214 protein-coding genes, 1 tRNA gene, 11 pseudogenes and 1 other annotated feature are annotated in these 230,686 nt (G+C 66.6%); of the genes and pseudogenes, 109 read left to right on the forward strand and 117 right to left on the reverse strand.

What is annotated here, in order from left to right:
• The first annotated feature begins 250 nt into the window (after nt 1–250).
• Entirely contained in the window at nt 251–664 is a 414-nt protein-coding gene (locus HEB94_RS54675) for a GNAT family N-acetyltransferase (protein ID WP_420481599.1), read from the forward strand.
• A 513-nt stretch (nt 665–1,177) separates the two neighbouring features.
• On the opposite strand, the gene HEB94_RS50915 is transcribed toward HEB94_RS54675, so the two are convergent.
• Nucleotides 1,178–1,384 carry a helix-turn-helix domain-containing protein gene (locus tag HEB94_RS50915; protein WP_192751878.1) on the reverse strand — a complete coding sequence of 69 codons (207 nt, stop codon included), beginning with the start codon at nt 1,382–1,384 and terminating at the stop codon, nt 1,178–1,180.
• A 197-nt stretch (nt 1,385–1,581) separates the two neighbouring features.
• Between HEB94_RS50915 and HEB94_RS23365 the strand changes: the two genes are divergently transcribed.
• The 8 genes from HEB94_RS23365 to HEB94_RS23400 all read left to right on the forward strand — a co-directional run bounded on the left by HEB94_RS23365 (nt 1,582) and on the right by HEB94_RS23400 (nt 6,822).
• Nucleotides 1,582–1,899, forward strand: coding sequence for a hypothetical protein (locus HEB94_RS23365; protein ID WP_192751879.1), 318 nt, complete (start codon nt 1,582–1,584; stop codon nt 1,897–1,899).
• Between the two features lie 2 nt (nt 1,900–1,901).
• A complete protein-coding gene (locus tag HEB94_RS23370) occupies nt 1,902–2,378 on the forward strand; it encodes a hypothetical protein (RefSeq protein WP_192751880.1) in 477 nt (158 codons plus the stop codon).
• Nucleotides 2,379–2,621: 243 nt separating this feature from the next.
• Complete coding sequence (locus HEB94_RS23375; RefSeq protein WP_192751881.1) at nt 2,622–2,789, forward strand: ribbon-helix-helix domain-containing protein; 168 nt, start codon at nt 2,622–2,624, stop codon at nt 2,787–2,789.
• Nucleotides 2,790–2,830: 41 nt separating this feature from the next.
• Entirely contained in the window at nt 2,831–3,142 is a 312-nt protein-coding gene (locus HEB94_RS23380; protein ID WP_192751882.1) for a hypothetical protein, read from the forward strand.
• 627 nt (nt 3,143–3,769) lie between these two features.
• Complete coding sequence (locus tag HEB94_RS23385; protein WP_192751883.1) at nt 3,770–4,264, forward strand: GNAT family N-acetyltransferase; 495 nt, start codon at nt 3,770–3,772, stop codon at nt 4,262–4,264.
• 67 nt (nt 4,265–4,331) lie between these two features.
• The gene (locus HEB94_RS23390) at nt 4,332–4,613 is read left to right on the forward strand and encodes a P-loop NTPase family protein (protein ID WP_192751884.1); all 282 of its coding nucleotides are present in this window, start codon (nt 4,332–4,334) and stop codon (nt 4,611–4,613) included.
• 110 nt (nt 4,614–4,723) lie between these two features.
• The gene (locus tag HEB94_RS23395; RefSeq protein ID WP_192751885.1) at nt 4,724–5,056 is read left to right on the forward strand and encodes a hypothetical protein; all 333 of its coding nucleotides are present in this window, start codon (nt 4,724–4,726) and stop codon (nt 5,054–5,056) included.
• 386 nt (nt 5,057–5,442) lie between these two features.
• Nucleotides 5,443–6,822, forward strand: coding sequence for an IS1380 family transposase (locus tag HEB94_RS23400; RefSeq protein WP_192751886.1), 1,380 nt, complete (start codon nt 5,443–5,445; stop codon nt 6,820–6,822).
• A gap of 320 nt (nt 6,823–7,142) precedes the next feature.
• On the opposite strand, the gene HEB94_RS23405 is transcribed toward HEB94_RS23400, so the two are convergent.
• Entirely contained in the window at nt 7,143–8,402 is a 1,260-nt protein-coding gene (locus tag HEB94_RS23405; RefSeq protein WP_192751887.1) for an IS701 family transposase, read from the reverse strand.
• A gap of 182 nt (nt 8,403–8,584) precedes the next feature.
• On the opposite strand from HEB94_RS23405, the gene HEB94_RS23410 reads away from it, so the two are divergent.
• A complete protein-coding gene (locus HEB94_RS23410; protein ID WP_192751888.1) occupies nt 8,585–9,619 on the forward strand; it encodes an IS481 family transposase in 1,035 nt (344 codons plus the stop codon).
• 157 nt (nt 9,620–9,776) lie between these two features.
• Here the strand turns inward: HEB94_RS23410 and HEB94_RS23415 are convergent, their stop codons facing one another.
• A complete protein-coding gene (locus HEB94_RS23415; protein WP_192751889.1) occupies nt 9,777–10,106 on the reverse strand; it encodes a phosphotransferase in 330 nt (109 codons plus the stop codon).
• 50 nt (nt 10,107–10,156) lie between these two features.
• Here HEB94_RS23415 and HEB94_RS23420 point away from each other — a divergent pair, with 50 nt between their 5' ends.
• The gene (locus HEB94_RS23420) at nt 10,157–11,002 is read left to right on the forward strand and encodes an AAC(3) family N-acetyltransferase (protein ID WP_192751890.1); all 846 of its coding nucleotides are present in this window, start codon (nt 10,157–10,159) and stop codon (nt 11,000–11,002) included.
• A 170-nt stretch (nt 11,003–11,172) separates the two neighbouring features.
• On the opposite strand, the gene HEB94_RS23425 is transcribed toward HEB94_RS23420, so the two are convergent.
• Nucleotides 11,173–11,727: an AAA family ATPase gene (locus HEB94_RS23425; protein ID WP_192751891.1), complete on the reverse strand. Its 555-nt coding sequence runs from the start codon at nt 11,725–11,727 to the stop codon at nt 11,173–11,175.
• A 126-nt stretch (nt 11,728–11,853) separates the two neighbouring features.
• Complete coding sequence (locus HEB94_RS23430; RefSeq protein ID WP_192751892.1) at nt 11,854–12,024, reverse strand: site-specific integrase; 171 nt, start codon at nt 12,022–12,024, stop codon at nt 11,854–11,856.
• Nucleotides 12,025–12,484: 460 nt separating this feature from the next.
• Here HEB94_RS23430 and HEB94_RS23435 point away from each other — a divergent pair, with 460 nt between their 5' ends.
• On the forward strand, nt 12,485–12,874 hold the full coding sequence (locus HEB94_RS23435; RefSeq protein WP_192751893.1) for a DUF2461 family protein: 390 nt from the start codon (nt 12,485–12,487) through the stop codon (nt 12,872–12,874).
• 78 nt (nt 12,875–12,952) lie between these two features.
• Here the strand turns inward: HEB94_RS23435 and HEB94_RS23440 are convergent, their stop codons facing one another.
• From HEB94_RS23440 to HEB94_RS23460, 5 genes are all read right to left on the reverse strand, one after another.
• A complete protein-coding gene (locus tag HEB94_RS23440; protein ID WP_192751894.1) occupies nt 12,953–13,423 on the reverse strand; it encodes a hypothetical protein in 471 nt (156 codons plus the stop codon).
• A 4-nt stretch (nt 13,424–13,427) separates the two neighbouring features.
• On the reverse strand, nt 13,428–14,267 hold the full coding sequence (locus HEB94_RS23445; protein WP_192751895.1) for a metallophosphoesterase family protein: 840 nt from the start codon (nt 14,265–14,267) through the stop codon (nt 13,428–13,430).
• The gene (locus HEB94_RS23450) at nt 14,264–14,887 is read right to left on the reverse strand and encodes a DinB family protein (protein ID WP_192751896.1); all 624 of its coding nucleotides are present in this window, start codon (nt 14,885–14,887) and stop codon (nt 14,264–14,266) included. Before HEB94_RS23450 ends, HEB94_RS23445 begins: the two co-directional genes overlap by 4 nt.
• A gap of 150 nt (nt 14,888–15,037) precedes the next feature.
• Nucleotides 15,038–15,400: a hypothetical protein gene (locus HEB94_RS23455; protein ID WP_192751897.1), complete on the reverse strand. Its 363-nt coding sequence runs from the start codon at nt 15,398–15,400 to the stop codon at nt 15,038–15,040.
• A gap of 205 nt (nt 15,401–15,605) precedes the next feature.
• Nucleotides 15,606–15,938, reverse strand: coding sequence for a hypothetical protein (locus HEB94_RS23460; RefSeq protein WP_192751898.1), 333 nt, complete (start codon nt 15,936–15,938; stop codon nt 15,606–15,608).
• Between the two features lie 415 nt (nt 15,939–16,353).
• On the opposite strand from HEB94_RS23460, the gene HEB94_RS23465 reads away from it, so the two are divergent.
• Both HEB94_RS23465 and HEB94_RS23470 read left to right on the forward strand, forming a co-directional pair.
• Nucleotides 16,354–17,979 carry a helix-turn-helix domain-containing protein gene (locus tag HEB94_RS23465; protein ID WP_192751899.1) on the forward strand — a complete coding sequence of 542 codons (1,626 nt, stop codon included), beginning with the start codon at nt 16,354–16,356 and terminating at the stop codon, nt 17,977–17,979.
• A gap of 268 nt (nt 17,980–18,247) precedes the next feature.
• A pseudogene (locus HEB94_RS23470) lies at nt 18,248–19,507 on the forward strand (IS701 family transposase).
• A 140-nt stretch (nt 19,508–19,647) separates the two neighbouring features.
• Here the strand turns inward: HEB94_RS23470 and HEB94_RS52640 are convergent.
• From HEB94_RS52640 to HEB94_RS23500, 7 genes are all read right to left on the reverse strand, one after another.
• Entirely contained in the window at nt 19,648–19,770 is a 123-nt protein-coding gene (locus HEB94_RS52640; RefSeq protein WP_273376231.1) for a hypothetical protein, read from the reverse strand.
• An 880-nt stretch (nt 19,771–20,650) separates the two neighbouring features.
• Nucleotides 20,651–21,832: a bifunctional glycosyltransferase family 2/GtrA family protein gene (locus HEB94_RS23475; protein ID WP_337917934.1), complete on the reverse strand. Its 1,182-nt coding sequence runs from the start codon at nt 21,830–21,832 to the stop codon at nt 20,651–20,653.
• 432 nt (nt 21,833–22,264) lie between these two features.
• Nucleotides 22,265–24,460 (reverse strand): glycosyltransferase family 39 protein, encoded by a 2,196-nt coding sequence (locus HEB94_RS23480; RefSeq protein ID WP_192751901.1) that lies wholly within the window; start codon nt 24,458–24,460, stop codon nt 22,265–22,267.
• Between the two features lie 41 nt (nt 24,461–24,501).
• Entirely contained in the window at nt 24,502–26,136 is a 1,635-nt protein-coding gene (locus HEB94_RS23485) for a HAMP domain-containing sensor histidine kinase (RefSeq protein ID WP_192751902.1), read from the reverse strand.
• 16 nt (nt 26,137–26,152) lie between these two features.
• A complete protein-coding gene (locus tag HEB94_RS50920; RefSeq protein ID WP_273376232.1) occupies nt 26,153–26,932 on the reverse strand; it encodes a response regulator transcription factor in 780 nt (259 codons plus the stop codon).
• 359 nt (nt 26,933–27,291) lie between these two features.
• Nucleotides 27,292–27,441, reverse strand: coding sequence for a hypothetical protein (locus tag HEB94_RS23495; protein WP_192751904.1), 150 nt, complete (start codon nt 27,439–27,441; stop codon nt 27,292–27,294).
• Nucleotides 27,438–27,635 carry a hypothetical protein gene (locus HEB94_RS23500; protein WP_192751905.1) on the reverse strand — a complete coding sequence of 66 codons (198 nt, stop codon included), beginning with the start codon at nt 27,633–27,635 and terminating at the stop codon, nt 27,438–27,440. Before HEB94_RS23500 ends, HEB94_RS23495 begins: the two co-directional genes overlap by 4 nt.
• A 570-nt stretch (nt 27,636–28,205) precedes the next feature.
• Between HEB94_RS23500 and HEB94_RS23505 the strand changes: the two genes are divergently transcribed.
• From HEB94_RS23505 to HEB94_RS23520, 4 genes are all read left to right on the forward strand, one after another.
• Entirely contained in the window at nt 28,206–29,120 is a 915-nt protein-coding gene (locus HEB94_RS23505) for a hypothetical protein (RefSeq protein WP_192751906.1), read from the forward strand.
• A gap of 1,103 nt (nt 29,121–30,223) precedes the next feature.
• Nucleotides 30,224–31,567, forward strand: a complete 1,344-nt coding sequence (locus tag HEB94_RS23510; RefSeq protein WP_202896497.1) for a cellulase family glycosylhydrolase — start codon at nt 30,224–30,226, stop codon at nt 31,565–31,567.
• A gap of 635 nt (nt 31,568–32,202) precedes the next feature.
• The gene (locus HEB94_RS23515) at nt 32,203–32,970 is read left to right on the forward strand and encodes an MIP/aquaporin family protein (protein ID WP_192751908.1); all 768 of its coding nucleotides are present in this window, start codon (nt 32,203–32,205) and stop codon (nt 32,968–32,970) included.
• A 482-nt stretch (nt 32,971–33,452) separates the two neighbouring features.
• Complete coding sequence (locus HEB94_RS23520) at nt 33,453–34,205, forward strand: alkaline phosphatase family protein (RefSeq protein ID WP_192751909.1); 753 nt, start codon at nt 33,453–33,455, stop codon at nt 34,203–34,205.
• 147 nt (nt 34,206–34,352) lie between these two features.
• Here HEB94_RS23520 and HEB94_RS23525 read toward each other — a convergent pair whose 3' ends face one another.
• On the reverse strand, nt 34,353–34,991 hold the full coding sequence (locus tag HEB94_RS23525) for a DedA family protein (protein WP_192751910.1): 639 nt from the start codon (nt 34,989–34,991) through the stop codon (nt 34,353–34,355).
• Nucleotides 34,992–35,101: 110 nt separating this feature from the next.
• Complete coding sequence (locus tag HEB94_RS23530) at nt 35,102–36,190, reverse strand: LCP family protein (protein ID WP_202896498.1); 1,089 nt, start codon at nt 36,188–36,190, stop codon at nt 35,102–35,104.
• 731 nt (nt 36,191–36,921) lie between these two features.
• On the opposite strand from HEB94_RS23530, the gene HEB94_RS23535 reads away from it, so the two are divergent.
• From HEB94_RS23535 to HEB94_RS23555, 4 genes and pseudogenes are all read left to right on the forward strand, one after another.
• On the forward strand, nt 36,922–37,623 hold the full coding sequence (locus HEB94_RS23535) for a transglycosylase domain-containing protein (RefSeq protein WP_192751912.1): 702 nt from the start codon (nt 36,922–36,924) through the stop codon (nt 37,621–37,623).
• A gap of 556 nt (nt 37,624–38,179) precedes the next feature.
• Nucleotides 38,180–38,896, forward strand: a complete 717-nt coding sequence (locus tag HEB94_RS23545; protein WP_192751913.1) for an IS30 family transposase — start codon at nt 38,180–38,182, stop codon at nt 38,894–38,896.
• A 625-nt stretch (nt 38,897–39,521) separates the two neighbouring features.
• On the forward strand, nt 39,522–41,324 hold the full coding sequence (gene ltrA / locus HEB94_RS23550; RefSeq protein WP_192751914.1) for a group II intron reverse transcriptase/maturase: 1,803 nt from the start codon (nt 39,522–39,524) through the stop codon (nt 41,322–41,324).
• Between the two features lie 73 nt (nt 41,325–41,397).
• Nucleotides 41,398–41,916, forward strand: a pseudogene (locus HEB94_RS23555) (IS30 family transposase); the annotation flags it as partial.
• Here the strand turns inward: HEB94_RS23555 and HEB94_RS23560 are convergent.
• A pseudogene (locus tag HEB94_RS23560) lies at nt 41,850–42,433 on the reverse strand (transposase); the annotation flags it as partial. The pseudogenes HEB94_RS23555 and HEB94_RS23560 overlap by 67 nt on opposite strands.
• 306 nt (nt 42,434–42,739) lie before the next feature.
• Here HEB94_RS23560 and HEB94_RS23565 point away from each other — a divergent pair.
• The 6 genes from HEB94_RS23565 to HEB94_RS54685 all read left to right on the forward strand — a co-directional run bounded on the left by HEB94_RS23565 (nt 42,740) and on the right by HEB94_RS54685 (nt 48,479).
• Complete coding sequence (locus HEB94_RS23565) at nt 42,740–44,212, forward strand: catalase (protein WP_192751915.1); 1,473 nt, start codon at nt 42,740–42,742, stop codon at nt 44,210–44,212.
• Nucleotides 44,213–45,992: 1,780 nt separating this feature from the next.
• Nucleotides 45,993–46,880 carry a DMT family transporter gene (locus HEB94_RS23570; RefSeq protein WP_337918544.1) on the forward strand — a complete coding sequence of 296 codons (888 nt, stop codon included), beginning with the start codon at nt 45,993–45,995 and terminating at the stop codon, nt 46,878–46,880.
• 444 nt (nt 46,881–47,324) lie between these two features.
• Nucleotides 47,325–47,708: an NAD(P)-binding domain-containing protein gene (locus HEB94_RS23575; protein WP_192751917.1), complete on the forward strand. Its 384-nt coding sequence runs from the start codon at nt 47,325–47,327 to the stop codon at nt 47,706–47,708.
• Nucleotides 47,659–47,847 (forward strand): NAD(P)-binding domain-containing protein, encoded by a 189-nt coding sequence (locus HEB94_RS54680; RefSeq protein ID WP_192751918.1) that lies wholly within the window; start codon nt 47,659–47,661, stop codon nt 47,845–47,847. The genes HEB94_RS23575 and HEB94_RS54680 overlap by 50 nt, the downstream gene beginning before the upstream one ends.
• Nucleotides 47,829–48,182 (forward strand): NAD-binding protein, encoded by a 354-nt coding sequence (locus HEB94_RS23585; RefSeq protein WP_337917936.1) that lies wholly within the window; start codon nt 47,829–47,831, stop codon nt 48,180–48,182. Before HEB94_RS54680 ends, HEB94_RS23585 begins: the two co-directional genes overlap by 19 nt.
• 75 nt (nt 48,183–48,257) lie before the next feature.
• On the forward strand, nt 48,258–48,479 hold the full coding sequence (locus tag HEB94_RS54685) for an alkaline phosphatase family protein (RefSeq protein ID WP_420481600.1): 222 nt from the start codon (nt 48,258–48,260) through the stop codon (nt 48,477–48,479).
• Between the two features lie 543 nt (nt 48,480–49,022).
• On the opposite strand, the gene HEB94_RS23595 is transcribed toward HEB94_RS54685, so the two are convergent.
• Nucleotides 49,023–49,928, reverse strand: a complete 906-nt coding sequence (locus HEB94_RS23595; RefSeq protein ID WP_192751921.1) for an undecaprenyl-diphosphate phosphatase — start codon at nt 49,926–49,928, stop codon at nt 49,023–49,025.
• Entirely contained in the window at nt 49,925–50,566 is a 642-nt protein-coding gene (locus HEB94_RS23600; protein ID WP_192751922.1) for a DedA family protein, read from the reverse strand. Before HEB94_RS23600 ends, HEB94_RS23595 begins: the two co-directional genes overlap by 4 nt.
• Nucleotides 50,567–50,668: 102 nt before the next feature.
• Here HEB94_RS23600 and HEB94_RS23605 point away from each other — a divergent pair, with 102 nt between their 5' ends.
• The 4 genes and pseudogenes from HEB94_RS23605 (at nt 50,669) to HEB94_RS50930 (ending at nt 52,793) form a co-directional block, all read left to right on the forward strand.
• Nucleotides 50,669–51,067: a BlaI/MecI/CopY family transcriptional regulator gene (locus HEB94_RS23605; RefSeq protein WP_192751923.1), complete on the forward strand. Its 399-nt coding sequence runs from the start codon at nt 50,669–50,671 to the stop codon at nt 51,065–51,067.
• On the forward strand, nt 51,064–51,984 hold the full coding sequence (locus HEB94_RS23610; RefSeq protein WP_192751924.1) for a M48 family metalloprotease: 921 nt from the start codon (nt 51,064–51,066) through the stop codon (nt 51,982–51,984). Before HEB94_RS23605 ends, HEB94_RS23610 begins: the two co-directional genes overlap by 4 nt.
• Nucleotides 51,985–52,261: 277 nt before the next feature.
• A pseudogene (locus tag HEB94_RS54690) lies at nt 52,262–52,558 on the forward strand (class I SAM-dependent methyltransferase); the annotation flags it as partial.
• A 52-nt stretch (nt 52,559–52,610) separates the two neighbouring features.
• On the forward strand, nt 52,611–52,793 hold the full coding sequence (locus tag HEB94_RS50930; protein WP_238361606.1) for a hypothetical protein: 183 nt from the start codon (nt 52,611–52,613) through the stop codon (nt 52,791–52,793).
• A gap of 404 nt (nt 52,794–53,197) precedes the next feature.
• Here HEB94_RS50930 and HEB94_RS54695 read toward each other — a convergent pair whose 3' ends face one another.
• Both HEB94_RS54695 and HEB94_RS54700 read right to left on the reverse strand, forming a co-directional pair.
• Nucleotides 53,198–53,728, reverse strand: a complete 531-nt coding sequence (locus tag HEB94_RS54695) for an IS630 family transposase (RefSeq protein WP_420481601.1) — start codon at nt 53,726–53,728, stop codon at nt 53,198–53,200.
• Nucleotides 53,704–54,300, reverse strand: a pseudogene (locus tag HEB94_RS54700) (IS630 family transposase); the annotation flags it as partial. The pseudogene HEB94_RS54700 and the gene HEB94_RS54695, both read right to left, overlap by 25 nt.
• A 597-nt stretch (nt 54,301–54,897) precedes the next feature.
• On the opposite strand from HEB94_RS54700, the gene HEB94_RS23625 reads away from it, so the two are divergent.
• Entirely contained in the window at nt 54,898–55,470 is a 573-nt protein-coding gene (locus tag HEB94_RS23625; protein ID WP_192751926.1) for a Chromate resistance protein ChrB, read from the forward strand.
• Between the two features lie 52 nt (nt 55,471–55,522).
• Nucleotides 55,523–56,676 (forward strand): annotated as a pseudogene (locus tag HEB94_RS23630) (MFS transporter).
• A gap of 195 nt (nt 56,677–56,871) precedes the next feature.
• Here HEB94_RS23630 and HEB94_RS23635 read toward each other — a convergent pair.
• The gene (locus tag HEB94_RS23635; RefSeq protein WP_192751927.1) at nt 56,872–57,099 is read right to left on the reverse strand and encodes a hypothetical protein; all 228 of its coding nucleotides are present in this window, start codon (nt 57,097–57,099) and stop codon (nt 56,872–56,874) included.
• Between the two features lie 191 nt (nt 57,100–57,290).
• Entirely contained in the window at nt 57,291–58,064 is a 774-nt protein-coding gene (locus tag HEB94_RS23640; protein ID WP_192751928.1) for a transposase, read from the reverse strand.
• Nucleotides 58,065–58,322: 258 nt separating this feature from the next.
• Here HEB94_RS23640 and HEB94_RS23645 point away from each other — a divergent pair, with 258 nt between their 5' ends.
• Nucleotides 58,323–59,291: a transposase gene (locus tag HEB94_RS23645; RefSeq protein WP_192756639.1), complete on the forward strand. Its 969-nt coding sequence runs from the start codon at nt 58,323–58,325 to the stop codon at nt 59,289–59,291.
• A gap of 158 nt (nt 59,292–59,449) precedes the next feature.
• On the opposite strand, the gene HEB94_RS23650 is transcribed toward HEB94_RS23645, so the two are convergent.
• From HEB94_RS23650 to HEB94_RS23665, 4 genes are all read right to left on the reverse strand, one after another.
• Complete coding sequence (locus tag HEB94_RS23650) at nt 59,450–59,746, reverse strand: hypothetical protein (RefSeq protein WP_192751929.1); 297 nt, start codon at nt 59,744–59,746, stop codon at nt 59,450–59,452.
• A 583-nt stretch (nt 59,747–60,329) separates the two neighbouring features.
• Complete coding sequence (locus tag HEB94_RS23655) at nt 60,330–60,749, reverse strand: CHRD domain-containing protein (RefSeq protein ID WP_192750479.1); 420 nt, start codon at nt 60,747–60,749, stop codon at nt 60,330–60,332.
• A 346-nt stretch (nt 60,750–61,095) separates the two neighbouring features.
• Nucleotides 61,096–62,100 carry an IS3 family transposase gene (locus tag HEB94_RS23660; RefSeq protein ID WP_192751930.1) on the reverse strand — a complete coding sequence of 335 codons (1,005 nt, stop codon included), beginning with the start codon at nt 62,098–62,100 and terminating at the stop codon, nt 61,096–61,098.
• Nucleotides 62,097–62,426: a hypothetical protein gene (locus HEB94_RS23665; RefSeq protein ID WP_192751931.1), complete on the reverse strand. Its 330-nt coding sequence runs from the start codon at nt 62,424–62,426 to the stop codon at nt 62,097–62,099. Before HEB94_RS23665 ends, HEB94_RS23660 begins: the two co-directional genes overlap by 4 nt.
• 1,087 nt (nt 62,427–63,513) lie before the next feature.
• Here HEB94_RS23665 and HEB94_RS23670 point away from each other — a divergent pair.
• The 6 genes from HEB94_RS23670 to HEB94_RS23695 all read left to right on the forward strand — a co-directional run bounded on the left by HEB94_RS23670 (nt 63,514) and on the right by HEB94_RS23695 (nt 69,593).
• Entirely contained in the window at nt 63,514–64,599 is a 1,086-nt protein-coding gene (locus HEB94_RS23670; RefSeq protein ID WP_192751932.1) for an IS110 family RNA-guided transposase, read from the forward strand.
• A gap of 59 nt (nt 64,600–64,658) precedes the next feature.
• A protein-coding gene (locus tag HEB94_RS23675) for an IS3 family transposase (RefSeq protein ID WP_192751933.1) occupies nt 64,659–65,905 on the forward strand; the annotation gives its coding sequence in 2 pieces (ribosomal slippage) (nt 64,659–64,941 and nt 64,941–65,905; 1,248 coding nt in all).
• Nucleotides 64,940–65,068, forward strand: a sequence feature (AL1L pseudoknot). Its footprint overlaps the gene before it by 129 nt.
• Nucleotides 65,906–66,018: 113 nt before the next feature.
• Nucleotides 66,019–66,555 carry a hypothetical protein gene (locus HEB94_RS23680; RefSeq protein WP_192751934.1) on the forward strand — a complete coding sequence of 179 codons (537 nt, stop codon included), beginning with the start codon at nt 66,019–66,021 and terminating at the stop codon, nt 66,553–66,555.
• A gap of 224 nt (nt 66,556–66,779) precedes the next feature.
• Nucleotides 66,780–67,055: a hypothetical protein gene (locus HEB94_RS23685; RefSeq protein WP_192751935.1), complete on the forward strand. Its 276-nt coding sequence runs from the start codon at nt 66,780–66,782 to the stop codon at nt 67,053–67,055.
• A gap of 598 nt (nt 67,056–67,653) precedes the next feature.
• The gene (locus HEB94_RS23690; RefSeq protein ID WP_192751936.1) at nt 67,654–68,532 is read left to right on the forward strand and encodes a phosphotransferase; all 879 of its coding nucleotides are present in this window, start codon (nt 67,654–67,656) and stop codon (nt 68,530–68,532) included.
• Nucleotides 68,533–68,843: 311 nt separating this feature from the next.
• On the forward strand, nt 68,844–69,593 hold the full coding sequence (locus tag HEB94_RS23695) for a hypothetical protein (RefSeq protein WP_192751937.1): 750 nt from the start codon (nt 68,844–68,846) through the stop codon (nt 69,591–69,593).
• Nucleotides 69,594–69,632: 39 nt separating this feature from the next.
• On the opposite strand, the gene HEB94_RS54705 is transcribed toward HEB94_RS23695, so the two are convergent.
• Nucleotides 69,633–70,064, reverse strand: coding sequence for an integrase core domain-containing protein (locus HEB94_RS54705; RefSeq protein WP_420481539.1), 432 nt, complete (start codon nt 70,062–70,064; stop codon nt 69,633–69,635).
• A 360-nt stretch (nt 70,065–70,424) separates the two neighbouring features.
• Between HEB94_RS54705 and ltrA (HEB94_RS23705) the strand changes: the two genes are divergently transcribed.
• Nucleotides 70,425–71,702, forward strand: a complete 1,278-nt coding sequence (gene ltrA / locus HEB94_RS23705; protein WP_192751939.1) for a group II intron reverse transcriptase/maturase — start codon at nt 70,425–70,427, stop codon at nt 71,700–71,702.
• Here the strand turns inward: ltrA (HEB94_RS23705) and HEB94_RS23710 are convergent.
• A complete protein-coding gene (locus tag HEB94_RS23710) occupies nt 71,651–72,472 on the reverse strand; it encodes an IS3 family transposase (protein WP_192751940.1) in 822 nt (273 codons plus the stop codon). The genes ltrA (HEB94_RS23705) and HEB94_RS23710 overlap by 52 nt on opposite strands.
• Nucleotides 72,469–72,759 (reverse strand): transposase, encoded by a 291-nt coding sequence (locus HEB94_RS23715; protein ID WP_273376242.1) that lies wholly within the window; start codon nt 72,757–72,759, stop codon nt 72,469–72,471. Before HEB94_RS23715 ends, HEB94_RS23710 begins: the two co-directional genes overlap by 4 nt.
• An 803-nt stretch (nt 72,760–73,562) precedes the next feature.
• Here HEB94_RS23715 and HEB94_RS23720 point away from each other — a divergent pair.
• Complete coding sequence (locus HEB94_RS23720) at nt 73,563–74,978, forward strand: IS1380 family transposase (protein ID WP_192751942.1); 1,416 nt, start codon at nt 73,563–73,565, stop codon at nt 74,976–74,978.
• Between the two features lie 1,579 nt (nt 74,979–76,557).
• Here the strand turns inward: HEB94_RS23720 and HEB94_RS23725 are convergent.
• The 13 genes from HEB94_RS23725 to HEB94_RS50935 all read right to left on the reverse strand — a co-directional run bounded on the left by HEB94_RS23725 (nt 76,558) and on the right by HEB94_RS50935 (nt 89,588).
• The gene (locus HEB94_RS23725; protein ID WP_192751943.1) at nt 76,558–77,973 is read right to left on the reverse strand and encodes an IS1380 family transposase; all 1,416 of its coding nucleotides are present in this window, start codon (nt 77,971–77,973) and stop codon (nt 76,558–76,560) included.
• A 565-nt stretch (nt 77,974–78,538) separates the two neighbouring features.
• Entirely contained in the window at nt 78,539–79,459 is a 921-nt protein-coding gene (locus HEB94_RS23730; protein ID WP_238362514.1) for a phosphotransferase enzyme family protein, read from the reverse strand.
• Nucleotides 79,460–79,510: 51 nt separating this feature from the next.
• Nucleotides 79,511–80,797 carry an alpha/beta fold hydrolase gene (locus HEB94_RS23735; RefSeq protein WP_337917939.1) on the reverse strand — a complete coding sequence of 429 codons (1,287 nt, stop codon included), beginning with the start codon at nt 80,795–80,797 and terminating at the stop codon, nt 79,511–79,513.
• Between the two features lie 424 nt (nt 80,798–81,221).
• Entirely contained in the window at nt 81,222–81,953 is a 732-nt protein-coding gene (locus HEB94_RS23740) for a class I SAM-dependent methyltransferase (RefSeq protein WP_192751946.1), read from the reverse strand.
• Nucleotides 81,954–82,263: 310 nt separating this feature from the next.
• Nucleotides 82,264–82,932, reverse strand: a complete 669-nt coding sequence (locus HEB94_RS23745; protein WP_192751947.1) for a hypothetical protein — start codon at nt 82,930–82,932, stop codon at nt 82,264–82,266.
• A gap of 91 nt (nt 82,933–83,023) precedes the next feature.
• On the reverse strand, nt 83,024–84,106 hold the full coding sequence (locus HEB94_RS23750; protein WP_202896502.1) for an IS630 family transposase: 1,083 nt from the start codon (nt 84,104–84,106) through the stop codon (nt 83,024–83,026).
• Nucleotides 84,107–84,344: 238 nt separating this feature from the next.
• Nucleotides 84,345–84,917, reverse strand: a complete 573-nt coding sequence (locus HEB94_RS23755; RefSeq protein ID WP_192751949.1) for a GNAT family N-acetyltransferase — start codon at nt 84,915–84,917, stop codon at nt 84,345–84,347.
• A gap of 269 nt (nt 84,918–85,186) precedes the next feature.
• A complete protein-coding gene (locus tag HEB94_RS23760) occupies nt 85,187–85,435 on the reverse strand; it encodes a hypothetical protein (RefSeq protein WP_192751950.1) in 249 nt (82 codons plus the stop codon).
• Nucleotides 85,436–85,509: 74 nt separating this feature from the next.
• Complete coding sequence (locus HEB94_RS23765) at nt 85,510–85,917, reverse strand: hypothetical protein (RefSeq protein ID WP_192751951.1); 408 nt, start codon at nt 85,915–85,917, stop codon at nt 85,510–85,512.
• 741 nt (nt 85,918–86,658) lie between these two features.
• Entirely contained in the window at nt 86,659–87,432 is a 774-nt protein-coding gene (locus tag HEB94_RS23770; protein WP_202896503.1) for a phosphotransferase, read from the reverse strand.
• A 494-nt stretch (nt 87,433–87,926) separates the two neighbouring features.
• Nucleotides 87,927–88,100 (reverse strand): DUF402 domain-containing protein, encoded by a 174-nt coding sequence (locus HEB94_RS54710; protein ID WP_420481540.1) that lies wholly within the window; start codon nt 88,098–88,100, stop codon nt 87,927–87,929.
• Nucleotides 88,025–88,348, reverse strand: coding sequence for a transposase (locus HEB94_RS54715; protein WP_420481541.1), 324 nt, complete (start codon nt 88,346–88,348; stop codon nt 88,025–88,027). Before HEB94_RS54715 ends, HEB94_RS54710 begins: the two co-directional genes overlap by 76 nt.
• Before the next feature lie 217 nt (nt 88,349–88,565).
• Nucleotides 88,566–89,588 (reverse strand): LacI family DNA-binding transcriptional regulator, encoded by a 1,023-nt coding sequence (locus HEB94_RS50935; protein ID WP_192751953.1) that lies wholly within the window; start codon nt 89,586–89,588, stop codon nt 88,566–88,568.
• Between the two features lie 77 nt (nt 89,589–89,665).
• On the opposite strand from HEB94_RS50935, the gene HEB94_RS50940 reads away from it, so the two are divergent.
• Nucleotides 89,666–89,920 (forward strand): hypothetical protein, encoded by a 255-nt coding sequence (locus HEB94_RS50940; protein ID WP_238361607.1) that lies wholly within the window; start codon nt 89,666–89,668, stop codon nt 89,918–89,920.
• A 49-nt stretch (nt 89,921–89,969) separates the two neighbouring features.
• Here HEB94_RS50940 and HEB94_RS54720 read toward each other — a convergent pair.
• Nucleotides 89,970–90,197 (reverse strand): annotated as a pseudogene (locus HEB94_RS54720) (transposase); the annotation flags it as partial.
• Between the two features lie 429 nt (nt 90,198–90,626).
• On the opposite strand from HEB94_RS54720, the gene HEB94_RS23800 reads away from it, so the two are divergent.
• The 3 genes from HEB94_RS23800 to HEB94_RS23810 all read left to right on the forward strand — a co-directional run bounded on the left by HEB94_RS23800 (nt 90,627) and on the right by HEB94_RS23810 (nt 95,837).
• Nucleotides 90,627–92,441 (forward strand): ABC transporter substrate-binding protein, encoded by a 1,815-nt coding sequence (locus tag HEB94_RS23800; RefSeq protein WP_192751954.1) that lies wholly within the window; start codon nt 90,627–90,629, stop codon nt 92,439–92,441.
• A 70-nt stretch (nt 92,442–92,511) separates the two neighbouring features.
• On the forward strand, nt 92,512–94,677 hold the full coding sequence (locus HEB94_RS23805) for an alpha-amylase family protein (protein ID WP_192751955.1): 2,166 nt from the start codon (nt 92,512–92,514) through the stop codon (nt 94,675–94,677).
• Nucleotides 94,674–95,837, forward strand: a complete 1,164-nt coding sequence (locus HEB94_RS23810; protein ID WP_192751956.1) for an enolase C-terminal domain-like protein — start codon at nt 94,674–94,676, stop codon at nt 95,835–95,837. The genes HEB94_RS23805 and HEB94_RS23810 overlap by 4 nt, the downstream gene beginning before the upstream one ends.
• 380 nt (nt 95,838–96,217) lie before the next feature.
• On the opposite strand, the gene HEB94_RS23815 is transcribed toward HEB94_RS23810, so the two are convergent.
• The 3 genes from HEB94_RS23815 to HEB94_RS23820 all read right to left on the reverse strand — a co-directional run bounded on the left by HEB94_RS23815 (nt 96,218) and on the right by HEB94_RS23820 (nt 99,053).
• A complete protein-coding gene (locus tag HEB94_RS23815; RefSeq protein WP_192751957.1) occupies nt 96,218–97,522 on the reverse strand; it encodes a cellulase family glycosylhydrolase in 1,305 nt (434 codons plus the stop codon).
• Nucleotides 97,523–97,925: 403 nt separating this feature from the next.
• On the reverse strand, nt 97,926–98,231 hold the full coding sequence (locus HEB94_RS49455) for a GMC oxidoreductase (RefSeq protein WP_337918545.1): 306 nt from the start codon (nt 98,229–98,231) through the stop codon (nt 97,926–97,928).
• A 51-nt stretch (nt 98,232–98,282) separates the two neighbouring features.
• On the reverse strand, nt 98,283–99,053 hold the full coding sequence (locus HEB94_RS23820; RefSeq protein WP_337917940.1) for a GMC family oxidoreductase: 771 nt from the start codon (nt 99,051–99,053) through the stop codon (nt 98,283–98,285).
• Between the two features lie 164 nt (nt 99,054–99,217).
• Here HEB94_RS23820 and HEB94_RS23825 point away from each other — a divergent pair, with 164 nt between their 5' ends.
• The gene (locus tag HEB94_RS23825) at nt 99,218–99,835 is read left to right on the forward strand and encodes a VapC50 family PIN domain-containing toxin (protein ID WP_202896507.1); all 618 of its coding nucleotides are present in this window, start codon (nt 99,218–99,220) and stop codon (nt 99,833–99,835) included.
• On the opposite strand, the gene HEB94_RS23830 is transcribed toward HEB94_RS23825, so the two are convergent.
• From HEB94_RS23830 to HEB94_RS23840, 3 genes are all read right to left on the reverse strand, one after another.
• Entirely contained in the window at nt 99,830–100,360 is a 531-nt protein-coding gene (locus HEB94_RS23830) for a hypothetical protein (protein WP_192751958.1), read from the reverse strand. The genes HEB94_RS23825 and HEB94_RS23830 overlap by 6 nt on opposite strands.
• Nucleotides 100,361–100,587: 227 nt before the next feature.
• Nucleotides 100,588–100,761, reverse strand: a complete 174-nt coding sequence (locus tag HEB94_RS23835) for a hypothetical protein (RefSeq protein ID WP_192751959.1) — start codon at nt 100,759–100,761, stop codon at nt 100,588–100,590.
• A gap of 255 nt (nt 100,762–101,016) precedes the next feature.
• Complete coding sequence (locus HEB94_RS23840) at nt 101,017–101,262, reverse strand: winged helix-turn-helix domain-containing protein (protein ID WP_192751960.1); 246 nt, start codon at nt 101,260–101,262, stop codon at nt 101,017–101,019.
• Nucleotides 101,263–101,434: 172 nt separating this feature from the next.
• Between HEB94_RS23840 and HEB94_RS23845 the strand changes: the two genes are divergently transcribed.
• Nucleotides 101,435–101,701, forward strand: coding sequence for a zinc finger domain-containing protein (locus HEB94_RS23845; RefSeq protein ID WP_192751961.1), 267 nt, complete (start codon nt 101,435–101,437; stop codon nt 101,699–101,701).
• Nucleotides 101,702–101,722: 21 nt separating this feature from the next.
• A complete protein-coding gene (locus tag HEB94_RS23850) occupies nt 101,723–101,863 on the forward strand; it encodes a hypothetical protein (RefSeq protein ID WP_192751962.1) in 141 nt (46 codons plus the stop codon).
• Nucleotides 101,864–101,913: 50 nt separating this feature from the next.
• On the opposite strand, the gene HEB94_RS23855 is transcribed toward HEB94_RS23850, so the two are convergent.
• Nucleotides 101,914–102,216: a hypothetical protein gene (locus HEB94_RS23855; RefSeq protein ID WP_192751963.1), complete on the reverse strand. Its 303-nt coding sequence runs from the start codon at nt 102,214–102,216 to the stop codon at nt 101,914–101,916.
• Nucleotides 102,217–102,455: 239 nt separating this feature from the next.
• Between HEB94_RS23855 and HEB94_RS23860 the strand changes: the two genes are divergently transcribed.
• Nucleotides 102,456–102,659: a hypothetical protein gene (locus tag HEB94_RS23860; RefSeq protein ID WP_192751964.1), complete on the forward strand. Its 204-nt coding sequence runs from the start codon at nt 102,456–102,458 to the stop codon at nt 102,657–102,659.
• Between the two features lie 566 nt (nt 102,660–103,225).
• Here HEB94_RS23860 and HEB94_RS23865 read toward each other — a convergent pair.
• Entirely contained in the window at nt 103,226–103,885 is a 660-nt protein-coding gene (locus HEB94_RS23865; RefSeq protein WP_192751965.1) for a hypothetical protein, read from the reverse strand.
• 22 nt (nt 103,886–103,907) lie between these two features.
• Between HEB94_RS23865 and HEB94_RS23870 the strand changes: the two genes are divergently transcribed.
• Nucleotides 103,908–104,171, forward strand: a complete 264-nt coding sequence (locus HEB94_RS23870) for a hypothetical protein (protein ID WP_192751966.1) — start codon at nt 103,908–103,910, stop codon at nt 104,169–104,171.
• Nucleotides 104,172–104,387: 216 nt separating this feature from the next.
• Here the strand turns inward: HEB94_RS23870 and HEB94_RS23875 are convergent, their stop codons facing one another.
• The 3 genes from HEB94_RS23875 to HEB94_RS53690 all read right to left on the reverse strand — a co-directional run bounded on the left by HEB94_RS23875 (nt 104,388) and on the right by HEB94_RS53690 (nt 108,106).
• Nucleotides 104,388–105,173, reverse strand: coding sequence for a nucleotidyltransferase domain-containing protein (locus HEB94_RS23875; protein ID WP_192751967.1), 786 nt, complete (start codon nt 105,171–105,173; stop codon nt 104,388–104,390).
• A 570-nt stretch (nt 105,174–105,743) separates the two neighbouring features.
• On the reverse strand, nt 105,744–106,472 hold the full coding sequence (locus tag HEB94_RS23880; RefSeq protein ID WP_238362519.1) for a GH-E family nuclease: 729 nt from the start codon (nt 106,470–106,472) through the stop codon (nt 105,744–105,746).
• A complete protein-coding gene (locus HEB94_RS53690) occupies nt 106,472–108,106 on the reverse strand; it encodes a PrsW family glutamic-type intramembrane protease (protein ID WP_192751969.1) in 1,635 nt (544 codons plus the stop codon). Before HEB94_RS53690 ends, HEB94_RS23880 begins: the two co-directional genes overlap by 1 nt.
• Nucleotides 108,107–108,600: 494 nt before the next feature.
• Here HEB94_RS53690 and HEB94_RS23890 point away from each other — a divergent pair, with 494 nt between their 5' ends.
• The gene (locus tag HEB94_RS23890) at nt 108,601–109,101 is read left to right on the forward strand and encodes a phosphoribosyltransferase family protein (RefSeq protein WP_337917943.1); all 501 of its coding nucleotides are present in this window, start codon (nt 108,601–108,603) and stop codon (nt 109,099–109,101) included.
• A 184-nt stretch (nt 109,102–109,285) separates the two neighbouring features.
• On the opposite strand, the gene HEB94_RS23895 is transcribed toward HEB94_RS23890, so the two are convergent.
• Entirely contained in the window at nt 109,286–109,771 is a 486-nt protein-coding gene (locus tag HEB94_RS23895; protein WP_192751971.1) for a hypothetical protein, read from the reverse strand.
• A gap of 431 nt (nt 109,772–110,202) precedes the next feature.
• On the opposite strand from HEB94_RS23895, the gene HEB94_RS23900 reads away from it, so the two are divergent.
• Nucleotides 110,203–110,616: an alpha/beta fold hydrolase gene (locus tag HEB94_RS23900; RefSeq protein ID WP_238361608.1), complete on the forward strand. Its 414-nt coding sequence runs from the start codon at nt 110,203–110,205 to the stop codon at nt 110,614–110,616.
• A gap of 94 nt (nt 110,617–110,710) precedes the next feature.
• Here the strand turns inward: HEB94_RS23900 and HEB94_RS23905 are convergent, their stop codons facing one another.
• On the reverse strand, nt 110,711–112,126 hold the full coding sequence (locus HEB94_RS23905) for an IS1380 family transposase (protein ID WP_192751973.1): 1,416 nt from the start codon (nt 112,124–112,126) through the stop codon (nt 110,711–110,713).
• A gap of 136 nt (nt 112,127–112,262) precedes the next feature.
• On the opposite strand from HEB94_RS23905, the gene HEB94_RS23910 reads away from it, so the two are divergent.
• Nucleotides 112,263–112,820 carry a hypothetical protein gene (locus HEB94_RS23910; RefSeq protein ID WP_192751974.1) on the forward strand — a complete coding sequence of 186 codons (558 nt, stop codon included), beginning with the start codon at nt 112,263–112,265 and terminating at the stop codon, nt 112,818–112,820.
• Nucleotides 112,821–113,175: 355 nt separating this feature from the next.
• Here HEB94_RS23910 and HEB94_RS23915 read toward each other — a convergent pair whose 3' ends face one another.
• The 5 genes from HEB94_RS23915 to HEB94_RS23930 form a co-directional block, all read right to left on the reverse strand.
• Nucleotides 113,176–114,426, reverse strand: coding sequence for an MFS transporter (locus tag HEB94_RS23915; protein WP_192751975.1), 1,251 nt, complete (start codon nt 114,424–114,426; stop codon nt 113,176–113,178).
• Nucleotides 114,427–114,849: 423 nt separating this feature from the next.
• Nucleotides 114,850–115,341, reverse strand: coding sequence for a transposase (locus HEB94_RS49460; protein WP_337918546.1), 492 nt, complete (start codon nt 115,339–115,341; stop codon nt 114,850–114,852).
• On the reverse strand, nt 115,305–116,141 hold the full coding sequence (locus HEB94_RS49465) for an IS110 family RNA-guided transposase (RefSeq protein ID WP_202896508.1): 837 nt from the start codon (nt 116,139–116,141) through the stop codon (nt 115,305–115,307). The genes HEB94_RS49460 and HEB94_RS49465 overlap by 37 nt, the downstream gene beginning before the upstream one ends.
• An 869-nt stretch (nt 116,142–117,010) precedes the next feature.
• Complete coding sequence (locus HEB94_RS23925; protein ID WP_192751976.1) at nt 117,011–118,087, reverse strand: phosphotransferase family protein; 1,077 nt, start codon at nt 118,085–118,087, stop codon at nt 117,011–117,013.
• 95 nt (nt 118,088–118,182) lie between these two features.
• Nucleotides 118,183–119,271 (reverse strand): alpha/beta hydrolase family protein, encoded by a 1,089-nt coding sequence (locus HEB94_RS23930; RefSeq protein ID WP_192751977.1) that lies wholly within the window; start codon nt 119,269–119,271, stop codon nt 118,183–118,185.
• 134 nt (nt 119,272–119,405) lie between these two features.
• Between HEB94_RS23930 and HEB94_RS23935 the strand changes: the two are divergent.
• Nucleotides 119,406–120,822 (forward strand): annotated as a pseudogene (locus HEB94_RS23935) (IS1380 family transposase).
• A 114-nt stretch (nt 120,823–120,936) separates the two neighbouring features.
• On the opposite strand, the gene HEB94_RS23940 reads toward HEB94_RS23935, so the two are convergent.
• Entirely contained in the window at nt 120,937–121,935 is a 999-nt protein-coding gene (locus HEB94_RS23940) for a phosphotransferase family protein (protein ID WP_192751978.1), read from the reverse strand.
• An 85-nt stretch (nt 121,936–122,020) separates the two neighbouring features.
• Nucleotides 122,021–122,476, reverse strand: coding sequence for an ATP-binding cassette domain-containing protein (locus HEB94_RS23945; protein ID WP_337917946.1), 456 nt, complete (start codon nt 122,474–122,476; stop codon nt 122,021–122,023).
• 179 nt (nt 122,477–122,655) lie between these two features.
• Between HEB94_RS23945 and HEB94_RS23950 the strand changes: the two genes are divergently transcribed.
• Nucleotides 122,656–123,738, forward strand: coding sequence for an IS630 family transposase (locus HEB94_RS23950; protein WP_202896509.1), 1,083 nt, complete (start codon nt 122,656–122,658; stop codon nt 123,736–123,738).
• 53 nt (nt 123,739–123,791) lie between these two features.
• Nucleotides 123,792–124,268 (forward strand): SMI1/KNR4 family protein, encoded by a 477-nt coding sequence (locus HEB94_RS23955; RefSeq protein ID WP_192751980.1) that lies wholly within the window; start codon nt 123,792–123,794, stop codon nt 124,266–124,268.
• Between the two features lie 265 nt (nt 124,269–124,533).
• Here the strand turns inward: HEB94_RS23955 and HEB94_RS23960 are convergent, their stop codons facing one another.
• Nucleotides 124,534–125,334, reverse strand: a complete 801-nt coding sequence (locus HEB94_RS23960) for an alpha/beta fold hydrolase (RefSeq protein ID WP_192751981.1) — start codon at nt 125,332–125,334, stop codon at nt 124,534–124,536.
• Nucleotides 125,335–125,652: 318 nt separating this feature from the next.
• On the opposite strand from HEB94_RS23960, the gene HEB94_RS23965 reads away from it, so the two are divergent.
• Nucleotides 125,653–127,230, forward strand: a complete 1,578-nt coding sequence (locus HEB94_RS23965; protein WP_337918547.1) for an ISL3 family transposase — start codon at nt 125,653–125,655, stop codon at nt 127,228–127,230.
• A 101-nt stretch (nt 127,231–127,331) separates the two neighbouring features.
• Here HEB94_RS23965 and istB read toward each other — a convergent pair whose 3' ends face one another.
• The 4 genes from istB to HEB94_RS23985 all read right to left on the reverse strand — a co-directional run bounded on the left by istB (nt 127,332) and on the right by HEB94_RS23985 (nt 130,559).
• Complete coding sequence (gene istB, locus HEB94_RS23970; RefSeq protein ID WP_192751982.1) at nt 127,332–128,174, reverse strand: IS21-like element helper ATPase IstB; 843 nt, start codon at nt 128,172–128,174, stop codon at nt 127,332–127,334.
• Nucleotides 128,171–129,538, reverse strand: a complete 1,368-nt coding sequence (locus HEB94_RS23975; RefSeq protein ID WP_192751983.1) for a Mu transposase domain-containing protein — start codon at nt 129,536–129,538, stop codon at nt 128,171–128,173. The genes istB and HEB94_RS23975 overlap by 4 nt, the downstream gene beginning before the upstream one ends.
• Before the next feature lie 167 nt (nt 129,539–129,705).
• Nucleotides 129,706–130,104: a hypothetical protein gene (locus tag HEB94_RS23980; protein ID WP_192751984.1), complete on the reverse strand. Its 399-nt coding sequence runs from the start codon at nt 130,102–130,104 to the stop codon at nt 129,706–129,708.
• Complete coding sequence (locus tag HEB94_RS23985; RefSeq protein WP_192751985.1) at nt 130,050–130,559, reverse strand: HAD family hydrolase; 510 nt, start codon at nt 130,557–130,559, stop codon at nt 130,050–130,052. The genes HEB94_RS23980 and HEB94_RS23985 overlap by 55 nt, the downstream gene beginning before the upstream one ends.
• Nucleotides 130,560–130,710: 151 nt before the next feature.
• Between HEB94_RS23985 and HEB94_RS23990 the strand changes: the two genes are divergently transcribed.
• Nucleotides 130,711–130,896, forward strand: coding sequence for a hypothetical protein (locus HEB94_RS23990; RefSeq protein ID WP_192751986.1), 186 nt, complete (start codon nt 130,711–130,713; stop codon nt 130,894–130,896).
• Between the two features lie 926 nt (nt 130,897–131,822).
• Nucleotides 131,823–132,245, forward strand: a complete 423-nt coding sequence (locus HEB94_RS23995; protein ID WP_192751987.1) for an Imm1 family immunity protein — start codon at nt 131,823–131,825, stop codon at nt 132,243–132,245.
• A 141-nt stretch (nt 132,246–132,386) separates the two neighbouring features.
• Here the strand turns inward: HEB94_RS23995 and HEB94_RS24000 are convergent, their stop codons facing one another.
• Nucleotides 132,387–133,802 (reverse strand): IS1380 family transposase, encoded by a 1,416-nt coding sequence (locus HEB94_RS24000; RefSeq protein ID WP_192751988.1) that lies wholly within the window; start codon nt 133,800–133,802, stop codon nt 132,387–132,389.
• A gap of 1,233 nt (nt 133,803–135,035) precedes the next feature.
• Here HEB94_RS24000 and HEB94_RS24005 point away from each other — a divergent pair.
• The 3 genes from HEB94_RS24005 to HEB94_RS24015 are packed head-to-tail and all read left to right on the forward strand — an operon-like array spanning nt 135,036 to nt 138,481.
• Nucleotides 135,036–135,356, forward strand: a complete 321-nt coding sequence (locus HEB94_RS24005) for a hypothetical protein (protein ID WP_192751989.1) — start codon at nt 135,036–135,038, stop codon at nt 135,354–135,356.
• Nucleotides 135,357–135,359: 3 nt separating this feature from the next.
• Complete coding sequence (locus HEB94_RS24010) at nt 135,360–138,155, forward strand: alkaline phosphatase family protein (RefSeq protein ID WP_192751990.1); 2,796 nt, start codon at nt 135,360–135,362, stop codon at nt 138,153–138,155.
• A 50-nt stretch (nt 138,156–138,205) separates the two neighbouring features.
• A complete protein-coding gene (locus tag HEB94_RS24015; RefSeq protein WP_202896510.1) occupies nt 138,206–138,481 on the forward strand; it encodes a hypothetical protein in 276 nt (91 codons plus the stop codon).
• Between the two features lie 368 nt (nt 138,482–138,849).
• On the opposite strand, the gene HEB94_RS24020 is transcribed toward HEB94_RS24015, so the two are convergent.
• Complete coding sequence (locus HEB94_RS24020; RefSeq protein WP_192751991.1) at nt 138,850–139,284, reverse strand: hypothetical protein; 435 nt, start codon at nt 139,282–139,284, stop codon at nt 138,850–138,852.
• Between the two features lie 28 nt (nt 139,285–139,312).
• Entirely contained in the window at nt 139,313–139,525 is a 213-nt protein-coding gene (locus tag HEB94_RS24025; RefSeq protein ID WP_192751992.1) for a hypothetical protein, read from the reverse strand.
• 1,138 nt (nt 139,526–140,663) lie between these two features.
• Here HEB94_RS24025 and HEB94_RS24030 point away from each other — a divergent pair.
• The 4 genes from HEB94_RS24030 (at nt 140,664) to HEB94_RS24045 (ending at nt 143,509) form a co-directional block, all read left to right on the forward strand.
• Complete coding sequence (locus tag HEB94_RS24030; RefSeq protein WP_337917947.1) at nt 140,664–141,572, forward strand: endonuclease/exonuclease/phosphatase family protein; 909 nt, start codon at nt 140,664–140,666, stop codon at nt 141,570–141,572.
• A 205-nt stretch (nt 141,573–141,777) separates the two neighbouring features.
• Nucleotides 141,778–142,161, forward strand: coding sequence for a hypothetical protein (locus tag HEB94_RS24035; protein WP_192751993.1), 384 nt, complete (start codon nt 141,778–141,780; stop codon nt 142,159–142,161).
• Between the two features lie 74 nt (nt 142,162–142,235).
• Nucleotides 142,236–142,751, forward strand: a complete 516-nt coding sequence (locus HEB94_RS24040; RefSeq protein WP_192751994.1) for a hypothetical protein — start codon at nt 142,236–142,238, stop codon at nt 142,749–142,751.
• A gap of 536 nt (nt 142,752–143,287) precedes the next feature.
• On the forward strand, nt 143,288–143,509 hold the full coding sequence (locus HEB94_RS24045; RefSeq protein ID WP_192751995.1) for a hypothetical protein: 222 nt from the start codon (nt 143,288–143,290) through the stop codon (nt 143,507–143,509).
• 93 nt (nt 143,510–143,602) lie between these two features.
• Here HEB94_RS24045 and HEB94_RS54725 read toward each other — a convergent pair whose 3' ends face one another.
• On the reverse strand, nt 143,603–143,776 hold the full coding sequence (locus HEB94_RS54725) for a transposase family protein (RefSeq protein WP_420481542.1): 174 nt from the start codon (nt 143,774–143,776) through the stop codon (nt 143,603–143,605).
• A 297-nt stretch (nt 143,777–144,073) separates the two neighbouring features.
• Between HEB94_RS54725 and HEB94_RS52655 the strand changes: the two genes are divergently transcribed.
• The 13 genes and pseudogenes from HEB94_RS52655 to HEB94_RS24110 all read left to right on the forward strand — a co-directional run bounded on the left by HEB94_RS52655 (nt 144,074) and on the right by HEB94_RS24110 (nt 156,479).
• Nucleotides 144,074–144,277, forward strand: a complete 204-nt coding sequence (locus tag HEB94_RS52655; protein WP_202896511.1) for a DUF1931 family protein — start codon at nt 144,074–144,076, stop codon at nt 144,275–144,277.
• A gap of 71 nt (nt 144,278–144,348) precedes the next feature.
• Nucleotides 144,349–144,522, forward strand: a pseudogene (locus HEB94_RS52660) (DUF1931 family protein); the annotation flags it as partial.
• Between the two features lie 75 nt (nt 144,523–144,597).
• Nucleotides 144,598–145,455, forward strand: coding sequence for an SDH family Clp fold serine proteinase (locus tag HEB94_RS24060; RefSeq protein WP_192751996.1), 858 nt, complete (start codon nt 144,598–144,600; stop codon nt 145,453–145,455).
• 473 nt (nt 145,456–145,928) lie between these two features.
• A complete protein-coding gene (gene dnaK / locus HEB94_RS24065; protein ID WP_192751997.1) occupies nt 145,929–147,857 on the forward strand; it encodes a molecular chaperone DnaK in 1,929 nt (642 codons plus the stop codon).
• 5 nt (nt 147,858–147,862) lie between these two features.
• On the forward strand, nt 147,863–148,417 hold the full coding sequence (locus HEB94_RS24070; RefSeq protein ID WP_202896513.1) for a nucleotide exchange factor GrpE: 555 nt from the start codon (nt 147,863–147,865) through the stop codon (nt 148,415–148,417).
• 13 nt (nt 148,418–148,430) lie between these two features.
• A complete protein-coding gene (locus HEB94_RS24075; RefSeq protein ID WP_192751999.1) occupies nt 148,431–149,402 on the forward strand; it encodes a DnaJ C-terminal domain-containing protein in 972 nt (323 codons plus the stop codon).
• Nucleotides 149,399–149,902 (forward strand): chaperone modulator CbpM, encoded by a 504-nt coding sequence (locus tag HEB94_RS24080; RefSeq protein WP_337917949.1) that lies wholly within the window; start codon nt 149,399–149,401, stop codon nt 149,900–149,902. Before HEB94_RS24075 ends, HEB94_RS24080 begins: the two co-directional genes overlap by 4 nt.
• Nucleotides 149,893–152,532 (forward strand): ATP-dependent chaperone ClpB, encoded by a 2,640-nt coding sequence (clpB, locus tag HEB94_RS24085; RefSeq protein WP_192752000.1) that lies wholly within the window; start codon nt 149,893–149,895, stop codon nt 152,530–152,532. Before HEB94_RS24080 ends, clpB begins: the two co-directional genes overlap by 10 nt.
• 37 nt (nt 152,533–152,569) lie before the next feature.
• The gene (locus tag HEB94_RS24090) at nt 152,570–153,028 is read left to right on the forward strand and encodes a thioredoxin family protein (RefSeq protein WP_192752001.1); all 459 of its coding nucleotides are present in this window, start codon (nt 152,570–152,572) and stop codon (nt 153,026–153,028) included.
• Nucleotides 153,029–153,219: 191 nt separating this feature from the next.
• Entirely contained in the window at nt 153,220–153,384 is a 165-nt protein-coding gene (locus HEB94_RS50955) for a UBP-type zinc finger domain-containing protein (protein WP_337918549.1), read from the forward strand.
• 86 nt (nt 153,385–153,470) lie between these two features.
• A complete protein-coding gene (locus tag HEB94_RS24100) occupies nt 153,471–155,189 on the forward strand; it encodes an FAD-dependent oxidoreductase (RefSeq protein ID WP_192752002.1) in 1,719 nt (572 codons plus the stop codon).
• A 41-nt stretch (nt 155,190–155,230) separates the two neighbouring features.
• Nucleotides 155,231–155,581: a hypothetical protein gene (locus tag HEB94_RS24105; RefSeq protein ID WP_192752003.1), complete on the forward strand. Its 351-nt coding sequence runs from the start codon at nt 155,231–155,233 to the stop codon at nt 155,579–155,581.
• Nucleotides 155,582–155,720: 139 nt separating this feature from the next.
• The gene (locus HEB94_RS24110) at nt 155,721–156,479 is read left to right on the forward strand and encodes a DUF2267 domain-containing protein (RefSeq protein ID WP_192752004.1); all 759 of its coding nucleotides are present in this window, start codon (nt 155,721–155,723) and stop codon (nt 156,477–156,479) included.
• Here HEB94_RS24110 and HEB94_RS24115 read toward each other — a convergent pair.
• Nucleotides 156,471–157,571 carry an acetate/propionate family kinase gene (locus tag HEB94_RS24115; RefSeq protein WP_192752005.1) on the reverse strand — a complete coding sequence of 367 codons (1,101 nt, stop codon included), beginning with the start codon at nt 157,569–157,571 and terminating at the stop codon, nt 156,471–156,473. The genes HEB94_RS24110 and HEB94_RS24115 overlap by 9 nt on opposite strands.
• A 96-nt stretch (nt 157,572–157,667) precedes the next feature.
• The gene (locus HEB94_RS24120) at nt 157,668–158,147 is read right to left on the reverse strand and encodes an Hsp20/alpha crystallin family protein (RefSeq protein ID WP_192752006.1); all 480 of its coding nucleotides are present in this window, start codon (nt 158,145–158,147) and stop codon (nt 157,668–157,670) included.
• A gap of 583 nt (nt 158,148–158,730) precedes the next feature.
• Between HEB94_RS24120 and HEB94_RS24125 the strand changes: the two are divergent.
• A pseudogene (locus tag HEB94_RS24125) lies at nt 158,731–158,976 on the forward strand (SHOCT-like domain-containing protein); the annotation flags it as partial.
• Between the two features lie 311 nt (nt 158,977–159,287).
• Nucleotides 159,288–159,626 (forward strand): carboxymuconolactone decarboxylase family protein, encoded by a 339-nt coding sequence (locus tag HEB94_RS50960; protein ID WP_192752007.1) that lies wholly within the window; start codon nt 159,288–159,290, stop codon nt 159,624–159,626.
• Between the two features lie 178 nt (nt 159,627–159,804).
• On the opposite strand, the gene HEB94_RS24135 is transcribed toward HEB94_RS50960, so the two are convergent.
• Nucleotides 159,805–160,536 carry a TSUP family transporter gene (locus HEB94_RS24135; protein ID WP_192752008.1) on the reverse strand — a complete coding sequence of 244 codons (732 nt, stop codon included), beginning with the start codon at nt 160,534–160,536 and terminating at the stop codon, nt 159,805–159,807.
• Between the two features lie 367 nt (nt 160,537–160,903).
• Here HEB94_RS24135 and HEB94_RS24140 point away from each other — a divergent pair, with 367 nt between their 5' ends.
• Together HEB94_RS24140 and HEB94_RS24145 are read left to right on the forward strand one after the other, a co-directional pair.
• Nucleotides 160,904–161,605, forward strand: coding sequence for a Chromate resistance protein ChrB (locus tag HEB94_RS24140; RefSeq protein WP_192752009.1), 702 nt, complete (start codon nt 160,904–160,906; stop codon nt 161,603–161,605).
• 106 nt (nt 161,606–161,711) lie between these two features.
• Nucleotides 161,712–162,020 (forward strand): YkvA family protein, encoded by a 309-nt coding sequence (locus HEB94_RS24145; protein WP_337917951.1) that lies wholly within the window; start codon nt 161,712–161,714, stop codon nt 162,018–162,020.
• Nucleotides 162,021–162,824: 804 nt separating this feature from the next.
• Here the strand turns inward: HEB94_RS24145 and HEB94_RS54730 are convergent.
• Nucleotides 162,825–163,256 carry an integrase core domain-containing protein gene (locus HEB94_RS54730; RefSeq protein ID WP_420481543.1) on the reverse strand — a complete coding sequence of 144 codons (432 nt, stop codon included), beginning with the start codon at nt 163,254–163,256 and terminating at the stop codon, nt 162,825–162,827.
• 360 nt (nt 163,257–163,616) lie between these two features.
• Here HEB94_RS54730 and ltrA (HEB94_RS24155) point away from each other — a divergent pair, with 360 nt between their 5' ends.
• Nucleotides 163,617–164,894 carry a group II intron reverse transcriptase/maturase gene (ltrA, locus tag HEB94_RS24155; protein WP_192751939.1) on the forward strand — a complete coding sequence of 426 codons (1,278 nt, stop codon included), beginning with the start codon at nt 163,617–163,619 and terminating at the stop codon, nt 164,892–164,894.
• Here ltrA (HEB94_RS24155) and HEB94_RS24160 read toward each other — a convergent pair.
• The 7 genes and pseudogenes from HEB94_RS24160 to HEB94_RS24190 form a co-directional block, all read right to left on the reverse strand.
• A complete protein-coding gene (locus HEB94_RS24160; RefSeq protein ID WP_192751940.1) occupies nt 164,843–165,664 on the reverse strand; it encodes an IS3 family transposase in 822 nt (273 codons plus the stop codon). The genes ltrA (HEB94_RS24155) and HEB94_RS24160 overlap by 52 nt on opposite strands.
• Nucleotides 165,661–165,951 carry a transposase gene (locus HEB94_RS24165; protein WP_273376281.1) on the reverse strand — a complete coding sequence of 97 codons (291 nt, stop codon included), beginning with the start codon at nt 165,949–165,951 and terminating at the stop codon, nt 165,661–165,663. Before HEB94_RS24165 ends, HEB94_RS24160 begins: the two co-directional genes overlap by 4 nt.
• Before the next feature lie 64 nt (nt 165,952–166,015).
• Nucleotides 166,016–166,186, reverse strand: a pseudogene (locus tag HEB94_RS24170) (integrase core domain-containing protein); the annotation flags it as partial.
• A 16-nt stretch (nt 166,187–166,202) separates the two neighbouring features.
• On the reverse strand, nt 166,203–167,285 hold the full coding sequence (locus tag HEB94_RS24175; RefSeq protein WP_192752012.1) for an IS110 family RNA-guided transposase: 1,083 nt from the start codon (nt 167,283–167,285) through the stop codon (nt 166,203–166,205).
• A 300-nt stretch (nt 167,286–167,585) separates the two neighbouring features.
• On the reverse strand, nt 167,586–168,668 hold the full coding sequence (locus HEB94_RS24180) for an IS630 family transposase (RefSeq protein ID WP_202896514.1): 1,083 nt from the start codon (nt 168,666–168,668) through the stop codon (nt 167,586–167,588).
• An 18-nt stretch (nt 168,669–168,686) separates the two neighbouring features.
• A complete protein-coding gene (locus tag HEB94_RS24185; RefSeq protein WP_192752014.1) occupies nt 168,687–169,370 on the reverse strand; it encodes a DDE-type integrase/transposase/recombinase in 684 nt (227 codons plus the stop codon).
• Complete coding sequence (locus HEB94_RS24190) at nt 169,367–169,696, reverse strand: hypothetical protein (protein WP_192748057.1); 330 nt, start codon at nt 169,694–169,696, stop codon at nt 169,367–169,369. Before HEB94_RS24190 ends, HEB94_RS24185 begins: the two co-directional genes overlap by 4 nt.
• A gap of 849 nt (nt 169,697–170,545) precedes the next feature.
• Here HEB94_RS24190 and HEB94_RS24195 point away from each other — a divergent pair.
• Together HEB94_RS24195 and HEB94_RS24200 are read left to right on the forward strand one after the other, a co-directional pair.
• Nucleotides 170,546–171,154 carry a transposase family protein gene (locus HEB94_RS24195; protein WP_202896515.1) on the forward strand — a complete coding sequence of 203 codons (609 nt, stop codon included), beginning with the start codon at nt 170,546–170,548 and terminating at the stop codon, nt 171,152–171,154.
• Between the two features lie 69 nt (nt 171,155–171,223).
• Nucleotides 171,224–172,015, forward strand: a complete 792-nt coding sequence (locus HEB94_RS24200) for a methyltransferase domain-containing protein (protein ID WP_192752015.1) — start codon at nt 171,224–171,226, stop codon at nt 172,013–172,015.
• 461 nt (nt 172,016–172,476) lie between these two features.
• Here the strand turns inward: HEB94_RS24200 and HEB94_RS24205 are convergent, their stop codons facing one another.
• The 10 genes from HEB94_RS24205 to HEB94_RS24250 form a co-directional block, all read right to left on the reverse strand.
• Nucleotides 172,477–172,869, reverse strand: a complete 393-nt coding sequence (locus HEB94_RS24205) for an alpha/beta fold hydrolase (protein ID WP_192752016.1) — start codon at nt 172,867–172,869, stop codon at nt 172,477–172,479.
• A 79-nt stretch (nt 172,870–172,948) separates the two neighbouring features.
• Entirely contained in the window at nt 172,949–173,182 is a 234-nt protein-coding gene (locus tag HEB94_RS24210) for a hypothetical protein (RefSeq protein WP_202896516.1), read from the reverse strand.
• Nucleotides 173,183–173,505: 323 nt separating this feature from the next.
• A complete protein-coding gene (locus HEB94_RS24215) occupies nt 173,506–174,111 on the reverse strand; it encodes a hypothetical protein (RefSeq protein ID WP_192752017.1) in 606 nt (201 codons plus the stop codon).
• A gap of 376 nt (nt 174,112–174,487) precedes the next feature.
• A complete protein-coding gene (locus HEB94_RS24220) occupies nt 174,488–177,607 on the reverse strand; it encodes a WD40/YVTN/BNR-like repeat-containing protein (RefSeq protein ID WP_202896517.1) in 3,120 nt (1,039 codons plus the stop codon).
• Between the two features lie 665 nt (nt 177,608–178,272).
• Nucleotides 178,273–179,505 (reverse strand): tyrosine-type recombinase/integrase, encoded by a 1,233-nt coding sequence (locus HEB94_RS24225; RefSeq protein WP_192752018.1) that lies wholly within the window; start codon nt 179,503–179,505, stop codon nt 178,273–178,275.
• A gap of 78 nt (nt 179,506–179,583) precedes the next feature.
• Nucleotides 179,584–179,659, reverse strand: a tRNA-His gene (locus tag HEB94_RS24230).
• A gap of 99 nt (nt 179,660–179,758) precedes the next feature.
• Complete coding sequence (gene orn / locus HEB94_RS24235) at nt 179,759–180,439, reverse strand: oligoribonuclease (RefSeq protein WP_192752019.1); 681 nt, start codon at nt 180,437–180,439, stop codon at nt 179,759–179,761.
• Nucleotides 180,440–180,469: 30 nt separating this feature from the next.
• Nucleotides 180,470–182,434 (reverse strand): vWA domain-containing protein, encoded by a 1,965-nt coding sequence (locus HEB94_RS24240; RefSeq protein ID WP_192752020.1) that lies wholly within the window; start codon nt 182,432–182,434, stop codon nt 180,470–180,472.
• A 114-nt stretch (nt 182,435–182,548) separates the two neighbouring features.
• Complete coding sequence (locus tag HEB94_RS24245) at nt 182,549–183,931, reverse strand: magnesium chelatase ATPase subunit I (protein ID WP_192752021.1); 1,383 nt, start codon at nt 183,929–183,931, stop codon at nt 182,549–182,551.
• 159 nt (nt 183,932–184,090) lie between these two features.
• A complete protein-coding gene (locus HEB94_RS24250; protein WP_192752022.1) occupies nt 184,091–185,701 on the reverse strand; it encodes a GGDEF domain-containing protein in 1,611 nt (536 codons plus the stop codon).
• A gap of 65 nt (nt 185,702–185,766) precedes the next feature.
• On the opposite strand from HEB94_RS24250, the gene HEB94_RS24255 reads away from it, so the two are divergent.
• Both HEB94_RS24255 and HEB94_RS24260 read left to right on the forward strand, forming a co-directional pair.
• Nucleotides 185,767–185,976 (forward strand): hypothetical protein, encoded by a 210-nt coding sequence (locus tag HEB94_RS24255; RefSeq protein WP_192752023.1) that lies wholly within the window; start codon nt 185,767–185,769, stop codon nt 185,974–185,976.
• Between the two features lie 207 nt (nt 185,977–186,183).
• On the forward strand, nt 186,184–187,233 hold the full coding sequence (locus HEB94_RS24260; RefSeq protein WP_192752024.1) for a S1C family serine protease: 1,050 nt from the start codon (nt 186,184–186,186) through the stop codon (nt 187,231–187,233).
• Between the two features lie 56 nt (nt 187,234–187,289).
• Here the strand turns inward: HEB94_RS24260 and HEB94_RS24265 are convergent, their stop codons facing one another.
• The 5 genes from HEB94_RS24265 to HEB94_RS24285 all read right to left on the reverse strand — a co-directional run bounded on the left by HEB94_RS24265 (nt 187,290) and on the right by HEB94_RS24285 (nt 191,923).
• The gene (locus HEB94_RS24265) at nt 187,290–188,144 is read right to left on the reverse strand and encodes an ABC transporter permease subunit (RefSeq protein ID WP_192752025.1); all 855 of its coding nucleotides are present in this window, start codon (nt 188,142–188,144) and stop codon (nt 187,290–187,292) included.
• A gap of 57 nt (nt 188,145–188,201) precedes the next feature.
• Nucleotides 188,202–189,188 (reverse strand): carbohydrate ABC transporter permease, encoded by a 987-nt coding sequence (locus tag HEB94_RS24270; protein ID WP_192752026.1) that lies wholly within the window; start codon nt 189,186–189,188, stop codon nt 188,202–188,204.
• A 42-nt stretch (nt 189,189–189,230) separates the two neighbouring features.
• Complete coding sequence (locus HEB94_RS24275; RefSeq protein ID WP_192752027.1) at nt 189,231–190,601, reverse strand: extracellular solute-binding protein; 1,371 nt, start codon at nt 190,599–190,601, stop codon at nt 189,231–189,233.
• 152 nt (nt 190,602–190,753) lie between these two features.
• Nucleotides 190,754–191,329: a DUF4865 family protein gene (locus tag HEB94_RS24280; RefSeq protein ID WP_238361610.1), complete on the reverse strand. Its 576-nt coding sequence runs from the start codon at nt 191,327–191,329 to the stop codon at nt 190,754–190,756.
• Nucleotides 191,330–191,350: 21 nt separating this feature from the next.
• Entirely contained in the window at nt 191,351–191,923 is a 573-nt protein-coding gene (locus tag HEB94_RS24285) for a TetR/AcrR family transcriptional regulator (protein WP_192752029.1), read from the reverse strand.
• 168 nt (nt 191,924–192,091) lie between these two features.
• On the opposite strand from HEB94_RS24285, the gene HEB94_RS24290 reads away from it, so the two are divergent.
• The 5 genes from HEB94_RS24290 to HEB94_RS24310 all read left to right on the forward strand — a co-directional run bounded on the left by HEB94_RS24290 (nt 192,092) and on the right by HEB94_RS24310 (nt 195,501).
• The gene (locus HEB94_RS24290; protein WP_192752030.1) at nt 192,092–192,589 is read left to right on the forward strand and encodes a DUF222 domain-containing protein; all 498 of its coding nucleotides are present in this window, start codon (nt 192,092–192,094) and stop codon (nt 192,587–192,589) included.
• Nucleotides 192,590–192,686: 97 nt separating this feature from the next.
• Nucleotides 192,687–193,949, forward strand: coding sequence for an IS256 family transposase (locus tag HEB94_RS24295; protein ID WP_420481602.1), 1,263 nt, complete (start codon nt 192,687–192,689; stop codon nt 193,947–193,949).
• A 47-nt stretch (nt 193,950–193,996) separates the two neighbouring features.
• The gene (locus HEB94_RS52665) at nt 193,997–194,446 is read left to right on the forward strand and encodes a DUF222 domain-containing protein (RefSeq protein WP_337918550.1); all 450 of its coding nucleotides are present in this window, start codon (nt 193,997–193,999) and stop codon (nt 194,444–194,446) included.
• 385 nt (nt 194,447–194,831) lie between these two features.
• Nucleotides 194,832–195,023: a hypothetical protein gene (locus HEB94_RS50970; RefSeq protein WP_337917957.1), complete on the forward strand. Its 192-nt coding sequence runs from the start codon at nt 194,832–194,834 to the stop codon at nt 195,021–195,023.
• A gap of 193 nt (nt 195,024–195,216) precedes the next feature.
• A complete protein-coding gene (locus HEB94_RS24310) occupies nt 195,217–195,501 on the forward strand; it encodes an early set domain-containing protein (RefSeq protein ID WP_192752032.1) in 285 nt (94 codons plus the stop codon).
• 71 nt (nt 195,502–195,572) lie between these two features.
• On the opposite strand, the gene HEB94_RS24315 is transcribed toward HEB94_RS24310, so the two are convergent.
• Nucleotides 195,573–196,130, reverse strand: coding sequence for a type 1 glutamine amidotransferase domain-containing protein (locus tag HEB94_RS24315; RefSeq protein WP_192752033.1), 558 nt, complete (start codon nt 196,128–196,130; stop codon nt 195,573–195,575).
• 408 nt (nt 196,131–196,538) lie between these two features.
• A complete protein-coding gene (locus tag HEB94_RS24320) occupies nt 196,539–198,152 on the reverse strand; it encodes an FAD-dependent oxidoreductase (RefSeq protein WP_192752034.1) in 1,614 nt (537 codons plus the stop codon).
• 372 nt (nt 198,153–198,524) lie between these two features.
• Between HEB94_RS24320 and HEB94_RS24325 the strand changes: the two genes are divergently transcribed.
• The gene (locus HEB94_RS24325) at nt 198,525–198,929 is read left to right on the forward strand and encodes a hypothetical protein (RefSeq protein WP_192757204.1); all 405 of its coding nucleotides are present in this window, start codon (nt 198,525–198,527) and stop codon (nt 198,927–198,929) included.
• Here the strand turns inward: HEB94_RS24325 and HEB94_RS24330 are convergent.
• Nucleotides 198,926–199,384, reverse strand: a complete 459-nt coding sequence (locus HEB94_RS24330; protein WP_192752035.1) for an SRPBCC family protein — start codon at nt 199,382–199,384, stop codon at nt 198,926–198,928. The genes HEB94_RS24325 and HEB94_RS24330 overlap by 4 nt on opposite strands.
• 263 nt (nt 199,385–199,647) lie before the next feature.
• Between HEB94_RS24330 and HEB94_RS24335 the strand changes: the two genes are divergently transcribed.
• Nucleotides 199,648–200,043 carry a response regulator gene (locus HEB94_RS24335; protein WP_192752036.1) on the forward strand — a complete coding sequence of 132 codons (396 nt, stop codon included), beginning with the start codon at nt 199,648–199,650 and terminating at the stop codon, nt 200,041–200,043.
• 54 nt (nt 200,044–200,097) lie between these two features.
• On the opposite strand, the gene HEB94_RS24340 is transcribed toward HEB94_RS24335, so the two are convergent.
• Entirely contained in the window at nt 200,098–200,811 is a 714-nt protein-coding gene (locus tag HEB94_RS24340; protein ID WP_238361611.1) for a response regulator, read from the reverse strand.
• Between the two features lie 185 nt (nt 200,812–200,996).
• Between HEB94_RS24340 and HEB94_RS24345 the strand changes: the two genes are divergently transcribed.
• From HEB94_RS24345 to HEB94_RS24360, 4 genes are all read left to right on the forward strand, one after another.
• The gene (locus tag HEB94_RS24345) at nt 200,997–202,901 is read left to right on the forward strand and encodes a CHASE3 domain-containing protein (protein ID WP_192752037.1); all 1,905 of its coding nucleotides are present in this window, start codon (nt 200,997–200,999) and stop codon (nt 202,899–202,901) included.
• A gap of 638 nt (nt 202,902–203,539) precedes the next feature.
• Nucleotides 203,540–205,198, forward strand: coding sequence for an alpha-amylase family glycosyl hydrolase (locus HEB94_RS24350; RefSeq protein ID WP_337918551.1), 1,659 nt, complete (start codon nt 203,540–203,542; stop codon nt 205,196–205,198).
• Nucleotides 205,199–205,202: 4 nt separating this feature from the next.
• The gene (locus HEB94_RS24355) at nt 205,203–205,664 is read left to right on the forward strand and encodes a pyridoxamine 5'-phosphate oxidase family protein (RefSeq protein ID WP_192752038.1); all 462 of its coding nucleotides are present in this window, start codon (nt 205,203–205,205) and stop codon (nt 205,662–205,664) included.
• 98 nt (nt 205,665–205,762) lie between these two features.
• Nucleotides 205,763–207,865, forward strand: coding sequence for an ABC transporter substrate-binding protein (locus HEB94_RS24360; protein ID WP_192752039.1), 2,103 nt, complete (start codon nt 205,763–205,765; stop codon nt 207,863–207,865).
• An 84-nt stretch (nt 207,866–207,949) separates the two neighbouring features.
• Here the strand turns inward: HEB94_RS24360 and ligD are convergent, their stop codons facing one another.
• The 3 genes from ligD to HEB94_RS24375 all read right to left on the reverse strand — a co-directional run bounded on the left by ligD (nt 207,950) and on the right by HEB94_RS24375 (nt 211,923).
• Nucleotides 207,950–209,554, reverse strand: a complete 1,605-nt coding sequence (ligD, locus tag HEB94_RS50975) for a non-homologous end-joining DNA ligase (protein ID WP_192752040.1) — start codon at nt 209,552–209,554, stop codon at nt 207,950–207,952.
• 134 nt (nt 209,555–209,688) lie between these two features.
• Nucleotides 209,689–210,945: a sialidase family protein gene (locus HEB94_RS24370; RefSeq protein ID WP_192752041.1), complete on the reverse strand. Its 1,257-nt coding sequence runs from the start codon at nt 210,943–210,945 to the stop codon at nt 209,689–209,691.
• A gap of 225 nt (nt 210,946–211,170) precedes the next feature.
• The gene (locus HEB94_RS24375) at nt 211,171–211,923 is read right to left on the reverse strand and encodes an AraC family transcriptional regulator (RefSeq protein WP_192752042.1); all 753 of its coding nucleotides are present in this window, start codon (nt 211,921–211,923) and stop codon (nt 211,171–211,173) included.
• An 88-nt stretch (nt 211,924–212,011) separates the two neighbouring features.
• On the opposite strand from HEB94_RS24375, the gene HEB94_RS53700 reads away from it, so the two are divergent.
• The 4 genes from HEB94_RS53700 to HEB94_RS24395 all read left to right on the forward strand — a co-directional run bounded on the left by HEB94_RS53700 (nt 212,012) and on the right by HEB94_RS24395 (nt 215,641).
• Complete coding sequence (locus HEB94_RS53700; RefSeq protein ID WP_202896518.1) at nt 212,012–213,277, forward strand: MFS transporter; 1,266 nt, start codon at nt 212,012–212,014, stop codon at nt 213,275–213,277.
• Between the two features lie 66 nt (nt 213,278–213,343).
• Complete coding sequence (locus tag HEB94_RS24385) at nt 213,344–213,853, forward strand: hypothetical protein (RefSeq protein ID WP_192752044.1); 510 nt, start codon at nt 213,344–213,346, stop codon at nt 213,851–213,853.
• 275 nt (nt 213,854–214,128) lie between these two features.
• Nucleotides 214,129–215,337, forward strand: a complete 1,209-nt coding sequence (locus HEB94_RS24390; protein ID WP_192752045.1) for a cytochrome P450 — start codon at nt 214,129–214,131, stop codon at nt 215,335–215,337.
• Between the two features lie 100 nt (nt 215,338–215,437).
• Nucleotides 215,438–215,641: a ferredoxin gene (locus tag HEB94_RS24395; protein WP_192752046.1), complete on the forward strand. Its 204-nt coding sequence runs from the start codon at nt 215,438–215,440 to the stop codon at nt 215,639–215,641.
• A gap of 92 nt (nt 215,642–215,733) precedes the next feature.
• On the opposite strand, the gene HEB94_RS24400 is transcribed toward HEB94_RS24395, so the two are convergent.
• The gene (locus HEB94_RS24400) at nt 215,734–216,720 is read right to left on the reverse strand and encodes a quinone oxidoreductase family protein (RefSeq protein WP_192752047.1); all 987 of its coding nucleotides are present in this window, start codon (nt 216,718–216,720) and stop codon (nt 215,734–215,736) included.
• Nucleotides 216,721–216,985: 265 nt separating this feature from the next.
• Here HEB94_RS24400 and HEB94_RS24405 point away from each other — a divergent pair, with 265 nt between their 5' ends.
• Nucleotides 216,986–217,816: an MIP/aquaporin family protein gene (locus tag HEB94_RS24405; protein ID WP_192752048.1), complete on the forward strand. Its 831-nt coding sequence runs from the start codon at nt 216,986–216,988 to the stop codon at nt 217,814–217,816.
• Between the two features lie 13 nt (nt 217,817–217,829).
• Here HEB94_RS24405 and HEB94_RS24410 read toward each other — a convergent pair whose 3' ends face one another.
• The 6 genes from HEB94_RS24410 to HEB94_RS24435 all read right to left on the reverse strand — a co-directional run bounded on the left by HEB94_RS24410 (nt 217,830) and on the right by HEB94_RS24435 (nt 226,034).
• Nucleotides 217,830–218,306 (reverse strand): VOC family protein, encoded by a 477-nt coding sequence (locus HEB94_RS24410; protein ID WP_192752049.1) that lies wholly within the window; start codon nt 218,304–218,306, stop codon nt 217,830–217,832.
• A 13-nt stretch (nt 218,307–218,319) separates the two neighbouring features.
• Nucleotides 218,320–219,162 (reverse strand): alpha/beta fold hydrolase, encoded by an 843-nt coding sequence (locus HEB94_RS24415; protein WP_192752050.1) that lies wholly within the window; start codon nt 219,160–219,162, stop codon nt 218,320–218,322.
• A 108-nt stretch (nt 219,163–219,270) separates the two neighbouring features.
• Nucleotides 219,271–220,194, reverse strand: a complete 924-nt coding sequence (locus HEB94_RS24420; protein WP_192752051.1) for a protein kinase family protein — start codon at nt 220,192–220,194, stop codon at nt 219,271–219,273.
• Nucleotides 220,195–220,584: 390 nt separating this feature from the next.
• Nucleotides 220,585–223,731 carry a discoidin domain-containing protein gene (locus HEB94_RS24425; protein WP_238361613.1) on the reverse strand — a complete coding sequence of 1,049 codons (3,147 nt, stop codon included), beginning with the start codon at nt 223,729–223,731 and terminating at the stop codon, nt 220,585–220,587.
• A complete protein-coding gene (locus HEB94_RS24430) occupies nt 223,728–224,933 on the reverse strand; it encodes an IS110 family RNA-guided transposase (RefSeq protein WP_192752052.1) in 1,206 nt (401 codons plus the stop codon). The genes HEB94_RS24425 and HEB94_RS24430 overlap by 4 nt, the downstream gene beginning before the upstream one ends.
• An 84-nt stretch (nt 224,934–225,017) precedes the next feature.
• Complete coding sequence (locus HEB94_RS24435; protein WP_192752053.1) at nt 225,018–226,034, reverse strand: hypothetical protein; 1,017 nt, start codon at nt 226,032–226,034, stop codon at nt 225,018–225,020.
• A gap of 1,222 nt (nt 226,035–227,256) precedes the next feature.
• Between HEB94_RS24435 and HEB94_RS24440 the strand changes: the two genes are divergently transcribed.
• Nucleotides 227,257–228,930, forward strand: coding sequence for a DEAD/DEAH box helicase (locus HEB94_RS24440; RefSeq protein ID WP_192752054.1), 1,674 nt, complete (start codon nt 227,257–227,259; stop codon nt 228,928–228,930).
• Nucleotides 228,931–228,993: 63 nt separating this feature from the next.
• Here HEB94_RS24440 and HEB94_RS24445 read toward each other — a convergent pair whose 3' ends face one another.
• Entirely contained in the window at nt 228,994–229,461 is a 468-nt protein-coding gene (locus tag HEB94_RS24445; RefSeq protein WP_337917962.1) for a MarR family winged helix-turn-helix transcriptional regulator, read from the reverse strand.
• A gap of 90 nt (nt 229,462–229,551) precedes the next feature.
• On the opposite strand from HEB94_RS24445, the gene HEB94_RS24450 reads away from it, so the two are divergent.
• Nucleotides 229,552–230,142 (forward strand): MarR family winged helix-turn-helix transcriptional regulator, encoded by a 591-nt coding sequence (locus HEB94_RS24450; RefSeq protein WP_337917963.1) that lies wholly within the window; start codon nt 229,552–229,554, stop codon nt 230,140–230,142.
• 34 nt (nt 230,143–230,176) lie between these two features.
• Nucleotides 230,177–230,665, forward strand: coding sequence for a MarR family winged helix-turn-helix transcriptional regulator (locus HEB94_RS24455; RefSeq protein WP_192752055.1), 489 nt, complete (start codon nt 230,177–230,179; stop codon nt 230,663–230,665).
• Nucleotides 230,666–230,686: the final 21 nt, after the last annotated feature.

Below are 230,686 nucleotides of genomic sequence, written 5' to 3' on the forward strand. Positions count from 1 at the left end.
ACTGCTGGCGTCGACCAGGTGCTCATCGCCGGCCTTGCCGAGTGGTTTGTGTTCAGGTTTATCCTCGCCGCGTCCTGGCCAACAGTTAAGTTCGTTTGCAGGCTCGGTACGCTCTTACCCTGTGGCGCCCGAGGGTCTCAGTTTCAGCACGGCCGACAGCTCTGTTGCGCCAGAGATCTCCCTGCTTTTCAGCCAGGCGATCGCCTACTCTCTCGGTACTGCGAAGCCGGTTGTGCCTGACTCTCAGTTCGTGGACAAGCTGCGCAGACGACTTGATGCGCCGGGCACGGTCGTTGTAGTCGGGAAGCGAGGGGACACGTGTGTGGCCTGCTGCTTCGGACAGCCACTTCGCCTGGCAGACGGCCAAGTCTCGGAGGTGGAGGCTCATCTGAGTCTTGTCGCGGTCGCGCCCTCGTATTGGGGCCAGGGCTACGGCACGGTGCTAATGCAGTTCGCGGAGGAGTCATTTGAGGTCGCTGGATATATACGTGCCCAGTTACATGTACTACAGGCCAACACAAGAGCACGGAACCTGTACGAGCGTTGTGGTTGGTCGTTTCTCGGAGCCGGTGAGCCTCACGAGGACGGTCCTCAGGTGGTGTACGGGAAGCAGTTCGCTGCGGGCCCACAGCCGTCCGAGGGTTCGGCCATAGGAGCGTGTTGAGTTTCTTGTCCGTAGAGGCAGGCAACCTGATCGCGACGTGCTCGTCCGCGCTCCGAGGCTCGTCGACCAGGTGCTCATCGTCGCACGCCGGTGCAGGTTGTTGGGGTCAGGCGGAGAGACAGTGTGCCGCCGCTTGACCGTCCCTCTCGTTGTCCTCGGCTAATGGCCCGCTTATGGCCCGGCTGATCTCGTCCGTGACCTGGCCGCGGCCGGCGCCCCCATCAGGGTGGCGGGGCTCCTTTGAAGGGAAGGTGGCGTGGCGCGCGATCTGTAGGAGCGCCACCTCTCCTTTAGGAGAATCACTTGAATCACCCCTAAAACCGCAGGTCAGAGGCGGTGTCCAGGAGCCGTGAATCGCGAAAGGGCGTGAATCATGAATCACTTCGGCGTTTGCGCAGGTCAGTGGGTGATTCAGGGGTCGTGAATCAGCGTGAATCAGGCGAATCCAGGGGTGGTGATTCAGCGCCCGTGAATCACCCATACGCGCACGTTTGTCCGTTTCGGGCTTGAGCCTCATGCGGCGCCCTCCTGGAGCTGGCCACGGAGCGCCTGGTGCTGCATCGAGTAGGTGCCGAGGATGCGGGACACGGTGACCTGGGAGATGCCGGTGGCCGTCGCGATCTCCCGCTGCGACAGGTCCTTGCCGGCGTCGACGACGCACTTCCGGATCTGCTGCCACCGGTACTCGCAGTCGGACGGACCAGGGCCACTCGCCGCCACGCATCAACAGGCTCGGCCAGGACCGTTCGTCGCGGTCGCCGCGCCAGTGTTCGACGGTGCCGTCGGCGTCCAACCAGAGCCCGAACTCAGGCCAGCGGCGCCACCCAGACCATCCGACGGGGCGGGTGGGGCGCTTCTTCCCAGCCAAGAACTGGCCACCAGTGGGGACACTTTCATGGCCATGGACACTTGTCGAGTTGGAATGCGTCGAGTACGGCTGGGCGATGCTCGGCTGGGTCGACGAGCGCGCAGACAATGACGAGCTGCGGGCGCAGTACCTGGCGATCCTGAACCGGGTACGTCGGATCGACAGCCTCCTTGACCACCTGGACGGCTGCCTGCAGGGCCTGGAAGACGTCCTCACCGAGTCGCGCTCGGGACCTCAACAAACGAGCTTCGCCGCGAAACCACCATGCGCCCGGAAACGGTCCAGGCCGGCTCCCGCGCCCACGGCGCTGCTCGATCGCCGCCACCTCACCTCCGATGCCCCCGGTCGAGGTGTGAGGGAGGTGTAGCGATGACACAAGTGGCGGGCAGCTATATGGTGCCGCCGGTCAGCTGGTCGATGCGGTTCACCGAGCTCGCACGACTGGCTGGCAGTGCGGTGCAGGCACAGGCCACCTCGCAGCCCGGTCCGCTGAGCGATGCCGATGTCCGCGACCTGGCCTACGACGTGCAGATGCTGGCGGCTGCGGCTGATGAGTGGGCGCTGGAAGCTTCCCGTCTCGCTCAAGACGCGAAGGCCACGGCCGAACACGTCCTGAACAAGAACCTGGGAACCGTTGTCGGTTCGACCTCGCTGCAGATCGAGCTGAACCGGCTCGCTCAACACCTCTACGGGATCCCCCAGCAAGAGGCGGAGCCCGGGACGACAACGGAACAGTCTTCACACAGAACCGTTGTTGATGGACGGCCATCTTTGGGGCGCGCCGTGAACACCATCGCCGCGGCCGTCGTCGTTGACCTGATCCGCTCCCGGGGCGGTGCCCGATGACCGTCCGGACCGTCACGTGCGTGGAGATCACGTGCCGACGCGGCGGACGCCGCTGCTGACGCGCTCACCGGACCGCGCGAGGCTGGGTCTGTCCGGACTTTGTGCGACGGCCAGGTGGTGCGTCATGAGCCGCCTGTACCGCTGGACCGATTACCGGCACGCGCCGTGTCTAATTGCACGCCAGTTGCACGCCGGTCGGTCGCCACCTTGTTAGGGCGCCGATAGATTGCTAGCATTCTAGCTATGCCGGAGCCAGAGAAAGTTCAGTTCAATGTCTACCTCCCGCGTGATCTCGTCACGCAGGTCAAGCACCGCGCGATCGACGAGGGTCTCTCGCTGAGTGTCCTCGTCGAGCGGGTCATGCGCAGCTACGTCGACAACGTGACCAACACGAAGGGAGCGAGCCGATGATCTCCTCCGCACCAATCCGTTTCACCGCGAACATCGACCAGATGCGCAGGTTCCTCGAACTACTCGGGTTCGAGGCGCACATCATCTCCGAGGAGCACGGCTGGGTTGAGATGCGTGGCGACGTCAGCATCATCAACCTCCACGGCGCCGACCGCGAAGAGAGCTCCGTCGTGTTCGACACCGACGAGCCGCTCGAATCCCTCCAGAAGCGTCTCCAGGACGCCGGGTTCAGCGACGCGCACATAACCGATGAAGCGTGGGGACGCATGCTCGAGGTCACTGACCCGCAAGGCGAGTCAGTCTGGATCAACGAGCGAATGAACGACACCTACGGCTACCGCGTCGTCGACTGAGATTCGGACGTCTATCGCTCGTGCAGGCTGCTCACGCCCTGGACTCTGGCGCAAGATGGACGATCATGGACCCGGCTGGCAGGTCGCAAGCCTGCTTGTAATCGGGTGACTGCTGAACCGACCTCTCTTGAGGTCAAGGCGCCGCTGACGCGGCGCACCACCCGGCTACCGCCCTTGCGGGCGGCGCTGGGGCGCCGTCCTCGGACTCACCGGGCGGCACGGAGGCGCAGAAGCAATAACTGAGGCCGGTCGACACGGGTTGGGCGTCGCACCTATCCGACCGCCCCGTCCTCCTCGCATGCCAGTCTCCGGCCTGCACTCCACGCGTCAAGGGCGCCTGCCGGCGTCGCTTCGCGATCTTCGACAACGACCCGGGGTGACCACGATGCCTGACCAGGCGACAGCACCGTACACAGTTCGCGCGCTCGAGCCATCGCTCGCGGGCCGCTCGCCCCTGGGTCCCGCATGAGATGGACGATCACGGACCTGGCTGGCGGGTAGTAGGCCTGCTTGTAATCGGATGATTGCCGGGCCGACCTTTCTCGAGGTCAAGAGCGCCGTTGACGCGACGCGGCGCGCCGTCCTCGGGCTTACCGGATGTTGGCGCTACCGCCTAGCGTGATCGCCATGACAACCTGTTGCGTAGTCCGACCGGAGACAGCCGCAGACATCGCCCGCGTCGCCGACGTCACCCGCCTTGCGTTCGGTGGGCGCCAGATCGAGGTCGATATGGTCGCCGCGATCCGGGCGTCGGACGAGTACGTTCCAGAGCTTTCCCTCGTGGCCGAGGTGGACGGCACCGTTGTCGGGCACTGCATGCTCGGCCGCAAGGCCCTGCTCGGTGTCACTGCCCCACCGGTGCTGGCCCTCGGTCCGCTCAGCGTTCTTCCGTCATGGCAGCGACGCGGCATCGGAAGCCAACTCGTGTCCACAGCTCAACAAGTCGCCACGCACCGGGGGAAGGAAGCGCTCATCGTGCTCCTCGGCCATCCGGACTACTACCCGCGCTTCGGGTTCCTCCCAGCCCGCGACTTCGGCATCCGGCCAGACTGGCCCGCAGCCATGGCCTACCCCTTGCTACCCGATCTCTCGAACTACCGTGGGGCCGAGATTCCGCACTAGGGAGGCTTCCGTCCACCGCGCGGTAAACCTGGTGACGAATCGAGTCTGGTCTTGTCACAGTGTCCGGATGAACTCGGCGTTCGACACCCGCGACCAGACGAAGCCCCGCCTGGTCATGCTTTCCGGTTCCTGTGCGGGCATCGGCAAGTCGACGCTTGCCGAAGGGCTCACACGCAGGCTGGAGGAAGCAGGTGCGACCGTCGACCTGTTCGGCGAGCACCAGATCTTCGCCCGAGCCGACTTCGTCGACGTCGCGGAGGCTTTCCGCAGCAGGGAGTTTCCGACACCCGAGCTCTTCCTGCCCACGTACACGCGGGTCTTCGACGGCTTCCGGGCCGCAAACGCCTGAGGTGTGTTCGACTGGCACTGTGCAGGCATGGCGGCCGACCTTCCGTGGGCGATGCGGGACCACGGTCGGCTTGCGCGGCTTGCCTGGATGTACGAGAGCTCGCGGAGGACATGGATCCCGTCCTCCTAGACCTGGCCGGTGATGTGCGGACGGCGACCGAACGGGCGCTTGCCCAACGTGGTGACGTGTGGGCGAAGCGCTACGCACGCCTCGCGAGCGACGCCGGTCACACGTCTGGGCGCATCGCTGAGCGGATCGTGGCGTGGTCGCGAGATCAGCTGGGCGGGCTGCGGGAACAGGAGCTCGCGGCCATGCGGTCGGCGGGCTGGCCGATCGTAGAGTTGGACGCGATGGCATCGGCTGCTGAGGTCCTGGAGCAGGCGTGGGATGCCCTGGGCCTCGGCCGGTCCACAGCGCTCCCGTCCCCGTGCGTAACGGGTTAGGGCCGCCCGGACTCGGGCGTCTTTCATGCCTGCCGCCAAGTGGGTTCGAGCTTGTCGCGCCGCCGGGCGCGCCCCCAACGTCTCGTCGTGGGCGGCCTCGATCCGGAGCGCCAGGCCTGCAGTGTCCGCTGCAGGGCCATGTATAGCTCGCCAGCGGTCTCCGGCCTCCACTCCACGCGTCAAGGGCCTAGCCTCGGCTATTCACGTGGGTCGGCGGCACGGGGTCTAAATGCGGCGGAGTGCCTTGCCTGTAAGGAAGAATCGGTGTTTGAGGACAACGATCTTTCTCGTAGAAAGGCACTCCGTAGGTGAAGCGTAGCAAGGGTTCGTCGGGTGGGAAGAGGGCACGCCGAGGCAAGGATGGTTCGGCTGGCGGCAGGGGTGGCGTGGCTGGGCCGCGGTTTCGGGTCAGCTCGGATGGGCACGGGTTGGCCTCGCATGCGGGTGTGTCGATGCTGCGCGAGCTCGCTGAGTTCGTGGGTCTGACCAGGTTCGTCACCCAGGCGTTGGCTGACACGTATCGGGGCCCGTGGCTTCACTCTCCGGGGCAGGTGTTCGCTGATCAGGCGTGTGCGATCGCCGATGGGGCGACGTCGACGTCGGGGATCGCGGTGTTGCGGGACCGCCCGCAACTGCACGGGGCGGTGGCCAGTCAGCCGACCGTGTGGCGGCTGGTCGACAGGATCGATGAACGGCATCTGGGGCTGGTGCGTCAGGCGCGGGCGAAGGCGCGTGAGCGGGCCTGGCAGGCGGGAGCGGCCCCGGACCTGGAGGCCACCGGTGGGTATCTGCACATCGACTTCGATGCCACGATCACCATCGCTCACAGCGAGAAGTCCGGCGCTGCACCGACCTGGAAGAAGAGCTTCGGGTTCCATCCGCTGCACTCCTATCTGGACCGGCCCGAGATCTCCGGCGGGGAGTCGCTGGCTGGGATCCTTCGGCCCGGAAACGCCGGGTCGAACACCATCGCCGACCACAAGACACTGCTGGACCTGACCCTTGAAGCGCTCCCGGAGTCCTACCGGCCTGGCGTCGACGGTGCGCCGGAGATCCTGATCCGGGCCGATGCGGCCGGGGCGACCTACGACTTCGCCGCCTACTGCCGGCAGAAACACTGCGAGTTCAGCTTCTCCACCGAGTCGACCCCCACCTATGTGGGGATCGCCGACGCGGTGGACGAGCAGCTGTGGGCGACCGCGATCGAAGACGACGGGATCCGTGACGGTGCCATGGTGTTCGAAGCCACACACTGTGTGGATCTGTCGAAGTGGCCGCAAGGCACCCGGCTGATCCTACGCAAGGAACGCCCGCATCCGGGCGCCCAACTCCAACTGCACAACACCACCAGTGACGGGATGCGGCTGACCGCGTTCATCACCGACACCCCGGCCCGTGTAGTCCCCCACCAGATCCAGGGACTGGAGCTACGACACCGCCAGCACGCCCACGTCGAAGCACGGATCAAAGACTCCGGCCACCTCGGCCTGGGCAACCTGCCGCTGGACGCGTTCTGCCACAACCAGGCCTGGTTCGAGATAGCGCTCGCCGCCGCGGATCTGATCAGCTGGGCGAAACTGCTCGGCTTCAAAGACCACCCCGGGATCGCCAAAGCCACACCCGAAACCTTCCGCTACAAAGTCCTACACGTCGCCGGAAAAATCGTCTCCACCGCCCGACAGCTGTATCTGAAACTGGACTCTTCCTGGACCCCCAGCCCCGCGATCGAGAAAGGCTGGACGCGCATCCGTACGGCCTTCGGCTAACACCCGCCGTCCCTGACCACCTCGCGAGCCGCAGAAACGGAGACCCGCAAACCCCCACTGAACAACAACAACCGGCGCCCAGCCGCCGGGCGCGCCAGCCTACCCGCAAGCAGCTTTCACAACCACGCAAGCCCAAACAAGAATCCATCACCACTAGATCAATTTCCGTGAATAGTTGAGGCTAGTAGGACTTTGTCATGTCGATCATGGTGGGGCGAGTGTTTCGATGTGGTCGATGGTGACTTCTTGTCGGCAGGTGGGGCATGCGCCGGCGATGAGGGCGAGCACGATTTGTAGCTCGTGTACGACTGCGTACAAGCTCAGGCCGGCGCATCCTGTTTTGGGTCGAGTCTGACCATGGTGCAGAAAGCTTGGGCGATCGCGACGAGTGTGACGTGGCGGTTCCAGCCGGTCCAGGAGCGTCCTTCGAAGTGGTCGAGTCCGAGCCCGGTTTTCAGTTCGCGGTAGTCATGTTCGATCCGCCACCGGATCTTTGCCAGGTCGACGAGCTGATCGATCGGTGTGTCGGCAGGCAGGTTAGAAAGCCAGTAGTCGGTAGGCTCGTTCGCCTCATCGGGCCATTCGACCAGCAGCAGCTTCGCCGGCAAGGTCCCATCGTCTGCGCGAGGGATGTCGCGGTTGGCCGGACGTACCACGAACACCGCGAACTTCGAGGTCATGGCAGCACTCGGATTACCTTTCGTTTTTCTGGTCCCCTGCCGCCACGCCACCTCCTGGTAGGCATCGCGGCCGGCCGCCATGGCGATCTCGCGCAGACTCGATGCCGGCTTCGGGTAGTGAGGCTTGGGACGTCTGCCACGACCACCGTTACGTGGCGGTCTCACCGGCTCCGCTTCGCCGGGGTGGGCGCTGGTGCCGGCTTTGAGTGCGACCACATAGTCCAGACCACGTTCTTCCACGCCGAGCCGGAACCTGGTGCAATCCCCATATCCGGCATCGGCAACGACGGGAAGCCTCGGCGACCCCCATTCGGCTTGCTCATCAAGCATGTCCAGCGCGAGCCGCCACTTCTCGACATGCCTCACGTCGTCAGGGACTTTGGATTCGGCTCGCTTCCGGCGGACCTTCTCGGCCTGCTCAGGATCATCACAGGCCTTGTCGTCCCAGCTTTCCGGGCAAAACAACCGCCAGTCAACCGCCGCCGAGCAGGTGTCGTTGACCGCGTGAACACTCACCCCGATCTGGCAGTTGGCGGTCTTGCCCAACGTCCCGGAATACTGCCAGGCCACACACGCCGAGGCAGGCCCATCCTTGGGGAATCCGGTGTCGTCGATCACGTATGCCCGCGGCCCAATCGCCTGCGCAGCCCACGAGCTCAACCTGCGCCGCACCGCGGTGAAATCCCATGTCGAGGAAGTGACGAACTGCTGCAACCGCTGATGATCCACACCCAGCCGCTCCGCCATCGGCTGCATCGACTTACGCCGACCATCAGTCAACAGGCCACGCAGATACAACTCACCCGTGGCACGCTGATCCGAACGCGCAAGACAACCCAGCATGTCGGCTGCGAACTCGCCAAGCCTCGGCCGCAACTCCGCTATCTGATCAGGAGTCATGCACCGACCATGTCAGAACATCAACCACAGAACACGAAACGACACACCTAACAAAGTACTACTAGGTGTTGCGGCTCATGAGGTTGTTGACGGTGGCCGGGGTGTGAGGGAGGGGTAGATCGCCTGGCGGCAGGATGGAAGTGCGACCAACCGTTCTGCTCACCGAAAGGGATCTACCCCTCGTGTCCCACGCTAGCGCCCCGTTGACTCCTGCCGGCCGGCTGCGTCTTGTTCTGCGCTGTCAGTCCCGTCCGATCGCTCACGTGGCCGCCGAAGCGGCGGTGTCGCGTCAGTGCTTGTCGAAGTGGGTGAACCGCTACCGGACCAGCGGCGAAGCCGGCCTGGCCGATCGGTCCAGCGCCCCGCACAGCTCACCGGCACAGACGCCACCGGAGGTGGTGGAGCTGATCGAGAGCTGGCGGCGGGAGCACAAGTGGTCAGCCCGCCAGATCGCGGTCGAGTTGGCGATCCTCGGGCACCAGGTGTCGACTGCGACGGTGGGGCGTTGGCTGGTCAGGTTGGGTATCAACCGCCGTCGCGACCTGGACCCCAGCGGCGCGAGCAACCGCCGGCCGGGCAAGATCACCGCCCGGTATCCGGGTCACATGGTCCATCTGGACGTGAAGAAGGTCGGCCGGATCCCTGATGGGGGTGGCTGGCGGGCCCATGGCCGCGACAGCGAGGCTCACGGGGCGGCCCGGCGCGCGGCCGCTAAGCAGCGTGTCAGGGCCAAGAAGAGCGGCGCCGGCCGGCCGAGCTACGTTTTTCTGCATTCGGCGGTGGACGGGTTCTCCCGGCTCGCCTACACCGAACACCTACCCGATGAGACCGCCGCCACCACCATCGGCTTCTTCCACCGCGCCCGCGGCTTCTTCGCTGCCCACGGCATCAACCGGATCGTGCGCGTGGTGACCGACAATGGTGCGAACTGCCGTGCCGGCGACTTCGCCCGCAGTACACGCGCGTTCGTCTCACGCCACCAACGCACCCGCCCCTACACGCCCCGGCTCAACGGCAAGGTCGAGCGCTACCAGCGCATCCTCGCCGAAGAACTCCTCTACGCCCGCACCTGGACCAGCGAGGCCCAACGCGCCGACGCGATCCAGGTGTGGAACATCCACTACAACTATCATCGAGCCCACACCGCCGCCGGCGACAAACCCCCCGCCACCCGCCTCCGGCGCACCGTCACCAACGTCATGATCGCGAACACCTAGGGCGTCGCTCGGCGATCTGTGACGCTTGACCCGCTCCGCTCCGGCCTTCAATCTGGCTGGTTGCGAGGACTACGGGGAAGAGTGATTGCCCGAGTAGTAGCCCCCCGCCGGCCTCGCTGCACATACGTGGGCTGCTCGCACGCGTGCCGCCGGTTGTTCAGCCTGGCGAACGACAGCCGTCTAGTTGGTCGAGGAGTTGGACGATCTTCTCCCGAAGGCCTGAGATCCAGGGAACGCTCTCCCGAGCGCACCACTCGGCGTTGCGAACGGCGTTGAAGATGTCGTAGATCCAGAAGAGCTGGTCCCAGTTTCTCGGCTCGGCGCCTCCGTGTGCTGCGTAGGACCTGCGTACTCCCGGGAGGATCGCAGCCGAGCGGGGGTCATCGGCTGGGCCGCCGCGAACGAAGTGAGCGAAGTCGTAGAGCGGGTCGCCGACCACGGCATCTCCGAAGTCGACGATGTCGACGACTCGGTTCCTGCGTCGCATCGGGGAAACCGGATTGCGCGGCTCCATGGCCTGCAACCACAATGCCGGACGTGCCGGCGCCCACTGACCTGATGCGTGACCAGACGTTCATCCCGATGACCCAGCCCAAGCTCGTCGAGGGCCTGCGGCAGCTTGGCGTCGAGCCCGGCTCCGTGCTGATGGTGCATGTCCGAATGTCGGCATTCCGATGGGTCGTCGGCGGGATCGACGCCATCGTCGAATCTTTGCGTGATGCGGTCGGCCCGTCCGGCACTCTTCTTGCCTTCACCGGCTGGGAGGACAGCCCCTACCACCTGCCGCTGTGGGACGACTGTCCCCGGTGGCAAGCCGCCTACCGCGACCACCAGCCCGCCTTCGACCCAGCCGTCTCGAGCGCCCGCCGCGACTTCGGCCGCTTCCCCGAGCGACTCCGCACCTGGCCAGGCGCCCGTCGCAGCGGGCATCCGGAGGCCAGCTTCGCCGCCCTTGGACCTGGCGCCGCACGCCTGCTCGCCGACCAGCGGGACAACGACCCGTTCGGGTTCGACAGCCCTCTGGACCGGCTGTGCGAGGAGGACGGCCAGGTCTTGCTGCTCGGCGCGCCGTTGAACAGGATGACCCTCTGCCACCACGCTGAAGCACTGACCGATTTGCCGAGCCGTCGGTTCCATACCTTCCGTGCGCCGGTAGCGGGCATGGGCCTCCGCGAGTACCGCATGATCGACACGTTCTACGGTGCGTTCCCCTACTACGAGGACGGGCGGGGCATCGACTCGCCGACTCGCACGATGGCCGAACAGGCGGTTGCTGCTGGCGCCGGCCGCAGCACGCAAATCGGCGGGGCGACCGCCTGGCTGTTCGACTCTCGGGCAACGGTTGCCGCGGTGCGAGCGTGGCTGGAGCGCGAGTTCGGCTGACGGCATGGGCACCCGTGCATGCCCAGCCAGTAGCCAACCAGCCGAGATCACCCCGAGCGGCACGCGGTACCGCCGCTCGACGCGACCAAAAGGCAGACATTCGGCAGTTCGGAGCCTGCATCGCCGGCGCCGACACGCAAATGCCGGCACGAAATCAGCCACCGGCACCTCTACTCGAGATGGACAGCAGATTCGAATCTGGCCCGCACGGGCGGATCATCGAATCCGACCTCGCTCACCAGTCGTGTCACGATCTGTTCTTCGCTCTCGTCGGCGGTGATGATCGACTCGTCGACGAAGCCCAGCAGATCGCGAGGGTGATACCACTCGCTCAGTGTCTCCGGGCTGACGGTGATCAGCTGTTTGGTCTGGTGCCGACGCTGGGTCTCTTCCAGCTGGATGTCGAAGTAGTAGTGCTTGGTCACGCCCGCGTGATCATCTGTGAGTCGCCGGAGCATCTCACCGTACCGTTCCGCACCGAAGATGCCGTCGGCGATCACGTGGTAGCCGGCGTCGAGGGCGTACCGAGCAGTCATGTCGATCAGTCCGATGTTCGGCAGGCCAGGCCGGTCGTGCTCGCGGAGCACCGTACGGCGCAGGTAGTCCTGCTCGACCCAGGCGACACCACGCCCGAGGCGCTCCCGCAGACGTTTCGCGATTGTCGACTTGCCTGAGGCGGAGTTGCCACGGAGGATCACCAAGCGGGTTTGCGGGCTACCGACCACGGCGAGACGATATCCGAAGGGTCGGTCCGGCCATTAGCCGCTCGGCGTCGGGCAGCTCGGCGGCGGCGAGCAGCCGCACCCGGTCGTTGAGGCGGCGTCGGCCATGCCTCCCGGCCGGAGCTTCCCCTACCGGTTCACTTGGCGCAGCAGCAGGCCGTCGGTGACGCTGTGTGCGGCGAGCGCGGCGAGCCAGGCGCGGACCACCCGCACCAGATCGGTCGCAGGGTGCACGCCGGGCGGCACCTTCACCCGGGCATCCTCGGCGTCCTGGTCGGTCTTGGACGTGCGGATGAGCACACCACCAGGCCCAGCTGGACCCGGTTCGACGCCATCTGGCACACATGGGTGCGAGCGTCCTCGGCGAACGCCGCTCGAGTACTCAGTCCCTTGAGTTCAGGAGGGCTATGCGCAGCATATATCTGGCTCTCTGGAGACGGCGGCTCTTCCGCCTCACCGCATCGGTTACAGAGTGTGGCGCCTTCTTGGTGATGTCATGGTTGGCCCATGAGTGTGGACGATGCCGGCTGGCCAGAGGATGTCTACGGCCTGCTCCTACGTTTGGAATGCGATCCGTCTGCAGAAGTCCTGCAGGCGCTGCGGGGGGAACACGATCGGCTCGTCCGCCGGCCGATGGGGGGTGTGCGACGCCCTCGGCATCGTGGGCGGCTATGGTCGGGCGTGGCCATCTGCGCGGAGTTCCACCCTGCTGTCATGGCAACAGACCCGGGCGAACGTGTGGGTCGCCCGGCGGGTTCACATGACGGTGCTGTTCGACCTCGACGGTCTGCGTGTTGAGGGTGGGTGGACATCCAACGACACCGACCAGCTGTGGCGTTACCGCTCCACTGTCGACGACGAGGACGCCGGTGGCGAGCTGGTAGAGGTCGTCATCGACCTCGACAAGGCGGGGTATGCCCTGACCGACGATCGGCTGACCCGGATGCCCCGCGGGTATTGCGCGGGGCATCCCCGGGCGGAGTTGATCCGCCGTCGAACTGTGATCGCCCGGCGCGACCTCGGCACTGGTCCGTGGCTGCACTCGGCGGAGGTCGTCGATCGCGTATGCGCAGCGTTTGATCAGTTGTTGCCGTTGGCGTCGTGGTTCGTCGGCTACGTGGTCAATGATGGCGACGACTCGGCGCCGTGACTGGTTCGGTCATGGCGTTCGGTTCTCGCCGTCGAGACCGGCCATCACCTTGCGCACGGTCGCCATCGGTCCGCGCGTTTACCCCACCGCGGCCGCCCAGTGCTCGCCGGCGTCGCGTTCCAGCGCCTTGAGGTACACGCTGAGCTTGCCGTAGAAGATGTACACCGCCTCGCGGTAGACCTGATGCTGGACGAACGGCGATGCGATGAAGCCGCCGCCGCGGTCGATCCGGTCGATGTGCAGCTCTTCTTCGGTGAAGCTGTCCAGGGCACCCTTCATGGCGTCGTCCTGTGCTTGGAACCAGTCGCGCAGGCTGGCGATCGTGATCGGCGCGGGCGGCGGGAGCTGGCGGTGCGCCCAATCAAGGGTGAACTTCTCGAAAGAATTGGTGTAGACGCCCTGGAGGCCACCCATCTCAACCAACAGTTCGCCCAGCGTGGGGTTCTGGCCCGGCAGCTTGTAGTTGAGATCGGCATCCGACACCACGGTGAGCAGGTGGTCCCGCATGCTGTGGTGTCCGCGAATTTCCGCTTCGAACAGGCTGTTCAATCGTCTATCCCTCTCGTAATTGTGGGTGGTCCGGATGTTCGAGCCGACGCCCCGAGTGGTTTCGACTGACGTCAGGCTGGGTCTGGGTCGATGACGCGGCCCACGATCCACCTGTGTTTGCCGATCTGGCGTACGCGCTCGAATGCTTACTCGCTTGCTTGCTTATCTCGGCGTGGTGCCAGGTCACGTCCCACTTACCATCGCCGCCCGTCAACATCGCGTAACCCACGCGTTCCTTGTTTCGTGTACCGGCCCGGACAACCCGTAGGGCGCGCCCATCCGATAGTCGATCCTCATACGTGCAGGGGTCGGGCACGTGACCGCAGAGCACCAGGTCTGCGTCGAGGTCGGCGAGCATGCGGAGCGAGGCATCCCGATCGGCGTCGGAAACGTTGGCATCGTAGGTCGGATGTCGCGGCCAGATGGAGTTCCACGGATTCCCCGGCATGCCGTGGCAAACCCATACCCCCTCGGTGAGGAGGAACTCCTCAGGAAGCTCGCGCAGCCAGGCGAGGTCGGCGGGCGTGATCAGAGCCTGGCCCGCTCCAACCTCGTCAATCCAAGGGCCGGCGGGATCGGAACGGCGCAATCTCATCCAGAGCGTGTGCGGCCAGCGAGGGGTTCCCCAGTCCATGAGGTACCGGTCATGGTTGCCGGGAATCGTCCGGATGTCCTCGGCGCGAAGCAACGCGATCGTCTCTGCAGGCGGATCGGGTGAGAATGGACACTCCAGGACATCGCCAGCGAACACCAGCACGTCCGGGGCATGCCCCTTCATCGCAGCCACGGCAGCCTCAAGGGCCACAACGTTGCCCTCAGTGTCTGAGATCAGGCCGATCCTCATGCCGGGCAGCGTTGACGGGTCCTGCCATAACGGTTGGCGTAGATGTCGCGCACCATGCAGATCTGCGTGCCGTGGTGGCTCACCTCGTTGAGCATCGCCGCGAGGGCGTGGTCGCCGCGCCCCCAGGGATGTCCCGGGTAGTCCCGCTCGAGCATCTCGTCGGTCGTGTTCTTGAGCGCTTCCTTGAGCGCGGCCCAGCCGTCGTTGAATCGCGCTAGGCCCTCGTCGACGGTGGGGATGATCGTGTGACCCCACATGCGCCCGTAAATCTCGCGTGTCGGGGTGGTGGGGCCGCCGACGATCTCAAGCTCGGCGAACAGGCCGGGCGCGGCGCCGAAGTGGTTGAGCAGCCAGTTGATGGTTGTCATGGGCATCAGGACCGGCTTGCCGTCGAACTCGTCGGTCGCAAGGTCCCAGTCGCACTCGACGACCCACTGGCCGCTGTCATCGCCGCCGGCGTGCTTCGTACGTTGCTCGCCCCGCGGGCGGATGCCCCACGCACCCGGGTGCGGCTCGAAGTCGAGCTCGTCTTGGATGAGGTCCTTCCGCGCTCGGTCGAGCGTGTAACTGTCGATGAGTCCCATCCAAGTGAGGAACAGGTCGGCGCGCTTGTCCGTCATGGCGCCGAGCTTGGCATGCCCTCACTGCGTGCTACAAGATCCCCAGAGCCGAGCGACATCACGGACCGTGCCCCCGCAGGTCGATGGCGCTCTTGCTGGGCGCTCCTTGGGTGCGCCAGAACCAGACGTTCTGGGCGGACGCCGTAACCCTTACTCAGGAGCGCGGTGGCCGCACCGATCGACGGTTCTGCGCGGCTTGGCAAGACGGTCGACACCGGGAGCAATGATCAGAACCTGTGGATGGCCCTCGGCCTGATGACGTGAAGGGACGCACCTTCCCGAGGAAGATCTGGAATCCATAGCTGTCTGATCAGGGCCGGCGTTGGCGCGCCGGTTCGGGAAGGTACGTCCGTGCTCGAGGTAGTCCAGGAAGAGGCCCAGTCCCACCACCAGCACGAGCCCGAGACCGTACTCGCCCTCGACGCCGTTGGTCGGGCGCAAGATCGCCGACCCTACTGCCGGCGGACGCATCGTCGTCTCACCCGGCAAAGCGGCGATCAATTCGACCCACATGCCTCGATCATGCCGGACGAGCTTGCGGACGATCCACGCTCAGCGCAGCGGGACGAGGCGGCGACCTGTGCTGACCCCAGCGTGACCCCAACGACCTGCAACATCCGGCGACGATGAGCACCTGGTCGATGACCTCCGAAGCGCGCACAAGCAGGCCGTGATCAGGGTGCTCGGTCCTACGGATCTGATGGTCGCCGGGTGGCGTTTACGTCCGCTGTCGCAGGACGGCTGCCGTCCAGACTCCCAGGCTGCGCAGTGCTCGGCAGCGCGCGTATCCGTCCACCAGGTGGAGAGTCGGTCCGAGGGCGATCAAGGGTGGGATCGGCTCGTCGGCGCGAATGCGCGCAACGAAGCCATCCCGCCGCGCAACATGGATAGGGTCCGCGTCGTGCCGTTCCACCATGTCTTCGTTGACATCCAACAGCTCCAAGTTCAAGGTGTCCTGGAACCAGTCGTGGCGGGTGATCAGCTCGATCGGGATATCCGGCGCCTCCTCCGTCAAGGTCGCGAGGGCGTGGGCGGCCGGGTCATCGATCACCTTCCAGTGGACATTCACAAGCTCGCACGGTGGTCGATGACGAATCGTGGGGTGTGGGGACGACGTGTAACCGTGTGTCGTGCGGGCCATCCACGGGCCATTAGCGCCGATTCTCGTGTCTAGCGGTGGCGCGTCGGTGGCTCCAGGATGTTGGGCGGCTCCGGGCTGCTTTCGCCTATGGGCATGTGATTGTGATGGTCGTTGCGCCCGAAGCGGGTGATCGGTCAGGGTCGATCTGACTGCCTGTTGTGGCGGATTTCGGATTGTCGTCCGACCCGGATGTGATGAGCGAGCACGATCTCACTTGGAGTACGACGGCGGGAGAGACGCAGCGATGGCTGCCGTTGCGCTCTGTCGCCGCCAGTGATCGGCGTGTCATGTTGACCGCGATCGTGTCGCTTGCTGTAGTTGAATCGTGGAACAAGCAGCGATATCCACCCCAGAAGCGGCCCGTCGGGGCAGTGAGTACTTCGCCGCCCCAGCAGCGGCGAACCAGCGTCGTTACGAGGCACTGCGCGCGTACCTGTTCGAGGGAGTCTCAGCGGCGGAGGCGGCGACCCGCTTCGGCTACACCCTGACGACGCTGCAGTCGCTGGTGCGGGACTTCCGGGCCGGACGCTGCGAGTTCTTCCAGAGCTCGCGTCCGGGCCCGAAGACGGCCCCGGCCAAGGAAGCGGCCCGCACCAGGATCATCGAGCTGCGCCGGTTGGGCCACTCGGCCCAGGAGATCGCTGCCGCGCTCGCCGAGGAGGACACTCCGCTCAACCGCACCGGGGTCGCCGAAGTCCTGGCCGAGGAAGGGTTCCCACGCTTGTGGCCCCGTCCGCACGCCGAGCGCGGCCTACCCCGACGCGAATCCCAGCCCCGCACCAAGGTGATCGACTTCGCCGTCCTGCCCGCCCACGCCGACACCCGGATGGCCGGGCTACTGCTGACCATCCCCGATCTGGTGGCACTGGACCTGCCCGGCCTGGTGCGGGCCGCGGGCTATCCCGGCACGTCTGTGATCCCGGCGATCAGCTCGATCCTGTCGCTGCTGGCGATCAAACTCACCACCACCCGCCGCGTCTCCCACATCGACGACATCGCCACCGACCCCGGTGCGGCGTTGTTCGCCGGGCTGACCAGCCTGCCCAAGGCCACCGCGCTGACCACCTACTCCTACCGGCTCGACCACACCCGGCAACAACGATTCCTTGCCGCACTGGACAAAGCCAGCCTCGCCGCAGGGCTCGCGCACGGCGAGGCGATCAACCTCGACTTCCACGCCGTCATGCACTGGGGCGCCGACCCCGCGTTGGAAAAACACTACGTGCCCAGACGTTCGCAACGCACCCGCTCAGTGTTGACCTTCTTCGCCGAAGACGCGGCCACCCACACCCTGCTCTACGCCAACGCCGACCTCGCCAAAGCCAACCAGAACAACGAAATCCTCGCCTTCGCCGACCACTGGCGCACAACCTCCGGAGCGGACCCGAAACTGTTGATCTTCGATTCCAAGGTCACCACCCAGGCCCAGCTCGCCGACCTCGACGCCCGCGGCATCGCCTTCATCACCCTGCGCGCCCGCACCCCGAAACTCACCGAACACCTACATGCCTTGCCCGCCAAGGACTGGACACCACTCACCATCGCCCGAGCGGGCGGGAAAACCCGCCGTGTCCGCGTGATCGAAGACCCCGCCGCCACACTCTCGGCCTACCCCAGCACGCTACGCCAACTCGCCATCACCGGACTCGGGCACGACGAACCCACCATCCTGATCACCAACAATCGCACCACCCCGACCAAACACGTGATCGAGGCCTACGCCAGGCGGATGAACATCGAACAACGCCTCGCCGAAGCCATCCGCTCCTTCGGCCTGGACGCCCTCGCCGGCGCGGTCCCCCAACATCGACCTCGACGTCGTGCTCTCCGTACTCGCCCACACCATCTGCGCCGCGCTCCGCCGACGCCTCCCCGGCTACGCCACCGCCACACCCGACACCCTGCAACGCCGATTCCTCTCCACCGGCGGCACAATCGAAAACCGCGATAACGAAACCATCGTCCGCCTCGACCGACGCGCCTACTCACCCGTCCTCCGCCACGCCGACCTCCCCACCACCGAAGTCCCCTGGTGGGGCGGACGACACCTCCGCTACGAATACGAGTGATCAAGCTGGGGTTGAATCCGCTGCGCGAGAATCAGCGTTAGCCGAGGGCGGATTCAATCGGTCGTTGCAACGCCGACACCTTGGCCTAGTAGTACTTTGTTAGGTGTGTCGTTTCGTGTTCTGTGGTTGATGTTCTGACATGGTCGGTGCATGACTCCTGATCAGATAGCGGAGTTGCGGCCGAGGCTTGGCGAGTTCGCAGCCGACATGCTGGGTTGTCTTGCGCGTTCGGATCAGCGTGCCACGGGTGAGTTGTATCTGCGTGGCCTGTTGACTGATGGTCGGCGTAAGTCGATGCAGCCGATGGCGGAGCGGCTGGGTGTGGATCATCAGCGGTTGCAGCAGTTCGTCACTTCCTCGACATGGGATTTCACCGCGGTGCGGCGCAGGTTGAGCTCGTGGGCTGCGCAGGCGATTGGGCCGCGGGCATACGTGATCGACGACACCGGATTCCCCAAGGATGGGCCTGCCTCGGCGTGTGTGGCCTGGCAGTATTCCGGGACGTTGGGCAAGACCGCCAACTGCCAGATCGGGGTGAGTGTTCACGCGGTCAACGACACCTGCTCGGCGGCGGTTGACTGGCGGTTGTTTTGCCCGTAAAGCTGGGACGACAAGGCCTGTGATGATCCTGAGCAGGCCGAGAAGGTCCGCCGGAAGCGAGCCGAATCCAAAGTCCCTGACGACGTGAGGCATGTCGAGAAGTGGCGGCTCGCGCTGGACATGCTTGATGAGCAAGCCGAATGGGGGTCGCCGAGGCTTCCCGTCGTTGCCGATGCCGGATATGGGGATTGCACCAGGTTCCGGCTCGGCGTGGAAGAACGTGGTCTGGACTATGTGGTCGCACTCAAAGCCGGCACCAGCGCCCACCCCGGCGAAGCGGAGCCGGTGAGACCGCCACGTAACGGTGGTCGTGGCAGACGTCCCAAGCCTCACTACCCGAAGCCGGCATCGAGTCTGCGCGAGATCGCCATGGCGGCCGGCCGCGATGCCTACCAGGAGGTGGCGTGGCGGCAGGGGACCAGAAAAACGAAAGGTAATCCGAGTGCTGCCATGACCTCGAAGTTCGCGGTGTTCGTGGTACGTCCGGCCAACCGCGACATCCCTCGCGCAGACGATGGGACCTTGCCGGCGAAGCTGCTGCTGGTCGAATGGCCCGATGAGGCGAACGAGCCTACCGACTACTGGCTTTCTAACCTGCCTGCCGACACACCGATCGATCAGCTCGTCGACCTGGCAAAGATCCGGTGGCGGATCGAACATGACTACCGCGAACTGAAAACCGGGCTCGGCCTCGACCACTTCGAAGGACGCTCCTGGACCGGCTGGAACCGCCACGTCACACTCGTCGCGATCGCCCAAGCTTTCTGCACCATGGTCAGACTCGACCCAAAACAGGATGCGCCGGCCTGAGCTTGTACGCAGTCGTACACGAGCTACAAATCGTGCTCGCCCTCATCGCCGGCGCATGCCCCACCTGCCGACAAGAAGTCACCATCGACCACATCGAAGCACTCGCCCCACCATGATCGACATGACAAAGTCCTACTAGGTCAGTTACCGACCGGTCGACGCGGGCGACGCGTCTTCTTGGGAGCCGGCTTGCGTTGGGAACTCCTGTTCTTGTCGTCGTCCTTGCGGCGGGACTTCACAGGAAGGATCTTGTGGATGCTCATCGTATTTCCTTCTACTTGATGGTGCTCTCTGTCGAAACCGTTCGGCTTGACACGGAAAAGATTACGTGATGCTTTTCGAGTGGAGAAGGGGATAGAGCTGAGAGTTCACCCAATTGATGATGAGCGGATTAAGGTAACAATCCCAGCATCGGAAACTGTCGAGATTCCGCCCGACCGGGGACAAGCACTTGTGATCACTGACGCGGACTTGGCCCTATTTTCGCGAATAGCTCACTCGCTGGATCACGTGAGCACCAAGGCTTCGGGTCCGGCCGTTGTTGCAGCCCGGCTGTCGTGCTTCTTGCAGGCGGCAACGCTGTGTTGCGCCGAGACCCCAGCGAACTGACCACGCTGAGATGCTCACGGAGTTTCCTGCTACCGCCAGCGCGGGGCAGATAGTGCCTCGCCCATTCGAAGTATGTCCCTTTGACGGTCAGCGGTTTGGGTTGGCGTGGGCCGGAATACCAGACGGTCTCACATGGCCGCGGGCTTGGGCGTGACTTTACTCGACGGCCACTACAGCCTGGCGGGGCGGAAGCCGGTCTAGATTGTCGCCATCAAGCTCTTCCTACATGACGATCTGGACTCGGCTCTGTCTGGAGGCGATCTGTTCCTACAGCTGTGCGCAGACAATCGGGACACGGTGGTGCACGCGGTGATCGACCTGGTGGACTACACAAGTGGCGTGCTGACGTTGCATTGCCGTATCGATTGCCAAGCAATCGCCTTCGTCCCGTCGGTGTCCGCAGAGACTGGTTCGGTTTCACGCTGCATCGCCGATCCGACATCTCGAAGGCCACCCAATTGAACCAGCTGGTCTGGGTACAGCCACGTACGGCAGACTCAGCTCTCACCGACGCACGGTTGGGTTGAGCGCCCCTTACGCCGGCCGCGTGTCCAGGGCCTGCGGCTCGCGGTTCGTGGACCGAAAAACCCACAGTCGCAGCAGTAGGAAGCGCAGGACGGTCGCGGCGAGATTGGCCATGACGAGGACGATGAGTTCGAGGCCGCGCTCGGGTGCGGGGGCGAGCGTGTGCAGGACGCCGAGTGAGCCGCTGGTCAGGACCAGCCCCAGTGCGAAGACGAGCAGTCCCTGTGCTTGGTGTCGGCCGGCGGCGCGACGGCCCCGGACGCCGAAGGTGAGCCGCCGGTTCGCGGCGGTGTTGGCGATCGCGGTGAGGAGCAATGCGAGCAGGTTCGCGCCCTGCGCGCCGACCGTGCCGCGGAAGGCGACGTACAGGACCAGATAGGCGAGTGTGCTGACCGCGCCGACGGCGGCGAAGCGGAGGAGCTGGCGGGTCAGGCCCGCGGCCACCCCTGGTGCGAGGGGTTCCAGCGGTCCCCGACCGAACTGCGTACGCAGCTGCCCCAGCGGCAGCCTGCCAACGGCGAATGCCCCGACCAGCCGGATGATTCCCCGCAGGTCGGCCAGCGCGGTCGCCACGATGTCCACCCGGCTGTCCGGATCGTCCACCCAGTCGACCGGCACCTCGTGAATGCGCAGGCCCGCACGCTCGGCGAGAACGAGGAGTTCGGTGTCGAAGAACCAGCCGCCATCCTCGACGAGGGGCACCAGGTGCTGGGCGACGTCGCGGCGGATCGCCTTGAAGCCGCACTGTGCGTCGGAGAATCGGGCGACCAGCGTGCCGCGGAGCAGCAGGTTGTAGCCGCGGGAGATGAGCTCCCGCTTCGGGCCGCGGAGTACGCGGGAGGCGGGTGCGAGCCGGGTGCCGATGGCGAGGTCGGAGTGCCCCGAGATCAGCGGTGCCACCAGCGGAAGCAGGGCCGCAAGGTCGGTGGACAGGTCGACGTCCATGTAGGCGAGGACCGGCGCGGGTGAGTCGAGCCAGACGGCGCGTAACGCACGGCCCCGGCCCTTTTCGTCCAGGTGTACGACGCGCACCTCGGGAAACTCTGACGCGAGTGTCTGGGCGATCGAAAGAGTCCTGTCGGTGCTGGCGTTGTCGGCGATCGTGATGCGGAAGGGATACGGAAAGGTATGGGCGAGGTGCCAGTGCAGCCGGCGTACCGAGTTGGCGAGGTCGGCTTCTTCGTTGTACACGGGGACCACCACGTCCACCACCACCGATGGGTCGCGCCGCATCGGCTGGTAGGTCGAGCGGTCTGCGAGGGCACCTGTCGCTCGTGGGCTCGTGGATGGGGAGAGATTCGACGTGGAGATTCCATTCGGCGGGACCGACCCATCGTTCGGCCTGGAAGGAAAGGTAGCGGTCGTCATGCAATCGAGGGTTGACGGTCCGGCTGTCAGCGAAGTGTGGCGTGCCTGTGGACGACCTGTGAGCTAACCCCTCCTTGTGGCGGTGGACATCCAGGAGACCGGTCGGCGAGACGTCACGTCATGGGCGGGGCTGCCCGCCCTGGCGGCAGACAAGTCCCCACGACCGCGCCTGGGGACGCGGATCGCGGGGACGGGTCGGAACCGGACCAGGCACCGGTCGGGCGACTTGGTGCCGGGTCCGTATTGCCCGTGGGGTCAGGCCGTCGCTCCGCTCTGGGTGGTCAGGTCGTAGACGGTCACACCGCCGACCGTCGTGGGCGGGAAGGTGGCGGCTACCCAGGTCTCGATCTCCTGTGAACTCGACGTCGCGCCGTTCGTCCACATGCCGCCGCGCTGACCACCGTTGCCACCCCTCCCGGCAGCGTCACCGCCCGGTTCCCGGGCGCTGTCGCCGAGGAAGTAGTGGATCCTTCCCGCGGCGACGTAGGCCTGGAACTGCGCGAGGGTCGGGGAGGGGTCGGTGCCGTTGAATCCACCGACGGGCATCACCGGTTCCCCGGTCGCGAGTTGGTAGCCGGCCGCGCTGTTGGAGCGGACCGTGGCCGCGACCCAGGTGTAGGAGTCGCTGTCCTTCTCCAACAGAGCAACGAGTTCGACGCTCGGCGTACTGCCCTGGAGGGGCCCGCCCATGCCTCCGGCGCCTTGGCCGTTCGGGCCGCCCTGTCCGCCGGGGAAGCCCCTGCCGGGACCTCCCTGGGCGTTCGGTCCGCCCTGTCCGTTCGGCCTGGCGGGGAAGCCGCCACCTGGTCCCGCCTGTCCGCCCTGGCCGTTGGGTGCGCCCCGACCGCCCGGGCGACCCCCCGGGAACATGCCACCCATGCCGCCCTGGCCGGCCGGTCCCGCCGAGGGGATCGCTCCCGCATGGGGTGTCGCGGCGGTGGCGATGGAGTACGCCGTAGGACCGGCGAGGATCGCCACGACCGCGAGGCCGGCCACCGCCGTTCGCACGGCGGCGAACCGGCCAACAAGCAGCAGCCCCACGACGGCGGCCAGTCCGGCGACGAGCACCGCGGTTCGCAGCCAGGGCTGCCAGTCCGAACTCCGGGAGAGCAGCAGGTACGCCCAGTACGACGTACCCGCCACCGCCACCGCCAGCACCGCGCGGGCCACAAGTCGTCCGCGCAGCCGCCACAACTCGACCGCACCCGCGCCCACGAGTGCCGCGATCGCTGGTGCCAGCGCGACCGTGTAGTAGGGGTGGATGATGCCGTGCATGAAGCTGAACACCAGCGTGGTGACGACCAGCCAGCCGCCCCACAGCAGGAAGCCGGCGCGGGTCAGGTCCGTACGAGGTGCCCGTCGGGTCAGCCACAGCCCGATCAGGATGGCCACCACAGCTGCGGGCAGGAGCCAGGCGATCTGACCGCCCATCTCCGCGGAGAACAACCTGCTCCAACCGATCTGGCCCCAGCGGCCACCTCCCGGACCACCAGAGCCTGGGCCGCCACCGCCGCCGACGCTCCCGATTTCATTCCCGGTCAGGCGTCCCAGCCCGTTGTAGCCAAGAGCGAGCTCCAGAATGCTGTTGGTCGGCGATCCTCCGATGTAGGGCCGGTACTTCGCCGGCACCAGTTCGACGACGGCGATCCACCACCCCGCGGAGACGAGCAGGGCCAGTCCCGCAAGCAGAAGTTGACGGATCCTGCGGAACAGCCCGGTCGGGGCGGCCAGCAGGAAGACCAGGGCGAGCGCGGGGACGACGAGCAGCGCCTGGAGCATCTTCGTGAGGAAGCCGAAGCCGACGAGCGTCCCGGCCAGAACGAGCCAGCCCGTGCTTGCCTTATCGGTCGCTCGTACCGTCGCGTAGGCGGCGAGCAGGAGAAGTAGCACCAACAGCGCCTCCGGGTTGTTGAAGCGGAACATCAGTGCCGCCACCGGCGTGGCCGCGAGGACCAGCCCGGACAGCAGCGCGGCGGAGGGCGGGAACCACCGCCGTACGGTCGCGACGAGCACACCCACCGAGGCGATGCCGGCGAGTGCCTCCGGGACCAGGACGCTCCACGCGTTGAGCCCGAACACGCGTACGGACAGAGCCATCAACCACAGCGCGGCGGGCGGTTTGTCCACGGTGATCGAGTTCGCCGCGTCCGAGGAGCCGTAGAAGAACGCCTTCCAGCTGACCGATCCGGCCTGGACCGCTGCTGAGTAGAAGCTGTTCGCCCACCCGGAGGCGCCGAGTCCCCACAGGTAGAGAACACCGGTGGCCAGCAACAGCCCGAGCAGCGCCGGACGTAGCCAACGAGGGTCCTCCCTCCGGCCACGTAGCAACCGACCGGTCAGGGCCGTTCGCTGCGTCGGGGCGTCCAGTTCCGATCCAGCAGGACCACCCGGTCCTTCCGCAGATGCGGCGGGTCCGCCTGGGCCGGGAGTCGCGGGGAATGTCGTCGTCATGGAGCCAGCCTCGACACCGGTCCTGTGCGCCGGCTAGCGCCTCACTGTGCGTGGCCTGTGCGATTCCGCAGCCGGAAGGGCGCGCCGACTGGCCGGCGATGAGCCAGCGTCGTGTGGGGTGGGCGAGCGTCCGGGGTTTCGGGCGCCTCGGGTGATGCGGGTCGTGCGCGGCTGTCGTGCCGCGGGGTCCGGTTGGGGAGTTCGATGGTGAACGCGGTTCGCCCCGGTGTGCTGTCGACCCGTACGCGACCCCCGTGGGCCTCGGTGACGGCTGCCACGATCGCCAGGCCGAGGCCCGTGCTTCCGGCGGCGCGGGAGCGGGAGGTGTCGCCGCGGGCGAAGCGTTCGAAGACGGTCGGCTGCAGGGACGCCGGGATGCCGGGCCCTTCGTCGATGACGCGCAGCAGCACGACGCCGGTCCTCGAGGGTGGTGTGAGTTCGACGGTGACCCGGGTTCGGGTGGGGGTGTGGGTCCGCGCGTTGGTGAGCAGGTTGGCCAGGACCTGGTGCAGGCGGTGCGGGTCACCGGTGACGACTACGGGTTCCTCGGGGAGGTGGAGTTCCCAGCGGTGTTCGGGTCCTGCGGCGCGGGCGTCGTTCAGGGCGTCCACGAGGAGGCGGGACAGGTCGACGCGGTCTCGGGCGAGTGGTCGGCCGGCGTCGAGGCGGGCTAGCAGGAGCAGGTCGTCCACGAGTGTCGTCATTCGGGCGGATTCGGACTCCACTCGGCCGATCGCGTAGGCCACGTCTTCTGGTACCACCTGCTGGCCGCGTCGGGTGAGTTCGGCGTATCCGCGGATCGCGGCGAGTGGGGTACGGAGTTCGTGGCTGGCGTCGGCGACGAACTGGCGTACCCGGGTTTCGCTGGCGTGCCGTGCGGCGAGTGCGGAGGCGATGTGGCCGAGCATCTGGTTGAGCGCGGAGCCGACCTGGCCGACCTCGGTGCGCGGGTCGGTGTCGACCTCGGGTACCCGTACGGCGAGGGCGACCTCGCCGCTGTGCAACGGCAGTTCGGCGACCCGCGTGGCGGTCGCAGCGACCCGATTGAGCGGCCGCAGGGTGCGCCGCACGATCGCCGCGCCAGCGAGGAACGCCGCCAGCAGACCCGCCGCGGCGACACCACCCACCACCAGAGCCACCTGGGTCACGGTTGCACGTACAGGCGCCAGCGGAAGCCCCGTGATGACCACGTCGCCGCCCGGCAGGTCGGCGGCGATCAGCCGGTAGGTGCCGAGTCCTGTGATGTCGCGGCTGTGCGGATGACCGTCGACTGGCAGTTGGGTGAGGACGGGACGTGCCGAGGAGGCGACGGGCTGCGCCGTACCTGTTTTGTCGAGGACGGCGGCGGCGCTGACCTGTCCGTCGACCAGGCGGGCGCCGAGGGTGTCCGCGGCCGTTCCTGGAGCTGCGAGGAACCCGAGCTCTTCGGGGAGTTCTGGCCGGTCCGCTAAATCGGGCCGCGGTGCTCGTTGCCGGTGGTCGGCTGGTGGGCGTAGGGCGGTGGCGGTCCGGTCGGCGGCGGCGATGAGTTGTTCGTCGACGCGATTGGTCAGCGAGCTTTGCAATGCGAGCACGGTCACCACGCCGACGACGGTGCACACGGTGAGCAGCAGGGCCATCAGTACCGCGAGCAGTCGCGCCCGCAATGTCCATCTCGCGGGTGTCAGGACAGCCATGACCTGCGTCCTCGTTTCAGGAGGCGGGTTTGAGGACGTATCCCGCACCGCGCATCGTGTGGATCATCTGGGGCCGGCCGGCGTCGATCTTCTTGCGCAGGTAGGAGATGTAGAGCTCCACGACGTTCGCCTGCCCGCCGAAGTCGTAGCTCCAGACGCGGTCGAGGATCTGGGCCTTGCTCAGGACCCGGCGCGGGTTGCGCATCAGGAACCGCAGCAGTTCGAACTCTGTCGCGGTCAGCGTCACGAGGTCACCGTCGCGTCGTACCTCGCGGCTGTCCTCGTCGAGGGTGAGGTCGCCGACCACGAGCAGGGCGTCGGAGCGGACGGCGGTGGCCACAGTGCGCCGCATCAGACCGCGCAGCCTGGCCACGACCTCCTCCAGGCTGAACGGCTTGGTCACGTAGTCGTCCCCGCCCGCCGTCAGACCGGCGATGCGATCCTCCACCGCGTCCTTCGCGGTCAGGAAGAGGACGGGAACGTGGGGGTCCTCCTCACGCAGCCGGTGGAGGACCTCTAGGCCGTCCAGATCGGGCAGCATCACGTCCAGGACGACGGCGTCCGGGCGGAACTCACGTGCGACGCGGACCCCCGTCAGGCCGTTGTCGGCCGCCCGCACGTCCCAGCCCTCGTAGCGCAGCGCCATCGCCAGCAGATCGGTGAGGGTGGGTTCGTCGTCGACGACCAAGACCCGAACCGGCGCGCCGTCGGCCCGACGCAGGCCTGCGTCTCCGCCGGCTCGGGCACCTGGCGTGGCGGCGCCGGTGCTCTGCGTCGACGTACTCGTGGTAGGCATGCGGGCATCGTGGCGGCGGTTCCTGTGTGGAACCTCAGCGCAACCTGTGAGTCGGCTGTGGTGTTGCCCGGACCCGCAGTCGGACCCGCCCTCGCGCACTGTCGCGTACCGTCCGTCGTGGTACACGAGCGGTGTGTGGTCGCCGTACCTCGCGTGGGTGACGCGCGCGACCACAGGATGGTGGTCAAGTACCGTTCGACGCCGGAACCAGCGCGAACGCCCGGATAACACCGAGGCTTCCGAAGAAGTGTGTGGCGAGTTCGAGCCGGATTGTCCAGCGATCACTTCCGCCTGCTTGTCGGCCAACTCGGGCGACGTGCCGAAGCGTCGGGCAAGGATGCTGGCCGGCTTCTCCGTGGTCACAGCTTGTCCCTCCACCTCTTGGGCAGCAGCCGGAGGCAGTCGTCACGGAACCGTCGCCTGGTGCAGACCCGGCCTGGGTGCCGGCCCTGGCAGATCCGCGCGAAGGCCTCGTCGACCGACCCAGGCTCTGGCACCTGCTCGCTCACGTGTTCCGCTCCTCCTCTCCGGCCGACTGCTCCCGTTTGGGCTTCGTCCACAGCGCCATCGCACAGACCAGGACGAAGAGCGTCTCGACGCCGTAGCTGATTGGAATGGACCCGCGTGCCAACTCGGTGATGATCGCAGTCATGCCGGTCACCACCAATGTCCAGCAGGCGATCGAGAGGAGCTTGCGAATCACCCGGACAACCTTGACCGATTCACTCTCTCGAGTACGTTTGATCATCCTGCTAGACGCCGTCGGAATGTGCCAATAAGGACGCGAAGGAGTCGCACGTCGGTGCCGCCCTTCTCAGGTTGGTGGTCGATCAAGAGGAGTTGGAAGGTTTCTTGGAATGGTTGAACCCGCAGTCCATAGCGCTCGGCGATGCCCTCATCCGCGAGCATGACTGTAAGCCGTTTGAGATCTCCGTACGCCCGTTCGTGCGTCACGTATGTCTGGATCACATGTTTCTTGGGCCGGCACATACGGCAGCCATCCTTTCGACCCCACGAGGTGAGTGGCGGCAGAGTAGGCCAGGTTCCGCTGATCACAGAAGGCCGGGGTGGTTGATCGCTTGGTGCGGGTTACTCCCATGATCGCCGTAGGACCGTCCGGCGGCCCAGGGATGACTCATCGAATGACCGATCGGTCCACACTTCGCGGCATCCCCCGGAGGCGGACTGGGCGTTTTCACAGGCCGCCCACAGGGTTCTCACATAATCGGCGTGCAGCCTCTGCACAGGTATCTATCTAGCTAGGAGCGCCATCATGGACGATTACGACCCCGCAAGCCTTCACGAGACGAGCGCGACGTCTGGTTCGCCGGTTGCTGAAAGTTCGAGCGGCATGGGCGCTGCGCAGCTTCTCCCGCCAGCGTCTTTGCCGGATTCGTCGGTCTCCGTAGCAACGGTCAAACAAGCACGCTGGGAAGGCGAAAGGCGATCATTGTTGATCAGAAAAGGGAGATGGCCCGCGGCCGTGGCGCTGATGTGTGCGGTGGTCGGGTTGTCCGGCTGTGCCGCGACGCCCTCCTCGGCCGCAGCCACCCCACCCTCGGCGACAGCCGCAGCCCTCTCCGCAGAGGCGCGGGACGGCATGCCCGGCAGCGGCGGCGATCTCGGATCCGGTGGTGGGGGATCCGAGGCTCGATTTGGGCCGGCCGCAGGGGGATCATCGGGCACGGTCAGCAACGTGTCCACGTCGAGCTTCACGATGTCGACAGCAACGGGTCAGAAGGTGACCGTCAAGGAGACGTCCACCACCACATACCGGAACGGGGCGAGCTCGACCTCGGCGAGTGCCATGACAACGGGCGAACCCGTTGTCGTGCTCGGGACCGTCGACAACACGACCATCACGGCTACGCAGGTCATCGTGCAAGCGACGGCCGGCGGATCCACGACGTCTTCGCAGCGACAGGTGATCCCCTTCCAGCAAGGAGCCCCGACGACGTCGAAGCAGGTCGGTCAGGTCCCGGCGAACTACAGTGAGGGGTCGGGGACGATCGTCAGCGGAGCGGCAGCGAACAAGGCGACGGAAGCCGCGCTGGGCGCCTATTCGGGTGGTGTCGTCGACCGTGTTGTGAAACTGAGCAACGGCGAGTACGAGGTCCACAACATCGGCGTCAACTGGCCCCATCACATCTTCGTCAACCAGGGCTTCAAGGTCATCGGCGCCGAGTAACTGCCTGGCAGTGCGGATGTGCTCAGTGGGGCGGGCTCGGCTCACAAAAGGCGACGCGATGCCACCCACGGCTGTCTGCCGCAGGTGAGCGAAGCCGAAACGTCGAAGACCGTTGTCGCCATACCCGGATTCACCGATGAACAGCGCGTGGTGAGTCTGGGTTGTGGCGCAGGAGTGCCCTCCATGTTGTGATCGGACTTGTCTAAGGTTCGCTCTGTCCAGCATGGAAGGGCATCTCTGAGGTGGTGCGACGCGAGGTCGCACGGGTTAGTAACGCGTTGGCTTGGCGGTCGGTGGCGGCTCCGATGACGTGGCCCGGGTGTTGAAAGTGAGCGTGACGTTGTCTGCTCGGCGCGAGATCGATCGTGTCGCTCTCGGCGCCGCCCAGCCCACGTATGAGGCATGGAGCGGCGCCGGCCTGCGCTGGAGGAACGCCAGCCGGCGCCTCGGCCGTATCCCGGGCGTTACGAGAGGACCCGGCCGTGACGCACAACGTACCCGCCGAACCTGGACGCGATAGTGCACTATTCGCCTTGAGTCACGACCGGATTGTGCGGATGGCAGGTGCGAACCACGCGATAGCGGAAGGTTGCCAGTTCGGCGCGGTGGGAGCGTCGGTGAAGCGCTGCGCCGAAAATGGGTGAGCGGGTGGTGAGGAAAATCTACCGAGTCTTGCCCTAACGAAACCTGCTCGTCCAATTGGACTAGCGTGTCTACGCATTTGGCTTATCTAAAGATCGACCGTTGGTACGTCGTAGTCGTATGTCCGGCCTGTCTACGTTTTTGTGCTAGATCGTTTGATAGCCGAAAGGAGATAGACGAATTCGCTTGTCGCCAACTGTCTCAACCAGCAATCGACCTCAGTTGGGGCCATTCACTATCAACTTAGCGAACTGCGTCCAGGCAAGGTCGCGTAAGACCTCAACGCGACCGCCCACCGGGCCGCCGGTATGGCCTTCACCGGTGTCGTCAAGGCTTTGGCGATCTGAGCTTCCCGAGACTCCGATGGAGACACTTTGCTAACGCTGTCCAGTCCGCAATGCCCAGGAACACCGCACGCTGCGCGATTCGCACTAGCCCGGGCGGCCGTCATAGCGCCGGCCGTGCTTGTCGCGTCGCTGATCGGCGCCTTCGCGCCGAACTACGCCACAGCCCAGGCCGCGGCCGAGCCCACCGCGTCGGCGGGCCCGCTCCACGCAGAGGGCTCGAAACTGTTCGACGCCAACGGCAAGCAGGTGACTCTCACCGGCGTGAACTGGTTCGGATTCGAGACCAACGCGTTCGCCCCGCACGGGCTGTGGACCCGAAACTGGAAGAGCATGCTCGACCAGATGAAGGCGTCCGGGTTCAACACCATTCGCCTGCCCTACTCGAACCAGCTCTTCGACCCGGCCAGCAAGCCGGCCGCCGCGATCGATTACCACAAGAATCCCGATCTCAAGGGTCTGCACGGCCTGGCTTTGATGGACAAGATCGTGGATGGGGCCACAGACCGTGGCCTGATGGTGCTCTTGGACCAGCACCGGCCCGACGCACAGGCCCAGAGTGAACTCTGGTACACCGATCACCTCAGCGAGGACAAGTGGGTCCAGGACTGGACCATGCTGGCGCGCCATTACCGCGACAATCCACTGGTGATCGGTGCGGACCTCCACAACGAACCGCACGGAAGGGCTACGTGGGGCACCGGCGACAAGAGCACCGACTGGCGACTCGCCGCCGAGCGAGCGGGCAACGCGGTGCTGAAGGCGAACCCGAACTGGCTGATCGTCGTTGAAGGCATCGACAGCTACAACAACGACGGTTACTGGTGGGGCGGAAACCTGATGGGCGCAAAGGACCATCCGGTGCGCCTGTCGGAGCCGAACAAGCTCGTCTACTCCGCCCATGACTACGGTCCGGGCGTTTCCCAGCAGTCCTGGTTCGGCGCGCCCAACTTCCCCGACAACATGGCCAAAATCTGGAAGGACCACTGGGCCTATCTCGCGATGGACGGCACCGCCCCGGTGTTGATGGGCGAATTCGGTGGCCGATCGGTGAGTCCCAGTACCACCGAAGGCAAGTGGCAGCACGCGCTCGCGAACTTCCTGAAGCAGCACGGGATCAGCTACACCTACTGGTCGTGGAACCCTAACTCCGGCGACACAGGCGGGGTCCTGAAGGATGACTGGAAGCACGTCCAGCAGCAGAAGCTCGACATGCTCAAGGGCTACCAGGCGCCACGCCTCGGAGAGGCGGATGACCGCCGGCGGAAGACGTCGGACTCGCCCGCCATGCCTGGGCGAGCCGAGGACGGGATCTATGTGGTCCGGCCCGGCGACACCCTCGACGGGATCGCCCGAAGGAACCACGTCCTCGGTGGATGGCGGGCCCTACAGAAGCTCAACCAGGGCCGCGTCACGGATCCGGCCCTGATCCGCCCGGACCAGCGGCTTCATCTGCAGTAGGTCAGGACCTACCACGCGCTGACCCACACGGCCACCCGTGGATCGTCTTGGAGATGCTGCCGGATGCCCCGCCCCAGAAGAATGGGGCGGGGCATCCACCGCGTTCGCTCGTCAAGACATGCATGACGTCGAGTTTGGGCGCGCCTCTTGGGTCTTGGTGTGGGGCTCGATGCGCGGCGGGAGATGACGGCAATGTGCAGGTCGCGGCCTGCGGCCGGTCACCACCGCGGATCGGGCGCTGCCGTTCGGTCTTGCCCGGGGGCCTGGTTGGGGTGTCAGGCGTCCGGGGCTGTCGCGGATGGTGCAGGGTGCGATCTGGTCGACCGGCGCGGTGCTGGTCAGAGCGGCTGTCGGAACTGTCCGTCGGCCCAGGCAGATCTGGCATAACGTCTAAGGACTCGTCGGAGATCGTCTCGCGACGGCCGCCGCAAGCTGTCTGAGGAAGAAGGGTCGGATGGGGGAGGTGAAACCGGCAGACGTGTGTGACGTTCGTGTCGCAACCACCCATCCATCGCGGTCGCCTGTCGCGAAGGTTGGACTCGAGGAGGGAGGCGAGTGAGGTGATACTGCGACATACCTTCCGTGCGAGGGGGCGGGAAGCCCATGTGGAAAGGCCGGCCAGGCCGACCGAGGAGATGACGGGGCTCTACGGGCACCGGATCGGCGCGAACATGGCCGCCGCCGCGGCCGCGGAGGCGATCGGCACCTTCGTGCTGGTGTTGGCGATCATCGCGACCGCCATTCCAGCCGCGCTGGGCAGACCGCTCGCCGGCGGTCCCTACAACTCACTCGCGGTGGTGTTGGCCAACGGGCTCGCGCTTCTTGTGCTGGTCGCCGCGTTCGGGCACGTCTCGGGGGCGCACTTCAATCCCGCGGTCACGCTGGGGCTCGCGGTGACGCGGAAGTTTCCGTGGAGCTATGTTCCGGCGTACCTGGTGGCCCAACTCGGCGGCGCCCTGATAGCCGCGCTCATCGCCTGGGTGCTGTACGGCACGGCGGGGCGCTCGGTGGCTGGTCTTGGCGCTACGCAACCATCGCCCGGGGTGGGGGCGGGCCGGGTCTTCCTCGCCGAGGCCGTGGTGACGTTCGTCCTTGTGTTGGTCATCATGTCCGTCGCGACGGACCGGCGGGCGCGGACCGGTGTCGCGGCCACCGCCGTCGGGTTGGCGCTGGCCGCGGCGGTCTTCATCGCGGGCCCTCTGACCGGTGCTGGGGTCAATCCGGCGAGGGCTCTGGGCCCGATGATCGTGGCCGGGAGATTTGTCGACGTGTGGGCCTACATCGTCGCGCCGATCGTCGGCGGCATCGTCGCCGCCTTCACCTACGACCGGCTCCTGCGCAAGGCGGCGATGCCCGAACACCATCACGAGACGATGCCCGAGCAGCGCGAACCAAGCCGCTGAGCTCAGCCGCCCGGCCGGCGCGCCGAGCGGTCGCATCATCCTCGCGGAGTCCGGAACGGCGTGCGTTTGCCGCCCGCCCTTCGCCGTGGTCACGGCGGAGGAGCTGCGGGAACGCGCCGCGGCGGGACGCGACCGCCAAACCCGAATTGGCAGTCCCTCAACTGCCGGGGACTTTGCGTGATGGTTGGTGCTGGGTCGGTCTGGCGCTCTTTCAGTGTCAGGATGGGTTTGGTGCGAGGTGAGTCACGGGTGGCGGCCTCGTTCACTTCTGGGGAAGGGCTTCTCTCGTGCGCTGGTCCCGAAGTCGAATTCATTGCGCCGCGGTGGCGGCTGTCGCAGCCGTCGTTGGCCTGCTGACGATGGCCTCCGGCGGTTCCAACGCCGATACGGACGCCGCCAAGGCCAACGGGTACGGTGCGCCGACCGTGTCCGCTCCCTGTGGTGTCCACCGCGGCCGGCATGCTCCCGAAAAGTATCGGCACGTGATCTGGATCTTGATGGAGAACAAGAGCTACTTCCAGGTGATCGGATCGCCGGAAGCTCCGTACATCAACAAGCTCGCGCGCCAGTGCGGACTGGCCGCCAACTACTGGGCCATCGCCCACCCCAGTCTGCCCAACTACATCGCCCTGACCTCAGGCGGGGCACAGGGCGTGACGGACGACGCCAGTCCGTCCCGGCACCGACTCGACGTACCCAGCATCTTCTCCCAAGTCGGTGTCGACTGGCGGAGCCTGAACGAGTCCATGAGGACCAACTGCCAGCAGACCAACGACGCCCTCTACGCGGTTCGGCACAATCCGGCGGCGTACTACACCAACATCCGGCACGTCTGCGCCACCAGGGACGTACCACTCACCGCCCACCCCGAGCTGGATGCCAGGTTCACGTTCGTCACTCCGAACATCTGCCACGACATGCACAGCGTCTGCCCCGGGAGCCGTAGTGAACTGAGAACTGGTGACGCGTTCCTGTCCCGTATTGTGCCGAAGCTCGTCGACAGCCCTGAGTACCGGTCCGGTAGGACGGCGATCTTCCTCACCTGGGACGAGGGTGGTAGTGGCCCGAACCACGTCGTCACCGAGGTCATCGCGCCGACCGTTGTCCCGGGTACCCGCTCCCACGTGAGGTTCACCCACTACTCGCTCCTGCACACCACCGAGGAACTACTCGGCGTGCCCTACCTCGGCAAGGCGGGGACTGCGCCCAGCATGCGCGACGCCTTCGGGCTCTGAACCCGGGCGGTCGCACCGCGCGGGCATCTGCCAGGGGCCCCAGCGGCCGACGTCGAGGGCGCTTTTTGACACCTCACAGCCGAGGTCGGTGCAGCGGCACCATGGCTGGCTCCTCGCCGAGTTTGGGGCGGGTTGGCTCGACGGCGCTCACTCTGGTGTGGTCGGCCGGTCGGCCGTCGCAGCGCGGCCATGACGATGTCGGCGAACGCGCCAGACCGCGATCGTTGTCAGCACAACCACGACGACGACCAGAGCGCTCACTCGGCCAAAGGTGTTCTCCACGACCGCGTACGACGTACCGGCGAGGTCGCCGATCAGGACAGCGGCCACACCCCAAACGACGCCTCCCGCGGCGTTGTAGGCGAGGAACCTGGGATAGGGCATCCGTGCGGTGCCTGCCAATGCCGGCATGGTGGCGCGGAAGAACGCGACGAACCGGCCGAGAAACACCGCACCGCCACCTCGTCGAGCCAGGAGGGCGCGGGCCGAGTCGACCCGTTCGGCGTGCCGACTGAGTACACGGGTGGCGAGAAGCCGTGGCCCCAGGTGACGTCCGACCTCATAGCCCACGGTGTCGCCAAGGATCGCGGCCACAACCACGACGATGATCACCGTGGTGAGGCTGGCGTGCCCGATGCTGGCGTCAACGCCTCCGAGGATGGCGGCGATCTCACCGGGAAACACGAACCCGACGAACACCGCGTCCTCTGCGAACACGACCAGACCGACCAGCGCGTAGAGAGGAAGACCGTGCAGGGCCAGCAACCAGTCAGTCAGCCAATGCATCGCGGTTCCTCGGGTGCTGCCCCGGTGAGCGGGCCACGGTCCCTGTCCGGCTCATCGTCATCCTTCGCTGATGCGGTCCTTGATTCTTGTCACGTGATCCTTCTATTGCCTTACGGAAGGAGCGCACTGAGCTTGCTGTAGGTGGAGTGTGCAGGTGACGGCGTCGCTGGCGAGGGCGTAGGTGTCGTGCTGGATCTGTCCTTCGGGTCTTGATCATCAAGGTTCCGGTCAGACTTCAGCGTCGACCACAGATTGTCGGCGTCTGGCTGTACTAGCGCGACGCGGGCGCCGGCGTAGCGCCACGGCACAATGACGAAACTGATGTCGTCCGGGCCGATGTCGCGCGCGGACATGGCGAAGGACATGAGTTTCGCGGCCGAGTCAAGGCCGGGATCGACCGTCAACGACTTGGTGGCAGCGTCCGCGAGCGGAAGGAGAGTGGTCGGATTCATTCCCTTGGCCTGAACTGTCGCGACCAGGCTGGCAAGGAAGGCCTGTTGGCGTTCGATCCGGCCTATGTCGGAACCGTCGCCGAGGCCGTGCCGGACGCGTACGTAGTCCAGGGCCTGCTTGCCGGACACCGTCTGGACGCCCTTGGCGAAGACGAGTTGGCCGCGCGATCCGCGGTTGGGGTTGAGGTCATCTGCGTAGACGTCCTGCGGTACGTCGACCTTGACACCTCCGACAGCTTGCGTCATGGCGGCGAAGCCCTCGAAGTCGACCACGATCGTGTGGTCGATCCGCAGTCCGGTGAGCTGCTCGACCGTGTTCTGGGTGCACGCCGGATTGCCCGCGGCGGTGAGGCCGACGGTGAACGCCTCGTTGAACATCACCTGGTGTCGCGGTGTGGACCATTTGCCATTGGGCAGAAGGCAGGCTGGAATGTCGACCAGGGTGTCCCGCGGTATCGACACCGCGACGGCATGCTGGTGGTCGGCGTACACATGCAACAGGACCGTGGTGTCCGAACGCCCGACGGCGCCCGCCCCGCCGCCGAGGTTCTGGTTGCCACCCGCTCGCGAATCCGAACCGATCATGAGGACGTTCACCGGGCTGCTGCCCGCGGCGTTGGGTTCGGCCGCGGGCGGGCGATGGCTGCCGATCCCGCGCGGATCGAACGTGCTGAGGTTGCCGTCGAGCCAAATGTAGATCGCCCCGAAAGCAACGAACGCGGCCGCCACGACGGCCGCCAGCGCCAAGGCGGTGATCCTCGCAATCTTGTGCCGCGCCATCATGGCGTCATAAGCCCTCTGCGCCCGGGGCCCGTCCAGCCGTGGCCGCGATATTGGGTAGAAGATGCGTCATTGACCATCCCAGCTCTACGGGTAGCCCTAAGGGCCACGAGAGGCGCGGCGTCGCTCCGGAAAACAGCAGCACACGGCTCCCAGCCCACAGTCCGAGCAGACATGGCGCACTCACTTCCGCCCATTTCGGTCTCTAGGACCCTTGGAAATGAGCTCGTTGTCCAATTTGCTACATTCGTTGGTTGAGCAGTCTCAGTTGTCATCGGACGCTAACGCGGTTATCTAAGAACCAGCTGTGTGACGGGTGCGATCGTCGCAATCTTTGACGGGACGTCGTACTATCAAGCAGATAGTAGACGTAGAAGGGCTTCAGATGTCGAGGCTGAGGACACCGCCGCCCCAATTGTGGGGAATGGGTGTTTTGGCGCGGAGGCTCACGCGGTCGCTCCCCCCGATACGCTCCGGGCGAGCGAGCCGGCTACCGCTGGGACGTGCGCTCGGGCAGAGCTCGTCTTGGTAGAGCTTCTGGCCGCGGTGCGGAGAACCACGCTGCCCGGGCCCAGACGGCCTGCCCTGCAGCGTTCACGGACGAGGCGCTGTCGCGCAGCCGGAGGGCGATCCCAGTGACGACGACGCATCGAAAACGGTGGTTCGTGCGCGTCGGCCGCGTCCTGACGGCGGTCCTCGTGGCGGTCGCGGTGGCTGTCGGGGTCATGTGGGTGACGACTCCCGGCGTGGGTGATGCCGCCCAGCGTGCTGCAGAGCTCGATCGCACCCATGGCGTCCTCGGACCCACGACACCTGTGCCGTCACGTTTCGCGGCGGCCTTGATCGCCACCGAGAACTCCAGGTTCTACTCCGACCTCGGGATCGATCCGGTAGCGATCGTCCGGTCGGGCATCAGCGTCATGAAGGGGCGCGGCGAGATGGGTGGTGCCACCCTGGAGCAGCAGTTGGTGAAGCAGTTGTACTACAGCGGGCAGTCCGCAGGCGTGGGAAGGAAGGCGGCGCAGGCGGCGCTGGCGATCAAGCTCGACGCGAGCTATTCCAAGCGGCAGATCCTGCAGATGTATGCGGCGGTCGCGTACTTCGGGCACGGCTACTGGGGTCTGGATGCTGCCAGCCGTGGGTACTTCGGTCGCGCCCCGGGACAGCTGAGCTGGGGGCAGGCGGCCCTCCTTGCCGGCCTTTTGCAGGCGCCGTCAGCGTATGACCCTCTGCAACACCCGGAACTGGCCCGCGCGCGCCAACGCCATGTCCTGGCACGGCTCGTTGCCACCGGCCAGCTCACCGTGGAGACCGCAGCGATCGCCGCCTCTACCAGCCCTGAATCGGCCGGCGTCGGAGCGCCGGGGATACACCAGCCCGGATACCTCCCTTCCGGCTAGACGCCGGAGACTACGGTTTACCGCGCCATCTCCGGGGTGCGGTCAGGCTTGGCTGGGTAAGGCCTCGGCCCATGAGGCCCTTCATCGAGCGATTTGCCTGGCGTCCGCTCCCCCGGGTCCGAAAAGGATCTATCTCCCTCGCCCGCCCGATCCTTCGTTGGGATCACCAGGGCGCCGAGCAGCCACCGTAAGGATGAGTCGACAGGGCCCAACCGGGGCGCCAGACGCGGAAGGGTGTCTCCGCCCCAAACCGGACTCCCGCCAGCGGGAGTTCACGGCCGGTGAAGGGAGTGTCAAGTTAACGGTTGATCTTGGTTTGTAGGGGTTCAGTTGTTGGCCGGGGTGAGGCGGCCTTCGAAGGCGATCTGGAAGGCGTTGAGCGGTGCCTTCCAACGCTGGGTCCATCGTTTGCGGCCCTGGCCGGTGGGGTCCAGGCTCATCAGCGCCATGTAGACGCACTTGAGTGCGGGGTGGATTCAACCGGTCAAGTCTTGGTGGTCGGCCTGCGATTCCGATGGCGGTACAGCGCGAGTTCTGGGCTGGGGTGCGCTCTGGAATGGTGGTCGCCGAAGCAGCGGCTTCTGTCGGAGTGTCGATCACCGTCGCCTGGCGATGGTTCCGGCACGTTGGCGGAGTGATGCCCGAGCCTTTCCCCGCTGGCAAGACCCCGATCCGCGCGCGCCGACTCTCCTTCCAAGAGCGGGAGGAGATCAGCTGCCGCCGGGCCGCGGGCGAGGGGGTGCGTGCGATCGCGCGAGAGTTGGGGCGCTCCCCTTCGACGGTGAGCCGGGAACTGAGGCGCGGAACAGTTCGCCAGAAGTCGGGCTACCGGGCGTCGGTGGCCCAAGCGGTGGCGGATCAGCGTGCCCAGCGGCCGAAGGCGAGATTGCTCGCGCTCGACGACAGGCTCCGCGAGCACGTGCAGAATCGGCTGCATGCCAAGGACAGCCCTGAGCAGATCAGCCGGCGGCTTGCGCTGGTCTTCCCCGACGACCCGAGCATGCGCGTGAGCCACGAGACCATCTACCGCAGCCTCTACGTGCAAGGCCGCGGCGGTCTGCGACGGGAGTTGATCAAGTGCCTGCGCACCGGGCGGGCACTACGCAAAACCCGGCGGACTGCCGAACGGCGAGGGCGCATCCCCGGCATGGTCGGCATTGCGCAGCGACCGACGGATGCCCTGGACCGTGCGGTGCCAGGACACTGGGAAGGAGACCGTGCGACACGAAGCCGCACGAATTTGAGTGGACTGTCCAGTTGGAGAGGCGGTTGATAAGGCCGTAGGTGCAGTCACGGGTCTGTGTCCGTATGGCCCGTCCCCGCCCTTGACGTGCGACGCCGGTAACGGGGTGGTGCGAAGCTCAGGGGAAAGCCCAAGGACTCCCGTTCCATCCGGGAGTTACAGGCAAGGGGAAGACCGGACGGGTGAACGAAAGTGAACTCCCGATGATGCCTCGTGATCCCAAGCCTCGCCGATGGAAGTTCTTAGTGGGGTGTATGGCTAGCCGTTGTGAAGCGGTAGGCGCTGGCTGGTAGAGGTCACTCCGGCCAGGTGGACACCGCCGCCTCGGGGTAAAGGGAGCACCCACCCCGGTCGTATCTCATTCGTGTGGAACGTGGAAACCCCGTTGGGGTCCGGGCTGTTAGGAGCCCGGTCGGCCGACTGTGAGGAAGGCTAAATTCCCCAGCGGGAACAGGATGACCCAAGAAGCCAATGCCGGAAGCCGAAAGGAAACGGGAACCCGGGGCAGTATGGCCGGCCTCTCCGCCGGCCGCCCCGCATAACCGTCCGGATACGGGTGTGCTGCCCGGCCCGAAAGGGTGCTGACGTGGGCCAGGTGAGCCTGTGCAGAGATCACTGAAGAAAGACGACGGAACCGAGGGGCAAGTTGGACACCATGTTGATCGCGGGACGGAACGGCCTCGGTCGTTCTGCCGCCTCCGCGCTGGTGAACGGACCCGAGGGCGAAGACTTGGACTGGGCGTCGGTTGACTGGCGGCGGGTCGAGGAAGACGTACGACGTCTGCGGCAGAGAATCTTCACGGCATCGCAGGCAGGGGACCTGAGGAAGGTCCGCAATTTGCAGAAGCTGATGCTTCGGTCCCGCTCGAACACGCTCCTGAGCGTGCGACGGGTGACGGAGATCAACGCGGGACGTGCGACGGCGGGAGTCGACGGGAAGGTGGTGTTGCTTTCCCAGTCAAAGGCCGCTCTGGCCGACTGGGTCCAGCACCGTGCCCGACCGTGGATTCCCTGGCCCGTCAAGCGGGTGTTTATCCCCAAGCCGGGGACGAAGAAGAAGCGCGGGCTCGGGATTCCAGTGATTGTTGAGCGATGCCTGCAAGCTGTGGCATTGGGTGCACTGGAGCCCGAGTGGGAAGCGCGGTTCGAGCCGAAGTCGTATGGCTTCCGGCCTGGCCGCGGCTGTCACGACGCGATCGGGGCCATCTACTCCACGCTCAACGGGAAGAACCCGCAGCGTGCGTGGGTGCTCGACGCTGACCTGACGGCGGCATTCGACCGTATCGACCATGCCCGGCTCATGGCGGCGCTCGGCACCTTCCCAGCCCGGGGACTGGTCCGGCAGTGGCTGAAGTCCGGGGTCGTGGATCGCGGTCGGTTCGCCCCGACCGAGGAGGGAACTCCGCAGGGCGGGTTTATTAGCCCTTTGCTCTTCAACGTGGCCTTGCATGGGATGGAGGAAGCCGCAGGGGTCCGCTATTACACCTCCGGCAGAGATGCCGGGAGTGCGCAGAGCGGTAGCCCCGTGCTGGTGCGGTACGCAGATGATTTTGTCGCGATGTGCACCAGCCGTGAGCAGGCCGAACAGGTCAAGGAACGGCTGGCGGTATGGCTGACGCCCCGGGGGCTCGCCTTCCACGAGGGCAAGACACGCATTGTCCACGCGGAGAGCGGGTTCGACTTCCTGGGATTCAATGTCCGCCGCTATCACGGCAAGCTGCTGATCAAACCGAGTGCAGCGGCTCAACGACGGATCCGGGAACGGCTGCGCACCGAAATGCTGGCCCTGCGAGGGGCCAACGCTGGTGCGGTACTCAAGAAGATCAACCCGATTGTGCGGGGTTGGTCGGCCTATTACCGGACGGTGGTGTCCAGCGAAATCTTCACGGCGCTGGACAGCTACATGTGGAAGCTCGCTTACAAGTGGGCCAAGCACGGCCACCCGAACAAGCCGAAGCACTGGATCTGCGACAAGTACTTCGGCCGGTTCAACAAGACCAGGAGGGACCGATGGGTGTTCGGTGACCGCGACAGCGGCGCCTACCTGCTCAAGTTCTCCTGGACGAAGATAGTCCGGCACCAGTTGGTCAAGGGGAAGGCGTCCCCGGACGACCCCACCCTGGAGTCATACTGGGCTCAGCGGCGCCGCAAGGGAACACCTCTGCCAGTCGCCGCTATGACCGTGCGCCTCCTACAGGCTCAACACGGCCGCTGCTCGGTCTGCGGAGGGCTCCTGCTGCACGCCGACCACCCGCCACAAAGCCCACAAGAATGGGAAGCATGGCGGGTCGTCATCCGGAAGGCGATCTCCAAGCAATACATCGCATTCCCGGAGGAGAGCACGCCTGGCGATCAACGAGTCCGTCTCCTCCACACCCATTGTCAACGGCGGAACGGAGCCGCCGTGATGACGAGTCCCGCACCTTCTCCTGCCGGTGCGCCTTTCGGGCTTGCTTGAGCCGTGTGCGGTGAATAGCTGCTTGCACGGTTCTGAGGGGGCGGGGACGCAGTAATGCGTCCCCGCTACCCGACTCATCACTGGCGCGGAGAACAAGTCCGCGGTCGGAACCCTCGTGGAGCGCTCCACCGGCTACGTCATGCTCCTGCATCTGCCGAACAGCCACGGTGCTGACGACGTCCAGGAAGCCATGGTCGAGACAATGAGCGAGCTGCCGCAAACCCTGCGCCGCACCCTGACGTGGGATCAGGGGCAGGAGATGGCTAACCACGCGGCCATCGCGAAGGCTGCGCAGCTTGAGATCTACTTCTGCGACCCGCACTCGCCCTGGCAGCGGGCAACGAACGAGAACACGAACGGCCTGCTGCGTCAGTACTTTCCCAAGAGCACCGACCTGTCCGGCTACCACCGCGACTACCTCGAGTTCGTCGCCGCGCAACTCAACAACAGGCCACGCAAACGGCTCGGCTGGCGCACCCCTGCCGAAGCGCTCGACCAGCTACTCTCAGATCAAGACAACCCGCCCGGGCGGTTGGCGACCTGCCCGTCGCGGATCTTGACGTTGATGGCGTCCACGAACAGGACCGGGTAGACGCGGTCGAGAGGGCGGTTCTGCCATTCGGCCATGCCGTCCATCACCTTGTCGGTGATCGTGGAGATGGTCTGTTTGGACACCTCGGCCCCATAGACCTCGGCCAGGTGCGCGGCGATCTCCCCGTGGGTGAGCCCTTCGCCGACAACGACAGGACCATCTCCTCCACCCCGGTCAGGCGCCGCTGCCGCTTGCGGACGATCTGCGGCTCGAAGGTGCCGGCCACATCGCGCGGGACCTTCACCTCCACCGGGCCGACGTCAGTCAACACGGTCTTGACGCTGGCGCCGTTACGGCTGTTGCCGCTGTTCTTCCCCACCGCATCGTGCTTGTCGTAGCCGAGGTGGTCAGTGGTCTCGCCCTCCAAAGCCGACTCCAGCACCCGCTTGGTCAGCTGCTGCAGCAGCCCGTCCTCCCCGGTCAGCTGCAGGCCCTCGCTACGGGCCCGGTCCACGAGCATCCCGATCAACTGCTCGCCCGACGCTGTGCTTGACAGCGCCTCGACAGGCTGCTCCACCGACTCAGGCGCAACGGCGGTCTCGGTCATCTGGCGTCTCTCCCTTGATCAACAGATCCGCCGTTATTTTTACAGTCCCACGGCCGCGGCAGTGAGTCCGGTGTGGGGTCTCCCGATGTGACTGATCAAGGATCCAGTTCGCTCCGCAGCCCATCCATAGCTCCGAGCACGTTGATGACGTTCGTCGCGACGGCGGTTTTGTCCTCCAGGCAGGGGGGATGGTTGATGAGAACTCTGCGTAAGTGCTCGGCTCGGTACCAGAGCGGTTGTGGCCATGTCGTTGAAGAAGGGTAGTGGGAGTAGGCAATGAGTGAGCAGCCACCGAACACGACCTCGGACGCCGGCGCGCCTGTAGCCAGCGATGAGTATTCACTCACCGTCGGTGCCGCTGGGCCAGTGTTGTTGCAGGATGCGTACCTGATCGAGAAGTTGGCTCACTTCGTCCGCGAGCGTGTCCCCGATCGCGTGTACCACGTCAAGGCCAGTGGTGCCTTCGGCTATTTCGAGGTGACCGCCGACGTCACCCAGTGGACTAAGGCCGCCTTCCTCAGCGAAGTCGGGAAGCGCACGCCGATGTTCGCGCGAATCTCGTCGGTGGCCGGCGAAGAGGGCTACGCGGACACGCTCCGCGACGTGCATGGCTTCGCCCTCAAGTTCTACACCGAAGAGGGCAACTATGACATGGTCGGCAACAACACGCCGGTCTTCTTCGTGCGCGACCCCATGAAGTTTCCTGACTTCATTCACTCCCAGGAGCGCATGTCCGACACCGGCCTACGCAGCAACAACGCGCAGTGGGACTTTTGGACGCTTTCGCCGGAGTCTGCCCACCAGGTGACGGTCCTGATGGGCGACCGGGGCACGCCGCGCACCTTGCGCAACATGAACGGCTACAGCAGTGACACGTACATGTGGGAGAACGCCGCAGGCGAGAAGTTCTGGGTCAAGTACCACTTCAAGACCGAACAGGGCATCGAAAACTTCACCGACGCCGAAGCCAGGGCTATGGTGGCTGAGGACCTCGACTACCACCGGCGGGACCTGTGGGAGGCGATCGCCCGCAACGACCACCCGTCCTGGCGCCTCGAGATGCAGATCATGCCGTATGAGGACGCGCCCAACTATCGCTTCAACCCCTTCGACATCACCAAGGTCTGGCCGCACAAGGATTACCCGCTAATCCCCGTCGGCCGGATGGTGCTCGACCGCAACCCTGAGAACTTCTTCGCCCAGGTCGTGCAGGCCGGGTTCGACGTGGCGAACTTCGTCCCGGGCATCGGGCCCAGCCCGGACCGGATGGTGCTGGGGCGGATGTTCGCCTACGCCGACTCCCAGCGTTATCGCACCGGCCCGAACTACGCGCAGCTGCCGGTCAACAAGCCGATCAACGAGGTGCACAACTACAACAAGGACGGCCCCATGCGCTACCACCACAATGGGAACCAGCCGGTCTACGCACCGAACAGCTACGGCGGACCGCGGGCCGACCCGCAGCGCTACCGCGATCCGAGCTGGTTTGTGGAGTCGGCGGAGATCATGCGTACGGCCTACGTGCCACACAAGGACGACGACGACTTCATCCAGCCCGGCACCCTCTACCGTGAGGTGATGTCGCCACCCGAGCAGGCTCGCCTGGTCGAGAACATCGTCTGGCACCTGAGTCAGGGTGTCGAGCGCAACATCCAGGAGCGCGCGGTCAAGGACTACTGGAGCAAGGTCGACCCGGACCTCGGCGCCCGCGTCGCCGACGGCTTGGGTCTGGGGAGTTCTGCGCGGTAGGGGTCCCTTTACTCGCGGCTCTCGGCCGGACGCTCCCTGCTGACGCTGACGCGCCCATGGAAGAGAGCAAACTGCGAGCGCGATGGCACTTTGTCGACCCCGATAGCGGCCGGCCTGGGCCAGATTTACGCCCTCGCTCGGCGCTAGCCTTTGCCGACGAGTGCCTACGCGGGCTGTTGCTGACCCATGTGAGCCGGCAGGTGGCTACCTGGCGAGGACGCGGGGATGACCATCTGAAACCGAAAAGATCAATTAAGGGACAGCCTTCACCCACATCAAGCTGAGCCGTACGGATCAGCTTGATGTGGGTGAACAACGTCCGAGGAAAGTTGCCCAGTTTCGTTGGCGTGCCTGCTGAGCGTTGCTGGTGGGGCGATGGTGCTGGGCCCATCGGTGGTCGGCGTGCGTGGGAGCGGCCTCGCGGGATTGTGCGGGGTTTCCGCGGCGTCCTGCGGCGCGGCTGTTGTCAGGGCGCTACGAGGCTGCTGACCTGTGGAGATGTCGGTGCGGGTGTGGTTCTGCGGATTGTGCGTCTTCTGCGGCGGGCATGGAGCCTGCGTGTGGTTGACCAGGAGGACGCTCGCGACCGTAGGCAACCGGGCTCCGCCCGGTCGAAACCGATGACTAGCGATCAATCTCCATGGCGGGCGCACGCCGGCAGACTCCGACGGCTACCCCACAGACATGGTGCTCCGGTCCATCTCGTGCGCGCCGGCCCGAGCGCGCATCGGGGGCAGATGCCCGCCTTCGAGCAGACTTTGTGTCCGGGCAGCGCGTGCGAGCCACCCGAAGTCCTGGCCGGAACCGTAACAGCATCGGTACGAACCCTGCCGACCAAAGGGCTTGCGCGAGGGGGATGTCGTTGAGTTCGTGGGAACCGTCGACCTCGTGACGGAAGGCCCACCACGCGCCCACCGCCATCACCGGCAGCGCCGCCGCGATCACGGGGCCAGGGCTTAGCCTGCCGAGCAGACAACCAGAGACAGAAGTCGCGCTTCCGGTGCGGGGGACGCGACGTAGGATCCAGCTTTCTTCGCTGCACTGGACGCGATCTTCGAGGGGCGCATCGCGTCTTCCCCGTGGCGGTGCGCTGATCCGCGGTGCGGCGGGGCATCTGCTCGGCTCGATCGGGTCAGCGGGGAGCGTCCGGAGAACGACGAAGCGTGTTCCGTAGCAGCAGTCGAGGGCGTCGGACTGGTCGCAGGCGTGGGCTGACCTCGCGTGGTGGGCTCCACCACCGCAAGCGCCGAGCCTCTTCGAGCAGCGCGTGAGTTCAAGGGCGCGTGGGGTCCGCGGGAGCCCGCTGATCAGGCGAACGCCACTTCGCGCCCTCTGATCACCTCGAGCGACGGGTTATCGGGCAGGAGCTGGTCCTTTAGGCCTCGGGCCTTACTCGGGTGTGGGCGGCTGCTGGCGGCGTCCGAGCCGGGCACGGTGAGCGACTCGGCGGTCGCGGCGCCGAGGTGCGTACCTTCGTGGCTATCGCGCGCACTGCGGTGGGTAGGTCCAGGCTCCCGCCGATACCCGTGAGAGCGTTGGTGGTGATGAGTGCGACGTACAGGCTACGAGGAACGCTGGCGGTTGTCGCGCCTGTACTCTGCGCTGCTTTCGACCGGGCCCTGGTCGCGTTGGTGTGGTGTTCCTGGGGGCGTGCGTTGGCCGGGAGGCTTGATTGGTGACCGGGCGGGTGGCACCGCTGGGAGGAGGCGGCGGGGACGTCGCACCTCCTGCGGCGCCAGGCGGTCGGGGGCTGTTCTTGCCGGTGCCGTTGGCGGTGTCGGTGTCGGTTCTTGGTGGTGCGTGTTCAGCGGCGCAGGCGTTGGCGAACGGTCGGCTGGGCGCTGAGGTTGGCTCGCCGGTGACAGCGGCGCTGGTGAGTAATGGGTTGGCGACTTTGGTGCTCGCTGCCACGCTGGTGTTGCGGTCGGTGCGTGCCGGTCTGTGGCGCTTGAAAGAGGCGCGACTGCCGTGGTGGCTGGGGCTGGGTGGTGTGTTGGGCGCGTTGTCGGTGGCTGGTACGGCGCTGGCCACGCCGGTCCTGGGTGTCGCGCTGTTCACGGTGGTGCAGGTGTGTGGCACATCCGTCGGCGGTATTGCGACCGACCGGGTTGGGCTGGGACCGCTGGGTCGGGTTTCGGTGACGGTGGTTCGGCTGGTCAGCGTGCTGGTCGCCGTCGTGGCGGTGGGAGTGGCGCAGGTCGGCCGTCCGATCGGGCAGATCACGGTCGGCATGCTTGCGTTCGTTCTGGTGCTTGGCGTGTGCCGACCGGTGCAGGTGGCGTTGAACGGGAGGATCACGGCGGTGGCGTCGAATGTGGGGTCGGCGTCCCTGGTGAACGCGGTTGTCGGCACCGGTGCGTTGGTGGTCGTGCTGGCGGGATTCGGCGTCACTGGGCACCTGGGGCTTGGTGGTTGGCCCGCCGGGTGGTGGCTGTATGTGGGCGGGTTGCTGGCGCTGGTCGTTACTGGCGCCAACATGATCACGGTGCAGTCGATCGGTGTACTGCGCACGGGCCTGTGCGCACTTGCCGGCCAGATCACGGGGGGCCTGGTCATCGACGCCGTCGTACCAAACGGCGCGCGGCCCACACTGTGGGTCTGCTGCGGTGCTTCGCTCACGATGGTCGCGGCACTGACCGCAGGGCTCGGTCGGCGCCGCCACGGCTGAGGCGGAGTGGTGTACGTCAGGTGTCCACTGAATGCCGTCGGGGCGAGGTTCGCTCGCCGCATCCGAGCATCCCACGGCCTGTGCGCTGCGGTGGTCGTGCGCTCGGCCGTCCATGCTTTCCCGTTATAGCGGCGCTGGACTCGCAGCTCACCCGTGAAGGGCGGATCGGTGAGGTTCTCGTCCGGTCAGTGCCGCGTGCGCGGTGGCAGTCGCGGCTCCTGCGCATTGGCGGGCGGACTGGTGAACGGACCGCAGCGGGGTACCAACTCCTCCGTTTGGGAGACAGGTCACCATCGTGTGGGACCTTTGGGGGCGTTGATCACCCCCTGTCACTGGTGGGGTCGACAAGAGGAGGGCGCCAGCTGGGCCGCGCCGACGAGGCAACCGAACAGAGGCGCCCACCGGTGAAGCGCCCGCCACCGGGCGTCCTGCGGAGGTGAGGACATGCGGGTGGGAGTGCTCGGCGTCGGCCTGATGGGCGCGGCTATGTCGCGGCGCCTACTGTCGCAGGGCTTCGACGTGACCGCGTGGGACCGGCACCGGGAACGCGCCCAGGCCCTGGAACCACATGGTGGGCGATCCGCCGCCCAGCCTGCGGACGTCGTACGCGAGGCCGACGTGGTCCTCACCATGCTCCGGGACGCCGACGTGCTGACCGACATCGTGCGGCCGCTGTTGCCCGCGTGGCGACCGGAGACGAGTTGGCTGCAGTGCGGGACCATCGGTGCGGGGGAGACCGACCGCCTGGTCGCACTGGCCCGGGACCACCAACGTCGTCATGTTCGACACACCGGTCTCCGGAAGCACCCAGCCGGCCGAGCTGGGTGAGCTCATCGTGCTGGCCTCCGGTCCGTTACCTCAACGCGCGCGCGTTGAACCAGTCCTGCGAACGCTCGGAGCACGAGTTGTCTGGGTCGGCGAGACGGGCACAGGTTCGCGGCTGAAGTCGTGGTCAACCACTGGATGATCGTGACGACCGCCGTCCTCGTCGAGACCCTCCGTGTCTGCGAGGCGACAGGGCTTGATCCACGTGCGTTCGAGGAGTACCTCAGGGGCAGCCCGCCGCTGGAGATGTCGTACGCCCTCGGGAAGCTGGCCGAGATGCGGGAGCACGACTACCCCGTGGGCTTCCCGGTGCGGCTCGCGGCGAAGGACCTCCGGCTCGTCTCCGAGGTGTCCCGCCACGCCGCGCTAAATGCACCGCTGCTCGACGCCACCATCGAGCGCTTCACCGAGACGATGGCGGCCCACGCCGACGACGACGTCGCGGCGGTCTACGAAGTGGTCTCGGCCAAGAGGTGACGCAGTGAGCCCGACAAACGAGCCGAGCCCGCGCGAGGCTAACTCGGTGAGCCAAACCACGGGAAGATCGACGCCATCGCGGCCAACCCCGACGTGTGGGCCAAGACCGTCTTCATCGTGGTCTGGGACGAACACGGGGGGCCTGCTCGACCATGTCCGGCGCTGAACCCCGCCGGCCGGCACTCCCGACGAGACCGCGACCTTGACCTCTCTGACTGGAATCCTGGGGAACGGCCTTCCTACAGGGCAAGGTTTCCGGCGGCCGTCTACGCCAGCCATTCCCGGGCGCCGGTGTAGGCGGTCCGGGGGGAGCAGGCGGGGTCCCCGCACCATTCACGCCTGCCGTGCGGACACCCTAACCTCTGCGAGCGGGAAGGCCCACACCAGGCGTGAGGGGCGCCGGTGCGGGCCTTCTCGTGGAAGAGGGGTGCCCACCACGTCTCAACCAGCTCGGCGTGCGGGCGGAGGGGCGGACGCCGCCCCGCGCCGCGGTGGTGGACCCGCCTGCCGGCGAGGATGATCGGCTCCCGGCGAGGCGGACCCGTGGCACACACTTTCACCGCTCCCCGCAGCTGTCACGCAAAAGTCGATGAGGAATCGCTCATGTGGTGCGGGTCGCCTACGCCGGCATGTGCGGCGGCGCCTGGCGTAGGCGACCCTTCTGGAGTCGGACCCCTCGGGGGAGTCTTGCCCAAGATGAGGGCGCTCTGACCTGCCGGCGTGGCGGGTAGCCGCCTGCGCCCGCGTCCTACTGCGCCATCGTTGCGAAGTGCTCGGTGGCCGCCAAGGGCGGCCTCCGAACGGGTCATCGCGTAGCTGTCCGGCTGCGGTGAACGCCGGTCAGCGGCTGAGGAAAAGCGCCAGGCTGAGGGCACCCGTGACCAGGCAGTAGACACCGAACGGGCGCAGCGACCGGTTGGCGAGGTACCGGGTGAGGTATCGGACCGACAGGTAGGCGCCGATGCCCGAGAGCAACGACCCGAACAGCACCTGGCCGCGGATGCCGTCGCCCAGCGGTCCGGCCAGGTCGGGAAGCTTCAACACTCCCGCTGCCAGGATCACCGGTGTGGCCAACAGGAAGGAGAACCGGGCGGCGTCCTCGCGGGACAGCCCGCGCAGCATTCCGCTGACCATCGTGATCCCGGATCGGGAGATCCCTGGCGCGAGCGCCAAGCACTGGGTCGCGCCGACAAGAACTGCCTGCCCGACAGGCAGGGTGGCAAGGCGTGCGTCGGAGAGCGGCCCGCTGACCCGCTCGTCGACGTAGGTCGAGTCGGCGCTGCCGAAGCGACGACGCCTGCCTTCCGCGCCGATCAGGAACAGGCCGTTGAGGATCAGGAACGCGGCTGCCGGGGTCGGTCTGCCCAGCGTGGTGCGAAACCAGTGTTCACCGACGAGGCCAACCAGTCCGACGGGGATGGTGGCGAGGACGAGGAGCCATGCCAATCGCTGGTCGGACGTCGCGACCTCACGCCGGAGGATGCTGGTCGCCAGTCCGTGGATGACGCGCAGCCAGTCCCGCCAGAAGTAGATGATCAGGGCGAGCGCGGTGGCGACGTGCAGTCCGACGACGAACGCGAGGTACGGCGATTCCGGCGCACTCACGTCGAGGTCGCGGGTCCACGCGCCACCCACCCAGGCCGGAATCAGAATGCTGTGCCCGAGGCTGGAGATCGGAAACAGTTCGGCGATGCCCTGCATCGCACCGACGACGCCGGCCTCCAGCCAGCCCAGGTGGCCACTCATGCCCGGCTCCTGTTCGTACGGGCTCGATATGCCTCGAGCGCAAGGGGTATCAGCGAGATCACGACGACAAGCGCGATGATCGGCAGCAGGTAGGTGTCGATGTGGGGGACGTGCGAGCCGAGCGCGTACCCGGCGAGGGTCACGCCGGCGGACCAGACGACGCCGCCGACCACCTGCCACACCACGAAGGTGCGGGCCGGCACGGCGATCACTCCCATCAACGGGTTCATGACCGTCCGCACCAAGGGGATGAAGCGGGCAAGGACGACTGCCTTCTCCGGTCCGTAGCGTTCGAGTGCGGCGCGTCCCCCCGCTACGGCCGTACGAACTCGCGGGCCGCGACGCTCGTCCACCAGCGCGGGTCCGGCGCGACGCCCGATGAGGTAGCCGATCTGGGCGCCGACCAAGGCGCCCGCGACGGCGGCGAGCAGAACCGCGGGCAGGGACAGGTGTAGTGATCCCTGGGCCTTCGTGGCGCACAGCAGCCCGGCCGTGACGAGCAGTGAGTCGCCCGGCAGGAAGATCCCGATCAGCAGCCCCGTCTCCGCGACCAGGACGACGAAGACACCGATCGGCCCGAAGCTGGCGAGCAGGCTGTGCGGGTCGAGCGGATTCAGAGCCAGGAGGTGGACCGGCATCGCTGCTCCTTCGCGGGCCGGGGGCCGGTCGTGGGACGATCGGAGGACGAAGGTTGACTACTACAGTATTGATAGTAGATGGTCGTGGTGGAGAGGAGAGCGATGCCCCGACGGGAGGGACGGCCGCGTGGGTCGCTCGAGCGTGAGGTTCTGGCTTGCCTGGCCTCCGCAGGTCGTCCGCTGACGGCGGCGCAGGTGCAGATGGAGATCGGTGGTGATCTCGCGTACACGACAGTCATGACCACGTTGTCGCGCCTGCACGGCAAGGGCGCGCTCGAGCGCACGCCGGCTGGGCGCGCCTACGAGTACTCCCTGGCCGGCGGCGCGGAGCAGGCGCGCTCGAACATGAAGGCGCACCAGATGCTCAAGCTGCTTGACGAAGACTCCGACCGGGCCGGTGTGCTGAGCCGCTTCGTCTCCGAACTCACCCCGGAAGACGCGCGGCTCCTCGCCGACCTGCTCGGCCCGCAGGCGGGTGAAGGGCAGCGCCGCGAGACATGATCACGTTCGCCGCCGCACCGCTGCTGGTCGGGCTGCTGTTGGCGGCCTTCCACGACCAGTTGGCGCGCCGTCTGCGGCCGAACGTCGCCGTTCCTCTGCTGACCGCGCTGTCGCTCACGGTCGCACTGTGCACCGGCCTGATTCTGTCCGCGGTCGCGGTGCTGGTCTGTGTCCGGCTGGGTCCGCTGCCACAGATCGGGCAGTGGTCGGCCAGTGCCCTACAGTCCCGTAGCGGCGTGCCGCTGGGGTTCGGTGTCGCTGCGACGGCGATCGTGGCCGGCTGCCTGACCGCTGCGGTGATCCAGGCCGTGCGTTCGGCACGGGCTCTCGCCATCGCGGCTCGGGCGGCGCGGCTGCTTCGACCGGTCGCCGGTGACCTTGTCGTGATCGAGGACGCCACGCCGAGTGCCTACGCTGTGGCCGCGTTCACCGGCCGGATCGTGGTCTCGACCGCGATGCTCAAGGCCCTGTCCGCGGACGAGCGGCGCGCCCTGCTCGCCCACGAGCACTCCCACCTGCGTCATCGCCACCATCTCTACCTGCACGGAGCGCATCTGGCCGCGGCCGCGAACCCGTTGCTGCGTTCGCCCGCCCGCTCGATCAGCCGCCTGATCGAGCGGTGGGCCGACGAGGATGCCGCCGCCGAGGTTGGCGACCGGGCGCTGACGGCACGCGCGCTCGCTCGCGCAGCACTGGCGCGGGACGGCAGTCCGCCCGCGCCGCACACCCTGTCTGCGGCCGATCATCGCGTGGGCGAACGCGCGCGTCTGTTGCTCGCGCCGCAGCCCGTCCACAATCGCCTCGCCGTGGTGCTGGCCGTCGGCGCGGGCTTGCTGACCTGGGCGGCCGCAGGCGCCATCACCTTGTGGGCCAACGGCGTCGTGCAGTTCGCGGAGGCCGTCTACACGCGTCGCTGACCTTTGCTCGCTGGTGTGAATCGCAATCGCATCGGCACAACGTAGAGTTCTCCGCGCTGCATACGGAGCTTGACACCCTCAAGCAGCACAGCATCAGTCGAGACGAGCTCGGCAGTGATCTCCTGACCACCTATCACCAGCTCGAAGCGTTGCAGGATCGGTATGCGGCGATCGAAATCGACCAACCAATTCCCCAGACTCGGGGATCCCCACCCTCACCGACCTCCTTGCTCCTTGTGGATCTGGTGCGGGTTCGCAGGCCCCACCTGATCGGCACGTGCGGGAGGGGAAGTCGACAGCGTCGCTCGCACTCGCGCTCCGCAAGTTCGGGATCGAGGGGCGAATCGTCGCGCTCGAACACCATCAACGTTGTCACGATGAGACGCGCGCCCTGATCGAAACGTGTGGCCTGGGGGATCTGGCAGAGGTCAGGCTCGCGCCGCTCGAGCCGGTGGACGTCGACGGCGACTCGTTCCGCTGGTACACACGGTCGGCCTGGGAGGACCTCACCGACATCGAAATCCTCTTCGTCGACGGGCCGCCGACTTCCAGCGGAAGGCTGGCCCGCCTTCCCGCGCTCCCGCTCCTGGCCAAGCACCTTCGACCCGAGCACGTCGTCGTGCTCGATGACACACACCTACCGCACCGACGAGCGGGAGAACGCAGCCTCGTGGGTCCGGATGTTCCCCGAGTATTCGGCAGACGGCCTCTCCCTGGAGAAGGAGGCGGTCGTGCTGCGCTCGCAATCGACCAGCAGGGCACCAGAACTCACCGAAGACGAGGCCCAAAGGCACGTGCGTAAGGAGTAGCACGCAGGCGTTCCAGCGACCGTGGGGTGTGAAGTGAGGTCACTTCGCCTGCTGCTGGCGGACCTCGACGGCATACGAGACGGTTGCTCACGACTGCTCTGCTGACGGGGACAACGCCGTCCGGCCGGGACGTGCGGCACCGCCAAATCGCCGCCGAATTCACTGATCGCGTCCGCGGCGCCAAGCGCTGGGACGCCGGTGCCCGTCGCTGGCTGGACTGCCCGAGATCAAAGACATCATCGATCTGCAGCGCGACGGCGCCACCGGTGCGGCCGCGTCACCGAAATCCTCGACACGCACATCGCCGAGATCGACCGCACCCTCACCGAGCTGCGTCAACTCCGCCGCTCCCTGGCCGTCGCCCGCCACACCGCCCGGGCTACCGTGTCGTAATTAAAAGTGCTTTACTTGGGGTTGTAGTTGTTGGCGACCAGCTTCACGTAGTCGCGGTCGAGCATGGCTACTTTCTCAAGGATCTGATCGGCTGTCGCTGTCCACTCGAACGGCTCGGCGTCTTCGTTCCAGTGGTCGATGTAGTTCTCGATATGGCGGATGAGCTCGGCGAGGGATTTGAAGGAGCCGCGGCGGATGGATTGCCGGGTGATGATGCCGAACCATGTTTCGATCTGGTTGATCCAGGAGCTACCTTTCGGCGTGAAGTGGAACTTCACGTTGGGGTGTTTGGCCAGCCATTCGTTGATGTCGCCGTTGTTGTGAGTTTTGAGGTTGTCGAGGACTACGTGGATTTCTTGCTCTGCCGGGTACCGTTTGACCAGTCGTTCCATAAAGCGTAGGAACTCTTTGGTCCGCTTTCGGTGGAAGGTTTGTCCGGTGATTTTTCCGGTGAGCACCTCAAGGGCGGCGAACAGGTTCGTGGTGCCGTGGCGGACGTAGTCGTGGGTGCGCTTCTCGGTCTTGTCGAAGCTGATCGGCAGTAGCGGCTGGGTCGGTCCAGAGCCTGGACCTGCGTCTTCTCGTCGAAGCTGAGCACCATCGCACCCTCGGGCGGATCGAGGTAAAGGCCTACGACGTCGACCACTTTCGTCGCGAACTCCGGGTCGGTGGAGGTCTTGAACGTGCCCTGCCGATGTGGCTTCAAGCCGTGCTCACGCCACAATTCGGCGACGAAGTTGTGCGAGACGCTGATACCTTCACGGCGTCTCAGATACTTGGCCATCTCATAGCTCGACCAGTGCGTCAGCCCCGTTTCTTTCGGCGGGCCGAGCTTCGTTAACGCCACAATCCGCGACCGCACCGAATCAGACACAGAACGAGGCCTGCCAGTCGACGTACGGTCCTCTAACCCCGCTACGCCGGCCTCTTCGAACCGGTCCACCCACTTATACACCGTCGGCTTCGACGCTCCGAAGCGCCTCGCAATATCCGCGGCACTCTCACCGTCGAACCACGCCAGCACCATCTGTGCCCGCATCGACACCGAGCCGTCGTACCCGACAGACACAACCGACTCCAACTCGCTACGCCGCTCCTCCGTAAGCTGCTGCATACCAAAATTGTTTCACAAGCACCATTGAAAGTAAAGTGAATTCAATTACATGACACTAGCCAACGTCGCGGTGAAGACGCAATGGTCTGCCGGATCATCGAAAGTCACGCCCCTGATGGCGTGGGCTGACCGACCGGGCGGCGTTGTTTCCCGCGTGCTACCCGAGCTCCAAGCAGATCCCCACTCGGCGACCGTCGTCGGGTCCGCGCGGCGTAAACCGGCGCGTGGTGGCCTCGGCCGAGATCGGCCGAGGTATCTCGGTGGCGAGCGTCCTCAAGCGAGCCGAAGCATCGCTCTACCGGTGGCCGCTCGGTCTGATGTTGGCCTGGTCCTTCGGTGCTGACCGGGGTCCGGGTCAGTGGTGATCACTAAACGGATCGCTAGTACTAGCCGTCAGGCCAGTGCCTCCACATCCGTAATGGTGACTTCAGCTTGCTCGGCGCAGGTGGCGGCATCCTTGTCAGCGCAATCCGGGGCGTTACCTCTTCGCTGTCTGGTCGGCAGCGCTCTTCGCGGGCGCTCGTCGTGCATGTCCGGGCCCAACGTCGAAGTGACGACTGCTCCTCAAGCGCATGTAACGCGTGTTACTTTGTGGAGGTGGGTGAGGGGTCGGCGATCCGATGGGTGGTGCTGATCGTGCGGCTGCCTGCGCAGCCGTCGCGGCATCGGGTGGCGGTGTGGCGGGAGCTGCGCAAGGTTGGTGCGCTATCGCTGGGGCAGGGTGTGTGGGCGGTGCCGGACGTGCCTGTCTTTGCCGACGGGGTGCAGCGGGCTCTGGAGCTGGTCGAGCGTGCCCAGGGGGAGAGTGTGGTGCTGCGTGCCGCTGGTCGGGGTCCGCAGGATGCGGCCCGGTTCGAGGCGATGTACACCGCGGCCCGTGAGGAGGATTGGGCGGAGTTCACCGCCGACTGCGGCAAGTACACGGGGGAACTGGACAAGGAGATCGGCAAGGCGAAGTTCACTCTGGCGGAGCTGGAAGAGGAGGAGCAGTCGCTGGAGCGGCTGCGCCGCTGGCACCGTGATCTGAAGGCCCGGGACGTGTTCGGCGCCCCGAGTAGTGGAGAGGCCGAGCGGGAGCTCGCCGAGTGTGTACGGAGGTTCGAGGACTACAGCGACCGGGTCTTCGCCCACATGCACGCCTTCGCCCGTAGCGAGGGCCGGGCGTTGTGAGCGGGCAGACGGCCGCCAAGAACGCCAGGCTATCGCGGGGGTCGGGCGTCGGATGTGGCCGCTATACGCGGCCGGGTTCACCACCGCCTTCGGCGCGCACGGCATCGCGGCCAACCTCGGTGCCGGCGATGCGGATCTGGTCCGGTCGATTCTCTATCTGGGCGTGCTGCTGGCGCTGTACGACGGCGCCGAGGTAGTCCTGAAGCCGGTGTTCGGCGCCCTCGCGGACCGCGTTGGCGCCCGCCCGGTCCTGGTGGGCGGGCTGGTCGCCTTCGCCGCGGCCTCCGCCGTGTTCGTCGCCGTGCAGGACACTGGTTGGCTATGGGCCGCGCGGTTGGGGCAGGGGCTGCCGCCTCCGCGTTCTCCCCGGCCGCCTCCGCGCTGGTGGCCCGTTTGAATCCGCAGGCCAAACACGGCCGCGCGTTCGGCTCCTACGGCTTCTACAAGAGCATCGGTTACACCGCAGGCCCCCTGCTCGGCGGTGCCCTGGTCTGGGTGGGCGGGCTGACGCTGCTGTTCGCCGTCTTGATGCTGCTGGCTGCCGTCGTCGCGGTGTGGGCCGGGCTCGCGGTGCCCGCCGTGCCGCCCCTGCCGAAGGACCGCCAGACCCTCATGGGTCTTGCCCGTCGCCTGGCCGACGGGAGCTTCCTGCGTCCAGTCGCTGCGTTGGCCGCTGCCACCGCCGCCCTGTCCGTTGGTGTGGGATTCCTGCCCCTGTCCGGCCTGGCCGACGGTCTGCCGCCGGTGGCCACCGGCGCCGCCGTCTCCGTCCTGGCGGCGTGCGCGGCTCTCGTCCAGCCGTGGGCGGGGCGCGAGCTGGACAAGGGGCGGCTGACCACTCCCACTGGTCTGGCCATCGGACTCGGCCTGGCCGCATGCGGGCTGGCTGCCGCCCTGCTACCCGGCGTGACAGGACTCCTGATGGCCGCAGTCCTGATTGGCGCGGGCACCGGCCTGATCACCCCGCTCGGCTTCGCCGCACTTGCCGCCACAACCCCCAAAGAGCGGATGGGTCAGACCATGGGCGCGGCCGAACTCGTCCGCGAACTCGGTGATGCCGGAGGCCCGCTTCTGGTCGCCTCCGTTGCCTCCGCCGCCACCCTCAGCTGGGGATATACCGCGCTCGCCCTCCTGACCGCGTTACTCCCGCTTGTCCTGGCGACCCGCCGCACATGCCGCTACCGCCTTGACCAGGACCAAGACTGACCGCCCTGTCCGCCCCTACGCAGCCAGGCACCGTGAGTGACGCCCCGGCCCAATACCCGTCTTCACTCCTCGCCGCTGCCGTCATCCCCGTCGTACTCGACCGGATCCGATCGAATACGCCCCTCGGGCCGACAATCCGGTTCACGGCCTCCGCTCCTCGGTGCGTGGCTGGCCGTGATCACAACCTGGATATCTTCACGCGCTCCCGATTGATCCCGTGCGCTTTTGATTCGCCACGGGTCCTCTGCGGTATTCGCGCCAGGTCAACCATGCGATGGCCGCGTCGAAGATGGTCAGTGCGGCGAGTCCGACCGTGGGAGCCAACACCATGCGGTAGAGCTGGTAGACGATGAACGCGATGAGGAGCTCTGCGTCATCTACATCGCGATCGCGATCGGCGCCCTGGTCCACAACCGTCGACACATCCTGCCCACCCTCGCCGCACCGTTCCGCCGGCACCTCACACCCGCGGCAGAGCCCGAACGCCAGCCCGCCCCGTTGCCGTGACGAACGTCAGGGCATGCCACATATCGCAACCCCACTAGGAAATGGAGCATCTAAAGGTTGTCCCGTAATTGATCTTTGGGGGCGTTGAGCCTGTCTGGGTTGGTGGTTCAGTCGGTGGTGAGGGTGAGGTTGCGCATGAGGGCGATGCCTGAGGTGGCGTAGTAGACGCCTTGGCGTTTGCGTCGGCAGTTGCGCAGGATGTTGTAGTTCTTCATGCCGGCCAGAGCGTGTTCGGCTCGGGCGCGGATGCGGCGGTGGCGGGTGTTGATCTGCTCCTTCCATGCCGGCAACGCGCCGCCAGCTGGTTTACGGAACGGTGTGATCACCCTGGTGCCTTGGTAGCCACCATCGCCCATCACCGCCATCTGCGCGCAGGCGGCATCAGTGCCGGACTCGGCGAACGCTTTACAGTCGTTGCGGTTGCCCGGCACCGGCTTGCCCACTGTGACCGCCAGGCGGGTGTCGGCGTCGATGACGACCTGCAGGTTGGTGGAGTACCGGTAGTTCTTCGACGACGCCGCGATGCTGCGGTCATGGGTGGGAACCAGGGTGCCGTCCACGATCAGCACCTGCTCCGGGCCGCGACGGCGCCGCAGGGGCGAGAGCACCAGATACGGAGCGAGATGGTCGACGACCCGCCCTGCCGCGGACTTGGAGATCCCGAACAGCAACGCCACCTGCCGCAACGTCAGGTTCGTGCGGTAGTACACCGCGACCAGCAACACCCGGTCCTCAAGCGGCAGCCCCCACCGGCGACCCGCACCCGTCTGCTCGGCGCCACGAGCCCGCACGATGCCCACCAGCTTGCGGAACTGCCGCACCGACAACCCCGTAAACGGTGGAATCCAGCCTTCCGAGGCGGCACTGATCACCTGCACCACGACATGATCAACCTCGATGGCCGGCCACACGACCCGACACGCCGATTACGGGACAACCTTTAGCCTCGGCTATTCACGTGGGTCGGCGGCACGGGGTCTAAATGCGGCGGAGTGCCTTGCCTGTAAGGAAGAATCGGTGTTTGAGGACAACGATCTTTCTCGCAGAAAGGCACTCCGTAGGTGAAGCGTAGCAAGGGTTCGTCGGGTGGGAAGAAGGCACGCCGAGGCAAGGATGGTTCGGCTGGCGGCAGGGGTGGCGTGGCTGGGCCGCGGCTTCGGGTCAGCTCGGATGGGCACGGGTTGGCCTCGCATGCGGGTGTGTCGATGCTGCGCGAGCTCGCTGAGTTCGTGGGTCTGACCAGGTTCGTCACCCAGGCGTTGGCTGACACGTATCGGGGCCCGTGGCTTCACTCCCCGGGGCAGGTGTTCGCTGATCAGGCGTGTGCGATCGCCGATGGGGCGAGGGCGACGTCGGGGATCGCGGTGTTGCGGGACCGCCCGCAACTGCACGGGGCGGTGGCCAGTCAGCCGACCGTGTGGCGGCTGGTCGACAGGATCGATGAACAGCATCTGGGGCTGGTGCGCCAGGCGCGGGCGAAGGCGCGTGAGCGGGCCTGGCAGGCGGGAGCGGCCCCGGACCTGGAGGCCACCGGTGGGTATCTGCACATCGACTTCGATGCCACGATCACCATCGCTCACAGCGAGAAGTCCGGCGCTGCACCGACCTGGAAGAAGAGCTTCGGGTTCCATCCGCTGCACTCCTATCTGGACCGGCCCGAGATCTCCGGCGGGGAGTCGCTGGCTGGGATCCTTCGGCCCGGAAACGCCGGGTCGAACACCATCGCCGACCACAAGACACTGCTGGACCTGACCCTTGAAGCGCTCCCGGAGTCCTACCGGCCTGGCGTCGACGGTGCGCCGGAGATCCTGATCCGGGCCGATGCGGCCGGGGCGACCTACGACTTCGCCGCCTACTGCCGGCAGAAACACTGCGAGTTCAGCTTCTCCACCGAGTCGACCCCCACCTATGTGGGGATCGCCGACGCGGTGGCCGAGCAGCTGTGGGCGCCCGCGATCGAAGACGAAACCTTCCGCTACAAAGTCCTGCACGTCGCCGGAAAAATCGTCTCCACCGCCCGACAGCTGTATCTGAAACTGGACTCCTCCTGGACCCCCAGCCCCGCGATCGAGAAAGGCTGGACGCGCATCCGTACGGCCTTCGGCTAGCACCTGCTGCGCGTGTCCCATCCACGAGCCGCAGAAACGGAGACCCGCAAACCACAACTGAACAACAACAACCGGCCCCCAACCGCCGGGCGCGCCAGCCTACCCGCAAGCAGCTTTCACAACCACGCGAGCCCAAACAAGAATCGATCACCATTAGATCAATTTCCGTGAATAGTTGAGGCTAAAACGTGAATCTTTTCGGGTTCGTCAGGGATAAGGCAGCCGAGCTCATCCAAACGGCCAAAGAACAGGTTGGCGCGGTCGCTGGCATTGAGCTGCCAACCGAACCGCTGGCCGACCGGGCCGAAAGCACCGCGGCCGATGCCGCCCAAAGCCTCACCCAGACAGGCCAAGACCTCACCACGGCAGCCGAAGGCGCCATCAACGACGGCGCAGACAAGCTCACCGGAACTGAAGCACCACCCCCGGGTGATTCGCAGGCTCCTCTCGATCACCGGCGCACACCCTCTACGTACGTGGCTAGGTAGAAAGGAGCACCATCGTGAATGACTACGATCCCCGCAAACCTTCACAGGCCACGCCGCGCCCCTCAGGTGTGATCCCTCAGGATGCCGTGACAAGTTTCTGTACGTCTTCAAGGGCGGCCCAAACGGGCCGCCGCGCCCGCCTCACAGCGCCGGCCTTCCCTCTGCGCCTTCGGCGCCCGGTCGGCCGACGCGGCTGGGCGCGACAAGAGGGCCGCCAGAAGACTGGCGACCCTCATCACGTCCCGCTCCGCGGGACCAGGTGCGTGGCTGGCGCCGGGTCGGAGGCTTTACCCACCTCGCTTGGCCCGGGACCCTACGAGCGGCGGCCCACGGCGGGCGGTTACGGGCGGGCAGCGAGCTACCCGCCTACGCCGGGACAGGCTACGGGCCACCGCTCTCCCGGACCAAGCCAGGCCACCGGGCAAACCCTCCGCCCCTCCGAGTGCCCCACGCGGGACGGCTATCGGCCGGTCGACAGACCGATCGTCCAGCATGCAACTCTGCCCGCCTCGGCCAGGACAGCTTGGGTCGGGCGAGCCGCTGGCAGTGTCTAGCCGAGTTGGGCCCGGAGGGCGCCGTCGGGGAACTCCTCGCTGTGCATGTCGATGTAGTAGTTCCCCCTGTCCTGCCTGATGTCCCTCGCCTGCTCACGCCCCAGGTCGAGGCAGCCACTGACGTCAGGGTCGGTGGATGGACCATACAGATCCACAACCACCTCACCCACCTGTCCCCGCACTCCGCGGTGCAGGTGCACCGCGGTCAGAGGCGTGGAGATATTGGCAGTGTCGATGAAGAAACAGAAGGTCCCGGTCTTCGTGCCAAGGGCCACGAAGACACCCCCTGCACCGTCGGGGTCCCCAGGACCGGGCACCACCTGGTCACCGGAAAACGGCACCGTGAACTGCTCCGCCGTGCCAGCCAGGGACGAAGGGGCCGACAACACCGTCGCGGCGACCGCCGTAAGGGCCACAGCAAGGACTCGGACGGATCTACTCGCTCTGCATGACATTCCAGTTCTCCTAAGTCAGAGGGCTCAGAGTGGAGTGCCTGTGTGTCTAGCACGGACCGATACCTCAGTTTGTTCACTTCGCGACCTGTCCGGCTTCGGACAAGGGTGCTGGCCGGCCTGTTGGAGGCGGAGGCGGACGCATGCAAGCACATGGCTGACCCGCGCGAGGCGGAGGCCGACGAACGCGAACGTCTGGCGGTCCTGCCGCAGGAGACGGCCGACGCAGCCACTCCCTCGAGGGCGTGCCACGTCACCTGACGAGGAGCCCCTGAACGGAAGGTGTCAAGTCAAGTGAGACAGGTTGTGCCTAGCGGATGGGTTGTTCCTGCTCGAGGGGCTGGTTGATCCAGGCGACCTCGGGAAGGTGGGGTGGTCGGGGGCGCCGGGTGAACCGTTCGGGGTGCGCAGCGTAGGCCTGGTTGAGGGTGTGCTGTCGCTGGATACGGATCTGGTCGGCGGTGCCGAAGTGCACCGAGGCTGGGGTGTGCATGCCGATCCCGGAGTGCCTGTGCTCGTGGTTGTAGGCCGCGAAGAAGCGGTCGCAGAAGTTGCGGGCGTCTTCCAGGGACCCGAATCGCTGCGGAAAGTCTGGCACGTATTTCATGGTTTTGAATTGGGCTTCTGAGTAGGGGTTGTCATTCGAGGTGCGGGGACGGGAATGGGACCGCAGGACGCCTAGATCGACCAGTAGCTCCGACACGGGTTTGGAGACCATGGCCCCGCCTCGGTCGGCGTGGATTGTGTGTGGTTCGACCCCGTTACGGTTGACCGCGTCGGTGAGGAAATCTCTGGCCAGCACCGCGTCCTCGGCTGCAGCGACCAACCACCCCGTGACGTAGCGGGAGAAGATATCGAGGATGACGTAACACTTGTACCAGACGCCTTTGGCCGGTCCTTTCAACGCGGTGATATCCCACGACCAGACCTCACTTGGGCCGCGGGCAGCCAACTCCGGTCGCACTCGTGGTGGATGGGTGGCTACCCGGCGCCGCTCGGAGGTCTGCCCGGCGGCGCGGGCGATCCGATACATGGTGGACATTGAGCACCAGTACCTGCCCTCGTCCAGCTCACGAGCCCAGACCTGGGGGATCGCCAGGTCCGCGTAGGCAGGGCTCGCGAGCAGGTCGAGCACGCGGGTGCGCTCGGCCTGGGTCAGCGTCTGCGGCGGTGGTGTGCGTGGTAGCCGGGGACCGTGCACCACGGGCTTGGGGTTGGCGTGGCGGTAGTGGGTGGCCCGGGAGATCCCGGTCAGCGCACACGCCTTCTGCACGGAGATCGCTGCCGCACGCAACTGCGTGAGGGAGGCCTTCATGACGTCTTCGACGGAGGTTCGTTCTCCGCGCTCTCGGAGAGTCCTTCCAAGAGCGCGTGCGCTTTTCCCATGATGTCCAACGCCATCCGTGTTTTCGTCAGCTCGGATTTCAGTTTCTCGTTCTGGCGGCGCAGTTTCTCCAACTCGATCTGTTCGGCGGATTTCCTCGGTCGGCCCGCCGGGACTGGTGTGTTGGTCGCGTCGGACAGGGCGCCGGCGTCGCGGGCCCGTGTCCATTCGATGACGTGGGAGGAGTACAAGCCCTCGCGGCGCAGGATCGCGCCTTTGTCGCCGTTGGGTGCGTTCTCGTACTCGGCGACGATCATCAGCTTGTACTCCGGGCTGAACACTCGTCGTGACGGTCGGGGTGCCGGATCGGTCTCTTCGGCCGGAGGGGTGGACGGCCTGGGCTGCTTGTCGGGTGGTGGGGACACGTGCACAAGGATCTCCGATCCCGCCCTCGGTCAGGAACCCCCGTACTCACTCGGGGTGTCTCACACCAGCCTGACAAAGAGGGGAACGGCGCCGCTTGGAGTGAGTCGCGGACCTACACTCCGGCCATGCGGAAGCCATCGGCTCTAAGAACGGCCGCGATCCTCGCGCCCATCGCGGGCTTGGCCGTCGCGGGCGTTCTTGTGATGACAGTGTTCGACCATATGTTGGTCGGAGCGCTGCTCTTGGTGCTCGCTGTTCTGGCCCTGTTCCTTGTCCTCGGGGCAGGCGTCCGTGACGAGCCTGAACGCCGCGCCGACCCGGCATGGGATCCAGAGCCGAGACGCGAACGTCCCAGGCCGTAACCCTCGGAGCTGGACCTCCAGAAGAGAGTCCACCGCGTCGGGTCGTGGTCTCAGTTGTGGTCTCAGTTCCCGCTCGTTCAGGCCTGTTCAGCACGGACCCGAACACGGCCACGCACGCCTGAACGAGGCCTGCCAACCACGCCCAGACAGTCTCCGTGCTGCCTCGTAATGCGCAGGTCCTGGACGTGACTCCCGCAGTTGGCCCGACCTCGCAACGGCCCTGACCTGCGGAAACTCTGAGTCCGTGTCGCTGGCTGCCGAACCTGGCAAGGCTACGGTCCCCCGGCCTCCCGGACCAAGCCACGCCATGAATCGCCTGTAAGTGTTGGTGGTGGCTGGCCTGGGGCTGGCTGGCAGGGTTGGCGCCGGTCGCTCGGCGCCCGTTGTGACTCCTGAATCGCCTGACCCCTCGCGGGTGTCATGCCCGGGATCTGTCCAGTGGGCGCTGGGTGCCGGCGCCGATCCTGGCCCACCACGATGGCTTGATCAGAAGCATGTCCGCCGAGGGATTGCCGTCCCGCGGCGTGGCTCGTTACAGGCCTGCCTCGTAGTGACTTCTCATCCTGGGCCGACGCCGGCAACGACGTCCGTCCCAGCGAGTGAGGAGAACATCGTCTTGTCCAGTGTGACAACCACCGTGGCTGACTTCTACCGGTACGTGGTCGGGGTTGACACCCATGCCGCGAGCCACAGTTACGCCATCGTCGCCGGCCCCAACGGCGCCCTGATCGACCAGGCGACCTTCCCGACGACCACGGCCGGACTACGGCGAGCGCGTGCTTGGATCGGTCGCCGCACAGGCGGTGACCTCGACGGCGTACTGGTCGCTGCCGAAGGGACTGGCTCCTACGGCGCCGTGTTGGGCGACGTGCTCGAAGAGGCCGGCTACCGAGTCGTCGAGGCACCAACGCCCCGACGCGAACGTGGCCGAGGCAAGACGGACACCCTCGACGCGGCGCTCGCCGCCCGATCGACACTGGTGATGCCGCTAGTGCTGTTGCGGGATCGGCGCGTGGGTGAGGCGCAGACGGCCCTGCAGGTGCTGACCGTTGCTCGAGACCAGCTCAACGCCGACAGGCTGCGGTGCATCAACGCGCTCACCGCCCTGATCCGCCGCCACGACTTGGGCCTCGATGCACGTCGGGCGTTGACCGACTCACAGATCACCATGATCGCGGGCTGGCGTCGACGCGAGGAGCCCCTCGGAGCGGCGACCGCGCGGGCCGAAGCCGTTCGCCTGGCCAAGAGGATCCTCGTCCTTCATAACGAGCTGGCCGACAACCGCAACCAGATCACCACGATCGTCGCCGCGCAGACAACCGAACTGCTCGACCTGCCCGGCGTCGGTGCGATCACTGCCGCGGTGATCCTGGCCGTGTGGTCCCACCCCGGCCGGATCCGTAGCGAGGCCGCGTTCGCCCAGATCGCCGGCACCTGCCCGATCCCGGCATCCTCGGGCAACACAGTCCGGCATCGGCTCAACCGCGGTGGCGATCGGCGGCTCAATCGGGCGCTCAACACCATCGTGCTCACCCGGATGCGCACCGACACCAACACCCGGGCCTACGTCGAGCGGCGCCTGGCCGAGGGCAAGACGAGCAAGGAGATCCGACGTTGCCTCAAGCGCTACACGAGCCGTCAGATCTTCCGCACCCTCGCCGCAACGCACCGCCCACCTGAGATGGTCCCGTCTGCGGCTTGACACGACATAGAAGCATCCCGGAGTGTCCGGAGAGTTCATTCCTTGGAAGGATGACTCTCATGGTACGTACCTCTCGTTACCCTGCTGAACTGCGCGAACGCGCTGTCCGGATGGTCCTCGAGCATCGAGGCGACTACTCCTCGGAGTACGAGGCGATCCGGTCGATCGCGGGGAAGCTGGGCATCGGTTCGGCCGAGACGCTACGGAACTGGGTCCGTCGCGCCGAGGTTGACGCTGGGCAGCGGCCGGGCACGACCAGCGAGGAGCACGCGGAGAACCTGCGGCTGAAGAAGCGGGTCGCGGAGTTGGAGCGGGCGAACTCGATCTTGAAGGCTGCCTCGGCTTTCTTTGCGGCGGAGCTCGACCGCCCACACCGGTCTTAGTCGACTTCATCACCGGCCACAAGGGTGCCTTCGGGGTCGAGCCGATCTGCCGTGTCCTGTCTGAGTACGGCTGCAAGATCGCCCCGTCCACCTACTACGAGTGGCTGCATCGTCAACCCAGCAAGAGGAACCTCCGCGATGAGGAGGTGAGGAAGCTGATCGGGCAGGCGCATGAGCGGCAACGGTTAACCGTCGTGTTCGGGGCCCGCAAGATGTGGCTGCACCTACGCGGTCAGGGTCACGACGTGGCGCGGTGCACCATCGAGCGGCTCTACCGCCAGCACGGCATCGAGGGCGCTCGTCGAGGCGGTAAGAAGCCGCTCACAACCCAACAGGACCAGGAGAACCAACGCTCTCCGGACCTGGTGAACCGCAACTTCACCGCACCGGCGCCGAACCGGTTGTGGGTGGCCGACTTCACCTACGTGCCCACCTGGAACGGCATGGTCTACGTCGCCTTCGTCTTCGACGTGTTCTCCCGGGCCATCCTGGGCTGGCGCGCCGCCACGTCGATGAAGACCGACCTGGTGCTGGACGCGTTGGAGATGGCCATCTGGGCCCGCGGCAGGCACGGCCGATCCGACCTGTCCGGCCTGGTGTATCACACCGACGCCGGCTCGCAATATACCTCGATCGCCTTCACCACAAGGCTTTCTGAGGCTGGCGCCGCACCCAGCGTCGGCTCCGTCGGGGACGCCTACGACAACGCCCTGGCCGAGTCGCAGATCGGCCTCTACAAGACCGAGCTCATCGGCCCACAAGGCCCCTGGCGCGACCTGGACCACGTCGAGATCGCCACCCTGGACTGGATCCACTGGTTCAACACTGACCGCCCGCACGAGTCCCTCGACGACCTGACACCCGCCCAGGTCGAACAAATCCACTACGCTCACCGAGACGACCGAACCAAGACCGCCGCCTGACACACAAACCCGAGCCTCCGGACACTCCGGGGCGGTTCACCACCGACCAAACCCGCCAACCTGCGGTCGCACGTTCGGGCCCCAGATGGTCGTGGCTCTGTCATGATCACGCCATGACGCCTGGCCGCCGACGCGTACCTTCGTCCACCTGGATCGCCCTCGCCGTGGTTACCGCGGTCGTCGGCTGGGCGCTGTGGTGGCTCGCCGGCGACCTGGTGACCGTCGACAACGGACCGGACCCGGCAAGTCGGGAGCAGGTCGCGGCTCAGTTGGCCGGGGCGGACGGTGTGGCGATGGTCCTGCCGGTGAAACTCCCAGACGGCTACGACGTCGGGCGCCACTACAGCTACACCAACGACGAAGAGGCCGCCGCCATCGACGGCGAACCGACGCATGCCGCCTCCCGCGAAGTGATCTTCTTCCCACACGGCGGGGTGGGCGACCTGCCCGCTGTCGCACTGTGCGTGGAGGACGGCACCCCCAAGCCATCGGCGTGCCCCCATCCCGGCGCACGCAACACCTACATCCAGCGCAGACACGGACACGCACTGCTCACCATGTACACCGCGAGCGTCGGTGACCAGGACCTGAGTGCCTGGAAGACCGTCGACCTCACCACTGACCTCAACAAGGTGACCTGGCTCCACTGAGCTTGCCGCTACCCGCCTGCGACAACCTGGACCGGCCACCACGGCCACTGGCATACCAGGGCTCCAGTACCGGACCCCGAAACAGGTCTACAAAGAATACCTGAACCGGCAGCTCGCAGCGTGAATTAGTCGCTAAATAGCTGTCCGGAAGGTTCGGGGCGCATCATACGCATGACATGACGTCTGTCGTGACGCCAACCACTCGGAAAGCGGTGGCGGTCGAAATGAGTGCAACTCAGCAGCAACGAGATCGGCGGACGTGGCTGCGACGAGCCGGGATCGCGCTCTCCATCCTTGTCATTGCTGGGCTCGTGCTGCTGGTCGTGTTCCGGACACAGTACGAGGTAGCGGTCAGAAGATGCGAGGACGGTCCCTCGAAGGAGGGGCGGGAACTGACTGAGGCGCGCTACGGGTGGCAGAACTCCCCACCCGGCTACTGGTGCGAACGCGGGTACGACGACGGAAGCACCGAGCGAGTCTCCTTCGGATTCTTTCCATAGACAGTGGAACCGCGGGGACGGGATGACAGCTCGGACCGACATACGGCACCAAGCCAGGCCCGAACTCCAGATACGACGCGAGCCAGCCCGCGCGAGGGTGTCCGATGCACGGCCGATCCTGATCACCGAGGTCGTGAGGACGCACCTCGGCGACGCGTACCAGGTCCTGGTCCATGTGCGACGAACGGCACCCCGAGTGGCCCCCGTATGGCCCCCAAACGCCGAGATCTGGCCGGATAGAGCGAGCCACACCGAGCCCCACCGAGCACGCTCCCGGAGCGCCGCCAGAACCACGTTTCCGCAGGTCAGGACTGCTAACAGCCAGGTCAGAGCGGAGGGCATGGGATTCGAACCCATGACCGAGAGGGGTCCCTCGGTAGCGGTTTTTTTCAAGTGCACGAGCCCGCGCCTGCCAGCCGCGGTGGTCAGCCGGATCCCACGTCTGCTCGCCAGCGACGCGGCCGACCAGCTGACCCTCATCCGGAGCTGCGTGGCAAGAGGCAAGGCGCAGGCAGCGTCCTTGACCGTAGCCGGGCGGGGCGGACCGTACGCAGAAATTGTTCGTGCTGTGGGCGCGGTCGTACTAGGATCGCGCGCTGTGTCTGAGGAACCTTCGCAGTTCCCCCGGGTCGCCCGACTGGATGCCGACCGGCTGATCGAGCGGCTCGCCGTAGAGACAGGCCTACGACTCGACCTCGAGAGCCACAGCACCGGCGGACAAGTCGGCGCCGCGTACGTGCGCTGGCCCGATGGCCACCGGTCGGTGCTCACCTGGCAGCCAGGTGTGTCGCTCCGCCGCGCCCGCGAGACCGCACGGAACGTCGAGTTCGCCCGCGCCGTGGGCGTCCCCGCACCCCGGTACGAGCTGGTCGCCGACCTAGACGACGAGGTTGCTGTCGTGCAGGAGCTGCTGCCCGGCAGCTCACCCAAGGGGGTCGATGTCCGCCTGGTCGAGGAGATGCTCGCCGTCGACCGCCGGCTGTACGGCGTACTGGCCGGCACTGACATCGCCGCCGTCCCGCTGTACCTCACCGAGAGTGGACCAGGCTTCTGCCTGCACGAACCGCTCCAGGCATACAGTGCCAGGTCGCGGCGGCTGCTCGAGTGGGTGCACGAGGTCGGTCGCACTGTGCCGCCGACGATGAGCGGCGACGACTTGGTGCACCCCGACTTCCACCCCGACAACGTGCTGGTCACCGACGACGGAGTGCTCAGCGCAGTGGTGGACTGGGACGGCGCCGCCCGCGGCGACGCGCGGTTCGGAATCGTAAACATGCGCTTCTTCGGCCCGCCCGGCCGGCTCGCCCCGGAAGTCGTACGCCGTATTGACGCGGCCATCGACGAGGCACTCACGCCCGACGAGATGCGGCCGTACTGGGCCGCCCTGTCGCTGCGACTGGTGGACTGGTCCATCCGACACTCCACCCCGGCGGACACCGAAGGCTGGCTCGACCTCGCCGAGAGTCGGATCAGCTGATCGAAGCCACCCAGGCTCAGACGCCAACGGCGACGCCAACACGCCCACTCAAGGCCGGTCTGAACTCCTCGGACCAAGATCACGACGAGCGTAGGGACTATGCCGATCCCGAAGTGCCCCGACCTGAAAAGCAGACGGTCCACGATAGGGGAGTGGCCGCGTCGTACAGCAGAGAAGTACAGCAACCACCCCGGCCAGAGGCGCCCGATCGTGAGCGCTAGCAACTCGCTGACCTGCGCAAATCTCCCCCGACCGCTTCGTTCGTTGATGGCATCGAGCTGGTCAGCAGTAACGCATGGCACCATGAGCCGGTGACTCCGCAGGAGGCATTCTCGAAGCTCAACGACGCTGCGGTGTTGTGGGCTGTCGGTTACGGGGGTGCGGCCGACGTCATTCGGGCCGCCTGCGACGCCCTGGTCGCGGGGATCGACGGCAGCGAGCTGGAGATACTCGCCGGCGTGCCACATCGCCGGGCCGAGGAGGAGGTCCGCGACGTCCTGCCCGCCGTCGTTCGTGAGCTGGGACTGCCCGACTACCTCGAGAACGGCGACGACGCCGATGTCGCCGCACTCAGGGTTCTGGCGTCCCGGACGGTGGCAGGTGAGCTTGAGCCGAGGGAGCTGGCCGCGTGGACGAACCGCGCCTACCACCTGCCCGTCACCCAGATGCTCGCGGACTTTTGGGGGGAGTACGAGTGCTTGGAGTCCACGGGCAGGCCAGGCTTCACCGGCTACGACACCACTGACCACTTGACGCTGCCGTCCAAACCGAAGCTCGCCGACTCCTCAAGCTTCCCCACGAGGTTCCGCCGCGGACCAACCCCGCCACCTATAGATAGACCTCCTCCCGCCTGGAGTCGACTAGCGCCATCGCCCACACATAACCCCCACCTTTGGACGCGCTCCGACCCCGATCGACGGCAGACAACGAGCACGACCAGGCCGATGATCCGCCAAGCAGCGTTGCTGATCGCCAGATATCGCAAGCTAAGAAACCCTCCGATCCCTAATCGGGCGGTTAGGGGTTCAAGTCCCCTCGCTGGCTCCAGCCGAAGTCCCTGATGCGCCCCGAACCTTCCGGACAGCTATTTAGCGACTAATTCACGCTGCGAGCTGCCGGTTCAGGTATTCTTTGTAGACCTGTTTCGGGGTCCGGTACTGGAGCCCTGAGTGGCGACGTACGGAATTGTAGCGTAGCTCGATGTACCGAGCAATGTCACGGTACGCGTGTGCCCGGGTGGGATACTGAGTGCGGTGGACGCGTTCGTTCTTGAGCGCGGCGAAGAACGATTCGGCCATGGCGTTGGTGTGTCCTGAAGGGAGCTGAGGTTTTCTGTTGTAGAAGGCAGAATGATCGGCAGTGACCATGCTGTTGCAGAGATGAAGGTAGGTCCTTCGGTATCGGTATACAGGTACTGGTGCCAAACCGCCGCGAGCTGCTGTGGTGAATGAGCCATGGTGGTGAACGTCCGCGGAAAAGCCGTCGTGAGAGGCGGCAGGTATGAGCCAAGAAGGCGAACGAGAGTGAACCATCGACGACGTGTCGTTAAGCCAGGTGGCATCAAAACTAGGGCCTTAATGCTGTCCTGGGATAAGTCAGAGGGAAACCTGTCTACTGCTCTGGCGGTGCCCGGCATGAAGATGGCGCGAGTTTGGCTTGGGCTCTGCAGCGGAACAGGAGAACTCCTCGGCACGACACGGGTTCCAGTGGATTGGAGCAGGAACCCATCGGGAGATCGGCAAGCGGCTAATCCGCGAGCCGCAGAGTACCGGGCACGTGCCAGGAGGGCGGAACGTCTCGTAGTAGTGATGAAGCGCCCGTAATGGGCGCGGAGCGAAGGAGACGTGTCGTCGAGTGTCGTCCAGCGATCAACCAAGCACGGGAGGAATTGCGTGGGCGAGACAAGATCAGCAGGTAAGTCGTTTGACATTCCGAGAACGCTGATATGGAAGGCATACCTGAAAGTCAGTGACAACAAGGGTGCGGCAGGGGTCGACGGGCAGTCGTTGGCAGAGTTTGAAGAGGATCTTCAGAACAATCTGTTCAAGCTCTGGAACAGGATGTCGTCGGGGAGTTATTTCCCAGCGCCGGTAAAGGCCGTTCCCATCCCGAAGCCGGATGGTGGCACACGGATCCTCGGAGTGCCCACTATCGCCGACCGGATAGCGCAGACGGCCGTGGCGATGATCCTGGAGCCGGACGTGGACCCCGTGTTCCACTCCGATTCCTACGGTTATCGTCCAGGGAAGTCTGCGCTGGACGCGGTGGAGGTGTGCAAGCAGCGGTGCTGGAGACGCCCATGGGTGGTCGATCTGGACATCCAGGGTTTCTTCGACAACGTTCCGCACGCTCAGATCGTCGCCGCGGTGGAGAAACACACCGACCTGCCGTGGGTTGTGCTGTATGTGAAACGGTGGCTTGTCGCGCCGGTTCAGCAGCCAGACGGTAGTCGTGTCGTTCCCGTCAAGGGAACTCCACAAGGATCGGCAATCTCACCATTGTTGTCGAATCTCTTCCTGCACTACGCGTTGGACTCCTGGCTGGCCAGGAAGTATCCGGTGGTGCGGTTCGAGAGGTACTGCGACGACGTTGTCCTGCACTGTTACAGTCAGCGGCAAGCGAAGTTCATTCGCCATGTTGTTGCCGAACGGTTGCTGGAGTTCGGGTTGGTCTGTCACCCGGACAAGACCCGCATCGTCTACTGCAAGCAGGAGGGGCGAGATGAGGAGTACCCGGTGACGAGCTTCACGTTCCTGGGCTTCGATTTTCGTCGCGCCCCTATCCGTCGCCGTGACGGCGTGCTGATGTGCGGGTTCGTCCCGCTCGTCGGCAAGGCTGCGTTGAAGTCGATGGCGCGGGTCATCCGGCAGTGGAAGCTGGGTCGCAGGACCAGTCTGAGTTTTCGGGGCCTCGCCGCGATGGTCAATCCCATCGTATCGGGGTGGATCAACTACTATGGGCGCTTCTACAAGTCCAGGTTGATGCACTTTCTAGAGCAGCAGATCAATCCCTTCCTGGTGAAGTGGGCGATGCGGAAATACAAGCGACTGCGCCGTGCCAAGGGAAAGACGCGCCGGAAACTGGCCGAGATAGCGTCAGCGTTTCCAGCGATGTTCGCTCACTGGAAACACGGCGCGATGCCTACTGGTTCGACGGTGGGAGCCCGGTGACGGGAGACTGTCACGCCGGGTTCTGAGAGCAGCGGCGGGTGAAATTCCCGCCGCTGACTCACCTCGTAACAGATTCCTGTTCGCCCGACCGATTGACTGAGCTTGTGTTTCTTCAGAGTCGCGGCGAACGTGGCAGACGTGTAGTTGCTGCCGCGGTCGGAGTGGAATATCGCTTGGTCGGCGAGGTCGTGATTTCGGGCGGCCATTTCGATAGCCTTCTCGATGAGCTGGGTCTTGTAGTTGTCGTCCATCGCCCACCCAATCACTGCCTTGGTGTGGCAGTCGATGACGGTCGCCAGATAAACCCATCCCTCCCAGGTTTCGATATAGGTAATATCGCCGACCATCTTCTGCCCGGGGGCGTCGGCGGTGAAGTCGCGTTGGACGAGGTCGGGGATGTGAGGAACCAACCCGTCCCCCTCAGTCAGGCTCAACCGCCAGGGCTTGGGTTGGCAGGGCTCCAAGCCCAGCTCGCGCATCACGGACCGGACGAGCTCGGGCCCGCACGGCACGCCCCAGTCGGCCAGGTCCGCATGGACTCGCCGGTACCCGTAGGTGCCGTCGGAGTCGTCGAAAGATTTGTTGATGAAAAGCTTAAGCTCTTCGCGCCGTTCGGAGGTTGCCGACATCGGCCGGCCACGCCATTCATAGAATCCGGACCGGGACACTTCCAGGAGCGCGCACATCTTTACGATGGACAGCGTGGGTTCGGTGTTCGTAGCGATGTTTGTGGCATACTCCGCGTCGATGAACTCGAACGTGTCGCTCACCGATGATCTTTGGCAAAGTACGCTGCGGCTTTTTTCAGGAACTCGTTCTCCATGCGCAGTTCCCGCGCCTCACGCTCGAGTTCACGAAGCCGCGCGCGCTCACTGACGGTCAACGCCGGCTCGTCATCTGAATGCTCGCGACGGTAGGCGTTGACCCAATTGCCAAGGGTCGCCTCGTGGACACCGAGTTCCTTAGCAACCTGGGCGATCGGACGAGAGGTCTCGACCACCATCTTCACGGCCTCTTCTTTGAACTCGGCAGAGTAGTTCCTGCGGTGTTGTGGCAACTTTCTTCCCTTCCGGATTACCCAATCTTAGTTGGGCCGCTGTCCGGAAGGTTCGGGGCACCTCACCCAGGTCAGAGGCTTCCTCTGACCTGGACTTCGCCTTGCCTGCCTCAGGGTCTGTCAATGGCCGTGTGGAGGACTCAGCGGGCTGGCGTCTACTCCGGTGATGGCACTTGGCGTGGCGCGACGACCATGACCAGTTCCTCCCGCGTATGCGTGAAGACCCGATTGGGTACGTCGCGGCGAGCGGGCCGACAGGGCGGACACCATCCTCGCTTGTGCCGCTCGATGCGCTGCACACCTCCCTACGGGTGCTCACCCGGGGGCGCCGAGGCGCTGTACTCCGGATCGGAACTGGCCTCTCGAACCTGCCGGCCGCCCGCGTCGAGGACGCCGTCGTCATGGCGATGTAAAAGGCATGGCCGACGGCGGCTCAACCCCGCACGCTTGCCGCGCAGGGACAATGGGCTGCGGGGGTGGCTCGCCCTTACCGCCGGCGAGTGGACCGCGCCCGCGGACAAGGCCTGCGGAAAGGGCCGCGCGATGTGGGTGCCAACTCCGCGAAGCGGCAAGAACAGGGGGGCGAGGACTCGTGATCCGACAACTGGTCCGCGACACATGTCCGCCAGCTGAGGTGCGACACATGGTCTAGGAACTCCGTCCGGGTAGGTGGGGACGGCTCAGCCTCAATCCGTGGACCGGGTGAGTGGGCCCTCGGCGCGGTAGCAGGGAAAGTGCCTTCTGGATCGGGAGAATCTGGAGTGTCTAGGTCCTGATCCAACCCGATCCAAAAGGCACTGAGAGTGAAACTACCGTACGGGTGGTCGCGGGCCACGCTGGTGTTCGATGATCAGAACCTGGTGTCGTGTGCGGGCCTGGTGCCGGTGATGGCGTTGGCCGAGCGGGCGGGCCTGTCGGAGCTGGTGGAGGAGCGGGTCGCGATCCGGACCACGACGGTGAGGTCGGCAGCGGTGAACCCGGCGGGCAAGGTGACATCGATCATCGCGGGGATGGCTGCCGGCGCGGACTGTATCGATGATCTGGATGTGATCCGCTCTGGTGGGATGCGGCGGCTGTTCGGCGGGGTGTATGCGCCGGCGACGTTGGGCCAGTTTCTGCGGGAGTTCACCCACGGCCACACGCTGCAGTTGGCGTCGGTCGCGCGGGCGCATCTGGTCAACCTTGTTCAGGCCAGCGGGCTGCTGCCCGGTATCGAGGATCAGGTGTTCATCGACATCGACTCACTCCTACGCCCGGTTTATGGGCATGCCAAGCAGGGCGCGAGCTTCGGGCACACCAAGATCGCCGGCCGGCAGGTGCTGCGCCGGGGCTTGTCACCGCTGGCGACCACGATCAGCACCAGCCAGGGCGCGCCGGTGGTGGCCGGGATCCGGCTCCGCGCCGGACGGGCCGCCTCGGGCAAGGGTGCGGCGAGCATGGTGGCCGAAGCGATCGCCACCGCCCGTGTCGCCGGCGCCAGTGGGGAGATCTTGGTGCGGGGCGACTCGGCGTATGGCAACCACGCCGTGGTCGCCGCGTGTGTGAAAGCAGGGGCGCGGTTCTCGGTGGTGCTGACCAAGAACCCGGCAGTGACCGCTGCGATCGCCTCCATCCCCGAGCACGCCTGGACCCCGGTGCACTACCCCGGCGCGGTCACCGATCCCGACACCGGTGAGTTGATCTCCGACGCCGAGGTCGCCGAGACGGAGTTCACCGCGTTCACCTCCACCAAACACCCGGTCACCGCCCGGCTGGTCGTGCGCAGGGTCCGTGACCGAGCCCACGACCAGGCCGGCGATCAGGAGCTGTTCCCGGTATGGCGTCACCACCCGTTCTTCACCAACAACACCGAACCCACCGCGCAGGCTGACATCACCCACCGCCGGCACGCGATCATCGAAACCGTGTTCGCCGACCTGATCGACGGACCACTCGCACACCTACCCTCAGGCCGGTTCGCCGCCAACAGCGCCTGGGCGATCTGCGCAGCCATCACCCACAACCTGCTCCGCGCCGCCGGCACCCTCACCAGCCCCCGCCACACCACCGCCCGCGGCGCGACGCTGCGCCGCCACATCGTCACCGTCCCCGCCAGAATCGCCCACCCACAGCGCCGCACCGTCCTACACCTACCCGAGCACTGGCCCTGGGCGGAACAGTGGAACACCCTTTGGCACAACGTGTTCCGCCCCGCAACCGGCCCACCACGCGTCGCCTGAAACTACCCACCCGCCACCAAGGCCCGACCGGAGACCAAAGGAAAGCTGGGCAGACCAGCAGCCCCCGCCTGCCCACCCACCACCAACCACGAGCGACCCGCAACCAAAACCATCAACCCAGCGAGTCCACGGATTGAGGCTCAGGCGGAGGACGGGGGAGTATGGTCGCCGGCCCACCGGCGGGTGCGGGCGAGTAGACACGCCTGAGGAAGGCTGATGGGACGACCCACCTCTAGATGGGTTCAAGGAACTCCTCCGCAATCCAGGCCGATTACCCCGTCTCCCGAGGTGTTGGATGCTCGCCGTAAGAAGCGGGCGAGTCAGTTCTGCCGTCGACATGACATCAGATGTACGGGCCCGCGCTCGCAGCGAACGTGCGGCGAGTTCTACCAGGTCATCGGTCAAGTTCCAGCCGGTCAGGAGTCGGAGGACTGCACGAGCAAGGGACGGCCATGGATGATCGGGGTCATCAGGTCCCAGTATGTGGACGTCGCCGTCGGACACGCATTTGAGGCGCCCGGGATGCTCGCCCATCGTTCGGCGGCCGAGATGAAGGTCCCACTCTCGTGGAGCATGTAGGTAGTTTGCTGCCATCGGGCTCGATGGGTGCACGGTTACCACGTCGCCCAGCCACAGGTCTTGGAACTGGTCAGCAGTGGCGTCCACGATCGTTCCGTCCGCGAGCCGATTCCAGCAATGCACCCAGCTCACGGTGCCATCGAGGAGTCTCAAGTAGCCCGACTGGGCTTCCCATCCGAACTCGGCTTCGAGCGCGCCCGAGACGTGTCCACATCGGCCGTCGTTTGGCCGCGCGTCGCGGAACCGTACTTCGGCGCGCAGCTCGTAGATGCGCCGCAGGACCGCAGAGTCCATCAGATCGTCGCCTGTCGCAGTCGTCACCCGGCCAGCGTTCCAGCCGCAAGATTGAGTAGGCAACACCAATTCGGGTGGGGGGCTCGACGGCACACGCTCTCGCAGGACCGTCGACGTGCCACTTGCGTGCCAGATGGAGCGGCCGATCATGGTCTGTCACGGTCAATAATGGTCACCACCGCACGTCCGGGCCACGAGGTCGATCGACGCTCAGCCGAGCGTGGAACACGAATATGCCTTTGCAAGGCAGGGGTCTCACCCGTCCCGGCATACGCTTCTAGCTACTTGCCTGCGCCACGATCCAGTGGCGAGCGAGACGCTGCGCGAGGTCCTGTCGAGCCTCGATGGGTTGGACGTTTCCACTCCAACGATCGCTCGCCGGCCCCCACGTGGCCATCTGCTCGACGGAGCGCGGCGCTACATGGAAGTGCACGTGAGGCACAGTCTGGTTCGCGACGAGTCCATTGTCTGAAAGATGTTCAAGCCATCTGGCGACAACTCGGCGACAAGTGCCCTGGCCAGCTGGTGGACCATCGCCATGACTGCGGATGCCTCATCGACGCTTAGCCTCAATCCGTGGACTCGCTGGGTTGATGGTTTTGGTTGCGGGTCGCTCGTGGTTGGTGGTGGGTGGGCAGGCGGGGGCTGCTGGTCTGCCCAGCTTTCCTTTGGTCTCCGGTCGGGCCTTGGTGGCGGGTGGGTAGTTTCAGGCGACGCGTGGTGGGCCGGTTGCGGGGCGGAACACGTTGTGCCAAAGGGTGTTCCACTGTTCCGCCCAGGGCCAGTGCTCGGGTAGGTGCAGGACGGGCCGGCGCTGTGGGTGGGCGATTCTGGCGGGGACGGTGACGATGTGGCGGCGCAGCGTCGCGCCGCGGGCGGTGGTGTGGCGGGGGCTGGTGAGGGTGCCGGCGGCGCGGAGCAGGTTGTGGGTGATGGCTGCGCAGATCGCCCAGGCGCTGTTGGCGGCGAACCGGCCTGAGGGTAGGTGTGCGAGTGGTCCGTCGATCAGGTCGGCGAACACGGTTTCGATGATCGCGTGCCGGCGGTGGGTGATGTCAGCCTGCGCGGTGGGTTCGGTGTTGTTGGTGAAGAACGGGTGGTGACGCCATACCGGGAACAGCTCCTGATCGCCGGCCTGGTCGTGGGCTCGGTCACGGACCCTGCGCACGACCAGCCGGGCGGTGACCGGGTGTTTGGTGGAGGTGAACGCGGTGAACTCCGTCTCGGCGACCTCGGCGTCGGAGATCAACTCACCGGTGTCGGGATCGGTGACCGCGCCGGGGTAGTGCACCGGTGTCCAGGCGTCGTCGGGGATGGAGGCGATCGCGGCGGTGACTGCCGGGTTCTTGGTCAGCACCACCGAGAACCGCGCCCCTGCTTTCACACACGCGGCGACCACGGCGTGGTTGCCATACGCCGAGTCGCCCCGCACCAAGATCTCCCCACTGGCGCCGGCGACACGGGCGGTGGCGATCGCTTCGGCCACCATGCTCGCCGCACCCTTGCCCGAGGCGGCCCGTCCGGCGCGGAGCCGGATCCCGGCCACCACCGGCGCGCCCTGGCTGGTGCTGATCGTGGTCGCCAGCGGTGACAAGCCCCGGCGCAGCACCTGCCGGCCGGCGATCTTGGTGTGCCCGAAGCTCGCGCCCTGCTTGGCATGCCCATAAACCGGGCGTAGGAGTGAGTCGATGTCGATGAACACCTGATCCTCGATACCGGGCAGCAGCCCGCTGGCCTGGACAAGGTTGACCAGATGAGCCCGCGCGACCGACGCCAACTGCATGCAGTGGCCGTGGGTGAACTCCCGCAGAAACTGGCCCAGCGTCGCCGGCGCATACACCCCGCCGAACAGCCGCCGCATCCCACCAGAGCGGATCACATCCAGATCGTCGATACAGTCCGCGCCGGCAGCCATCCCCGCGATGATCGATGTCACCTTGCCCGCCGGGTTCACCGCTGCCGACCTCACCGTCGTGGTCCGGATCGCGACCCGCTCGTCCACCAGCTCCGACAGGCCCGCCCGCTCGGCCAACGCCATCACCGGCACCAGGCCCGCACACGACACCAGGTTCTGATCATCGAACACCGGCGTGGCTCGCGACCACCCGTACGGTAGTTTCACTCTCAGTGCCTTTTGGATCGGGTTGGATCAGGACTTCGACACTCCAGATTCTCCCGATCCAGAAGGCACTTTCCCTGCTACCGCGCCGAGGGCCCACTCACCCGGTCCACGGATTGAGGCTTAGGTCCGTGACCACCCGTACGTGTCTCTTCGGTATGACGTACGAGTAGCCGTCCACGGTCGTCCCGTATGAACGAGAGAGCCAGGTCATTCTCGGCGACAACGGCGCTAGGACAGTCCCGCTCCTCATACGTCCAAGCCTTTCGCTCGACGGCCTCGCACATCGGGCACGGGTCTCGCACGGAAAGCTTCATGAGGTCGACTCTGCCAGATGACCATAGACGGCCCAGCGGCTGTCGATGCCCCCGTGGTGCTCCCGAACGGCCCTCGCCAGCCGTTAACGATCAACTCTCGCCGCATTCAACCACGCTCAGCGGCAGCGGGACGAGGCGATGACGGGGCGGATGAGAACCCACTCGTAATGCGTCGCTCCTGCGAACGCCGTTGCTAACACGAGGTCTGGACGATCATGGACGGCTTTACTTCGTAGCGTGGTCCGCGGGTGTCAGTGCTGGCCGATAGTGCGGGCCAGGAATTCGAGGAGTCTGGCTTCTTGGTTGATGGCGTACCTCGCGCGGGCCCATCGCTGCGCAGTGTTCGCGAATCGGAGGTAGTGCAGTGCATGCATGAGGGCTGCGTCGAAGATCTGCTCGGGCGAGGGGATCGTTCCCGTACTGTTCTCGGCGTAGCCGGCGTAGAAGGCGGCGGCACGGTCGGGATGCCAGGTGAGATCCTCGTCGTGGAAGACGCAGATCAGCGGGTACCCCAGATCGAGGGCGATCGGTCCGGTTCCGGCGGCGTCCCAGTCCAGCAGCACAAGGTCGCCGTCGGGTCGCTGTCGAACGTTGCTCAGGTTGACCTCGCCGTGGATGGTGGCCGCTGGTTGATCGCTGATGCGGCGTACGCGGTGCGTCAGTGAGCGGAGGTCCTCGGCGAACGGGTAGTCACTCGCCTGCTGGTCGAGTTCGTTCGCGGCGGCCTGGACGGGTATCGCGAAGTCTTTCGAGACGGTAGGGAGTGCATGCATCTGAGCCAGAATGGCGCCTAGCCGATGCCAGGTCGGCGCGCTTGACGTCGGCTGACCACCACGGATGTCTTCGAAGACGGTGAGCCGGCGCCCGTCCTTGTCCACGACATACGGTGCCCCGGACAGATCGGGGACGATGGCCGGCACGTGATGTGCCAGCGCCCTGGCAACAGCTAACTGAACGTGTTGCGAGCCTTCAACTCCGGGACCGGGATCGGCGTCAACTTTAACCGCGAAGCAGCCCTGGTCACACACGATCCGTCCGACATATCGAGTCGGGTAGGTCTGTAGGCGCTGGAGTAGCGAGACGCCGGTGAGCCCCCAACCTTCCCTGAGCAGGTTGGAACTCGTCGCACCATCGCCGAGCTGCCCGTCCGATGACTCGCCATGCACCAGCATCTCCTCGGTCGGCTCCTCGGGCAACCACCAGAGACCCTAGCCGTGTCCCGGTCAGGTCAGCGAGGCGGTTTGGCCGGCCGCACCCGATCGAAATGGCCATTCACCGGCCATCCGCTCCTTGGCGTATGGCCGAGGATGATCCGGTTCCACCGGCTTCCGGGGTGGGCCGACCTCCCGCGCTGACGGTGACCATGGCGATCTCCGACGCCGGGAGCGACGTGGGCGGGTGCGGTCCGTATATCCGCAGAGCTGAGCGACCATGGCAAGAACCTCGTCGGCGATCAGATCTGGCGCCTGTGTGGGGATCATGTGGCCGCTGACCTCCGCGACAACGAGTCGGTCGAGAGGGGACTGCTTCGCGAGCTCCTGTTGGAGCGTCTGCCAGGACTGCTCGAACCGGTTGACGTCGGCGGCAGTGACGCCGGGTTCTTCCTGTATCAGATCGACCACGCCGTGTGTGATAACCGTGATGGGACAGGACATCGGGCGGGCGGCTGCCTTGACGAACTCGCAAGCTTTGAGGATCCGGTCGAAGACCCCTGGAGGATTGAGCTCGCGGACCTTCCTAAGACGATCGGGAGTCCAGTCGTCATACAGCCGCTCTGGTTGAGCGTCGACCAGCACGAGGCCAGCTACTTCCTCCGGATGCCGAGCAGCGAAGGTCCGGACGATGTGGCCACCGATCGAATGGCCCACCAGGACGTACGGCCCATGTACACCCAACGCACCCAGCCATGCCTCCAGGTCGGAAAGCCAGCCCTGCACGGACCAGGGGCCAGACCCATCACTCGCACCTTCTCCCGCCCGGTCGTAGCTGTAGGAGGCAGTCACCTGGCCGACTCGGGCCTGTACCAAGGCCCAATCCTTGGACGAGCATCCCAAGGCGGCCTCGAAGAGGACTGTGGGAGCGCCTTGCCCGTGCGACACCACGTGCAGGCGTCGGCCACCAACATCGACTGAACGCTCACTCATTAGATCGTCCCCTGGGTCGAACGGGTCGGTCCTCATGCAGCGCTCAGCGACACTACGAGGGCCTGACGCAAGGCTGCGAGATGGTGAGCACTTGGCCGAACCCGTGGAGCACACCGCATCGGAGGTGTGCCGAGTGGGCTGGTCCACTACTGCTGCGGGTCGTCTGGATCGGGACAGTATCGCGTGTGGCCGGGCCTCGGGTCGGCCGGACCGCGACGCCCGTGTCGAGGAGCTCAAGGGCCTCCAGGGACTCCTTCGGACCGTCGGGACCGTTACGGGCCGCCGCTCTTCCGGCCCAAGCCAGGACACCGGCCGACCCCCCCGCCCCTCAGGTGGCCGCGGGCTTCGCCATCGTCGTCTGTTCATCAGGATGGTAGATGCGAGCCACTGCGTCCGACGACAGCTCGGTCACGAGTACCTCGCCTGTGTTCTCCACGTCGAGCGGGACTACTCGGCCGTCGCCTCGCACACCCCACTACCGTGCACTTGGGCACGGCTTCCATTGGTCGTGAGCGGTCGTTTTGGGCTAACCGCCAATAAGGAGCGCGGCCGCGGGCAGGGCTCCGCGCCAGCGCTGGCGCGCCGTCCTCGGGCTCACAGGGCGGACCGGGCAAACCCTGCCGGTCCTTTGGCACGTGTGGAAGCTGCGACCGTCATCGGTCTCCGGTCAAGTTGGTGGCGAGGGCCCGGCGTCCTCTGAGGGTGTGAGCCGGAAGGCGTGACCGAGGACGTCTCTCGGGGCGGCGCGGGCACTTTGGCCCGCAACAGTCGACCGCTACTGTGCTGGCCCTCAAATCCGCCGGACGAGGTGAACTCCGAGCATGTAGGCGTCACTGTGTCGGAGTTCGACCTCCCACTCCCGTTGCACTGCCAGCCACTCCTCAACGGCGCGGATGACGCCTTCACCCCAAGTGCCGCCGAAGTCGTCGAAGAGGATCCAGGAGTCCTCGACCATGTGTGGGAGCGCAGCGGCGATTTCGTCGCGGGTGTTCTCGTACACGTGGCTCGGATCGTGGAAGAGCACGCGAATCGGCTGGTTCCACATCCGCAGGAATGCGCCCGTGTATGTGACGACCTGGCACACCCGTTCCGGGCCGAGCCCCAGTGTCCAGAACGTTTCTCGTGCCGCGATGTGATCGAACGACGCGGACGGGTCCTCTCGCTGGTAGCAGTCCACGGTCACCACCGGCGCGAGCCCGCTGCCGTCACGAACTCCCAGCGCGAGTGCGCTCGCGGTCCCGCCCCGTTTCGTTCCGAGCTCGACCACATGACCGAATGCCGGATCGGCGCCGTGCAACCCGCGAGCGACCTCGTAGAGCAGGCCAAGCTCCAAGTCGCTGACAAACGCCCTCGCATCCTGCCGGATCCGTTCGACCACTGCGCCGGTTTCAGCCGACGCCCACCTCCACGCCGACGCACGCTGCCACGCCGAGCCGGATCGCTGCCCGACAACCACTTCCTCGACCGGACGTTCGACTCTACCCATCGGGTCACCATGGCAGCCACCGCGGAGCCTCGCCATCGATTTCCTCGGCAGACGGGCGCGCCGCCAGCCCTCTGAGGCGCGCCGCTGGGCGTGCGACGGGACACCGCGGCGGGGTGTCGGTGACGACTGGTAAGCACGACCGACATCGCCAACAACCGTCGAGGAGACGGCGCCCCGCAAGCGGCGCGCACCGCCCCGTCCTCGTCCTGCGGGCGGCCTGGCGGCCGTCCTCGGACGGGCTGGCGAGGCCACTGACGGTTCGCCTGACTGGTTGATGTCATCTGAGGCTGAGCCTTTTCCGGGGGCGCTGCCCCAACCCCCCGTCCTCCCTCCAAGAGAGGAGCCTTCAGGGGGAGGATGCGGCCTCGGCCAGGGCTGCCCGGATGCGGCGAAGGTACTCGGCGGGGTGGTCGTCAGCCTGCTGGAGGTCGGGCACGTCTAGTACGTACCGGCGTTGATCCGGCGGCACACGCCGCGCGAACGCACGCGGATCGTTGACCAAGAAGGTGCGAAGGTCCACGCCGAACAGATCGATGATCTTCGGATTTCCGTCAGAGGAGAGCAAGACGTGCCGATCGCCGATGTCGACGCCGACCCACCCGTGCAGGTTCTGACGGCCCCACTCATCGATCGTGTCGACCTCACGGCGGAGAGCCCGCAGATCGGCGTCGGCTCCCTCTGGATGCTGCCAACGCCACAGAAATCTATTGACCATGCTCGGATCCGGGGAGGTGAGGTACTCAAGCACGGCCAGATGTCCGCCACCTTCTAGCTCGGTTGCCAGCTCCATCCGGGGAACGTATCGATTGCCGGCGCATCGCTCGCATAGATCAACGAAGTGCCCGTACGGGCTGACCCGAGCAACGAGGTGCCCACTGAGCGAACGATATGCGTACGCCCAGTCGCCTTGACCACACAGCACCCAACCCAAGTGCTCTAGACGGGCTCGTGCAAAGCGGTGATTGAGCGCATGCCACTGCATGCCGAGCAGGGGGACGAGTTCGGGATCATCCACCAGGCGAAGCCTGCCGGCCGACGGCTGACCCCCGCCACCGGGTTTCGCCGGTCGGCTGTCGTGCAACTAGTGTTGCGTGATTCTGGTTGTGTTATTTCGCGTTGTTGTCGACGAGTTTCTTGATGTTGGTCTGGACGAGGCGGACCTTGGCGAGGATCTCTTCGCTGGTGGCGGTCCAGGTGAACGGCTTCGCGTCGATGTTCCAGGTGTCGATGTAGTCCTTGATCTGTTTGATCAGCACGTTCACCGAGGTGAAGGTGCCGCGGCGGATCGACTGGCGGGTCAGGATCTCGAACCAGGTCTCGATCTGGTTGATCCAGCTCGATCCGACCGGGGTGAAGTGGAACTTGACGTGCGGATTCTCCTCCAGCCAGGCTTCCACCTCTGGCGTGGTGTGGGTGGACAGGTTGTCCAACACGACATGGACCTCTTTGCCCGCGTGGGGTTTGACGGCCTTCTTCAAGAAGGCCAGGAAGTTCACCCCGTCCCGGGTCGGCGTGGCCTCCCCGACGACCTGGCCGGTGCCCACATCCAAAGCGGCGAACAGGTTCGTGACACCGTGCCGCACATAGTCGTGGGTGCGTTTCTCGGCGACGCCGAAGTCCAACGGCAGCAACGGCTGGGTGCGGTCCAACGCCTGGATCTGAGTCTTCTCATCGATGGAGAGCACCACCGCCCCACCGGGCGGGTCCAGATACAACCCGACCACATCGGCGACCTTGTCCGCGAACGCGGGATCCTTGGACAGCTTGAACGTGGCATGCCGGTGCGGCGCAAGCCCCTCCTCCCGCCACACCCGAGCCACATAGCTCCACGACACACAGATCCCCTCGACCCGCTTCAGATACCCAGCCAACCCACGGGTCGACCAGTGCGACAGCCCCGTCCCAGCCGGCGGAGAAGTCCTGGTCAACGCCACCACCCGAGCCCGCACCCGCGGTGGAACCTGCACCCGCGGCGCAGCCCGATCACGATCGTCCAACCCGGCCAGGCCATGCTCGGCGTGGCGGCGGACCCACCGATCCACCGTCGGCAATGACACCCCCGCCAACTCCGCGATGTCCTTACGACGCCGCCCTTCCCCATGCCACAACACGATCCGCGCCCGAGTCGCCAGCACGGCCGACACATCCCGACTGTTCACCAACGCCCGCAACTCAGCGTCCTGCTCCACCGAAAGCTCCACACCGAGTCAACGAGCCACAACCAGAAAAGTAACGCAACCAGAATCACGCAACACTAGCGTGCTATTAGGCCAGGTCTACGACGGTCGTCAACGGTCACTCAGGAATAGGGCCGCAACGAAACTTGAGCCACTACCAGTGTTCCCCACCAGACTTCAAAGCTGGGCATTCACGACCCGCTGCGTTGACAGGAACTTGGCTCCGGTGAGCCGCGGCTCCGACGCGGCCTCAGGCAGACTCGACGGAGCCGAGCGAGTGAACCTCGGCGTACTCCTCGACGGTCATACCCATCAGCACCAGGTCGTGGTGGGCCCCGGCGAAGAACTGTCGGCGCCGCCGCCGACCCTCCTCGATGAAGCCGAGCTTCTCGTGAAGCTTCATGCGGGCGGTGTTGTAGGCATACATGTCAACATCACACTTCTGGAAGCGGCGTTCGCCGAACATGTACCGCAGCAACAGGTTGATCGCTTCGCTTGCGTAGCCGCTGCGATGGAAGTCGCCACCGATTGTGATGCCGTAGGAGAAGACTCCGGCGTTCTTGTCAACGTCAGTCGTGCCGAGCCAGCCGACGAGCCGGCCCTCGGAGAGTGACTCGATACCGAGGCTGAAGGTGTCGTCGTCTTGTGTCCCGACTTTGCTCTCAGCCCATTGGAGGTAGCTGGCCTTGGAGCGTGGCGGGTGCAGCGCCCCGGCGTTCCGCATGACTGTCGAGTCCTGATCAAACTCCAACGCGAGCTGCTGCCACTCGTCCGGCTCGCCACCCCTTAGCCGCACCCGCTCGCCAACCCAGATCGAGGCCATGCGCTCGGACCTTAGCAAAGCGGTCTATCCCCGGACGGGCCGTTCTCGCGTCTGGCGGCCACTCGGATAGCGCGCACTCGCACTGGCCCAGCGTGATCCCCCGACCAGCGCTATCCGACGACTGGCGCCTGGTCGCCGCCCAGCTGAGCGCCGTCGGTCAGCTCGCCATCGCCGAGCGCGCGCTGCGCCTCACGTCAGGCGATTCAGGTACGCCGCTCTGGTCGAGGCCCTCGGCTGGTGCACCCCCACCTACCGAGGGCCGCTCTGTCTCACTTCGCGTTGCGGCGCTTGTCGCTGGCCTTGTGTAGGCCGTTCACCAGCTGCGCCACCGCGATCCCGACGCCGGTCCAGCCCTCCTCACCGTCGATCGGCCGGTCGTCCACACCCTCGCCGCCGATGTACAGACCGCCGTTGTCCATCGCCTTGACCTGGATCGTCAGCACCAGGCCTTTCTTCTGCGGCGACTCCTCGACCGTCTTCGCGAGGATCGCCCGCAGTGCCTCCGGACTGATGGCCATGCTTCCTCCTTGCGTGCCGCCACCGTGGGGTGCCAGGAGTCGAACCTGGCCGAAGACCGTCGCCCCTCCTGCTGCTACGGAGTCACCGACTCACACGCCCTCTTGAGGGAGGCGTACGCCCCATCCCAGTCGTTCGGCTCGCCATCCCGGATGTTCTCCGCCGCCGCCGTCACGTCGTGCGCTGCCTCGTGGATCGCCTCGTCGGTGGAGGCGACCGCCTGCACGTACACCTCGGTCGCCTTCCGGTAGTCCCGCAACTCCTTCTCGCTGTACTTGCCGAACAGCTCGCACGCAGCGACTCCGTACTGGTCCACCATCTGTGTCTCAACGGCGACAGGAGTCGGGGTCGCCGTGGGCGTCCTCTCCGCCGCCTGTTTCGGCGTCTCTACGGGCTGGGAAGGCGACGGGTCGTCCGTTGGAGCTGCCCCTCCGCATCCCGCGAGCAGGACAACGCCTGCAGTCGCCAGGATCAGCTTCCTCATCTTTCCACGTTCCTCTCTCGTGCCAGAACCGTCGTGGCCTGGTGAGAACCCCTCGGCTCCTCGTCGGCTTGCTCTCGTCAAGCTGCGAAGTTGGGAGACCGGCCGGCGCTCCGGAGGAGTGAGCGCCGGGCCGGTCGGGGTGCCGGTCACCTCCGGGGGACGAGAGGTGACCGGCGGTCTCGCTACGCACATGCCCATGGAGAAGTCGGCGGCCGCGGCGCAAGGGACGTGCGACCCTAGCCGGACGCCGTACCGTCGCGCGTGACCCCATGCACTGGACGAAGCCGATTGGGCTGCACCCAGCCGTCCGACCGACGAGAGGCGCCCTCAGCCCCCGCCTCATGCATGTTGATGGCTGGCCCAGCTGATCAGATCTCGCGCACCGTTCCACTCGGGTCGAGCCCGGTGTGGGTCAGCTGAGCCTTGATCCCGGCGGTGTCGAAGCGCCCAACTGGTGTCTGCGGTGCCGCAGGTGAGCAGTACCCGCGGGTGTCCGGGCAGGCGCGCCGCCACGGCCGGCGGGTAGACCGGGTCCTTGGAGCGCACGAATCTGGCGTTGTTGGGGCTGAGGACCGAGGCAGCTCGTGATCAGGGTGCCCGTTCCTACGGATAAAGAGGTCGACCGTTTCTGGCCAGCTCTCGCCGTTCCATTCGCGTGCCTCTAGGACGGGTCCGCGCCGGTCATGAGTGGTCTGTCAGAGGTAGCCGCTATGTGCTGTCCATTCCGCGGACGGTTCAGCGTCACCCGTCACGGAGTGCACGCTCAAGCTCCACCCGATGTGCCGCGGTCCAGTCGTAGGAGGCGCGTCCGGACTCCACCGCGCCCAGGTCGCGCAGCCGCTGATAGCCGCGGTGTCCGGCGTCTGCGAGGTCTGCAATTCCGCGCCAGGTCTGGTCATGGCGCGCTAGTACGGTCGCGATCAGCTCGGAGCGGTCGGCGAGCCCGTAGGCGTCACACATCAAGCGCATCAGCCTGCCCAGCGTCCTCGGTTCAGGGCGGTCTGGTGCGAATCGAGCTGCAGGATATGCCCAACAGATGTCCGCCACGTCGTGAATGCGGGGTCCGGGAGTGGAGTCGTCCCAGTCGATGAACGCCACCGGGCGATAGGTTCCGTCGCCGGTGTCACGGAAGACGGTGTTGTTCGGGCAAAGATCGTTGTGACAGAGGGTCTCCTGGTCGTCGGCGAGCGGGGTTCCGGCGGTGAGGTCGTGGAACTCCCGCACGAGTTTGGCGACCCCGACAAGGCTCTCGTCCGACAACACTCCCGGCGGAGTGACCTGGTTTTCAGCGGGCCGCAGGGCCAACGTGGGAAGGGGGGCCCACCCTGGAACGTAGGTGAGCATCTGGCGGCCCTCGTTGTCGACGCCCAGGAAGCGAGGGGCACCTGTCCAGCCACGTTCTTCAAGATGGCTTAGCAGCGCACGAGCGTCGTCAGGGCGACCAGGCGGCCGTCGTCGAACCGTGTTGCCAATGCGGACAACCTTGTTGATGCGGCCACCAGGCAGCTCGGTCACGATTACAGCTCCTTCCACATGGGTCGACGAGCCTTGCAGTGGACACAGACCCGTGCCACTCGTTTTCCCATCGGGGAGAGCGGGCAGATCTGGCCCTGGCGAAGTCCGGCTCCGGCGACCAACGAGCCCCCGAGGTGCCCCACGGACCCCTGATGATCGACCGGTCGCTGTCGGCCGGTCGCCGTGCAACCTGCGCGCAATTAAGCACGGCCTGCACCGGTCATGAGCGGTCAAATGGGAGTAACCACCAGGCGAGACGCGAGCGCCCCCAGGGGTGCACGCCAGCCTTCCAAGCTAGTGCTCATCAACCAGTAGACAGGCCCGCCTCACAAGGCTCGACGTTAGCCCTGTGGGGTCGCCAGGACGGATGCGCTTTCCCAGCGCCTGCAAAGGCGGCTAGCTGGTCCAAGCGCTTGGGCTGCTCAGGAGTGACCTGCCTCGGCCGATGGCTTCGGCCTGGGTAGTAATCATCTCGACCAGTTCGTCCTTGGCCGTCAGTGCGCTCTCCGCGAGATCAGCGGATACGGGACGCTCAGGCGAGCGTGTTCGAACTCGTCTTCGTCGACGACCTCGAGGAAGCGACCAGGGTTGTCTACGACGTCGAGCTCCAGATCGTCATATGACCACGCTCCCTCCTGATACATCGGAGGCCAGACGTCGGCGGCCATCCATGCGCCGGCGGGATCCGCCCAGAACCAGATCGCCGCACCAAAGCTCCGCGGTCTTGGCACCGGTGGTGCCGGGCTGCGACGCCATCCTCGACATCGGCCTGGCGCATCCAGTTGCGCAGACATGACTCGGCGATCCCGAAATCGGCGGCGACCTGCTTGATCGTCTGTCCCGGCTCACGCCGGCGAGCGACGTTCACGACGTCGTCGCGGAACTCCTTGGGGTAGGGCTTTGGCACAGAGCACATCCTCCCAGCAGCACCTGTCGGCACCACAGATCAGATGTCACCTACTCGTGCAGCAGTCCCTGCGTCTACATGGCGCTGATGAGCCTGGACCCCACCGGCCAGGGCCGCAAACGATGGACCCAGCGCTGGAAGGCACCGCTCAACGCCTTCCAGATCGCGCTCGAAGGCCGCCTCACCCCGGCCAACAACTGACCAATTCAACAACCAAGATCAGCCGTTAACTTGACACTCCCGGATCCAGGCTTATAGGGCATGGGGCATGGGTGCGCCTTGGTACAAGCTCTGCAGGCGTGACCAGGCAGCGGACCGGGCGGTCCGGCTCATGGATCCGCTCGGCGAGGAGCCGGCCGGCGTTTTGCGTCATCGTGCCGAGGTCGTGTCGAACTGTGGTCAACTGGAAGACGTCCCAGGACGCCATGGAGATGTCGTCAAACCCGATGACCGTGAGTTGTTCGGGCACTGCCACACCGCGGGCGAATGCGGCGTTGTAACCGCCGAGGGCGAGGACGTCGTTGGCGCAGAACACCGCGGTCGGCCTGGGATGCTCGTCGAGGAGCTCCAGCATCAGCGTCCGTCCGGTCTCGTAGTCATAGGTGCCTCGGCGCACCATGCGGCTGGGGAGGGCGAAGCCTGCGTCGGCAAGAGCGCCGCGAAACCCTGCCTCTCGGTCTCGAGACGTACTCGTGCGTTCAGGGCCGAAGATCGCGCCGATCCGCTGGTGCCCAAGGTCAAGTAGTTTGCAGCCGACGAGCTCGGCGCCACCGATGTTGTCCACGACACAGGAGTCTGCTTTCGGTTCGTCCACTTTGCGGCTGAGGTAGACGAATGGGATGGAGTGGCGGGCGAGCTCGTGTGGCAGCGGTGACCCGATCAGGGTCGTGGTCAGGACGACGCCGTCGACGGTGTGCCCGAGGAGCCTGTCCAGGCTGGTCGTGGTGTCGGTCGTCTCGGCGAGAACGACCATGCGGTAGCCGAGCCGATCGAGCTCGTCATGGAGTGGACCGAGCAGGTGGGGATAGTACGGATTGGTCAGGTCGCTGACCACCACGCCGATCTTGCGGGTTGCGCGGGTGGAAAGGCTGCGACCGATCTCGCTTGTGACGTAACCGAGGGCCGCGGCCGCGGCCATCACCTTCTTCCTCGTCTCCTCGGATACACCGGGCCTGCCCAGTAACGCCCTGGACACCGTCGGCTGCGACACGCCCGCTATCCGGGCGACCTCTTTGCTGGTCACCGACATCCCGGCCTCCGAAGCTCGTGTCGCATCCTCATCCGCATACGCATTCGACATCTCGCACTTAGTGTCACGTGATTCTGATGGATTTGCTTGGCGCTGTTGTCCACGAGTTTCTTGATGTTGGTCTGGACGAGTTGGACCTTGGCGAGGGTCTCCTCGACTGTGGCGGTCCAGGTGAAGGGCTCGGAGTTGGTGTTCCAGTGTTCGATGTAGGCGCGGATCTGGCTGATGAGGACCTTGACCGCGCCGAAGGTGCCGCAGCGGATGGCCTGGCGGGTGATGATGCCGAACCAGGTCTCGATCTGGTTGATCCAACTCGAACCGACCGGGGGTGAAGTGGAAGGTGACGTGCGGGTCCTTCTCCAACCAGGCTTGGACGTCGGGCGTGGTGTGGGTGGACAGCTTGTCCAGCACGACGTGGATGTCCTTGCCCCTGTGTGGCTTGACAGCCTTCTTCAAGAAGGCAAGGAAGTTCTTCCCGTCACGAGTCGGCCTGCACTCCCCATACACGTGCCCGGTGGTGACGTTCAACGCGGCGAACAGGTTCGTCGTGCCGTGCCGGACGTGCGAACAGAATAACGAGACATTAGATCCTGAAGGCGCGAATCTCAAACATGTTAACGGAAAGTATTGCAGACCCCCACCGGCGCTGCTACGGTGCCTGGTAACTTCGCATACGCATGCAAGACCAGTGAGCGCTCGAGCGCGCGTCGCGTGACAGCCACGAGCTTCAACGGCGCGCGTCCGCCATGGCGTCGATTCGCCACCGCCGCTCCACGTGCTGCTCCGCGGGCTATCCCAGCAGTTCCCTGTCCACGCAGGTCACCAGTCAGACGGCCACAGAGCACCGAGGCCGGAGGGAGACACGGACGGATGACTCCAGCAAGACTGACACGGCACGAGTTCTTGAAACTTAGCAGCGGGTTGGCTTCAGGTGCTCTCCTTCTCAGCGGCTGCGAGCTTCTGTCCACACAGCCGGACAAAAAGGATGGGCGGCAGGGCCCGCGCGGTCAGAACCAGAAGAAGGGGCCGGAAGCGCCAATGCTTGCCCAGCAGGTGAAGGAAGGCAAGCTGCCGCCTGTGAAGGAGCGGCTGCCGAAGCGGCCCCTTGTTCTCGAGCCGATCGAACGAGTCGGTACGTACGGCGGCACGTGGAACAGCTACATGTTGGGGCCCGCCGACACCCCGATCCTGGGACGTACGTTCTATGACCGCCTCGTCCACTGGGACCCTGAGTGGAACGAGATCGTCCCGAACCTCGCCGAGAGCTTCGACGTCAACGATCAGGGGACCGAGTACACCTTTACCCTCCGCGAAGGGGTGAAGTGGTCAGACGGCAAAGCGTTCACTGCCGACGACATCATGTTCTGGTACGAAGACGTCTTCATGAACAAGGAGCTGACCCCCGCCTACGCGTTCTATCTCACCAGCGGCAGCGACCTGCATCCGGTCAAGGTCGAGAAGATCGACACGTACAGCTTCCGCTTCGTGTTCCGCGAGCCGAACGGTCAGCTTCTGACGTGGCTCGCCACGTACGACACCTCCTTCAAGGAACTGCCCGCCCACTACCTGAAGCAGTTCCACAAGAAGCACAACCCCGACGTCGACGCGCTCGCGAAGAAGGAGAACTTCTCGGACTGGGTCGGGCTGTACGGCGCCAAGGCAGACTGGTGGGCCAACCCGGAGATGCCGCGCCTGCACGGCTGGGTCCCGACCGCCGCACTGGGTGAGGGGTTGGGGCACGTCAAGTTCGAACGCAACCCCTACTACTTCAAGGTCGATCCCGAAGGAAGCCAGCTGCCCTACATCGACCGCGTGGTGTTCAGCATCTTCACCGAAGAGGAACCCATGCTGTTGAGCGCCTCGGGTGGAGACATCGACCTGACGTTCCGCACGATCAACACGGCGAACAACAAGCCCGTCCTCGCCCGGAGCAGGAGCCAAGGCGAGTTCGAGTTCTTCGACATGGAGCCGAGCCAGCTCAACACCACCTGGATCACGCTCAACCTCAACCATCAGGACCCGGTCAAGCGTGAAATCTTCCGCAACCGCGACTTTCGGATCGGGCTGTCACACGCCATCGACCGGCAGGAAATCATCAAGTCCGTCTACCAACGTCAGGGCGAGCCGTGGCAGATCGCCCCGCGACCCAACGCGCCGTACTGGGACGACGGCGGCGAGATGGCCAAGCAGTACACGGAATACGACCCCAAGGAAGCGAACAAGTACCTCGACCGGGCGGGATACACGAAGCGAAACTCCGAAGGGATCCGGCTCGGTCCGGACGGAAATCCCATCACGTTCGTCATGCTGACCAAGACCTTCTACTTCGGCATGGTCGACACCATGGAGATGGTGCGGAAGTTCTGGCGTGAGGTCGGCGTCGACATGCGGGTCCGGCCGGCAGAGGACTCCTACTTCGAGGCCACGGTCGAGGCCAACCGCCACGAGGGCGCGGTCGACACCGGCGACATCGGCTACAAGGACGTCATCATCGACCCGCGCTGCTTCATTCCGGCGGTCCTGCAGGGCGCGTTCTGGGCCATGCTGTGGTACCGCTGGTTCGTCGGCGACCCGGGAGACAGCGAGGAACCGCCGCCTCCGATGCTGAAGCAGATGGACCTCTACCGGAAGACGCTGCGCTCCAAGGCCTCGGTGGACGAACAGTACGACGTGATGGCCCAGATTCTCAAGATCTCGAAAGAGCAGTTCTGGAACATGGGTATCGCGTTGCCACCCGTCGGCTATGGCACCGTGACCAATCGACTGAAGAACGTGCCCACGTCGATGTGGGACGCGTTCAGGTGGCCGACTCCCGGGCCGACGAATCCTCCGCAGTACTTCCTGACCCAGTAGCGGCCGGCGCGGGACCGACTGACCACGCCGGCACACGGCAAAGAGGGCGCTACGACCAAGAGTTGGAGACATGACGTACGCAGACAGGCAGTGGCACGACAAGCCGCTTCGAGTAGTGCAGACCGTCCTTCGGGAAATCGACATCGAGGGCTACGACCCACAGGCGGTCGTCGACTACGTCAAGCGGCTCCACGGCAACGTACTGATCGTCAACGGGGGCGGCTTGTGGGCCTTCTATCCCAGCGATGTGCCGGGCCACCACAGGGTCGCCGGCATGTCCGGCGACATCCTGCGTGAGCTGCGCGACCTGACCGCGAAGGACGGGATTCGCCTGCTCGCCCGTGTTGACTTCCGCGGCGGACACCGTGACATGTTCGAGGCGCATCCGGACTGGTTCAGCTACGACGGACAGGGCCAACCGCTGTTCATCAGTGGGCTCCACGCGGCCACGCCGTGCAGCCCGTTCCGTAACGAGGGCTACGGGTTCAAGATCGTCCGGGAGATCCTCCAACGCTACGCCGTCGACGGGATCTGGGAGAACGCCCCTTCGTTCGGCCCGCTGGCCTACGGCCCGGACGTCGAACGGCGCTTCAGGCAGGACACGGGTCTCGAACTGCCCCGCGACGAGTCGTGGGACGATCCTGCCTATCGGGCTTGGCGGGAGTGGCGTCACACGTGTGTTCAGCGGCATTCGGAAGACTTCCGCCGCCTGATCAAGAGCTTCGGTGACGACAAGGCGTACGTCGCCGAGGGACCGTCAGGGCTGGACGCGGGCTGGCTCGACCGGTCAGCCCTGGATCTGCAACGGCTCGGTCCGTTGTGGGACATCGTTGCCGCCCCCACGTTCGACCTGATCAAGGGGTCCTACGGCTCGGGGCTCCTGCCGGCTCCGGTGTGGCGGTGCGAGGAGGCGACGAAGTATCTGCGCGCCGCGGCCCCCGGCAAGCCCGCGACAATCCTCTTCGGTCCGTTCGACAACTCCTCCCGCTACACCTCCGTCGTCACTGCCGAACTCCGCCTCTGGCTCGCGGGAGCACTGGCGAACGGCGGTGGATTCTGGGACTGCACCTTCGTCGGCACGCATGGCAAGGACTTTCTCGACCAGCGCGGCCAGGAAGACATCGGCGAGTTCTTCCAACTGCTCGAACGCAAGGAGGACGTGTTCGACGAGGTCGAGTCCGTCGCCGACGTGGCCGTTGTGCACTCCAGGCTGGTGCAGGAGCGCTTCGGGTCGAATGACCCGCACAAGGATGGCTACATCCAACACGTACGCGGTGTCGAGCTCGCACTGCTCGACAACCACGTCCCGTACGACCTGGTCCTGGACACGAGAATCGACGCGCAGACGCTCAGCAGGTACCGCGTCGTAGTCCTGCCCAATGCAGCGGTGCTCTCACCGGAGCAGGAGTCCACGATCCGCGAATACGTCCGCTCTGGCGGCGGCCTCGTGGCGACCTACGAGACCTCCCTGTACGACGCGGACCTCCAGCGCCGGGACGACTACGGCCTGAGCGACGTGTTCGGTGCCCACAACCTCGGGGTGCGACGCGGGCCCCTTGTCTACGGCTACTCCTGGATCGCCGAACGGACCTCACTGACCGAAGGGCTGGACGACACCCAGATCTGCACGAACAACGGGTACATCTGGCTCACCTCGGCGCAACCCGGCTCGGTTCCGGTCACGCTGATTCCGGAGATCGTCCCGCAGCCGCCCGAACGCGGTTGGGGTCCGGCCGTGACCAAGCGCGGCGAGCCGACGGGATTCGAACCGATGCGGTCGTCCCTGCCCGTCGTCGTCACCCAGCAGTTCGGCACCGGTCGGTCGGTCTTCTTCCCCGGGCAGACGGACAAGCTCGCCGCTTCGGACGGTCACCCCGACTACGGGCTGCTCCTCCACAACGCCATCCGCTGGGCGGCCGGCGACACGGCCCCGTTGGTGGCGACCGATGCGCCGGCGGCCGTGCACGTGACCCTGATGCGGCACCGCGACGGGCGGCTCATTGTCCACCTGCTCAACTACTGCGGCGGATACCGCCGACCCATCACCGAGATCCAACCGGTCACCAACGTGACGATCGACCTGCGCTGCCCAGTGGCACCAGAGTCGGCTCGGCTGCTCCGCGGCGACCGTGAGCTCGAAGTCAAGCATGCGAACGGTCGTGCGACGTTCACCGTGCCCGTTGTCAACGACTACGAAGCCGTCGTGCTAGGGCCCATCGGACCGGAGGACGAGTGAAGATCACCGATGTACGAGTGCTGCATGTCCGCGGACCGGCCTACGATCGCCCCGCCATGTTCCGGCAGAGCAGAACGCTGCACCACTATGACGAGTACGCCCCGGCATCGGAGTGGCAGAGCGGCGGAGCTTCGCCGCAGGTGTCGGCGTACTACCTGCGAATCGAGGCGGGCGATCAGTTCGGTCTGTATGGTCCGGTGGACCGTCCCGCCGCCGACCTGGTGCTCTCCGACCTACGAGAGTTCCTGATCGGCAAGGATCCGCGTCAGTTCTCGATTTTGTGGGACCAGCTCTATCGCATCGACCGACACGCTCGGTCGAGCCACCCGATGATGGCGATCAGCGCCGTCGACAACGCCGTGTGGGATCTGCTCGGGCGCCACTACGACGCACCGGTGTGCCAACTGCTCGGCGGACCGCGCTCACCCGAGATCGACGCCTACGCAAGCACGCTTGGAACCTCGCTGGCCGCCGATGACGTGGAGGAGACCAGCCAGCGCCTGCTCAAGGAGGGTTTCAGACACCAGAAGTGGTTCTTCGGGTACGGTCCACGCGATGGCGCGGAGGGCCTTGGCGCCAACGTCGACCTCGCCCGCCGCCTGCGCGTCGCGGTCGGAGACGATGTCGAGCTGTCCTTCGACGCGTTCATGAGCTGGACCGTGCCGTACGCAAGGGAATGGCTGCGCCGCGCCGCTCCCTATCGCCCGTACTGGCTCGAGGAGCCCTTGCCCGCCGACCAGCTGGAGGCGCTGGCGGCGCTGCGCGGCGAGACCGAGGTTCCGCTCACGGCCGGCGAACACCTCTACGGCCGGTGGGAGGCCTACCGTTACCTCGAAGCCGGCGCTATCGACGTGGTCCAGTCGGACCCGGAGTGGTGCGGTGGCGTGACCGAGCTGGTCCAGATCTGCACGGTCGCCTCACTTCGTGGAGTCCCGGTCATCCCACACGGACACGGAATTCGCGCCGCCCTTCACGTCGTCGCGAGCAGGCCGCCGAGTGTGTGCCCGAAGATCGAGTACCTCGTCAACCGCGTGTACCAGAAGCTGCACTTCGAGAAGGACTTCCCCACTCCGGTCGGCGGGCGAGTCGCGGTCGGGACGGCACCTGGCTTCGGGATCGAACTCGACGACTCGAAGATCGAGACCATCGCCACGCTCTGACGCCCTTTTCGGTCCGCTCATCTTCATCAACTCGACCGAGCTGCAGACGCTGCCGCTGGCTCTGGCGTTGTTCCGAGGTGAGTCGTTCACCCAGGTGAACCTCCTGATGGCGGGCTGGTTGATTCACGCGGAACCCGCGGTACAAGCGGCTTGGATCGCTGGCGTGGTGGCGCTCTGCGTCGCGATCGTGGTGTATTCGGCGCGACTTTGCGCCAGAGCATGGGTCGAGTCGGATCGTGCTACGACAACGCTGCCGCCGAGAGCTTCTTCGCGATCTTGAAAGCAGAGATCGGGACCGAGGTCTGGCTCAGCAAACAGGCCGCCCGGTCGGCCTCCCACGGGTTCGTTCGTGGGACGCCGACCCTGGCCACGCGTCCCTTCTACTCCCAGTACAGCCCTTCACTCCGTGAGGACTCGGGGAACGGGCGTTTGGTCACTCGGGTCACCTCGACCCCATCGAGGCTGCCGCGGACAATGATCGGGTTTCGACGCAGGGTGACTTCCATCTCGTCGTGCAGGATGGGGGCGTCTTGGTCCGAGTACCATTCGCGGCGTCCCCACCTTCGCGGTATCGCAGGGCGCCCCAACTCCTCTACTGTGAGTTTTCCGTTGCCTTTTCCGTGGGTGTCGCGAAGAACGACGGACCAGTCGTCGTCCAGATGCGCGCTCCAGAGCGCGATTGCGTCGTGGGACCCTTGCGACGAGAAGAACAGTGCCCATGCGTCGGCGTCCGGAGTTGGGATGCGACGCCGGAAGCGTGCTCCACGCAGGAACGCGGCGGCCGCTGCGTAGGAGTAGTAGGACGGTTTCGGTGTCTCGTCCGCGCGGATGAGACCGAAGTTGTCCTCTGGCTCAGTTGCGCCCCACCCGTCGTCTTGGAGGTCATACCACCACAGGCCCTTGAGATAGGGCAACGTCGCCGCGAGTAGATACATCCTGGCGCAATGTGCGCCCGCCCGGTTCGTCGCGATTCCGCGTTCGTCGATCTGTGTTGGCCATCCCATCTCAGTGACGTAGACGGGAAAGTCACGGCCACCGTTGTGGTCTCGGAGCTTGGATTGGAGCCAGTCCATGCGGGTGAGCCAGGCCTCCGGTCTGCGGGCTTGGAGCTCCTCGCCCCAGTTGTAGGGGTGCGCGGAGACCACGTCGCAGTGCTGCAGAAGGCCGCCGGCGAGCGTGCCGTCGAGAAAGCCGTTGTACATCGCCGCATTGGTCATGGCACCAGCGACGACGGTGATGTTCGGGTCGACCTCCTTCAGCGCCACAGAGACGGTGCGGACAAGGCGCATGTAGTCGGCCGGATCGCCTGGACCGGTGACTCCTCCGATGGGGATGTCCCACTCGTTCCAGATCTCGAACTTGTTGACGACGCCCCTGAAGTGCTTGGCCATGAAGGTCGCGTACCGCGTGAAGGCGGCCATCGCGGCTTCGGACGTTGGACGCTCACCCTGGTCGTAGAACCTGTTCCCATAGTCGAGGATGATGAGAACGTCCAAGCCGGACGCGACCGCGGACCGGACGTACTCATCCTGCGCGGGAGGGACGGAAAGTACGCTGGGTTGGGTCTCGACCTGTCCCCAGGAGATCTCATCGCGTATGGTGGTGGCCCCCGCTTGCCGCAGGATGTCTGTGAGCGAATCAGGGTTGCCTTTTCCCTGGCCGATGAAATGCGTTCCCGCACCCATGAGGAGCAGATCTCCACTGTGCCGGACAGCATCTACGGATCTTGTCGGGGTAGCGTGTGTTTGGGTGCGGGAACTTATGGAACTAACCCCCAGTGCACCTCCGAGACCGCCAAGTAAACGCCGTCTGCTGAGTAGGTCACGCATCACCACTTGCCCCTTTCGAGAGCATGGGGTCCAGACAGTTGGAGAGCAGAGGCTCGATTAGAGCCGAGGTCTGAGCACTTCGGTTGATGGGCAGACGACCTCGACCGCTCTGAATCGCAGTCGTGACATGTAGTGCGCGAAATGCGAGAAACGTCAGCAAGCTAATGCGGCCCCGATATGGTGTCAAGGCTGACTCGACCTTATTGGCCCCGCCTGTGCTCGGGTGGCCGGCGCTGGCCGCCCCAGCCGCCGGTGTCGCCTATGCGGCCGTGAGCATCCCTGCGGCGCGTTCGGCGAGGGCGTAGACGGTGGCGTTGGTGTTTGCGGAGACGATGGACGGCATGACCGAGGCGTCGGCGACGCGGAGTCCGCTGATGCCGCGCACGTGAAGGTCAGTGTCGACGACGGCATGCTTGTCGCTACCGATCCGGCAGGTTCCGACTGGATGCATGTACGACGCGAGGGTCCCGCGTACGTAGGCCCGCAGCCCGCTGTCGTCCTCGACGCCGGGGCCTGGCTGTATCTCGCCGTCGCGCCATCCGGCGACCGCGTCCGCCTCGTGTATCCCTCGGGAAGATCGTCCGAGGGCGCGCGAAGCTCGTGGCGTCGACGAAGATCAGCTGGAGGTCCGGGCCATCCAGGCCCGGCCGGCTGCGTAACAGGCCAAGCGCCTCTCCATGGTTGTACGTTCCTGGCGGAATGGCCGTGCCGCCTGGTAGGCGAGGTTGGCGACAGGGTGGTCCTGCAAGTTCGACCCGACGCCGGGAAGGTCCGCGGCGACCTCGATCCCCAACTCGTGCAGCTGGGACGGTGGACCGATGCCCGAGAGCATCAGTACCTGCGGTGAGCCGATGCTGCCCGCGGTCAACACCACCTCTGCTGAACAGCCGACAGAGGTTAGGGACCCTCCGACGCTGTACTCGACCCCGGTGCGGCGTCCGCGCGTGATGAGGACGCGGTGGACGAGTGCGTCGGTCACGACGTCCAGTTTGGAGCGGGCGAGCGCCGGAGTGAGATAGGCGTCGGCGGCACTCTGCCTCCGTCCATCGATGATGTTCAGGTCGGTCCAGCCGAATCCCTCCTCGTCGCCGCCGCTGATGTCGGTGGCGCGACGGTGCCCGACCTCCGTCGCGGCCTGGAGGAGCGCGGTCGGAACGGGATGAGGAGGACTCGCGGGCGCCACGGTCAGCGGGCCATCGACACCTCGCAGGTCGGAGACTCGCCCGACGGCGTTCTCGCTGCGCCTGAAGAAGGGGAGGAGGTCCGCGAAGCCCCAACCCGTCGCGCCGGCGGCCACCCAGGCGTCGTAGCTGGACCGGTGCCCCCGGACGAACACCATGCCGTTGATGGCGGATCCTCCGCACGCGGGGCGTTCTACACGCGCCACGGGGGCGCGAAGTAGGCAGTCACCGAAGGGTCAAAGCGGAGTCCCTGATCGAATACCAGAAGCGCGACGACGAGCGGCGCCGCGCGGCGGTGGACGAGCTCTCCGCTCTATCACAGGAGCTAGGGTGTAACCCAGTGTCATTCGTTGTGGTCTACGACGCATGAGTGCTCTACGGCAACAACGTTCGGGATCTGCTGATCCGCCTCGGCAGGGCGCGGCTCTTCCAGGCCAAGTGGACCAACCAGATCCTCGATGAGACGTTCGCGGCCATACGAACACAACGACCAGACATCGACCCGGCAAAGCTCGACGAAGTGCGGTCCCGGATGATCAGAGGCATCCGGGACTGCCTCGTCCTTGGCTACGAAGACCTCATCGAGTCGGTGAAGGGGATCCCCGACCCGGACGATCGCCACGTCGTCGCTGCCGCGATCAAGTCCCACGCGCATGTGATCGTCACCTACAACCTGAAGGACTTCCCGGACGCCGCCCACAAGAAGTTCGGCATGGAGGCTGTCCATCCCGACGACTTCGTGCTCAGCCAGATCGACCTTGATGAGGACGCCGTCCTGGACGTGCTGCAGCAGCTCTCTGAGAACTGGAGGGGCAACCCTTCGATCCCTCAGGTCCTTGAGCAGCTGGAGACGGAGTTCCCCAAGACTGTCGCAGCGCTGCGGGGGCGCGACGACAGGCAGGTGCGGAGGCTGGCCGGGGCCCTCAAGGCCCGCGCCAAGTCCGGGTACGAGGGGTTCCGGGGGACCCGGGAACATCGGGGGTCATAGCGCCCAGGCGTTCTCGTCGTACTCCTGTGGCTTGGGCTGTGGTTCCTGCCCTGCGCACAGCTGACGGCCACGGTTGGCGGCCTGCTCTGCTGAGTCCGTCCACTCGGCCGGCAGGCCGAGCCATTCACGGAGCCCCTGCCCGTGGTAGGCGAGCATCCGGTAGGACAATATGCCGTCCCCGATCCGCTCCAGCACCATGTCGACCGCGTCGTCGACGCGCGCCGTGGGCACCACCTCGAGCAGGCCGGCGTCGATCCCGGCGTAGAGCACGTCAGCGATCCGGGAGCGGGTGACCATGCGCGGGCTGGCGTAGTGCCGGGCCCGGTACAGCCGATCTTGGATGTCCTCGAACGTGTCGCCGGCGGAGACGGCTAGGACGGTGTCTTGCCCGTCGACGCGCTCACCGCGCCGGATGCGGTGCGGGCCCTCCAGTATGGGGGAGAGGAGCTTGTCATCGAGCGGGCCGCGCCAGGTGCCATCGGCGGAGAAGATGCCGTCGCGGTTGGCAGCATGGATCGCTTCCACGGCCTTCGTCCAGGTCGTGACGGCGGGCGCCCACGGGCACCTCGAAGCCGTCGGCCTCCATCTTGTACCGCTTCTGTCCCCCACAGGAACATGATGCCTCGAACACGCGTTCGAGTAAACCGGGGGCCTAGTCGGCCGCACCTTCCTGAGGGACCAGCCGCACCCGATCCGGGTCTACCCGGGTCGTGGCGCACAGCCGTTCGAGCGGCATGTTGGCGTGTGCTTCGTCAAGTTTGGATCCGTACGAGGTAGGTGTCGTCGCCCGCCTGCGGTATTGCCACCAGTGCCGACTCATCATCGGAGTAACCCCAGTACGCGTCGCCGGTCCCCAGCTTGAAGGACCAGAGGATGACGCTGCCACCCCTTTGGAACGCCGGTCCAGTGATGTACCGATTGGGCATACCCGGACGTCTACCCCACGTCGGTTGACGTCAACCTTCACCCTGCCCGACCCGGAAGACCTGCCGTAGCCCTTCTGGCCCGGCCCCAGAAATGCGAGGGGGCCGCATAGGTCATACCCCAGGTGGGTCGGGCCCTACGTCTCGCTGGCCGCCCCCGGCGACCAACTGGGTGTCAGTCTGTCATGAGGAACAGTCCCACCGGCGCCCAATCCTGATACGGCCGATCGGTCGACAACAGGACAGGACGGGTCACGGCTACTTCTCTGAGACGAACGTGCCGCGCTGCGGCACGACAAACACGTCCCCCTCGGTGGCGAGTAGGGCGATAGTGCGGCGCACCGTGGAGCGCGCGACCCCGTACTCCTCGGCGAGGCGCGCCTCAGCTGTGATCGCCCGACCCGGCTGCCAGTCACCTCGGGCGATCCGGGCGCGCAGGATCTCCGCGAGCTGCCGGTGCGGTGTCAGCGGCGCGCCGTGATCAATGGTCGCGTCAGGGCCCATAGCTCGACGCTAAGCGTGTCGGTCAGTTTCGCGAGTTTGGGCTACGAAGCGACTCCAATCGATACCAGGCGCAACGTAGCGCTACAGTTCATAGCCATGCGGCGCGGCGGCCGGAGGTCGCCCCCTCCGAGAGGTGGGCCGCCGCGCCCTCGCGCACACATGGGAGACGGACATGAGCGCCAACACGGCATGGATCTGGACTGACCTCGCCGACAGGTACACACCCCACGAGCTGACTATCCTCGAGCGGGTGCTCAGGCGCCCCTGCCCGACCTGCGAAGCGCCGGTGGGCTGCTGGTGCCGGACCAAGAGCGGCAAAGAGATCCGCGACATGGACGAGCAGCACCCCGAGCGTCGAATCCTCGCCCCCGCGACTGCCCCCGCGGACCGTGAGCCGCTGGGCACCCATGACGTCCCTGTCGACGACGGCAGGGCGTAGTAGCAAGAAAGGTTAGGCATCATGCAGTACACCCCCGGAAACGGAAGCTCCTCCTACGACGGTGGACTTGGCGACGGGAACGACCCGCGCAGCCTCGGCCTCACCGGCGAGGGTGAGCCGGGCACCCTCCTCGCCGACCGCGAGGACACCGTCCAGCTGTAGCCCCCGGGCACACGTTGGCCCCCTCCACCGTCCGGAGGGGGCCGACTGCGTCAGAGCCTCTCGTAGCTCAGGTACAGCGCCGCGAGCTCGCGGCGAAGTTCGTCCTCGCCGTCGATGCCCTTGCTTCGCAGTAGCCGCACGTACGCGACCTCCGCCTCCGACCCGGCGGCCGCCGTCGCGCACTGCACAGAGATGCCGCGGGCGAAGTCCGCCGGGACGAGCGCGTCCTCGGAGCCGAGTTGGACCACAACGATCGGGGTGTCGGTGTTGAGGTCGACGGCCGAGTGCACCTTCCACAGGGGGAGGGCCGGCGCGGCGGGGGACTCCTCGAGCGCGGATGGAGGGTTGGTCATGCCCCGCACGGTGCCGACCGCGGGACCTATCGTCCACCGCTCACAGGGCGCGACGACCTTCGCGCATCTCGACCTTGGTCCAAGGATGGACACCTTTCCCGTCTGACTGCGAGGTGACCGGTCGGACGGGTACGAAGATCACGTAGCAAACCCGCGTTTCTTCGTTCGAGACACAACCCCCGCACGCCGTGAAGGTTGACTCTTGCCCTCATCGCGCTCATCGGGGCCTCTCTACCAGGATGAACCGAGAGGACGGTCATGCCAACAACCTGGATCCCCAACCGGAGTTTTCGAAGGACTTGTTCGAGGTGACCGTCGAGGAGACAGTCGGGGTGTCACCGACGGAGGTCTTCCACGCCTGGAGCAACAGGATGGACACGTGGCGGCACGCCGAGCCCGATCGGCTGAAGGCGGCCGACGTCAATATTCCGTTCTTCTTCTGACCCGGGCCGAAGACGGTCGCCGGGCCGGCCGGTACGGAAACGACGGTCGCCAGCCGTACTACGGCCGCTTCCTCCGGCTCGAACCCGACCATCTCATCGAAATGACCTTGGTGACCTCCGGATACACCGAGGTCTTCGAGACGGTGGTGACCATCGAACTGGCCCTGAAGGGGCCCGTGGTCACTTCCCCAGCGCGCCAGCGGGGCGGATTCAACCGATCCCCCTGGCATACAAGGACAGCACGATCTCATCCACACCACCCACCGCATCTGACCTGGGCATATGCCGCTGTCGGAGGCATGGCCGGCCGACCATTTGTCAATGATTCTGCTGGTCGCCGCCCCGGCGAAGCTGCCTCGACGCGACGTACACGAGGCCCCGTCCGCCAGCGCGGCGGCTCGTTCCGGGTCCTCGAGTACGCCGGACCCGACCCGTGACCGGCAAAGACACCTACACCTAACCTCCAGCTTTTGACATGATTCGGTCGCGATCGACGGTGGGCAGGCAACAAGTACGACCAGGCCGACGATTCGCCAAGCAGCATTGCTTCAGGGTTGCCAGAGACGTCATCTGTGGGGATCGCCGCTGATCACTGGCCTTATCTCGTCGGCGACGAGACTCCGGTATGTCTCGACGTCGAGAACTCTGGCGCGGAGGCGATGGTGCAGTCGACGCGTGCGCACCAGTTGCGGCCCGGCTGCGAAGAACTGAAGCGCGGCTTCCTTGTCGCGGCGCAGCGCCGGCCGCATGTACTCCGGTCGATGGGACGCGGCGTGAAGCAGTTCGTCGGCCAGTCGAGGTCTTGTTCCGGAGAGGAACCGGTGCAGGCCGTCCCGAAGCGCCGACGGGACTGGCACGGTGAACGACGGCGGCGCCGATCTAGTGATCGAGGCGGGCACGTGGGTGCCTTGACCCGCCGCCGCCCACAGGAGACGCAGGAGTGCCGTGTAGCCGTCGCTGCACGCGATTCCAAGACGGGTCCCCATGCCCTTGCCCAGGTGGGGGAAGCATCCGTAGGCCCGCCCAGTCGAAAGGGGATCGGGTTCCAGGCTGAAGCTGAGCGTCCCTGCTACCTCGGCGACGATGATGTAGGGGACGTGCGCGTCCTTCCCGACCAGATCAGGTGCGCGGTCGTCCAGATTGCCGTTGAACGGGGGCCGAAGCGCGAAGATCAGATCCTCTTCTCGCCAGGCCGCCGACTCCTCGCCGACAGCGATCTCCCACACCACGCGACGAACAAGGTCGTACTTGTGGTCCCGATGTGACTCGGGACGCTTCGTCGCCGACTTCGAGGTGCTCGACCCTCCCGAACTCCGCGCCGAGCTGCGACGTCGGGCGCTGGAGATAGCCGCCCGCCACGCCGCCGCAGCGAGCTTCACCGATGGCGGCGCATTGACCAACCCGTTCGACCAAGCCACGCCAACATTGAGCAACGACGCGGCCGTGACCATGTGTGACGACGACATGGCTTCCGCTGCGTCGCACCAGCAGACGACCTCGAGCGGCTGCTGAACGACACACCTCGACACCCAGCTCGCTTGTCGCACATCAACTGTCGGACGCGTGTTGCACATCAGCCGACGGAGCACAAGGTCGATGTCGCGCCAGCTGCTGTACTTGCCTCTTTAGTAGTCAAGGCGCCGCTGACGCGGCGGAACCGCCCAGCCCCCTGCGGGCGGCGCCGGGGCGCCGTCCTCGGGGCTGGGCGTAGAGCAGCAAACCGAGCGACTATCGGTCACCATGCAGGAGCTTTAGCTCCATACCCCAGCCGTCTACCGTCTCGCCGAGACCGTTTACTCGGGCGGTCGTCTCGATGTCGCGGAACAGGCTGCGTTGGGTATCGGGATCGCCGTCAGCTAACACGCGTCGAACCCGTTCGAGCAGACGAGTTTCGCCCCACGCTTCTGCGCCGAGTGGGTGCCGCTGAAGCTCCCAGCGCAGGTACTTGTTCGGTGGCCTGAGCCGCTCGTGCATGGCGAAGATCACCCAGAGCGCCAGGTCCATGCTCTCGGCAGCATCGAGGTGGCCCTCCAACGGGCGGCCGTCCCGCCAGTTCTTGAGTGAGCGATAGAGCAGGTTGATGTAGTGGTCGAGCATGGCCGGTAGCCGTTCCCGGCTACGTGCGGGGAACGAGGCTGCTTCACGTACGATCGCGGTGAGCTGACCGTCGAGCCGGTCAATCAGTACCCGTACGTGAGCGTTGATGTAACGCGCCCCCCAGTCGGGCCAGCGTTCACTGCCGTCTGACCAGCGTGGGCCGTCCAGGACGTGGGAACGCCATTCAGCCAGAGACGTGGAATGCAGGTCCAGCGCTCCCGATCTCTCGTCTTGCCAGAGCTTGCCCTGCTCGCTGTCGTCGGTGATCACAGCCAGGTCATAATCCGACTGCGGGGTGGCGATGCCCTCGAAGGCGCGTGACCCGTGCAAGAAGAGGCCGAGCACCGAAGGATCGGCCTCCGCTCTCTCAACGAGGTCGACGAGGGCCCGGTCAGACTGGCCATCGAGATAATGCATCGTGATCTCTCCACACTGAAGTAACCGCACGTGGCGGCACGAATGAGACATGCGGAAAGCCGCAGACCCGGAGGGTGGCGGCCAGCGAGATCACATCGTCACGGCAGGCACGCTAGCGAACCTGCCCCAGCCATGCAACGGACTTACCCCCGGCCGGCAGCGGAGGCGCTCAACAATCGCGCGGGTCCCGTCTCGCGGGCAGCTCGCTCGGGCGGGCGTCCTAGCGACCTGCACCGCCGAACGACGGTTGCACCAGGACGACGATCCCGAAGCATGAACGAGGGCACGCCCGCCCGAGGCCCATCGTGCGGGGATGCCCGAGTACCGCAGTGGAGTACAGCAACCCCATCAACCACGATCGGCCGATGTCGTCCCTGCCCGACCCGACGTACGCCTGAACGCACTCCACCGACCGGTACGCCGACAGATCGTGAACCTTCGGCCCAGGCGGTTGGGCCAGTTCGCTGCGGACATGCTCGATTGCCGTTCCCGATCGGACAAGCGTGCCACCGGTGAGTTGGTTTGCAGCGCCCGTACGTCTGTTGGGTTACAGGGTTCGGATGCCTTGTTTTAGGTGGGTCGCCAGTAGTTGATGTATGACGGGTCCCACTCGTGACCGTGGGCCAGGCTCCGGACTTCGACCTGGTAAATGTCCGGGTCGCGCTGCAGGCCCTTGACTTGCGGCCGGTTCAGGCGGTGGCGCCACCCGTGGATCTGTGCGTGGCGCCACTCATGCCCGGGCTTGTGCCCGAACGTGATCGCGCGCTCGTCAGGGTGAGTCAGGCCGCCGCTGAAGTTCGGGTCGGAAGGGTCCAGCTTTCGCCCGGTTGCCGCGTCCCAGCGCATCGCCTTGCCTTTGAATGGCCCGTCAGCGTAACGCTGACAGGGGATTGTCTGTCCGGTGACCGCGCAGATGAAGTCTTCGCCGTTCGCGGCGCGGGGCTGGCGTAGGTAGATCTGGTGTCGGACACCTTTTGGCAGGGAAACCCTGTTTCTGGTCGGCGGGTAGTTGCTGGCTGCTACCCGGCTGCCGCGGTAAATTCCCGCCAGGGCCTGGTTGATGGACTTCATGTTTCCTCGGCCGTAGGTGGCAGCGGCTGCTCCTGCGGCCGCCAGGATCGAACCGACACCAAGCACAGCCGAGCCGGCGGCGGGTATCGCGCCGGCACACTCGCCGGCTTGCTGACCTGGCACGTTACCGTTGTTGTCGTACTTGAGGTTGCAGGCCGCCGCGGCGGTTCCTGGCATGAACAGGAGGAAGAAGAGACCCAGGCCGGTCCAGAGGGCCAATCGTCGCATCACGCGATCGCTCCTTCGGTCTCTGTCGCGAAGGTATGCAGCATCGTCTCTTTCATCTCAAGCACCCTTCTCCGCAGTGTCTCCACCTCGTTCGCGGACTGCTCCACGTGTGCCATCGCCAACTCGAGCTGGGTCCGCTGCAACCTCCTGAGCATCCGGTACGCCGCAACCCCGCCACCGCGGAGGGCGTCGATGTTCATCCGGAACCTGTGGGGTGGGCTGCTAAGGATCGCCACCTCCAGCGACGTCACCGCCCCAGACTCCTTCGCAGTCTCTGCCCGCAGCCCGGCCGCCACCATCTCGGCCTGCTCACGAAGGCCGCGGCGCAGCACGAGCACGCACAGCAAAGCGAATGGGCCCTGCAGCAAGATCATCAGAGTCGGAAGTACGACCATCGTCTGCAGCGCCGGACTTGCATCGGGAAGCAGTTGGTTGTGCACACCGGTGATGAGGACGTAGTTGCTCGCGAAATGGGCGCAGATTGCGGGAAGCAGACCCGACACAACCGCGACTGTCTTCCTCGAGGCGCCGCTGAGCTGGCTCGCAACGCCGATGCCCGCGCCAGTCAGGGCTGTGAACGCAAGATGTCCACCCATCAGGCCGACGCCCTGTCTGAGCCAGTGATGGAACATCGCCGTGTCGCCACCGCCTGCGGCCATGTACTGGACGCTCTCAACGAGGTTGAACCCAAGCCCGGTAGCGGCACCCACGACCAGACCCGGTACGACGCCATCAAACCAGCGTCGGGAGAACACGTAGACCAGTGCCACAACGACGGCTTTGACGCCTTCCTCACCGACCGACGAGACGACGCTGAGCAGCGCGATGAAGTGCCCGCTGGTTGGCAGGAACACCTGCGCATGGGTCGCCACGTGAAAGTTCACAACAACGGCGAAGCCGGGCGCGATCAGGCCACCAAGGCCAGCAGCCACAAGTAGCACACGAAACGGCATCCGTCGATGACGCTGCAGGAAGTACACCACCCCCAGGCCGAACAGCGTCGTTGGCAGGCACCAGACGAATACCCCAAGGTTAGGCAGCAGGATCCCGCCCGCCAGGATCGTAAACGGAGACAGGAGCGCGACCGCGACCATTGCCCGCCGGTACCGCCGTAGATTCGACCGCCGTGCCGGGTTCCTGCACAACAGCAGGCAGAGGCTGAAACCGAGCAATAGCACAAGCGACAATCCCGCGGCCAGCAGCAGCAACCCGTTCAGCACCGGGATCTCGGGCGCCTCGCTAATAGCCGTGCCCCGCCGGAACCCTTCTCGAAGGACCCACCCGAGTTCCATAACACCGACGGCAGACGACCATGCGAGCCACGCAATCGCCACCAACACCCGCACACGTTCGCCAGTTCGGACGCCCAGCGCCAGCACCGCCACGCCCAGGACCTGGCAGACCAGCCAGACGCCGATAACAATGGCGAGGAACAGGCTCCCGTCAAGGTCCGCATCCCGGCCGGGAACGGGCGGAAGCGGCATCCGTACCGGCTCGTAAAGCGCCGTGACCAGCACCGCGACCACCGCCGCGAAGGCCAGCCCGAACACACCACCAATCCGAAGCAAGACCGCGCTCGGGCGTTGTGCGGACTGCAACCACAGGACGTCGCCGACCTCCGTGTTGTCCTCCACCTTCGGCCCCTTCCCCCGCAAAGCCATCCGCCCAGCTTCACGTCAGAATGGAGCATAATGGACAAACCCGCCGCATGCGCACAGACGGTAGCCACCTGTGGACAACACGCGCAGCAACAGATCGTCGCGATGAAGCAGGTGGCCCGCACGCTCGCCGACGACGCGGCCGGCGACTGGCTTGCTCCGTCGTCCTCGCTGGATGCTGAAACACCCAGGCGCCCGAGTGTTTCAGCCCTTCAGTTTTGTAACCGATGGGCGAAAAATGAGCACATCCTCGGCGGCCGGCTGACCCGCACGCGGATCACAGCGCCTCGTGGCGCACGGTCTCCCACCTCCACTCGAACCAACAGCGCCTCACGGCGCACCAGGACACCGGCCAAACCCCGACGCCCGTTCAACGCTCTGGCCCGATGTGGTGCATTGTCGGGGCCGTGAGGAATCGATCATTACCAACCAGCGAACTGCGAGAGCGCCTCCGTCGCACCTTCGAATGGGTGAGCGACCGGAAGGACGAGTGGCGTTCGGCGAACGAGACTGGCTGGTGGCGCGACCCCGAAGTGTTGGCGTCGCTGGGGCCAGCCCTCGCTGACCAGTTCAGCGACACTCACCCGACTGTGGTCCTCGGGCTCCAATCTCGCGGTTGCCTGCTCGGCTCTCTCGTCGCGCAGCACCTTGGTCTGGGCTTGATCGAGGTTCGCAAGGATCCGGTCCGGTCAGCCGACAGCGACCGGCTGTGGCAGCGCACGACACCCCCGGACTATGAGGACCGGCATCTCACTCTGGGATTCCGTCGGAACCTCATCAACAGCGGTGACCGGGCCTTGCTCGTTGACGACTGGATCGCCACCGGCGCCCAGGCGCTTGCCTGCCAGGGGCTGGTCGCAGACGCCGGGGCCACCTGGCTCGGCGCATCCGTGATTGTGGACGGCCTGGAACGGCCCGAGCTGCGACGGCCACTCAACCTCCGCAGCCTCCTTCACGTCCGAGATCTCTAACGACCAAGGATGTCGGAGGCCCCGGCGTGCAATTGGCGTGCCACAAGGCACAGTCTGGAACGGCGATTAGCGGTGCACCACGAGTAGCCGCGCCGCGAGACGTGGGCCACGACCAGGGTCCCCGCCAGGCTTCCAAGCTGGTCATGCGGGTCGCGGTCCCACGCTGGCAGCCCGGTCCGCTGTATCAGCACCCTGCCTCGCCGTCGTGGCTGGCGGTCAGTTCGACGCTGACGTCGGAGCGCTTGTCGCCGAAGTCGCTGGGGAACCACACGGCCAGGTAGGCGGTTGTTCCTTCGATGGTGCGGGTGAAGCACAGGCGGGCGCCTGAGGTGGCCAGTCCGTCCTGCGGTACCGGGGTGTCGTCGACACGTGGGAGTTTCCAGCCCGCGGTGGTTGCGGCGTCGCGGTAGTGCGCAGTCACGGTGTCGATGTCGTCGACTGGGCGGTAGGTGCGGCCAGCATGCGCGAAGCCGTCGTTCTGGTCGCAGCCGGAGTAGTGATCGTGGAGTGTTGTGCCGGGCGGGTGCAGTTGAAGTTCGGGGACGTCGTTCAGCCTCGACGCGAGGCGCTCGTCTCGGTCGGAGCATCCTGGTGCGTCGGCGAGTGCGGAGCAGCCCGTCACGCCCGCGAGCACCACCATGACGCCGGCCGCGAGCGTGCATGCGACCACTCGTCGATGATCTCTGCCCGCCACGGAGCCGATTGTGCCGCACTCGGCCGGCGGCCGAGTGGCTTTCCTGTGTCGCCGACGTGACCCCAGCCTGACCCCAACGCGCTGCAACACCGGGCGACGATGAGCACCAGGCCGACGACCGCACGAGCATGTACGAGCACCTCGTGATCACGGTGCCTGTTCCTTGTAATCGGGTGTGATCCGACAGCTGATCCGCGACACATGTCCGCCCGCTGAGGTGCGACTTGGCCTAGATGTCCCACCGGCTCCACCGGTCATGCGGCGCTTGGCCAGGTGTGGACGATCACGTATTGCCCCCTGGCTGAGAAGTGTTGCGTACCACCGTCCTGACGGCGAGACTCACCGGCTATCGCATTTATATGAGTGCTGTCATTTCTGACGGGAGGACGCGACGGATGTACCCCCAGATGGAGCCTTACGACCACGGCATGCTCGACGTCGGTGACGGGCACAGCGTGTACTGGATGGCGTGCGGCAACCCGGACGGCAAGCCTGCGCTGTACGTGCACGGTGGCCCCGGCTCGGGCTGCGGCGCGCGTTCCCCCGGCCAATTCGACCCCGCCGTCTACCGCGTGGTCTCGTTCGACCAACGCAATTGCGGCCGGAGCACTCCGCACGCCAGCGAGCCCGAGATCGACCTGTCCACCAACACCACCGACCACCTGATCCGCGACATGGAGCAGTTGCGCGAGCACCTGGGCATCGACAAGTGGCTGCTGTTCGGCGTTTCCTGGGGCTCAGTGCTCTCGCTGACCTACGCGCTGCGCCACCCTGAGCCTCGATCCGTGGACGGGGGTTTGGTGATCTTGGTTTGCGTTTGAGTGGTGGAGGGCTGCGGCTGGGCAGGTCGGGATTGCTGGTCTGCCCAGCTTTCCTTTGGTTTCTGGTCGGGCCTTGACGGCGGGTGGGCAGGTTTCAGGCGACGCGTGGTGGCCCGGTTGCGGGGCGGAACACGTTGTGCCAAAGGTTGTTCCAGTGTTGGGCCCAGGGCCAGTGCTCGGGTAGGTGCAGGACTCTCCGGCGCCCGGGGCGGGCGATCCTGGCGGGGACGGTGACGATGTGGCGGCGCAGGGTAGCGCCGCGGGCGGTGGCGTGGCGGGGGCTGGTGAGGGTGCCGGCGGCGCGGAGCAGGTTGTGGCAGATGGCGGCGCAGATCGCCCACGCACTGTTCGCGGCGAACCGTCCTGAGGGCAGATGAGCCAACGGCCCGTCGATCAGATCAGCGAACACCGTTTCGATGATCGCGTGCCGGCGGTGGGTGATGTCAGCCTGCGCGGTCGGTTCGGTGTTGTTGGTGAAGAACGGGTGATGACGCCAGACCGGGAACAGCTCCTGATCGCCGGCCTGGTCGCGGGCGCGGTCACGGACCCTGCGCACGACCAGCCGGGCGGTGACCGGGTGCTTGGTGGAGGTGAACGCGGTGAACTCCGTCTCGGCGACCTCGGCGTCGGAGATCAACTCACCGGTGTCGGGATCGGTGACCGCGCCGGGGTAGTGCACCGGTGTCCAGGCGTCCTCGGCGATGGAGGCGATCGCGGCGGTGACTGCCGGGTTCTTGGTGAGCACGACGGAGAACCGGACCCCGGCTTTCACACACGCGGCGACCACGACGTGGTTGCCATACGCCGAGTCGCCCCGCATCAGGATCTGCCCGCTGGCGCCGGCGGCGCGGGCGGTGGCGATCGCCTCGGCCACCATGCTCGCCGCGCCCTTGCCAGAGGCGGCCCGCCCGGCTCGGAGCCGGATCCCAGCCACCACCGGCGCCCCCTGGGTTGTGCTGATCGTGGTGGCCAGCGGTGACAGGCCGCGGCGCAGCACCTGCCTGCCGGCGATCTTGGTGTGCCCGAAACTCCCGCCTTGTTTGGCGTGCCCATACACCGGACGCAGCAGTGAGTCGATGTCGATGAACACCTGATCCTCAATGCCGGGCAGCAGGTTGGTGGCCTGAACAAGACCGACCAGATGGGCCCGCGCGACCGAGGCCAACTGCTGGGTGTGGCCGTGGGTGAACTCCCGTAGAAACTGGCCGAGCGTCGCCGGCGCGTACACCCCGCCGAACAGGCGGCGCATCCCACCGGACCGGATCACATCCAGATCATCGATACAGTCCGCGCCCGCGGCCATCCCCGCGATGATCGAGGTGAGCTTGCCCGCCGGGTTGGCCGCCGCCGAAGCCACCGTCGTCTCCGTGATCGCGACCCGCTCGCCCACCAGCTCCGACAGGCCCGCCCGCTCCGCCAGCGCCATCACCGGCACCAGGCCCGCGCACGACACCAGATTCTGCTCATCGAACACCGGCGTGGTCCGAGACCACCCATGCGGTAGTTTCACTGTCAGTGCCTTTTGGATCGGGTTGGATCAGGACGTCGACACTCCAGATTCTCCCGATCCAGAAGGCACTTTCTCTGCTACCGCGCCGAAAGACCACTCACCCGGTCCACGGATCCAGGCTGAGCGAGTCTCTGAGATGATCGTGACCGCCGTCGCCACCGGCAGGCACTGCGAGGTCGAGTGGCTGATCCGCGGCTTCGGCGGCTTGGCCCCCGAGGCTTACGAGCGCTTCCTCGCCGGCGTCCCCGATCCGGGCGAGGACATCTCGGCCGCCTACCACCGCCTGCTCATGGACCCCGACCCCGCTGTGCACCGCAAAGCAGCCGAGGACTGGTGCGCTTGGGAGGACGCTATCGCCACGGTCCCGCCCGGCCGTGAGGTCGAGCGCGAGCCGTGGGAGCCTCGGTTCCAGCTCGCCTTCGCCCGCCTGGTCACGCACTACTTCAGCAACCGGTGTTGGTTGGCAGACGACGAGCTGGCCCGCAAGGGGCACGTGCTGAAGGACATCCCCAGCGTAATCGTGCACGGGCAACTCGACCTCGGCGCGCTTACCGGCAAACCGTGGGTGTTGCACAACGCGTGGCAGGGATCCGAACTGGTGATCATCGAGCACGGCACGCACGCCACCGGAACTGCAGAAGCCGTCATCGCCGCGACCGACCGCTTCGCCAAGTCCCCCGTTTCCTCTTCATAGCGGGCAACAGCGTCGCCAAGGGAACTCAGCCCTCGCCGATCCTCTCTCCGCTCCCGACGGCGACGACGTGGGGCGGGGCCAACACGACGCCTGTGTCGCACCTCAGCTGGCGGACATGTGTCGCGGATCAGCTGTCGGATCACAGCGGTCCATAGGGGCGGTGAGCAGCCACTACATCCTGCTGAGCTGCGAGGGCAGTCGAGGGCTTGACGCGGCTGGGGCCTTGCTGGTTGCGCGAGGCCGGCGAGCTGGTGTCGGTCGGCGGCCCGGCGGGGACTGTCCGTTAATCAGACAGTCCCGGCCGGGCACGGCCGGCCATGAGTGGTTAGCCTGGTGTGCTCCGGGCACGGCGTCGTTAGCGCAGCGGATCGATTGTGTGCAGTTCTGTGGTCTTCGGTGTTGAACGAAGTGGTCGGCTGAATGTGGCGATCGTGGCTGCAACGCCCATGACTGCGGCGAACACGAGAGTGGTTGGAACTCGGCCTACCGCTTCCAGGAGCACACCGGCGAACGACGAACCAATTGGGATCATGACAACTCGTCCAAAGCTGGCAGCGGCTTCCGAGCGTCCCAGCATCGTCGGCGGGGTGACGTGCACTTGGTACGCCGACATGGCTGTGTTCGACGGACCAACAACCAGATAGCCCAGCGCGATGAAGAGGCCCAACCACCAGATCGAAGCGTGAAGCGTCAGGAATAGTTGGAAGCTGGCGAGCAGCCAAAATACGCTGCGCACGATGGCGCCCACCGTGGCACGACGTAGCACTGCTGACGCCAACAGCGAGCCGGCGATGCCTGCGAGCCCGTAGCTGGCCTGCAGTAGCCCCAGATGTGATGGCGGGGTGCCCCCCTGTTGCAGGGCAAGCAGAACTGTCGTTGCCGCTCCCGTGAACGCGATATTTGACACCATCGTGGACACGACCAGATCCCGTACCGGTCGCGCACGACGTAGCCAGCCAACGCCCTCGACCACGTCGCGGGCGAGACTCTGGCTTCTCGGTCTTTGCGGTGCCGGCAGTGGTCGGCGGACCATTGCGGTGCACACAGCCGCAATGGCGAAAGTCAGCGCGTCGATCAGAAACGGAAGGGTTCGACCGATCCCGTAGAGCAGCGCGGCAGCAGGCGGGCCGATCAGGCTCGCAATGGCGCCCCTGCCTTGGTTCGCGGCCATCGCCGTACCCATCTGGACCGGAGGAACGACCTCCTTCAACGCCGCCATCTCGGCCGGGTTGTAGAAGCACGTCAACGCCCCGCCCAAGCCGGCGACCACGATCAAGTGCGGGAAGGTGACCGACCACATGGCGGCCGCCACAGGAATGCTCACAAGTACGACCGCTCCGCCGGCTGCGGTCACGATCATGACCTTCTTGCGGTCAACCCGATCCACGATGGCGCCGGCCGGCAGCATCATGGCCGCCAGGCCGACGCCGTAGACCGCGCTCACCACCCCGGCCAGAGCCGCCGATTCCGTGATCGCGTAGGCCAGCATCACAAGGGCCAGGGTGGTCATGCTCGACCCAACCAACGAACCTGCCTGCCCCAGCATCAGCAGCAGGAAATCCCGATTACGACCGAGCGGTTGCGGCGGTGCCTCCGCATACGCCATGAAGCCTCCGCCAATCACCCGGACCACAAACGGCCGATCAGTACAGCACTCACAGGCGACAGAACACAACCGGAAACCGGCAAGATCGAGTAGACGAACGCCACACACACGATCTCCGCAACCACAACTCGGCGGGCGGGGAGACTGACCGCGCTGCGGATCGCCTCTCGTTCGTAGTGGGCGGTGGGGAAGGGACACCGCGTCCTCCCTGCCGCCGTCGGCATCGTGGCGGTGGCTGTAGCCCTGTCCATGGCGCCCGCGATGATCACGCTCCCGCAGCCCAGCACCTATGTCGAAGTCTCGATTCGTACGGCGCTGGACGGTCTGTCAATGGTTCTGACCCGAAAATCTCACGGTCACCAGGCAGGCGGCAGCGAACCCCGACCAGTGATGGCCGGTCAGCGCTGGAGTGGTGGGTGGTGGTTAGGCGGCTTCGGGTTCGAGGATGACGGCTTTGCCGTTGCGGATGAGGATCTTTTGGCCGGTGGCTGCTTGTAGTTGGGTGGCCAGGTTGCGGGCGTGGCGTTCTTTGTTGATGCGGGATTCGTAGTGGTCGGCGCCGAGGTCGTGGAAGCGGGCTTCGGGGTCGGTGAGTAGGTGGTAGGCGATGGTGAGCAGGGTGTTGCCGGTGGCGACGATTGCTTTCTGTTTACCGCGGCGGCGGGCGATGCGCCGGTAGCGGGCGCCGAGGAAGGTGTCGGTGCGGGCTGCTGCGGCGGCGATGTTGCCGGGGGTGGCGGCCAGCCATGGGTTGCCGCCGCCTCTGCCTTTGTTCTTGGTCTTGCCGGCGGAGGCGTGGACTTGTGGGCAGAACTTGGCCCAGGACACCAGGTGGGCGGCGGTGGGGAAGCGGTTCATGTCGATGCCGATCTCGGCGATCAGTTCTTGGGCGGAGGTGACGCCGACTCCGGTGATGGCGTCGAGTTGGTCGACCTGGTGGGCGAAGGGGCGATCGCCAGCTCGATCTTGGCGTCGAGGTCGGTGATCTGGACGCCGAGGCGGTCGATGTTGTCCAGCATGGTCGCCAGGATGGTGGCGTGGTGGTCGGTGAAGAACCCGGTCAGTGCCTCTTGCAGTGCGATGGTCTTGGTGCGCATTCGGCCCTTGGCCATGGCGGGGAGTACCTTCGGGTTCCGCTGCCCGGCGATGTGCGCGTGCATCATCGCCCGTCCCGACACCCCGAAGAGGTCGCTGACCACTGAGCTGAGCTTGATTTGGGCGTCTTCCAATAGCTTCTCGACCCGTTGCATCTCCCGTCCTCGGTCTCGGATCAGGGTCCGCCGGTATCGGGTGAGGTCTCGCAGTTGCCGGATCGGTTTGGGGTGCACCAGGGATGGCCGGCACATGCCTCGTTCGGCGACTTTGGCCAGCCAGATGGCATCGAGTTTGTTGGTCTTGGGGCGGCCCGGCACGTTCTTCACCTCGCGGGCGTTGACCAGCCAGCAGTCGAAGCCGGCGGTCTCGAGTAGGTAGTAGACGCCCTTCCAGTAGTCACTGGTCGACTCCATCACCACACGGTGGACTCCGCAGGTGCGGAACCAGTCGGCCATGCCTATCAGTGCTGGGGTGGTGGTGGCGAAGCCGCGCACCTCCTGCATTCGGCGGCCTGGTCTGGAGTCGTGGGGCACCCGCACGCACGCCTCCAACGCGGCCTTGCCGAGGTCGAGCGCTGCCACCCGCTCGACAAGTAGCTCGTCCTCATCGACGTTGTCCACGCCATCCCTCTTGAGATCCCGGATCGGACAGAAGCGGCTGCCCGCGGGAGCCAGCGGGGAAGGGAAGGAGTCGGACCGTCGTGCTCGTAGCGACAATGCGCAGCACCCGAAGTAGCTCCCAGCGTCAAACTGTCAAACGGGCTCACCTGCGCCAAGAACCACCGACGTCGGCGGGCAACCGCACCCGATTTTCCCGCATGCGCGGCGTCCCCGAAGGTGACCGGGAAACTGTCAATGAAACGCAGTCGTCGAGGGCCATCTGTGACAGGTCTGACAGGCAAACGGCCAGGTCAGCAGGTGTGTGGCAGCCCGCCTGGGGCGGGTCGGCCCTCCTTTAATCCGCGGGTTCTGGGTTCGATCCCCGGGCGGCCCACCGCATCTGACCTGGGCAAACGCTGCCGTCGGAGGCATGACCGGCCGACCATCTGTCAATGGTTCTGGCGGTCGCCACTGGGGCTGAAGGTGCCTCGGGCGGTGTACATGTGGCTTCGTCCGCCAGCGCGGCAGCTCGTTCCAGGTCCTGGACTACGCCGGACCCGACCTGCTGGCCGGCAAGGACACCTACCTGGCCGCGTCCACGCGCGACCGTCGCCAGGTTGAGCCGATCCGCGCCCGACTGCTCGCCAAGGTCGACCAGCAGCGCACCGGCTCGACGAAGGCAACCCTCGGATACACGCTCGACGCGTGGCTGCAGCTGCACGAGGCTGACGAGCGGACGCTGGAGGGGATACCGCGGCTACGCCGAGCCGCACCATCAAGCCGGCCCTGGGCGACGTCCCCATCGCGAAGGTCAGCGCGTGCTGGAGCGGTTCTGTGCGCAGCTGCGGCGCTGCCGGGTCCGGTGCACGGCACGGCCTACCTTGAGCACGTCACCGGTGAGCGCCTCGACCGTGGGGCAGATCCACTTCATCACCAGCGGCGCGCTGAGTAAGGCGGTTTTCGATCTGGGTCAGGTCGAGGAGTTCGGACCAGTTGCGTGCCCGAACTAGATGCCGGACGATCTCTGCTCGCGTGCCCGGCCATGCGTGGGGGCCGAGGCAGGTGTAGTTGATGTGGCCGGCGGCCGTGAGGCCCAGGCGTAGGAGATCGAAGTCCACGGGACTGCCGTAGCCGTCGAGGACCGGCTCCCACCAGCGCAGCGGGCCGGCGCCAAAGCGGCCTGCCATTTCGATCACGAACTTGAGGAAGTCCGACAGTGGCGATCCGGCTGAGGCAACTTCCATGTCGAGGACTCCACTTACCCGCCAGCTGCCATCGGTTTTGCTGAGGAAGAACTGGTTGGCGTGGCAGTCGCCATGGACGAATCGTGGGGGTTGGTAGCTGGCGCGAAGGTCGGCCATCTTGGCGGCTACCAGGCTGGCGAGGGCGTCCGCGGTGGGCAGGTCGAGGTCGTCCTTGACGTCGGCCCAGCTGGAGATGGCACCTGTCAGGAACCGCTCGAACCGCCAGATGCCGTGCTGCCACTGGTTGGGATCGGGCGGTGCGAGGGGCGGCCCGTCGACGAGGTAGCCGGGGTGTTCGAAGGTGATGGAGTGCATCCGGGCAAGGTGTGCGCCGACCTGTCGCGGCACTTGGTCGGCTTCGTCGCGGGCTAGCTGGGGGAGCAGGTCGGTAAGGGCGGTGCCATCGAGGGCGCGGGTGAGCATGAAGGGCCACTGCAGCGGGTTGTCGCAGGTGAATGATGAGCTGATGACTTCGGGGGTCGGCAGGCCCTGTTCGTGCAGTAGCCGGTGCGCGGTGATCTCGTGGCGTACGACGCTCCCGTCGGGCTTGCCGCCGTACCAGGGCTTGGTATGCACCTTGATGTAGAAGATCTCGCCACCGGCGGCAACTCGCCACGTGTGGTTGCCGGTGGCTATGAGTTCCAGCTCCACATCGCACGCAGCCACCGGCAACAGGCCTGCGACATGCTCTGACGTCAGCGAGACGCGGGGTTCGGTCACCATCTCTGGCAGCTCCTCTCCGGAGCCGAGGAGAATCTGCCCCGGCCCAAAACTGAAAAGCACATAGGGGATCGACTACTCGGTCAGAGGTTTTAGCCTCATCGTTCTGCGTCAACTTTTGGCTGTTTCAGGTGGGTGTCGAGGAATTCGATGGTTCGTTTTAGGGCGTCGATGGCGTTGCTGCGTGACCACTCCGTTGGCACGTGGCCTTCACCTTTGTAGACGGCGAGGGTGGCTGTGCGGTTGAGACGTTTGAGGGCGTTTAGCAGCTTTCCGGCGTCCTCGACTGGGCAGAAGGAGTCTTCGGCGCCGTGGATGAGGAGCAGTGGGGTGTGGATGCGGTCGGCCTGGTAGTAGGGCGAGTTGGCGAGGTAGCGCTCGAGGGATGCCCACGGGTGGGTGCCCATGCGGGCCTGTCCTGTCTCGAAGTACCAGAAGCGGGACGGCATCGTGGCGAAGTCGTTCCATCCGTAGCCGCCGGCGAGGTCGTACAGGCCGGAGATAGCGACAGCGGCGCGGAAGATGTTGGTGCCGCTGATGATGGCCGCAGTGCCGTAACCCCCGTAGGAGTGGCCGGCGAGTGCGATTCGACCGAGATCGACGTAGCCGAGTTCGGCGGCGTGGTAGACCTGCGGGACGGTGACGTCGACGAGTTCCTGCAGAGGGTTCTCCGCCTGCCCCTCGGGGCCGATAGGCGTCTCGGCCAGTAGGACGGCGTATCCGCGGGTGAGCAGGGCGGCAAGTGGAAGCGTTGCCGGCGCGCCGCCGGTGAAGTCGGCTGCGGCACCGGAGACCCTGCCGCCTGGATAGAGGAACATCACGGCAGGCAGCCGATCGCCGCGGGAGTTGCCAGCCGGCATGAGTACGGCTGTCGTAGTTGGCTGGAGGGTTCCGTCGTGACGGGGAACGACGGTTTCGAAGCTGTCCACCACGCCGATGCGGATGCCTTCCAGGCGAGGTTCGACGGTGGTGAGGCGACGGCTCTGCTGGCATTCGGTGTCGAACGCGTACAGGTCGGCGGGGTGGTGGAAGTCCTCGAACGCCGCGATCAGGCCGTGGCCGGCTGTCGCGCCTACCGGTTGTAGCTTCGCGTGCTCCTCACGAAGGATGGCGGCCTCACCCGTGTCCAGGTCGTAGCGGAGAACGACCTGTTCGGCGGTGACCGTGCGCCGGGCGCGGACGGTCAAGGTGCCTGGCTTAGCCCGGATTCACCGATGGGGTGTGGTGGGGTGAGCGTGGCGTGGGGAGCGGATGCCCTTGTGTGTTGGAGGATCGGACTTGTCGAAGGTCGAAACTCTGCACCACGAAGGACATCCGCAAGATGCAACTGTCTCACACGTTCGCGGCGACTTCTGCGGTGTTCGATGAGCCGAATCTTGTGTCGTCGGCGGGACTGGTTCCGGTGATGGGGTTGGCGGAGTCGGTTGGGTTGGCCGATCTGGCTGATGCGCATCTGAGCGTGCCGACCGATAAGGGCGCCAACGCGGGGTCGAAGGTGGCGTCGCTGGTCGCGGGCATGGTGGCCGGCGCGGACAGCATCGAGGACATGGCGTTGCTGCGGCACGGCGGGATGAGCCGGGCCTTCACCGGCCTCTACGCCCCGTCGACGCTGGGTTCGTTCCTGCGCTCGTTCACCTTCGGCCACGTCCGTCAACTCGACGCGGTCGCGGCCAGGCTGGTGGCCGGCCTGGCCGCGTCGACGCCGCTGGTGGTCGGGATCGAGGACTACGCGGTCCTCGACATCGACGACACGATCGTCGAGGTGCACGGCTATGCCAAGCAGGGCGCTGGGTTCGGCTACTCCGGTGTGCGCGGGCTGAACGTGCTGCTGGCTACCGTCACCACCTCGGCCGCGGCGCCGGTCATCGTGGCGCAGCGACTCCGCAAAGGCTCCTGCGGATCCGTGCGAGGCGCGAAACGCCTGGTCGCCGACGCGTTGAAGACCGTGAAAGCCTTGCGAGGCGCCGGTGCGCAAGGGCAGGTTCTGATGCGCGCGGACTCGGCGTTCCACGGCCGCCCCACCATCGCCGCGGCCGTGGGCGCGGGGGCGCAGGTGTCGGTGACCGTTCGCCTCGACACGACTGTGAAGAAGGCCCTCGCCTCCATCGATGAGTCCGCGTGGCAGACGATCGAGTACCCCCAGGCCGCCTATGACGAGCCCACCGGCCAGTGGATCTCCCGGGCCGAGGTCGCCGAAATGCCGTTCACCGCGTTCAGCGGGGGCAAGAAGGCCGACCAGATACCCGGGCGGTTGGTGGTCCGTCGGATCCCCGACCTGAACGCCACCCCCGCACAGGCACCCGGACAGGACACGCTGTTCGACGTCTGGCGGTTCCACGCCTTCTTCACCACCGTGCCCACCGAGATGATGAACACCGTGACCGTGGACAAGACCCACCGCCACCACGCGATCATCGAACAGGTTCACGCCGACCTGAAGAAACGCAGCCCTGGCGCACCTACCCTCAGGAGTGTTCACCGCGAACGCAGCCTGGCTCGTCCTGGCTGTCATGGCGTTCAACCTCACCCGCGCCGCCGCCACCCTCACCGGCCCCACCCTGGCCAGGGCGACCACCGCCACCATCCGACGCAAGCTGATCGCCGTCCCCGCACGCCTGGCGAACTCTGCCCGACGGATCGCCCTGCACCTGCCAACCGCATGGCCATGGGAAACCGCATGGACACACCTGTTCACCTCCGCGCTCGGCTGCGGGCCACCCACTCCGGCAACGACCTGACCACCCAGCCTCAACGGCGCGACCCAGAAACCCCGAACGTGGACACCCTGGCAACCAGGCCAGGCACCACCCCATGCCCCGACCACAACCCCACCGCAAAACCACGCCGAACGATCAACCACAGATCATCGGTGGATTCGGGCTTAGTGATACGCGACGTAGGAGAACGGGCCAAGGTTCCATCCCCGCACTGGATACGAATGCGAGTATGTCGAGCAGTGTCGCGTTCCTTGGCGCTGCCCAGTTGCGGTCCTCTGATGTGGAGGGATCATTCAAGAGTCTGGCTAACGCCAAGTAGAGGTGGTACCAGAGAGCGTCGCGCTCAAGCGAAAGGTCGCTGTCGTCGTTGTGTCCCGATGTCGCGACGTCGAGGGCCGATCGGTACCCAGACAACAGGTCGGGCAATGCCTGGAGTGGTAGACCGACAAGGTCGCGAGCTGGGGATCCCCATTCGGCACAGCCCCAGTCCAACAGTGCCGTTACCCGTCCTTCTTGATCAACGATCAAGTTCGATGGGATCACGTCGCGATGTAGGAGCACCGGGTCCGCTTGTGAAGGACCCTCGGGCTGCAGGAGGTCGAACTTCTCGAGAAGCCAATCGTATTGGGCACTGCCGATCTCGCCCGTCTCCGTGAGTCGCTGAAGCAACTTGGATGGCGAGAATGTGAAGGGCGCCGGGATTGCGCCGATTGATCCGACCCTACTGAGCCGGACCCGATGAAGAGTCACGAGGATCTCACCGAGGGATTCAAGTGCCCGCCGGCGATTTGTAGGATCAGGCGCCTGCTCAGCCAGGGTCGCGCCATGCAGTCGTTCCAAAACCACGTATGGCACGCTCCCGACTCGAAGGGTTGCGTCGTAGCTGACGAGTTCTGAGGTCGGCACGCCCGCGTCCTGGACGAGTGGAATAACCTCAGCCTCCTTCGATAGTTGCTCAGCCGCTTTAGCACTGCGTGGGATGCGCAGTACGAGCTCGGTGCCCAAGTAGACCGTCAGATTCACCTGCCCCTGAGTCGGAGCCGGCGCCACATTCTTTTCCGATACGCCATAGTAGGCAGCGATAGCGTACACATCGTCAGCGAACGGGCTCAGATCGATTGCACTTCTTGTCATGAATCTCCTTACAATTAGCCCTCGGGAGGATCCTCACCCGCCGACAGCCGAATTCGGGGTCAACCCTAACTAGGCGCAGGATGCGCTACTGGTAGGAGCGGGCCTGGAGGTTGAACAGTTCGGCGTAGAGGCCGTCGCGGGCGAGGAGCTCGTCATGGGTGCCGGTTTCGGTGATGTGGCCGTGATTGAGGACGATGATGTGGTCGGCCGTGCGTACGGTGGAGAAGCGGTGGGAGACCAGGATGGTGATGGCTCCTGTGTCCTGCTGTAGCCGCGCCGCTGCGGACGTCCAGCGTTCGAAGAGGCGGTGCTCGGTGTCGGCGTCGAGGGCGGCGGTTGGCTCATCGAGAAGGAGCAGGAGCGGCTGGCGGCGCATCATGGCGCGGCTGAGGGCGATCTTCTGCCATTGGCCGCCGGACAGGTCGGTACCTCCTGGCCAGTTGGTTCCGAGTTGGGTGTCGAGTCCGGCGGGGAGGGTGTCGGGGAGGTCGGTGGCGCCGGCGCGGTCGAGGGCCAAGGCGACCGCCGGCGGGTCGTCCATGGAGTTCAGGTCGCCGATGCCGACGGCTTCGCGGGCGAGGAACTCGAACCGTGCGTGGTCCTGGAAGCCAGCGGAGACGTTCAGGCGCCAGCGGTCGGGGTCGAGCGCGGCTAGTGTTGCGTGATTCTGGTTGCGTTACTTTTCGTGTTGTGGCTCGTTGACTCGGTGTGGAGCTTTCGGTGGAGCAGGACGCTGAGTTGCGGGCGTTGGTGAACAGTCGGGATGTGTCGGCTGTGCTGGCGACTCGGGCGCGGATCGTGTTGTGGCATGGGGAAGGGCGGCGTCGTAAGGACATCGCGGAGTTGGCGGGGGTGTCGTTGCCGACGGTGGATCGGTGGGTCCGCCGCCACGCCGAGCATGGCCTGGCCGGGTTGGACGATCGTGATCGGGCTGCGCCGCGGGTGCAGGTTCCACCGCGGGTGCGGGCTCGGGTGGTGGCGTTGACCAGGACTTCTCCGCCGGTGGAGACGGGGCTGTCGCACTGGTCGACCCGTGGGTTGGCTGGGTATCTGAAGCGGGTCGAGGGGATCTGTGTGTCGTGGAGCTATGTGGCTCGGGTGTGGCGGGAGGAGGGGCTTGCGCCGCACCGGCATGCCACGTTCAAGTTGTCCAAGGATCCCGCGTTCGCGGAGAAGGTCTCCGATGTGGTCGGGTTGTATCTGGACCCGCCCGGTGGTGCGGTGGTGCTCTCCATCGATGAGAAGACTCAGATCCAGGCGTTGGACCGCACCCAGCCGTTGCTGCCGTTGGACTTCGGCGTGACCGAGAAACGCACCCACGACTATGTGCGGCACGGTGTCACGAACCTGTTCGCTGCCCTGGATGTGGGCACCGGCCGGGTCATTGGGGAGTGCAGGCCGACCCGGGACGGGGCGAACTTCCTGGCCTTCTTGAAGAAGGCCGTCAAACCTCATACGGGCAAAGAGGTCCATGTCGTGTTGGACAACCTGTCCACCCACACCACGCCGGAGGTGGAGGCCTGGCTGGAGGAGAATCCGCACGTCAGGTTCCACTTCACCCCGGTCGGATCGAGCTGGATCAACCAGATCGAGACGTGGTTCGGGATCCTGACCCGCCAGTCGATCCGCCGCGGCACCTTCACCTCGGTGAACGTGCTGATCAAACAGATCAAGGACTACATCGACACCTGGAACGTCGACGCGAAGCCGTTCGCCTGGACCGCTACCAGCGAAGAGATCCTCGCCAAGGTCCGCCTCGTCCAGACCAACATCAAGAAACTCGTCGACAACAACGCGAAATAACGCGACCAGAATCACGCAACACTAGGTAGGCCCCACGCTGCGACCATTTGAGCATGAGGATGATCAAGGTGGGCGACCGCCGATACTTGGGCTGGGGTCTGACCAGCGCTGTCCTCATCCTTGCGACGCTCGCTGCCCTGGCTACAGGCCTCACTTCCTCCGCTGGGCTTGAGTCGCTCTACGGTTGGCGGAACGGGACGTCGACGGCGGGAGGAGTGACACTCGACGACATCCACATCTTTCCGGGCTTCTACCTGCTTTCGATCCAGGACGCGATCGCGAACTACCGCGCTTTCGCGACCGACTCCCGCTGGACGCCAGGGTGGCTTCCGCTCTTCGCCAACGGCGGCGGGGACTTCTACGTTCTCGACCTGACTTCGTCGTCTGGGAGCCCGGTACGCCACTTCCGGATCGAGGAGCCTGAGCATCCGATTGAGTTCGGCTCACTGCGGGCGTTGCTGACGACGCTTGCTGAGCCTCGAGCGAGGAGTTTTCTTCGTCGACCCCAACGGCTACCTGGAGATGGATGACGTCGTCTTCGGAGAGCTTGCCGCCGAACTGAATCCCGACGTCGGCTGGTGGCGCGACATAGGGGCTCTGCCGTCAGCGGTCTGAGATGGGACCCAGGTCCGACGGCCGCTCGCGGGCTTGGGCGCGGACCTGGAGGTTCCGCCGAACCACGTCGGCGATGTCGGACGTTGTGTTGGGGTACTCGCGCCAGGCCGCGCGAGGCGAGTACGGTCATGGGCGTTCGAAGGGCCCGACTCCGGCGCTGACGGTGACCGTACCGTCGGTCTATTCATGGATCTGCGCGACCATGGCGAGAATCTCGTCAGCGATCAGATCTGGTGCTTGTGTGGGGACCATGTGGCCGCTGGCCTCCGCGACAACGAGCCGGCCGAGAGCGGACTGCTTCGCGAGATCCATTTGGAATGTCTGCCAGGACTGTTCGAACCGGTCGACGTCTGCCGCAGTGACGCCGGGTTCTTCTTGGATCAGGTCGATTACGCCGTGTGTGATAACCGTGAGGGGACAGGACATCGGCCGGGTCGCTGCCTTGACGAACTCGCAAGCTTCGAGGATCCGGTCGAAGATGCCTGGGGGATTGAGCTCGCGGACGTGCCTGAGGCGATCGGGTGTCCAGTCGTCGTACAGCCGCTCTGGTTGAGCGTCGACCAGCACGAGTCCAGCTACTTCCTCCGGATGCCGGGCAGCGAAGGTCCGGACGACGTGGCCACCGATCGAATGGCCCACCAGGACGTACGGCCCAGGTGCGCTCAACGCATCCAGCCAGGATTCCAGGTCGGAAAGCCAGCCCTGCACTGACCAGGGGCCAGACTCATCACTTGCACCTTCTCCCGCCCGGTCGTAGCTGTAGGAGGCCGTCACCTGGCCGACTCGGGCCTGTATCAAGGCCCAATCCTTGGCCGAGCATCCCAGGCCCGCCTCGAAGAGGACTGTGGGTGCGCCTTGCCCGTGCGACACCACGTGCAGGCGTCGGCCACCAACATCGACTGAATGCTCACTCATTAGATCGTCCCCATGGTGATGGCGCTCGCCGTAGTTGGCTCTGGCCCAAATTCCGTGATTGGTCACGGACGGTGATGGTTTTGGGAGGTGCTCGTCTTTGGTGAGGCTTCCGCTCGCTGTGATCAGCCGTATATAGCGACTTTTGTGTCCGGGGTGTGCGTGAACGGTTGCGGCGTATTGCTGAATTCTTGTAATAACCAAGTCTTGACTTTGTCGTGAGCGTGTTGGCAGGACAAGGAAGGCCCTTCTTGTGGAGGTTCGGTTTCGACCAAGAAATCGGACTCCGCAAGAAGGGCAGTTCGAGTGTATCTTTCGTTGTCCCGACTGCTGCCGCATTTGGCCGGCCTCGTCGATGTTGGTGTCGAACGGGTCGAGTCCAGGTTGGTGATCTATGGACGATCGGCTAGCGGGCATGCCGAGTGCCCGCGGTGCGGGACGGCGGCGGTGCGGGTGCACAGCTCCTACTCGCGTCGGCTGGCCGACACCGCGGTAGCGGGGTGGCCGGTGGTGATCAAGCTGCAGGTGCGGCGCTTCTTCTGTGGCGTGGATGCGTGCCCGGTAAAAACGTTCGCCGAGCAGATTCCCGGACTGACTACCCGATACGCGCGGCGTACCCCGTTACTTCGCAAGCTTTTGGAGGCGGTCGCGATCGCCCTGGCTGGTCGAGCCGGCGCCCGGCTGGCCACCCGCCTTGGTGTTGTGGTCGGCCGGTCCACGCTGCTGCGCTTGATCCGAGCCATACCCGACCCACAGATCGGCGACGTCGCCGTGCTCGGCGTCGACGACTTCGCGCTGCGTCGCGGACACGTGTATGGCACGGTCCTGGTGGACATGGACAGCCACAGACCAGTCGATCTGCTGCCCGACCGCGAAGCAGACGCCTTCGCTGACTGGCTGCGAGCCCATCCCGGCGCCAAGGTGATCTGCCGGGACCGGGCCGGTGCCTACGCTGAAGGCGGCCGCACCGGTGCGCCCGAGGCGATCCAGGTGGCCGACCGCTGGCACTTGTGGCACAACCTCGCCAAGCACGTCGACAAGACCGTCGCCGCCCATCGCGGTTGTCTTACCCCACTCCCCGCCGTCGACTCCGACTCACAGGCCGAGGAGGATGTTCGGCAACCTGCGCCTGTGCTGGTGATGGCGGTCGAACAGCCACTCGACCACACTCCGGACCGAGCATTCGACGCAACGCTTGACGTGTGTGGGCGTGAGCGGCGCCTTGTGACCCGCACACGGGAACGCTACGCCGCTGTCTGCGACCTGCTGGCCAAAGGCGAGTCCCTGGCAGGGATCGGCCGCACCCTGGGCCTGGACCGCAAAACCGTGCAACGGTTCGCTCGTGCTACCAGCCTCGACGAGCTTCTGGTGAAGGCGACCGCCCGTGCCAGCAAGCTCGATCCGTTCAAGCCCTACCTGCACCAGCGGTGGAACCAAGGCTGCACCGACATCCCCACCCTGCACGCGGAATTGCAAGCCCAAGGCTGGTCGGGCAGCGTGCAGGCCGTCCGCCGCTACTTCCGGCCGTTCCGCCACCTCGCCGTCGCGCCGCCAACAACACCCGCAATACCGAAACCCCGCGAGATCACCCGCTGGATCCTCACCCACCCCGACCATCTCGACACCGACGCCCACACCAAACTCGACGAAGCACGCTCGCACTGCCCCGAGCTGAAGATGACCGCGACGCACGTGTCGACTTTCGCCGAGATGATGGCCCATCTCAACGGTGACAAAGACCGGCTGGAGGCCTGGATGAGCAGCGTCGACGCCGACGATCTCCCGCACCTACACTCCTTCACCACCGGCCTTCGACGCGACGTTCAAGCCGTCATCAACGGGCTCACCACACGCTTCAACTCCGGACCAGTTGAAGGCATCGTCAACAAGATCAAATACCTCAAACGGCAAATGTTCGGCCGCGCGAACTTCGACCTACTCAGAAAACGAGTACTCCTCGCATGACACTCCAGCACAATAACCGACCGTAGCCAATCACGGAATTTGGGCCAGAGCCCCGGATTTCCCCAGGTTTGCTTATCGAAGTTCCTCACCTGGTGGTGCGGTCACTGTAGTGGTCTGCGGGTGCCGGTGGTGGCTTGTCGGAGTGTGTCGGCGCGGGCGTGGTGGTTGCGGAGTCGGTAGGAGTCGCCGTCGAGGTTGAGGACGACGCTGCGGTGGAGGAGTCGGTCGAGCATGGCGGCGGCGACGGTGGTGTCGCCGAGGACCTCACCCCAGGAGGCGACACCGCGATTCGTGGTGAGGACGATCGAGGTTTTGAGGTAGCGCTGCGACACGACTTGGAACAGGGCGGACGCGGCTTCACCGGGCAGGGGCAGGTAGCCCAGTTCGTCGATGACGAGCAGGGTGGGGCCGGCGAAGAAGCGCATGGTGGTGGCCCAGCGGCCTTCGATGGCCGCGCGGTGGCAGCGGGCGGCGAGGTCGGCGGCGGTGGTGAAGTAGGTGCGGTAGCCGGCTTCGGCGGCGGCGCGGCCAAGTCCCACGGCCAGATGGGTCTTGCCCACTCCGGGTGGACCGATGAGCAGGACGTTGGTGGCGGACTCGAGGTAGCGGCAGGTGGCCAGTTCCTCGATCAGTTTTTTGTCCACGGCGGGTGCGGCGTCGTAGTCGAAGTCGGCCAGGGTCGCGGGGGTGGGCAGGGACGCGAACCGGAGCCGGCCGGCCAGGCGGCGGGCTTGGTTGGCGTCGACCTCGATCGCCAGGAGCCGTTCCAGGGTTGCGGTCATCGACAGTTGCTCGGTCTCGGCGGCGGCCAGCACGGCGGGCAGGTGCTCGGCGGCGTCGTGCAGCTTCAACGTGGCCAGGTGGGCACGCAGCTGCTGGTAGAGGCTGGCCTGGGCCGGTGTTCTCGGCCCCGCAGGCGTCATGGTCGTGGTCGTGGTGGTCATGTGAGGGTGTTCCTTCCTTTGGCTGCGGCTGCGTAGCGGGCCAGGTCGATGACCACGCCCTGGTCGGGTGGGCCCTCGCCGCGGCCGGGGTCGGCGGCTTGGTGGCGGGTGCGGAGCTGGTCGGCGGCTGCTCGGGCGGCGGGTCCGGGTGGGATGCGCTGCTTGCGTCGGTGCGGGGCGGCATCGGTGAACGCGGTCAGGGCAGCGTGGTTGAGGGCGTGGACGTGGCCGTGGTCGCGGACCATCACCCCGGCGCCGTCGATCGCGAGCCGGTGTTGGGCGATCACGGTGCCGTTGGTGGTGGCGATGTCGAGGTGGTGGGCGCCGAGCCGGTGGGAGACGGTCACGGTCGCGTGGGCGAGTTCGGGTGGGACCGAGTAGCGGTTACCGCGGTAGGCGACCAGCGCCTGTGCCGAGGCGAGGCGTTGCACGGTGATCGTGGCGGGGAACGGCCTGGCAGGCACCGGCCTCAGACGCTCACCCTCGGCGTTGGCCAGGGCGGCCACGGAGGCCTTGCCGTCGGCGGTGGCGCGGATCCGCACATCGGCGCGTAGCTGGCAGAAGTCATCCAGGCTGGCCTGGGCCTGCTCGGGGGTGAGCTCATCGGGCAGGGTGCGCCACCACCGTTGCGCGGCGGTGTGGTTGGCCTTCTCCACCACGCCCTTGCGGTTCCCGCGCCGCGGCGGGCAGATCGCCACCTGCACGCCGTAGTGCTTGGCCACCGCCGCGAAGGAGGAGGTGATCCTTCCCGAAGCGGGGTGGCAGACGGTGGCCATCCGATCGAACCGCCACACCCTGCTCAGCCCACCGAGCGCACGAGTCGTGCGGTCCAGGGCGTCCACCAGATGCGGCTGATCCATCGACGCGGCCAGGACACCGCGCCAGCGGCCAGAGTGCGCCAGCGCCCCGACCAGCAAGAACGCCTTGCCACCCCAGCCCCACTGCTGCGGCGGGTCGGGCAGTTCTACCCAGTCCCACTGGGTCTCCTCACCGGCCGGGTGCTCGATCACCGCGGCGGGGCGGCCTTTGGCCGGTGAGCACGGCTCACAGTGCGGCCGCAGCCGCTGGGTGCGCAGCTGTCGGGTGAAGCTCGGATACGAACGGGCGTAACCGAGCTTGGTGACCTCATCGAAGAGGGTCTGCGCCCACAGATGCGGGTCCTCCACCAGCCGCTCACGGCAGTAACCGATGAACGGCTCGAACGGGTCCGGCCCGGCCGGGCGGCGCTGCCCGGCGACCCTGTCCCCGTTCAGATAGGCGCGGATGGTCTTACGGTCATGTCCCAGATGCCGGGCGATCGCAGAGATCGTCCAGCCCCGGCGATGCAGCGCATGTGCGTCCACATCGTCCTCCCGTGTCAACATGGGAAACGAGGGCTCCTTCGAGATGGCGCGTGGTCAGAGACCGCCAGTCTCGAAGGAGCCCGACCGCTTCAAGCGGAGCCACACGGGTGGGGAATTTCAGTGAGCAGGTCTGGGGAACTTCAAACGAGCCCCGTCAAAGTCTCGTGAGCGTGTCCACATGGTTCAGATCAGCCATTCCTGGCCGGACTGAGGGTGGCCAGCGTAGGGCCGGCGAGGAGCCGAACAGTCAGACATCGCGCCCCGGCTGGCCGGCCCGGCGTGGCCCAGCAGTTGAGGCAGTAGCCGAACCCGTCAGTGGGATGGGCTTCCACGATCTGCCGCTTTGTCTGCACGGCGTGGGCGGTGCCGGCACAGGCGAGCATCGCCAGGCCGTTGGGTATGTCGCCGAACGCCACCACCTCCAGCAGCCCGACCTTGCTCGAGTGGGTCAAGGTGGCGAGGTCACCGGCCACTTCACGGGCCTCGGCGAGCAGCTGGTCGGGTTCGTAGTCGTCATGCCTGACGAGGAGTTTCAGCGCGGGCTGGACCAGCAGGTCGGAGATCTCCCCGATGAACGTCTCGCCCAATCGGTCACCGCGATGACGAGGTATGTCTTGCCATGGCCGAACCTGCCGCCGAACTCCACGCCGAAGGACACCCGAGGGATCGACATCCGGATCGCCTCGACGACGGCATGGCCGACCTCGGGAGCGAGCGGGAACGCCTCGATGATCTCCTCCTGGTGCGGGTCATAGACCAGCGCACCGTTGGAGCAGACAGCGATGCCTCGGTGTCCGGTCGCCTGGGCGACAGGGCGCATCCACTGGGGTGGGCGGCAGGTCGCCGCGAACACGACCGTCGCGCCAGCGTCCTCAACCGCGGCGAGGGCGCTTCGGGTCCGGTCGGAGACCGTCCCGTCGGAGCGGAGGAGCCTTCCGTCCAGGTCACTGACGACGAGTCGAGGAGGCGTGGGGCGGAAGGATCGGTCACTGCCCCGTCCTTCCAGAGCACCGATGACCGCCAGCGGGACGTATGCGGGCATGAGTTGCACCACCGAGCATGATCGCGAAGCGGTGGACTGCGCGGGTGACCCCTGGGGCTCGTGCTCGGAGCCTCCTGCGCGTGGCAGCTCAGCCTGGATTCTCGTGCCATCCGTCACATGGGGGCAGCCGATTGACCGTTACGCCAACGCGATGTCTCACTCGACCACCTTCCCCGATCAGCCTGACGCCGCACCCCATCATTCCGTTAAGCACCTCGGCTGGCTCCGCCTGCGCTACGAGCGCAGCGCGGGCATGCGGAACGCACTGTCCGTGCCCGGAGGTTCCGGGGGAGTTGGTGCCGGCCAGACCCGCGCCACCCAGACCAGCGATGACTGAACCGTGCGGCAGCGGATCGGTCCGGTCGTAGCTTCCAGCGAAGAACAACGATCAGCAGGCGACCTTCGCACGGCTGCGCAGCGACCGGAACCAAGGACCTCGGCTTCGCCTTCACCGCCGCGTTCGGCGCCCTCGCCCCGGCCATCCGGCCGTGCGCTTTCAGAGGGCGACGGTAGTGAACTGGGAGGCGCGAGCCGGGCCGGCCGCGCGGAAGACGACCTGATGGGTGCCAGACGCTCTGGCGGATCCGCAACTCCATGCGCTGACACAGGTAGTTGCCGGGGCCATTGGTCCCGTCCTGCCGTGTCTATTGGGAGATGAGCGCACAGCGGGCCTGGGCCTAGTCTTAGCGCAACAATGCATTCGAAGCGACGGTGATCACCGTGCCCCCTCCCGATCTCGGGCAACCATGTCGGGAGCCGCATGCGCACAGGCAGGCCGGCACTTCGACATCCAAGCCGGTAACCTGCCTCGCGAAGGCGACCTGGTTGCCCTGCCCCAGAACTGGCGCGGGCTCGTCAAATCCGTCGAGAGACGAAGCCACTGCCAGCGCAGCGAGAGCCGTCGAAGGCCGCCAGATCAGCCGCTGAGCCACTCCGGCCAAAACTGCCCCACCGGCGGCGTGGCGCTCACCGTGACCCGAGACTCGACTACCAGCCATTACCAACTTTGCGGCGTCCCAGCACGTTCCGTCGAGCTGATGGTATGAGGGCTGGCATGATCCGGTGAAGGTGTGAGAAGGAGGCATTAGCGTGGGCGAATCACGAAATGCCGCGATGGCGCAGATTGCCAGGGGAAGCCGAACGCCTCGCCCCGAGGAGTCCGGGTACGCCTGTCACCGTCGTCCTTGCCGGCGTGCTGGCAGCAGGATCGGGACTGACGGTCCGCGGTCCGGATGGGTTCTGCGACGTTCCCTGGAGGGCAGGGTGGCAGATGAGCCAGAGCGCCCGCCGGACAGGTTCGTGTTGGCCTACGGCGACGGCCCGGAGATGGCCGAGGTCTCCAACGTGGAGGAATTGGATGCGCTGCTGGACCGAATCACTGGAGAAGCCAGAGCCGACCAATGCCCCTGCGGAGTCCATATCCGCACAGAAGCCGAGTGGGATGGTCCTCGCATGAGTCTGGGTATTGGCCGAGACTTTTCGTACTTGACCTTCATGACCTGGCATGTCGACGGTGACCTCGACCCCGGCAAGCCCACAGAGTGGTGGTGCGGCAATGACCGCGGCGAGATCCCGGCGCACAGAGGCATCCCAGTCCAGACCGCTCGCGAAGCGGCGCGGGAGTTCGTCCGCACCGGCGACCTGCCCACGAATGTCGCCTGGGCTGACAACGAGGCGAGTCCCTAAACCTGGATCCGTGGACCGGGTGGGTTGGTGATCTTGGTTGTGGGTTTGGTGGTGTGGGCTGCGGCTGGGCAGGTCGGGCTCGCTGGTCTGCCCAGCTTTCCTTTGGTTTCTGGTCGGGCCTTGACGGCGGGTGGGCAGGTTTTAGGCGACGTGTGGCGGGCCGGTTGCGGGGCGGAACACGTTGTGCCAGAGGGTGTTCCACTGTTTGGCCCAGGGCCAGTGCTCGGGCAGGTGTAGGACGGTGCGGCGCTGTGGGTGGGCGATTCTGGCGGGGACGGTGACGATGTGGCGGCGCAGCGTCGCGCCGCGGGCGGTGGTGTGGCGGGGGCTGGTGAGGGTGCCGGCGGCGCGGAGCAGGTTGTGGGTGATGGCTGCGCAGATGGCCCAGGCGCTGTTGGCGGCGAACCGGCCTGAGGGTAGGTGTGCGAGTGGTCCGTCGATCAGGTCGGCGAACACGGTTTCGATGATCGCGTGCCGGCGGTGGGTGATGTCAGCCTGCGCGGTGGGTTCGGTGTTGTTGGTGAAGAACGGGTGATGACGCCAGACCGGGAACAGCTCCTGATCGCCGGCCTGGTCGTGGGCTCGGTCACGGACCCTGCGCACGATCAGCCGGGCGGTGACCGGGTGTTTGGTGGAGGTGAAGGCGGTGAACTGCGTCTCGGCGACCTCGGCGTCGGAGATCAACTCACCGGTGTCGGGATCGGTGACCGCGCCGGGGTAGTGCACCGGGGTCCAGGCGTGCTCGGGGATGGAGGCGATCGCGGCGGTGACTGCGGGGTTCTTGGTGAGCACGACGGAGAACCGCGCCCCTGCTTTCACACACGCGGCGACCACGGCGTGGTTGCCATACGCCGAGTCGCCCCGCATCAGGATCTGCCCGCTGGCGCCGGCGACACGGGCGGTGGTGATCGCTTCGGCCACCATGCTCGCCGCTCCTTTGCCCGAGGCGGCCCGTCCGGCGCGGAGCCGGATCCCGGCCACCACCGGCGCGCCCTGGCTGGTGCTGATCGTGGTGGCCAGCGGTGACAGGCCGCGGCGCAGCACCTGCCTGCCGGCGATCTTGGTGTGCCCGAAGCTCGCGCCCTGCTTGGCATGCCCATAAACCGGGCGTAGGAGTGAGTCGATGTCGATGAACACCTGATCCTCGATACCGGGGAGCAGCCCGCTGGCCTGAACAAGGTTGACCAGGTGCGCCCGCGCGACCGACGCCAACTGCATGCAGTGGCCGTGGGTGAACTCCCGCAGAAACTGGCCCAGCGTCGCCGGCGCATACACGCCGTCGAACAGCCGCCGCATCCCACCAGAGCGGATCACATCCAGATCGTCGATACAGTCCGCGCCGGCAGCCATCCCCGCGATGATCGAGGTGAGCTTGCCCGCCGGGTTCACCGCTGCCGACCTCACCGTCGTGGTCCGGATCGCGACCCGCTCGTCCACCAGCTCCGACAGGCCCGCCCGCTCGGCCAACGCCATCACCGGCACCAGGCCCGCACACGACACCAGGTTCTGATCATCGAACACCGGCGTGGCCCGCGACCACCCGTACGGTAGTTTCACTCTCAGTGCCTTTTGGATCGGGTTGGATCAGGACCTAGACACTCCAGATTCTCCCGATCCAGAAGGCACTTTCCCTGCTACCGCGCCGAGGGCCCACTCACCCGGTCCACGGATTGAGGCTTAGGAGTCGCGCGGTGACCGGCGCCTCGATCTCATACTCTCGTTCGACGAGACCTGCAAGATCGTCTGGATGCAGGAGGGACCGAACTGTCCGCACCAGCGTCACGTGTCACTTCTCCCGTCAGCGCGATTGTCGTGCACCGTGAAGGACATGCATACTGCCCGCGGCTACGGCCGTGCAACCTGAGTGGAAAGGGGCAGCCGGACGGCTATGGACTGGCCTGGACATTCCGACGCCGCCTCCGCGGCATCGACAAGATCCTGATCCAGCTTCATGTGGAGCATCTCCACAGGCTCGTCCCGGGCTTCGAGTACCGGGGTGTCCGCCGAAGACCGTCTGCGCGTCCGGTCCCGACTTGATGTAGGTGTCCTGCGCCGCGGTGAGGGTGTCGACAGAACCGTCCGCGTATGTGATCCGCAGGTGGGCTGGCCGCTCCCGCTCTCCCTGCTGTGGACAGTCGCGGTCGAGGGTTCCTGTTCCTCGCCATGAGCATGAACCTGACTCGCCGGCCGTGACCGCCTCACTGATCACGGCCCCTGTCGTTGAGCCGCTGCAGCGGACGCTCTCTCTGGAACGGCTCACTGCCGTATCTCACGAGGAACTGCCAGGTGCCCTGGTCAGCGACGAGCGAGGCTGACCTGATCGTCGCCAAGAATCGCTCAGGGCCGTCGGGGACCGTCACGGCGCGCTGCTGCACCGCTCGACGTTTCGGACATGGCGTAACGACTACCGGCGCGCCAGTGGATACCCCTGCCGGCCGCAGCGCTGAGGCCACAGACAGCTTGCGCCACCGAGTTTCCACGCCGGCCACAACTTCCGATGGCCTGCCCACCACGCCCATCGGAATCGGCGGCCCGCTGGTCTCCGGCCAAATGGCTGGCGCCGTCCTCTGACCGTTTGGGGTCGCCGACACCTCACGTTGTTGTCCAGCGACTTCACCGCGGGTCGGACGGCATTTGCCGAACGTTCGACTGCTCGCGTCTTCAACGCAAACCGCGATCTCTACGTTCCTTCATGCTGCCAAAAAGGCTAAAAGGTGACCGACATGGACAGAACCCCCGCGGTCCAGGGTCGTGGCACCGCGAAGTCCTTCGGCTATGTGGTCGCACGACGTGCCGGGACGGGCGGGCTCACCAACGTCGCCGACGACCGGAAGCTCGCGCCGTGGTGGCACCGCTCGAGGCCGCGTTCCTGGCCTGATCGGAACCGACACCGCGTCCGCGCAGGTCGAGGATCTCCAAGGCGTAAACGCGAGGGGCACCGCCATCTACCAGGTCGACGTCACCGCGGAAGGGCTGTACATCGCCGACGGCGATGGCCCGGAGGAGGTCAACGGCTACTTCCAGGTGCGCACCCCTGACTGGGGGCGGGCCCAACCACTGCGGCAGTTCGACGGGAACGTCGACCTGCTCGCCAGTTCCCGGAAGGGATGATTCATGCACGTCACGCGACAGCGCCGACGCGTCACCGAGGGCCGTCTTGGGCTCTTCGCTGGACGCGCCGGCCGTCGGATCCGCGTTCTCGCGGCCGGCACGGCTGTTCTCGCCGTCGCCGGCGGGGGCATCGCCTACGCCTCGACCGAGGCGTTCGGCACCCACCGCGTCGGTGAGTCGACCGGTCAGGGCCTGCTGCTGCCCAGCGACCAAGCCATCGCCCCGGTCGGTGAGCGGCTGCTCGTCAACAACGGAAAGCTGCTCTCCTCCACGGTCAGCCCGGACGGCCGCTACCTGGCGGCGCTGACCACCGACCGGTCGATCGCTCTCACCATCGTCGACCTGAAGAACTACAAGGTGCTGCAGCAGGCCGGGACCTCCGCGGACGCCGGCCTGCACGTCGACAACAACAACGTCGGGCAGGAGGGGCCGACCTACTCTCCCGACGGCAAGACTCTGTGGATGGCTCAAATCAACGGCTACGACCGCTTCCCGGTCAACGCCGACGGCACCCTCGGCGCCCCGACGTTCATCACAATCGCGGCGCAGGGGTCGAAGCACGCCGTGCCCGCCAAGGCGGTCTTCTCACCTGACGGCTCCACCGTGTACGCCGCCGTCAACGGCCAGAACCGTGTGGTGGCGATGGATCCCGCGACCGGTGCGATCCAGCACAGCTGGACGGTGGGCAACGCGCCGCGGGACACGGTGCTGGTCGGCAAGAAGCTGTACGTGAGCAACGAGGGCGGGCGCCCGGCGAAGGACGGCGACACCGCGCTCAACTCCTACGGCACCCAGGTGCCCGCCGACCCGGACACCGGCGCCACCACCACCGGCACCGTGAGCGTCATCAACGCGGCCGACCCGGCCGCCGCCGTCTCGAGTATCGACGTCGGCGTGCACCCGACCGCGCTGCACGCCAAGGACGGCGCGCTGTTCGTCACTGACACCGGCAGCGACGACGTCTCCGTCATCGACACCGCCGCCGACAAGGTCGTCCAGACCATCGCGACCCAGCCGTGGCCGAAGGCCACGGTCGGCTACCACCCCAACGGCGTCACCCTCACCAAGGACGGCCACCTGCTGGTCACCCTCGGCCGGGCGAACGCGGTCGCCGCCTACCGCTACACCACACCGCAGGAGCCGGTCAGCTACGTCGGTCTGCTGCCCATGGACTACTACCCGGAGAACGTGACCACCGTCGGCGAGGAGGTGCTCGTCACCAACCTGCGCGGCATCGGCGCGCGCGGGCCCGAGCGCACCATCGACAAGGGGCCCGGCACCGAACCGGCCACCGGCCACAACACCCACGATGCGACCGGCACGCTGCTGCGGTTCACCCTACCCGACGACACCGTCATCGCTGACAACACCGACAAGGTCTTCCACCAAAACGGCTGGGACAACCGCTCCGTCGCGGAGGGCGGCAACGGCAACGTGCGCCCCGTTCCCGTGCCGAGGCGACTGGGTGACCCGTCGACGATCAAGCACGTCTTCCTGATCGTCAAGGAGAACCGGACCTACGACCAGGTGTTCGGCGACGACCCCCGCGGTAACGGCGACCCCTCGCTGGCGCAGTTCGGGGAGAACGTGACCCCGAACCAGCACGCACTGGCGCGGCAGTTCGGGCTCTATGACAACACCTACGACGTCGGCACCAACTCCGCCGAGGGTCACAACTGGCTGATGCAGGCCGACAACCCCGAGTACGTCGAGTCCCAGGCCGGGGAGTACGAGCGCAGCTACGGCTCCAACGACGACGCTCTGGGCCACCAACGGTCCGGCTTCCTGTGGACCGGGGCCAAGGCGGCCGGGAAGTCCGCGCGCGTCTTCGGCGAGTACAACTCGTCCATGACCGCCCCGGCCGGCACGAAGTGGCAGGACTACTACTGCGACGCCAAGAACATGGAGGCGACCGGTCAGGACACCACGATCAAGACGACCACCTCCTCGCCGATCCCGTCGCTGAACGACATCACGGTGCATGCCTTCCCGAGGGGGGGAACTTCGGTCTCCGAGCAGTACCGGTACGAGCTCTGGAAGCGTGACTTCGAGGCGAACGGGCCGGCCAACCTCAACCTGATGGCGCTGCCTGTCAACCACACCGGTGGGAGCGGCACCCCCAACGCGATCGCCCAGGTCGCCGACAACGACCTCGCCGTCGGCAAGGTCGTGGACACCATCTCCCACAGCAAGTGGTGGAAGGACACGGCGATCTTCGTCATCGAGGACGACACCCAGAACGGCGTCGACCACGTCGACGGCGCCCGCGGCCCGGTGCAGATCATCAGCCCGTGGGCAAAGCACGGCACGGTCGACAGCCACTACTACACCCAGATCACCATGATCCGCACCATCGAGCAGATCCTCGGGATCCAGCCGATGAACCAGAAGGACAGCGCCGCCACCCCGATGCGCAGCGCCTTCACCCAAGCGGCCGACAACACGCCGTTCAACGCCGTGCCCAACCGCGTCCCGCTGACCTACGGGCTCTCCACCCCGCCGGCCTGCGGAGCGGACACCGTGGCCGCGAAGTACGCCCCGCTCGCCCCGGCCCAAGCCGCGGCACCGGCGGTGCCCGCGGACAACAAGCACGTCGCCGAACTCTGGCAGGCCTGGCAGAAGCAGCAGCACCTGACCGGCCCCAACGCGGTCCTCGACTCCGCCAACCCCGACCAGATGGACCACTTCACCTGGTACCAGGCACACGGCTGGGCGAAACCCTACCCGGGCGAGCAGAAGGTCCTGACCCCGGCCGAGGTGCCCGGTCGGTACCTGCCGTCGCCGGACTCCGACGGCTGACCTCCGCACAACACACACACGACGGCCCGCCGGGATCCCGGCGGGCCGTCGTGCGACCTGGCTGCCGAGCCGCGCTGCTCGCCTTGCGCTTCCCCCTCTGGGCGGCCTGGACCTTGCTCGGACTGTTCGCCGTCCAGTTCGCCCTGCCTGGGCAGACCGCGCGGTATGTGCTCTGCGTCATCCACACCGTGATCGCGATCGCCGCGCTGGTCCGAAACCGTCGACACATCCTTCCCACACTGGCAGCACCGTTCCGCCGCCACCCCGACAGCGAGCTATCCGACGCCGAAGACGATCAGAAGAACGCGCTGTCAGGCGCACGTTGACAACCCGACCGGCAGAACCGCCGGGCTGGCCTAGCCTGACCGGCACGGCAGACCCAGACCATCGATTGAGCGCGGTGTCGGGTTTGGCTCTCCACGCTGGCGCCGGTGCTGTCGGCGCCACTGGACGCATGTCTGGTCTGGGAAGGCGGGAGGGCCGCTGTTCCCTTCGGGGCACGGCCTGTCAGCCAGGTACACGTCGTCCTGGTCCAGGCGTAATCGTCCTGGGCCGCTCGTCGGCGACTGCCCTCAGCAACGTCCTCACCCAGGTCGCGGGCCGAGACTGCCTCATCGTCCCAGCGGTGTCTGCGCGACTCCTCGCTCTCTCGCCCAGGCGTCTGTTCCGCGAGCAAGAAGTGGCGGTCGATCTGCTAATTCACCTCGTCCACGACGAGGTTCAACGCCTCGGAAAGATGGGCCGGAACTTCGGCGGTGGTGGCACCTTCGAGGGTGAAGCGATCATTGTCCGCGGACACTTCATATCCGCCGCTTGGCGACATGGCCCCGTGTCGGCTGTTCCAGATCTTGACGATCAGGTCTGTCTCGATGCGGGTCATGGCTCGAGACATGCGGGCGACCACTTTGTAGGTCCCGGAGCTGTGATCGTTCTCGGACGAGCTGACTTCGCCGGTCAGGATGTGGAAGTGGAACCACACGATGAAGCCGCCGAAGGACCACGCGCCTGCAACACCCCACTTACGCCAGGGGTTGAGCCCCAGCCAAGCCCGGAGGCGCTCGCTGAGGGTGTCGCCGACGACCTTGTTCCGGATGGCCGGGATCTCGAGAGCGAGGAAGCTGCCGATCACGGCGGCGAGCCAGAGACCCCAGATGAGGTCAGGCGACATCGATGCCGCCGATCGCCACGGCAAGCCGGCCGTCGGGGCCGCGGGTCACGCCGAGGGGCTCCTCGTCGCCCGTGCCGATGCCGATAACGACGCCGACAGGGGCCGAGAGCTGGTAGCCGAAGCGGTCCTCGAGCTCGGAGACGGCCTGGACGAACGCGGCGGCCTTGCTGATGACTGCGGGTGAGATCGCGTAGACGGTCACGTCGGACTTCCTTCGTGGGGAACGAACGTGCGAGGAGGAAGCCCGGGGGTCCACAGGCTTACGCACAAGGTGGGACAAGGGGCCTAAAGGCCCTGAACTCGTGTGACTTTGGGCCGGATCAGCGCGGGTCTCGCAGTGGGTATCTGGACCGACGGCACCTGCACGGGCCCCTTACGGCCGTCTACGTCTCGCCTCCGGCGTAGGCGGCCCGGCGGGCGCACGACCCCTGTGCCCGTGCAGAGGGCGAGAAGCTATGCCGTCCCGGTGACGGGGCGTGGCGGGGAGGGGTCACCCCATAGGTCAGCGGTCAGATCAGACCGGGATGAGACTCCGCCGGACGATCGCGGGAAACCCCGGAGACGGGTCGCGTTACCTCGGCTGCTGTCTTGCGCCCGTGATGCCATCGACAGAGGTCTGCAAGTTGCCTTATAGCGCAGACTTCGACCCTACGTTCCCGTTCGTCCCGCGGCGTGGGACGGAACTCACCAACAGAACGTGATCCTCGCCGAGTAGGTCAGGACTCGAGGGGAACGCGACTGTGCGGAGCCGCGGTCGCGTCAACGTGGTCGTGCTCACAGCGCGGGAGGGGCGCATTGGCAGATCCCGGCGAGATCGAGGCCATGCGTGCATACCGAGTGGCAGTCTCAAACCCGTCGGCCAGCGCCTTGGCAAGGGGCATCGGTCATCGACCGGGACCGTCGAGGCCCTCCCGCATGACCTGCTGTGCAGGGCCAACACAAGCCGCTTCGATTACCGCCTCAAGCGGAGCATCAGTCAGGCTTGCATACGGCTGAGCTTTGCGCGTTGCATAGTGGAAGCCGCCCATGCCAGCTCCACCTTTGAGTAGTGCCCGAGCCTCCCGACGGCAGTCTGGGGCGTTGACAGACAGATCCCGGCTCTGGTGCTGCGGATGTGGCTGCCACTGCGCCAAATGGCGTGTGCGTAGCAGGGACAGGACTGCAGCAGTGCTGAGTGCAGTGCAGGTCATCTCGTGGATGAGGTGCCTACCTGTAACAGCTGGCGTCTGAGCGGCGGATCCGTGCGGTGCCGTCGGTGGGTCCGCCAACCGGATGGTGATCGACTGTCACCGCCAGGGGCGGTCCACGGGCCGCAGCACCGCCTGATCAGGAGGATCGGCGTGAAGCGCACTATTCTTAAGTTTCGACCCAGGAGGCTATCTGCCGCGGCGGCTGCCTTCGCCGCCACCGTCGCGCTCAGCCAGCCTTCTCCTGTGATGGCAGCTGCAGCCGACGGTCCGGCCAATGCTGCGGGGTTGGCGGCCGGGTCGGTTCCTTTGCGGGTGGCAACCTACAACATCCGAGGGGGAGTCGGTGAGGACGGTGTCTTCGATCTGGGCCGTACGGAGGCGGCTATCCGCTCGGTGGATGCCGGTGTTGTCGGGCTCCAGGAGGTCGACGTGCATTGGCGCGCCCGAAGCGACTTTGCCGATGAGGCTCGTAGGCTGGCCGATCGGTTGAAAATGCGGGTGTTCTTCGCGCCGATCTATGTACGTCCGTCGCATGTTGAGGGAGCGGCTCGCCGGCAGTACGGCGTCGCGCTGTTGAGCCGCTACCCCATTCTGCGGGCGGAGAACCATGAGATCACCCGGTTGTCCTCCCGGACGCCCAACATGGTGCAGTTGCAAACCTTGATGCCCGGCTTCGCTGAGGTCACGGTCGCCGTCGGGGGTATGCGGGTCCACGTCTACTCGACGCATCTGGACTACCGGCACGACCCGTCGGTGCGGCGTGCCCAGGTGGCGGACATGCTCAACGTCATGGCCCCCGATCACGGCCCGAAGGTTCTGGTCGGTGACTTCAACGCCAAGCCGGACGCTCCTGAAATTGCAGCGCTGTGGCAGCAGGGGCTGGTGAACGTTGGCCCGAACGCTGGCAAGACCTATCCCGCCACCCGCCCGGCGAAGACCATCGACCTGGTGACTGTTTCACCCGACATCACCGTGCGTTCCGCCAGGGTGGAGGCGACCGCAGCGTCGGATCACCGCCCAGTGGTCAGCGATCTGCTGCTTCAGCAGCACGGCCGCTGAGCCTGCAGTGTCATTCGATGTGCGGGGCGGGAACGCCACCACAGGACCCCTAGATCGACCAACAGTTCGGACACGGGTTTGGACGCCATCGCCCGCCCCGATCGGCGTGGATCGTGTGCGGTTGGCCCCGTTACGGTTAACCGTCGCATTGGGCAAGAAGGCCCCTTCAGCGAGGAGGAGCTTGCTGGGGTGCCACGATGGTCGGATGGCCGCGTTCTTGCTGCTCCCCACAGAGTCGGGTATCAACTTGGCCGACGTCGAGAGCTGGGTCGAACGCGCGCGCACTCTCGGCGCCTCCGCGATCTCGCCGGTCCGCGTCGGCGCTTCGCCGCTTGCTGCAGGCCATGACGGCGGGGTGACGCTGAGCGTTCCCGTCGCTGCGAGCCGGAGGATACTGCCGGAAACGGCTGGCCCGTACCAAGCTGAGGCCGAGGATAGGACCGACCACGATCGCGTCCCCGAGACGGAGGCCGACGGTGAGAGCGTCTTCGACGGCACGGGCCAAACTGCTGTCGAGGAGAGTCCCGCGCGGCGCGAAGCGCGTGCCCTCCGGCGGCTGCCCCTGCCAGTCTTCTCCCACCCTTCGTAGGGAGCGAACGCGATCTGCGCGCACTCCCGCGCGCCCCTGACCCTCGTCCTGCCCGACTCTTGCTTTTGGGGGAGTTGAGCGGCGCCGAGATGACGCCGGCCTGCCTGGCGGTCGAGTGCTGCGGCGGCGAGCTCCACACGTCGTGCCTCGTCCTCGCCGGGGTCGTAGTCGACGGCCGGCCCGGCTTCCAGCGTGGCGGCCTTCGTCTCGATGCGCCTGGCTTTGTCGACGGCGGCCGCGGCTTCGCCGTCCTCCCCGGCCGTGTCGACGTCGGCGCGTGCCTCGTCAACGGCGGCGGACGCCTCACCCGGGGTTCCGGTGGTGTCGACACCCGCACGCCACGCGCCTCCTCGACAGCTGGCGCGGCGCCACCGGACGGCCCGGACGCCCCGCGCGCTTCCTGTACAGCGGCCGCCGCCGGACCGCCTGCCGGACCGGCGGCGGGTCCACCGGTACCCGGCATGCCGGGCTGCCCACCCATCGCGCCACCGTCGTCGGGTGGGGCGATCCCGAGCGCGTCCTCGGGCAGCTTCGGCACCGGCGCCTTGTTCGGAGAGATCCATAGCGCCCGGGAGTGCGGGTTGTTGTAAAGCTCCCGCTTCGCATCCCTGCGGTGACGCTCTTCCCTCTGCCAGTGCCCGACCGGCAGTTCGCCGGCCGGATATGAGCCCAGCGTTCTCCTGAAGCAACGGACGCCCTATCGCGGACCCGGCTGGTCGCGCGGCATGCGGTCCACCGGGAGGCCTGCGCCAGACTGGACGGGACTCTGGCGCAGGCGACTCGCGGGGGAGGTGCCCACCTCAGCAACCCATCGGCGTGCGGGCCGGGGGATGACGAGTCCGCAGCCGGTGGTGGACCGGTCGCCGTAGATGTTGTTTCATTGGCGGCGGGGTCATGTTCGCAGTCTCACCCGTCGGGGGGAGTTGTCACACCCAAAAGTTCGTGAGCGTTTCCACATGCCGGGAGCGGAGCGAACGGATGGTGGGGGCGGGCGAGAAATGGTCGGCGGGGAGAGGCATGCTTTCTTTAGGGGTTTCGGCCATGGCTATTCGTCTACGTCCTGTCATGTGCCCGGCGATGCGTACGCCGTGTTGGTGACCGCTGAGATGGTGAAGGATGCCGACCAATGACGGCGCCGAGGAAGGTACTGACGTTCTACGAAGCCGTGGAGCTCCGCAAGCTCGCCGTCCACGCAATCGAAGCCCACGGCGACGCCATCAGGGCCGCCTCCACCGACGGGGAAGATGTGGAGGCCGCGTCCGCCGCCTCCACGGAGGCCACTCGACAGCTCCACCACTGGATCAACGTCCACACCGATTACACCACCCCCGAGACAGACGTCAGCTGATGCCACGCCAGATCCTCTTACACGCCGGATGCTGGTCGACAGGCGGCGTGTGGGTCGACCGCCGCGCAAGGGGCGAGGACGCCTCCGAAGCGGTCAGCGCCGCAGCGGCGAGAGCACCAGATACGGAGCGAGGTGGTCGACCGCCCGCCCTGCCACGGACTTGGAGATCCCGAACAGCAACGCCGCCTGCCGCAGCGTCAGGTTCGTGCGGTCGTAGACCGCGACCAGCAACACCCGGTCTTCCAGCACCCCATGGCCGGCCCGCACCAGCCTGCTCCCCACCACGACGACCCACTCGACCCACGACCCCAACCAGCTTGCGGAACTGCCGCACCGACCACCTCGTAAACACCGAGATCCACACATCCGACCCAGCGTTGATCACCTGATCAACCCCGAACGCCGGGCCCACCGACACGACACGCCGATTATGGGACAGGCTTGCGACGACCAGATGCGGTGGCGCCACGCACGGCTCGCGGAGCTGCGGCGCCGAACTCGTCGGTAGCTGGCTAGTGTCGAAAGCACGCCACGCTACCGCCTACATCATGAGGAGGAGGGGATATGCCGGTCATGGGTGTGAGCAAGTTCGAGGGGTTCTTCCGCGCTGCCGCGAGCCTGGACGTTGACAAGAGTGATATCAAACGTTACAACGACTTTCTGGACACCAAGCTCCACGACCTGTTCATTATCGGCAGGGCTGCGGCAAAGGCCAACGGCCGGGACATAATCGAGCCGACTGACCTGCCCATCACAAAGGGCCTGTAGGAAAGCATGCACGCTTTCCGACGACTGGACGAGGAGATCGAGGTCGCACCACTCCTGAGCTCCTCGCAGCACAGCCACCTCTGGACGTCATGATCAGCGAGACCACACGCGAAAAGCTGCCCGACATCGCCGGCGGCCTGAGCGTCGCCCTCGCCAGGACATTCAAGGTTCTTGAACCTGGCCTGAAGAATCCACAGACTGAGCATTGGGAGCGCTCGTTCCAGATCTTCGGCCAGCTCCTCTGAACTGACCAGTCGTTCGCGCTCCCCGTGTGGTGTTTCGTGATCCTCTGGAGTCCGGCACCTGCGACGGAGAATGCTATGAGTCCGCTTGACCTGCTATGGCTGTTACTCCTTCTCATCAGTCTGCAACCCACGATCCAGCAGCAGATACTGGCAGGAAGGCGCACACACGCCATCCACGCGATGGAGAGGCAGCGCGGCTCGCGGACGATCACGCTCATCCACCGTCGGGAGACGTTCACATTTCTTGGCATTCCGTTCGGCGGCTTCATCGACATCGATGACTCCGAGGCGGTCCTACGCGCCATCGAGCTGACGGGGAAGCAGGTCCCCATCGACTTCGTCCTGCACACGCCAGGCGGTCTCGTTCTGGCGGCCGAACAGATCGCATCGGCCCTCGCCGACCACCCCGCACCGGTGACTGTGCACGTGCCGCACTACGCGCTGAGCGGTGGCACCCTCATAGCTCTGGCCGCCGATCAGATCGTGATGTCGCCCTCGGCCGTTCTCGGTCCCCTCGATCCGCAGCTTGGTGAGTACCCCTCCGCTTCGATCCTGAGCGCGGTTGCCCAAAAGGACACCAACGAGCTCGACGACAAGACATTGATCCTCGCCGATGTCTCCCGCAAGGCACAGACACAGGTGCGGGAGTTCGTCGCGGAGTTGCTACGCCGACAGATGCCAGACGCGCAGGCTGTCGAGCTCGCCCGTACGCTCACCGACGGGCGCTGGACGCACGATTACCCCATCGACGTCAAGCATGGCCAGGCGCTCGGCCTGAAGATCTCCACCGAGCTGCCCGATCCCGCTCGCGTTCTGATGCGGCTCTACCCGCAGCCACGCGGTCGACGGCCCTCGGTCGAGTACATCCCTGTCCCGTATGGCGCGCCTCCCTCGCCCGAACGGCGCCGGCACGGCCCGGGTCGCGCTCGCTGAGCTCCATGACCCGCGGGGATGACCCAAAGTCGGGCACTGGGTACGACTTCGTCGCCCCGCCGCCAAAATACTTTAAGAATTGGTCGTGATATTAGTTGACACTGACCCTGTTCCGTCGACGACCAACGGGTTTTCCCCACTGACCGTTCATAGTCCCGGCACCTCCATGAGTACTCAAGCTCTCGACGACCGCAAGGCAGATCCCGGCCCGGTTAACTGCGTAAGTCTCTTTACACTCCACTTGCGTAGGGGTGACACTGTCTGGAGTTGCGGGAGTCTCACGGCCACACTAATGGCAGGTGCTCGTCCGCATACCTGACCGACGCCGCAGTGTGAGTGTGGCGTCCAAACACCAGCCTGACGGACTGAAGCGGAACCCGCGCTCCTGCTGCAGCGAAACGCATCATGATGTTTTCAGCATCGATACAACTCAGCAGTCACCTGATTTTCCAACTCAGCCGAACGGACTCATCATGGCGAGAGCAGCCGGTATTGACCTGGGCACGACGAACTCCGTGATCGCTGCCGTGGAGGGTGGCACGTCGACTGTGATCCCGAATGCCGAGGGGCAGCGGACGACGCCTTCGGTGGTGGCGTTCACCGAGCAGGGGGAGCGGCTGGTGGGCCAGTTGGCGCGCCGGCAGGCGATCCTCAACCCGAAGGGCACGGTCTACTCGGCGAAACGCTTCGTCGGCCGGCGTTACGAAGAGGTGGCGTCCGAGCAGCACGCGGTGTCCTTCGACGTGGTGCCCGGGCCCGATGACGCGGTGCGGTTCCAGGTGCACGGCAAGCTGTACTCGCCGGAGGAGATCTCGGCGCTCATCCTTCGCAAGCTCGCCGAGGACGCCTCGAAGTTCCTGGGCGAGAAGGTCACCGAGGCGGTCGTCACGGTTCCGGCGTACTTCAACGACGCCCAGCGGCAGGCGACCAAGGACGCGGGCCGGATCGCCGGGCTGGAGGTCCTGCGCATCATCAACGAGCCGACGGCGGCCGCGCTGGCGTACGGGTTGGAGAAGAAGGGCCACGAGACCGTGCTCGTGTTCGATCTCGGAGGTGGCACCTTCGACGTGAGCCTGCTCGATGTGGGCGACGGTGTGGTCGAGGTCCGCGCGACGGCCGGGGACACCCACCTCGGCGGCGACGACTTCGACCGCCGGGTCGTCGACTACCTGGCTGATGACTTCCAGCGGTTGGAGGGCATCGACCTGCGGCGTGATCCACAGGCGCTGCAGCGGCTGTTCGAGGCCGCGGAGAAGGCCAAGGTCGAGTTGTCCTCGGTGACGCAGACCACGGTGAACCTGCCGTTCATCACCGCCGACGCGAACGGACCCAAGCACCTGAACACGACGTTGATGCGCTCGACATTCGAGGAGATCACCCACGACCTCATCGAACGCCTCCGTGGCCCGGTCGAACAGGCGATGTCGGACGCGAAGGTCACCGCCGACGACATCGACGAGGTGATCCTGGTCGGTGGGGCGACCCGGATGCCGGCGGTGCAGAACCTCGTCCGCCGCATGACCGGCGGCAAGGACCCGAACATGACGGTCAACCCGGACGAGGTGGTCGCGATCGGAGCGGCCATCCAGGCCGCCGTGCTCAAGGGCGAGATGAAGGACGTCGTGCTCCTCGACGTCACCCCGCTGTCGTTGGGCATCGAGACCCTCGGTGGCGTGATGACGAAGGTGATGGACCGCAACACCACGATCCCGGCCCGGCGTACCGAGACGTTCAGCACCGCCGAGGACAACCAGAGCGCGGTCGATGTGGTGGTGCTGCAGGGTGAGCGTGAACGCGCCGCGGACAACCGGGTGCTCGGCAGGTTCAGGTTGGAGAACATCCGGCCCGCGCCACGCGGCGAGCCGCAGGTCGAGGTCACCTACGACGTCGACGCCAACGGCATCCTGAACGTCTCCGCCCGTGACAAGGACACCGGAGCTGAGCAGAAGATCACCATCAGCGAGAGCTCCAACCTCGACCAGTCCGAGGTGGACCGCATGGTCACCGACGCCGAGCGCTACCGCGCCGACGACGCCCGCATCCGCGAGGTGGTCGATGCGCGCAACGCGCTCGACACGGCCGCCTACCAGGTCGAACGGCGTCTGGGCGAGCTGGGGGAGGCCACGCCCGAACACGAACGTGCCCGCGCCCAACTGCTCGTCACCGACGCCCGACAGGCCGTCAAGGACGACACCGCCCCCCTGGACCGGCTGCGCTCACTGACCGGCGAACTGCAGCAGATCTACCACAGCCTGGGCAGCGCGGGAACTGGCGGCCAAGCGGGCGGACCCGAAGGGCCCGGTGGTCCGCGTGCCGGCGGACCTGGCGGTCAAGGTGTGCCCGGGCAGCGGGGAGCGACCGAGGACGAGGACGTGATCGACGCCGAGTTCACGACGGAATGAGCGATATGGCTGAGCCGAGTCGCACCCACGGGACGCAGGCAGCGCCGGACGAGCACGCGGTGCCGGAGCAGGCTCCGAACGAGGCTCCGAAGGAAGAGGCCGCCACCGCGAAGGTCGCCGAGCTTGAGGAGCGGGTGAGGTTTCTCGAGGACCAGTGGCGACGGGCTCTGGCGGATCTTGACAACGTACGCAAGCAGATTGCCCGCGACCTCGACCGGGCGCGTACCGATGAGCGCACCAGCCTGGCGTCGCAGTGGCTGCCGGTCATCGACAACCTGGACCGGGCGCTCGCCCACGCCCAGGCCGAGCCCACCGCTCTCGTCGAGGGCGTCCGCGCCATTCGTGACCAGGCCGTCGCCATTCTGAGCAGCCTCGGCTTCCCCCGCCGGGAGGCCCAACCCGGTGAGCGGTTCGACCCCGTCCGACACGAGGCAGTCGCCACGAAGCCAAACACCGAGGCCCCCGAAGGCACCGTCGTCGACGTCGTCCTGCCCGGATACGGCGACGACGAGCGGCAGCTGCGGCCCACTGGCGTCGTGGTGGCCAAGAAATCGGAGTAGGCGGAACCTCACAGTGGCCGACCGTGATTTCTACGAGATTCTCGGGGTGCCGAGGACGGCGAGCCGGGAGGAGATTCAGCGTGCCTATCGGCGGTTGGCTCGGGAGAACCATCCTGACGTGAACAAGGATCCGGGTGCGGAGGAGCGGTTCAAGGACGTCTCGGAGGCCTACGACGTCCTGTCCGACCCGGACCTGCGCAAGCGTTACGACGCGTTCGGGCCCGACTTCCGCCGCGTACCGGAGGATGTCGACCCGGAGACCTGGACGCGGGCGCAGGCGCGAGCCCGCGCCGGTGCCGGCCAGGCTCGGGCAGGCGCAGGTGCCGGCCGGGGCGGCGGGTTCGGCGGTTTTGGTGGCCCGGAGGGCATCGACATCGAGGACCTCTTCGGTGGCATGTTCACCGGCCGTGGCGGGCGGGGCTGGGGCCCCATCCCGGGCGCGGACCAGGAGGCCGAGCTGGTCCTGAGCGTGGAGGACGCCTACCGCGGTGGCCGGCACTCGATCACGCTGGCCGGGCCGGAGGGGCAGCGCCAGTACGACGTGAACATCCCGCCCGGCGTGACCGACGGCCAGCGGATCCGGCTGGCCGGGCAGGGCGGCCGGGGCAGCGATGGGGCCTCGCCCGGTGACCTTTACCTGGTGGTGCGGCTGGCGCCGCATCCCCGCTACCGGGTGCATGGCCGCGACATCGACGTCGACATGCGGCTTGCTCCGTGGGAGGCGGCACTGGGTGCCTCAGTGCCCGTCGACACGCCCGGCGGTGAGGCGAAGGTGAAGGTGCCACCGGGCACCTCCAGTGGCCGGCGGCTACGGCTGAAGGGCCGTGGCATGCCCAACCCGCACGGCAAACCAGGTGACCTCTACGCCGAAGCCAAGATCATGGTCCCCCGCCACCTCACCGGCGAAGAACGACGCCTGTTCGAAGAACTGGCGAAGAAGTCCACCTTCGACGCGAGAACTGAAGCGGACAGGAGGAACCAGTGAGCTTCGCCCTCGTACTTGCCAACCGCCCGACGACTCGGCCGAGCTTTCCGACCGGCCGCGAGGAAGGCCTGGACCTCGATTCCTTCGCCCGGCAGGCCGGAGTCCATCCCGAAGTCGTACGACGACTGGTGCGGCTCGGTCTCCTCGAGCCCGTCGGCAGCCGTACGGACGAGGGGCTGTATTTCGCGCCGAGCCAGTTCGCGGAGTTGGGTCGAATCGAACGGCTGCGGGCCGGACTGTGCATCAACTACGCCGGTATCGGCGTCGTGATCGATCTACTCGACCGGATCGCCGAACTCGACGCCGTCGTCCGACGGGCGGGATGGCGCCCACCAGACCGGCGTACCTCTACTCCCCTTCCGTCATCCTCTCGCGAGCGCACCACCGCTCCCGACTGGCATGCCGCAACTTCGCCTGGACACGCCACAGGACCTGGTGGACATCTCCCCCAGCCTGGTGCTTACACCGTTCGTCGTATCGGAGGTGGATCGTGGATGTGAACCGATTGACCCAGAAGTCCCAGGAGGCCCTGCAGGACGCACAGGGCAAGGCGTCGCGCTTCGGCCACACCGAGGTGGATGGTGAGCATCTGCTGACGGCGTTGCTGGAGCAGCCGGAGGGGTTGGTGCCTCGCCTGTTGGTGCAGGCGGGTGCGGACCCGGATCTGTTGGTCAAGGAGGTGGAGGCTGAGCTGGAGCGGCGGCCCCGGGTCAGTGGGCCGGGTGCGGCGCCGGGGCAGGTGTTTGTGACCCAGCGGCTGGCGCAGTTGTTGGACACCGCGGAGCGTGAGGCGCGCCGGTTGAAGGACGAGTACGTCTCGGTCGAGCATCTGGTGATCGCGTTGCTGGAGGAGGGTTCGGGTAGCGCGGCGGGCCGGTTGTTACATGAGCAGGGGTTGACCCGGGACCGGTTCCTTCAGGCGTTGACGTCGGTTCGGGGGCATCAGCGGGTCACTTCGGCGATGCCGGAGGTGGCGTATGAGGCGTTGGAGAAGTACGGCCGTGATCTGGTCGCTGATGCGGTGGCGGGCCGGATGGACCCGGTGATCGGGCGGGACGGTGAGATCCGGAGGGTGGTCCAGATCCTGTCGAGGAAGACGAAGAACAACCCGGTCCTGATCGGTGACCCGGGGGTGGGCAAGACCGCGATCGTGGAAGGGCTGGCGCAGCGGATCGCCAACGGCGACGTGCCGGATGGGCTGCGGGACAAGGTGGTGTTCGCCCTCGACATGAGTGCGTTGGTGGCGGGCGCGAAGTACCGGGGCGAGTTCGAGGAACGGTTAAAGGCGGTCCTGAACGAGGTCCGGGCGGCCGATGGCCGGATCCTGTTGTTCATCGACGAGCTCCACACCGTGGTCGGGGCCGGTGCGGCCGAAGGCGCGATGGACGCGGGGAACATGCTCAAACCGATGCTGGCTCGTGGTGAGTTGCACATGATCGGCGCGACGACCGTCGACGAGTACCGCAAGCGGATCGAGAAGGACGCCGCCCTGGAACGCCGTTTCCAGCCGGTCTTTGTCGATGAGCCCTCAGAGGAGGACGCGATCTCCATCCTGCGGGGCCTGCGGGAACGGTTGGAGGTGTTCCACGGGGTGAAGATCCAGGACAGTGCCCTGGTCGCGGCCGTCGTCCTGAGCCACCGCTACATCTCTGACCGGTTCCTGCCCGACAAGGCCATTGACCTGGTCGATGAGGCGTGCGCGATGTTGCGCACCGAGATCGACTCGATGCCCGCGGAGTTGGACGAGCTGACCCGTCGGGTGATGCGGCTGGAGATCGAAGAGGCCGCGCTGGCCAAGGAGTCCGACCCGGCCAGCCGGGCCCGGCTGGAAGAGCTGCGCAGGGAACTGGCCGACCTGCGCGCCCAGACCGACGCGACCAGGGCGCAGTGGGAGGCCGAACGTCAGGGGCTACGGCGCGTGCAGGACCTGCGGCAGGAGATCGAACACCTCCGCCGTGAGGCGGAGTCGGCCGAGCGTGCCTACGACCTGAACCGGGCCGCGGAACTGATGCACGGGAAGCTGCCCGAGCTGGAACGCCGGCTGGCCGTCGAAGAGGACAAGCTCAACGTCCGGCTCGGACAACAACGCCTGCTGCGGGAAGTCGTCACCGAGGAGGAGATCGCCGGGATCGTGGCGCGCTGGACCGGTATCCCGGTCAGCCGGCTGCAAGAGGGCGAGCGGGACAAGCTGTTGCACCTTGACCAGATCCTGCACCAGCGGGTCATCGGTCAGGACGAGGCTGTCGGCCTGGTCGCGGACGCGGTGATCCGGGCCCGGTCCGGCATCAAGGACCCGCGCCGCCCGATCGGATCTTTTATCTTCCTCGGACCCACCGGAGTCGGGAAGACCGAACTGGCCAAAGCGCTCGCGGAAGCCCTGTTCGACACCGAGGAGAACATGGTCCGTATCGACATGAGCGAGTACCAGGAACGCCACACCGTGTCCCGGCTGGTCGGTGCCCCACCCGGATACGTCGGTTACGAGGAGGGCGGCCAACTCACCGAGGCCGTCCGCCGCAGGCCTTACTCCGTCGTGTTGTTCGACGAGATCGAGAAGGCGCACTCCGACGTGTTCAACACGCTGTTGCAGGTGCTCGACGACGGGCGCCTGACCGATGCCCAGGGCCACACCATCGACTTCCGTAACACGGTGATCATCATGACGTCCAACGTCGGTTCGGAGTACCTCCTGCAAGGCGTCACCGCCGACGGGCAGCTCGAACCCGACGCCCGGGCCCGGGTGATGGCCGACCTGCGTGGCCGGTTCCGGCCGGAGTTCCTCAACCGGGTCGATGAGATCGTGTTGTTCAAACCACTCATCCAAACCGAGATCGAACAGATCGTCGACCTCATGCTCGACGAACTCCGGCTACGCCTGTCCCAACGCCGCATCGCCCTCGACGTCACCGAGCAAGCCCGACGGTTGATCGCCGCGGAGGGCTTCGACCCCGTCTACGGCGCCCGCCCACTCCGCCGGTTCATCGCCCGCGAGGTGGAGACCCGCATCGGACGCACCCTCATCGCAGGCGACATCCAGGACGGCGCCACCCTCCACATCGACACCGACAACGGAGAGATCACCATCACCCACGAGAACCCCACCCCAACCAACCAAGCAAGGGCGGCCTGACTCGCGACGGTCGCGAATGAGGAAAGAGGGAGAGCCGATGGCTACCAAGGTCGAGACGAATGTCCTCGAGTGCCCGGAGTGTGGCCGCCGGAACCGCGTACCGACCACGGCGAACGGTGCGCCCCAGTGCGGCAACTGCCACGCCCCACTGCCCTGGATCACCGATGCGGACGACGACGCCTTCGCCCGAGCCGTCGAGCAGTCCCACATCCCGGTCGTGGTCGACCTGTGGGCGACGTGGTGCCGCCCCTGCGGGTCCATCAGCTCAGCACTGGAACAGATCGCGCGAGACCTCGCCGGCCGAATCAAACTCGTCAAGGTCGACGTCGACAAGTCGCCAAGAACCGCCGAGCGGTTCAACGTCCGCGCCGTTCCCACTCTTCTCGTGATGAAGGGGAGTGAGGTGGTGGCAACCCGTGCGGGTGCCGCGCCTGTGGCGACCTTACGCGCATGGCTCGACGCCGCACTCGAGAGAGCCTCGTTCCTTTCGACATGACGACCGGCGCCCAAGGCGCGGGACAACCAGGCAGGAACACACCTCACCAGATGTGACATACGAACGAAGGACTCTGTTCAGATGACTGTCGTCCTGGAGCCACATCTCAACGCGGTCCGTTCTCTCCGGCCTGGCACACAGGAGGGCTGCGAGGGCTGCGAGGACTGTCTGCGGGTGGGCTCGCCGTGGGGGTGCACCTGCGGCTCTGCCTGACCTGCGGCCACGTCGGCTGCTGCGACTCGTCACCGCTGCGACACGCCCGCGCACACGCTCTTACGGTCGACCATCCGATCGTCCAGTCGCTTGAACCCGGCGAAAGCTGGTGCTGGTGGTACGTGGACGAGCGGTACGTCTGAGTCCGCTGGCGGGGGGTCGCGCACAACGGCAGGAACCAGACACCTAGAAGCTCGGACCCCAGATCAGGGAGAACGAGGCCACCGCGATGACTATGCCCGAGCCCCTACCCGAGACACCCGATCTTCAAGGCGCGTATCCACGCCTGACCGAGCCGCAGATCGAGGCGCTGGCCGCGCAGGGAGAGCATCGGATCACCAGAGCCGGCGACGTGCTCTTCCGGGAAGGCGAGGAAGCGTACGACTTCTTCATCATCCTCGCCGGCACGATCGCCAACATCGCGAACTACGGGACCGACGAGCAGCAGGTCATCAGCGTACATGGGCCCCGCCGATTCCTGGGCGAGCTGAGCCTGCTCGTCGATCAGCCCGCGTTCTACACCGCCCTCGTGATCGAGGCAGGAGCGGTCCTCGCGGTCCCGCGCGACCGCCTTCGCGAACTGGTGGCCAACGACCAGACCATCGGCGACGTTCTCCTCCGCGCCTACTTTCTCCGTAGGGCGATGCTGATCGGCCAAGGCGCCGGATTCCGCATCCTCGGCTCCTGCTACTCGCCCGACACTCAGCGACTGCGAGAGTTCGCCGCCAGGAACCGGCTACCGCATCGGTTCCTCGACCTGGAGCAGAACCCCGAGGGCGAGGCGCTTCTACGTCAACTCGGCATCAGTCCGCAGGAGACGCCCGTGGTGATCTGGTGCGGTCGCGAGGTGCTCCGCAACCCGACCAACGCCGACCTGGCCCGACTCATCGGTATCGAGATGTCCGCCGCCCCCGCGGCGCGCTGCGATCTGCTCATCGTCGGCGCCGGACCAGCCGGCCTCGCGGCGGCGGTGTACGCCGCCTCAGAAGGTATGGCGACCGAACTGCTGGACGCGGTCGCGACCGGCGGTCAGGCGGGGACGTCGTCGAGGATCGAGAACTATCTCGGCTTTCCGTCGGGGGTCTCCGGCGCCGAACTGTCGGAGCGTGCCGTCCTCCAGGCAAAGAAGTTCGGCGTGATGATGCGTGTTCCGACCGAGGTGACGGAACTGCAGCAGGAAGGTGGTCAGTACACGGTCCGGCTCGAAGGGGACGAGCCCATCACCGCGCGGACTGTACTGATCGCCACGGGTGCGCGTTACCGCAGGCTCGACGTCTCGCGTCTGGAGGAGTTCGAGGGAACGAGCATCTACTACGCCGCGACCCTGCAGGAAGCGCGGTGGTGCATGGGTGATCCGGTTGCGGTCGTCGGGGGCGGCAACTCCGCCGCACAGGCCGCCCTCTTCCTCGCCGAGCACGTCCCCTGCGTTCACCTCGTTGTCCGCAGTGACGATCTTGCGGCGGACATGTCGCGTTACCTCGCCGATCGGATCGAGCACGCACGGCGAATCGAGGTCGCCCTTCACACCGAGGTGCGTGAACTGCTCGGGGACCGGGCCCTCGAGGGACTCGTCGTCAAGGACAACCGGACAGGACAACGCCGCCGAATCGAGGCGCGCGCTCTCTTCGTGTTCATCGGCGCACGCCCGCGCACGTCCTGGCTGGCGGGACAAGTCACGCTGGACGAGGACGGTTTCATCGTCACCGGCGCGGAGGACCCGACGTTCAGGCGGGCCGTCGGGCGACGACCACTCGCGCTTGAGACCAACCTGCCCGGCGTCTTCGCAGCGGGAGACGTCCGCGGTGGTTCGATCAAGCGGGTCGCCGCCGCGGTCGGCGAAGGTGCTATGGCTGCGCGGTTGGTGCACGAACATCTCAACTGGGGAGTGCCGATGACTGTCGGGAGAGCGAACGCGGACAGACCAATGTCGGCGGGCGGCACATCATGAACCCGAGCACAGACTCAGTCCTCACTGGGAGGTGAGAGATCATGGCCACCAAGCTGAACGAAAGTGCATTCGATTTTGCCAAACGACTTGTCAAGGACGGAAGGTACGTCATCGACGACCGGGACGCGTGGAGCGAGCATCGGCCGTCCAGCCAAGACGAGAATGCTTACCTCGAGGAGCACGGCTTCCGAGAGTATGGGAAGTGGTACCTCGGTATCGAGGATGAGGAACCTGTCGACACAAAGGCGCACTACAAGTTTCCCTACGGTGACTTCGCGAAGATTCACCGATGCGGAGTGATCAGCGCGGAGTCACGTGCGGCCCAACGTAAGTATGACGACATCGAATCAGCCGCCGCTCATCTTCACGGCATGCTCGACGGCGTGAAGTGAGGGCCGCACCTGGAACTCCGCCGGAGTTCTTGGGCACTTTGCGGCCGCCGCGGCAGCTGGAATTGCTCGGCCGGCGCCGGTCCACCAGGATCCGTCGGTCGGCCGGGCTCCACCCTTCGCAGCGAAGAGATGCAAGAACATGGACTATGACCAGTTTCTGACCATCGTGGAACGAGCTGGCGGGGCCACAGGAGTCGGGGCTGACCGCACTACCGCTGCCACCCTGCAGACCCTGGCCGAGCGGATCTCCCCCACCGAAGCACGTCATCTCGCTGGTGAGCTCCCGGCGGAGCTGGGTCCACTGCTGTTCACCGCTGATCCAGCAGAGGGGTTCGATGTCGACGAGTTCATCCGCCGCGTGGCGGAGCGGGGCGACATGGACCTTCCGACCGCGACGCGGGCCGCAAGCGGGGTCTTCACGGCACTCTCGCGTGCGCTGAGCGAGCGCGAGTTCGCCCACCTCGTCGCGCAGCTGCCCAAGGATTTCGTACTTGTCCTGCCCACCGGACCGGAAATCCTTCCGGCCGCAGCCTTCCTCGAGCGGGTTGCCCAGCGTGCCCAGCTCCATGACGGCGATGCCAGTCGGGTCACCGATGCCGTTCTCCAGACCCTCGCCGAGCGCATCGCCGCGGGGGAGGTCGACGATCTGATCAGCAGGTTGCCCTCCCCGCTCCACGACCCCCTGCGAGCGGGCAGGTCCGCGGATGCCGACCAGGCCCAGCGGATGTCAGTGGAGAGGTTCCTTGCCCGGGTGGCCGAGCGGGAAGATGTGCCACCGCAGGAGGCGCTCGCCCACGCTCGAGCGGTCATGACCACGCTGCGCGAGGCGGTCGGCGAGGAGTTCCACGACGTCGTGGCACAACTCGGCCCGAAGTACGCGGCCCTGTGGTCAGGCTGATCGCGAACGCAGCACGGTCCGCGTCTCGACGGCGATCTGGAGGTCCTCCCTGGTCTCGATGACCAGAACCGTGACCCGTGCGCTATCAGGACTGACCTTACCGTCGTCGGTTCGATTGCCGCGTACGGGAGTGGGAACGCCTAGCTGCCCCAGACCGAGGCAGACGCCGTGGCGGACTTCTGGCTGGTCCCAGCCGATCTCTCCGGTGAACACGAGCGCGTCGAGCCGGGAGAGGCTGCTCGCGGCGGCGGCGATCTCACGCCGTACCCGGTGGACGTAGACGTCGAGAGCGAGTCCTGCGGTCGGGTCGTCAACGGCAGCCGCGACGAGTTCCCGGGTGTCACCGGAGCGCCGGTCGGAGAGCCCGAGCAGTCCGGACTCTCGGTAGAGCCCGTGGGCGAGTTCGTCAAGGGACAGTCGGCCGTCCCTGAGCAGCCAGATCAGCATGCCGGGGTCAACCGCTCCCGACCGGGTGCTCATCGGAACGCCGTCGAGCGGCGTGAAGCCCATGGAGGTGTCCACGCTGCGTCCTCCGTCCACGGCGCAGACGGAGGCGCCGCCGCCAAGATGCGCTATGACCATCTGCAGCTCACTGGTGTCACGCCCGAGCAGCTCCGTCGCGCGTCGGCTCGCCCAGGCGTAGGAGAGTCCGTGGAAGCCGTACCGGCGGAGTCCCCAGCGGGACCGCCACAGGGTGGGCAGGGCGTAGGTGGCCGCGACGACCGGGAGGTCGGCGTGGAACGCGGTGTCCGGACACACCACGTGGAGCACGTCCGGCAGTTGATACCGCAGTCGGTCGAGCAGCGCCAGCGCGGGCGGCACGTGCAAGGGTGCGAGGTCGGAGATGTCGTCCAGCGCGCCGCGGACCTCGTCGTCGACCACCGTGGTTTGACGCACTACGTCGCCTCCGTGCACCAGCCGGTGGCCGACCGCATGGGGAACCTCATGCTGCTCGACGAAGGCGCCCACCGCCTTCATGGCGGTTGCCGACCCGGGCGGCTCGCTCAGATCCAACCTCGCCGCCGCGGAGCCGTTGTCGACATAGACCAGGTGCACGCTGTGCGATCCGGCGTTGACAGTCAGGATGGCCACAGCATCGCCCGCGACCCCGTTCTCCTGCTCCCTACCCGCACACGAAACGCGCCGCGCCGCGCCGGCGTCACACTGGACGCTCCAAGCAGGGGTGTGTCAGGAACGCTGGCTGCCAGACCTCTTCTTCTCCTGCCGCCCGCCTTCAGCGTGCCCGTTCGTGATCTGGATGCGGCGCCCCTGGCCCTGCTGGGGCTTGGGGATGCGCAGCGTCAACACACCCTCGTTCATCGAGGCTTCGACGTTGTCGGCTTCCACGTCGGATGGCAGTGTCGTGTGGTAGTGGAAGCGTCCAATGCGAACTCGCAGCGCGTTGGACCCTTGTTCTTCTTCCTCGCGGACCTCGCCGTTGACGCACAGGTCGCGATCACGAACCCCGACCTCGACGTCGTCAGCCGCTATGCCGGGCAGTTCGAGTTTGACGACGTAAGCATCGTCCGTCTCCTCGATCTCGGCGGTCGGAATCCACGGACGTTCGGTCTCGGTCTCCACTGACTGCTGGACCAACCCGCCAATCCGGTTGACGAGTTCCTGCACGTCCGCAAATGGGTCCCGTCGCAGCATCATCGACGGCTCCATCCCGTGCAGGCGGACACCTCTGGCGCGCCTCATCGGCATCGTTGTCATGACATGCTCTCCTCTCGTCCCGGGATCCAGCCTTGAGTGGCGTACATCCCTCAGGGGCTCCAGCTACTAGGACCAGCGACGGGTGTGCGGCCACCAGGGACAGCTCGGCCCGCGCAAGGACAGGTACCCGGCGCGTAAGCCGCCACACGCACGGTCCGAGCGATCTCCGTGTCTCACCAATCAGTGTCGCGATCTGATCGTCCAATCGATCTCGGTGGAGAGTAGGGCGGTCGCGTGGGAGCAACGTCGGGTTGACGGAGACAGGACGACCCGTTTGACACGCACAGTGCATATGGTTAGGAAAGGCCCCCAGACAGTTCGAGAGGGTCCGTTCATGAAGATCGCATTCGTTGGTAAGGGTGGCGCCTGCAAGACTCGTAGGGCGCTGGCGCTCAGCGCGCGCTGCGCGGCACCGGGCAACTGCTGTGCGCGCTGCCCGGCACCCGGTTCGAGATTGAGGACGGCCGAACGGCCATGCTGGTAAGCGTCAGGTGAGTCAAAAGAGGGTGGAGCAACAACGAACGAGCAGCGTCGCCAGGTCCTGGAAATGCTGGCCGAGGGCAAGATCACCGCGGACGAGGCCGAGCGGCTGATCGACGCCCTCGAAGGGGAACCGCACGAGGCGGCGCTGGGAGCCGCGCCCCGCCCGAAACTCCGACCCAAATACCTACGCGTGATGATGAACGCGGAGGACCTCAGCCGATGGCACCTTGCGCGCCCGCCCCACCGACAAGCTGCTCGCGCCGATGCTCGAAGGGCCGGATCGGGTACGTCGCGGTGAGCGCGCTCGCACAAGGTGCCACCCGCCGCCCAGAGGTCTGTCAATGGTTATGTCAATGAAACGCCGTCGTCGGGGGCCATCTGTGACAGGTCTGACAGGCAAACGGCCAGGTCAGCAGGCGTGAGACGCCTCGCCATGGACTGGCCGGCCCTCCTTTAATCCGCGGGTTCTGGGTTCGATCCCCAGGCGGCCCACCGCATCTGACCTGGGCATATGCCGTGATTGGCGGCCTGGTCTGTCGACTTGCTGTCAATGGTTGTGTCGGCGGCGGCGCCGGCGAAGGGGGCCGTGGGTGGCGTACGCGTGGCTTCGTGCGCCTGCGCGGCAACTCGTTTCAGGTCCTCGTCTACGCCGGACCCGACCAGCTGACCGGTAAAGACACCTACCTCACCGAGTCCACGCGTGACCGGCGTGAGGCCGGGAAGGTCCGGACGCGTCTGCTCGCGAAGGTCGACCAGCAGCGCACGGGCTCGACGAAGCGCCTTGCCGACGGCGGTCGTGTCACCGACGAGGCGTGGGTGAACGCGGCCAAGCATTTCGACGAGGAGCAGCTGATGGCCCTGGTGTCCCAGATCGCCGTCATCAACGCCTTCAACCGCGTGATCACCCAACAGCTCGGGGGCGACTACCAGCCCGGGCAGTTCGGGTAACGGGCGATCCCGATTCAGGTGGCGTCGGACGAACCTGGCAACTCCAGGCTCGTACCGGCCCGGTCGCCGGACAGCTGCTCGCGCCCTCGCCCGTCGCTGTGTCAATGTCCTCCACGCCATACTCCGAAGCCACCGCGCCTACGACCCCTGTCACGGCATGGCGGCGGCGTAACGAACGCTAGATGCCGGCGAGGAAGAGGGCGCCGGCCGCGAGTAGCCCGAGTTCGACGAGGACGATGAAGGCTCGGTCGCTGATCCGGCCGACGATCTTCTTGCCGGCCCAGGCGCCTGCCAGGGTGGCTGGGGTCAGTGCGGCCCCGTAGAGCAGTGCGCGGGGCGTGAGCAGGTCGCCAGCACCGTAGGCGGCGATCTTGGTCAGATGGATGGTGAGGGCGCTGGCTGCTTCGGTGCCGATGTAGGCGGCGCGGGTCAGGCCGTAGGCGAGGAAGAAGGGTGCGGTCAAAGGACCGACTGACCCGAGTAGCGCTGACCCTAGGCCGGAGGCCGCGCCGACGCCGGCGAACGCTCGGTCGGTGGGTTTGGATGGGTGCGGGTTTACTCGCCGCCACACCACCACGGCGATAAGGAAAACGCCGAGCAGGCGCTGGAGCGGCCCGAGCGGGGCCTGAGTCAACAGCAGACCTCCGGCGACTGCCATCGGCACTGCACCGGCGGCGAACCAGCCGATCAGTGGCCAGCGCAGGTGCCTGCGGTTCAACCACACGCGGGCGGCGTTGCTCGACAGTTGGGTCAGCGTGAGCATCGGAACGGCCACACGCAGCCCGAATAGGAGCGTAAAGACCGGCAGGAGCAACACGCCACCGCCGAACCCGGCCACCGCTGACAGCAGGGCCAGAGCACATGCCGCAGCCGAGGCCACCACCAGCGTGGCCAACAGGTCAGAACTCACCCGTCCAGCCTGACGTAGCCCACCAGGTCATCGCACGACCCCGCTCCCACGAGCGTGCCGACTATCGCGCGAGGCGGGCTGTTCAGTCTCGATCGCCGCCCTCCCCGGAGCGCTGGCGCGGGTTCCGGTGCCGCCACCAGGCGTGGAAGGCGGCATTTCTGCGGCTCCGGCTAGTGGTCCGCGCCGGGTCAGCCCGATCGTTCAGGTCGTCTTCCACTCGCGGCAACACGACTAACAGCAGTACGACGCCAGCGACGAACATCCCGAGAAGTTCGAGGCTCTGGTCGAGATCGCTCCACATTGAGGACTCCTCACCAGTCGACCACCTGTCCTTGGGAACGTATCAGACCCATGTAACGTACGTAGCATGACGGACAGGTCGGATCGGGAGTGGCTGCTGATCACGGTGTCTACCGGGTCAGCCGGTTCGCTGCGGGTTCATGTCTGGCGCACTCTGCGCAAGCTCGGTGCGGTCTACCTGCAGCAGTCGGTGTGCTTGCTGCCCGACCGGCCACCGGTTGCCAAGACCATCGCCCGGCTTGCTGCCCGGGTGCGTGATCAGGGCGGTCAGGCTCGTGTGCTGCATATCCGGGTGACCGATGACGGCGAGCTGGCTCGGCTGATCGAGCAGCAGCGCGCCGAGCGCGACGCCGAGTACGGCGAGGTCGTCGAACGCGCTCCGGCGTTCCTGGCTGAGTTGGAGCAGGAGACCGCCCGCGGCCGGACGACCTATGCGGAGGTCGAAGAATCCGAGGCCGACCTTGAGCGGTTCGACAAGTGGCTGGCCAAGATCGCCGCCCGCGACTACTTCGACGCCGACGGCGGCACCGCCGCCCGGGCACGGTCGAACGGTGCCGTGAAGCCCTGGCCCGCTTTGAAGCCGCCGCCCTCGCCACCGAGACCAGCGAACCAGTCAGCAACCCATCCGCCCGGCTTCGCGCCGTCAACAACGACTAGAACCCGGGGAGCAATCCAGGACTCCAGGAGGACACCGTGCCGACATGGCTGGAGATCGTCATCGGAATCGTGGCCGCCGTCCTGGTGTGCTGGCTGCTGCTCGTCGCGGTGATGTGGACGGCCAAACCATCCGGGCCACTGCTCAAGGAAGCGCTTCGGCTGCTTCCCGACCTGCTCCGGCTGCTTCGATCGCAGCCGACAAGACCCTGCCCCGCGGGGTGCGAATCCGGCTCGGCCTACTCATGGTCTACCTGGCCATCCCCATCGACCTGATCCCCGACTTCATCCCCATCCTCGGCTACGCCGACGACGCCATCATCGTCACCCTCGTCCTGCGCTCCGTCGTGCGCCACGCCGGCCTCGACGCCGTCCAACGACACTGGCCCGGCACGCCAGACGGCTTCACCGCCCTCACACGACTCACCGGCCTGCACCACCAACACGCCCCCTCCGATCACACCGACGCTCACGCCACCAGCGCCAAGGACCGTGGCGGGCCGTCTTCCCAGCCCGATCTCGACGCATGAGACACGAAGCTGCGCGAACGGGTGCACTTCTCAGCGCAGCCGCGCTAGTCCTAATGACCCGGCGCCGTCATCGCGGGCGAGCCAGCACTGTCGGCCGCCCTGGCAGTCCAACGCTGGATCCTCGTTCCACCAGCACAGCCTCTCCACGACCTTCTCCGGACTACTCACCCACACCAACCGACCACTGCTCTTCAACAACAAACCTTGACGAGAACGATTGGGCTGCGCCCCGAGCGCCACAGATGGCGGAGCCTTACCGTTCGGTCGATCAGCTGCGTGTCAGGCGGAACCGTTTTTGGTCTGTGTGGATCCGCAGCAGTCGCACCCGGGTCCACAACCGCACACGTCGTCCGTCGGGTCGACCCCCCCGTCGACGAGCTGGGTCACCGGCACCGTGCAGCATGCGTCACCACGCCATATCTCCAATCCCTCCTTGACCGCGACGCCCGCGATGACCAGTGCGGCCAGCGGGTCGGCCCACCACCAGCCGAAGAGACTGTTGACCCCGAGCCCGACCAGGAGGACGGGGTCTACGCACTGTGCTGCGACCAACTCGCCGCCCCCGTCCCGGAAGGTGTCAAGTCAAGTGAGACAGGTTGTGCCTAGCGGATGGGTTGTTCCTGCTCGAGGGGCTGGTTGATCCAGGCGACCTCGGGAAGGTGGGGTGGTCGGGGGCGCCGGGTGAACCGTTGGGGGTGCGCAGCGTAGGCCTGGTTGAGGGTGTGCTGTCGCTGGATACGGATCTGGTCGGCGGTGCCGAAGTGATGCGCCCCGAACCTTCCGGACAGCTATTTAGCGACTAATTCACGCTGCGAGCTGCCGGTTCAGGTATTCTTTGTAGACCTGTTTCGGGGTCCGGTACTGGAGCCCTGAGTGGCGACGTACGGAATTGTAGCGTAGCTCGATGTACCGAGCAATGTCACGGTACACGTGTGCCCGGGTGGGATACTGAGTGCGGTGGACGCGTTCGTTCTTGAGCGCGGCGAAGAACGATTCGGCCATGGCGTTGGTGTGTCCTGAAGGGAGCTGAGGTTTTCTGTTGTAGAAGGCAGAATGATCGGCAGTGACCATGCTGTTGCAGAGATGAAGGTAGGTCCTTCGGTATCGGTATACAGGTACTGGTGCCAAACCGCCGCGAGCTGCTGTGGTGAATGAGCCATGGTGGTGAACGTCCGCGGAAAAGCCGTCGTGAGAGGCGGCAGGTATGAGCCAAGAAGGCGAACGAGAGTGAACCATCGACGACGTGTCGTTAAGCCAGGGGGCATCAAAACTAGGGCCTTAATGCTGTCCTGGGATAAGTCAGAGGGAAACCTGTCTACTGCTCTGGCGGTGCCCGGCATGAAGATGGCGCGAGTTTGGCTTCGGCTCTGCAGCGGAACAGGAGAACTCCTCGGCACGACACGGGTTCCAGTGGATTGGAGCAGGAACCCATCGGGAGATCGGCAAGCGGCTAATCCGCGAGCCGCAGAGTACCGGGCACGTGCCAGGAGGGCGGAACGTCTCGTAGTAGTGATGAAGCGCCCGTAATGGGCGCGGAGCGAAGGAGACGTGTCGTCGAGTGTCGTCCAGCGATCAACCAAGCACGGGAGGAATTGCGTGGGCGAGACAAGATCAGCAGGTAAGTCGTTTGACATTCCGAGAACGCTGATATGGAAGGCATACCTGAAAGTCAGTGACAACAAGGGTGCGGCAGGGGTCGACGGGCAGTCGTTGGCAGAGTTTGAAGAGGATCTTCAGAACAATCTGTTCAAGCTCTGGAACAGGATGTCGTCGGGGAGTTATTTCCCAGCGCCGGTAAAGGCCGTTCCCATCCCGAAGCCGGATGGTGGCACACGGATCCTCGGAGTGCCCACTATCGCCGACCGGATAGCGCAGACGGCCGTGGCGATGATCCTGGAGCCGGACGTGGACCCCGTGTTCCACTCCGATTCCTACGGTTATCGTCCAGGGAAGTCTGCGCTGGACGCGGTGGAGGTGTGCAAGCAGCGGTGCTGGAGACGCCCATGGGTGGTCGATCTGGACATCCAGGGTTTCTTCGACAACGTTCCGCACGCTCAGATCGTCGCCGCGGTGGAGAAACACACCGACCTGCCGTGGGTTGTGCTGTATGTGAAACGGTGGCTTGTCGCGCCGGTTCAGCAGCCAGACGGTAGTCGTGTCGTTCCCGTCAAGGGAACTCCACAAGGATCGGCAATCTCACCATTGTTGTCGAATCTCTTCCTGCACTACGCGTTGGACTCCTGGCTGGCCAGGAAGTATCCGGTGGTGCGGTTCGAGAGGTACTGCGACGACGTTGTCCTGCACTGTTACAGTCAGCGGCAAGCGAAGTTCATTCGCCATGTTGTTGCCGAACGGTTGCTGGAGTTCGGGTTGGTCTGTCACCCGGACAAGACCCGCATCGTCTACTGCAAGCAGGAGGGGCGAGATGAGGAGTACCCGGTGACGAGCTTCACGTTCCTGGGCTTCGATTTTCGTCGCGCCCCTATCCGTCGCCGTGACGGCGTGCTGATGTGCGGGTTCGTCCCGCTCGTCGGCAAGGCTGCGTTGAAGTCGATGGCGCGGGTCATCCGGCAGTGGAAGCTGGGTCGCAGGACCAGTCTGAGTTTTCGGGGCCTCGCCGCGATGGTCAATCCCATCGTATCGGGGTGGATCAACTACTATGGGCGCTTCTACAAGTCCAGGTTGATGCACTTTCTAGAGCAGCAGATCAATCCCTTCCTGGTGAAGTGGGCGATGCGGAAATACAAGCGACTGCGCCGTGCCAAGGGAAAGACGCGCCGGAAACTGGCCGAGATAGCGTCAGCGTTTCCAGCGATGTTCGCTCACTGGAAACACGGCGCGATGCCTACTGGTTCGACGGTGGGAGCCCGGTGACGGGAGACTGTCACGCCGGGTTCTGAGAGCAGCGGCGGGTGAAATTCCCGCCGCTGACTCACCTCGTAACAGATTCCTGTTCGCCCGACCGATTGACTGAGCTTGTGTTTCTTCAGAGTCGCGGCGAACGTGGCAGACGTGTAGTTGCTGCCGCGGTCGGAGTGGAATATCGCTTGGTCGGCGAGGTCGTGATTTCGGGCGGCCATTTCGATAGCCTTCTCGATGAGCTGGGTCTTGTAGTTGTCGTCCATCGCCCACCCAATCACTGCCTTGGTGTGGCAGTCGATGACGGTCGCCAGATAAACCCATCCCTCCCAGGTTTCGATATAGGTAATATCGCCGACCATCTTCTGCCCGGGGGCGTCGGCGGTGAAGTCGCGTTGGACGAGGTCGGGGATGTGAGGAACCAACCCGTCCCCCTCAGTCAGGCTCAACCGCCAGGGCTTGGGTTGGCAGGGCTCCAAGCCCAGCTCGCGCATCACGGACCGGACGAGCTCGGGCCCGCACGGCACGCCCCAGTCGGCCAGGTCCGCATGGACTCGCCGGTACCCGTAGGTGCCGTCGGAGTCGTCGAAAGATTTGTTGATGAAAAGCTTAAGCTCTTCGCGCCGTTCGGAGGTTGCCGACATCGGCCGGCCACGCCATTCATAGAATCCGGACCGGGACACTTCCAGGAGCGCGCACATCTTTACGATGGACAGCGTGGGTTCGGTGTTCGTAGCGATGTTTGTGGCATACTCCGCGTCGATGAACTCGAACGTGTCGCTCACCGATGATCTTTGGCAAAGTACGCTGCGGCTTTTTTCAGGAACTCGTTCTCCATGCGCAGTTCCCGCGCCTCACGCTCGAGTTCACGAAGCCGCGCGCGCTCACTGACGGTCAACGCCGGCTCGTCATCTGAATGCTCGCGACGGTAGTCGTTGACCCAATTGCCAAGGGTCGCCTCGTGGACACCGAGTTCCTTAGCAACCTGGGCGATCGGACGAGAGGTCTCGACCACCATCTTCACGGCCTCTTCTTTGAACTCGGCAGAGTAGTTCCTGCGGTGTTGTGGCAACTTTCTTCCCTTCCGGATTACCCAATCTTAGTTGGGCCGCTGTCCGGAAGGTTCGGGGCACCTCAAAGTGCACCGAGGCTGGGGTGTGCATGCCGATCCCGGAGTGCCTGTGCTCGTGGTTGTAGGCCGCGAAGAAGCGGTCGCAGAAGTTGCGGGCGTCTTGCAGGGACCCGAATCGCTGCGGAAAGTCTGGCACGTATTTCATGGTTTTGAATTGGGCTTCTGAGTAGGGGTTGATGCTCCTATAGATGTCAAGCGGCTTGGGGAAGATCTGTTCCGGTGGCGGCGGCTCTGCGTGGCGTTGGGCACAGGATGTGGTAGATCTCGCGTGCGATGTAGCGCTTGAGGCAGCGCATGATCTCGGCCTTGCTCTTGCCTTCGGCGAGGCGGCGGGCCATGTACTTCTGGCTGGGGTCGTGCCAACGTAGGCGTACCACGGCGACACGGTGGAGCGTGGCGTTGGCTTGGCGGTCCCCACCGCGGTTGAGTCGATGACGGTTGGTCTTGCCTGAGGAGGCAGGGATCGGGTTCGAGCCGCACAACGCGGCAAACGCCGCCTCGGAGCGTAGCCGCCGCGGGTTGTCGCCGGCGGTGAGGAGGATCTGCGCGGCACCGTCGGGTCCGATGCCGAAGACGTCGAGGAGTCGGGGCGCGGCGCGGCCGGCTAGGCGTGCGATGTCGGCCTGCAGTGCCTTGATCTCAGCCCGCAGCGCGAGGTTGCGCTGAGCCAGGAGACGCAGCGTGTGGTGGGCGACTGCGGTTGGTGTGGTCAGTTCGCCCGGTTCGAACGCGGCGCAGCGCTCAAGCAGCTTGCCAACCGCTAGGTCGGCCAGTTGCTCCCGCAGCTGCGCTGGTGCTGTCACCAGGATCGCCTTGATTTGGTTGATGGCCTGGGTGCGGGTCTTGACCGCGGAGTCTTTGGCCATCTTGAGCATGCGGAGCATCTCGGCGTCGCCGTCGGCGTGCTTGGGAGTGCTCGCGGCGACACCGGACAGCACGGCTCTGGCGGCCATCTCCGCGTCGATGGGGTCGCTCTTGCCGCGGCGGTGGCGGGTGGCCCGGTCGGGCCGGTTGACCTCGATGACGCGGTGCCCGCGTCGGCGCAGCACCCGGGCGAGTTCGGCACCGTAGGAACCCGTGCCCTCCAGGCCGAAGGCGTCGACCTGGCCGAGCGCGACGGCCCACCGCTCGAGCTGGTCATAGCCAGTCTGCGTAGTCGGGATATGTAGTTCGTCCAGGCGGGCCCCAAGCTGGCTGAGTGCGACCGCGACGTGGGTGTCGGCGTGGGTGTCCACCCCGATCGTGATCCGCCGGTTGTCCTCGGGGTGCGGCATGCTGGTGATGGCTGTCTCCTCCGTCGTGAGCGGTGGTGGTGGTCACCGCCGGACGGGCGGGCGGACAGGACTGCGACGGGGCCTCTAGGCCAGGCTCCTATCAGGTCACTGCCCGACCGGCCGGCGGGCCAGACGCCTCCCCGGACACGGGCCGACAGATCAACCCGAAGGCACCGGAGGCCGGTCATTAGAGGGGTCAGACCCGGCCCGGGGAGGCATAAGAAAATCATCACAGTCATTCGATGTGCGGGGACGGGAATGGGACCGCAGGACGCCTAGTGTTGCGTGATTCTGGTCGCGTTATTTCGCGTTGTTGTCGACGAGTTTCTTGATGTTGGTCTGGACGAGGCGGACCTTGGCGAGGATCTCTTCGCTGGTAGCGGTCCAGGCGAACGGCTTCGCGTCGACGTTCCAGGTGTCGATGTAGTCCTTGATCTGTTTGATCAGCACGTTCACCGAGGTGAAGGTGCCGCGGCGGATCGACTGGCGGGTCAGGATCCCGAACCACGTCTCGATCTGGTTGATCCAGCTCGATCCGACCGGGGTGAAGTGGAACCTGACGTGCGGATTCTCCTCCAGCCAGGCCTCCACCTCCGGCGTGGTGTGGGTGGACAGGTTGTCCAACACGACATGGACCTCTTTGCCCGTATGAGGTTTGACGGCCTTCTTCAAGAAGGCCAGGAAGTTCACCCCGTCCCGGGTCGGCCTGCACTCCCCGACGACCTGGCCGGTGCCCACATCCAAAGCGGCGAACAGGTTCGTGACACCGTGCCGCACATAGTCGTGGGTGCGTTTCTCGGTCACGCCGAAGTCCAACGGCAGCAACGGCTGGGTCCGGTCCAACGCCTGGATCTGAGTCTTCTCATCGATGGAGAGCACCACCGCACCACCGGGCGGGTCCAGATACAACCCGACCACATCGGAGACCTTCTCCGCGAACGCGGGATCCCTGGACAACTTGAACGTGGCATGCCGGTGCGGCGCAAGCCCCTCCTCCCGCCACACCCGAGCCACATAGCTCCACGACACACAGATCCCCTCGACCCGCTTCAGATACCCAGCCAACCCACGGGTCGACCAGTGCGACAGCCCCGTCTCCACCGGCGGAGAAGTCCTGGTCAACGCCACCACCCGAGCCCGCACCCGCGGTGGAACCTGCACCCGCGGCGCAGCCCGATCACGATCCTCCAACCCGGCCAGGCCATGCTCGGCGTGGCGGCGGACCCACCGATCCACCGTCGGCAACGACACCCCCGCCAACTCCGCGATGTCCTTACGACGCCGACCTTCCCCATGCCACAACACGATCCGCGCCCGAGTCGCCAGCACAGCCGACACATCCCGACTGTTCACCAACGCCCGCAACTCAGCGTCCTGCTCCACCGAAAGCTCCACACCGAGTCAACGAGCCACAACACGAAAAGTAACGCAACCAGAATCACGCAACACTAGATCGACCAGTAGCTCCGACACGGGTTTGGAGACCATGGCCCCGCCTCGGTCGGCGTGGATTGTGTGTGGTTCGACCCCGTTACGGTTGACCGCGTCGGTGAGGAAATCTCTGGCCAGCACCGCGTCCTCGGCTGCAGCGACCAACCACCCCGTGACGTAGCGGGAGAAGATATCGAGGATGACGTAACACTTGTACCAGACGCCTTTGGCCGGTCCTTTCAACGCGGTGATATCCCACGACCAGACCTCACTTGGGCCGCGGGCAGCCAACTCCGGTCGCACTCGTGGTGGATGGGTGGCTACCCGGCGCCGCTCGGAGGTCTGCCCGGCGGCGCGGGCGATCCGATACATGGTGGACATTGAGCACCAGTACCTGCCCTCGTCCAGCTCACGAGCCCAGACCTGGGGGATCGCCAGGTCCGCGTAGGCAGGGCTCGCGAGCAGGTCGAGCACGCGGGTGCGCTCGGCCTGGGTCAGCGTCTGCGGCGGTGGTGTGCGTGGTAGCCGGGGACCGTGCACCACGGGCTTGGGGTTGGCGTGGCGGTAGTGGGTGGCCCGGGAGATCCCGGTCAGCGCACACGCCTTCTGCACGGAGATCGCTGCCGCACGCAACTGCGTGAGGGAGGCCTTCATGACGTCTTCGACGGAGGTTCGTTCTCCGCGCTCTCGGAGAGTCCTTCCAAGAGCGCGTGCGCTTTTCCCATGATGTCCAACGCCATCCGTGTTTTCGTCAGCTCGGATTTCAGTTTCTCGTTCTGGCGGCGCAGTTTCTCCAACTCGACCTGTTCGGCGGATTTCCTCGGTCGGCCCGCCGGGACTGGTGTGTTGGTCGCGTCGGACAGGGCGCCGGCGTCGCGGGCCCGTGTCCATTCGATGACGTGGGAGGAGTACAAGCCCTCGCGGCGCAGGATCGCGCCTTTCTCGCCGTTGGGTGCGTTCTCGTACTCGGCGACGATCATCAGCTTGTACTCCGGGCTGAACACTCGTCGTGACGGTCGGGGTGCCGGATCGGTCTCTTCGGCCGGAGGGGTGGACGGCCTGGGCTGCTTGTCGGGTGGTGGGGACACGTGCACAAGGATCTCCGATCCCGCCCTCGGTCAGGAACCCCCGTACTCACTCGGGGTGTCTCACACCAGCCTGACAAAGAGGGTCCAACTCCTAGCCAGCCTCGCCGCCGTCACACCCGAAGGCGCCAACGCCTGTTGCGCAGACCCCGGCAAGCCAGACGGTGCCTGTGAGCAGGCAGACCAACCCGTCGGATAGGACTCAAGGTCGGGGATCGCCCTGGACGCGGAAGCGACAGGCGCCCCGGTTGACAAGCAAGCCCATCAGTCTGTGGACAGTAAGAGCGGGGTGACGGCGAGTTACGACATCATTGTGCGCACGTTCGGGGCGAGCCAACCTCGCGCCTGCCGGCCACGCCCATGGGGAGGTGGGGCGGGCACGTCGGAAGGAACCCCGGACGCTGATCAACAAGCAGGGACCTACCGTAGGGGCGGTCAGACCGCAATACCCGAGGTTCCGCAGTGCGTCTCCGTGGGCCGATCGAGCCCATGCTCGCCAAGAGCATCGACCGCCTGCCCCCACCGCCTGCCGAAGGGTCCGCGACGAACCGAAGTTCGACGGGTACCTTCACTGAACCTGTCAACCTGCATTGAACGTTGCTGAGGTTTGGGGGCTCTTCGAAATTGGTGGGGGTTTGAGCGCCGGGCGGGGTTCCACTGTGGACCCTGACTGATAGATGCCCGCAGCTCTCGTAGATCATGTTGTTGTCGAAGCAAGATGATCACAACAGAAGAGCTACGGGCGTGGTAAACGATACGACGCGGTTGTTGGGCCTTGACGGCCTGGCCGTGGTCGGGGTCGCCGACGACCCCGACGGACCGGTGGTGCACCTGGTCACCGCTGACGAGTGGGCACGCTACTGCCCGGACTGTGGCACCCAGGCGCGGCGGTCGAAGGGCCGGCGGGTGACCCGGCCGCGTGACCTGCCGGTCGGTGGCCGCCGACCGCGGTTGGTGTGGGCCAAGCGCCGCTGGCGCTGCGACGAGCCGGCGTGCCGGCGTCGCTCGTTCACCGAGTCGGTCCCGGCAGTACCGCCGCGCAAGCGGCCAACCACACGGTTACGGGCTGCGGCCGGGGCGGCGGTGGCCGATCAGGGCCGCACGGTCGTCCAGGCGGCTCGGGACCATGCGCTGTCCTGGCCGGTCGTCGCGGCGGCGTTCACCAGTCACGCCCGGGCGGTGCTGCCGGCCCAGCCCGAGCCGGTGCAGGTGCTCGGTATCGACGAGATCCGCCGAGGACGGCCGAGATGGATCCCCGACGAGGTCCGCGGGGTCTGGCAGACCGCCGTGGACCGTTGGCACGTCACGTGGGCACCTCGACGCCCGCTAATTTCGTTGAGCCCGCACCTGTGATCGTGTTGGCTAGCGGCACCGAACTGTCAGTACTGCTGGTGTCCGCTTGGCTGTAGCAGGGAGTTAAACGTGCAGGACATTGTCGTCGACCCCGGTGCCCATAATCGGGCAGCCTGGGACAAGTATGTCCAGGAGGGCAACGAGTGGTCGAGGCCGGTGAGTGCTGAGGATGTCGAGCGCGCCCGCATGGGCGACTGGTCGATTGTTCTCATCGGGCGTGAGCCAGTCGACCGCTCCTGGCTGCCGACGGACCTGACCGGCAAGGACGTGTTGTGCCTGGCCTCCGGCGGTGGCCAGCAGGGTCCGATCCTCGCCGCCGCAGGGGCGCGGGTCACCGTGTTCGACAACTCGCCCCGCCAGCTCGGCCAGGACCAGATGGTGGCGGCGCGCGACGGACTCGAGCTGCGCACCGTCCTGGGTGACATGCGCGACCTCGACGCCTTCGGCGACGCAGCATTCGAGCTGGTGTTCCACCCGGTCTCGAACTTATTTGTACCCGACTTGGCACCGGTGTGGCGTGAGTGCTTCCGCGTCCTGCGACCGGGCGGAACTCTGCTCGTGGGCTTCCTCAACCCTGATGTGTACTTGTTCGACCACGAGGCCCTCGATGAGCGCGGCGAGCTGGTCGTCGTGCACAAGCTGCCCTACAGCGATGTCACGCAGTACTCCGCCGAGGAACGCGCCACGAAGTTCGGCGCGGATGCCCCTCTTGAATATAGTCACACCCTCACCGACCAGATCGGCGGGCAACTCGCCGCGGGGTTCGTCCTCACCGGCTTCGCAGAAGCACCGGACCAATCCAACGCATCCGCCCAATACATGTCGAACTATTTTGCGACGCTGGCGGTCAAGCCAGGCTGACCCAGCCGCGGCGCCGGCCGAGACGGCCGTGAACAACGACATGCCATTCGAAGATTGGCCACTGGTGTATTCGATTTGGCCAATCTCCGACTGGCCAAGTGGAGCGCTGTGCCAGCCGACCCCCACTAACTTCGCTGACCCGGTTTGGGTTCGGTCTTGACCGCCCGCCGCCTTGTCAGGTCACCACCCATGGTGCTTCAGCCAATCGGGCACCACGGCCGTTGCTGGGCTGTCAGGATCGCCGAGACCGCAGCCGCCGTGGTCAAGACCAGCGAATTCGGCGACATCGATCCCAAGACCGCGAAGGATGTGCTGGTCCTTGAGCGATACGCGCTGCGCGTCCAGAGTGCCCCAGTACATCAATTTCGGTGCTGCTATCCGACGAAGCTCGGCGTGCCAGTTGTAGCTATGGAACGAGTTCCAGAAGGTCCGGGGGCCGACTGAGACTCGGCGCTCTCGGTTCATCCGGGCAAGCCACGCGTCGGACAACCACGCAGCACGTTGAACCCGCCGCACACCATCAGGCGAGTCCGGGGAGTTGCTTGAGCGATCGTGCAGGCCATTGCGCCACTCTGCGAGAAGCCCCACACCGCGAACTCGGGAATGTCTTCTTGGTCGCAGACCGCGAGGATCTGTTCGTGAATGCCGGTTGAGGGGTAGGGGTCTGGGCGGTCGCTTCGGCAGAACCCGAGCGGCTCGATCTGCACCATCGTGTATTGGTCCGCGAGTCGCTCGAACGGTACATACGAGCCGCGGTCCTTCTTCGGCATCACCACCGCGGGGCCGCTCCCGGCCACCGCGTATCGGAGCTGATGACCGGCAAACGTTGCAGTCTTCCAGCGCACCGCGTCCACGACACCTCCTGGAGCCGGCGAGTCACACTCAGGCCAGTTGCCGGGATGCTATGTGAGAGCGCCGACAGTTGTACCCAGGTCAACGAGCCGGGGCGTCAGCGGCGGCCGATTGACTCTCGGCCTCGGCGCGACGCTGGCGCAGATGCTTCAGCGACTCCTCCAATGCGGCGACTTCACCGAGCCAGGCCCTGTCCTGCGCCTCGGCCAAGCGTGCTTGGCGGCGTTCGATGAAGTGCTGGTGTGCGGCAATCACTTCCTCGGGGAACACAGCGGTGTAGCCGCGGGTGGTGTCGAGGTTGAGATGGCCGAGCAACCAGTCGAAAGATCGGCACCGCGCCTCGGGCCGACCCAACCGCAGCGAGGGCAAGACGCACCAGCAGGCCGTCATTGCTTCCGCTCGACGACGCATCAACGTCCTCCACGCCATGCTCGGCAACCGGACGCCGTACGATGCGGCTTACGACCAGGCCGCTTGATCTAGACGAGGGCGATCGTGCTACCAGCCGGGCGAGCATCGCTTTCAGCGAGGACATAGCCTGAGGTGGCTAGTCAGTGACCAGTTCCGGTTGAGGTGACCGGCCAGAGGTCCTCGGAGTTTGGCAGCGTCGGCTGCAATGCGCGACCGTTCAGGCGGCATCACTCAACGATGATGGTGGCCTGCCATAGACGTGTTGGTGGTAGGCAGGCCGGACGAGTATGCAGGCAGCCGATGTCATCGGTTGCCGAAATCACGGCCCTGCCGATCCGGATTGCGGTGAAGGTGGCGCGGGCGGGCTCCTGGGTTGGGTAGCCGCCGCCTGCATCGCTTCGGCGCACCACAGTTCCGGTGGCGGCGGGCACGTGCCAGGCAAAGCCGCCCGTCCCGGCAAGGATGACGTGTGCGGACTGGCCACGGTGCAGTCGTACCGTCGCATTGACGTCCGTGGCGGTGAGTGTTGCCGGGCCAGTGAGCCTGGGCGGTGCACTAGGGGTGGGCACGCTGGTGACGCGCACTGGGGTAGCGGTGGCGGTTCCGGCGGTGGCGGTTCCGGTCGTGGCGGTGCTCGCGCTCGTCACCGTGTCGCCGGTAGGTGCATCCGAGTCGAGGCTGCCGGGCTCGACGCCCGACATGGATCCACATCCGGTCACAGCGGCAAGCACCATGAAGGTTGCCGCCAATTTCAAAGAATTCGTCACGAACCGCAGACGTGGCGCGACGCCGACGGGTTGCCTGAGCCCTTCTGGGGACAGGCTCAACACCATAGGCGCCATGCTGCCCGACGTCTTGCCCGCCGCCTGACGGCGCTTGTAGTCCCGGTCTTTGCGCCTCCTTCCGCAGCGGTCTTGGCCGCTCTCCGCTCCGTAGGCGGCTCGGGCCGCGACCGCTTCAACGAGGCCGTGAGGGCGGATGTCGCTCGGCGCGGAAGTTAGCTGGCGGCGGTGGAAGTCGAAGTGCTGTGTGGGAAGGCGTAGACGTCAGCGTGGGTCATGAAGCCTTGAATGCCCTGCCCAATGTTGCGGGGTGCCTCCTTGGAGAGGCGGTTCCTCCCTCGCCGAGAGGTGCGCCTTGCCGACATCTATTCCTCGAGCAGCGGCCGGCGGGATGCGCCGGCCGCCGCTGGACATGCGGGCGCTTGACTCAGCTACAGAGCGTCCCGCACGTGTGGAGGATGTTGTCTAGTTTCTTCACGGCGTCGTTGAGCTGGTCGTGGACTTGCCCGTAACGGGTGAAGGCGTCGCGGCCAAGCTTCTGGTCCGCATGTGTCGTCATCCCGTACAGATAGTCGATCTGGTCGATCAACATCGGCTGCGGATAGCTGGGTTCGTTCGGATCGGTGACGATGGTGGCCTCGAGTTCGGCGAGTTGCTGACGGGCCTTGTCCGCCTCGGGGCCGGTCTCGTCGGCGAGGTTTTGCTGGGCGGTTTCGATGCGGGCGGCGGTCCGTCGTGCCTGGCTGAGCGTGTCGACGATCTTCTTGCTGAGTCCCAGCTGCTCGTTCAGGTCGGCCTGCTTGACTCCTTCGGCCGTCACGCGCGGGTCTTCGACCACCTTCAGAGTGCGGGTCTGGCTCCACTTCCCGACGGTCAGGCGCACCTCATAGGTGCCGGGTACGGCCAGTGGGCCATCCTCGCCCCGGTTGTTGACGTTGGCGTCCCAGGGGCCGTGGTGGGCGAGGTCCCATTGGACGCGGTGCATGCCGGGACCCTTGGGGATCACCGGTGTGCCGGCACGCTCCAACGGCGGGTTGTCACCGGCGGGTTCGCTGGAGAAGGCGCGAACCAGGCGACCGTCCTTGGTGCGGATCTCGAGCTTTACTTCGCCAGCGGGCTCCTTCGCGAGGTAGTAGTCGATCAACGCCCCGGCCGGTGGGTACATGCCGCCCGAGGTGGAGTAACGCATCCGGTAGGCGTCGTCGGGAGCGAACAGGTACTGCTTGGCCTGTTCGACCTTCGCGGTCAGCTGACGCAATGGAGTCAGGTCATCGAGCACCCAGAACCCGCGCCCCATGGTCGAGAGTACGAGGTCTCCGTCGTGGACCTTGATGTCGGTGACTGGCGTGCGCGGCAGGTTCTGCTGGAAGGGCTGCCAGTGGGCGCCGTCGTCGAAGGAGACGTACATCCCAAGGTCGGTGCCGGCGTAGAGCAGGCCTTCGCGTTCGGGATCCTCGCGGATCACGTGGGTCGGGGCGTTGGCGGGGATGCCGTTCTTGCCGTCGGTCAGCAGGGTCCAGCTACGCCCGTAGTCCTCCGTCTTGTAGATGTAGGGCCGGAAGTCGTCGAGCAGGTAGCGGTAGACGGCGTAGTAGGCGGTGCCGGGATCGTGCGGGGACGGTTCGATGTTCTGGACCCGCCCGCCGGGCGGCAGGCTGTCCGGGGTGACGTCGGTCCACTTCTTCCCATCGTTGCGGGTGACGTGGAAGGGCCCGTCGTTCGAACCGACCCAGATCAGTCCCTTGGCCAGGGGTGACTCCTCGATCGCATACAGGGTGCTGTAGAACTCCTCACCGGTGACGTCGCGTGTGATCGGCTCACCGGAGATGCCCTGCGTGCCGGGCGGCCGGGCGGTCAGGTCCGGACTGATCCGCTGCCAGTGCTCGCCCTCGTCGGTGGTGCGGTGAACATACTGCGATCCGTAGTAGACCACCTTCGGATCGTGTGACGAGACCTCGATAGGCGAGGTCCGCTGGAACCGGTACGGCAGGTCCTTCGGCGCGTGGCCGTACATGTAATAGTTGCCAACCCCGGTGTTCTTCTCCTGGCCGGTGCGCAGGTTGTAGACGCTGAACTCGCCCTTGCAGTTGCCGTAGATGATGTCGGCGTCACCCGGCTTCGGCACAGCCGGCCCGGTCTCACAACCGGAGATGCTCTGCCACCACGCGGTCGGACCCGCCGTGGCGTGCGTGCCTGGCGGCAGGTTCGGTACGCAGATCGTGCTGGCGTCCTGCTGGCCCGCGCAGGCCGAATACGGGAAGCGGTCGTTCAGGTCGACCTGGTAGAGCTCGGCGGTGGGCTGGTTCAACTGGGTGGACCAGGTCTGCCCACCGTTCAGCGTGACGTTCGCGCCACCATCGTTGCTCTCGATCATGATCTGAGGGTTGTCAGGGCTGATCCACAGGTCGTGGTTGTCACCGTGCGGTGTCGGCCTGGTCTGCCAGGTCTTGCCGCCATCGGTGGACTTGAAGAACCCCTCGTCGAGCACGTAAACGACGTCGGCGTTGGTCGGATCCACTTCCATGTTCGTGTAGTAGAAGGGGCGTTCCATCAGGCGGTCGTCGCCGCTGACGAAGGTCCACGACTCGCCGGAGTCGTCGGAACGGTAGAGCCCCTCCTTCGGCTCCGGAGCCTCCAGCAGGGCGTAGACACGTTCGGGATCCGCGGCCGAGACAGACAGGTCGATCTTTCCGACCAGGCCGTCTGGCAGCCCCTTCGACAGGTGCTTCCACGACTTGCCGCCGTCGGTGGACTTGTAGATGCCGGCGCCGTCCTTGACGGTCGTTCCGCTGATGATCGTCCACGGCTTGCGTTGCGCGCGCCACGCAGATGCGTACACGACGTTCGGATTGCCCGGCGCCAGGACCAGGCCATAGACGCCGATCTCCGGGGAGATGTAGAGGACCTTCTTCCAGGTCCGGCCACCGTCGGTGGTCTTGTAGACGCCCCGCTCGGGACCCGACCCGAACGGGTCGCCGATCGCCCCCACGTAGACCGTGTTGGGATCCTTGGGGTCGACCGCCATCCGGCCGATCTGCCCGACCCCTTCGAGCCCGACGTGCGTCCACGTCTTGCCGGCGTCGGTGGACTTGTAGACCCCGTTGCCGATGATGACGTTGCTGCGCAGCCCGGACGACCCTGTTCCGACGTAGATGATGTCGGGGTCGGACGGCGCCACCCGGATGGCGCCGATCGAGCCGTTGTCGAAGAAGCCGTCGGAGATGTTGTTCCAGGTCTGGCCGAAGTCGGTGGTCTTCCACACTCCTCCGCCGGTCGCACCCATGTAGAAGGTGGACGGCTGGCTCGGGATGCCCTCCACGGCGGTGACCCGGCCACCCCGGCTGGGGCCGATGTCGCGGTAGGACAGGTCCTCGAACAGGGCCGGATCGACGGTGACGTTGGGATCTGGTGCCTGGAGCGGAGCGGCTGACTTCGCGAGCGCGGCCACCGCCCGGGCTGGCGGCCCCTCCTGCGGTACGGCCAACCGGGCCTGGGCTGCCGGGGCGTTGCTACCGGCGATGACGAGTGATCCGGCAAGGACAGCCAAAGCGGGGATGGTCCGAGCGCGGGTTGTCCACGCACGGGACAAGACGTTCAACTCTGCCTCCTCATTACGCGGGACTGGCGGCGGTAGGAGTGGTCCGGATCCGTGGCCAGATCAACTCCGAGCAGTCGTCACCAGGATCGAACCGCGCGTTCGATGGCAAAACGGACAGCGCTGAACGTACTTATGTAGATACTCAAAGTAAAGAAGTCGGTGACAGATTGTCCGGTTCTGTCGCTCGACGTAACGGATGGGGCTTCTACGCCGTTTAGGCCGCGCAGGAGCCGTAACCTGCGTGCGGCGGACACGACACCTCCGCCTGGATGGGCACCGTCGACTGAGTGCCGCAGGCGATGGCGCACGGGCGGGCTCAACCCTTGTCAGGGACCCAGTGTCGCCGGCCTCGGTGCCCGAGGAGGGCTGGCGATGGATCGCGAGTTCGCTTGACGGAGGGGCGGTCTGTCAATGGTTTTGTCAATGAAACGCCGTCGTCGGGGGCCATCCGTGACAGTCCAGACAGGCAAAGGGCCAGGTCAGCAGACGTCAGACAGCTCGCTCGGGGCTGGTCGGCCCTCTTTTAATCCGCGGGTTCCGAGTTCAGCTTCCGGTTGACCGCTGCGTCTGAACGCCTGTACGCCGTCGGCCAGACGGTCGCTGGCGGGTCGAACCTAGACAGGGGGAAGCTCGCGAAGACCTGCGAGCGCATGCGACGCCGCTTGTGCTGCCTGCGCCTGCAGGTCTGGCATGAGGTCGCCGTAGACGTCGATCGTGGTCTGGATCGACTCGTGGCCCAGCCGCTGCTGGATGGCGACCAGGCCGATCCCCGCGTCGATGAGCCAGGAGACGTGGGTGTGACGCAGGTCGTGGATGCGGGGCGTCTTGGTGAGGGTGCCGGGGCATCCGCACGGCTGCGGGTCCCGGCCGGCCGCCTTCGCGGCTGCGAGCTCGGCGTCGCAATGGGTGTCGCACAGCTGTGCCCGCGTCCTGGCCGGCACCCACACCCGCTGCCGGAAGTTCGCGTGGTGCACGTGGGCGACGCCGCGGCGGGCCGTGAACAGCCAGTCGTCGGCGGGCCGGCCACCCCGCAGCGGTCGGAGCACGTCGACCAACTCTGGCGGCATGGTGATCGTGCGGCGGGACTTGCGGGTCTTGGGCGGGCCGATCTCCCAGCCGCCCGGTACCCGTTTCCACGCCCGGGTGATCCGGATCGTTCCGGCGTCCGGATCGACGTCGCGGACACGTAGCGCGGTCGCCTCACCCCACCGCATGCCGGTGCCGACGAGGGTCAGCACGAGCGGCTGCCAGTAGTCGGGGAGCTGGTTGTAGAGGGCCGCGAACTCGCCGCGGGTGAGGTAGCAGACCTCGCCGGCGTCCTCGTCGCCTGCCTGGGGGAGCCGGATCCGCCGGCATGGGTTCGTTTTGACCGGGAAGTCGTCGTGCTCCACGGCGTAGGAGAATGCGGCGGTCAGCAGAGCGCGGGCGTTCTTGATCGACTTCTGAGAGAGACCGCGCCCGAGGAGGGTGTTGGTCGCCCGGGACACCTTGTCGCGGTTGATCGCATCGACGGGGAGTGTGCCGATTCCGGCCGTGTCGGCGCCGTAGGTGCGGGCGTAGAGGCGGGTGTACTCGGCGCGGGTGCCGTCGGAGACCGAGGTGAGGTGCTCGATGTAGTGGGCCATCATCGCGTCGAGGGTGGTGACCTGCTCGATCGTGGTGGCGGTCTGCCGGTCGAGCCACTGGTCGGCGGCGGCGGACCCTTCGGCTTCGAGGTAGAGCCGGTACAGGTCGGCGACCTTCCGGTCGTCGAAGGTCATGGACCGTTCGCTGCCGTTCTCGCGCCAACGCACCTGGTGGGTGGTGGTCTTGCCGTCTGCCCAGACGAGTTCGCGGAGGCTGGCCATGAGGCTGATCCTAGTGGCCGAGTGTGGATGGGAACCGATCTTCCCATCCACACTCGCTGCGTTTCCGCAGGTCAGCCGTGGGGTGAGTGACGGGGCTCGAACCCGCGACACCTGGGATCACAACCCAGTGCTCTACCAGCTGAGCTACACCCACCACGTCGTAGGTGGAGTGAACCCCCTACGAACGACTGCCGCAGATTATCTCTGCGGCGGGAAAAGTATAGCCAAGGCCCGGTGGGGCCCTGCAACGAGATCAGGCCCCGGTGTCGGCGGTGGTGTCGGTGGCAGGTCCGGCGGCTGCCTGACCGCCCGCGTCGGTGGCCGGTCCGGACCGGGTCGGGTGGCCCACGATGTCGTCGGCGATCGCCTTCGCGGCGGTCGTGTCCGGCCCGGGCTGGGGTACGAAGACCGCGGCGCGGTAGTAGCGGAGCTCGTCGATCGACTCGCGGATGTCGGCCAGGGCCCGGTGGTTGCCGACCTTGGCGGGACTCGCGAAGTATGCCCGGGGGTACCACCGTCGGGCCAGCTCCTTGATCGAGGAGACGTCGACGATGCGGTAGTGCAGGTGCTGCTCGAGGTTGGGCATGTCGCGGGCCAGGAAGGCGCGGTCCGTGGCCACGGTGTTGCCGGCCAGGGGCGCCTTCCTGGGCTCGGGCGCGTAGGTGCGGACGTAGGACAGGACCCGCTCCTCCGCCTCCGCGAGGGAGATCCCCTCGGCGAGCTCGTCCAGCAGCCCGGAGGAGGTGTGCATGGTGCGCACGACCTCACGCATCTGCTCCAAGGCCTGCTGCGGCGGCTTCACCACCAGGTCGACGCCGTCACCGAGGACGTTGAGCTGTCCGTCGGTGACGAGGGCGGCCACTTCGATCAGCGCGTCGGCTCCCAGGTCGAGCCCTGTCATCTCACAGTCGATCCACACCAAGCGGTCGTACATAACCCTCAAGAGTAGGCGGTGACTCTGGGTTCATGCCGACCGGCGGAACCCTCGCCTGGACCGGAGGTAGTCGGACACGACGAAATCACCCAAGCTGGTCAGGTCGGGCGTGAACACCCGGCCCCCGCTTCGCCGCGCGACCGCATCGACGAATCGGGCCAGACCCTCGTCCTCACCGAGCATGAAGAGGTTGAGCGTGGCGCCGTACCTCGCCAGCGCGTCGACCTCCTTGATCGTCGCGCGAAGCGTCTCGTGCGTCGTCGGCCAGGAGAAGAACGGCGAGCCGTCCGGCTCCAGGTGCGCGGTGGGTTCGCCGTCCGTGACGACCAGGATCACCGGCTCCGCGTCGGGATGCCGCCGTACGTGTCGCCCGGCGAGCATGAGCGCGTGCTGGAGATTGGTGCCCTGGATCCAGTCGGGCTCGATGTCGGCCAGCTGGACGGGGGAGAGGCGGCGGGCCACCCGGTCGAAACCGATGATCTCCAGCGCGTCCTGCCGGAACCGGGTCGCGATCAGGTGGGACAGCGCGAGCGCGGTCTGCTTCATCGGGCCCCAGCGGCCCTCCTGGACCATGGAGTACGACAGGTCGACGCACAGCGCGACCGCGGCGGAGGAACGGCGTTCGGTCTCGGCGATCGCGAAGTCCTCCACCGACAGCGACACCGAGGAGCGGCGCTCCGTCGCCGACCGGAGTACGGCGTTGTGGACCGTCCGCGTCGCGTCGATCGGGTGCTCGTCGCCGAAGCGCCACTCCCGGCTGCTCCCGGTCGGCTCGTCGGCCGCGCCGGTGCGGTGGTCGTCGTGGTCGCCGCGCCCGCTGGTGGAGATCTGCTGGAAGACCCGCCGCAGGGCGGCCTCGCCGAGTCGGCGGAGCGCCTTCGGGGTGAGGCGGAGGCCGTCGGAGCCCCTGGCGACGTAGCCCTGCCGCTCGAGCTCGCGCTCCAGGTCGCGCAACGCCCGCATGTCGATCGCCGCCTCGGAGCCGAGCTGGCGTTCCAACGCCTCGACGTCCACGTCGTCGAGGGTCGCGCCGGGGTGTTCCTGGCCGAGCTGTTCGCTGAGTGCCTCCAGGTCGGCGAGGTCGGCGACCGCCTCGACCGCCTCGCCGTAGCCGAGTGGCTGCTGTCCTCGCATCCGGGCGCGGCTGTCCCAGTCGAGGCCGGGCCGGAGCGCGCGCAGGTTGTCGCGGAGTTGTCCGAGCTGGGAGGCGAGGTCCGCGTCGCCGAGTGCCTGTGCCATCAGCTGGGCCAGCTCGTCGCGCTGCTGCGGCGACAACGACCGCATCAGGCGTTCGGCCGCGGCGGCGCGTCGTGCCAGCAGATCGACGAGTTCGTCGGTGTTGGCGGGGTTCTCGGGGAAGAACTCCCCGTGCCGTTCCATGAACTGCGCGAACCGGTCGGTCGTGTCCTCACCGCGGGCGTGCGCGGCGAGCAGCGGGTTGAGGTCGCCGAGCATGTCGCGGACGGCCTGGCTCGCGGCCGGGTCCTCGCCGGACAGTGCCTGCTTCATCCCGGCGAACTGCGCGTCGAGTACCTCCCGGCGCAGCATCGCCTGGATCTGTTCGTAGGTCTGCCGACCCTCCTGCGAACGCCAGTTGTACGGCGAGAGCTCACGCACCGCGCGAGCCGTGTCGTCAGGGAGCGTGTCGAGCTCCATCTCCTGGAGTCGCGCGTCGTCACTCGGGTCACGCGCCAGGGTGTCCTTCTCGGCGGCGAGCGCCTGGTCGAGCATCTGGCGTACGCGGTCGAGGGTTCCGGCCAGGTCGCCGCGCCGGCGCGCCTGCTCGCGCCGCCGGCGGGCGCTCGCGAGCAGGTCGTCGAGTCCGCGGCGGCCCTGCGGACCGCGCCGCAGCAGGTCGCGCAGGGCCTCGCGCAGGCTCGCGCCGGACAGGACGTCGCGGCCGAGTTGGTCGAGCGCCTCGCGGATGTCGTAGGGCGAGGCGAGCGGGTCGGGGCCGTTGTCCCACGGCCCGTAGCGGAACTTCCGTGCGCTCAAGGCGCCCGTCCTCCTCTGGGTGGTTCGGGACTCTGAGTGGTGCGGGGCGCCGGTCGGTCCGGCGCCGGTGCGTCCGCGAGCGATGTTGCGTCCGCGGGGCTGGAGCGCTCGACGTCAGGCGCCGTAGTACGTCACGCCGTCCACGGTCTCCTTGGCGAGCCGCCTGGTGAGGTGCAGCCCCTCGAGCACGAACTCCACCGCCGAGGCCACCTCGCCCGGCGAAGCGGCGTCACCGAGGTCGAGCCGGTCGAGCACCTTCGCGAGCCCGGGGACCGTCCCGAGCTGGTCGAGGAGTTCGTCGCCGCGGGTCAGCTCGCCCGTCTCCACTGTCGTTCCCTCGGCGAAGTGGTTGCTGAAGCCGCTCAGGTCGAGGCCACGCAGCCGCTCCCGGAACGTCTCGGCGATCGCGACCCGGAGCTGGTGAACGAAGATCTCCTGTTCGCGACCCTCCTCGCCCATCTCGAACTCCACCTTGCCGTGCAGGGTGGGCAGGACACCGGGCACGTCGCAGACCCGCGCCACCGGGTCGCTCTCGCCGGTCAGCGCCGCGCGGCGCAGGGCCGAGGCGCCGACGGTCTCCGCCGCGGTGATCGCGAACCGGGCGGACACGCCCGAGCGCTGGTCGATGGACGGGGACTCGCGCAGGCCCCGCGTCAGCCGGGCCACCACCTCGATCAGGAAGTCGGGTACGGGAGCACCGAGCTGTGCCTCCTGGCGGATCAGCACGAGCTCCTCGACGACCTCGAGTGGGTAGTGCGTACGGATCTCGGCGCCGAAGCGGTCCTTCAGCGGCGTGATGATGCGGCCACGGTTGGTGTAGTCCTCGGGGTTGGCCGAGGCGACCAGCAGCAGGTCGAGCGGCAGTCGCAGGATGTAACCACGGACCTGAATGTCGCGCTCCTCGAGCACGTTGAAGAGCGCCACCTGGATGCGTTCGGCGAGGTCAGGCAGCTCGTTCAGGGCGAAGATGCCGCGGTTGGTGCGGGGTACGAGGCCGTAGTGGATGGTCTCCGGGTCACCGAGCGTGCGGCCCTCCGCGACGCGTACGGGGTCGACGTCGCCCACCAGGTCACCGACGCTGGTGTCGGGGGTGGCGAGCTTCTCGCCGTACCGCTCCTCTCGGTGCTTCCAGGTCACCGGAAGGTCGTCACCAAGCTCGGCGGCGAGCCGTCGACAACGGGTACAGACCGGAGCGTGGGGGTGGTCGTTGATCTCGCAGCCCTCGACGACCGGGGTCCACTCGTCGAGCAGGCTGACGAGGGTGCGCATCAGGCGGGTCTTGCCCTGCCCGCGCTCGCCCAGCAGGACCAGGTCGTGGCCGGCGAGGAGCGCGCGCTCCAGTTGCGGCAGGACCGTGTCCTCGAACCCCACGATGCCGGGGAAGGCGGTGGAGCCGTTACGGAGAGCGGTGATCAGATTGTCGCGGATCTCTTCCTTGACGCTGCGGTGCTGGTGTGGTGTGGCGCGCAGGGCGCCGAGAGTCGCGGGTCGAGTCACGCAGACGACCGTACGTCGGGCATCACCGTTTCGGCGAGCCTTGCTGCGTAAAAGCCTGGTCCTGACAGGTCCCCCAAAGCCCGGACCGACCGGTGTCACGGACTCGCGCGGGCGGTCGTCGTGGACCGCACGGATCGGATATTCCGGGTACGCGCGAACTCAGGGCTCGTCCGGCAACGGGTTGGCGCGGACCTCGACGCGGTTCTTTCCCTGCCGCTTGGCCCGCAGCAGCGCCTCGTCCGCGGCCGCGAGCAGCTGGGTCCGGGTCGCTCCGTGCCAGGACTGCGCGAGCCCGGCCGTGATCCGGATCCGCCGGTCACCCGGCAGACAGTTCCAGACCCGGTCCTCGACCCGCTGCCGCAGCCGGTCGACGACCTCGAACGCCTCACGGGCGCCGCGGCTCGGGAGCACGATGACGAACTCCTCGCCGCCGAACCGGGCGATGGCGTCCTCGGAGGACAGCGAGGCGCGCAACTCCTGGGCGAGCTCACGGAGCAGGTCGTCGCCCACGAGGTGGGACAGCTCGTCGTTCACGCTCTTGAAGTCGTCGATGTCCACGAACGCCACCGCGAGCGGAAGCCCCGTCGCCGCCGACTCCACCAGCAGCTCCGGCAGCCGGATCTCGATCAGCCGGCGGTTGCCGAGACCGGTCAGCGGATCGGTGAGGTAGGCGGCGGCCCGGCGCCGGATCTCGTCACGGACACGTTCGGTGTCGAGACGCTCGTCGAAGGACTGGACCCGGGCGCGCCGCTCCTCCCAGCGGTCGCGGACCAGCCGCCAGGTGAGCTGCGCGTACGCCTCCGTCGTGGGAGTCGATCCCTCGCGTTGGCGGAGCAGTCCGGCGTACTCCCAGTAGGCGCGGGCCGCGACGACGTGCAGCCGGGGGAGCCGGTCGCCGACGGAGCAGGCGAGCTCCGCCTGCTCCAGCGCCCGGTCGGTGTCGCCCTCGTTGGCGAACGCCCTGGCCATGGCGAGGTAGCCGACCATGGTGGCCTCGTGGCGTTCGGTCGCGGCGACGGCCCCCAGGTTGGCCAGGAGTTCCGGCATCACGCTGGCGCCCTCGCCGAGCATGGCGCGGGCCGCGCAGGCCTGCACCACGACCTCGCGTGGCCAGTAGGAGCGGTCGATCGCGTCCACCCCGGCCGGTGCGGTCTCGAACGCGGTCAGGGCCATGCGGTAGTGCTCGCGCGCCTCGTCGAGCTCACCGATCAGCTCCAGCTCCGAGGCCCAGTGCAGTTGCAGCCAGCCGCTGTTGTAGGCGTACAACGTCTGCAACATCGCGTCGGAGAGTTCGACCGACACGCGGTAGAGCCGCTCCAGCCAGGTCGTCGCCAACTCGTAGAGGTCGAGGCGGGCGAGGGCGAGGACGGCGGCGTTGATGGCGTGCCCGACGGCGTAACTCGGCGTGTCGAGCTCCTCCAGCAGGACCACGGCGCGGGCGAGTTCGTCGTAGGCGGGCTCGAACTTGCCCCGCAGCAACAGCGCCATCCCGCGCAGTGCGTGCCCGAACGCCTCCCAGATCCGCTCGTCCAGCGGCTCGGCGAGCCGGATCATCTCCGCCGCCACCTCGTCGGCCCGGTCGAGTTCGCCCACCTCGTGGTAGGAGGCGAAGCGCACGAAACGCAACCACTGGGCACGCTCGTTGGCGTGCTCCTTCTGGGCGCGGGCGAGCACGTCGTCGAGCTCGACGAGGACCTTGCGGGCCTCCCCGGACTGGGCCCGGATCAGCAGTCCGGTGATGTCGGCGAGGGCGGCAGGTCGCGGCTTCATCTGCCTGGACACATATCCCTCTCGTCCTGTCTGCCCGACATCCGGCGGTCGCGTGGTGCGCCCGGTTGACTCTGGATCGGAACCTTCGGTTGCTGCTCGGTTGGCATGTCCTGCCCACCCTGCCTCGCCGGGCCGCCACCGTACGGGCCACCATCGCGAGGACCACCACCCCGGTCGTGCCCACCACGAACGCGTCGGTGCTCGGCTCGCCCCGGAACGCGGCCCGGACGCCGTCGACGACGTACGGGAACGGGTTGACCCGAGACAGGTTATAGAGCCACCCAGGGGCGAGTGACATGGGCAGCATGATGCCCGAGACCGGCGCCACCGGAAGGGTGAACGCGCGCCGTGGACCGGCGCGGCGGGCGGCGGCCGAGTAAGGCGAGCCGACCCCGGGTACACCCAGGGCAAGGCTCGAACCGCCACCAGGCACCCGTCCCGTCGATTGGCCGGGGGTTCCCCGGAGAGGCGAGCAGGCCCAGATGCGCAGACCGAGGGTTGTCCAGTTCGCCGCCTCGGCCGTGGTGCTGGCGGTCGTCACCACCGGCTGCACCGGAGGCGGGGCGGACAGCGAGCCGACGCCGCCGGCGGGGGCGGGGACCGCGCCGGGGGCCAGCAACCTTCAGCAAAGCTACGAGTCGATCGTGCGGCGGGTCCTCACTTCCGTCGTACAGATCACCACCAGTGAGGGCCTCGGGTCCGGCATCATCTACGACCAGCAGGGACACATCGTCACCAACGCCCACGTCGTCGGCCGGGCGAAGACGTTCCAGGTGCGGCTCGCCACGGGTGGGTCTCCGCTGCCGGCCCGGCTCGTCGCGGCCTTCCCACCCGACGACCTCGCCGTGATCAAGCTGAACGACCCACCATCGCTTAATCCCGCGGAGTTCGCGGACTCCAGCCGGGCCAGGGTGGGCGAGATCGTCCTCGCCATGGGAAACCCGCTCGGGCTGTCCGGAAGCGTCACCGAGGGCATCATCTCCGCCGTCGGGCGTTCGGTGCAGGAGCCACCGGCGGAGGGCGCGGCCGGAGCGACGATCACGAGCATGATCCAGACGTCCGCCGCGATCAACCCGGGCAACAGCGGCGGTGCGCTGGTGGACCTGTCCGGCCGGGTCATCGGGATCCCGACGCTGGCCGCCTCCGACCCCCAGCTCGGCGGCGGCGCCGCGCCCGGCATCGGCTTCGCCATCCCGAGCAACACCGCCACCCGCATCGCCGGGCAGATCGTGAAGTACGGCAGGGTCGTCAACTCCGGTCGCGCCCAGCTGGGCATCACCGGCGCGACCGTCACCAACACCTCCGGCACGCCGATCGGTGTCAGCGTCGTGGAGGTCCGGGCCGGCAGCGGTGCCGCGAAGGCCGGCATCCAGCGTGGCGACGTGATCACCGCGATCAACTCGGTGAAGACGCTGACCAGCGCCGAGCTCAGCGAGGTGGTCGCACAGCACCGGCCGGGTCAGGTCGTCACCGTCACGTTCCTGCGTGACCAGACGCGTGGGTCGGTCAAGGTTCGCCTCGGCCAGCTCTGAGCGCCTCGCGCCTCGGACGGGCGTTCGGACTCAACCCTTCAGCCCGGTCAGGGCGGTCAGCCCTTCAGCCCGGTCAGGGCGATCCCCTGGATGAACCTGCGCTGGGCCAGGAAGAAGACCACGATCACCGGCAGCGCGATCATGAACGCGTAGGCAGCCTGTGGGCCGAGCTCGGTCTGGAAGAGGCTGGTTCGGAAGTAGTGCATGCCGAGCGAGAGGGTGTAGAGGTTCGGGTCGTTCAGGTAGATCAGCGGCCCGAGGAAGTCGTTCCAGCTCGCGACGAACTGCAGCAACGCGACGACCGCGAGCGCGGGAACCGCGAGCGGAAGGACGATGCGCGCGAAGATCCGGAACTCCGACGCGCCGTCGATCCGTGCCGCCTCGGTGATCTCGACCGGAATCCGCAGGAAGAACTGCCGGAGCATGAAGATGTAGAACGGCACGCCGAAGAAGTGCGGCACCGTTAGCGGCAGGAACGTGTTCACCCAGCCGAGGTTGGCGAACATGATGTACTGCGAGATCATCGTGACCTCGTAGGGCAACAGCATGGTGCTGATCACCAGCACGAAGATCAGGTTGCGCCCGCGCCAACGTATGTGGGAGAAGCCGTACGCCACGACGGCGCTCGACACGGCGACGCCGAACACCGACACGACCGCGACGAAGAGGCTGTTGCGGAAGAACACCAGCATCGGGACGGTCTCGAACGCCGCCGCGTAGTTGGCGAAGTGCGGCGGCGCCGGTATCCACATCGGTGGGATCCGAAGATTCTGTTCCTGGGTCTTCAGCGAGGTCGAGATCAGCGCGAGGACCGGCACGATGAACGCCAGTCCCACCAGGGCCAGCGCGACGTGTCGTCCGACCTGGCCCACCAGCGCGGGGCTCGCCGCGGAACTCCGGGATCGAGGCACCGTTCCCACTCCTAACTCCTGGCGTACGACGTGAGCTCTGGCGTACGGCGTCAAGCACTACTTGCGGCGGCCGTCGCCGCCCTCGTAGTAGACGACGTGCGATCCGAGCCGGAACAACCCCAACGTCACGAGCAGGACGATCACGAACATGATCCACGACATCGCCGAGGCGTAGCCCATCCGACCGTTCACGAAGGCGTTGGTGTAGATCTGCAGGCCCCACGTGACGGTCGACCGTGCCGGTCCGCCTGTTCCGTCGGTGAGGAAGAAGATGCTGACGAAGTTCTGGAACGCGGCGATGATGGCAAGGACGACGTTGAAGAAGATGACCGGGCTCAGCATCGGCAAGGTGACGTGGCGCAGTCGCTGCCACCAACCCGCACCGTCCACCTCGGCGGCCTCCATCAGGTGGCGTGGCACGTCCTGCAGCCCCGCCAGATAGATGACGACGCTGTTGCCGACGCCCCACAGGCCAAGGACGATCAGCGCCGGCTTCGACCAGTCCGGCGAACGCAACCAACCCGGGCCGGGGATACCGAACACGCCGAGCAGATTGTTGATCACACCGAACTGTGGATCCAGCACGAGCAGGAAGATGAACGAGCTCACCACGATCGGCAGCATGGTGGGCAGGTAGTAGAGCGTGCGGTAGATCCCGATCCCCTTCACCCGCTGGTTGAGCAGCATGGCGAGGGCCAGCGACAGCAGCGTGCCGGCGGAGACCCCCAGCGCCGCGAGATACAGCGTGTTGACCACAGCGTCGCGCAGGTAGGGGTCGTTGCTGAAGATGTTGACGTAGTTCTGCAGACCGATCCAGCGTGGAGCCTTCAACACGTTGTACGACGTGAAACTGAAGTACAACGACGCGAGCATCGGGCCGAGGGAGAAGACCAGGAACCCGATGATCCATGGCGAGATGAACAGGATCCCGTTGCGCTGGTTACGCCACTCCTGACCGACCAGGCCGAACCTGCCCTTCGGCCGCTCGGTCCGTGCACCGTCGGCCGTGTTCCTTCGGCCCGGTCTCGATGCCGTCTGGGACATGCGCCCTCCCGTCTCGAAGCGCCGTGCTCGGAACAGCCGAGATCAGCCGTAGTTTCGTTCGGTGATGGCGACCTGGAGCGCCTGTTGCACGATGGAGTCGGCCTCGGCCAACGCTTGTGCGGGTGTCATCTTGAGGTTGATGACCTGCTCCTCGGCGTCACCGAGGGCGCGGTAGTACTCCGCGAGGACCGGGCTCGGCGGTAGCCACTGGCGTTCTGGTCCGGCCTTCGCGTTCGCCGTCAGGATCGCCTGCCACATCTTGTCCTTGGCGTAGAACGGCGTGGAACGCGTGGACAGCTTCGCCGGCGCCCAGCCGAGGGCGGCGCCGAAGTGCTTCGTGAAGCGGGAGTCGTCCAGCATCCAGGTGACGAACGCCATCGTCTCCTTCACGTTCCCGGCACCACGGGGCATCATGAAGGACCAGCCGCTGTGGCACAGGTAGGGCCTACCGCCCGGTGGAGGTGGCATCAGCCCGACACCGACGGTCTCCTCGAAGCGCTTCGCCCCGACGATCTGCCGGTTACCGAGGTACCAGTCGCCGACCATCATCATGCCCACCCGCCCGGAGATGAGCGGATCTGCCGCTGCGCCGGTGGCATTGGCGATGGAGGTGAAGCTGTTGATCTTCGCCGCTCCGCCGAACTTCCGGGCGATCGACGCCTCCCACTCCAGGGCTTTCCGCATCCCGGGGGTGTTGAGGGCGACGCGGCGTTCGGATCCGCTTTCCAGGCCGGCGTCGAAGAGGTGGCCGAGCGCGATGTCGTTGAACTCCCAGCCGGACCACGGGACGAACCCGAGCCGCTTGATGGTGCCGTTCTCCACCTGGTCGATCCGTCGCGCGTACTCCTCGAACTCCGCCCATGTGGCCGGCGGACGATTGGGGTCGAGACCCGCCTCGACGAAGACCTTCTTGTTGTACCAGAGCAGATTGTCGGGATCCCAGTCGATGGGTACGCCGTAGGTGTGTCCCTGCCACTGGGCGGAGTCCCAGGCCTCTGGAACGAAGTCGTCCGCCTTGATTCCGGCCCCGGCGATCGCGTCGTCCATCGGCTGGATCATTCCCTGCGACGCCCAGCGGGCGATGACGTCGTCGTAGGAGATGATGACGTTCGGCTGGCTCCTTCCCACGGTGGCGGCGAGCAACTTGCCCTGCCGGTCGTCACCGACGTCGGGATACAACGTGATCTTGACGAGGATCTTCGGGTTCTCGCAGTTGAACTCCTGCGCCGCCCTGGTGAGGGTCGGGTTCGCCCAGGGCAGCCACCATTCGATCGTGACCGCGTCCTTCGCCGGCTCGGTGTCTGGGCATAGCGGCGACAGTGAGCCGGTGTTCGCGCTCGAGATGCCACACCCGGTCAGCATCGTGGCGGTCAGGGCCAACGGAAGCAGGACATGCCAGAGGCGCTTCGGCACCGGATGACCTTTCGGGTCGGCGGGAAGTGCGGGTCGGGCAACGGTCGCTAGCCGATCCTTTGCGCCGGGTCGTTCGGCTCACAAGTCTTCGACGAGAATGGTCCTCATCCGGCCTTCGTCGACCTCGTCCGGTGCTGCCGCATGGGGGTCGTTCACCACTGCCGGCCGACCCGCAGATCGAGCAACTGGGGCGTGGACAGGTGCAGCACCTGGTACCGGTCGCCGAACTCCTCGGTCGGGGTCTGTTCCCAGAGGGTGAAGTGGGTGAGTTCCCAGTGCCGCGGGTCGACCGCGAGTGCCGTCGAGTGCACGCCTGGGTGAGCGGCGAGGCCGGTCACCCGCTCCAACGCCTGGTCGATGACCGAGGCGGGGTCCTCGCCGTACGGTATCCGCGTCCGGTGTTGGGTGGCGGCCCGTGGAGTCGATGTCAGCGCCGGACCTGGGTGGAAGGCGAGCCCGGTCCAGTGCTGGACGACGGGGCGCCCGAAGTCGGAGATGATGCCGCGGAACCCGCTGCCCCACAGGAAGCTGTTCATGCCGGTGACCGAGACCCACAGATAGAACGGCGCGTACTGGTTGACGGGTGAGCCGTCGACGCCCCGTTCGCGTACGCAGTAGGCCTTGAGCCCGAGTCCGGGGAAGGTGTCCAGCAGGGCCCCTCGGGTCGCCACCCGGTCGTGGATGATGCCCATGTCGTAGTCGGCGGGCAACGTGATCTCGTACTGCATCGCGTGCATCGTTTCGGCTTCCTACCGCGCCGAGCCACCTGCTCGACCGAGGAGGCCGAGCAGTCCGCGAATCGCGGTGTCGAAGTGGTCGGCGGAGTCGGCCGCGCGGGCGAGCACGTAGCCGCCCTGCAACACCGCGACGATCGTCGCGGCTGTGTCGTCCGGGTCGAGTGCGTGGTCGAACTCTCCCCGGGCCTGTCCGTCGGTGAGGATCTCCGCGAGCCGGCCCCGCAGCCAGGCGAAGGTGTCGTCGACCGGCTGTCGCAGGTGGGCGTCGGCGACGATGTCCGGGTCCTGACTCAGCCGACCGATCGGGCAGCCGCGCAGCACGTCGCGTTCCCGACGTAGGTACGCGGAGATCCGGTCGGTGGCGCTGCCGGGGGCGCTGAGCTGCTCCTCGGCGGCCGCACGCATCTCCGCCGCGGAGCGTCGGATCGCGGCGAGCGCGAGGTCGGCCTTCCCGGTGAAGTGGTGGTACATGCTGCCCTGGCCGGCGCCGGCCCGCTGCTGGATGGCCTTCGGGCTGGTGCCGACGTAGCCGCGTTCCCACAACAGGTCCTGGGCGCTCTCGATCAGGCGGTCGGACGTGCTCATGCGGCTACTGTACCTACTAGTACGTACGGCGGTCGACTGGGTCCGATGTTGCTCGCCGAGGGTTCGGGAAGCCGACGGGAAAGGCGTTCGAAGAAGCCTTCGCTGGTGGGCTCGGAATCCCCTTGTTTTGCAGGGGTTGTTGTCGGTGGTCGGGTCTAGGGTTTGGTCATGGTCATGGTCATGGACATCGACACCGGCAGTAGCGGTGGGGGTGCGGGTTTCGCGCATCCGTTGCTGGCTTGGCTTGCCGATGTCGGTGCGGGCATTGACGCGGCTATCGAGTGCCCGACCCTGTCGTTGCCGTTGGGCGAGTACGAGTCGGCCTTACGGGAGATCGCTGTCTGCGAGGCGAGGCTCGCGTCGCTGCGGTTGTCTCTGACGCGGCAGGCCGACCTGAACGAGGTCAGGAAGCTGACCGGTGCCGCCAACACGGCGGGCTGGGTGCAGCAGGTGACGCGGGCGGGCCGGCGTGAGGCGTCGGTGTCAGTTCGGCTCGCGAAGGCGCTGGACCAGACGATCCAAGCGACCGGTCGTGCTCTTGGCGAGAGCGAGATCTCGTTGGGTCAGGCACAGGTCATCGAACGCGGCCATCGGACGTGTCAGATGGTCTGTGTATGGAGATCAACTATCGAGTTGAAGGAGTACACAGGTGTCCATGACCGATGAGCAGCAGGTAGGCCCGTTCGGGGAGTCGAGGTCGGTGCCGGGTTCGGCGCGGCAGGTGGTCAACGAGATGGTCGATGCCGGGTTGTTGGACGATCTGATGGATCGGGTCGACCGTGATGGGCTGGCGTTGACGGGTGCGGGCGGGTTCTTGCCCGAGCTGGTCAAGGCAGTGTTGGAGCGGGGCCTGCAGGCCGAGCTGAGCGACCACCTGGGCTATGCGAAGGGCGACCCGGCCGGGCGTGGCTCACCGAACTCCCGTAACGGCACCACGCCGAAGACGGTCGAGACGCAGGTCGGGCCGGTCGCCTTGGACACCCCACGCGATCGTGCCGGCAGCTTCGAGCCGCGGCTGGTGCCGAAGGGCTCACGCCGTCTGGGTGGGCTGGACGAGCAGATCATCTCCCTCTACGCCGGCGGGATGACCGTCCGCGACATCCAGCACCACCTGGCCCGCACCCTGGGCACGGACCTGTCACACGAGACCATCTCCAAGGTCACCGATGCCGTGGCCGAGGAGGTCAAGGCCTGGCAGTCCCGCCCGCTGGAGGAGATCTACCCGATCATCTACCTCGACGCGCTGGTGGTGAAAGTCCGTGACGGCCACCAGGTCCGCAACCGGGCAGCCCACATCGCCGTCGGTGTGGACCTGGACGGGATCAAACACGTGCTCGGGATCTGGGTCCAGGCAACCGAGGGCGCGAAGTTTTGGGCCGGAGTGTGCGCGGAGCTGGCCAACCGAGGCGTGCGAGACGTGCTCATCGTCTGTTGTGACGGGCTGTCCGGGTTCCCCGAGGCGATCGAGGCGACCTGGCCCCAGACCACGGTGCAGACATGCACGGTGCACCTGATCCGGGCCGCGATGCGGTTCGTGTCCTACGCCGACCGCAAGAAGGTCGCCGCGGCCCTCAAACCGATCTACACCGCCCCCACCGCTGAGGCCGCCGAGACCGAACTGTTGGCCTTCGCCGACTCCGAACTCGGCCGCAGATACCCCGCGACGGTGGCCACCTGGGAGAACGCCTGGGAGCGGTTCATCCCCTTCCTCGCCTTCCCACCCGAGGTCCGGCGGATCATCTACACCACCAACGCGATCGAGTCGCTGAACTACCAACTCCGCAAGATCATCAAGAATCGTGGCCACTTCCCAAGCGACGACGCCGTGATCAAGCTGTTGTGGCTGGCGATCCGCGACATCGAGGACAAGCGAGCCCGCCAACGCGCCAAAGAGCAGGGCACCCCAGCCAACAAGCGTAAAGCCCCCGCACGACTCGTCGAAGGCGCCACCGTCAACGGCTGGAAACAAGCCCTCGGAGCCCTCGCCCTCGCCTACCCCGACCGACTCACCCACCACATCAACTAACCAACCAAAAAGATCAACTTACACAGACAACTTGACAGGCTCGCGCCATCCGCCGCCTCCCCAACGACGCCGGTCCGGAGGTGCGAGCGGAGGCAGAAGCGTTCCTGCTCGACAGCGCGCAGGCCCTCGACACCGATCCCCTGGACAAGGCCGGCAAACACCTCTACGAAGTGATCGCACCCGAGGACGCCGAACGCAGAATCGGCAAACAACTGGAAGAACAGGAACGCCGCGCCCGGGAGAACCGGACCCTGAGCTTCGGCCCGGTCCGCGACGGGATGGGCACCATGTTCATGCGCCTCGACGTCCCCACCCTCGCGATCCTGCAAGCGCTCCTTGATCCACTCGCCCGCCCTCGCCCCACCGGTGCCGACGGGCCGGACCTGCGCAGCAGCGAACGACGGCAGGCCGACGCCTTCGCCGAACTCGTCGTCCTGGCCCAGGCAGCAGCCAGCGCACCCACCCGCGGCGGCACACGACCACGCCTCACCGTGTGACGATCAGCTGTGACGGCCTCGTGGTGAAGCTCGGCTACGGCACCCTCAACTCCGTGCTCACCGACTCCGGCCCCGCGCATCTGAAGGTAAAGACCCACAGGGACGAGGACGGGAGCGGGGGACACTCGGTGATCGGTTACCGGATCACGGGGCCGCCATTGTCAGCGACGCTGGTACGGCAACTGGCGTGTGACGCCGAGATCATCCCGGTCGTCCTCGGCGGTGACGGCGCCGTCCTCGACCTCGGCAGAGGGACCAGGCTGTTCACGTCCTCCCAACGACACGCATTGGCCGAACGCGACGGCTACTTCTGCCACTTCCCCGACTGCCGACGGCCGGAGAAGTGGACCGAGGCGCATCACATCCGCATCACATCCAGCATTGGGTGGACGGAGGAGCGACAGACCTCAACAACGGCGTCCTCCTCTGCCAACACCACCACACCACGATCCACACCAAGGGCTGGACGGTGCGCATGGGCGACGACGGGCACCCCGAATACCTCCCACCGCCCTGGGGGGATCCGTACCAGAACATCATCCGCCCCAACGACCAGACGCTGGTACGGCGACCCTGAGCCGGCAGACGCACGACGTCGTGTCCCGTGCCGCACTGCGATCGACCAACGGCCTCGGCCACACGACGCATCGGCGCCCGAACACCGCTGACGGACAGTGACGTTCGGGTGTCGTCCGACGCATGTACCCGAGGTGGGCCGCCAGGTTCCTTAGCATGCGGCCGAGCACGTCGCACACTGCCGGGAGGCGCCCGTGTCCATCCGCATCCTCGCCACGTCGGACGACGCCGAGGCCAAGATCCAACTCGTGCTGCCCGATGACGTTCACGACGGTCCGGTGTCCGCCGTCGGCACCTTCAACGACTGGACCCCTGGCCGGCACCGTCTCATACGACGCAACAACGGCACCCGCAGCGTCACGTTGACGGTCGCGCGTGGGCAGGAGCTTCGGTTTCGCTATCTCGGCTCGGGTGGACGCTGGTTCGACGACCCCGATGCGGAGGCCGTCGACCACGAGGGCAGCGTCATCCGGATCTGACCCGACGGACTTCCACGGCGCCCACTGAGCGCCGCCCCGCTAGACCTCCGCCCGACTACGCCCTCGCCCGACTACACCGCCGCGTGTGCCCGGGCGAACTGGTCGACGATCGCGCTGCAGAACGCCGGCAGGTCGGCGGGGGAGCGGCTGGTCGTGAACTGCCCGTCGATGCAGACCTCGGCGTCCACCACTTCGGCGCCGGCGTTGCGCAGGTCGGTGCGGATGCTCGGCCACGACGTCAGCCGATGTCCACGTACGGCGTCTGCCTCCGCCAGGGTCCAGGGGCCGTGACAGATCGCGGCTACCGGCTTGCCTGTCGCACAGAAGGCCTTGACGAAGGTGACCGCGTCGGCGTTCATCCGGAGCTGGTCAGGGTTGACAGTCCCACCGGGCATCAGCAGCGCGTCGTAGTCGTTCACGTTCGCGTCGGACACCAGGCGGTCGACCGCGATGGTTCCGGCGGGATCCATGTCCCACTGGCGTGCCCTGATCTCGCCAGGGCGGATGGACAGGACCTCGGATGCCGCGCCGGCGCCGTACAGCGCTCCGCGCGGCTCCTCGAGTTCGATCCTCTCCACTCCGTCGGTGGCGAGGATGGCGACCTTCTGCCCTTGGAGTTCGTGTGCCATCGGGATCGTCCCCTCCGCTCGTTGGCGTGTACGCGGCCGCCTCGGGCCCAGCCTGAGGGGCCCCCGGGGAGGGACGACGCTCACCTCCACCTGTCCAGCGGTCGGCGATCTCCGCTTCATGCTAGATACGCCGTGCGGTCCGCGGTCAACCCTCGACCTGACCGGGCGCCGTGATTCGCCCGTTCCCTCCCGGCCTCCTCGCGGCGGCCGCAGCGGTGGGAGCGCATACCCGTCATGTCGACCTTGGCGTCGAGTCGGGTGAGCTGAACCTTCGGACGGGACAGGGCGAACCATGAAGCTCGATGGGCAGATATGCACCCGCTCGTCTTCATGGTCAGGATCACGGCAACGGAGGCAGGGCGCCGGGGGTTGGCACCACGACGAACGAACGGGAGGGAGGTCGGTAGGTCAGTACCCCCGGATGTCGGGCCAGTGTCGTTCGACGCCGGCGTGGTCGAGGACGCGGGCGAAGTCCTCGAAGCGCTCCGCGTCACGATGTACCTGGTGCGGCTCGCTCCCGGTTGCCAGGCAGTGTGCGGCGAGGTGCCCGGCGGCCTCGCCGATGTTCCACTCGACGGGGTGCAGGCGGAACGATCCGTTGCTGATGTGGGTGGTGCCGAGGTTCTTCGCCGCCGGCAGCAGGTTGCGCACCCTGGTCGGGATCAGCGCGCCGAGTGGGATCTCGAACGGCACGCTCTCCAGGTCGATGTAGGTGTCTCCGCCGGTACTCGGGTGCAGGTCCAGGTGGTAGCTGCCGATTCCCACCGAGTCGCTACGTCGCACCCGGCCGTAGGGCCCCAGCACCTCCAGCGACACGTCGTTCTCGGTGACCGTCGTGAGTGCGCGGATTCGCCGGGACTCGCGGATGTAGGGCGCCTTCGCGAGTCCGTCCGGCGAGCCCGTGACGTCGCCGCGCAACCGGAGCCCGGGCCAGCCGGTGCCCCCGTCGGGGCGTGGTGCCTCGGTCTGCAGCCAGTACAGCAACGAGAAACTCAGCTCGCGGGCTGCCGTCAGGCTGGCGTTGACGGTCGTCTCGTCCACGTCGACCACGTTGCCGAGCCAGTAGTCGTTCATCGGCCAGTTGACCAGGGTGATGTCGGAGTCGAAGCTGCCCGGTTCGTGCATGCCTCGGGCGAGGATGCGGCGGAACAGCCAGAGTTCCAGGTCGCCGCCGTCCTTGCTCTGGTCGGCGGTGACCTCCATCGGGTCGTCGTCCGGGTTGGGTGTGAAGGTGCGCGGGACGGGTTCGAGTGTGCGCGGATGCGGTGCGACGAGCCCGAGCAGCGGACCGGGCCAGAAGTCTGGTCGATACTCGCGCCAGAAGTCGTAGGTCTTCGGCCGGTCGATGGTGTGGTCCTCGCCGGCGCGATGGTCGAGGGCGAAGCAGAACGTGAAGCCCTGCTGGTTCTGCGGTGCCGCCTGCGCCGGGGCGTGCGGTTCGTCGTACTCCGACTGCGCCTCGGCGCCGGTGACGTACTCCGTCGCCGTCAACGCCAGCAGGTCGCCTCGCTCGGTCGCGTCCACCACGTACGGTGCGCTGACCGTGAGTTGTCGGCCGGTGCGACCGTCCAGCAACTCGACGGCCCGCACCCGGTCCCCGTCGGAGTGCGCGGCCACCGCGGTGGTCTCCAGCAGGACGGTGAGGCGGCCGGCCGCCTGGTGGGGTGCGAGCATCGCCTCGAGGACCGCGAGCGCGACGCGGGGCTCGTGACACAGCTTGCTGACCCGGCCGGCGCCCGGGTTGAGCCAGGGCGTGCGGGCGGCTCTCGTCCGCAGGGGATAGTGCCGTCGGTAGTAGGCGCGGATGCCCTCGCGCAGTTCGCGGTAGGAGGCCGTGGCGCCGAACTGCTCGATCCACGGGTTCTCGTCCGGCGGCACCGCCTGACTCGTCGACTGTCCGCCCACCCAGTCCGTCTCTTCGGTGAGGATGGCGCGACGTCCACTCCGGCAGACCGCGAGGGCAGCGGCGACGCCACCGAGGCCACCGCCGACGATGAGCACATCCGTGCTGAGTTCAGGCATCCGGCTCTCTCCTACGTTCGACCGCTGCCCGACCAAGGCGCGCTTTGTCACCGCGGTGCCATGCTCGTTCGATCACATGTACCCAATGCGGTGTAGAGGACGTGTTCTCCACGTTCGCCGGGTCCGCACGTCGCCGTCAAGAGAGGGATGACGACCGGATCTGGTCATGCGCCGGTGTCGCGCCGCGTCGATCCCGTGGTGGGCGGTCACCGGCGGCACGCCGTGGCGCCGCGGTGCGGCGACGTAGGGCCCGCCGCGAAGTACGGTCGGAGAGTGGGTAGGACGTCGCGGCCGCGGTTGCCGGGTCACGCAGCTCGCGGTCGCCGCCGCCAGGCTCACGCGTGAGCGATCCGCGATGACAGGGAGGACACCGTGACTGGTCCCGACACCCCAGGACGGACGACATCCACGCCCGACATCCCCGACTCCGACATCCCCGAGCCCGGCTTCCGCCCCTCCGAGGACGACGAACTCGGCCTGCCGGACTCCGACATCCCGGACGTGCCGGCCGACTCCGAGCCGGACGAGGTGATCCTCGAGCCAGACGTCGAGAAGGCCCGCGATCTCACGGGTGAGACCGGCTACGAGATGCTGGGCACCGACGAGTTGCTGCCGGAGTCCGAGACCACCGAGTTCGAGCCGCCGGACAGGCTCTCCGCGGACACCCTCCATCGCCGGACGGCCGAGGAGGAAGAACGCGGGGAGACCCTCGACGAACGCCTCGCCGAGGAGGAGCCCGACCCGGCCCTCAGCTACGACGAGTTCGACGAGAACTAGCTCTGCCGCGCGTGGGTGCGGTGGCGCCCCTCGACGTGGTCGGCCAGTCGGCGCAGCGACTCCTTGTTGCGTGGGTCGAAGAACATCCCCTGCACCCGTTTCGGCAGCTGCCGCGCCGGGCCGTCGACGAGGTCCTCCTCCATCCGGACCTCCGTCCGGTCACTTCCCAGCGGCTGGAGCGTCAACCGCACCTGTGCGGTACCGACCGGCCACATCCGGGCCTCGAGCTCCAGCATCCGGGTCGGCTCCATCACGACGACGGCGGTGACGTCGTCGAGAACGAACGGCCAGGAGCCGACGCTGTGGTGGATTTTGGAGCCGACCGCCGGCCAGCCCGGATCGACCGAGCGGATGTGGGACGCGCCGACCAGCCACGCGGCGTACGTCCAACCGTCGGCCAACACGCCCCACACCTTCTCGACGGGGGCGGCGATCGGCTGCGACACCTCGGTCATCGCTGTCCTCCCTTACGCCGGCGCCTGTGGACACGCCTACCCAGCCGGACCGCGCGCTGCACCTGGCCAGCCGTGGTCAAAGAGTGCGACGAGGCCCAGCGCGGTCCAGACCACGAGTCACGACATCCGGTACGGTCCGGACGTTCGGGGGCGAAGAGTCCGCGGGTGGAGGGAAACGCAAGCTCGGGTTGCTGCCGACTGGGATGGCGTTCTTCGTGGTAGCGGGCATGTGTACGGCGTAAGGTTCTGCAATTCTGAAGTACATGCGGTGCCTTCTGATCGACGACAGCCCTCGCTACCTGCGGGCTGCCCGCGCCCTCCTCGAACGCGAGGGGATCGCGGTCGTCGGCGTCGCCCGCACCGGTGAGGAGGCGCTCGCCCAGGTGGCGGAGCTGCAGCCGGACGTCACCTTGATCGACATCAATCTGGGTGACGAGAGCGGCATCGACCTCGCCCGGCGACTGAACGAGGCGGGACAGTCGACCGGCCCGGGTGACGAGGGTGGAATCATCCTGATCTCGAGCCACAGTGTGGACGACTTCGCCGAACTCGTGGAAGCGAGCCCGGTGCTGGGTTTCCTCGACAAGTCCGCGCTGGGCGCCGGCGCGATCGAGTCGCTGCTGCACGGTGGTCAGCCGGCAGGCGGCGCACGGGCCTGATTCGCCCTTCCACGTCCGCGGACCCTTTCGAGGCGCCAATGCGCCGTCGAACACTCAGCCGGTGCCCTCCAGGAACCGGATGACCGCGAGCACTCGGCGGTGGTCGTCTCCGGTGTCGGGAAGCTGGAGTTTGGTCAGAATGTGCTGGACGTGCTTTTCGACGGTTCCCTCTGTTACCCACAGATGCCTGGCTATTCCGGCGTTCGACCGTCCCTCCGCCATCAGACTGAGTACTTCGCGCTCACGCAGACTGAGAGCGCTGAGCGGATCGTTTCGGCGTTGCGCCGCCACGAGTTCGTGGACCAGGGCCGGATCGACCACAGACGCGCCCTTGGCGATGCGTTCCAGGGTCTCCGCGAACTCTGTCACGTCGGTGACGCGACTCTTGAGCAGATAGCCGATTCCTCGGCCGCTGGCGAGCAGTTCGGTCGCATGTTCGGTCTCGACATACGCTGAGAGCACGAGGATGCCGATCTGGGGAAACTCCGCGCGGATGGCCCGTGCTGCTTCCAGCCCTTCCATGGCGTGGTCGGGCGGCATCCGGATGTCGACGATGACCAGGTCAGGGATGATTTCACGGACCAGGGTGAGAAGGTGCGACGCGTCGCCAGCCTGCCCCAACACAGCGAACCCCACCCGCTCGAGCAGGCTCGACATGCTCTCCCGTAGCAACAGATCGTCGTCGGCGAGGACCACCCTGCCACGGCCCGCTTCGACGTCGGCTGGACTGTGCTCGGAGATGTGCTGGTTCGTGCCTTCCGTGGTCAAGATATCGGCCGTGCCTTCGCCGCTCGAGGTTCCCGTGCCTGGGCGACTCGAAGGCGGTCTTTGGGCCTGGCCGCCGGAAGTCGCACTCGGATACGCGTTCAGCCTAGCCGCGGTTCGAAAAGGCGCCCGGTCCGGCCGCGCGACGTGCACCGGAGCCGAGGGTGCGTAGGGGTCTCACATTCCGGATGACGGTCGCCAGCGCGGTACTCGCCGTGCTGGTGGGTTCTGCGTTCGGTGTACTCGTGTACGCGGTCTCGGACCTGCAGTCCGCCGCGCAACTGTCCATGCGGTCCCAGCAACTGCTCGCCAGCGCGAACGAGTACCAGCGGCTGCTGGTCGACATCGAGGTGGGGGAGCGCGGCTACGTCCTGACCGGCGACCGGTCGTTCCTCGCGCCCTGGCAGGAGGCTCGCGCGGCGTTCCCGCGGGAGAGCAGACAGTTCGAACAGCTCGCCATCACTCCGCAGGAGCAGGTGCAAGCGCGGCGGATCGTGCGTTCCGCCCAGTCCTACATCCAGGACTACTCGATTCCGCTGGTCCAGCTCGCGAGCAGGGACGAGGCCGCGGCACGTAGTCAGGTGGAGGCGAACGAGGGGAGACAACGCGCGGACGCACTCCGCACGGAGTTCGACCGGCTCATCTCCGGTGCGCGCCAGGTCGGAATGTCCCGCGAGCAGGTGGCGGAGTCGGCCGCTCGTCGAGCCACCATCGCGGGCCTCGTCGGGGTCGTGGGGTCGGCGCTCCTCGTCGCGTTGTTCGCCATCTACCTGACGCGCGCGATCGTGCAACCGATCCGCCGGGCCGCCGCGATGGCGGGCAGGCTCGCCGGTGGAGATCTCAGCACCCGGATGCCGGAAACGGGAGCGGGGGAGATCAAGGAGTTGGAGCGGTCCTTCAACACGATGGGGAGTTCGCTGGAGCAGAACCGGGACGAACTGGCTCGTCTCGTCGACGAACAGGCGGCGCTACGCCGGCTTGCCACCCTGGTCGCGCGCGCGGTTCCAGGGAGCACGGTGTTTCAGGCCGTGACCCAGGAGGCGGGCAGCGTGGTCGGTGCCGACGGGACCCGGATGCTGCGCTACGAGGTCGACGGCTCGGCCACCGTCCTGGCCGAATGGGGCCAGGCTGTCGCCGAGATCGCCGACCGCGACCGCCTGTGGAGGGACGGGCGCGACATCATCTACCACGTACGAAGGAGCGGGCGGCACACCCGCTTCGACCGCGACGCCAGTCCAGCCAACGCGGGTGGGGACGGGGTCTGCGACGCGGTGGCCGACGAGGACCGTACGCACGAGCCGCGAGTCAGCTCGGCGGTCGGCGCCCCGGTCGAGGTGGAGGGGCGACTCTGGGGCGTGCTCACGGCGTTCTCGACGAAGGACGACCCGCTCCCACCGGACACCGAGGCCCGGTTCGCCGACTTCACCGAGTTGGTCGCGCTCACGATCGCCAACACCCAGGCCCGCGCCGACCTCGCCGCCTCCCGGGCCCGTGTGGTGACCGCGGCCGACCAGACCCGCCGCCGCATCGAACGTGACCTGCACGACGGTGTGCAGCAGCGGCTGGTGTCCCTCGTGCTCGACCTGCGAGGTATCGAGGCCGAACTGCCGACCGACCGCCCAGAACTGGGCGAGGAACTGGCTGAGGTCGCGGGAGGACTGACCGGAACCCTCGAGGAGCTACGGGAGGTGGCGCGCGGCATCCACCCAGCGATCCTCTCCGAGGCCGGCCTGGAGCCCGCCCTACGGGCGCTGGCGCGGCGCGCCGCGATACCGGTCGAGGTCGACGTCCGCGTCAAGACGAGGTTGCCGCAGCAGGTGGAGGTCGCCGCCTACTACGTGGTCGCGGAGGCGCTGACGAACGCCGTGAAGCACGCCCGGGCGTCGGGGGTCGAGGTCACGGCGTACGTACGCGAGGGATGGCTGTACCTGTCCATCCGCGACGACGGTGCCGGTGGAGTCAACACCGACCGTGGTTCTGGCCTGGTCGGGCTCACCGACCGGGTGGAGGCACTCGGGGGAACCCTCGCGATCACCAGTCAGGTGGGCGAGGGCACCGAACTCCGGGTCGAGCTTCCACTCGCCAACCGCTGAGGCGTGGGCAGGTCCAACCGGTCCCGTCGCCCGCCAAAGGTCCCTGGTCACCAGGCACCCGACACTCGCTTTCCGGGCATTCTTCGCCCGCACCTTCCCGGCATTTCTCCCGCTCCGGACAGTCCGCTGCCCTGACTACCAGCTAGCCGGTATCCGAACGTGCCAGAGGGCCTCCCTGAGGAATGCCGGTCTGCCGTGACGCCTCGGGACCCCTCGAAGGGCGAGGCTGCAAGTACGCCGAAACGCTTGCGTGCTGGAAGGGGTTCGATCCGAGAATGCCCGGTCAAGAGATGACCTCCCGCGGCACCGCCAGGACCGCCACTCCTCTCGAGCACGCCGACCTCGTGACGGGCCCGAAGGTCGTGCGACCGACGCGTCCGCGGAACTCCAAGCGGTCCCAGCGCCGGCTAGTCGCCTCGAACTCCTCGACGTCGGCGGTGCCCACCGCTGTTCCCACCGCCGTCCCCACCGCCTCGACCACTGCGGTCGCGGTCCTCCCGGACACCGCTCCACTCGCACCGAGCCACGCTGTGGCGCCCGAGCCCTCCGCCCTCTACTCCGCGTCGCCGTCCCGTCCGGCTGTTGTTGCTGGGTCTGATGGTGCGTGGTGGCGTCGTGGGGTGGTGTATCAGGTGTATGTGCGGAGTTTCCATGACTCTGATGGGGACGGGGTTGGTGATCTTGCTGGTGTGATGGCGAAGTTGCCGTATCTGGCGGAGTTGGGTGTGGACGGGTTGTGGTTGAACCCGTTCTACCCCTCGCCCGGTCATGACCATGGCTATGACGTCAGTGACTACTGCGCGGTCGACCCGGCGTATGGGAACCTGGAATGCTTCGACCGGCTGGTCGACAAGGCCCACGCCCTGGGGCTGCGGGTGATCATCGATGTGATCCCCAACCACTGCTCCATCTCCCACCCCTGGTTCCAGGACGCACTCGCCGCACCAGCAGGCAGCCCTGAACGGGCCCGGTTCCACTTCGCCGACGGGCGCGGACAGGGCGGGGAACTGCCCCCGAACAACTGGCGGTCCATCTTCGGAGGCCCCGCCTGGGCACGGGTCGCCGAACCCGACGGCACCCCAGGCCAGTGGTACCTGCACACCTTCGCCGCCGAACAACCCGACTTCAACTGGGACCACCCCGAGGTGGGACCCCACTTCGAGAAAGTCCTCGGCTTCTGGTTCGACCGGGGCGTGGACGGATTCCGTATCGACGTCGCCCACGGCCTGCACAAAGCCCCCGGCCTGCCCGACCACCCCCACGCCGCCGACGACGAACTAAGCGGCCACCCCCAAAACCCCCACGCCTGGAACCAGCCCGCCGTCCACCAGGTCTGGCGCACCTGGCGCGCCCTGGCCGACTCCTACACCGCCCTGGACGGACGCCAACGCGTCCTCATCGGCGAAGTCGGCCTCCTGGATGCCAGCGCCGTGGCCGACTACCAACGCGACGACGAACTCCACCAAACCTTCTACTTCCCCTTCCTCCACGCCGACTTCGACGCCACCACCCTGCACGCCACCATCGACCAAGGACTCACAGCGACCGCAGGCACCAACGGCGGAGTCACCTGGGTCCTCAACAACCACGACATGCCCCGCGCCGTCACCCGCTACGCCGGCGGCCAACCCGGCGCCACTCCCGGCGACACCACCCTGGGCGTGGCACGCGCCCGCGCCGCCGCCGCCCTCATGCTCGCCCTCCCCGGCGCCACCTACCTCTACCAAGGCGAAGAACTCGGCCTCCCCGAAGTCGTCGACCTCCCCCTCACCGTCCTCAAAGACCCCATGTACCACCGCAGCAACGGCGCCCGCCGCGGCCGCGACGGCTGCCGCGTCCCCCTCCCCTGGGCCAACAACCCCCACCACCACGGCTTCTCCCCACCCACCACCACCACACCACCCTGGCTACCCCAACCCACCACCTGGACCGAACTCGCCGTCGAAACCCAACAAGCCACCACCACCTCCACCCTCCACCTCTACCAACAAGCCCTCACCATCCGCACCAACCACCCCGACCTCACCACCACCACCCTCACCTGGACCCCCACCACCCACCCCGGACTCCTCACCTTCACCCGAGGAACCCACTTCGCCTGCACCACCAACACCACCAACCACCCCCTCCCCAACCCCCACCCCCACGCCCAACCCCTCCTCACCACCCACCCCACCCCCCACAACCCCCACACCATCCCCCCCAACACCACCACCTGGTGGCAGCTCCCCGACCCTCATACCTCCGAGTCCGCCAACGAGGGCACTCATTCGGACCGGAGCCCCCGACACAGGTGACGCCATGTGTGACCGACGCGAACCCCAGGTACTCGACCGTTCCGAATGCCTTGAGCTGCTCAAGGCAGCGCACGTGGGCCGAGTCGTCTTCACCAGGAACTCGTTGCCCGCCGTCGAACCCGTGCGGTACGTGCTCGACTGCTGCGTCATCCTGATCCTCACCGAGTCGGGCTCCGAGCTCGCCCAGACGGTGGACAATGCCATCGTGGCGTTCGAGGTCGACGACGTCGCGGCCGACCTGCGAGAGGGCTGGAACGTCACCGGCATCGGCCAGGCCGAGCTGGTCACCGAGGGGCACGAGATTGAACGCAGGGCGAGGGAGTTTCAGGTGTGCGACGCCGGCCGGTCGGCGCAGCTCATCCGCATCAACCTTCAACAGCTGGGCGGACGCCGCCTTCCACCGGCTCTCGAGTCGGACGCGGGCGACCGTCGAGGTGGGGACGTGCGCGCCGGCTTGGCCGACTAGTGACACCGCACACGGGGACAGGTGACAGTGACCTGAGAACGCCTTGAATCGCAGGGAAACTGCACCAATAATCCGGGCACCCGTCGAGGGAGGCCCTGATGCCGAGCCAACCCAGCCTCAGCAGGCGCACACTGCTGTACGCATCTGCCGTCACCGCAGCGATGACCGTCATCGGTGCGTGCAGTTCGAACGAGAAGCCTGCCCAGCAAGGAACGACCAACGACAACAAGACCGCTGCGGCGAGCAAGGGCTCGGAAGGAAAGCCGCTCGCGCCGCCGCGTGAGTTCAAGGAGTCACCGCAGCTCGCCCAGCAGGTGAAGGCGGGCAGCCTGCCGGCGCTCAACGAGCGTCTGCCGGAGCGTCCCTACGTCGTACCCCACCGATGGTGCGGAAACGGCAAGTACGGCGGGACTCTGCTCAATCTCACCGACGCGTCCAACAGCGGGATCATCGGGGAGTACGTCTATGGGCGATCTCCGTTGCGCTGGCTCAACGACGGCCTCGACATCGGCCCCGGGCTGGTCGAGTCCTGGGAGTCCAACGACGACGCCACGGCCTGGACCCTGCATCTGCGCAAGGGTCTGAAGTGGTCCGACGGCCAGCCGCTCACCGGTGCCGACGCGTTGTACTGGTGGGAGGACCTCGTGCTCAACGACGTCCACCCCGCGCTTCCGGGTGACTCCGGACGCTCCGGTGCCGGAACGCCGATGCAGCTCAAAGCCACCGACGACCTCACCCTGGTGATGACGTTCGACAGCCCGACCCCGCTCACGCCCGCTCTGCTGGCCAACGGTGTCAACACCACGGACTGGTTCCTGCCGAAGCACTATCTGCGGCGCTGGCACCCGAAGTACACCAAGAGCGTCACGGCCAAGAACTGGTACGAGGAGCATGACCAGCACAGCAACTGGGCACTGGATCCGAAGTGCCCGACGTTGACGGGTTGGCGTGTCACGGAGTACCAGGAGGGCCGCCGGGTTCAGTTGGAGCGCAACCCCTACTACTGGTGTGTCGACAGGGCGGGCGCGCAACTGCCCTACGTCGACACGCTCGTCTTCAGCGTCGTGACCGAGCCCGAGGTGCGCAAGCTGCAGATCCAGGAGGGCAAGGTGGACTACGTCCACGGCGCCTTCATCCCGATCGGTCTCGGCGACATCTCCGGCATGAAACGGACCCAGAACCGGCACGACATGAACGTCTCGCTCTGGGACAGCGGATCCGGAACCGGTTCGGTCTTCTTCTTCAACTACGACTATCCCGAAGAGAAGATGCGGACGCTCATCCGGAATCCCAAGTTCCGGCAGGCGTTGTCGTTCGCGTTCGACCGGGCCGAGGCGCAGAAGGCGGTGTACTTCAACACCGGCGAGAAGACGACGGGGACCTACAGTCCGAAGGCGAACGAGTACCAGGGCAGCGACGAGGGCCGGCAGATCTACCGCCAGTGGCGGGATTCCTACGTCCGTTACGATCCGGCACGGGCGAAGAGCATGCTGGACGAGATCGGTGTCCGCGTCGGCGCGAGCGGAAAGCGCGAACTACCCGGTGGCGGCGACCTCGTGATCCGGATCGACGTACCCGCGGACGTGAGCAACGAACACGAGACGAAGAACAACCTGCTGAAGCGCAACTGGGAGGACATCGGACTCACCGTCCGGATCAACCCGCTCGCGCCCGAGGGGTTCGGCGACCAGTGGGCCAACGGCCAGCTGATGGCGCAGAGCTCCTGGGAGGTCGGTGACGGTCCCGACCACCTCACCGGACCCTGGTGGTTCGTGCCGATCGAACCCGCCCGATGGGCACCCCTGCACGGCCGGATGTGGTCGATGCGGGGAACGCCGGAGGAGAAGACCGAACAGAACGTGGACCCGTGGAAGCGTACGCCGCCGCGGATCGACGCCGAGCCGGGCGGGCCGATCGCCCAACTGTGGGACGGCTACGCCCGCGGCAAGGCCGAGGTCGACGGTGTGGCGCGGCAGAAGATCGTCTGGGAGATGATCAAGGTGCACATCGAGCACGGTCCGTTCTTCATGGGGACCGTGGCCAACTATCCGCAGGTGACGATGAACAAACGCGCCCTGCGCAACGTCCCGACCCGCGAACAGCTGGCACTCGGTGGCATGGTCAACACCTGGGCGCACCCGACCCCTGCTGTCTACGACCCCGAGGCGTACTACTGGGACGACCCGTCCGCACACACCTGATCCGTGTGCGCGGCGGTGTGCGGGGAGGCCACGGAGGGGTTCGCATGCCGATCCGTCCGTGGGTGGTGCGGGCGGCGCCCGGGTTCAGGACTCCCGAACGACGTCCTCGGGAGCCTTGTCCGGGCGCAGCCCGCGCCACGCGGGATGCCGGAGCCGGTGGTCGCGGGTCCACTCGGTGAACCTCACCTCGCCGACCAGCTTGGGGGTGACCCACTGCGCGTCCTTGGTGTCGCGGGTGGGCACCTCTCCGGCGAACGGCGAGGTCCTACGCTCGAGTCGGCGCAGTCGGCGCAGCAGGTCGTCCAGCATCTCCTCGGTGAAACCGGTGCCGACCTGGCCGACGTACTCCAGTCCGTCCGGTCCCTGGATGCCGAGCAGGAGGGAACCCAGCGTGTGTGTACGCCGGCCCTTGCCTGGCCGCCACCCCCCGACGACGACCTCCTGCGTCCTGGTGTGCTTGACCTTCACCCAGTCGCGGGAACGCCGTCCCGGTTCGTAGTGCGAGCTCAACCGCTTCGCCATGATGCCTTCGAGGCCCTGCTCCTTGGAGATGGCGAGCGCGTCCGCGCCACGGCCGGGTCCACGCGGGGGTGTGTCCCAGTGCTCACCACGGAGGTCGAGTGACTCGAGGAGCTCACGACGCCTGTCGTACGGCAGGCTCAGGGTGCTGCGCCCGTCGAGATGGAGCAGGTCGAAGATGAGGTAGGTGACGGGCACCTCCTCGGCGAGGCGGCGGATCTGAGCGGCGTTGCGCACGTGCATCCGTGCCTGCAGCGCGGCGAAGGAGATCCGCCCGGACTTCTGGTCCAACGCCACGATCTCGCCGTCGAGCACCGCCCGCAGGGAGCCCAGCGACTGCTGCAGCGGAGCGAGTTCGGGATAGGTCGCGGTGACGTCGATGTCGTTGCGGGTGAGGAGCCGGACCTGGCGGCCGTCGGCGTAGGCGACCGCGCGCAGGCCGTCCCACTTCATCTCGTAGCCGAACTTCTCGTCCTCGCCGGCCGGAGGGAGTTCGCCGAGAGTGGCGAGCATCGGCCGGATCAGCCTGGGCATCGGTTCGGTGCCACCCGATCTCCCGGCCCCTGACTTCGCTCCCGCCTTCTTCGCGGCACTCTTCTTCGTCGTACCGGTCTTCTTCGCGGCGGCCTTCTTCGTACCGGCGGACTTCCTGGCGCCTCCGGTGCTGTCGGTGCTGCCGGTGCTGTCGGGCTCCGGCGCGCTCTGTGCCGGTGTGTCGGCCATCCGGTGGATGAGCCAGTTGTTGTCGGCACCGGTCCGGATCACCACGAAGCGTCCGTTGGCGCGGGTGCCGTGGAGTACGACCTTCACCTCCCGGTCGGTCCACTTCTCGCACTCGTAGGTGCCGCGGTCCCAGATCTCCACGGTGCCGGCGCCGTACTCGCCGCGGCCGATCTCGCCCGCGAACGCGGCGTACTCGAGGGGATGGTCCTCGGTGTGGACGGCGAGGTGGTTCTTCTTGGGATCGGTCGGGAGGCCCTTCGGGAGCGCCCACGACACGAGCACCCCGTCGCGTTCGAGGCGGAAGTCCCAGTGCAGCCGGCGGGCGTGGTGCTCCTGGATCACGAAGGTGTCGTCGTCGCCGTGGGGGAGCGGGCCTTCGGCCGGAATCGGTTCGGGCGTCCGCTCCGCGCTGCGCTTGCGTCGGTACTCGGCCAGCTTGTCGGGCACAGGTCCTTTCTACCCCGCGACCGCGCCGGGTGCCGTCGGTCCGCGCCGACGACGCCGATCGATGGCATATCTCGGTGCCGCGCAGGATCCCTCTCCAGCCCGGCGGCGTACCGACGGGCTGGAGAGGACACGACCTAGCGGGCGGAACGCGGGCCCAGTCGCCCGGTGGCGAAGTAGGACTTGCATGCTCCGTCCTCGGCGTAGGCGGTGGCGATCTCCAGAACGTCACGCCCGTCGCGGGAGGGAACGAGTGTCGAGCTGTAGTTGGGGCAGTAGTTGTTGTACGCGTCGGGTACGGCGACCGGTGCCGGCACCTCGTACCAGGGGCCTCGCCCGGACCGTTCGTTGACCATCAGAGTCGCGCCGTTGCCGGGCGCGATCGGTCCGTCCGGTTCCTGCAGCAGCTGACCCACCAGGACGATGCGCGCGTCGCCGTTGGGCCGGGGTACGACCGCGATGGTCGGGGTGTGGGTGAAGTAGCGACCCGACGCGGCGACCAGGCGTTGCCCGGACTCGGCCGGGTCACCCCAGTCCTCGCCGTCGGGGGAGGTACGCGAGTAGACGGCGCAGTCGTACTGCCCGGGCACACCACAGATCTCGTACACCATGAGGTAGGAAGCGTCGGGCAACCTGCGCACGACCGGCATGCCCGGGCGGAAGGCGCCCGGACGGCTCTGGACCGTGACCTCGATCGGTCCCCACGTCACGCCGTCGGTCGAGACCCGCCGGGCGAGCCGTTGCGATCCCGCCGGGCCGGCTGCCTCGTCGGCGAAGTGGCAGACGAGGCGGCCACGCGCGTCGACGGAGAGTTCCGGCTCCCACATGCCGCGGGTGTCCGGCGACTCCGCGCAGGTGGACAGGTAGGCCCAGGTGCGTCCGCGGTCCTGGCTCTGCCAGACGCGCTGCGTCATCCGACGCGCGGCTCCGGCGTCGGCACCGACACTGCCCGCCCACAGGAGGGTGCCCGCCGGGAGTGCACCGACCGGGCTCGGAAGCTCGTAGATGCTCGCGCAGCACAGGCCCGGCGTACCGGCCTGTTGCGACGCGGGAATCGCACCGACCTGGCGGAAGCTACGCCCCTCGTCGGTGCTCTCCAGGATCGCGCCCTCACCGCCGCGGCCGGTGAAGGTGACGACGGCCGCGACGATGGTCCCGTTGGCGGATCCGTTGTGCTGCAGCCGAATCGCCCGCGGATACAGCGAGACGGCACCGGTGAGCGGTTCGCCGCTGGTCGCGCCACCCACGACCGCCGCGTCCGCGCCACCCACGACCGCCGCGTCCGCGCCGTCGTCGTGCGCGCTGGGCAGTGGTGCGGCGAAGCCGGTGGCGGGCGCGCACAGCAGCGCGAGTACGCCGACCAACAGGGCTGGAAGTACTCGTCGTTTCAGCATGGAACTCGCCACCTCGTCGGCAGGGACGCCAGTCGTGGACGTCCAACGGAAGGAGGGACACGAAACCGGACTCGTGATCAACGAGCCCGGACGGCCACACGCTAGGAATCGGTTCGAGTCATGTCAACGTTGTAGAAGCGGTTTGCCCCCGGTCGGCAGGAACCGGCCTCGAACAAGGCTCTCCTCCTGGCTCACGTCGCGAAAGTCGTGGCCGGGGTCAACGAGCTAGGGCTGACGAAGCTGCCGCTGGTAGGCGGCCGGCGTCGTACCGAAGGCCTCCCGAAACGCCGCGATGAAGGCACTCGGGTTCCGGTAGCCGCAGGTGACGGCGCTCGTCGTCACGGACTGGCCGGTGGCCAGCAGGGTGAGCGAGTGGTGCAGCCGAAGCTGGGCCCGCCACTGCGGGAAGCTCATTCCGGTCTCGCGGCGAAAGAGTCGGGAGAGGGTACGTTCGCCCGCTCCCACCGCGCGGCCGAGTTCGGCGAGGGTTCGTTCGTCGCCCGGATGGTCGGCGAGGATCGCCGCCACGTCGCGCAGTCGGGCGTCGGTCGGGTGGGGCAGGTGAAGGCGCACCGCCGGTGCGGGGGCGAGCTGGCGGAGCGCGACTCGTTGCAGGTCGGCGCGCTCGTCCGCGGTGAGCGTCCGCTCGTCGGTGAGCGCGACGATCAGCTCGCGCAGGAGCGCGGACACGCTCAGGACCGTCGGCTGGATGAGCCCGAGCGGATTGACCTCGGCGGGAAACGCCAGGGATCGCATCTGCGTCGCGCCGTGTGCCTGATGGGTGTGTGCCACCTCGGCCGGCAGCCACACGGCCCGCTGCGGCGGCACGACCCAGGACCCGACGCTGGTGGACACCCGCAGGATCCCGCTACTCGGATAGACGAGCTGGTGCTCGGCGTGATCGTGCCAGTCGATGCGCTCCCGGTGGGTGAGGCGGAGCAGCTTCGACCCGGGCAGCGGTTGGCGGGTTATCGACATAATGATGCAGCCTATCGGTGGTCGGCCGATGCCGTCGTCCTCGATGCTGGTGGGACGAGCCTGTCCCAGACGAGAGACATGAGTGACTGTGGCCGATTCCGACCAGCCTGGTGATCCGGCGTCCGACGGCGTCCGGGTCGAGTCCGGGGAGCGAAGAACCCATGCCGGAGACGTCGTTCCGGGTACGTCGCCATGGCGGCGGATGCGCCTGTGGGCCGTGGCGCACGCCGTGGACGACCTCTACCAGGGCCTCGTTCCCGCGAGCGTTCCGTACTTCGTCCTCGACCGTCACTACAGCTACGTCGCGGCCTCCGGCCTCACTCTGGCGGCGACCCTCGGCAGTTCCCTGCCACAGCCCTTCGTCGGGTTGCTCGTCGACCGCAGGCAGGTCGGCTGGATGGCGGCAGCCGGGGTGACGCTGGCCGGAGTCGGGGCTGGACTCGCCGGCCTGGTGTCGAGCTACGTGGCGGTCTGGCTGCTGCTGCTGGCCTCCGGCCTCGGGGTGGCGATGTTCCACCCCGCCGGCGGCAAGGGCGCCCGCGCCCGCGCGGGCGAGAGCACCTCGGCCATGAGCATCTTCGCCGCGGGCGGCAGCGTCGGCTTCTTCCTCGCCCCCGTGCTGGCCACCCCCGCGCTCGTGTCGCTGGGGGTGGGGGCGACCGCGCTCTTCATCCCGCCCGCGGTGGTCGTCGGGTTCCTGCTGCTGCGCCACCATCAGCGGACGCAGGCCCACGTCCACCGCGTGACGTCGAGCGACGGAACGGATCGCTGGCGGCCGTTCCTGGTCCTCACCGGCGTCGAGGTGGTGCGCTCGGTGTTGTTCTTCGGCGTCAACACCTTCGTCGGGCTGTACTGGATCCGCCACCTGCACGCGAGCCCTGGACTCGCGGGTGTCGCGCTGGCCTGCTTCCTCGTGGGCGGTGTCGTCGGGACCCTGTGGGGTGGCCGGATCGCCGACCGCACAGGCCTCGCCCGCACCGTCCAACTGGGGACCGCGGTCGTCGTGCCCGCGCTGGTCCTGTTGCGGGTGTCGCCCGGACCATACGTCGCACTGGCGGCGGCGGTCGTCGCGGGGATCGCCGTCAACATCCCGTTCTCGGTGCTGGTCAAGCTCGGTCAGGACTATCTACCCACCCGGCCTGGTACCGCGTCCGGCGTCACTCTCGGGTTGGCCGTCAGCATCGGTGGCCTCATCGCGCCGGTCTTCGGGGTCATCGCGCAGGCGCGGGGAACGCAGGCGGTCTTCACCGTTCTCTGCTTCGTTCCCCTCCTCGCCCTGGTCCTGGCCGCGTTCCTTCCCGAGCCGCACCGCCTTCGCGGTGACCAACATTCCGTCGACACGACATTGCCCTGAACCATCTCCCGCGGTCGGACGTGTCGGTCAGCACACAGTTCCAGCCGCCCAGAAAGGGAGACCAGGATGAGGCGACGCACAGCGGTGCTGGTGGCGGGTCTGCTCGCCCTGCTGCTGGCCGCACCGGCCGCGAACGCGGCATCGCGAGGCGGACGTACCGTCCTCGAGTTCGACGGAATGGTGGGAGTGGCAGAGCCGTTCACCGGGGCGACGAACGCGATTCGCGGCGTCCCGGGCGGCGGCCTGCCGTGGGACATCCGTTCGGCCAAGGGGGAGTTGCGGGGGGACGGCCGGTTGGAGATCGACGTACGCGGTCTCGTGCTCGCGCGCCGGGCGCCGGTTCCGCCCGAGCGGCAGGGCACCAACCCGTCCACGTCGTTCATGGCGATCGTGAGCTGCGTGACCTCGCAGGACGGCATGGCCACGACGGTGAACGTGTCGAGCAAGCTCGTGCCGGCGACCGCCAGGGGCGACTCGAAGATCAGGGACACCGTGCAGCTCCCGTCGCCGTGCCTGGCGCCGATCGTGTTCGTGGCGTCGCCGGCCGGTGCGTGGTTCGCCGCGACCGGTAGCTGAACAGGGGACACGGGGACCTTCCGGTCCGGACGTGGTGCTCCGGAACCGGAACGGTGAGCGTGCCGCGGGTCGACTCTGGCCCCGCGCGCTCGGAGGTGGTGAACGCGCCGCGAGTCTCCTCGGCTCGCGGCGCGTTCGCGTACCCGCGCGGCTGCTCCGACGCTCGCCGTCGCCACGCAGGTCGTTTCACCGACGGCATTTTTACACTTGCTGCAACTGGGACGTCGGGTGTTTGCTGGGAGGGGAAGCGCAGTCGCCACCGGAAGGAGGCCGACATGGCGGAGACCGTGCCCGCTGCGGCCGAGGTTCCAGAGCTACCGATGTCCCGAAGCTGTCCGTTCGACCCACCTGAGCAACTTGCCCAGCTGCGCGAGGAACAGCCGATCACCCCACTGCGATACCAGGACGGCCGTGCCGGCTGGCTGGTCACGAGCTACGCGATCGCGCGGACGATCCTGGCCGACCCCCGCTTCAGCCGGAAGAACGAGTTGCAGCACCTGCCCAAGCCGTTCAAGCTCACGGGGCTCACCAGGGAGCCCGCGCAGCCGGGGTTCTTCCTCGGCATGGACCCGCCGGAGCACACCCGCTACCGGCGGCAGCTGACGGCCCACTTCACCGTGCGGCGGATGCGGCAGCTCGAGCCGAGGATCGCGCGGATCACGGAGGAGCACCTGGACGCGATGGAGCGGCACGGTCCGCCGGTCGACCTGGTCTCGGAGTTCGCGCTGCCCATCCCGTCGCTGGTGATCTGTGAACTGCTCGGCGTCCCGTACGAGGACCGGGGCCGGTTCCAGGGCTACACGAGACGGCTGCTGAGCCTGGAGTCGACTCCCGACGAGACGGTCGCCGCGCGGGACGCCCTGTGCGACTACCTCGACGAGCTGGTCGCGCGGAAGCGGAGCGAGCCCGGGGACGACCTGGTGACGACGTTGCTCGCCGGGGCGGACCTGGACGACGACGAGGTGGCCGGAGTCGGTGTGCTCCTGCTGGTCGCGGGCCATGAGACGACCGCCAACATGCTCGGCCTCGGCACGTTCGCGTTGCTGCGCCATCCTGACCAGCTGACGGCCCTGCGCGCCGACCCGTCGCTCATGGAGCACGCGGTCGAGGAACTCCTTCGCTACCTCACCATCGTGCACCTCGGTCCCACGCGGGCGGCGTTGGAGGACGTCGAGATCAGTGGTCGGGTGATCCACGCCGGTGACCCAGTGACGATCTCCCTCTCCGAGGCCAACCGCGACCCCGAGCGCTTTGAGAACGGCGAGGAGTTGGACGTCCACCACTCGGCCACGGGACACCTGGCCTTCGGCCACGGCATCCACCAGTGTCTGGGACAGCAGTTGGCCCGGATCGAGATGCGGATCGGATATGCCGCACTGCTCCGGCGCTTCCCCGGACTTCGGCTCGCCGTCGCGCCGGAGGACGTTCGGATGCGAACGGACATGAGCATCTACGGCGTCCACAACCTGCCGGTCGCGTGGTAGCGCGGGCGGTGGTCGACAATGGGCGTCGGCCGCGGGGGAGCGGGAGACGCCGAGGCTTCCCCGCACCAACTCAGCGGGCGTCAGCGAGAGAGGTGAAGCGATGAAGGTCCAGGTCGACCGGGAACGCTGCTGCGGTGCCGGAATGTGCGCGCTCACGGCACCGGACGTCTTCGACCAGAGCGAGGAGGACGGTCAGGTCCTGCTCCTCGATCCGGAGCCGCGACCCGAGAACGCTTCCGCCACCCGCGAGGCCGCGCAACTGTGCCCCTCCGGCGCGATCTCCATCGTGGAGGACGACGCCTGAGTACGACACGCACGCCGATCGGCTTGGCGACGTGTTGTCACGAGCGGAGGTCGGGCCGGCGCGGGTGATCCCGCCGGCCCGGACCGCGCTCCTCAGCTCGCGTTGGCGTCGAAGGTGATGACGAACTTCTTCGGCGCCGACCTGTTGTTGACGGCCCAGTAGGCGTCGGGTGCGTCGTCGAGCGTGATCTCCTGGACCGGCGGCGGCGTGAAGAGCCCCTCCTCGAAGCCTGGAAGCAGAGTCCGGAGGACATCGGCCGCTTCGCCGATGGAGAGTCGCATGGTGTTGAGCCCGGTGAGGGTCGACTCGCGGCGGTAGAAGTCAACGAGGTCGAAGCTGACGCGGGGCTCCCCGACCGAACTCAGGACGACGTACCGGCCACGTGGTGCGAGGGACGCGAGGCACTCTTCGAAGAGTGGCCCACCAACGACGTCGACGACGGCATCGGTCCCCTTGCCGTCGGTGAGGTGCCGGACCGACTCCGACATGGGTTCCGCGGAGAGGTCGATCCACTCGATGTCGGGTAGGTCCGGGCGGTCCGCGAGGTCCTTGTCGGACTTGGCGGTCCCGAGGACCCGGGCACCCTGGGACGCCGCGATCCTGGCCGCGGCCGAACCGACGGTCCCGGTCGCGCCGGTCACCAGCAGGGTGGTGCCCTGCCATTCGTCCGGCAGCCGGCGCAGAGCCGCCTCCGCGGTGAGGTAACCGAGGCTGCACGCCGTCGCGTCCACGTAGCCGAGGGCGGCCGGGAGTTCGACGAGCCCCTCGGTCGGAACCGTCATGTACTCGGCATGGCTTCCGTCTCGGCCCGCCCCGAGGTTGCCGCCCGTTCCGAAGACCTTCTTGTGCTGCCATTCGGACGGGCCGTCGATCACCTCACCGGCGAAGTCCCGGCCCGGCACGCGCGGAGCGCTGACCATGGGCATCTCGCCGAGCGCGATCTTCACGTCGCTGGGGTTGACGGCGGCCGCCGCCACCCGTACCAGCGCCTCGCCTTCGCGCGGCGCGGGAACCGGCAGGTCCTGGACGTGCAGATTGTCGAGGGATCCAGCTTTGTCGAAGTAGAGGGCTCTCATCATCGTTCTCCCGTGAGGCGCGTGCACTCCCGTGAGCTCGCCCCTCGCTGACCGACGTGCCGCGGCCGGCCCGGGACGGGGTTGGCTGACCGTCACTCCAGAGTAGGCATCCCTTCCACGGTTGGGGGAAGCTCGCCTCGTCGGGACGTAGGTCATCGCGGTCAGGGACGCTTGACTCCCGGCCCGGGCGTTGGCGACGGGTTGGATTGTCCTGCCGATGAGGTCCGATCGCCGCACACCCGATCCCAGCTGCCCCGAGGTCGCCACCATGGCTGAGCGGAGCGAGCAACCGGGTCGGACGCCCACCGGTCCGAACTCTGTGGCCCCGGAGGACTGGGCGACCATCGTGCGGCACGGCCTGGTCGAAGCCGCGCTGACACTCGTACTCCTCTTCGGCGTGCTCACCATCGTGCGGTGGGTCGTGGGCCCATCGCCCGTCTCCGCCACGATTCCGCAGATCCACCTACAACTGCTGATCATCGGCATCTGCGTCGGGATCTTTCTCGCACTGCTCATCCTCAGCAGACCCGGCAGGCTGACAGGTGGGCACCTCAACCCGGCGGTCTCCCTCGCCATGTGGCGCTTCGGCGTCTTCCCCGGAAAGGCCGTCATCCCCTACATCGTCGGCCAGCTTGTCGGATCGGTGCTGGGCGGGATCGTCGGGCGAGCCGTCTGGGGGCCAGTCGTCGAAGAACTCCCGATCGTCTACGGCGCGCTCCAACCTGGCCCGGGCTGGACCGCCGGCGAACTCTTCCTGGCCGAGGCGGCCGGCATGGCGGTCATCGTCGCCATTGTCGGAACGTTCCTACAGAACAACAGGCTCGCGAGGTTCGTGCCCTGGCTGGTCGGGTTCCTGATCGGAGCAGCCATCGTTGCGCTGGGCACCACCACCGGTGGGTCGGAGAACCCCGCGCGTCAGTTCGGCCCCGCGGTCCTGTCCGGCCACATCGACTTCCTGTGGGTCTACCTCACCGCGCCGATGGTGGGTGCGACGCTCGCCACCGTCGTCCTCAACCGACTGCACCAGCGTCAGCACCGGCGGGTGCTGACGCACCGGTTGTGCGGTACACGTGCGGACGGATCCCGGCTGGACGACTGACCGCCACCGACACTCACCGAGTGCGCTCGCCGTCCTGGAGGAACTCCAGGGTGACGCCGTCCGGCCCGCGTACGTAGGCGAGCCGGAGCCCGGCGCGCTCCCCCTCCTCGACGGTCTGGGGAAAGCCGATCGGGTGCCATCCCGACTCCGCGATGCGCTCCAGCAACGCGTCGAGATCGTCGACGCAGAGCCCGACGTGAACCGATCCGCAGTCACACGACCGCGGCCTCATGACCGTTCGGTTGTCGGGCGCGTGGTACTCCAGCAGTTCGATCGACTGACCCGCTGCCTCGACCATCGCCAGCGTGAGCGCGGCTCCGGGAACACCGACGACGTTCTCGATGAACGGATCGTTGGGAAACCTGCGCGTGTACAGGTGTTTGAACCCGAGCACGTTCACCCAGAACTCCAGGGCGTCATGTAGCGAGGTGACCGTGATACCCGTGTGGTCGACCTTCTCGATCTCGAACGAACCGGGTGAGCTCGCCATGACCGCCAGCCCCTCAGGTCTTCCCGGCCCAGAAGCGGTCCAGCTCGTCGCAGATGAACTCGGTCCGTTCCTGGAACACCCAGTGACCGCACTCCTCGATGACACCACCCAGTGCGGTCGTCGCGATGGCCTTCGCGCTGTCGACGCAGTGAGAGCCGAAGGAGGATCGGCCACCCCACGCCAGCATCGGCACGGTCAGCTTGGTGGCGGTCAGTTCCTTCGTCTGCTCGGCCGCCTGCGGGATGTAGCCGTAGAGGTTCAGGCTCGCGCGCAGGTTGCCCGGCTGGGACATCTGGACGGCATAGTCATGGATCTCCGACTCCGGGACCGCGGTGGGGTCGTAGGCGAAGTCTCGGAAGAAGTGGCGCAGGTACTGCTCCTCACGCCCCTCGATCAGGAAACGGGTGAGGTCCATGTTCATGTGCATCCCGAGGTGCCAGTACGCGACGGTCGGATCGACGTAGCCGGGGTAGTCGAGGCCGAAGAACGGCGTTTCGATCGTCGCGAGCGACTGGGCCCGCTCACCCGCCAGGTAGGCGAGTGCGACGGCGGATGGTCCACCGAGATCGTGACTCAGGATGTGAAAGTGCTCCGCCCCCTCGACGTCGAGCAGGCCCAGCAGGTCGGCCGCGATCGTCTTCGGTTCGTAGCCACTGAAGGGCTTCTCGCTGTCGGCAAATCCCCGTAGGTCCGGAGCGATGAAGCGATATTTGTGGGCCAACCTCTCGATGATGTACAGATACTCGCGGTGGTTCTCCGGCCAGCCGTGCAGACACATGACGGTCGGCCCCGATCCGGCTGTCACGTAGTGGAGCGAGACTCCGTTCGTCTCGGCGCGACTGTGGTGTATGTCCATGACGTACCCCTGTGTCGAGTCAATGTCCCGAACACGCGAACTCCCGCCCAGCCTACGACCGGGCGTGCGCCTTCGACCGCAAGTCCAACGGCGCTCACGGTGGTGACCTCAGGCCCGGGTGCCGTCGGTGCCGTCGGTGCTGCGGGTGCTGTCGGTGCTGCGGGTGCTGTCGGCTCTGTCAACGCTGCCGGTGCTGTCCGTGCTGTCGACCTCGCGACGCATCAGTGCATGCAGAAGTTGACGGGTCGACGTCGCGAAGCTGTGGTTGTCATGGTGATGGGACCAGATGAGCTGCCACACGGTGGTGAACGCGTGGTTCGCCAGGAGGAAGGCGACGTCGGCGTCCTCCAACCCCCGCCCGTACCCGGACAGGAACGCCTCGCGCAGATCCGGGCGGGTGCGCCACGGGCCGAAGAAGAGTCGGGCGAGGTCGTTGACCCAGACCTCCGGCTTCGCCCATTCGAAGTCGATGATCGAGACCCGGTCGCCGACGACCAGCCAGTTGCGCGGACTGTAGTCGAGATGGCAGGGCACCAGGGCGGGAGCGGGGAGTTCCGCCAACGACCGAAGCTCACCGCGGGCGAAGTCGAGTTCACGCGCGTCGAGCAGGCCGTCCGCGCGAGCGGCCCAGCGTTCGAGCTCGGCCTGCTTGGCTGCCACGTAGTGGGGGTCCGGCGGCAACCCCTCCGCGGCGTGCAGCCGACGCAGCAGTACGCCGGCGCGATGGTGGACGTCGACGTCGACCCCCTGGAGCGGCGAGCCGGGTACGGCGGAGAACAGCAACATGCGCCGGTCGGTATCGTACGCGCGCAGGGTGGGGGCGTGCGGCTGGAGGGCGGGAACCCATCGCTGGTAGGCCGTGAGTTCCCGAAGGTGGTTGTCCTGGTGCTGGTGAGCCTTCGCGTACCACGTCGTGCCCTCGGCGTCACTGATCTCGAGCACGCAGGGGCCCCGATGCGGCCAACTGCGTTCGCCGACCGTACGACACGGACCGAGCACCTGCTCCGCGAATGCTTCCAGTTGAGTACGCACAACGATTCCTTCGCTGGGGTGGGTGGGACGCCGCCGAGGGCTGTCAGATCCGGGCCACCAGGGCTCCGGGCCATCAAGGGCTCCGGCTGTCAGGAAAGGTGGCCGGCCCAGGGCGCGACCGTGAGGTCGTAGGCGTTGCCGGGGGCGGCGACAGCCTGAGGAGAGAGGAGCCGCGGCGCCATGGAGATGCGCGGCGGAGATGTGCTCGGGTGTCGGTCCGAGCGGCGGCGATGCGCCCGGGAAACCGGCCGGGCGGCGACGACCACGACGGGTCGGATACTCGCCATCATGGCACGGGAGGATCCATCACGCCATTCCGGCCCCCGTCAGGCCGTGGCACGAGCACGACGGCCTGACGGGGGCCGGATGAAGCGGATCAGCGGACTGCGGTCAGGACCCGCCGGTGGTGAAGTTGGCGGTGAGCACCTGGTCGGCGGTCACCGTGAAGCTGTAGGTGCTCGCGGTCGAGACGACCTGGCCGTTCACCGTCCAGTTGACGAACGCGTGACCGGACGCCGGCCGCGCGGAGGCGGTGACCTCGCTGCCGAGCTCGTACCTGCCTCGCTCGGTCTCGTTGCCGGCAAGGGAGACCGAGCCGGCGCCCGCGAGTGACGCGGTGACACTCACCGAGCGCTGCACCATGTTGATGGCCATGATGTTGAGCAGCCGAGCGGGCCCGAGGAGCGTGGCGCCGTTGTAGCGGAGCACGTTCGTGGCGGTCACCGAGCCGTCGGTCACCGCGACGGTGTGTCCGTCCTCCCCGAGGTTGTCCGTGCCCAGGTTGAAAGCGGTCACCTCGCCGGACTCCACGACCAGGCCGTCGTGGAAACCGTAGGCGAAGGCGTCGAACACCGTGAGCCGACTCGCGCCGTCGACCGTGACGAGCTGGGACTGCTTGCGCATGTACTTGTCGATGACCTGCGGGAAGACGTTGCCCTCGTTCGCCCAGTTCGGTACGCCGTAGCCGACCCGCATCACGGCGTTTCCGTTGGACAGCAGGCCTTCGATCCGTCCGCGCTCACTCTCACCGACGGTCACCGCGTGGCGGAAGAACGCACCGGTGAGCTTGCGCACGACGAAGTTGTCGTTGCGGTTGGTGGCGAGGTCGACGCCGTTCCAGGCGTTCGGCATGCCGACGTTGACGACGTAGGTCGCCTCGCCGTTGCCCCGGATGGCGAACGGGTAGGGGACGAGGCCCTCCGGCGCGGCCGGGTTGTTCTCGGGGTAGAAGACCCGCAGGCCGCGAACGCCCGACCGGCGACCGTCCAGGGTGACCAGGGCCGTGGCGGTGTCTGCCTGCGCGGTGCCTCGACCTTCGTACGCCAGGAGCACCGTGCCGCCACTGCGTCCGTTCTGGTCCCGGTTGGGCACCGCTGAGGCGCCGCGGAGTTCGACGTTCGCCGGGACGCGCAGGTGACTCTCGACGCGGTACCAGCCGGCCGGCAGGTAGACGATGCCGCCGCCGTCGGAGCCGGCCCGGTCGAGCGCCTGCTGGATCCGTGCGGTGGCGTCCTGCGCGGGCAGGTAGCCGACTCCGCGCGGTGCGTTGTACGGCGCCTTGCTCACGTCGTACAGCATCGCTCGCTGCGGCGCGGGCAGGGGCAGCTGGATGTACGACGGTGGCCGACCCTGGAGGACGTGCACGATTCCCGCGGTACCGCCCGTCAGGGTCGTTCCGGTGACCTTGACGAACCCCTGCGAGCCGTTGTCAACGGCACGTTGACTTCCCTCGAACGAGCCGCCGGCCAACACGAGTCCCCAACGGGAGTCGAAGGACTCCACCCGAAGGGCGATGTCGGTACGCCGGATCTCGGTCTGCAGGAAACTGCCGGCGAAGCTGATCCGCTGACCGGGAACGATGTGGATGCCGATCTTGTAGTCGGAGGCCTTGAGCCGGTAGAGCTGTTCCCACTCGAGGTCGCCGAGGGCGAAGCCGGTGCCGTTGGCGCGGGTCCATGCATCGAGGGTCGCGCGCGCCGGGGCCTGGTAGGCGGCCGGCGCCTGCGCCCAGTAGTCATTGCTGAAGGTGATGTTCTCCCAGGTGCCGACGTCCGCGCCGTTGTAGGCGCGGGCTCCTTCGAGGAGCGCGGTTCCCTTGACGTTTCGGACGGTCGTGGACTCGTGCACCTGCCCGCCGCTCGGTGCCTCACCGCGGTCGTTCGCCATGGTGCTGACCCCGATGCCGCGGTAGGAGTTGAGCATCGTCACGTCGGAGATGGTGCTCATCATGTAGTTCTCGTTGCCGATCCAGGCGCCACCGGGGATTTCGAAGGTGTAGTTGTACGGAACCGGATCGCTGGCGCTCTGCCGCGGGTAGTAGGTGGTGACCCCCATGACGCCGGCGCTGCCGCCGATCCGGAAGAGCGTCGGACCGTCGTCACCGGAGGCCAGGTCGGCGACCACCACGGTGCCGTAGCTTCCCTTGCCGATGTCGGGGTCACGCCGGTCGCCCCGCAGGGTGCAGAACGCGAAGACCTCGAGGGTGTCGGTGACCCGGTAGGTGCCGGCCGGCATCCAGACGGTCCCGCCGCCGGCGTCGTAGCAGTCGTAGAGGGCCTGCTGGATGGCCCGGGTCGAGTCCTTGGCTCCGGTGCGGTCGGCGCCGTACGCCGTGACGTCGAAGTCGGCGACGACGCCGTCCTCGGTCGGGTGGACCGTGCGGACCAGGGTGGAGTTGGGCCGCACCTCAGGCCGGTCGCGCACCTGGAGTTCGTCGACTTCGAACGTCGTGCTCTGACCGGCGTACCCCTCGAGCGTGACCCGGACGAACCGGGCCGAGGTCGTCGCGAAGGGGGTGGTCATGGTCCGGTTGCCGCTGGGGGAGCCGGTGCGGCCGACCTCGGTGAACTTCGTACCGTCGGTGGAAAGCTGGACGGTGTAGTCGCTGGAGTATGCCGCACCCCACAGGACGCGGACTTCGTTGACCGGCTGGGCCTGGCCGAGATCGACCTGCAGCCACTCGCCGTTCCCTCCGCTGCCGCTCGTCCACGCCGTGGTCTGGTCGGAGTCGACGGCGAGTTCGGGTCCGGCGCCGGTCGCGGCGCTGCTCGCCGTCGCGGTGGCACCACGGGCGAGGTTGGTGTCGACGACGGAGGCGCGGAAGGCCGTCAGCACGTCGAACAGCGCGTGCGCCTGGGCCTTGATCTGCGTCTCGGTCGCGCCCGGGTCGTCGGCCACCGCCTGAGCGCGGTCGATCGCGGCCTGCAGGTCAGCCTTCGAGCCCGGCGGGAACTGGCCGTCCCGGTCACCCTCGTGGGCGGAACGGTGCGCACGGGCGGCTTCCTCGATCAGGGCGTTCAGTCCTTCCTTGGCGTCGAGGTGGGCCGCGACGACGGTGACGCGGACGGCGGCCACCTTGATCTCGACGTTGGATCCTCCGGTCGTCACCCGGAAGTCCGAGCCGTTGGAGCGGTTCGTCATCACCGCGTCATCGAGGGTGAACGTGTGGGTCTTCCAGGTGCCGGAGTCGCCGTAGCGGACGGGCTCGGTGTTCTTGAACATGTCGGCGAGCTGGCCGCTGTCTAATGCTTCTGTCAAGCCGCGGCGGCGGTTCGAGTGTGGCCGGCCTGGTAGGGCTTGCGCGTGCGCAGGATGGCATGCAGCACGGCTACCCGTCGTCTGGCGAGGGCGATGAGGGCCTGTTGGTGTCGTTTGCCCTCGGCTCGTTTTCGCGAGTAGTAGGCCTTGCTGACCGGGTCGACTTGGATGGCGCAGAACGCCGACCGGTAGAAGATGTGCTTGAGGGTTCTCGCGCCGCCGGAAGCTCGGCGGAGGTAGTGCATCTTGCCGGACTGCTGCAGAACCGGGGCGAGCCCGGACGCGGCCGCAAGCGCGTCGGCGCTCGGGAATCGAGCCAGGTCGCCGGCCTCAGCCAGGAATTCGGCCGTGAGGGTGGCCCCCATGCCCGGCAGGCTGAGGACGAGGGCCGCATCAGGGTGGCGGTCGAGGACGTCGCTGATCTCAGCCTCCACAGCACTGATGCGTCCTCGCGCGGTGATGGCGTCGACGGCGAACTCGCGCAAGAACTGCGCGGTCCTGGCTTCGCCAGGTACTTCCGCTCTCTGCCGCTGGGCGGCGTCGACTGCCGCGGTGGCGATGCGGGCGGCTCGGTCGCTGCGGACTCCGGCGCGACGAAGGTAGGTGAGGATGCGAGCGCGGCCGGCGCGCCGGATCTGTGCCGGTGTGGCGTAGCGGGCCAGCAGGTGCAGCTCTGCGAGGTTGGTCAGGTCGAGGGCTGCCTCGAGGCCAGGGAAGATGCCGGCGAGCATGTCGTGAGCACGGTTGATTCGACGCGTCTGTTCGGCAACCAGATCGCGTCGCCGCGCCACCAGCAGGCCGAGATCGACGGTCAGGTCGTCCTCACCGATGACCGGGCGCCAGTCGTTGCGCAGGCGCAGCTGGTCGGCGATCACCCGCGCGTCGCGAGGGTCGGACTTGTGCTCGCCGCCACGGGTGGCGTGACGGGCGCGGTTCACGGCCAGGCCGGGGACGTGCACCAAGCGGCGCTCGGCGTCGAGCAGCATCGCGGTGATCAGCCCTGCGATCCCGCCCAGCACGTCGATTCCGACCGTGACCGGGCCGTGTTCGTCGGCGATGCGGGCGAGCTCGGTGAGGAACTCGGCGATCGCCTCGGGGTCGTTGTCGACCCGCCGCGAGATCAATTCCTTCCCTGTTTCGACGACAACCACTGCGACCCAGTGGAACTCCTTGGCGATGTCTATGCCCGCCACAACCCTCACGGCGTCTCCAGTTCCTTGATGTCCTCTGGTGTGCGGCGACCCTGCTCCGCCGTCAACGCCCTACATAGCGATGGTCCGCAGCGCCTAATCAGCAGTCAGAACAAGGTGGCGGGATCGGCGGCAGAGCGGCCTGAGCCATCCGGCGGCAGCCTGATGAGGGCCATACCGATCCCGCCCGCACGCCCCGATCATTCCGGACGACCGGAGGCACCCAAAGAAGGTAGGGCCTGGTGAGTCGTACTGCAGCCCGAGACCCCCGTTGCCGGCGTCGAAGTAGTCGACGCTCACGAGCACGGTGTTCCTGGTGTCGTAGGCATAGGTGTCGGCGACGTTCATGTAGAAGTAGAGCGTGGCGGGAGAGGGCGCCGCGCGGTTGGTCTGCCAGTAGCCCCGCCCGCTCTGCTCTCCGGTGACCAGCCCCTCGGCCCGGTCTCCTGCCCGCGCGGCGATGTTGTGCGCCACGGGAGTCGGCCCGAGTTCGACGCTCGCCCCCGCGGAGCCGACCCGGATCTTCGACACCGTGACGTCCACGACGCCCTCGGCGGAGGTTCCGGACACGCTGATGTCGGGGTCGTGCAGGCGGTCGCCGAACGCCACGTCGGAGAGGAGGAACACGCCTGTCCTCCACTGCCCACTGTTGGTGAGCGGGACGTCGGTGGCGGCGGTCTCCGGGTCGTCGGTCGCGTCGTAGTGAAGCGAGAGGGCGCCGCTTCCGCTGTCGAGATAGGTGACCGCGACGGTGACGTCCTTCGTCGTGAGCTGGTCGACGTAGTCGTCGTCGAGGTCGAAGGCGAGATAGTCGGTGCCGGCGGCGTGGTTGGTCTGCCAGTACGGACGCCCCTGCGTCGAACCGGTCTGCAGGCCCGCCGGGTCGGGTCCGGCGCTGGGCGACATCCCGAGCGTGGTGGGTGTGGGGCCAAGGTCGGCACCGACACCGCTCGGGTAGATGACCGGACCCGCCGACGCGGACGCGTCCGACGTCACGGGGGCACTCGCCTCCGGCGTCGCGGCCGCGGGCACGGACATGAGGGTCGTCGCGAGCAGCGAGAGCAGAACGCCGCCGAGCAGCGAACCACGGCGGACCAGTGCGCCTACGGGCATGCGCGACCTCCGTTGCAGGGGATGCCGGTGTGACCGACGAGACCGAGGAACCACGGGGGACTGCGGGGAACTGCCGAACGCTGCCCAACATTTACACTGCGTCTCCCCCGAATGCGAGCAAACAGCAGCAATCGGTCGCGGCCGGACGTCTGGTGGCGACCGACCGCTGGTACGCCGGGTGTCGGCGGCCACACGTCCGCCTTGCGACGGCGTCGGCTGGGTCGCGCTCCGCCTACGGTGCGTAGCGACGCCGTGGGTGCAGTGGGTCCGTCTCGTCCACGGACAATCCGGGCCGCCCAGGGAAAGCCGCTCGGTGAGCCGTCTCCGGCCGCCTTTCCTCGGCTGGTGTGAATCCGGTCTCCCGTCGGGAAAAGCCGGCATCGCGATCAGAGTGCGTCAGAGCCGACCGCCGAAGTGAGTGAAGCGAGTGAGGTGCGAAGGAGGTGCCGAACGTTGCTGCAAATTTGCCAATGAGCGGAAGGAGTCGAAAGGTGATCCGCGCCGATGTCGACTGCCAATGCGTGCCGGGCGTATCCGACTGCCCGAGCCGAGCCCGGCCCCTGAACGGTTTCCGGAGAATCGACCGCGCGGCCGTCCTGGGGAGTCGGCCTGGTCGGGGTCGGCGTGGCCGGTCGGATCGTCGGCGCCGTGGGTGCCCGGAAGGGAGGCTCGACCGGCCTTGTCTGCTTGGTGTTCTGGCCTCGACGCGACAATCGCGCTGGATTGGCTGATTCGACGGACAACCGTCGCGCGATAGGTGATCATTAAGCTCTACAAAATTCCCTGCAACGGATGAACTAGGGGGCTTACCCGGGTGTAGAGCACCGGTGACCTTGGACGGTCGCCACGAGTTTCTCTTCTGTATTGGTGGCTGGCCGCCGCTGTCCGGAGACGGGCTGTGGTCGGCTCGTCGCGAACGGACGTGCATATTCATCCCTGGCTAGCTCACGGTTGGGCGGGCGGCCGAGAAGGTCGTTCAAACGCGGTTCGACTCCGCGGCCAGGGTCTACTTCTCGAGTTCTGACCTACTCTGTACTCGGGCATTGCGGAGATTTCCGCTGCCCACATATGCGTCCAACTCCCGCCCGCGTCAGCCTCTGGTCACCGTCGGTTGCGTAGGCTCGAGGCGAGGTCGCTCGGACGGTCGGAGTGGGCACCCGGCAGCATGAGCACGTTGTCGACGTGACTCCGGCGCGCCCGCGCCGGAACGAGGAGCCTGCGCATGACCGCGAACGAGACCGAGAACACGACCAGCTTTGCCGACCTGGGGCTCCGCCCCGAACTCCTGGCGGCGCTGGCGAACCTCGGTTACGAGGAACCGACGCCCATCCAGCGGGAGGCCATCGGGCCGATCCTGGGCCGCCGCGATCTGCTCGGACAGGCGGCGACGGGCACCGGCAAGACCGCGGCGTTCGCGCTCCCGATCCTGCAGCGGATGACGGCCCGACGTGAGGAGCCGCAGCCGACCGCACTGGTCCTCGTTCCGACCCGTGAACTCGCCATGCAGGTGTCGGAGGCGTTCCATCGCTACGGCCGCGAACTCGGCGTGCGGGTCGTGCCGATCTACGGCGGCCAGCCGATCGGCAGGCAGCTACGCTCGCTCGACGGGGGCGTCGACGTGGTGGTCGCGACGCCCGGACGCGCACTCGACCACATCGGTCGGGGGACCCTCCACCTGGACAAGCTGGAGACGGTCGTCCTCGACGAGGCGGACGAGATGCTCGACATGGGCTTCGCCGAGGACATCGAGACGATCCTGCAGGAGACCCCGCAGGATCGGCAGACCGTCCTCTTCTCGGCGACGATGCCGCCGCGCATCGGAGGGATGGTCCGCCGGCACCTGACGGATCCGGTGAAGATCGAGATCGAACGGCGCGCGCCCGAACCCGGCGAGGCCCCCCTCGTCCGCCAGGCCGCCTACGTCATCCCGCGGGCACACAAGGCCGCGGCACTGGGGCGGATCCTCGACGTCGAGGCGCCCACGGCGGCCCTGGTCTTCTGCCGTACCCGCGACGAGGTCGACCAGCTCGCCGAGTCCCTGAACGGCCGCGGCTACCGCGCCGAGGCCCTCCACGGCGGGATGACCCAGGAACAGCGTGACCGGGTGATGGGACGGATCCGAGGTGGCACGACCGACCTGCTCGTCGCCACCGACGTCGCGGCGCGCGGACTCGACATCGAGCACCTGAGCCATGTCGTCAACTACGACGTGCCCTCCGCGCCCGAGTCCTACGTCCACCGAATCGGCCGGGTGGGTCGGGCCGGACGCGAGGGCGTGGCGATCACGCTCGCCGCGCCGCGCGAGCACCGGATGCTCAAGACGATCGAACGCGTGACCGGTCGCAAGATCACGGTCGAGAAGATGCCGACGGTCGCCGATCTGCGGGCCCGACGCCTGGAGCTCACCCGAGCCGCGCTGCACGAGAGCCTGCTCGAGGACGACCTGGAGCACTTCCGGGTGGTGGTGGAGACGCTCACCGACGAGTTCGACGTGATGGAGGTCGCGCTCGCCGCGGTCAAGCTGGCACACGAGGCGACCGGCGGTCCGATCGACCAGGAGCAGGAGATCCCCGACGTCGAGCCGATCCCGGAGCGGGAGAGCCGGGAGCGGCGTCCCGCCGGTGGGCGGGGTGGGGGTCGGGCCCGTACGCCGGGCGTGGGTATGACCCGTCTCTTCGTCGGTCTCGGTCGCCGCGGCGGTGTTCGGCCACAGGACCTGGTGGGTGCGATCGCCAACGAGTCGAGCCTGCGCGGACGGCAGATCGGCGCGATCGAGATCGCGGACAGCTTCTCCCTGGTCGAAGTCCCGGAGTCCGCCGCCCAGGAGGTGATCAGCGCGCTCCGGGGGAGCACGGTGAAGGGCCGGAAGGTGACCGTCCGCAGGGAACGGCGCTAGCCCCGGTCGCGGCCGGCAGGACGCGCGGCGCACATGCGGCTGGGTCCGCCCGGCCGCGGCCTGTCAGGAACGAATTGACGGGACAGCGGGTCCGGCGAGGTTGTGGGCCATCCGGGCGAGGATCCGGATGGTCTGGGCGTACTCCTCCTCCGACACCCCCTCGCACAGCAGGGCGCGCACCGTGTCGACCTCAGCCGCCACCGCCGCGTGGGCTGCCCCACCGGTCGGCGTCAACGAGTAGAGCCCGTCGGCGTCCTGCGCGATCCAGCCGCGTCGGACCAGGTCGACCAGGACCTCCTCGACAGTGACGGCGCCCTCGCCCCAGAAGGGCACCAGGGCGTCGACCACCACCTGCCTGTTCACCGCCGGTCCCTGCGCCACGGCGCGTTTCGTGGTGGCGAGCACCTGCCAGTGCCGGCGGACCAGGCCCTGCCCGGCCAACGCCTGCTCGAACCTTCGCTCGACCAGCCGGTCGAGGTGTTTGAGCCAGTAGCCGATGGGCTTGTCGGCGGGCACGTCCAACGTGTTCACGGGACTAGACTGTGCCCGCGCAGAGATAGATGTCAACAGACATGTAGATGTGAGACGGCAGCTGGATGGCGTCGATGGGAGGGGAGCGGCGTGGGCGACGAACCCGGTGAGGCGGAGTGGCTGGCCGCGGTCGAGCGCGCGATCGTGACGGCTCGCCGGAGCATGAGTCGACGCGCGCTGGCGAGGTTGGCCGAACGGCGGCCGGGGCCCGGCCGGCGGGCACGCCGCGACGAGGGTCAGGGCGCGGTCGGTGACGCCGCGTTCGCGGTCCTGGACGCGGTGGAGGCGGCCGAGCGGGCGGGCACTCCCGCCAGCGTGTCGAGCCTGGCCGCGGCACTCGACGTCGACCAGCCCCGGGCGAGCAAACTCGTCGCGGGCGCGGTGGAGGCGGGTCTGGTGCGCCGGCAGGCCGACCAGGCCGACGGCCGGCGCGCGTTCCTGGTCCGGACCCGGGCCGGTCGGACCCTGACCGAGCGGGTGCACCGCTTTCGCCAGTCGGTGTTCTCGGCGGCGATGGAGGACTGGACGCCCCGCGAGCGGGCGGAGTTCGCGCGCCTGCTGACCCGTTTCGTCGACTCCCTCGCGGAGTTGTCCGCTGACGCTCCGTCGGATCCTGGAGTGACGTCGCGGGAGCGGCGGCGCCCGACCCCCGGCCCGCCAGATGGTTCCGCTGGTAGATAATCCATTACTTGACCTATTCGCTAGGCTGGCCCGTATGACCATGAGCGTGCCCACCAGGTCCGTTGCCGACCTCTCCTTCCTGCTGACCCACACGGGTCACGTGCTGCAGACGCGGATGACGGCGGCGTTCGCCGATCTGGGGATCACGCCGCGCGACTACTGTGTGCTCTTCCACGCCCTGGAGCAGGAGCGCACCCAGATCGAGCTCGCCCAGATCTCCGACCTGGACAAGACCACGATGGTCGTCACGGTCGACGAACTGGAGAAGGCGGGTTTCGCCGAACGTCGCCCTTCCAGTGTCGACCGGCGCGCCCGGATCATCGCGGTGACCGAGGCGGGTGAGCAGGTGGTCGCCGAGGGGGCGAAGATCGCGGACCGCGTGCACCGCGAGGCGCTCGAGGCGCTCCCGAAGACCCAGCGGGAGGTCCTCGTCGCATCCCTGACCCGACTCGCGGATGATCATCTCGCCACCCCCGTGGAGTGTGAGCGCCCGGTCCGGCGTACCCGTCAGCGCCGAAGTTAGATCCGAAAGAAATCGTCTACA

The organism is Actinopolymorpha pittospori (assembly GCF_014873875.1).
GTDB classification, from domain to species: domain Bacteria; phylum Actinomycetota; class Actinomycetes; order Propionibacteriales; family Actinopolymorphaceae; genus Actinopolymorpha; species Actinopolymorpha pittospori.

Bases quoted from the DNA above. Each gene is read 5' to 3' on its own strand.
- HEB94_RS23370 (WP_192751880.1), top strand. From the start codon at position 1,902: ATGACACAAGTGGCGGGCAGCTATATGGTGCCGCCGGTCAGCTGGTCG.
- HEB94_RS23375 (WP_192751881.1), top strand. From the start codon at position 2,622: ATGCCGGAGCCAGAGAAAGTTCAGTTCAATGTCTACCTCCCGCGTGAT.
- HEB94_RS23380 (WP_192751882.1), top strand. From the start codon at position 2,831: ATGCGCAGGTTCCTCGAACTACTCGGGTTCGAGGCGCACATCATCTCC.
- HEB94_RS23385 (WP_192751883.1), top strand. From the start codon at position 3,770: ATGACAACCTGTTGCGTAGTCCGACCGGAGACAGCCGCAGACATCGCC.
- HEB94_RS23390 (WP_192751884.1), top strand. From the start codon at position 4,332: ATGAACTCGGCGTTCGACACCCGCGACCAGACGAAGCCCCGCCTGGTC.
- HEB94_RS23395 (WP_192751885.1), top strand. From the start codon at position 4,724: ATGGATCCCGTCCTCCTAGACCTGGCCGGTGATGTGCGGACGGCGACC.
- HEB94_RS23405 (WP_192751887.1), bottom strand. From the start codon at position 8,402: ATGACTCCTGATCAGATAGCGGAGTTGCGGCCGAGGCTTGGCGAGTTC.
- HEB94_RS23415 (WP_192751889.1), bottom strand. From the start codon at position 10,106: ATGCGACGCAGGAACCGAGTCGTCGACATCGTCGACTTCGGAGATGCC.
- HEB94_RS23435 (WP_192751893.1), top strand. From the start codon at position 12,485: ATGACGGTGCTGTTCGACCTCGACGGTCTGCGTGTTGAGGGTGGGTGG.
- HEB94_RS23445 (WP_192751895.1), bottom strand. From the start codon at position 14,267: ATGAGGATCGGCCTGATCTCAGACACTGAGGGCAACGTTGTGGCCCTT.
- HEB94_RS23450 (WP_192751896.1), bottom strand. From the start codon at position 14,887: ATGACGGACAAGCGCGCCGACCTGTTCCTCACTTGGATGGGACTCATC.
- HEB94_RS23455 (WP_192751897.1), bottom strand. From the start codon at position 15,400: ATGTGGGTCGAATTGATCGCCGCTTTGCCGGGTGAGACGACGATGCGT.
- HEB94_RS52640 (WP_273376231.1), bottom strand. From the start codon at position 19,770: ATGAGCATCCACAAGATCCTTCCTGTGAAGTCCCGCCGCAAGGACGAC.
- HEB94_RS23480 (WP_192751901.1), bottom strand. From the start codon at position 24,460: ATGACGACGACATTCCCCGCGACTCCCGGCCCAGGCGGACCCGCCGCA.
- HEB94_RS23485 (WP_192751902.1), bottom strand. From the start codon at position 26,136: ATGGCTGTCCTGACACCCGCGAGATGGACATTGCGGGCGCGACTGCTC.
- HEB94_RS50920 (WP_273376232.1), bottom strand. From the start codon at position 26,932: ATGCCTACCACGAGTACGTCGACGCAGAGCACCGGCGCCGCCACGCCA.
- HEB94_RS23505 (WP_192751906.1), top strand. From the start codon at position 28,206: ATGGACGATTACGACCCCGCAAGCCTTCACGAGACGAGCGCGACGTCT.
- HEB94_RS23515 (WP_192751908.1), top strand. From the start codon at position 32,203: ATGACGGGGCTCTACGGGCACCGGATCGGCGCGAACATGGCCGCCGCC.
- HEB94_RS23525 (WP_192751910.1), bottom strand. From the start codon at position 34,991: ATGCATTGGCTGACTGACTGGTTGCTGGCCCTGCACGGTCTTCCTCTC.
- HEB94_RS23545 (WP_192751913.1), top strand. From the start codon at position 38,180: ATGGTGGTCGCCGAAGCAGCGGCTTCTGTCGGAGTGTCGATCACCGTC.
- ltrA (WP_192751914.1), top strand. From the start codon at position 39,522: ATGTTGATCGCGGGACGGAACGGCCTCGGTCGTTCTGCCGCCTCCGCG.
- HEB94_RS23565 (WP_192751915.1), top strand. From the start codon at position 42,740: ATGAGTGAGCAGCCACCGAACACGACCTCGGACGCCGGCGCGCCTGTA.
- HEB94_RS23575 (WP_192751917.1), top strand. From the start codon at position 47,325: ATGCGGGTGGGAGTGCTCGGCGTCGGCCTGATGGGCGCGGCTATGTCG.
- HEB94_RS54680 (WP_192751918.1), top strand. From the start codon at position 47,659: ATGTTCGACACACCGGTCTCCGGAAGCACCCAGCCGGCCGAGCTGGGT.
- HEB94_RS23595 (WP_192751921.1), bottom strand. From the start codon at position 49,928: ATGAGTGGCCACCTGGGCTGGCTGGAGGCCGGCGTCGTCGGTGCGATG.
- HEB94_RS23600 (WP_192751922.1), bottom strand. From the start codon at position 50,566: ATGCCGGTCCACCTCCTGGCTCTGAATCCGCTCGACCCGCACAGCCTG.
- HEB94_RS23605 (WP_192751923.1), top strand. From the start codon at position 50,669: ATGCCCCGACGGGAGGGACGGCCGCGTGGGTCGCTCGAGCGTGAGGTT.
- HEB94_RS23610 (WP_192751924.1), top strand. From the start codon at position 51,064: ATGATCACGTTCGCCGCCGCACCGCTGCTGGTCGGGCTGCTGTTGGCG.
- HEB94_RS50930 (WP_238361606.1), top strand. From the start codon at position 52,611: ATGACACACACCTACCGCACCGACGAGCGGGAGAACGCAGCCTCGTGG.
- HEB94_RS23660 (WP_192751930.1), bottom strand. From the start codon at position 62,100: ATGAAGGCCTCCCTCACGCAGTTGCGTGCGGCAGCGATCTCCGTGCAG.
- HEB94_RS23665 (WP_192751931.1), bottom strand. From the start codon at position 62,426: ATGATCGTCGCCGAGTACGAGAACGCACCCAACGGCGACAAAGGCGCG.
- HEB94_RS23680 (WP_192751934.1), top strand. From the start codon at position 66,019: ATGACGCCTGGCCGCCGACGCGTACCTTCGTCCACCTGGATCGCCCTC.
- HEB94_RS23685 (WP_192751935.1), top strand. From the start codon at position 66,780: ATGAGTGCAACTCAGCAGCAACGAGATCGGCGGACGTGGCTGCGACGA.
- HEB94_RS54705 (WP_420481539.1), bottom strand. From the start codon at position 70,064: ATGGTTCACTCTCGTTCGCCTTCTTGGCTCATACCTGCCGCCTCTCAC.
- HEB94_RS23730 (WP_238362514.1), bottom strand. From the start codon at position 79,459: ATGCTGGTGCATGGCGAGTCATCGGACGGGCAGCTCGGCGATGGTGCG.
- HEB94_RS23735 (WP_337917939.1), bottom strand. From the start codon at position 80,797: ATGAACAGACGACGATGGCGAAGCCCGCGGCCACCTGAGGGGCGGGGG.
- HEB94_RS23740 (WP_192751946.1), bottom strand. From the start codon at position 81,953: ATGGCGAGGCTCCGCGGTGGCTGCCATGGTGACCCGATGGGTAGAGTC.
- HEB94_RS23755 (WP_192751949.1), bottom strand. From the start codon at position 84,917: ATGGCCTCGATCTGGGTTGGCGAGCGGGTGCGGCTAAGGGGTGGCGAG.
- HEB94_RS23760 (WP_192751950.1), bottom strand. From the start codon at position 85,435: ATGGCCATCAGTCCGGAGGCACTGCGGGCGATCCTCGCGAAGACGGTC.
- HEB94_RS23765 (WP_192751951.1), bottom strand. From the start codon at position 85,917: ATGAGGAAGCTGATCCTGGCGACTGCAGGCGTTGTCCTGCTCGCGGGA.
- HEB94_RS54710 (WP_420481540.1), bottom strand. From the start codon at position 88,100: ATGGCCGCCGACGTCTGGCCTCCGATGTATCAGGAGGGAGCGTGGTCA.
- HEB94_RS54715 (WP_420481541.1), bottom strand. From the start codon at position 88,348: ATGTGCTCTGTGCCAAAGCCCTACCCCAAGGAGTTCCGCGACGACGTC.
- HEB94_RS50935 (WP_192751953.1), bottom strand. From the start codon at position 89,588: ATGTCGGTGACCAGCAAAGAGGTCGCCCGGATAGCGGGCGTGTCGCAG.
- HEB94_RS50940 (WP_238361607.1), top strand. From the start codon at position 89,666: ATGGATTTGCTTGGCGCTGTTGTCCACGAGTTTCTTGATGTTGGTCTG.
- HEB94_RS23800 (WP_192751954.1), top strand. From the start codon at position 90,627: ATGCTTGCCCAGCAGGTGAAGGAAGGCAAGCTGCCGCCTGTGAAGGAG.
- HEB94_RS23805 (WP_192751955.1), top strand. From the start codon at position 92,512: ATGACGTACGCAGACAGGCAGTGGCACGACAAGCCGCTTCGAGTAGTG.
- HEB94_RS23815 (WP_192751957.1), bottom strand. From the start codon at position 97,522: ATGGGTGCGGGAACGCATTTCATCGGCCAGGGAAAAGGCAACCCTGAT.
- HEB94_RS23835 (WP_192751959.1), bottom strand. From the start codon at position 100,761: ATGCCCAATCGGTACATCACTGGACCGGCGTTCCAAAGGGGTGGCAGC.
- HEB94_RS23840 (WP_192751960.1), bottom strand. From the start codon at position 101,262: ATGGGCCCTGACGCGACCATTGATCACGGCGCGCCGCTGACACCGCAC.
- HEB94_RS23845 (WP_192751961.1), top strand. From the start codon at position 101,435: ATGAGCGCCAACACGGCATGGATCTGGACTGACCTCGCCGACAGGTAC.
- HEB94_RS23850 (WP_192751962.1), top strand. From the start codon at position 101,723: ATGCAGTACACCCCCGGAAACGGAAGCTCCTCCTACGACGGTGGACTT.
- HEB94_RS23855 (WP_192751963.1), bottom strand. From the start codon at position 102,216: ATGACCAACCCTCCATCCGCGCTCGAGGAGTCCCCCGCCGCGCCGGCC.
- HEB94_RS23860 (WP_192751964.1), top strand. From the start codon at position 102,456: ATGAACCGAGAGGACGGTCATGCCAACAACCTGGATCCCCAACCGGAG.
- HEB94_RS23875 (WP_192751967.1), bottom strand. From the start codon at position 105,173: ATGCATTATCTCGATGGCCAGTCTGACCGGGCCCTCGTCGACCTCGTT.
- HEB94_RS23880 (WP_238362519.1), bottom strand. From the start codon at position 106,472: ATGCGACGATTGGCCCTCTGGACCGGCCTGGGTCTCTTCTTCCTCCTG.
- HEB94_RS23900 (WP_238361608.1), top strand. From the start codon at position 110,203: ATGGAGCCTTACGACCACGGCATGCTCGACGTCGGTGACGGGCACAGC.
- HEB94_RS23910 (WP_192751974.1), top strand. From the start codon at position 112,263: ATGATCGTGACCGCCGTCGCCACCGGCAGGCACTGCGAGGTCGAGTGG.
- HEB94_RS23915 (WP_192751975.1), bottom strand. From the start codon at position 114,426: ATGGCGTATGCGGAGGCACCGCCGCAACCGCTCGGTCGTAATCGGGAT.
- HEB94_RS23925 (WP_192751976.1), bottom strand. From the start codon at position 118,087: ATGGTGACCGAACCCCGCGTCTCGCTGACGTCAGAGCATGTCGCAGGC.
- HEB94_RS23940 (WP_192751978.1), bottom strand. From the start codon at position 121,935: ATGACAAGAAGTGCAATCGATCTGAGCCCGTTCGCTGACGATGTGTAC.
- HEB94_RS23945 (WP_337917946.1), bottom strand. From the start codon at position 122,476: ATGGACGACCCGCCGGCGGTCGCCTTGGCCCTCGACCGCGCCGGCGCC.
- HEB94_RS23955 (WP_192751980.1), top strand. From the start codon at position 123,792: ATGAGGATGATCAAGGTGGGCGACCGCCGATACTTGGGCTGGGGTCTG.
- istB (WP_192751982.1), bottom strand. From the start codon at position 128,174: ATGACCACCACGACCACGACCATGACGCCTGCGGGGCCGAGAACACCG.
- HEB94_RS23975 (WP_192751983.1), bottom strand. From the start codon at position 129,538: ATGTTGACACGGGAGGACGATGTGGACGCACATGCGCTGCATCGCCGG.
- HEB94_RS23985 (WP_192751985.1), bottom strand. From the start codon at position 130,559: ATGCCCGCATACGTCCCGCTGGCGGTCATCGGTGCTCTGGAAGGACGG.
- HEB94_RS23990 (WP_192751986.1), top strand. From the start codon at position 130,711: ATGTCTCACTCGACCACCTTCCCCGATCAGCCTGACGCCGCACCCCAT.
- HEB94_RS24010 (WP_192751990.1), top strand. From the start codon at position 135,360: ATGCACGTCACGCGACAGCGCCGACGCGTCACCGAGGGCCGTCTTGGG.
- HEB94_RS24035 (WP_192751993.1), top strand. From the start codon at position 141,778: ATGGCCGCGTTCTTGCTGCTCCCCACAGAGTCGGGTATCAACTTGGCC.
- HEB94_RS24045 (WP_192751995.1), top strand. From the start codon at position 143,288: ATGACGGCGCCGAGGAAGGTACTGACGTTCTACGAAGCCGTGGAGCTC.
- HEB94_RS52655 (WP_202896511.1), top strand. From the start codon at position 144,074: ATGCCGGTCATGGGTGTGAGCAAGTTCGAGGGGTTCTTCCGCGCTGCC.
- HEB94_RS24060 (WP_192751996.1), top strand. From the start codon at position 144,598: ATGAGTCCGCTTGACCTGCTATGGCTGTTACTCCTTCTCATCAGTCTG.
- dnaK (WP_192751997.1), top strand. From the start codon at position 145,929: ATGGCGAGAGCAGCCGGTATTGACCTGGGCACGACGAACTCCGTGATC.
- HEB94_RS24070 (WP_202896513.1), top strand. From the start codon at position 147,863: ATGGCTGAGCCGAGTCGCACCCACGGGACGCAGGCAGCGCCGGACGAG.
- HEB94_RS24090 (WP_192752001.1), top strand. From the start codon at position 152,570: ATGGCTACCAAGGTCGAGACGAATGTCCTCGAGTGCCCGGAGTGTGGC.
- HEB94_RS24100 (WP_192752002.1), top strand. From the start codon at position 153,471: ATGACTATGCCCGAGCCCCTACCCGAGACACCCGATCTTCAAGGCGCG.
- HEB94_RS24105 (WP_192752003.1), top strand. From the start codon at position 155,231: ATGGCCACCAAGCTGAACGAAAGTGCATTCGATTTTGCCAAACGACTT.
- HEB94_RS24110 (WP_192752004.1), top strand. From the start codon at position 155,721: ATGGACTATGACCAGTTTCTGACCATCGTGGAACGAGCTGGCGGGGCC.
- HEB94_RS24120 (WP_192752006.1), bottom strand. From the start codon at position 158,147: ATGGAGCCGTCGATGATGCTGCGACGGGACCCATTTGCGGACGTGCAG.
- HEB94_RS24140 (WP_192752009.1), top strand. From the start codon at position 160,904: ATGACGGACAGGTCGGATCGGGAGTGGCTGCTGATCACGGTGTCTACC.
- HEB94_RS54730 (WP_420481543.1), bottom strand. From the start codon at position 163,256: ATGGTTCACTCTCGTTCGCCTTCTTGGCTCATACCTGCCGCCTCTCAC.
- HEB94_RS24175 (WP_192752012.1), bottom strand. From the start codon at position 167,285: ATGCCGCACCCCGAGGACAACCGGCGGATCACGATCGGGGTGGACACC.
- HEB94_RS24185 (WP_192752014.1), bottom strand. From the start codon at position 169,370: ATGAAGGCCTCCCTCACGCAGTTGCGTGCGGCAGCGATCTCCGTGCAG.
- HEB94_RS24190 (WP_192748057.1), bottom strand. From the start codon at position 169,696: ATGATCGTCGCCGAGTACGAGAACGCACCCAACGGCGAGAAAGGCGCG.
- HEB94_RS24215 (WP_192752017.1), bottom strand. From the start codon at position 174,111: ATGGTGTTGAGCCTGTCCCCAGAAGGGCTCAGGCAACCCGTCGGCGTC.
- HEB94_RS24225 (WP_192752018.1), bottom strand. From the start codon at position 179,505: ATGGCCAGCCTCCGCGAACTCGTCTGGGCAGACGGCAAGACCACCACC.
- orn (WP_192752019.1), bottom strand. From the start codon at position 180,439: ATGTACGACCGCTTGGTGTGGATCGACTGTGAGATGACAGGGCTCGAC.
- HEB94_RS24250 (WP_192752022.1), bottom strand. From the start codon at position 185,701: ATGAAGCCGCGACCTGCCGCCCTCGCCGACATCACCGGACTGCTGATC.
- HEB94_RS24260 (WP_192752024.1), top strand. From the start codon at position 186,184: ATGCGCAGACCGAGGGTTGTCCAGTTCGCCGCCTCGGCCGTGGTGCTG.
- HEB94_RS24270 (WP_192752026.1), bottom strand. From the start codon at position 189,188: ATGTCCCAGACGGCATCGAGACCGGGCCGAAGGAACACGGCCGACGGT.
- HEB94_RS24280 (WP_238361610.1), bottom strand. From the start codon at position 191,329: ATGCAGTACGAGATCACGTTGCCCGCCGACTACGACATGGGCATCATC.
- HEB94_RS24285 (WP_192752029.1), bottom strand. From the start codon at position 191,923: ATGAGCACGTCCGACCGCCTGATCGAGAGCGCCCAGGACCTGTTGTGG.
- HEB94_RS24290 (WP_192752030.1), top strand. From the start codon at position 192,092: ATGGTCATGGTCATGGACATCGACACCGGCAGTAGCGGTGGGGGTGCG.
- HEB94_RS24295 (WP_420481602.1), top strand. From the start codon at position 192,687: ATGGATCGGGTCGACCGTGATGGGCTGGCGTTGACGGGTGCGGGCGGG.
- HEB94_RS24315 (WP_192752033.1), bottom strand. From the start codon at position 196,130: ATGGCACACGAACTCCAAGGGCAGAAGGTCGCCATCCTCGCCACCGAC.
- HEB94_RS24320 (WP_192752034.1), bottom strand. From the start codon at position 198,152: ATGCCTGAACTCAGCACGGATGTGCTCATCGTCGGCGGTGGCCTCGGT.
- HEB94_RS24330 (WP_192752035.1), bottom strand. From the start codon at position 199,384: ATGACCGAGGTGTCGCAGCCGATCGCCGCCCCCGTCGAGAAGGTGTGG.
- HEB94_RS24335 (WP_192752036.1), top strand. From the start codon at position 199,648: ATGCGGTGCCTTCTGATCGACGACAGCCCTCGCTACCTGCGGGCTGCC.
- HEB94_RS24345 (WP_192752037.1), top strand. From the start codon at position 200,997: ATGACGGTCGCCAGCGCGGTACTCGCCGTGCTGGTGGGTTCTGCGTTC.
- HEB94_RS24355 (WP_192752038.1), top strand. From the start codon at position 205,203: ATGTGTGACCGACGCGAACCCCAGGTACTCGACCGTTCCGAATGCCTT.
- HEB94_RS24360 (WP_192752039.1), top strand. From the start codon at position 205,763: ATGCCGAGCCAACCCAGCCTCAGCAGGCGCACACTGCTGTACGCATCT.
- HEB94_RS24370 (WP_192752041.1), bottom strand. From the start codon at position 210,945: ATGCTGAAACGACGAGTACTTCCAGCCCTGTTGGTCGGCGTACTCGCG.
- HEB94_RS24375 (WP_192752042.1), bottom strand. From the start codon at position 211,923: ATGTCGATAACCCGCCAACCGCTGCCCGGGTCGAAGCTGCTCCGCCTC.
- HEB94_RS24385 (WP_192752044.1), top strand. From the start codon at position 213,344: ATGAGGCGACGCACAGCGGTGCTGGTGGCGGGTCTGCTCGCCCTGCTG.
- HEB94_RS24390 (WP_192752045.1), top strand. From the start codon at position 214,129: ATGGCGGAGACCGTGCCCGCTGCGGCCGAGGTTCCAGAGCTACCGATG.
- HEB94_RS24395 (WP_192752046.1), top strand. From the start codon at position 215,438: ATGAAGGTCCAGGTCGACCGGGAACGCTGCTGCGGTGCCGGAATGTGC.
- HEB94_RS24400 (WP_192752047.1), bottom strand. From the start codon at position 216,720: ATGATGAGAGCCCTCTACTTCGACAAAGCTGGATCCCTCGACAATCTG.
- HEB94_RS24405 (WP_192752048.1), top strand. From the start codon at position 216,986: ATGGCTGAGCGGAGCGAGCAACCGGGTCGGACGCCCACCGGTCCGAAC.
- HEB94_RS24410 (WP_192752049.1), bottom strand. From the start codon at position 218,306: ATGGCGAGCTCACCCGGTTCGTTCGAGATCGAGAAGGTCGACCACACG.
- HEB94_RS24415 (WP_192752050.1), bottom strand. From the start codon at position 219,162: ATGGACATACACCACAGTCGCGCCGAGACGAACGGAGTCTCGCTCCAC.
- HEB94_RS24435 (WP_192752053.1), bottom strand. From the start codon at position 226,034: ATGCCCGTAGGCGCACTGGTCCGCCGTGGTTCGCTGCTCGGCGGCGTT.
- HEB94_RS24440 (WP_192752054.1), top strand. From the start codon at position 227,257: ATGACCGCGAACGAGACCGAGAACACGACCAGCTTTGCCGACCTGGGG.
- HEB94_RS24455 (WP_192752055.1), top strand. From the start codon at position 230,177: ATGACCATGAGCGTGCCCACCAGGTCCGTTGCCGACCTCTCCTTCCTG.